Raw genomic sequence first — 230686 nt, forward strand, 5'->3', positions numbered from 1 at the left:
GGCTTCAGTTTTGGGAAGAGCAAGGCGGTTAGTTGGGGGCTTGACGAAAATTTCTCGGACGGCTCAGTCAAAGATCCCTGCTTAACTGGGAGAAAGTTTTTTTGGATGGCAGCTTTGCTTTAGCAAAAAAAAGGGGAGCAAAAGTTGGAAACCCAAGTGGGGTAAGGGTACAAAGTGGATGGTGGTAGTCGATGGTGAGGGCATTCCATTGGGAGACATCGTTACTTCGGTCTCACCTGCAGAAGTAAATTTATTAAATCCACTTCTAGATGTTACCTATGAAAATACAAAAATTCGATGCCTAGCGTACGACAGAGCTGTAGATTCTGTTCCCTTACACTATAGCTCGGCCCACCGTAAAATTGGCCTAACTTGCCCTCACCGTAAGAATAGAAGAAAACTTCCTAATAAAAAATTTGAGATCCTTGCCGCAAAGGTGGACTTAGAACAAGTTAAGAAAAATACGACAGCGGATACTTCATTACAACGTCAAGATACTTCTTAGTAACTTGAACAGGAGAAAATTTTCATCGCCAAAAGAACATGGCTCACGATCAACCAAACTTAAACCTCAACATAAATTGAGGCCAAAATTGACGCTACGGAATCCAAAACGAAAAAAAACGCACTAAGCGAGATTTTAAGTCCTTGAAAAAAAGAAGTATCTGGGGTAGCCGACGGGAATCAAACCCGTGACCTCAGGAGCCACAATCAAACCTAAAACCATATAATAATCATATACTTACACGACCTTGAGTGTAAATATTTGTTAGTATGAACTACGCTATACACACCATGACTGTTGAGCTGCACAGCCTTTTTACACATGGGTAAGCTGTCCGTTTAGCCAGTAATATGATTGAGCTCAATGCCTATTTGTACCCATGTCACCACCAATTATCTCCCCTTTCGTATCGGGAGTGTTCATAGTTATCTCTTGCAGGCATAGCCTGCCCCTTTTTTTACCAAATACTCACAGGCTAACCATTATTAATGTGCCACAAGGCCATATCATCACTACCACCCAATTCAACGGACCATATGGACTGCGCCCCACTTGTTGTTCAAATGTTTATCTGAGACAGAAGGCATAGACCCCACCTACTTTACCGTTGTGAAAAAAAGAAGTTTCAAATACAACAACAGCAACACATAAAGAAGTCCTATATGCTCATGACTGTCAATCTTGTCGAGAATCGATACCTGAGAAAAGATCATATTGTTGTTCTTTTCCTCTCCGCATAAGACGAGCCTTAGTTATTTAGGTGTATCAAAAATTTTCAACTTACTTGTTTTGCATTAAAACAATCAGTTGAGGCATATTTTCAATATGAAATAGCAATCGAGAAATAGTTCACGATGATCATCATGTAAATGTTATGCATTAATACATGACGTGCAACAACCAAAAAATATGCTCTTATGACCACCACTTGTAGCTACCCGCTTTTTGAAAATTGTTTTTTTTACGCTTCACCGATACAGAAGCCGGTAGTTTTTTGAGGTCCACCAATACTTTAGTAGCCACATTGACACCCACCGCACCTTGGCTGGCGCACACTCACATCAATACAAAATTCACACCTCACAAAAATAGAACTTCAACCTCACATCAAGAAATAAAAAAATTTTTCAACAAGGTACATATTTACGATTCGCCACGCAACAACCCACAACTGAAAAACAAAAAGGATGATAACTTTATGCCAAGCCAATTTAACTTCATCGCTTCGGACCCAGTAGTTATAAACACACTAACAGAGGAGGAGATTAACGAAGTATCAACATGGCAAAATGACTACCCTGAATTTAAATTTGAGTTTCACACCATGCACGAGGCAGGGTGGCCATGCTACCTTAGAGAGCCAAATGGTCCAAATCGAGGGCTACCCAAAGTCAACCTCAAAAATTACTGTGGCCAACTCTTGCAAGGAGAGAGTGTAAGAAGCCAAGAATGCTCCTCTGAATTTATGAGGGTAATTAGTGGAAACCTAGAGTTATTCCAAAAGCTAGCCAAAGAGTACTACGAAGGGAAGGAAGTCAATATTGAACTTAAAAAATTTTGGTACGTAAAATACAAATGTGCATACTCTAAAAAGGCCCCTCTTATTATTATTCAACTTCCTGCCAGGGGGCAGGCTATAGCCGAAATCTTTTGGCTAAATATGCAAAACTGGGCAAAAAAACCAGAATGCGTCTTACATAAACACACCAGCTGCATGCTCCCGGCGACTCTTGAGCCATTTGATAAAGGCGAAATAAAAGAGTTTAATTATACATATAGATACAAAGACAACGGCGAAATAGAGGAAATTTAATCATCAACAAAATAAACTCAGGCGACGTCATAGGCGCCGCCTAAATTTAGCGTTAAGCCCCAATGAAATATGAATAGAGAAATATTTAGAGATAACGATAATTAAGCTCTAGTCGTGCCATTTAAATTTCAGCCGATCATTTTGAAATAAAAGTTGACCCTTCCTACAATTTCACTGTTGCAGTCCAAATAACTTCCCATTCATCTCAAATGAGCGCATCCGAGTTAAAGAAATTCTCTGTAGATTTGGAACAAGGAAATAAAGCTACCTATGGAAATATGTCTTGCTTAAGAGCAAAGACGATTACCATTAAGAAAAATCTTTCCCCTGTACAATACAGAGAAGTTCGCTTTTGGTCGATCGTGTACTTGTAATTGGTTTTCATATTGTTTCTGCAACTTGAATATGAGGCCGGTACCACTCACGGCACCGACTCTACAAAGCAGTCAGGCAGGAGGTCTTCCCCCTGGGATCTTTTGCTCAGAAGCGCAGATAACACCTTCAAGCACGAACCCTACCTCCTCGCCAATAAGCTGCAGCAAGGCTTTACGGGCCAGCCGATTCGGACAATCCGCCACCCATTCCAGGCCGGCACATAGATTATTGACGCGGTGAAGTTGTTGAACATGAGCGGTCATTAGCAATGCAAAATGCGGTTTTATTTCGAAAATCGAAAATTTGTTATTACTGGAGTACCTGATACGGCTAGATGTTTGAGGCTGGCACACTGAGCAAACGCCTGCTCAACGCACGGAAACGGGAGGGGATGACGATCGCACAGTTGGCCAGGCAGCTGGGGCTGGCGCTATCTCAAGTTTCGAAAATGGAAACAGGCAAGCAGAAGATAGCGGCGGAGTTACTACCGGCCTGGTGTGAGGCGGTGGGGATTACGCTGGCGGAGGTGTACGGGGCCGAGAACCGGCACCACTTTGTGCAGGCTCCCTTTCCGCCGTTAATAGCCCGATTGTATGCAAAATTGCCGCAGGAGTTTCGCCAACATATTCACCGGGTGATTGAGAGTTGTTGCCAGTTGTGGATGGGGCGACGATAATGCCTAAGTAATTGGCAGCGAAAGCTGGGTGACCTTTAAGTGAGGATGCACGAAGCGCATGCTCAAAAGGTACTCAGCTTACGTTGTCCGGTACAACGCCAGCTTAAGTATATCATTTCGCTATAATACAATTTCGCAAGTGATAGCCACATGGTCAGATGGCAAAGTTTTTGAAAAATCAGTAAGAAATATAACTTCTCCATCGACAGGAATAAGCAATGGATCAGGAACTGGTAAATATTCAGCACCGTATCTATTTGCATTGGTACAAGTAAATTCAGGCGTTCCGAAAATATAATCAATACGTAATTGGTTCCCTATAAGATAGGTAACGTCCTCGCAATAATCACGCCTATCAACATTTTCGCCTATTTTGATATTTTTACTGTAATCACACATCAAATCACTAACAGAGGCACTATCTCCTTTTACCAAATTTTGGATGGGCGTTGTTTCTGGTTCAGAGTTGAAGTCACCAACAAGAAGAACTGGTTGATTAAGGCTATTTATGTAGCTATTGAGATAAGCACCTGAATCCCTTCTGGCCTGCCCGCTATGGCTATCAAAATGGGTATTTATGAAATAGACCATTGAGTCTTTGATATTATCCTTTAACTTTAACTCTAAAAAGCTTCGGTCAAATTTTGCACCATCATCACTAGGAATGTCATTTTCCTCGCCGTCCGGAAGCAAAACAACTCGCTCAGAAATAATTGTCAACTTACTTTTTTTGATCAGAGATACATTTCGAAAAAAACGGGAGCTATCATCTTCGTTACCTAAGGCACCGGCGTCTGCATACTTTATAGAATATATGTCCCCGAATCTTTCATAGATGTCTTTCAGCTGAACTCCCATTACCTCTTGCAGACCGACCATATCTGGACTCGTCGTTTCTATAATCGAAAACACATAATCTCGCCTCTTTATCCAAACAGCCACCTCCCAGTCATCAACACCACACTCAACACATAATATGTTATATGACATAACATTATATTTATCCGCAGCAATGCACTGAGCTGCCGAAAACATTAATAAAATAAAAATTCCGTTAATAATTAGCTTCATAATAAGCGTTATCCCAGCTTCTAATTAAGCTTTGAAACACGTAAAGCATATACTTCCGGCGCTTCGTAAGGACCACACCTATCATTTCTAATTAAGAATTGTACAAGATGATCTTTTGAATAAGCAGTCAATAGCAAAGCATAAAGCGTGTTAAAGGAAGCGTTATTTTTATCAATAACATATTTACCACTATTAGAGCATCCGAAAGGATTTATTTCAGCACCCTCTGCATATACAGATATATCACCACCTCCATGAGCCAAGATATCTTCTACTTTCTTCCAACTACTTCCTTCCCACACACTTCCAGCTAATGCTCTGGATACTGAAAGCATAGCTATTAGCGAGACAACTAGATATTTCATTTCATACTCCTATTTTATACTTTAGATATTATACTCAATCACGGTACTAGCATACTGACTTAACGCTCAATTCAGTGATAAAACATAGTGTGCGAAATTAAGCACAGTATGTTTTATCCGCTTCAATTGCTTATTATTAATTAGTCAGTGCTTTACTTGGACACCCATTCAATTTCCTTCGCCCCGGGAATAATTCCATCAGCTTCTTTTACATAAACACTTATGTTTTGATTACTGGCTTGAGCAGCCAAAATAACAGATAGAATGCCAGCATATGCAGGATGATCGTTTTTTAGATAAGCATACGTTACACCTTCGCAAGCTCCACTACTAACAACGATTCTCATCGTATTTTCGAAAGCACTTCCATTTTCCCTGCTTGCTTGTACCGTTAAGCCTTTTACTGATATAGATCCACATTCCAAGTAAGCTTGTGCACCGGAACTAAATATAATTGTCGATGCTATAGCGCAGAGTTTTAATAATGCTTTCAATTTTTACTCCTTAAACGAGGTGATTCTAATGTTAAATCTTGATTCATAAAAATACATTCAAAAGCGGCTGCAATATATCACACCCTCTACACACCAGGCCTCTCTTGCCCAGATATAAAAAGAAATTTAACTCACCTGATTATCCCAAAACACCCCATTCAAAGTCCCTAACATTTGCCCCACCACCCCAGCCAAATCGCTGCTTGTGCTACCCGTAATCACCGGCAATGTCGCGGGGCGGTTGGCAATCTGCCAGCCGCTGTTGCCTTTCACATACAGAAAACCATTCGCTTTATTTAGGGCGACTTTTGCCGGGAAAAATTGCCAGTAGCCAGGATCTGCCACATAACGGGCGAGCTGGCCGTCTTTGCCCGCCCACTCATTGGTGCCTGTGGCAACTAAGTAGCGTTCGCCATCGCTGGCAGAGCCCGGTGGATCATTCTGTATGGCCAGCACTTCCAGCTGTAGCAGTGCGTCTACTGTATCCAGGGCCTGATTGAGGCTGGCGGCGGGGTCTAGGGTGCCTTCCTGGGCATAGGGGATACCGTTGTTCGGTGTGGTGCTCATGGCTTGTTTCCTGCTTATACGCTGATCTGTGCGGCCGGGCCTGGGCCGGTGATGCTGTTGAGCTGGCTGACTTTGATCGTCGCCGGGCCTGGGTCTGCAATGGATAAAGTGGTTGCGGTGGTATCTGTGCTTTGGCCGTTGACCGTTACCCGGTAGCCGGCAAAAAACTGGCTTTGATCATAGGCGGCGCGGCCACCGAGGCGCCCTACCCCGAGCCACCGGATTACCAGCTGGCCATTTGCACGGTGCGCGTTGAGATTGACCGGGACGGGTTCGGTGTGGCTGGCGCCGCTAAAAGTGCCGCTGGTGGTTGTCTCTTTGCCGCTGCCAATACTGGTGCCGCGGAAGGTTAAGGTCTGGCCGAGGTTGTAGCGCTCACTGGCAATAAAGTTGAGCGTGTTGCGTTCCAGTAATACAAAGCGCGTGCCCGCCGGGTGGTTGGCCGGTGCGGTGCCGAGGCGCCCGCGCAGGAAATAACCGATTTCCCACAAGCCGGGGCTAATTTCTTCCGCCTCGCCAAAGCTGACAATTTCATTGCCGATCAGCGCCCTATTCTGGCGGTTGAGCATGTCGGCCATTGTGCGGTTTTCCAGCGCGTCGCCGCTATCGTAGAGGCGTAATTGCACGCGGCTGTGCGTATCGGGGACTTCCGGCTTGTGGCTGCCCAGTGCACTGGTTAGCTCGCCCATAACCGCCTCGATATCGGTGCTGTCTGACTCGATATAGTTCTGCCCACCATCGAGGGACAGGGCCACTGTGGCACCGCCCCAGGCGCTATTACTGCCGGCAATGGCGACGTAGTAGCCGAGCTGTAAATCATCACCGCTGGCCAGTATGGGCGCGTCGATAAATTCGATAAAAGTGGATCCAGGCACTAACGGCACCGGGGCCGGTGGTGCCATGGGAGCTACGCCGAAGGCTTGGCTCTGATAGGCGCTTTTGCGGTCGTGAATCAGTTTGTACTTCTGCTCGCCGTTATCCAGGGAAACTTCATCGATACGGCAGCGGTCGCCGCGATAAATCACCACGTCGCCAGGGGTGAGTTTTAGATAACTATCCGGCAGGGTAATTTCAAAATCGCCGCGCTGCTCTTCGATCATCACCTTGTGCATAATCACGGCGATCTGTGCAGCCTGGTCGGTCTCCAGTACCAGCGGGGTTTCGATATTTTTTTCCCCCTCGCCACGAGTGTCGATGCTGCGATCACTGGTCTGCTTGCAGGTATCGATACCGCCTTCAGCATCGTAATAGTTCAGGTTTAAAACCCGCACAATTTCCTCGGGGGAGCGTCGGGTTTTCTCGTCATAGCTATCGCCGATCAAATCGTTTTCATCGATGGTCATAACCGGCTCGGTGCCTCGCGGGGTAAACACCAACGAATCGCCCCGGTTGACCGGATCAAAAAAGAACGCCTTGGCCAGCTCCTGAATATGTTCAAACGCGGGGGCCTCGTTGCTGATCTGCATACCCGAGACATAACCCTCCAATAGAGTGGTATCGAATTTGCCAAACGGCAGGCCGGCGCGCTCGCAGATCTCCGCGACCACGGCATAGAGGGGATAAGGCATAGGAAGTTATTCGGGTTTTTATTCAGGATTTTGCAGCAGAAACTGCAAGCGGAAATTGCGGCTCATACCGATTTTCACCAGGCCGGGGCTGTTCACATTATTGGCCAGCAGATACTCATTGCCATAGCGGTCGCGCTGGCGGCGGTGATACAGATTGCCGTTTTTTAAGTAGGCAAAAATCACATCGCTAACCTGCTGCTGCAGAGGGCGCTTTTCATCCAGGGAAACCCTGGGGGTAATAATCCCCGGCCAGATGGTAGTCACCTGCTGGGCCTGGCTGGAGTCGTACCAGTAGAGTTTGGCGGTACCGCTCTCGACGTAGGCAATCACCGGGCGCATATTCTGGTCGAAGGCCAGGCTCACCTCGGTGATATTGGCTCCGGTAATTACCGTGCTGGCCGCTACCTGCTGGGCATCCAGCACGATGGCTTTGCCATCGTTTAATATCCGCGCGCGCCAGGTCTGGTAATCCAGGCCGCGATTGGTGTCCTGAATGGCGATGCCGCCGCGCTCGTAGTCGATAATATGCCGCACCGGCAGGGCGGCGCCGCCGATAAAGGGCGCTGGCACCGCTAGACTGGATAATTGATTGTCCGGCAACATCAGGCGCGGCCCCAGCTGTGGGTCACCGCGATTTTTAAAATACGGTCGGCATCTTTGGGAATGGTGCCGCCGTCCACCTGGCTGGTGAATTGAATTTGCCAGGCAGAGAAACCCAATGGCAGCGCCAGTGAGCGGATTCCCCCGGCCAGGTTCCAGATACTGGTGCCGGCGGTAAAAACCAAAGTGGCTTGGTAAGCGTTGGCCACATAGGCTTCTGCGCTGACATTGTCCCAGCTTTGAATCGTTTCACTATTGCCGCTGGGTATGTCATCCACTGCCCCTATAGGGCCACTGTAAGCATGCATATTGCTGGCGCTACTAAACGACACATAACGCGCGGACTTATCAAAACTCCAACCATATTGGAAGCTATTGGGCTGCACCAGATCGATATTGGCCGCGCGTGCGATATAGTCGTAGACAACCCCTTCCAATTCAATCGTGCCGACTAAATCCGATAGCGGTGGATAGATGCGCAACTCATAGGTGACGCTGAGGATTTCATCATCCAATACAGTCAAGGCTGTGGGGTTACCCTGGGCATCCTTGACCAGGGCGCGGCAAAACAGGCTGTTGTTGTCGCTGCTGTCACCAAGGCCCAACTCTGCAATATTGCCTGCTGCAGCACCCTCGGCAAACTCGAAACGCATCCGCTTCCACACATAAGGGGTGCCACTGCTCTCGACGCCATGGGTGATTTCCACTTGGTTACTGGTATTGGCCAGTGGCAACACCAGCGCCGTCTGCGTCTCCGCAGGCGCAGTACCGCCTGACCCCACATGGCAGTTATCGGTGATCTGACTCAGAGAGCTATCGGCCAGCTTGTTCAGGCCCTGATTCAAAATCAGATTTTTAAACCAGTGGCCAGCGCCATTTTTATTTACGGGAATTCGCGATCCACGGGCACCGCGCTTGGATACCTCCAGGCGGAAGTGGCCGCTCATGGCGTTGCACAGATTAATCATTGCTTATCTCCATTGAACCGGTGACCGCGACCAGGGCGGAGCTCAACGCCTCGGTTTCGCTGTAGGGAATGAGTGGCATACGCATAGAGCCGCTAATCAAAACCAGGGATGACTGCAGCGCTTCCTGCTCTTGTGTGTTGGGTGGAATTTTTAGGGAGCCGCTGACTGAGACCAGTGCAGAGTGCAGCGCCTCGGTTTCGCTGTGCGCCACTCGGGCAACCCGCATAGTGCCGCTAAGGCCGGCCAGGGTGGAACCCAATCCCTCAGCTGGAGGCTTGGCCTCGATATTCTTGAAACGGGCAGTGGCAGAGCTAAAGGCCGGTGTCAGGGCCTCCTGGGTCTCGATGGCGTAAGGCTTGCTGGTCAGCACAAAACCCTCGGAGCGCTCTACCTCAAAGGCATATTGCGGAATCGCGCCGCCGGTGCTGGTGAGGTTTTCGTTATCAATGACCAGATAACAGGTGCCGCGATAGGCGGGTACGTTATTGATACCGAAGGCAGCCTGCAGTACCGCACTGGGCATCTGCTGGAAACCACCGAGGAAAAACTCGGCCAGTTGTAAAAAAGCCTGGTTATTGTCGATCTGCGTGGGGTCGTTGCTATCGCGGTCGTAAACTAATTCGTTATTGCGCCAGACTTTGCAGATACCAGTAATCGGCCCTTCACAAATGCGGATCGCATAAGTGCGATACACCTCTTCGTTAACGACTTCAGTTTTACCGCCGCCCTTACCGCTTTTTTGTTTCTGTTTTTTCTTAACAATTTTCGGCGACGTGGTGGCGATAATATTGCCGATCACCGGTTTTACCCGGCCAAAAATAATCTGGCGCGGCACCCCCGCTTTACTGGTCTGCAGTTTGATCTTGTCGAACTTGCGCCCCTGAATCGTAGTGGTGCCAAATATTAAAGCGCCCATGGCGAGTACACCTCCACCAGTAGCCGGCGCCAGCGCGCATCCAATACATGCTCTCTGCAGTCCTGATCGGCGTGGGCATGAATCAAGGAAAAATCACCGTGCGGATAATCGCCAAGAAACCCCACATGGCTGGGATCGCTGCGCTGCGGACTTTTAAAAACAGCAATATCTCCCGGCTGCCAGAACTGCTCGGCAATCGGCTCACCAAAACGCGCGCGCATTTTGCGGCGCACACCGTCTTTCCAGGGCTCGCGGCCGTAGTGTTTTTCATCTTCGATTTCCAGGCCGGCGGCGCGCAGGCTGAGCACGATCATGCCCACGCAATCCACCGCCCAGGGGGTGCGGCCCCGGTGGCGCCAGCGCACGCGCTTAGCCACCAGGCCGCGGGCAAAGGCCAGTGTGTCGATTCTTTGTTGTTGCATTAGTGGTGCTGCTGGCTGGCAATATTGGAATTAAAAGAGGAACCACCGCCGGTGCTACCGGGCACACCGGCGCCGGGGGTATCACTGGCCTGGCCAATCGGAATTAAATTTTCGCCTTTAAAATCCAGGTGATTGCCGTACACATCGCGGCACACTGAAAAGGTCTTGTCGCAGTCCGGGCGGATCTCTAATTGATCGCCGTCTTCCACGGCAAAGGGCAGCGGCTCGATTTGAGTGATTTGTCCGCTGGCGGTATCCACTGCTTCCACTTGATACAGGCGCGAGGAGACGTTATTGCCGCTTTTCCAGCGCACCCGCCAGCGATTGGCGGCGGTGGGCAGGCTGGTAATATCATCCACCACATAGGTGACTTTGGGCTCATCCCCAGAGACGGCGGTGACGGTGGCGGACTGCCACAGGGATTCTGCATTCACACCGCAGCCGGTCTGCGAATTAGCCGGGGTGCCAAAAATCGCCCTGCAGGTGATGGAATCCACATGGCCGATAGACTGGCGCAGGCGCATGGCATAGCTCAGTAATTCCGGCATAAATACCGTATTGCACGCGGTGCGCACCTCGCCTACATCACCACCGTCGAGCAACAGTGCACCCATAGATAGATCGCGGTAATTCACCAGAACCATGGCCCACTCCGCCCCATCCAACTCGCCACGCTCGGCCATGGCTACGGTGATACCGGGCACGTCGGTACTGTAGAGTGAATAGCCCTCAGCGTTGTCTACATCGAACGAGGTATCACTGGCAATAATGCTGGAATCAAAACCGTTCTGGGCGTAATAGGTGAGCCCTTCGAAATCGATATCCCGATCCAATGTTGTGGCGCCAAACTGGCGGCCATCGGCGAGGGTAATTTTTAATAAGCGGCACAACGTGGTGACGCCACTATTCAGATGGGCCTGCAGTGCTGGGGGAATATTTCTCACAGACGAATCTCCAGCAGCTCCACATTGCCATTCAGTACCGGCATTCGCTGGTGGCGATTGTCGATACTGAAGCCGATTTCATCGTCTTCAAAGCGCACCGGTACATCGAATTCCCTGCTCCAAGTAATTTCCGCACCGTTATCGGCGCTGAGCTGCACAAGGCCCGTGGTGTAGTCGATGCTGTGAGCCACCGGATTACCATCGACAAAAATGGTTACCCGGCCGATCACCGGCTTCGCTATTTTGCGCTGATAGGAAAAGGCCCCGAACACATATTTTTTTACCAGCTGGTAGCTCTCGCTATTGCCAGTACCGAAACCAATCACCTCTTGTTCCGCTTCAAAATCGCTGGCGTCTTTAAAACGAAAACCAATCAGGGCACCCATGCAGGCATGATGGGCGGCGACCACGATTTGATGGTCTGCATAATCCAGGTTTTTAAACAGCACCGAGTAACGGCCCAGCGGGCGCTCCCATTCGGCATTGCGGCGCTCTACCCCGCTGCGCAATGCTTTAATTTCGGTTTTATAGCGGTGGCCGTATTCGGAGCCGTAGGCCACTTTTCCCAGCAGGCGACTTTCGTTAAACATTAAGAGCCGAGCCTCCTGCGGTTAATCCGTTGTTTGCGTTCGCTCTCACGAGCGAGCTGTGTGGCAGTGCGGTTATTCACCGTGCCATCGACGCGAATATTCTGTGTCATGGAAACCGGGCGGCTGTAATCCCCTGCACCGCCACCGCGGTGCATATCCGCCTGAATCATGGCCAGGGTACGGTCCAGTTTTGCGCTGGTTTCAGAGGTGGTCACCCGCTCGCCTTTTTGCAGCAGCCAGGTGCCGTCTTCCGGTACGGCGTCAATACCGTCGTGGGCCATACCGGTAATTTTTGCCGCTGCCAGACCGCCGGTAACATAGACCGCACCCGCCGCCGCAGCGCCCAGCACCGGGCCCACATAGGGAATCGAAGCCATGGCTTTATAAGCGCCCATGGCGGCGTCCTGGGTGTTGGCAATTACGCTCTGCAGGGCATTGCGTTTTTTCTCATTCAGCAGGGCCCCGCCGATAGAAAGAGCCGCGCGCATATAGGCCGCCTCCTCACCTTCCATACCTTGGTAATACTGACCTGCCACCTCCATCAGTGTTGCGTAACCCTCCAGCTGCTGCTGGCGACGCAGGTCTTCATTGGCCTGGGTGATTTCGGTAAGGCGCTCTTCATACTGCTGCCGCAGGGATAATTCCTCTTTATCCCAGGTGGCATTGAGGTCGGCGCGCTCGCTGCGGAATTGCTCCAGCATTTGCAGCTGGGTGGAATACCAGTCTTCCAGCTCGATGCGTGCTGTTTCGATATCCTCACCGCTGCCGAGGCCACCCAGGTTTGGGCCGTTTTCGGTAGCGGCGTCGGCAATACGGCCGAGGGTGCTGGCCCGCTGCTCGTCGGTGAGGCCGGCCATGGCATCGACGATGGCCAAGCGCTCGCGCATCTGATCGGTGAGCACTTCTTCATCGGTGCGCAAATCCCGCAGTAAACCCGCATAGGCTTCCTGATTGCGCTGCAGGGCCTCGGCTTCTTCCTTGGCAATTTTAAATTCAGTGCCGAGTTCTTCTATGACTTCATTGAAAATCAGCCAGTGGTCCACTAGCGGCAACAGTTCGCCGTCTACAACTTTTGCCGCCGCAGTGAATTCTCTTTCCAGATCGGCAATCACCGCCCTGAAATCATCGCCAAGCAAATCGCCAAAGTCGGTCTTTATTGATGCACCAAAAAATGCATCCCGCTGCTTCTGCAACGCTGCCAGTTTTTCGCGCAGGTCATCGACTGAAGTGCCCTGGTGAATATATTCCCCGGTGGCCAGGCGAATACCGGTCAGCAGCTTGCCATCACCAATCACGCCGCTATTGATGGTTGCGCTCAACTGCTCCAGCGAGCGATCCAGCTTTAAGATTTCCGGCTCGCCATGAACCATGCGCGCGACGGATTTACCTACCTCTTGGGTAAACTCCACCAGCTCAACCACGGCGGAGGCTGCCGCCGAGCCCACATTGATCAGCGCCGTGGTGAGCGCAGAAAAAGCGGCTTGCGTTTTTTCATCCTGAATGAGTTCGGTCAGGTCTTTAATAGCTGGCAGTGCGCCGGTGACCACCTCTTTTTCAAAGCCGTCGAGCGCGCCTTTTAATTGATCCAGGTTTTCGCGCACTTCCCCGAGCTGCTGCAGATCCAGATCTGAGAGCACCGCACCTACATCCTGCGCCTCATCGCCGAGCCGGTTTAATTCGCTGGCATTGTTGCGCAGCAGCGGCAGCAACAAGGTGGCATCACTGGCGATGGCCTCCATATAAAAGGTCATCTCATTCTGGCTGAGATTGGCCTTTTCCAGGCTCTTTACATAGAGCCCCAGCGCATCGCGGCCGGAGAGGTGGCGAAACTCCTCGGCAGTCACGCCCACCTGCGGAGCAATATTGTCGAAGAAGTCTTTCAGTGGACCGCCGCCGTTCTGCAGGAAGTCCCCGACCTTATCCGAAGTATCCTTGAGAATATCCGCGACCTTGTCCTGCTCAACGCCGTAGCGCTGCGCGGCGTAGGTCATGCGCTGGAATTCCTCTGTGCTGGTGTTGGCCACTGCAGAGAGGTTTTCAATTTCGCCGGATTGTTCCACCACGCGTGCGGTCATTACTGCTAGGGCGCCGGCGGCGGCGGCGGCGGCTGTGACCGCTCCGAATGCCTTGCCAACGGCTTTAATGTTCTTCGTGACCTGCCGCTTCCACTTTTCAGTCCCACGTTCGGCCTTATCCAGTCCCTTTTCAAAACCGCCCACCTTGGCGATTAAATCCAGCGTTAATGTACCCAGGCTTTTTTTAGACATAGCTATCCACTGGCCCCTAGGACCAGCTTTTCATCGCCTCTTGCAGCGACAGCTCTGGCTCTTCCTCGTGGGGCAGAAAGTCGGTGATTTTTACAGGGTTGCGTTTACCGCGATGGGTATTGGCGTAGAGGGTGGCGAGTAACGCCGACGATCTTTCGATACGCATCCCTGGGTGCAGGGAGCCGCGTTTTTTACGGTAGAGCGCCCAGCGCTGGACCTCTTCATAGCTGAGCCGCTGCTGGGCCTCGGCGATGGTGCAACCGCCGATGCCATTCAGCACCAGCTCATGCCAGAGTTCGTCTAGTTCACTGAGCTCGGTGTCTTTCCCAGATTATTAACTGCGCCGATTTCCAGCAACAGAGCTTGGGTTAGATTCGCATTGAGCGGGCCGCGCTGCGGGTCTGCCTCACCGGTAATATCCGCCGGGGTAAACACCGGCTTGCCCTCGGCATCGACAATACAGGCAGCGATCCGCCCGGCGATCATGTCCACCTGACCACGCATCGCCGCCACATCACTGACGGCGCTGTGATAAGAGAGGCGGCGCACATAAACGGTTGCCGATAACTCCTTCTCGCCCTGCTTCCAGGTTATGGAGCGCTCAACCGGCGCGCCGGAAAAAGCCCCCTGCTGCAGGGATTCGATGGATAATTCCATAATTACTCTCTCAGGTTGAAGACTTAACCGTCCAGGCAGAGCCACCACTGCGCTGGATAGACATTTCACCAGTGACCAAACTGTTCTGCTGGAAATCAAAGGGGAAGTCGGCCACATAGCCCTCAAAGGTGAACCAAGTGCGGGTGGTCGGTAAATCAAACTCTTTAGTTGCAGAAACGGTGGGTTCCTCGGTGCCATCACTCCAGCCCACGGCCCATTTCATATTGTCCACCGTGTCATCCTGTGACAGCTGATGCAGGCGTTTATGGACTGCATTTCTCGGATCAATTTTGAGACTCACCGATGCCTGCCCCGGTGTACGCAGGCCGCGTTTGAACTTTTTATCCAAGTCCTCCAGGGAGGTTTCATCGAGCTGATCCGCCGGGTTGCCACCGGGGTTAAAAGAATTCAACCCGGTCACTTTCTTCACAGAGTCATCTGCCGGGTCGATAAAATAGATATTAGTTCCCTGAGCCAATTGAGACATAGGGGTTCTCCCGTTACTTTAATGGAAATGAAAGTCCGACGCAGGGGTGCGTCATTCAGTGGAATATTGGGCGGTATAGGTCAAACGTACTTCACCCAGTGGGTGGTCCTGATCTAAGGCGAAATCCGTTTGCGACAGCGCAAAAATTTCACAGGTACCCCCCAGGATTCGATCCTGCAGGACGCCCTCTACATCCTCAGAAGCCTGATCCAACAGTTCATAGATATCTCCCCGACTGTGCACCACCACCGACACGACAAGATCCAGCTGGCGAGTAGTACCCGAGAGTTCCTGTTCTGTTTGTTCCGTGGCAAAGCCCACAAAGATTGCCGGCAGCTTTTCCCGTTCGATACCTTCGGTGGTTCCCGCTGAGGGAAAGTTGTAACCGGATAGGGTTTGCAGATTACTGAGTACGACATCGCGGATTGTTATGCGTTGGGTCATGGGGTAGTGCTCCAGGAATTTTGGGCATAAAAAAACCCGCTGGTGCGGGTTTAAATGTTTACAAAGTAGTAGCGCCCTTATGCAATGCCACCTAAAACTCAAAAATCCTCAAAAAAATATATTTTTCATCCATATAACCTCATGCACTTTTATACTTCAATGTGCAAAGTACCCTTTTCTGCACTCAAATTGATGGACCCGTTAAGTTTTTCACTATCAGGCTAGCCTTGAAGCTCGCATTCATTTTCAAATCTCTCAGAAATTGCTCTAAATCTTGCTCTGTAATATTTTTCAAGTCGGAAGGTTTTGTCGCACTAAACGCTGGATTTTCGTGATAATGCAAACGCCCTAAATTTTGGCCACTCCTTGCATCAAAAGCAGTTGTATCCATAGAGTAAGCCAAAACTTCTGCACGAAACTGCCCCGGACCCGTATAAAGTATGGTACCACCTTCGCAGTAATTTCGTATATCCAGAGGTGGCTTAGAATTTGTCAGGTCTACCTCAGCCATTGTATCGGCATAAAGTACTAACGATACATTTTCTTTTGATGCAGATGTAACAAGCCTGTGTACTTCCTCAGGAGATAGATTTGTATTAGATTTAGGAGCTAAATCACCGAACAAGTCTTTAGTTTTTTTTCGAACAACTTTGTATCCTGCTTGTTCAAAGCCTAACTTATAACCTTCAAATATTGCTCTTTCTATATCTTCACTTGGAAGATTATAGTATTTAACAAAATTACCGAAGACTGTAATCCCCGTGTGGTCGTGACAGATATAATCTGGAGTTTCATATATAATTGCAATCACTCCGCCATCTGGAATAGATGCTGATGGTAAAGTTACGCATCCAGCCAGAGCAACTGATAGCAACATGGAAAGTAGATATTTCATTGGTATCCCCAGTAAAGTTTACTCTCCGCTAAACTGAGTAAACTGCGCAGAGTGTTTATGCATGGAATGAAGTACAGAGGTTTGAAATATATTCCCAAACCTTACCTGCTTCGAAGGTAGAAAAAACTAAGCAAATTAACTAGTTATCCGCTCTTGGCCCCATATGCATCAATAAATACATAGCAGCGTCTTTATATCTCAGAATTTTCGCCGCTTTATATCACACTTGGAACTTTATAAAAAACTATGACCTATCGGTTTTAAGTTATAGATATTAAGAAGCCGCCCCTGATTTTTGTTATTGAAAATGAGCTCATTGTCAGCCTTAAATCCGACAGCATCTGTCACAAGCCATATCTAGTATAAAATTCTAATTTTTGTTAAACCATAGTTTTTTTGGGCTAAATATTACTATGGCTTCGAATGCCTCAAGCCGACAATCAGTCAGTTCAAAACTACCCATCCATCTGCACCTGCCAAATAACTCCATCATCCCACAAGCGCTTGCTCACTGAATATGCCACGCCGCCAAGGGTAATCACCCCCTCGAGCTGTAGGCCCCAACCTCACTGACCAGCAGACTCAACTCATTACGCAGCACATGCATATGATCCACATCATCGAACCCGTCGACCTCACGCTCAAAGACCACCCGGTACTCAACAAGTTTGTCCTCGCCACTTCTGCAATTACAGTGGCAAAACCTACGAAAATTGCCGGCAGCTCTTCCCGCTCAATGCCTTCGGTGGTGCCCGCCGAGGGGAGGTTGTAATCGGATAGGCTTTTCAGATTGTTTAGGGTGGCATCTCGGATATAGTGCCTAATGCGGTCTTGAACATTTTATCAAGCCTAACGCCCGAATAACGGGCAAATAATAGTTGGTTAAAATTAGCGACGTAGGTGCAAAAACCAACTGTTATTTGTCCCTGTTTATTTGCTTGTTAGAGAGCATTTTTAAATGACATCGCCAGTTTTTCAATGCCATGGGATGGCGTCCAACGCTTAAACTCAACGAAACCATGCTTCTTGTATAAATTGATTGCTGGAGTATTCATAACAGCTGTTTCTACAATTGCGCTTGAAAAATTAAATTCATGTAAAACATACCTTATTAGTTTATCAGCGACACCTTTTCTAAAATAACAGGGGTCAACAGTTAAACTATTAACCTCTAAGAGATCACGGTTTATAGCAACTTCTACAACTCCGGCAAGAGACTCATTTTCACTGAAACCGTAGAATAGTGTTGCTGAATTTTCTATATCTATAACACTTCTCGATAACGGAGGAAAATCAATAGCACCTATAAGTTGTGCTTCAATTTTATAAGAGTTTTGAAATGTCGTGAAAATTTGCCTTGCAACCTTTGCATTGGAATTATCAAGTTTATTTATCATGCTATGCTTAGACTCAAAGTTTTCATTGCTCTCTAACGCTGGCGTCACAGGTGGAGGTGCTCAGCACCTGAATCCTGTGCACGCCTTTGTTAACTATTTAATTGGCTAAAACTTCAATGGCGACAGCAGTATTACATGTACCATCGAGATAGTTGTATATGTTAACTGGCTTACCAGAAGCAAGTGCCGCTAATGCTGCTGAGTAGGCTCTATCAAAAATTTTTTCGGTTCCGGCAGCACTTTTTGGAAAGTAGATATTATTTTGGGTTCCAGTCGTTACACAAGGTCCGGTGCCGTTTTCAGCGACAACCCAAAATGAAGCTTCATTGCCGGCTGTGTTACCAACTTTTGTTATTGTTGCGTTGGTAGCTATGTATTCTCCTTGGGCAAGAGTTACCGATGAGAACAGAGCTATTGCTGCTGTTAAGACTACTTTATTTACCACTATTTTCTTCTCTTGTTGCGTATATAGTTAACGCCTCAATAACCGGCAGCCAGTGCGAAGCACGCTTTTGGCTGTCCGGCGGAGGCTGTTTGCGGCCGGAGTGTAGTTGAGCGTTTTGTTATGTGTTTTCATAGTGCTTTAGTGCCTTACACTCACTGGCGGCTGAGGGCCACAGAATGACTTTATATAAATCATCTGCATCTTCCCACTCTTCGGTTATTGAATCGAGGCCCTTCGCGAGTGAAATAGCCGAATATTTACCGGGCGCTACTTCGATTTTTTCTGCATCAGGTAGATAATCGCTGCAGCCAAAAACAGCGCACTGCCCCGATGTTACTGTGAAATAACCTATAGAAGCATGATCCCATTCTTCGAAACTAATTTCAGGCTGGCTATCGTGAATCTCAACCTCTAGAGGAATATCAACGTTTCTGAACGTACCGATAGCGAGAGTGTTTGGCAGGATGCCAAGCTTTATATTTAATGCCTCCTCTGTCCAGATATCTGAAGTGTCGTCGTCGGCCTCAACATCCATCAGATATACCTGAAAGTAGTCGGCGAAAAGTTCAAATTTATACTTCTTCATCGGTGCATCCGTAACACATAACGCCTCAATAACGGACAGACAAACCGAAGGTTTGGCTGTCCAGCCGAAGGCGACCGTTGATTGATTTGTTAAGTGTAGCTATATCAAACAACCACAAAAAATTTAAAAAATATAGGACAAACTATACCGTAAGATAATAGCCGTTATTAACTATGATAAAATAACAAAGCTGTAATATTAAGATTATTACTCCAGCTTTTATAAACCTATTTTTAGATTTATTACCTAGATTTTTCTTACAAATACCGAACAATAAAAAAAATATACCTAGAGGTATTGCAATAAACACACCCAACATTTGAGGTACTACTATATACAAACCCGTAAAAGCCTCAAAATGAGGGCTGTAGAAAGTATATACCCCTATTATGTATAGTAATAGAGACACGATGAATAGGCATGATATGTGAAATGGATTAAATGGTTTCATATGACACTTAACGCTCGCAGTTGCGGAAAACTTGTAGCGACGAAGGAGCGAAAAGGTTTTCCGACAACCTACATTTGTTAGGTCTGATGTCACGCCTTACCACTGACTAGCTCCATCGACTTTGCCTGACTTTTGCCAAACTTCCCCAAATTCTTTTTGGCTAATTTCAATAGTGCTTTCATTTAGCTCGATAGGTTGATCACAAAGAAAGCCATACTCATCATCAATACAATTACCCATATCATATTTCAGAGAATTACCATTTGTATAAACACATATTTGTCTATTGGCGTAGTTATCAGATTCATTGATTTCAAAGTAATACCAAGTTTCTCCCCAGTGATCGAAGTCATCACCTCTGCTTTCATCCCAGTATTCTTTAACGTATTTCATCGTTCTTTCCGACTTCTGTAAACACAACGTTGCCAGCAAGGGCAGCCGAAGCGGAGCGTAGGCTGTCCAGCCCAGCCTTCGGCTGGGCGAACTTGCCTGGCTTGGTTATAGCTTAAACCCATCTGTGTACCCCCCAACAAGCCAGAGCTACACTAACCGTAAAAAAGCCAAAATATAGAAATGCAAATAGCTGGCTTGATGAAGCAAGACAAAGAAGACCAGCTATACCCAAAGCAACTAGAAGAACATTAAGCAAGGTAAATGCGTGCATTTTTTGTAGTGCAATAACTAGTGGTAAAGCGAGAAACGCAGTTAATACATAAGTGATTACTAAAGCAATTACGCTATAAAAATTAAAAACTTGCTTCCAATCTGTAACCGCGGATTCTTCTGGGTAAAACAGATGACTAGCCAAACCCATTACAAATATTGCAGGTATGATCGCTAACGGACCAACCAGTACCGAAATGATGTTTTTTCTCATTGTAGCGCTAAATATTCTCATGAACTATAACGCCAAGCTTTGGGGCGGACCACGAAGTGGGACGTCCCAGCAGCCGCAGGCTGCGACAACAGCGCCTTGTTATGTGCTGCACTTGCTAATAGATACATTGTAATTACCTGGATTAACCAACAGGATATTTGCATTATTTACGATTTGACTGCCATGCCAACCGCAAAACTTGTGGTCCTTTTCTGTTTGATGACACAGAGCAAGTGCGGACTCTATGTTTCTGGCTTTGACCCCAGAGCAGTTTATAGATATACAATTCTCATCATTTGAAACTGCTACAGTAAAACCTCTGAACGCTTCTACGCTCGACTTACACTCCTGCCCGTCTAGAGCTTGCACAGAAATAGATGATAGAGGTAAAAGCAATAGAAATAAAATTCTAATTTTTCTCATAGCTCTCCCAACCGGATGACACATAACGCCCAGCACACGGGCGGCCGAAGCGAAGCGTAGGCCGTCCAGCCCGCGCTTTTTGCGGGCGGTCGTGCTGCTGCTTGTTATGAGTTTTTCTTGGCACTGTTAATACCATATTTAATACTGTTAATGTTTCTCAAAAGACAATCGTTTTCTGGAACCGGCACTGGGCTCGCTGCTGCCATAACATCTGGCAAAACACCCGGGTTTTCACACGTAACCACTTCGTGGCTCAGAATATTGCCTTTTTTATCTGTTTTAATTCGAACTGTACATTCGTCTTGGGATTCTGAGCCAGCTACTTGATCCCAGGCATCTCCTAGCTTTGAACCAACATCTCCCATTACTTTTGCGAACCTATTTGCATTCCCGCAGAATACTAAGTTCTCAAATTGTGTTGCTTCTGTGCCGTCAGCAATAATAACTGGGGTGCTTCTCTTAGCGTTTGAGCACGCTGACAAAAGACAAATGCTCACAAGAAAAATCAAATTTTTCATATTTACTCCATACTTACTCATAACGCCTTTAGCAGGCGCGCCGCAGTTTGGCGTCGCCTTGACTAAACTTGTTATGTTTTACCCTCTTTCTCTTCGAGTAACTGTATAGCTACTCGAAGTGCTTTTAATTCATTGCTACCAGACCAACACAGTGCAGTGTAGCCAACCAACGAACCACCCAAAGCAGCAAATATTAAGTTTGCAGATATCTCCGGGAACAATCCCGCTTGTAAAAATATTGGACCAAGAATACCTGAAAAGACAAAAGCAATAGCGATGAACAAGCTTACAACTCTAGATACTCTATGCTTCCTCTCCAACTCTTCGAATTCTGTAATTAAATTCTCTTTATTCATGACTTTCTACACCTTAAACATAACGCCTCAATAACCGGCAGCTGGAACGGAGCGAAGCGCAGTGTGGGCTGTCCGGCGCCGAAGGCGCGAAGTTAATTGGCTTGTTATGTTTTTTCGCTCGCTAGGTCCTGTGCAACTAATAGCCTAACTTGGTTCATTCTACTGAGACCCTGCTTGTACTCTTGTAGTTCTGTGCGCTCAAATATTGGAGGTACGTCTGGGTTGATTCGATCTAGTTCGACACTAACCAAATAGGAGCCATTTATTAATACCATATATATGTCTTCGCCTTGATCTGGGGTCCAATGCAAAACATAAGCATTGTTCGTGTTGTGCCCCTTAGACTCTAGCGCATCACGGAGCCTCGAAGGAGAAGAGAAAAACTCGTTTGATTTCTGTAGCTCCTCCCGAAAATCCTTCTCCATTTTGCTTCCGATTAATTTCATCCACTCACACTCTCATGAAACATAACGCTTTTAGCAGGCGCGCGGCGCTTTTCCGCGTCGCTTGCCTAAACTTGTTAAGTGTTCATAGCTCAAAGAAACGCTTGAGCACATTTTCGTTGTCCCTGCATTGCTGCGACAGTAATTCACGAAGTTCATATCCTCTTTGCGCCTCATCGGGAGGAGCGCCAGTAAAATATAACGCATCATTAAAGCTACACATTCCCCCAAATGCACGCAATGAGTGAAAGATGCTTGCTTGTGGCTTGTTGTTTTCTAGTAGCTCCATGGATTCAGAAAAATAGGAGAACCAATTCTCTTCATTGTACTCTTGGAGAAGAACTAGCAGCTCTTCAAGAATTAGCTTATAGGCACTGTACTTATCGCTCATAGGCACTTAACGACCACAGCACGGGCGGACGGAGCGTAGCGTAGGCCGTCCCGCGAAGGACCGTAGCAACGGCCTGTGATTGTTAGCTGCCTTTGCGTAATTGCTCATTATATATTTCCTGTATTTCAGCATGGCCAACTACTCTTGAACCTTCTCGAACCTCTAGATTGGCACCAGTCTCTAGGCATTTTGGGTATGCCTCTGGCGTGATGAATTTAACAAACGCTTGAGTGCGCCTATTAGGTTCCGCAATCCCTGCATCAATAAACCAATGAATTGTAGTCGTGAGGTAGTCTGCTTTAACCTTGTAATGAGGTCTGTATCCATTCTTTACGATGATATCTTTACCGGAAAAGCATACCTGCACAAGGGCATCAGGCTCCCAGTCTGGATTTTTATTTCTATCGAATTTATCAGATATCACTTTTGTCTCTTACAACAGTTAACGCCAAGCTCACCCGCAGAGGCGCGATAGCGCCGGAGTCGGGTGCAGCTTCTTGTTAACCCTTTTTATTTGAAACATGACTTTGAATTTGGTCAGCAATTTTTGCGTAAACTGACTTTAGCTTATTTGGGTCCAGTGTTGATTGAAACTCAATAACCAGGCCCTCGAATCCATTTTGCGTTGTGCTAATAACGAGTTCCATTGACGTGTTTTCTTGGAACTGATGTAAGTCTATGCCAGCTTTTGCAAGCTCTGAGCTTAATTGTGCCTCGTTGAGAGAGAAGCTCCCCAATTTTTCTTGTAACTCCTGAGCGCTAGAAACTGACAACTCGTTTGCAGGAATCGTGTAATCAAATCCTCGTGTAACAGCTGGCTCTATGATGCCGCTCTTTACAGCGGCATAGACAAGTAAGATGACGAGTACAGTGCCATTAGCGAATTTGGAAAGCTTTGACTTTCCAAGTGTGATGAATGGTTTTCTTTCTTGAGCCATTACTTTCCTCGTTGGGTTAACATTTATATAGTGGTCATCATGACCACTATTATCGTGACCACTATTTCTGATGCAAATTTACGCCAACACGCCATCTTCTTTTACTAAATCAATAGATTACGGCCATCTGGCACCATCGCCCCAAGTGGAAAAATGATCATCATGACCACTATCCCCAACATAAGGCGCTCACTTAATCTGCTGATTTTAAAGCATTTTTCTGTAAGTTTAAGCCTCTCTAATAAATAACAATCACAATGATCATAAATCCTGGGCTGACCTACCCACTCAGGTTGCTCACCCCACCAGCACCCGCCAAACAACCCCATCATCCGACAGCCGCTTGCGCACCCTATACTCCACGCCACCAAGGGTAATCACCGCTGCTGAGTTGTAAGCCCCTACTTCACTCACCAACAGACTCAACTCGATACGCGGCACCCGCACACGTTCCTCATCTTCGAAGTCGTCAATCTCTTGATCTTTGATCACCCGGCATTCTATAGGCTCAGCACCGCTACCGTCTGAATAGGTAGCGGGCTTGCCCCATTTGCGGAACGCGCGCTCTGCGGCTCTTTGGTCCAGATCCATGGATCACCTAAGCCTTCACTGTGCCCGGTACGCCGGTAAATTTGACCGCTAGACTGGTAACACCATCGCCGGCAGCCTCTGCGGCAAAGGCAGCGGGGCCAGTGATATCGCCGGTTGCGGCTGTTGCGGCGCTATCGTCAAAGGCTACAGCAGAGATATCCCAGGTGAGGGTTTCCCCCTGACTGATCTCTGCGCCGGATACCTTGGGCACAGTGAATACGCCTTCAATAGCGATCACACCAGATGCGCCCACGGCGATATCATCCATCGCCACACCCAGTACTGCACCTACTGCTAGCACCTGGCCAGAGGTAATTACCGCGCTAGTGCTATTTGTATAATTCAGCATGCGCCCGTCTTGTACAAAATTGGTAGCCATTGTCTTTCTCTCGATTGGGTTAAAACTGTTTCAATAAAAAAAAGGCCGCGATGTGCGGCCCTTTTCGGATTCTTTAAGGTTTGGTTCGGTTTGAGCTGGGTATCAGGTCTTGGGCGTTTTCACCATGCCTTTTGCGTCCCAGGCTTTTGCAGCGGCATCCAGGCGCACTTTGAACTCCACCCCGTCGATATTCCAGCCGTTTTGCTGCTCCAGTACTGGGGCTTGCTGGCCATCCAGGTAAAGCACTTCGATGGTGTCGTGCGCTACTGGGTCGGCATTGAGGTACCAGCCATTGTGCCCGCTGAGGCGACCATCGGAGATCACGCTGGCAATATTGCGCACACTGTTGGGAACGGTATTGGATTTCTCAGCAGCACCCACTTCAAACTCTGACTCCAACGCAACCTTTGCGGCACCCTCGTCGGCGATATCACACAGCAGGAATTTGGGGCGGATATTTAGGAAAGCGGTACCGTCCTTCTGTTTGCCCATCAATACCCGCGCGGCATCGATGCTGGCTGTATTGATGCCTGCCTTAGTAGCTAGGTTGCCATGGTCGGTATGGAATAAGGCCTTGCCATCGGCCATTTGTGGATTATTGATCAGGATACTGAAAACCAGGTCCCCCACTGTGCGGATAGCAGCGAGACCCATCTTTTGTGGGATTCGGGTGAAGGCCCCCAGGTCGTCATTGATAATCGCCTGGCGCGTAATAGAGAAGAGTTCCCCGTAAGTGGCCAGCGCGGCAGTTTCGGCGCGCTCGCCGATACTCACATATTTAAATTCTGCCCCAGGTGCCACTTGGCGCAGTGAGGGGAAGGTGCCGAGGTCTGTGCGGGTAGCTATCTTGAAATCGCTTAAGTTTCCAGTGGCGGTAAACTGCGGAAAAACCTCTGCCGCTTCAGAGTAACCCTTCAGCATCGATTTATTGGCGATATTGCCAAGGACGGTAGCGAAGTCACCAGAGCTATGGGTAAAGGCTGCGGCCACCACGCCCATTTTATCCAGGCCCGCTAAATTCTGTCCGTGGGCGTGCATAAACATACGGGCAATTTCCAGCATGGTATAGCCGGCCAGACTGTTGCCCTCGGTGCGCTTTTCGCCGAAAGCACGCATGGCAATGGCATTCTCAGCATCCGTCTTAATGCGCTTGATACCCTCACCTTCCTGCACCACTACGCTGTAGCTTTGCACTGGTGTTGGGGTTTGGTTACCCAGGGCTGTGAGCAGTTTATCCTTGGCCTTTTCAGCGGTGCAGTCCATATCATTGAGACATTCCTGCATAACAACACTGTGCGCTTCGAAGCCTTTAAATACGGCTTTGATGGTGTCTTTGCGCTTTTGCTCATCCGCTGCAAATTGCGCTCTGGCATCAGCGGCAATCTGCGCTTTCATTTCTGGGGTAACCTCGGTCGCAGCGGTTGCAGCTGGTGTAGTGGAGGTGGTTGTAGTCATGGCTTGCGCCTCCTGGCTATGGGTTTGGTTTGGATTGCCTGCAACCGCAGACGGGAATCTAAATTCAGTGGATCCCTGCATAACCAATGCACTAATGGCTTGCGGGGTATTTTTGAATTGGTTTAAGTGATCAGCACTGAAGCTTGCAGCCATTTCCATTGCTGCTGTCGTGTCAGTGGCAAAACCCGCTTCTACGGCTTCGGCACCGGTATACCAAGTCTCGTCATCCATCACTTGGCTGACTTCCTCATCCGACATTCCGGTGCGGGAGGAATACAAACCAATCATGGTGGTTTTCACTTTGGCCAATAGGCTCTTGGTTTTTTCAAGGGCGCGCTCATCGCCTCGCACACCGGCGCTGGGGTTGTGCACCATGTAATAGGCATTCTCAGCGATATGAACCGTGTCCCCGGCTAAGGCGATCACGCTGCCCATACTGGCTGCGATGCCTTCAACCCAGGTTTCCACCTCTGCCTTATGGTCTTTGAGCAGGTTGTAAATAGCGGTGCCGTCGAACACATCACCACCGGGGCAGTTAATATGCAGATTGATCTTGCTGACATCCCCGAGCGCTTTTAGATCTCGGGCAAAGTCTTTTGCCGTTACCCCCCAATAACCGATGGTGTCGTACAGATAAATATCGGCTTCACCTTTGTTTGCGGCGGAAGTGATGCTGTACCAGGATTTTTTAGGCATTGCGGTTTCCTATTTAGAGTCGGAGTCAGACTCGGAGTCGGACTCAGTATTTTCTGCGGGGACCGCAGTGCGTTTGCTTGGGGTGGTGATATCGTTTTCTTTCAGCTTTCTCTGCCAAGCCGCGGTTTGCTTGATCACATCGTCCGGCTTTTTGCCACGGCGACGGATAGTCTGCTGCGGGCTGACCAGTACATTTTCCAGCAGGGTTTCATCGGCGCTGGCTTCGTGGGCAGGGTTAATCCAGGGCATCACTGGGGTAATAAAATCGACATGCATCAGGGTGGCCGGATCCACATCAGCAGGCACCTGGAAGGCATCGGACAGTAAACCCATTTGCACCCAACGCCGGGTGACCGGTTCCACGATCTCCTCGCAGAACTCCAGGCTGAGGGTTTCGTAATTGGTCCACTGCTCCACCAGTTCCTGGCGCTGCGAGCTATAAGTCCCGTTGTAGTTTTTGCTGATGCTGCTAAAGCTGGCCATGGTGCCGGCGGCGGCCATGCGGTGCATGGTTTCTAAAAACGGGGTTAGCAGGCCACTGGGGCGATTGCTTTGAATGGTGCCGACAGATTCCCCTGGGCGGAGATCGTCATAGATGGCACCGGCACGGATATCGAGAATGCGCTTTCCTTCGCTATCCCAAGCATCATCATGCTCATACTCAGTAGGGCTACCCTTCTGAATAAAACCCACCATGGCCGAGGCAATCTTGGCGGCAACGCGCTCGTTTTCTTCATAGTCTTTAATATCGTTGAGGCGATTCATTACCGCGGCAAAGATAGAAACTCCACGGGTTTGGTGCAGCCGGCGTACAAACTTCAGGTGCTCGATATTTTCCGCACTGTGACGCCTACGTTTCATCCGCCAATTCAATGAGGCTCCGGGGTGCTCGTCGAAGAGCCAGAAGGCCTTGGCTTCGCCCCATGCCGATTTCTCAATGCCCTGCACTATGCGCTTGTTAAAATCGTTGTAATCCACCGGCAAAAAATCCGGTTCAAGGCATTCAATGGTGTAAGGCACCGGGGTACGATGCTTTAAGCCGGGCACCGTGCCTTGTAAGTGCCGCAGCAGGGTTTCGCCATCGCGCAGCCAGGTGTTGCACAAAAGCCGCTGCGCTTTGCCCCAACTGAATTGCCGGGTGCATTCCGGGCGGCGCGCCCATTCCCGGTGAGCTTCATTCATTTGGCTGGCGAGGCCTTCGTGAATATCGCCATCCCAGGTCTTGGGCTGGAATTCCACATCGATACCGCGCGGGCCGACGATGTTGTTGGTCAGAGTGGTGAGAATGCCAAAGGCAAAGTCGTGGTTTTGCTCCAGGTGCCGGGCCTGGCCGCGCAGGGTTTCCACACTGCCTTCAATCACTAAATCCCCACTGCGGTTATCACCGGGATTTTTCCGCAGGCGACTGGGTCGCGCAGCTTCATAGGCTGCGGCGATCTCCAGGGCACGGCGGGCTTGCACACGGCGCAGAGCGGCCTCGGGCGCAAAGAACCCGATTACAGAATCCAGTTTGTTCATGAGTAAAAGTTCGCGTAAGCGGGTCCGCGGCGTTTGCCAGCAGCCTTTAATGTTTCTTGATATGCGCGGCGCTCCCACTCCTGACGACCAGCGCGGATTTCCTGCAGGTTCTCTGCAGTAAATTGGCGGCCGTTAATCACCGTGGTTTTACCGGCGAGCACATCTAGCTCGGCCTCGATATAGAGGTCGACCATGGCTTGTGCGGTTTTCGACATTTAACTATCCAGTAGGGAGCCAACCGGCTGTGCTGGCCTGTGTGGTTTTTTCGGGGCTGGCTGAGATTGATCCGGTGATATTTCCGGTTCGCTAAACAGGGTGCGCTGGCCCAGCTGTGATTCAATGCTGGACCATTTTTTCTCGTTGTATTTATGCATGCCCTTGGCGTGGGCTGCGTGTAGGGCATAGACCTCGGTATCGGTGCCCTCGTTGGGTCTGCCGGGGCGCTGCTGCCAAGTTTCTCGGCCTTTATGCTTTTTACTGGGGGCTTTCACTTCGGCAGTCACCTGTTCCCAGTAGTCCTGCCGCACATACTTGCAGCTGTGCATATAAGCACTGGTGCCGAGTAAACGCTTGGCGATCAGGTCTTTCGCCTTGTGAGTGCCCACGATATACACCCGAACCCCATGGCGGTCGGCCTTGGTACGGCGCTTGGGATTGTTGTAATCCACCTGTCTGGGTTGGGAAAAGATTTCCTTGGTGCCCAAGTCTTTACTGTCACCCTTGATAGCCATCACCAGCACGCCGCGATGTTTTTTATCGCGGGTTCGCACCCAGTGATACACCGCATTACTGGTACCACCATCACCAGAGTCGATACTGATCGCCGCTGCGCGGATTTCGCCAAAGCGTTCGTGCTCGAAAGGCTGGAATACCAACTTATCCAGGGCCGCCTAGCAGTCATCGCGCTTGTCAGCGGTATCGCCATCGATCTCGCCCCAGAACATTTGCCAGCTTTCTTCATTGCGCCCGAAAGCGCGTATCGATATCGCCAGGCGGTCGTGCTGTACATCAATGCCGATGGTTACCAGCAGGCCACCGGCGGGGCAGGATAATTCCGGGTAGTCCTCGGCGGCCTCTTGTAGTTTTTCGTGGTCCAACAAGCGGCTGGCGGCATACTGGTAGGGCCTGCCCAGTTTGTTGTTCTGGAATACGATGCGCGCGGATTCGTCGCCGCTTTTGGCTTCGTGTTCCGCTTCGAGAAAATCCCTCACCACATCGGCGAGGCCGGTTCCGGGGATACACACATAGAGCTCAGAAAGCTCCATAAAGGTTTCTATCGGTTCGATTTCGCTCTCTGCGAAATCTTCACCGCATTGGGTTTTGACCCAGCCGGCAAAATCATCCCCATTTTCCCGCGCGGTTTTGCAGGTCTGCAGGATATTGGCCTGGCGGCGGTAGTCATCCCATTCGCTGCCACATTCCGGGCAGCCATAGATAGCAGTATCAGGCTGGTGCAGGCCGAATACCGGGTGCGGTATGCCCTCTTCTTTCTTCAGCCAGCGAACGTTTTCCCAATCCAGTACATGAGACTCACCGCAGTCATGGCAGGTAATCGGCAGTACGCGCATGGTGCCGAGCTTGGTGTAGTGCTCCACCTGGGAAAGATCGGCAACTGCAGGGGTGCCACCGATAATTAATTTCTTGTTGCGCATCCGCTTGAGGCGTTCGCGCAGGTGGCGAATGGAATCGCCCTGATCGCCGACATCTTTGTTGGTATCGTCTGGCTCCTCTACATAGCCCCGACGGGCTGAAGTAGATTTAACATTGGAAATTGAGTTGGAGCCAATGGTGCGTACCTCACCACCGGGGAATTTTTTGCGCGTTGAGCGGCTGCCGCCCTTGCGGCTGGTGGTGACATCAATCACCCGATTCACTGCTGGTGAGCCTTCGATAATCGGTACCAGCTTTTCATCCATAAACAGTCGGCCTTTTTCATCCTTGGGAAACAGCATCAGGATGCGGGCCGGTTCGGTGACGGCGACCTTACAGATATCGGTGGCCAGCAGAACCGTCCAGCCGATCTGCGCGGCCTTCTGCATTACCACCATCCACGACACTGGATTATCCAGTGCGTGCATTACGCCCCAGAAATAGGGCACATAATCGTTGCGGTAATAGCCGGCGTTGTCGCTATCCTCCGAGGGCAGTTTGATATTGTCCGGCAACCACTCAATCAGCGGGATTTTAGGCTGCGGTATCCAGGCCTGGCGCACCTCCTCCACCAGCCTCTTCAGATTCAATTTCGTAACTGCCAATAGCTTTGAGGGCAGCGTCAATGTTTGGCTGTAGGGGTTCGCGATCGATGGTAATGGCATGCTGGCTCTCGATAGCAATAACGATGCTTTCCACCGCTCCTAAAAATTCATTCTTGCCAATGGTGGACCACTCCACCATCGCTTTACGCACGGACTCAATATCCAGAATTAATTCGTCTTGACGATATAGTTCGCGCATTTTCAGCTGTGCATTGGCTTCCGACTCAACTGCCTGAGCCATATCGCGACGGTTGCGGGCCTCATTCGCTTGGCGTCCTGCAGCCTCGGTTCGCAAACGCTCGCAATATTCATGAAGCCAAACTCTGAAGCTAGCACCTACAGTAAAAACCTCTGCCTTGTAGTGTTTGGCAATAGCCGGTTGAGTAGCGCCAACCAAGCGAGCAAAGCCCAATTGAGTGGCCTGATCATCAAGAGAGATATCACCAGCCAAGGTATAACCCCCTAGGAAATTTCAGATATCTGTTAAAAAAGCGGGGTCCGAATCACCCGTGTGTTGGCCCTCTCAGGAGGACCCGTTCAACGTCTTTTTGCGGTCGCAATCGCATGGTCCATAGCCTTATCCAGTTCAATCGGCAGGTGACGCCGCGCTATGCCTTCGGCAATGCGGATAAATGGGAATCGCTTGCGGTAGTCTGGCTTGCCTTTGAGGAATATCAGGATGGGCTTAACCGTTGGCCGGCGTTTGCCGCCTGCCCTCTTCCAAACGCCTAAGACTCCATTAACTTTGCCAACGAAATATTTACCCTTTTTACCCTGCGCACTACCTCCCCCACTTGTAGAGCCAGGGTTACCCCGTAACTCAGCCAGGATTTTTTTATAGGTTCCGACCGAGATATTCCCATGCTTGTTTAATCTCGCCGCCTCGCCATGTACCACATACATACCAGCAGGTAGGACACCCATATGTCGAAGGGCACGCTCAAAGCGCTTGTCGTTTCGGTTCACATCCATGACCGACGGGGCCAGATATTTACTCGGTGCAGTTCCGTTGGAAACCTGATCACGGATAAAGACTTTGGCAATGCCAGAACGCTTCGTGGCTTTCTTTACCAATACAGAGTTCAGCGTTAACTTTGCCGGGTTTGTAAATACACGCCCCATCGCTGAGCGCTCTTCTCCCCGTATACGAAAGGCCACGCTATTTAGGGCAACCGAACTGGCATAAGGTAATTGCTTTTTTAATTCAGCAGATGCTCGATCAAACTTTGAAGTATCCAGCTTCACACTAACGTGCATCGTCCCCGCCCTGCTGCTCCTGCAGCTTCAAACGCTTGTGGTTGTAATACCAATTAACCATTAAACCTGCCGCAGCTATCAGCACACCAGCAAGACCAAGCCAGTTGTTTGCAAGCCAACCCGCGAAAGTTCCAGCACCAATAGCAGTCATATAGCCAGCCTTATCCGCTATTTCTCTGAGGGCATCCTGAAGAGTCATGACTGCTTCCAGGCAATAGTTGCCTTCTCAACGCTGCGCCCCACGACATAACCACCGAGGCCGATTTTTACTATTTCCAGAAGGGCGAGAGTCTGGTTCTCGCTGAGGTTTGGCGCTGTCCACCCCAGCCAATGAAAGACGATCAGACCCACGAATGTGAGCATTGTTACTGGCCGCCAGTTTCTTTGTAGCCATGACTCTCCTCCAGCTTCTGCAGTGATTACCTGGGTAGCCGCTCTCAGCTCCTCCAGGTCCATTGAGATTAACTTTGAATCCACCTGCGCCTTTAGGCGATTGGCTTCTGTCTTATCCGGGAATGCCTTGTCTATGACCTTGCCAAATAAGTCGGATATAGCGGAAATCATTAGTAGCTCCACACCGTAGGGCGCGCACGCTCGCCAGGAATTGACTCAAGGTCATCCAAATGGATAAACCGCTTTTTGATCGGCCCTTTCTGATTCACGCCCATACCGGTGAAACCCTCTTCTAAGGCAATTTTTATGAGCCTGTGTGCTCCGCCAACAGACACGAAAATATCAACAGCCTGACCGGTGGTATGGGTCATGGTGGCATTCAATCGGGCATTGTGAGCTGGGCAGCGGTAACCGGAATTTATGATCATCGGCTTGCCATAACGCTCTCTAACTTGGATCAGGCGCCTGAGCGTTTCATCTTTGAAATGATTTTTGCCACAACAACGACAGGCCAATTCCGACTCTGTGAAATAGTCGTTCTGGAACATAAAGCCTCAAAATTTAAGCAAAAAAAAGGCACCCCATAGAGTGCCGCCAAACCAGATTAGATCATGAACTAAAGATATTTAATCTCATAAAAAAACCGACCAATACAGCCGGCTTTCAAAATATCATTCAATAAGAGTCTTACTTGTAAATTGCGCTTATCACCTTATTAACCGAAAGATCCCCCACAACTCGATCTTCATCTAACAATCTTTCCACGCCATATCCAAAATGAATAACATTACCCCACGATCCCTCTTGCAACCATATGCCATTCACAGATTCCCAGCGAGAATTATAAAAAGCATTATATGTACCTTTAATCTCAACAGCATACTTTGGCACAGAGCCTTCTAAAGAAGCACCATACCAACTGTTGTTATTTGGTGGTCCAAAGTTATCGGGCAGATTATCCTCAGCAAGGACAATGTGTGAAACACCACTCAATGCAGCCCCCTCATTACTCCAATGAGAGTATCGACCACCGTAAAAATTATTTTGATTGACCCAGCCTTTATTCCAAGGCTGCAACACAAGGTTTCTCCTATTATTTTCCAAGTGTCTTATGTGGATATTATTATAAACTGTACCCTTCTCATTACCGATCAATGTCACTCCGTAATCGAAGTTCCTGACATGACCGATTTCAATATGCGAACTGGATATATTAATTAAACTAATACCAGTACCAGAGCCAGTCCACTTACCATTGCCTGGATCAGCACTCGCATTTATCACATTCGGCAAAACAAGTTTTGCATTATCAAGCCCCTCTACAATTAAAGCTTTGATAGTGCCATCGTCAACATATACAGTCTTATTCTGTGAATCCATGTCGCATTTAATATAAACTGATTGACTGATACGATAGTCTTTATCTAATCGTACAAATCCATCATTTAGACATGAGGTGTCGATAAGCTCCTGAAGCTCTTCTCCTGTTCCCTCACTAAACACAAACTGAGAAGACACAAGGAAAAATAAAGCAATACTTCCCCGCATTACTCTATTCTTCACCTGACTAAAAATACCTATCAAAGACATACCATCTCCTAATAAAAACTCAGACCCAAAATCATGCAATTAAGCTAAGTCTGAAATGACTCAAACTACCCTGCAACTCATCGCCAGCAAGGGCGTCGAAGCATAGCACCGGCAATTAAGCTTATCCAACAGGTGCAGTCCGACCTACAAGCAATTTTCTACCTGTAATTAACATTGACGACGCCCCTTAAAAAAAGGCGCCCACAAGAACACCGCCAAGTACAGGTGATGGAGTAATGAAAAATAGAAAGTCAGAAACGAAAAAACCCGGCTGGAGGAGCCGGGCTTATTGCAAAGCAGAAAAACTGCACGCTAGGGAATTTATACCTACTCAGGACAAAGCTGTCAACAAGCGGCTTTAAGCCGCCCCCTGTACTCCTGCACAATCTCAGAAATAGGCCCCAAAGCTCTTGCGGGTAGAGGGTCCAAACGCCGTTGCAAACGCTTCCAAATTTTCACCCACTCCTCATCCCAACGCTTTTTGTCACATCCTAAAATTGTCCGCGCTTGGCCCAGGTCTATTAATCGGCCATTTACATCTCGCAGTGCACACGCATTAATACAAAATAGCGCTAGCTGGCTAACCTTTTCTCGTGGGTGCGGTTCCTGCCATTTGTCGAACTCACTCATCAAGTATTTCAGTAGTGTCACTCGCTCTTTGACTCTTGAGGCTGGCGGGGCGTAGGCGGCCATGCCCCAGCAGTATGCCAGTGGATCACACTCTCTCAGCTTTGCGACTGCATCTTGGATTAACCCCTTTTCACAGGCATCCATCATGCGATTGCCGCTGTCCTTAGTTCCCGGGGTTTCCTTCGCAATTACTGTTGGGGCTGCAACCCGGCAAATGACTTGGTTGGCCCTGCCCTGCACTTCTCCGCGAATTACAACTTTTCGCCCTCTCCCAGCTGAGGTAACCGTACTTCTGCCGCCCATGGCCTCATAATCAAATGCAGCGGTGGAGCTATCAAAGGCGTCGTGCCACGCTTGTCTAGCACTATCGAATCTCATGTCATGCCCCCCAAGCAATTTTCAAGCAACCAAGAACCAGCCAAGCAGCCCATCAAGCACCCCATCAAGCAGCCTGCGGCATGCTCTCGAAATAATCCTGAAGTCGCCTTTCGGCTGCATGCAAATTGTCCCGGTGATAGGTGCCCAGGTAATTTATATGACCCTGGTTTATCCAGAATTGGGTAACCACCGTATTCGCGAACACAACCTCCACGAGGTGAGCGTACTTGGTGCGGAATACGGCCAGCGGGCTGCTGGGGTTGGTTGTGGAAATCCTTTCGATGGCTTCTGGAATGGTGACTGTGCACATGGTGAACTCTCCTTGGTGATTGGGCTTTACCAGTTGGTATCCGTTGCGATTTCTACTGCGCTGAGGTTTCGCGTTAGCCGCTGCCCTGACGTCCGGGGTTGCGGAGTGATGTATTTCTCGCGTTTTAGCCAGTTGCGCCAGGTGGCGAGCCAATCGAGTTTTACGCCCCTCTGCCCGGGCTGAGATATCCAGTAATCGCGGAAGCTTTCGGCAATGTCGTGGATTCGGGGGATCAGGTCTGGGCGGAGGCGTTGGGCTTCGGTGCGGAATTTGTCCGTGAGAACCCAGTTTCCAGGCAAGCGAGTGCCGCGTTTGGGGTTGGCGCGATTTGGAACTGTGCCTCTCTCTACTGGTTTCTTATTGGTTCTTACTGGTTCTATAGAGAAGGACGTGTTGTCATTTTCACCGGTTGGGTGCTCAGATTTCACCGGTTCGTGTTTTATTTTCACCGGTGAAGATTTTTCACCGGTGAAATCATTGCACCGGTTTACGTGTAAAAAGAGGTCATAATTGGTTCTGCGCCCGTTGGATTTTTCGGCGCTCAGGTAGCCCAGCTCTTCCAACTCTTCGATGGCATTAATCACCGAACGCTTTGTGCATTGCGCAACGTCGGCCAGGTAAGCATTACCCGGATCACACTGCCCCGTGTCACTGTTATGGCAATCGGCCAACGCGATTAAAACCAGCTTTGCTGTTGGTGTTCTGGTCCTGCGTTTAATGGCCCATGCCGCAGCTTCAAAACTCACCTCCCACCTCCTGTATAAATTTCCATATAGCGCACCGTATTACCGTCCTACTCCACAAGCAGCAGAATTACCAAGTCACAACAGAGGAATTTGAAAATGATCGTTCTTCAGGTTTCGCCAGCAAACTCGTGCTCGGTTAACTTGCTTACTGGATTTCAACACTTACTTGTTCGTCCAAAGGGCCAAATACATCAGGGCGCAGGCGAGCACGAGTAACAACCCGCTGGGTAGCTAGCTCGATTTTTTTACAGAGTTTCGGAGGTATCGCCCTCGCTCCACTACGCATTTGGGAGACAAAGGCTGGTGAAACTCCAATAGCCCGCGCCAATTGGGCAGATGACCCCAACACCTTCACTGCATCATCAAGTACTGAGTTGCTCCCTTGCTGGGTCATCTCGGCCCCTCCTTGCCACCAATAGCCCGAGTATTAACTTTCGGCTACCTAAAATCAATAGCCGATAATTAATTAACTTGTAGCTAATATGTCTTCATGAAACATCCTGACTTCGCAAAGCGGTTTAAACAGGCAGTCTCTCATGCCGGCGTGGAAGATACGCAGGAAGCATTGGCGCGCCTGTTTGATGTAAGTACCGTTACTATTTGGAGCTACCGCAACGGCGAAAAGCTACCACGCATGAGCACCGCCACACGGATTGCAGAAACTCTCGAAGTATCTGTAGATTGGCTGCTTACCGGTGCCGGCATTGGACCTGGTGAGCTAGGCATCAAGGAGGGAAGCAATGTTACGCAGGGACCACGAATCCAAGGAAGAATCCCACTGATTAGCTGGGTGCAGGCGGGAGCATTTTGTGAAGCTGTAGATCTATTAGAGCCTGGGGAAGCCGAAGCTTGGTTGCCCTGCCCAGCTGCTCACTCAGACCGCGCCTACGCATTACGAGTGAATGGCGATAGCATGACTAGCCCTTACCCAGGCCAGCGCTCTTATCCAGAAGGGACAATCATTTTTGTCGACCCCGACAAACCTCTGACCAATGGCTGCCGAGTTATCGCCAAAATAAATGGTGAGGTCACCTTCAAAAGCTATGCAGAAGATATGGGCCATATTTATCTACGCCCCATCAACCCAACCTACTCCCCGATGGAAGTTACAGGCAAAGATATATCCTTTTGTGGCGTAATTATTGGCTCCTACACCCCTGAGTAGGACAAAAAAAAGCCCGCATTAGCGGGCCTTTTTGAATGCTGAGAGTCACAACAGAATCTTTTTGACCATCTCAACCTCAATAACACCGCGAGAAACACAGTTCAAAGTGAGATCTTGAGCCGGCTTCCCCGGTAAGTATTCGCCCTGAATGTTTGAACGAACAATCACATCCCTATCATCAACAACCACATTAAAGGCAACTTCTGTCTTGGTATAATTATCTTCTAAATAATCTCTGCCCTCGTTAGTACCACAATTGGCCTGCTCCGGCGTAAGTTTCCAATTTTTTAGGGATGTAGAGATATAACCCGCCTCTAAATCAGAGGACAAAATCTGAAACCCATCTTTCAACAAAGCTTGCCTCGCCTTACTCAATACTTCTTGCTTTGTTGAAAGGTGCTCTAAAGCAAAGTACTCACTAATAAACACTGGCGTCTCGTTCGTTGCACTACAGCCACCAAGGCCAGCCGCTAGCAGAACCCCTACTACTGCATGTCTTATTTTTTTCATTCTTATCCTCCGTGATAAGCGCTCCCTGAGCATATCAAGGAGAGGACCTTTTAAAAAATTAACTTACGGCTATTGACCAGACAATTAACTTTCGGCTACTGTGATTGTTAACCAAGGACAGGGCATCAAAATGCACACAGCCAGCAATCTAAGGCCATTGGCGCCACGCCAAGCTGAAGCGCTTACACATCGCGCCCGTGGGCTCTCCAACAAAGAGACCGCCGAAGCTATGCAGTGCTCTGTAGCGAATGTCACCAACTTGCTGGCGGAATGCTTTTACAAGCTGCATGCCCGCAACAGTACTGAAGCGGTGGCCAAGGCGGTAAAGCACGGATTGATTCAATTCGCTCTGCTCGCCTGCGTACTCAGCGGCATGGGTGTTGATGCTCAAGACCAATTACGCACCCGCTTCCAGCGCCGCCCCACAGTTCGAACCATTCGCATCCGCAACAACCGGGAGGGAATCGCATGACCGCCACCGTGTTTATACGTCCAACGGCTATGAGCAGAAACGACGTAGATCGCCTCAAGCAGCGCGCCGATATCGCCAACGCGGATCGCAAAACGCTCATCCGGTTCGTACAACCAAAACCCACTTTTGCTCGGCCAGTGCACCAAAATGACTGGCCACCTTTTGGAGGTGATGCAGCATGAATACTTTCAGCCCAACCCAGAGTGTGGAAACGCTGCTCACTGTAGCCAACGGATACTCCGGTGCTAGTGCAATTGCCGCACAGGTGTTGCTTTCGGCTTGGAACAGCAACGACTTTACGGTTCCCGTTGCCGAGTTATCACTACTTGATGGGGAGAACTATCAGCACGCTCTCAACGTGATGACACTTCGCTATCAAGGCAAGGAGCCCCAAAACGTAATCGCACAGGGCGAAAAAAAATTTCGCACCCTTTGTGTCGAGTGGTCTCACCTTGAAACCCAGAGGAAAGGCGCAGCATGAACCAGCTGCAGCAGCTGCCACGGATACATTGCGCCCTCTGCGGAAAATCCGCAGGGCCAGTATTCAACGGGAAGCTGTTATTACGCGGCTGGAGTTGTCAGCTTTGCAAATACTGGGAGCCGGCAATTGGCAGGGAGCGGAAGTTCAAAAAAATAGTAGGGGCGTACCATGAATGAATTCTCCCAACTACTAAAAATCACTCAAGACCTAATGGCCACGGTAGAAACTCAGCAGTTACAAATAAACGGCATGCAAGAGCAAATCGCCGCACTCTCCGAAGCCATCCAGGGCCAACCATCAGAACAAAATTTGAAGGACCAGGAGGCAGCGTGAAAAAGGAAAAACTCTTCACCATCACCCAAGCCGCCCGAACTTTAGAAATGGGCAGAAACAACCTGTTAAAGGTTCTACGAAATAGCGATCTTTTGCATAGCCGTGAACCTATGCGCAACTCACCGACAAAGACCGCCGTACAACAGGGGCTACTGGTTGCAGAGAATGCCGAATATAACCGTGGCCCGGTGAAGGTGCCGTATATCAATACCAAGGTGACATCGAAAGGTATGGTATGGATTCGGGATCTGATCGAAAAGAACTCCATCTCCCAAGCCAGCTAGAAATTTAACCGCGCCCCGGCGCATTCAGTCAGAGGTAACCATCCTTGGGCTGCCGGCATGGAGCCCATTTTTAAAAATGGGAAAATCTAATAAAAAGATACGCACTGCTTACTGGCTCCTACAACCTATTGATGGGCGGTATCAAAGATTTCAAACGCTCCTACGCCACTAAAGAGGAGGCGTTCGAAGAAGTGCAGCGCATTGCTCAAAATGACCTGTTTACCGACTGGGCGCAGATATTCGACAAGAAAACCGACAAGGCAAAAATTTATCGCATAGTCGATAAGAAAATCATCGAAGAGAAACCCAAAGACTGCCCTCACCCAGAATCAAAACCCCAGGTAGAACCGCAGTACGCCTGAACTCAACTAAAGATAGCTTTCTCAGCCCGCCAAACGCGGGCTTTTTAGGTAGAAGACAACAACGCGAGGGATGTGCGATGGGGAACCTGCTAACCAAGCATGAGATAGCCCGACTAACGGGCGCTGGCGCCGAGAATGCTGAGGAACAAAAGCGTATTCTCGATGCCAATCGGATTCCTTATGTGCTGAAAAAGGACCGATCCCCCGCACTCACCTGGGAAATGGTAAATCAAGCCATTCTGGCCCGAGGGGCCTCAAAACCCGACTTAGCCGGTGTTAACCTACCCCCAGGCTTTAACCTTGGAGCAGCAAGCTAATGGGCAGAAGGCGCAACCCCGAAAATGCATGGATGCCACCACATGTGGCCAGGTATAAAAACGGTTACCGATTTCGCAAGCATGGCGAACCAACCAAGCATATTGCCGCCCCCGACGCGTCCCAGGCTGAAGTCTGGGTTGCCTATGAGAAATACCTAGCCGGTCTGGTGCAAAAGATCTTTGCCTTCGCGGATTTAGTAGAGCTCTATTTCGCCTCTCCTCAATACACCAAACATATAAAACCGCAGACTCAAAAAGACTATCATCGCTACAGCCAGCGTGTTCTCGCGGTATTCGGTGAAATGGAACCAGACAATATCACCTCCCCGCTAGTGCAGATGTCTATGGATGCGCGCGGTGCTGAGTACCCCACCTCAGCCAATAGAGAGCGAACCTTTCTAGGCATTGTGATGAAATGGGGCAAAGCCAGGGGCTTCGTTAAGATTGAAGACCCCACAGCAGTAGTAAAAACAATTAAAGTAAAGCCCGGCGGGCGCTACGTAGAAGACTGGGAATACCAAGCCTTTTGGCAATGGCTGGGTGATCACGGCCACGTGATGCACCAGTGCGCAATGGAAATCAGCTATTTGTGTGCAGCCAGGCAACAAGATGTACTCGCCCTCACCCGCGCAGAGATTCAAGAAGACGGCCTATTGATTGTGCAAGCCAAGACAGGCAAAGCTCAATTGAAGCTATGGAGCTCATCCCTCAAAGAAGCCGTTGATCGCGCAGTAGCCACTAACACCGAAGCACAAATCCAAACTACCCATATCATCCGCAGCCGTGTTGGCCGCGCCTACACCCGCACCGGGTTCAATGCCGTTTGGCAAAGGGAACAACGAGCAGCCCTGGCAGCTGGGGCAATCAAACAGCGCTTTCGTTTTCACGATTTGAAGATCAAAGCTGCCAGTGACTTTGAAGGGGATGTTCAAAAATTCACCGGACATAAAACGCGATCAATGGCTGAGAGGTATAACCGTACGGCTGATCGAGCACCTAGCCTGGATCGAAATACACCCACCTAAAGCCACATGTGACAAACTTCACATTGACACAGAAACATATACAATTACCATTGCAGAGTTACCTTTTAGCGACACCCAGGAAAAGCACTTGATATACTGCCTTAAAACCTCCCCAGCATATAAATAAAAAGCAGATTAAGGGTTAAGCGACGTTCAATTCTTACCGAGCAAATTACTCAAGATGCTATTGCTTATTCAGGTTATCTCCAATTCAGCAAATAGATTTCTTTAAGTGCGTCAAGCATATTTTCGAACATTAAACAATACTAATCAGCACTATTATGGACAGAATAACAAAACAACTTTTATCGGATTTTTTGAAAGCAGAAGAAATTGAGCCAACTGACATAAGCGGTGATTTTGAGCAATTTTGTAATTACAGCGTGCTTTCAAATGAATATGGCAAGACCTTCAATGTATCAGAAATAACGGTAGGAAATGGTTCCGACACCGGCATTGATGGAATAGCCATCATAGTAAATGGCCATTTGATTTCAGATACAGAAGAAATTGATGACCTTCTCTCAAGCAATGGCTATTTAGACGTAACTTTTATTTTCATCCAAGCAAAAACATCATCAAATTTTGACACCAAAGAAATTCACTCATTTAATTTTGGCGTAACTGATTTCTTTGAAGAATCCCCCAAACTTACAAGAAATGAAGACATTAAGCACTTCGCTGAATTATCAGAGCATATATTCAATAATGCATCAGACTTCAAAGAAAACCCTAAAATAAAAGCATATTACATAACAACTGGAACTGTTACCAATGACAAAAACATCAATGCAGCCCTAGACTCACTCAAAGAGTCCCTAGAGAATTACAATCTATTTGAAGAAATAGACATTCACTTACTTGGAGCCAACGAACTAGGAAAACTCTACAGAAAATCCAAAAACCCAATATCATCAACATTCACATTTTCAAACAAAGTTACACTTCCAGACATCGAAGGGATCAACCAATCATATTACGGAATATTACCCTACAACGAGTTCAAAAAATTACTAATTGATGAAAATGGAAACATGCATAGCATCTTTGATGACAATGTAAGAGATTTTCAAGGTGAGAAAAACCCCGTAAATAAACATATTTCTGAGACTCTCGAGAAAAATAACCCACACCTTTTTAGCGTTTTAAATAATGGCATAGCTATAGTTGCCAACTCTATAAAAACTTCAGGAAATACATTCACTATAACTGACTATCAGATAGTAAATGGCTGCCAAACCAGCAACGTACTTTACAAACATAGGCATAAAAAGGAAATCGATGACGTTAATGTACCCATTAAACTAATTGTTACCGACAATGAAGATATCAAGTCCAAAATCACAGTTTCAACAAACAATCAAACGGCAATCAAAAAAGAACAGCTCACTGCAATGTCAGACTTCCAGAAAAATCTGGAGCACTATTATTCTTCTATACAAGGAGATGGCCGCCTTCACTACGAGAGAAGAGCAAAACAATACAGCTACGATAGAAATATTGTTAAGAAAAAAATAATAACAGTACCAGTGCAAATAAAGTCATTTTCAGCAATGTTCAACTATAACCCTCACATGGTAACAAGCTTTTTCGGTAGATTAATAAAAAATATCGGAGAGCCAGGCTCAAATATATTTGAACAAGACCATCAGTTTGCAGCCTACTACATGGCGGGATTAGCCCACTACCGGCTAGAAAATTTATTCTCTGCAGGGACCATAGACAAGCAACACAGAAAAGCTAAATACCACATGCTTATGCTCGTCCCTCCAATTGCATCCAGCAGCTCACTCCCACCAGTCAACAGCAGAAAAAAAGTCGAAAATTACTGTACCCCAATTATTAATAAACTAAACAACCAAAATCAGTGCAAAGATATTTTTACACGTGCCGCAAAAATTGTGGATCAAGCAGTAAATGAGAGCGATGAGCGTCAGCCGCTTAAATCAAGAGCCATAATTAATAAGATCCTGAAGACATTAAAATCTGCATCAGACTAAATGTAGAAACGACCTAGATACTCAAAGTTGTACTGTGCAGCCTGAATCCAGACTTTATGAAAGGTAAGGGGATAAGTTTCAGCATTATCAATCTTTTTTAACTTCGGCTAATGCTAGGCATATATGGCATTAGCCGGCTCTATCAGTCCTAAATACTATCGCCCCCAAAACGAAAAAACCTCGCACTAAGCGAGGTTATAAACCCTTGATAAGCAAGGAAGAATCTGGGGTGACTGGCGAGGATCCAACCCTTTACACTACCACTGATAAGCCAACTTAATGCTTGCACCAGTAGTATTATCATCAAAATACGGCTCATCATCTGAGCTGACTCCCGCATGAACGGCCGCGCCAAGAACAAATGAAGATTCAGAAAACCCTGAGAAGTAATAATTGTAGAGCAAAGCTATCCCATGATAGCGCGCCGCATTATCACCAACATAATCAACATCAACAAGCCCCAAGAAAGCTCCTAAAGAATGACTATCGGAAGATACAAGGCGCTCCCAACCTAAGCCGTACCCCGTAACCGAACCTGCCTCCTCCGAGAAACCCTTCCAACCCAAAGAACCGAAATACTTATCTTTACCGCGGTTAATCGAGTATTTAGCCCCTAGCCCGGCATGATCCACACCCACGCCCAATGAAAAATTTGAGTCCCCAGCCGCAGAGGCGAACATAGAACAAGTTAGGAAAAATACGGACAGCAGATACTTCATTACAGCTCCAAGCTACTTCTTAGTGGTTTCAATAGAGAGATTTTTTGCCGCCAAATGGGCAAGCCTCATTTTCCGTCAAACATAAACCTCAACATAGATTGAGGCAGAAATTCGTACACCGAATTCGTACACTGAGGCCCAAAACTAAAAAACCCCGCACTAGGCGAGGTTTTAAGTCCTTGATAATCAAGGAAGAATCTGGGGTGGCCGACGGGGATCGAACCCGCGACCTCAGGAGCCACAATCCTGTGCTCTACCAACTGAGCTACGGCCACCATAACAGTGATATACTTCAGCACCTTGTGGCAGTACTGATTGCCGGATATCTCTTGCAACCAATCTGGCTTCAGACTAAGTCCTTTTTGCCAAACCAGCACCATCTTGTGTAGATGGCACGCCCGGCAGGACTCGAACCTGCGACCATCCGCTTAGAAGGCGGATGCTCTATCCAGCTGAGCTACGGGCGCAAGGTGAACCCGGAAAATTGGTCGGGGCAGAGGGATTCGAACCCCCGACATCCTGCTCCCAAAGCAGGCGCGCTACCAGACTGCGCTATGCCCCGTTTTTCCAATCATTCGCATCTCTTTGACCCCGTTAACCGCCCCGTAGGTGGTTGTGTAAGTCGCTGTAGCTGCGAAGTGCGTGCATAGTAATGATACCCCCGGCCCATGTCAACGCTTCTAAGCTATTATTTTTAAAGAAGTTTATCCTTTTGCCTATCTGGGCCCAGAAGTGGCGAAATTATTTCCAACCTGTGCGAAAATGGCGCACTTCGCGAATCCGACCGGATAAAAAGTAAGCGTTTTTAAAAATCGCCTGCTTCCGCCCTTCTATATACAGTAGGTGCTGGAGCAGACTCCGGTCTATTAGCCATCGATTTTTTATTGTTAGAGATAGCATCTATGTCTGCACTGGTTCTGGACGGCAAGGCCCTGGCACAGAAAACTGAAGAAGAACTCTCGGCTCGGGTAGCCGTACTAAAAGAGAAGAGCGGTGGGCAAACGCCAATCCTGGCGACCATCCTGGTGGGTGATGACCCCGCTTCAGCTACCTATGTAAAGATGAAGGGCAATGCTTGCCGCCGTATCGGCATGGATTCCATGCAGGTGGAACTGCCCTCCTCCACCACCACTGAGGAGTTACTCGCCAAGATTGAGGCGCTCAACGCCAACCCCAACGTCCACGGTATCCTACTTCAGCACCCGATGCCGGCACAGATCGATGAGCGTGCCTGTTTTGACGCGATCAGCCTGGAGAAAGATGTAGATGGCGTGACCTGCCTGGGCTTTGGCCGTATGGCAATGGGTGAAGAAGCCTATGGTTGCGCAACCCCCAAAGGCATTATGCGCCTACTGGAAGCCTACAATATCGAAATGGAAGGCAAGCACGCCGTAGTTGTGGGCCGCAGTCCTATCCTGGGTAAGCCGATGGCTGCCATGTTGTTGAACGCCAACGCCACCGTAACTATCTGCCACTCCCGCACTCAAGACTTGGCCGAACATATCCGCCGCGCAGATATCGTAGTGGGCGCCGTGGGCAAACCGGAGTTTATTAAGGCCGGGTGGATTAAAGATGGCGCTGTAGTTGTGGATGCCGGCTACCATCCAGGCGGTGTGGGTGATATTGAACTGGGCCCGCTAACTGAGCGCGTTGCCGCCTACACCCCGGTGCCCGGCGGTGTTGGCCCCATGACTATCAATACCCTGATCTACCAATCTGTCGATTCCGGTGAACGCAAGATTGGCTAGTTCTATACGGTTGGATAAGGCGGTCAGCCAGGTGACTGATCTCTCCCGTGCCGATGTGAAGCGCGCTGCCAAGGCGGAGCGCATCAGCGTTAACGGCGAGGTCGTCACCGATCCGGCCGCCAAAGTACAGGCCAACGATGCACTGTACCTGGACGGCGAGCCCCTGCACGAGCCGGGGCCACGCTACATTATGTTGAACAAACCCCTGGGCTATGTAAGCGCGACCAAAGATGGCGAACACCCTACGGTGCTGGACCTGATTGACGAGCCCAACAAGGCCAAGCTACATATCGCCGGGCGCCTGGATATCGATACCACCGGGCTGGTGCTACTCACCGATGATGGCCAGTGGTCACACAAAGTGACCTCACCGAACCACCACTGTGAGAAAACCTATTACGCTCTGCTGGCAGAGAAAATTGAGGAAGATGCGGTGGCAAAGTTTGCCAAAGGCATCTGGCTCAACAATGAAAAGAAAAGAACCAAGCCGGCCAAGCTTGAGATTCTCTACGCTAACGAGGTGCGCATCACTATCGGTGAGGGCCGCTACCACCAAGTCAAGCGTATGTTTGCCGCCCTGGGCAACCGGGTAATCGAACTCCATCGGGAGAGAATCGGCGATATCTTCCTGGATGAAGAGCTCCAGGAAGGCGAATATCGGCTGTTAACTTCTGAAGAAATCGCTTCGGTACAATAAAGACTATGTCCTCGCTTCTCCTCCAGGAAATCTCACAGGTGCCGAGTGAAACCCTGTGGATCGCCGATGAAAACAGCAAGCCTTTACTACAGCCGGGCTTTCACTTTGAAGGTGACCTTCTTACCAACCGCTGGGATATTGCCGAGCTGGCCCAGGGTAAGGTTGGGCGCAGCTTCTATAACGACTTTCACCTTGAAGAGCTGGATCGCCGCTACCGCCGCATTGTTTATTCGGTCTCCAAGGAAAAAGCCGTCGTTCACCATATCATCAACCAAGCCCCACGGTTTCTCGGTGAAGGCGGTGAACTGGTGTTGTTAGGAGAAAAGCAGAGCGGCATTAAAAGCTATGCGGCTAAAGTTGCCGAGCGCCTGGATGGCAGTAAGCATCTGCAAAAGTACGGCAACGATTATTGCAGTGTTAACCGGGTGGAGCATCCCCAGGGTGGAACACCTATCGGTGAGGAGAATTACCCGCAGCTACGCAGCCTGCCGGAGCTTGGGGGTCTTTATAGCAAGCCCGGTCTGTTTGGCTGGAATAAGATTGATAAGGGCAGCGCCCTGCTGGCCCAACAGCTCACCACCGAGCTTCCCAAGGAAGGTGCCCAAGTTATCGACCTCGGCTGTGGCTACGGTTATCTCAGTGCCCGACTAGCGTCATTGGGGAGCTTCCACTTTACCGCTATCGACAATAATGCCGCTGCCCTACTCGCCTGTAAGAAAAATTTTCAAATTCAGGGTATCAAGGGCGTAGTGCTGCCCTCCGATGCCGGGGCAGAGCTGGAAAGCGGTGCTGCGGACCTGGTGCTGTGCAACCCGCCCTTCCATCAGGGGTTCCAGGTGGAGGGCGATCTCACCGATCGCTTTCTGCAACAAAGCGCACGGTTATTGAAAATAACCGGTACGGCACTCTTTGTGGTGAATGAGTTTATTCCGCTGCTCAAGAAGGGGCCGCGTTACTTTTCTGAGGTGCAGTTGATCACCAAAGAAAAAGGCTTCTGTGTATACCGGCTGCGCCCTTAGGGCGCAGTTTGCCGGCGTTTATCTAAATTAGGCGAGCAGTCGCCAGGAGACAAAATCAAATTTGCGGACCGGTTGAGTCGGTAGGATTAGTAGTCGCGCAAATTAAACAGGTTCATCGAGAGGGTGTGCTCCTCCAGCTCTTCCAATTGTCGCAAGCGCTCGAAGGCTTCACGCGCCGAGGGAGTCTCCGCCCCCTGGGCCAGATCCCGGTATTGGTCAGCCAAATAAATCTCAATATCCATAGCCAGTTTGGCAATGTCATCTAGATTATCTATATCGATACTGCGCAGGCGCTGCAGAAACTCCTTCTCGCGCCCTTCCGGGGCAAATTGCACCCAGGTGTGCAAGGCACCTGGCGGCAAATCGGCGTGGAAGTTCTCCAGTGAATGCTTCATGGAGTCTTCCCGTCGTCGAAGCTGATCTAGGAGCAGCTCAACCCGCTTGTTGGTGGCAAGCTGCTCATACTCTTCGTATTGCAGCGCCAATTTGGCATGAAAATCCCTTCCTTCCTGAATAACTTCCTCAACTGTTTTGTACCGCATTAACGAGCCCTGGAGTAATAAGTCGCTAATGTCAGTATAGACAGGCAGTGAGAAAGGGCGCCAACAACACCCAACAAAAAAACGACAGTGGCAGTTTTCTCTTTGCCTATCGAGCCGCCAGGGCGCTCCAGACAGATAACTCAACGCAGAAGTCGATGATGAGCATACAGGCGACAACTGGGGCTACCGGGGTTGATTTTGGCTGGAGCGCGCTTCTTCAGCTCCGCCAGTGGAAGCGTTTTCCGGCTCACCGCCAGAATATGATTTTCGTATTGGGGCATGTAGGCCATCCAGGCACCACGCAGACGGCTGCGCAAAGCCTTTTGACGCCAGGCACTGTTTCGGAGCTCCTGAAGATCGCCAAAGTTACTCACTAAAACCCCATCCCGATGCAATAGGCGCATCAAGTTGGCGCACCATTCTTGACTTGCGGGCACGGCGCGCTGTGCCACCCCCTGAAAATGACCAAATAAGTCATCGATTACCAGGTCAAACGGCTCAGCAGAGGGGTTTTGCAGGTAATCTGCCACATACTCTTTGGCATCGGCATGTACCAGCTCTACATCCTTAACTCCGAAGAAGCGGCGGGCCACCTGTAAGTGAACCGGGTCCAGGTCCACCCCAACAATACGTTTCGCCGAAGTGTAAGCCTGTAACAAGCGGATCAAGGCACCGCCCCCAACACCTAACAGCAATACAGAATTCAGACGCTTCTCTGGCAGAAAGAAGGCCGGTAACAGAAGCAGCTCCCACAGGGAGCCCTTAAGGGGATCGCGGGGATTCCACTGGGAATGGAAAACCCTGTTGCTGTACAAACGTACGCTGGCGCCATGGTTGCGCACCTCATAACAGGTGTCTTCCACTTGCTTCTGCCACAGTAGTGCCATTAGCTTTGTGGCAGGTCTGAAGATTTCAGTAGCACTTGGGCAAAGCCCTGTAAGCCAGCCAGGTCTTCTGCGGTGAAACGGGCAACGGTCGGGCTATCGATATCGAGCACACCAAGGCAGCGGCCGTTATTATCGTAAAGTGGAATAACCACTTCAGAAGCAGAAACCGCATCGCAGGCGATATGGCCTGGAAACTGGTGCACATCCTCTACCAGTTGAGACTCTCCGCTTGATACCGCCGTACCGCAAACTCCGGCACCTACGGGAATACGAGTACAGGCGGGCTTGCCCTGAAAGGGTCCCAGACGCAGCTCATCACCATGCAAAAAGTAGAAGCCCGCCCAATTGATATCCTCCAACTCCATAAACAACAGAGCGCTGGCATTGGCAGTATTGGCCAGCCAATCCCTCTCGGCGGATAGCAGACCTTCGAGTTGACTATTGAGCGATGAGTAGAATTTATTTAACGACATGGCCGGATCGCCCCCTCACAATCAGTGGCTATAAAACGCGTTTGCCAGACACAGCAAACCCGCGAAATACTTGGCGTATTGTGTGCCAAGAGGCAGGTATTTTGCGGGCTTTACAGCAGGAATCAACCGGTGATTGAAAATTACTGGTAGGGGTCCAGTACCTCCTCTTTTGAGGACTCCCGTTGATATTGGTCTGCATCCATTGTGGGACGTGACCACTCATTACTTTCGCGGCCACCCTGCTCCTCCCCCGATTGGATAGCAGGGGGTGCCTTGGTGACATCGGAGGCAATTAAAGCGGAGCGTTTTTGCTCGAATCGCTTTTCCACGACGGGCTTGGGCGGCATGGAGGTGCTGGACTCCCGGCGGATACGGCTGGCCATAGTGCTTAGCGTTGGTCGTCGGCGCTCGGCCAGCTTAACCGCTTCCAACTCGCTGTTGAGCCGATTGACCTCTGCCTGCAAATCTCCCATCTGCGCCTGCAGTTCGGTAATCTGAGTCAGTACGCCTTTAACTTTACGGCTTTCCTTCTCATATAAAACAGCGGCGCCGCCGAAGGCCAAAGCAAAAATGACCAAAATGGAAAACTGACGCATAGAGATCTCCAGAAACTTCCCTTGTTATTTTTAAAGGGCATTTTTACCGTATATTTTCTGTATCTTCCGAGATCTCGCGCATAAAAAACAAGCTTTAAGGCTGACTGAAACGACTGCAACAGCCAGCACAGAGTTAAGAGGAAGAAAAATTTATCCGATAGCGACAAAAAGCCCAGCGTTAAGGGAGAGTCTCCAGCAAAGCCTCTGTTTTGACGGCCTCCTGATCCACAAAACAATTATTAGCCGAGATAGCTGGGATCAAATAATCATCCGCATATTGGCAGCCGATCATTTCGATGGGTTTTTGCCCGAGCTTTTCCGCCAAGTCGGGAGAATGGGCTTTGCCGGCGTGCAGAGAGTTGAGTAACAAATCATAGCCGGGCCGCCAACACTGCAACTCAGGAAAACTTTTCTTCAGCGCGGCGGCTATACGTAGCCCTTCATAATCCAGATCCCCCCAAAAAAAAACGGGAAGTGAACCCAAATTATCGCCATACCACCACTGTGAAAATTGCTGCCGAGAAACTGTAGTGGCCGAATTAATCGTGCTAAAGCGAGTAATGCCACAATTGCGAATCCGCTCCGCACCACCCTGATAGCCCTCGCTGTACACCAGCGCCGTGGAGCTGGGCTGCAATTCCGCCAAGCTGATAAAAGTATCCTGGTTCTCTATAAAAATCACCTGCGCAAACTGTTCCGGCAGGTAGGCGTGAAGTAATAACTGGCGCTCGCGAATCTTTCGGCTCAGCTCCGGAAACAGGTTACGCACCAGGGACTGGCGACTAGGTAAATCAAGATATTTGGAATCCCCTTTAAAGCAGCGCGCGGCCAATTGCCGCCAGGTGATTTGCTCGGCAAAAATCAATTCCCGACTTATCGCGGCCCAGCAGGAGACCATCTCCTCGGCAGAGTCGAAGCCCGCTTGAAGCTCCAAACCCTCTACGGGAAAAGCCGCGGGATTCTCAAAGCGATCGGCATAGGGCTCCAGCAGACTGATCCAGGCAGACTTGCGCAAGTTGGGGGATGGACGATTGAGCCACAGGCGCAGCTGCTCTTCACTGGCATCCCGAAAGATCAGCTGAGCGCCCTGCCACTCTGCGACACCCGGTCGCCGTTTAGGGTTCGGTTTTACTGCAAAACATTGATACTCGCTGGCAAAATGCTGCAATTCATTCCACAGCTCCTGCTCGTCTTGATCGGGGTCCCTGAGGGGCTCCAACACTTCCAACCAGCGCTTACTGCCAGCGCGCAAATCCAGCCTGAAACTAATGCGGGCTTCCTTGCCCCGTTCCAGCTGGCTATCCCGCCGATCCAGAATAAAATTCAGGATGCCGATTAACAGCGGGTTTTCCTCTACCCAATAGGGCAATGTCTTTTCCATCGGTTGCCTCCCTGCCAATGGAGGGGTTTCCCCCGAAAATACCTATCCCTCTACTTCTACCAGGTCCATAAAATCCAGCGACGCCTGCTGGCGAATCGTGCGGCGGTGATTGGCCCAGAGCTCGGCGATACGCTCCTGGTTGCACACCTTGCGATCGACATACACCCGCGTATTCAGCTGGCCGATGGGCTTGGCACTGGGGCACTTACTGAATACAAACTGGTTCGAGATCAGGTCCATAAAAGGTCCGGATTTACTGCTGGGCATAATAAACAGCAGCTGTAAGCCCAGGGTTTCGGTCAGGTAGCGGATCACTTCCTTGGAGCGGGACTCATCCATTTTGGAGAAGGCCTCATCCACCAGCACCATCTGCAAATGGCTGCCGCTTTCACCAAAGCGGAAGGCCGAAGTGACCGCTGCGGAGCGGATAATATAAGCCGGCGTTTCCAGCTGACCACCGGAACCGGTGCCGTACTGGCTGAGCGCAATCGGCTCCTTGCCTTCCGGTTCCTTATAGATCTCATAGCTGCGGTAGTTGCGATAGTCGCTGATTCGATCCAGCTCGCGCCGCGCCACCTGCTCGTTTTCACTCAGCAGCATACTCAACAGGCGATCCCGCACCTTGCGGTGCTTGGGCGCCAAGTCTGTATCGAACAGGCTCTGCTCTTCGCCCAAGTTCGGCAGTTCGATTACTGCCTTAAAGAAGCTCCAATATTCCTTGAATTCCGCCACCCACTGGTAGTCGAAACGGAAGCGCTCGCGGTCGGCGCCAAAGCGGTGGTGCTCCAGCTCTTTGTTCAGATCATCCAACACGCGCTTACCATCGTTAATGGACTGGTAAATAGCGTGGCACAAGTGGGTTACAAAAGTGGTGTTAAAGGATTTTTTCAATCCCAGCAATTGATCGTGGCGCTCCACCAGCAGGTTGTTCTTCAGGCGGTTGCGCAGGGTCTCTACCTGATCGCCGAGACCGCTGATCAACTTGAACAAACCATCTTTGTGGCCGCCACTCAAGTCTGGCTCAAATACTAGGGTATCGACGCTGGCACAGGTGGCGTTGTACTCCATCACCGCGCGATCCAACTGGCGACTGTATTTCTCCAGCTGCCCCTGCCAACTTTCGATATCCGCTGAGAAATCGAAGTTGTCAGCTGCGCGCTCTACCTGCTCATCAGCAGTAACCAGTACTTGCTCGGCATCGAAAGTGGGATCGATGGCGGTAATACGCCTTACCATTTCCTCGCTGTCACTGGCGGCATCATCCAGGGACTCCAGCTCGCCAGACAGCGCGTATAAGAGTTTGTCGTTGCTTCTTAGCTTGGTCTCCAGAGAGCCATGTTTGCGCTGGAGGTCCGACAGCTGCTTCTGCTGATCTTTAAGCTGGGCCTTGAGTTCATCGACCTGCTGCTCAAACTGCTCGAAGTCCTTCAGGTCCAGGTTTTCCAGGGCGCGCTCGGCGCTGCGCCACTCGCGCTGGGCCGCCAGGGCGGAATCCACAATGGACAACAGCTTGATATTCGCCAGTCCGCGCACCGCGTTGGTGACTCGGCGGTAGAGCTGGTGGCGCTCGTTGACGTGGGCGGCCTCTTCCAGCAACTGCTCCATAGCGCGCTGCTGCGCCGCCAGTGCGCGGGCGCGGGCGCCCTGGCCGAACACCAGCTCGGCATCGTCCATATCGCAGCGCCACATGCTGTAGTTGCCACTGGCCATACCGTCGGCAGTCAGGCCCCGGCGGGTGCCGCGCAGCTCGTGTTCATCCTCCACCTGAACCACGGCACCGTAAGAGGCGCGCAAATAGTGCTCGGCAGTTTTATGGGTGAACTCCATCAGTTCGATAATGGAGCCCGACGGCATATCCAGGCGCTCCGCATCGCGGCGGGCTTTGTCCCCCTGGATCACACGGGCGCGGTTGTTGCGCCCGGGCAGGCCGCGCACGATACGAATCGCGCGGGCCTCATGTTCCGGCTCCACAATAATCGAGAAACGCGCGCCGCCCAGATAGCCTTCAATCGCCATCTGCCAGCGCTCATCCAGCACTTCCACATAATCACACAGAACGCGGGGCTCCGCCTCAGGGCACTGCTCGTGAATTGCGGCCAGGGCCGCTTCCACCGATTGGGGGTAGCGCACGCGGTTGGCCTGGAGATGCTGAATGCGGCTTTCCTGGGTGCGCAGCTGCTTTTGCAATTGCTGTACTTTTTGCTCCCAGCGGGAAGCCTGCTGGCCAATCTGCTCTTTGGGAGAAACTTCATCACTGGCGCCAGCTTTACCACTGCTATCCAGCAGGTCGAAGAGGCGGTTCTGCAGGGCCTCACTGCTGGCAGCGCGCTCGCGCAGTGGCTCCAATGCGGCCAAGTCAATCCAGTCCTTGCCCAACAACTTATGCAGATCCGGCAGGTCTTCCTCACGGGCTACCTGCTTGATCGCCTGCACCAGTGCTTTATCGGAGAAGGCGGGAATTTCCAGCTCGGCAGAGGTCGAGTTGAGCAGGTTTAATAATTCTTCGGCGGCCTCACGGTTCTCGCGCCAGCGGGCCTCTTCGGCAGACATGGGGGTGTGCTGCTGGGACAGAAGGCTCAAGGCATTGTTAATACGCTGTTCCAGTTCGTCCTTATTGCGCAGCGCATCGATACCCAGGCGCTGGGCTTGAAGCTCTACCAGCTGACCATTGAGCTGCTCGACGCGTTCGGAGGCGACGCGCACCTCCCTTTCATTGTTGTCCAGATCGCTGCGCAGTTTTTTCTGGTCGTTCTTGCCGCTCAGATAACTCTTTTGCACCCGCTGCTGGCGATGGCGTGCGCACAAATATTCCTGCACCCGCAACTGCAACCACTGCTCCCGGTAGAGCTCTACCGACTGGGCGATGGCCTCCAGGGAACTGACCCGCTCCACAATCTGACGGGCTTCCTGTTCCATGCTGTGGATGGTTTTCATCAGTTCGGAAACGGAGCGGATGGCATCACCCAGATCGCGCTTTTCCAACACTTCCTGTGCGACAAAATCGTTGATGCTTTTAACCGGCTTATAGGCCATAAAATTGGCAAAGGTGCGCGCGGCGTGCATGGCCTCGCGATCGGAGACCGCATCGCGGCGTCCGCGCAGGGCACCGTAAAGGCGGCGCAGGTAGGCCTTTTTCTTGTCGTACTGCTCTACTTTTTCGAACTGCTTGCTCAGGACCTGGTTGAATTTATCCAGCGGCAGCAGGTGTTTGCCATCGGTGTAATCCCGGACAAAATCTCCCATCACCAACTGTTCGCCGGGGAATACGAAAAAGCGCAAATCACTTTGGCGGGCCTGGGCGGGTTTACTGCTGTTATCCAGGTGCGCGCGAATCCCCATCACTGCGGTAAAAGGCTCAGCATCGTCTTCGCCGCTGGTGGGATGGAAAATACCGGCGATGTAACAGTCGGTAGGTTCGACACGGGCATAACTACCGTCGTCACAACCCAGTACATAGGAAGCTAGCGTCCGCACCTGCTTGCCACCGCGCCCGCGCTGGGTGGTTTCATCCTGTCCCGGGTTAAAGGTAAACAGGGTATCGTGGGCGGCGGTCATCAATGTCTGGATAGCATCGGCCGCCGTGGTTTTACCGGAACCGTTGCCACCGGAAAACAGGTTGATCGGGCCGAAATCATATTCCAACTGCGGGATATTGCCCCAGTTAATCAGGATCAGTTTTTTTAGGAACATAGTCTTTTCAAAAAAACGGTCTTTTCAAAAGCAGGGTCTTTTTGCAGGCGGGAAGCCGACACCCCTCTCCGAGGCTCCCGGGTGCGATTTACGCAAACCCGGGCGGTCGAATGTTTTCGATTTTTTATAGCCGCTACTGCGGCCTCTATTTTCAACTAGGAAGCGGCTTCACTCTCAAACAGGCTGTTGTCTTCGACTTCTGGAGTGATGCGTTCGAGCGCTTGCTCTTGTTCCGCCTCTTCAACCTCATCAATTTCATCAATTTGAGTGGCCTCGCTCTCCACTGCGGGCGGGGCTTCGCTGTCGATCAGCTGGTGCAATACTGACTCGCTGACAAAGTGGGCGATGGTCGGGCGCACGCGCAACCAAACTTCCGCACTGGTCTCCACTTCTTCGCTGCTGAACTGCACCAGACGCAGCTGGCGCAATTTCTTCAGCAGGTTTTTACGCTCGGCATGTTTATCAGGCAGGGACATTTTCAGCAGATTGCGCATGCCCAGTTCCAGGGCTTCCATCGATAGCGCGGCGCAACCACTCTCATCCACCTGCCCTTCCCGCAGCGCTTTATCGTATTCCACTCGTAAGGCGAGAATCGCGGCTACTTCCTGCTGACTGAGACGGGCGCGGAAGCCGCCGTGGTGCGGCTCTTCCTGATCCGGCAGACCCGGCACTTCGGCGCCGGGCGGATACACGCGGATAAACTGGAAACGGCTGTCGTGCTGCAAACGCAATCCCAGCGGGGCCAACCACTCGCGCACCAGCTGCTCGCAGCGCTGGAAGCGATCGTAAAGCGTGGTTTCGATAACGCTTTCATCCCGGCAGATAACGCCGTAATCCAACAGGCGCACCAACAGCTCAGAAAATTCGCTGCGGTTCAGGCGGCACTGCGCCAGGGCCTCTTCCAAAGCCTGTTCAATCACGGTTTTTCAGCTCCAGGATATATTCGTCAAATTCGGTGAAATAATCATTGCTGGCGATTTCACCGGTAAATTTCACCTGCAAGTCGGCGGCGCCGCTCTGGTTCACTGCCGCCGCTTCGATCATATGGCTCATAGCGAGCAGATCACGCGCATCGCGCAATGGCAGGTTGCGGCTGTTGATCTGGCGGCCGGTGCCGAGAGCATCACTCAGATAATCGCGCAGGTTACTGTTGTTGAAATTAAACGCCTGGTCGAGCAGTTGTTGCAGCTCGATCTCGCGGCGGTTCTCTTCACCGATGGGGGCTTCATCTTCGACCCGTGTATTCACCGGCTGGCGGCGGTTGCGCTGCCACAGCTGGGTTTGTTTGGGGTCAAACAGGCGCAGCTGGAAGCCACCTAACTGTTCGCCCAGCTGCTCGAGAATTTGTGTTTTTTGCTGGCTCTCACCGAGACGCTGGCACAGGTCCGCAAATTCACCTTCGGCCTGACTGTGCAGGTAGCTGAGCTGGCGGATAATAATATCCGCGCGCTTGGTAAAACCCTGTAACGCGCGGCGCAACGCGGGCAACTTCACCTCGCAGGCGCGGCGCATGCGGTCTTCGATGGTATCGAGCATCAGCCACAGCAGGGACTGGCCGGGCTGCACCAATTCCGGCAGCAGCTGGCGCAAGCGCTTCTCCCACTCCGCTTTCTGCAAATCCTCCTTGCGGCGAATGCAGTCAATCACCCGGTTGATGGAATCGCGATGTTTTTCCACGCTGTCCGCAGACAGACGGATAGCCAGGTCCGGTTGGAAGCGGCTCTCCATAAAGGAGAAAAACTCATCGGTGGCCTGCTGCACCAGCAATTGGGCTTCCACCTCCCGCACCATTTCCCGCTTGCGCTCTTCCAACTCAGCAATCATATCGGTGAAATCCGCCACGATACGCTCGGAGTATTCCCAGGCATCGATCAAGTCGTGGATTTCACCTCGACTGGCAAAGGCTTCCAGGGCATTTAAGGTGTTACGGGTATTGCGGTGGCGAGTGCGCACGCGAGTGCCGTTCACTTCCACTAGCGGCTGAGTGAAAAGTCGGCCCCGGCGGCTAAACGGATAAGTGGCGGTGAGCGTGGCGCTATCTACCTGCTTCTCCAGCCAACCGAATTCCACCAGGCTGTTCAGTACCCAGACGGCCTGGTCGCGCAGGTTGCGGAAGCGGCCCTCGGGGTCCTGCACGCCGTCCTCGCTGTCGAGTTGGGGCGCGCGGGTCAGGGCCTCGGCAAAAATTTCCAGGATCTGCTCCCGCAGCAAAGACTCACCGTAGTCAGCCTTGGCGGTGTACAGACGCTCATACAAAAGACGCAAACACTCAACCACCTGTTCGCGGTATTTACCGGTCAGCGGGCGGAAGAAGTGCTGGTAGGAATCGACGAAGAACAACGACTATAGGCCCGCTTATTCCTCTTCCGGCTTTTGGTTGAATACGCAGTACTTGGTGTAGTCGCGTCCATCATCCAGGGTCCATTGGCCCTTGGGCACTTTATCCATTTTCTCACACCAGGCATCGGAGCCGCGCTTGGGCTCACAGGCGGTCAGTGCGACAAGGGCAACAGCGGAGCAGATCAGAAAGAGTACTTTTTTCATGGTTCGCTTCTACAAATGAAATTCGAATGGCTTTTTTTCCCCAGCTGCGAGCAGCCAGGGAGAAATCAGTGAGCTTAGTTTAAGGATGTCGTTTAGGGTTAGAGGCGCCCTACTCGCGGCGCCACTTGGTGCCCTCACGGCTATCCTCAAGCACCACACCTTTTGATTTTAACTCTTCGCGAATCTCATCGGCGCGGGCAAAGTCACGGTTTTTCTTACTCTGCACGCGCTCTTCAATCAGCGCTTCAATTTCCTCTGCGGAAATAGTTTCTTCGCCACCGCGGGCCTGCTTGAACCAGGCTTCCGGGTCCTGTTGCAAAATGCCGAGCATTTCACCGGCCGCCAGCAACAAACCTTTCAGGCGCGCTTTATCGGCGACTTCGGCCTTGTTCAAATCGCGGGCGATCTGGTGCAGTTCGCTAATGGCGATCGGCGTATTCAGATCATCTTCCAGCGCTTTAAGAAAAGCGGTGCCGGCCAAATCTGCCGCTTGCGCCTCAACCACTTCGGTTTCACGCAGTGCACCGTAGAGGGTATCCAGGGTGCGCCAAGCCTGATCCAGCAGGTCAGCACTGAAATTCAGTTCTGAACGGTAGTGGGCAGATAGCAATGCGAAGCGCAGTACTTCGCCAGGGTAAAGTGCCAACAGGTCTTTGACCATGCGGAAGTTACCCAGGGACTTGGACATCTTCTCGCCGTCGATATTCACGTAGCCGTTGTGCATCCAGTAGCGCACAAAATCCACGCCATTGGCGCAGCAGCTTTGGGCCCGCTCATTCTCGTGGTGAGGGAAGGTCAGGTCGCGACCGCCGCCATGGATATCGATAGTGTCACCCAGATGCTTCTTGATCATGGCCGAGCACTCCAAGTGCCAACCTGGGCGTCCACGGCCCCAGGGGCTGTCCCAACCGGGCTCGTCATCGGCGGACGGCTTCCACAGCACGAAGTCACCGGCATATTTTTTGTAAGGCGCTACTTCCACCCGCGCACCGGCGAGCATATCGTCGAGGGAGCGCTTGGACAGCTGGCCGTATTCCTGCATGGACTCCACCGCGAACAGCACATGGCCCTCGGCGGCGTAGGCGTGACCTTTCTCCAGCAGGCTTTCAATCATCGCGATCATTTCCGGCAAGTGCTGGGTGGCGTAGGGGACGATATCCGGCTCCAGGTTATTGAGCGCGGCCATATCCTCGTAGTAAGCCTGGGCATAGCGCGCCGACAGCACGCTGATTTCCTCGCCGTTATCCCGCGCGGTCTTCATGATTTTGTCGTCAATATCGGTGATATTGCGCGCGTAAATCACATCGTTGAAGTTTCTTTTCAGTACCCGGTACAGGGTGTCAAACACCACCACAGGGCGGGCATTGCCAATATGCACGCGGTTGTACACGGTGGGGCCACACACATACATGCGCACCTGATCTTCCACCAATGGTATGAAGGGTTCTTTCTTCCCGGAAAACGTGTTGTAGACCTGTAGAGACATCTTTTCTCTCGAATTCTTTTTGCTGTGTGGTTGGACCAGCCCCTGGCCCAACCGCGAAAACTGCCGCTCGGGCAGCTCTCCGCTTTGCTATTTGTTTTGCTCTTTGGCCCAGCTGTCGCGCAGACCAATGGTACGGTTAAACACCGGTGCTTCTGCACTGCCGTACTTACTGTCGCGACAGAAATAGCCGTTGCGCTCGAACTGGTAGCCCTGCTCCGGCTCCGCTTTGGCCAGGCCGATTTCCGCCTTACAGCCTGTTAGGATTTGCAGGTTGTCCGGGTTTACGCAGTCTAGGAAGTTCTTACCGCCAGCATCCGGCGCCGCATCATTGAACAAGCGATCGTAGAGACGCACTTCGCAATCGACATTGTTGTCCGCAGATACCCAGTGAATAACACCCTTCGGTTTAACGCCGTCGGCCGGGTCTTTGCCCAGGGTGTCCAGATCAACCGAGCAGATCACCTCAACAATTTCACCGGCATCGTTCTTCACGACTTCTTCCGCAAAGATCACATAGGCGTTGCGCAGGCGAACTTTTTTGCCCAGCACCAGACGCTTGTACTTCTTGTTGGCCTCTTCGCGGAAATCCTCTTTCTCAATATAGAGGGTGCGGCCAAAAGGAAGTTCACGGGCCGGCAGATCGTCCCGCACTGGGTGGCCCGGTGCTGACAACAGTTCTTCCTGATGTTCCGGGTAATTTTTCAGGGTGATCTTCAAAGGCTCCATCACGCACATAGCGCGCGGTGCATTTTTATCCAGGTCGTCGCGAATGCTGTACTCCAGCATGCTCACATCGACAACGGAATCGGAGCGGGTTACACCGATCATCTCGCAGAAGTTGCGAATGGAAGCCGGAGTAAAGCCGCGACGGCGCATACCGGACAGGGTCGGCATGCGGGGATCATCCCAGCCGTCCACATGGCCTTCGTCTACCAACTGCTTGAGCTTGCGCTTGGACACCACGGTGTAGTTGAGGTGCAGGCGTGCAAATTCGTACTGACGTGGACGCGAAGGCACCGGCAGGTTCTCGATCAGCCAGTCGTACAGCGGCTTGTGATCTTCGAATTCCAGGGTACAGATGGAGTGGCTGATGCCCTCAATCGCATCACACTGTCCGTGAGCGAAATCGTAGCTGGGGTAAATGCACCACTTATCACCAGTCTGGTGGTGAGCCATCTTTTTGATGCGGTAGATGATTGGATCACGCAGGTTGATATTCGGTGCGGCCATATCGATCTTGGCGCGCAGGCTGCACTGGCCCTCTTCCATTTCACCGTTGCGCATCTTTTCAAACAGCGCCAGGTTTTCTTCCACGGTTCTTTCGCGGTAGGGGCTGTTCTTACCCGGCTCTTTCAGCGTGCCGCGGTAGTGACGAGCTTCTTCTGCGGACAGATCGCAGACGTAGGCCTTGCCATCTTTAATCAGGTGCAGTGCCCACTCGTACAATTGATCAAAATTATCCGAGGAATATTTGGCCTCGCCATTCCACTCAAAACCGAGCCAAGAAACGTCGCGCTTAATCGCATCGACAAACTCTTCCTCTTCCTTAGCCGGGTTGGTGTCATCAAAACGTAAATTGCAGGTGCCGCCAAACTCCTGAGCCAAACCAAAGTTCAGGCAGATGGATTTGGCGTGTCCAATATGTAGATATCCATTCGGCTCCGGTGGAAAGCGGGTTGCCACCTGGGATACCCGGCCCTCTGCCAGGTCTTCGCGAATAAGGTTCTGTAAAAAGTGAGCGGGCTTGCTCTCGGATGTCATAGGATTCTCTTATTTACAGCTGTGCGAACATAAACGGCGAATTATACCCTAGTTGAGCCACAGAACATCCTATTTAGCTGAGCGCCAGACGATGATTTTTGCTGTTGGCGCACACTTTTTAGGCAATCCATTATGATATCGCGACTCGGCGTTTTACAGCTCCTGACGAAAAGGTATCATGCCGGCCGAAATCAACCCTCATAGGACATTTTATGATCACCTTGCACACTACCCACGGAGATATTGCTATCGAACTGGATTTCGACAAGGCCCCAAAGACCGCAGCCAACTTCCTGCAGTACTGCCGTGACGATTTTTATACTGGGACCATTTTCCACCGGGTGATCGACAACTTCATGATTCAGGGTGGCGGCATGACCCCCGACATGGAGCAGAAAGAAACCCGCGAGTCCATTGAAAACGAAGCGGACAACGGCCTGAAGAATGACACCGGCACCCTGGCCATGGCCCGCACCATGGACCCCCACTCCGCCAGCTCCCAGTTCTTTATCAATGTAAAGGACAACGACTTCCTGAACTTCCGCAGCAAAGACACCCAGGGCTGGGGTTACTGCGTATTCGGCAAAGTGGCCGACGGTATGGACGTGGTCAATAAGATCAAGAGCGTAAAAACCGGCAGCAAGGGCTTCCACCAGGACGTACCCATGGAAACCATCGAAATCACCGGTATCAGCATTTCTGACGACTACGCAGACAAGTAATTTTTCGAGCCCATTTAGGCTCTAAGGCGGGGACATTGTCTATTTATTTTATTTCCGATCTGCACCTCGATGAGAGCCGACCGGAGATTACCCAGGCTTTTTTTGATTTTCTGCGCGGCCCCGCCGCCGGTGCCGAAGCACTGTATATTCTCGGCGACTTCTTCGAGGCCTGGATTGGCGATGACGACGATGCCCCCCTGATTGAAGAGGTGGTAAGGGAGTTAAGCCACTACAGTGGCACCGGGGTGGAACTGTACCTAATGCATGGCAACCGCGATTTCCTGCTCGGTACCGATTTTGCCCAGCGCACAGGTGCGGTGCTACTGCAAGACCCAACTACCCTCACTCTGGCAGGCCGGCAGGTTCTCTTAATGCATGGCGACAGTCTCTGCACTCGCGACGAGGAATATATGACTTTTCGGCGCCAGGCGCGGGACCCCAATTGGCAACAGGGGTTGCTGGCCAAGCCTTTGGAAGAACGCCGCGCTATCGCCGCACAGATTCGCGCCGCCTCCAAAGCCATGAATAGTCGCAAAGCGGAAGACATCATGGATGTTACCCCTGAGGAAGTGGAAAGAGTGATGCGTGAATACAACGTAAATACCCTGATCCACGGCCACACCCACAGGCCCGGTCGCCACCCCTTCTCACTTGATGACGCTGCAGCAGAGCGCATTGTACTGGGAGACTGGGATCGCAATGCCTGGTGCCTAAAAGCGAGTGGGGAAACATTGGAACTGATGCACTGGCCAATCGGCTGAAGCAGGGCTACCCACATCCAGCTTCCCAATAGTTAGTGACAGAGCTTTTGTTCGAGCTTCACAGCCTCCGCCAAGAGGCGCAGGCTGTGGCGCAGACGCTTCGCCCCACCAAAGCGGAACCCTTTGGCCTGTAAATAGGCGCAATCCATTATTGCTGGCCGCTCTCCCTGAGCTTCTGGGGGCAGAGGGCTACGCTTACCCAACATGGACTGCAAAATCTCCGCCACCTCTCGGTAACTCACCAGGCGATCACTGCAATTCACCGCCCTCCCCTTGGCATCCGCCTCCGATAGGACCAACTCCACCGCCCTGGCGACATCTTCCCCATGTACTTCTGTGGCAACTCTGGTTTGAGTGAAGGGCTCACCGCTCACCACTGCGCGAGCAATGTCATACCACTTACTGCGCTCGAGGGGATTCACCACACCATAGACTCCGGTAAGACGCAGGGAGACCGCGTGCCATTGGCGCTGCTGGGCCCAAGCGGAAACCATCGCTTCCACCGCCGATTTGTAAGCCCCATAAAATGTATCGGGCAAGGCCGCCTGATGCTCGTACAAGTTGCCTCGCAAACACCCCGTCGCGTACACCGCCCTGCTGGAAATAAAAACAAATTTATCCACGGAGGCTGCATGAGCCACTTGCATCAGTAGCAGCGTACTGTTCAGGTTAGATTGGAGATAACCGGAAAGATTCTCCCCTTCCCCACCACGATAACGCCCAGGCAAGTGATCATAGGCACAGTGCACTATCGCATTCAAACCACTAACAAACCTGGATAGAACTGCACGATCCGCCATATCGCCAGCAACCCACTCAAAGTTGCTACCTGTAGCAAAAGGAAATAACCCAGATTTATGACCTGTGCGGGATAGTGCTCGCACTTTATAACCATGATCGAGAAAGTAACGGACAATAAACTGCCCCACATAGCCACTGGCGCCAGTGATGCCGATATTCACTGGGCACTACTCACTGATTGACTCTGCTCATGGGTCAACTGCTCGATTCTCGCACCGATATCACGACCCTGATTGACTGCCCACCACAATTCGATCAAGGGTCTGAGCTGCTCCATTTTCGTATGGTCCTTTTGCCAGGGTTTTTCGTATTGATAGTGAATCACATGGATGCTACTCCACAACCATAATTGCGGTAGATTCAGATACAGATATTGCAAGGCATTGTAGATATAAGGCATACCGTGCCAGCGAGGGAAAAATGCCTGCAGAAAAGTCTGGTCCGTGCGCCGCCAAAAAGCGCCCGGCTTGTCTAACAAGGTCATCATTGCTCGGTAGGTTTCTACACAAGGTACGGCGGTAAACAGGCCAGAATTCATTCGGCCAAAGCCGTCCAAGTTTTCATAGAGATTGGGCGCGGCACAAAATTCAGGGTATCCCATCAGGTGGTCGATATTGCGCAGTACCAACATATCTGCATCGAGAAAAATTAGCTTGTCATATTCCTCCAGCTGCCAGAGGGACAGCTTGCAAAAATTATTCAGAGGAATATGAAACCGAGGTTTTTCCCCTTTATCGAAAGGCGCGCGCATGTGAAGTCCTGCGCGCTCGTGGCGCTGGATAAATGTCTCAGAAAAATCTGGTGGGCTGACCTCCCGCACCAGGCATCCAGATAATTCCAGCGGTTCCGTATCCACAGAATTGGCAACCACCATTACTATCAAAGGGTATGCAGCCCTCACCCTTTCCAGCGAACGTTTTAGCGCAACCGCACCAATCACATAATCCGGGCTGTTTACGAGGGTAATAAAGGCACAACGAGACATGGTGGCTACTGCAATCTGTTTAACACTAGTTAGGTATACGCACTGCCTAGCACTCAGAAATGCCTATGGGAGACTCACAGGGGAGGCATTTTCTCATCCGCTCCATGGATTGAGCGAAGGCACCAGCGATCTGCAATGCTCTCCACCTGCTTAAGGCTGAAACAGTTCACATTATAGATAAAGCTCGCCCGTAACTGGCCGCCATAGACTGCCAGTGAGAGGTAAATTCCGTAAGGGGTGAGACGCGTTGGCAGCGGGGTCGTATGTATTTTCAAATTCTCACTAATTTCTACCCACTCTGAAGTTTCGCCGGTATACACAGCGGTAAACCCTTCATGATGCTCCTCCGCCTGAAGAAAAGTAATTAGAAAGCAGCTTGAGGCATTGAGGTTGTGACCGATACTGCCGTGAGGGCCAATTGAATCAGCAGCGTAGGCCGTGCGCATCGCATGCCGGATCTCTCGTGACAGGCGCACAAGTTTTTCTGACCAGGATTCATTTCTGCAAACTGACAAATTGCCATAGCGAAACATGGGGCCAAGAATATAGCGGTGCTCTCGCTTTAAGCGCAGAGACAAGCTGGTATTTAGCCAAAAATCATGATGAAGAAATTCACATAAAGTTTGCTGGTAGGCGGCACATAAGAAGACAAACAAGCTGATTTCTGCATCACTGACATTGGCTTGAATCTGCGTAAAATCGGCTCCGTCAATATTGAGAATCACCTCATCACAATTAATTGAGACAATCTCTTGGTGCGAAGCCTGCCAAACGGCTTCTCTCTGCAGCTCTAGCTTATTGCGCCAATAGTAACTGGCTTTTTGCCCACGCTCCGTCCCAAGATATGTCTCTTCAAAATTTATATAGTCGGCAAAATCGGTGGACTCCCCGCGGGGTTTATAGGATTTCCCTGCTCCCATTGCCAGGTAGGCAGCTAGGGATTCGGCCCACAACAGTGATAGGCTAATACCATCGGTAATAATGTGGTGGCACTTGGTCAAGAAAATATATTCATCCTCACCGGTGCGAAAAAGGCTGAGGCCTAGCAGCTGGTCCGAATTTAAATCCATGGGGGAGCTGCTGAACTGGCGCAGGAAGCTGGTGATATGCGCCTCGCTCATATGGCGAATATCCATGTAGTCCAGTTCGATATCATCAAAACTTCGAATAGCCGGCTCATCCCGGTAGCGGCAGCGGAAAATAGGATAAGCGTTTACAACCGTGGGCACAGCCCGCTCAAACAGTTCGACATCTACGTCCCCCTTAATACGCATGGCGCGGGTAATCAGGTCCGCCAGTACCTTGCGGTGATTCAGGTTGTAAATACTCTGCTCCGTAATCGACAGAGGCACATTCGCAGAGCAATCCCAGCCTGGCATAGGAGTTCCAGTCGTCGGCTAAGAGTTAGTGGGCCGAATCAAATTCTGGGCCCCCTCAAGTACCTTGTGCAGGTGTGGTGTCTCAACATCTGGAGTACTTTCCTGGACTTTGTGGGTGCGCCAGTAAGAGCGACACGGGATCAGGTCTGCATTGCAGCGATAGGCATATTTACCTGCTACTTCAGAGATTTCCTCCAGTAATCCCTGGGCCAAAAAAGTCGGCTTTAACCCCAGGTTGCAGAGGCTGGCATTCTCCACAAATAAATCATTTTCCGCAGCCTCATTGCGCGGATTGTCGACAAATGCCACCTTGGCTCCGCTCACATCGGCAATCATTTTGGCGAGATCACGCACCCGATGGGTTTCGGTCATTTGGTTCATGATACGCACCCGCTCTCCTGCGACAGGAGGAGAGTTAATCGCCAGCTGGATACAGCGCACGGTATCGGAGATATGAATAAATGCACGGGTTTGCCCGCCGGTACCGTGTACAGTCAATTCATGGCCGGTAGCGGCTTGCATCAGAAAGCGGTTCAGTACAGTGCCGTAATCACCGTCATAGTCGAAGCGGTTGATTAGGCGCTCATCCAGGGAGGTTTCCACGGTTTGCGTTCCCCACACTATCCCCTGGTGTAAATCTGTAATTCGCACACCATCATTTTTGTTGTAGTAGGCAAAGAGCAGCTGATCCTGGGATTTCGTCAGATGGTAAATACTGCCAGGGTTAGTGGGATAGAGTATCTGCTGGGACACCCTCTGGCCGTTTGCCATCGGTATTTCCACATCCAGATAACCTTCTGGAATCTTCATGCCCGCAGAGCCATAACCATAAACTCCCATAGTACCGAGATGAACGATATGGCAATCGACGCCGGCGTCCACCACTGCGGCGAGAAGATTATTAGTGGCATTGATATTGTTGGAAACGGTGTAGCGTTTATGACGCGAGGATTTCATGGAATATGGCGCTGCGCGTTGCTCAGCAAAGTGCACAATAGCAGCGGGCTGGGTCTCGGCAATCAACTCCATTAGCGGCTCGTAGTCACAAGCCAAATCCAGCCTGTGCAGCCCGATATTTAGCCCGGTCGTCTCCCACCAACACTGCAGGCGCTGCCCAATACTCTCAATCGGTGTCAGGGATTCCACCCCCAACTCCTCATCGATACGACGCCTTGAGAAGTTATCCACGATAGTGACCCTGTATCCCTGCCGCGACAAAAACAAGGCCGTAGGCCAACCGCAAAAGCCATCTCCCCCCAACACCAGAATATGGGCATTACCGTTTTGCCGCATATTAACCTCCCCAGAGAAAAGTCCGCGCCAAACACCAAAAGATATGAATAAATAATATACAAGACCGCCGATCAGGTTACCGTCAAGTAAGTGAATAGTGTCATCGATTAGCCCCTGTAAGACACAAACTAGATAAGGCTAAGGGATAGCGCCTGGTTTTCTTTAACAGCCGATAAGGCGTGAATAACGAACCCTGCCGGGGGTAATCCGTTGACCCTTTTTACGTCATAGTTGTCCCCCTAAGATTACTATTTATTCGTCGGTACTCACCAAGCAAAGGCAAATCGTGATAAACCGCCAGCCAGTCATTTAATCAATAGTCACTAAGATTCTCTTGATTTACGTCACTGCCCCATTGCATGATCCACTCTAACTAACCTCAGGGGAGAGGAGTGCGATCCAGGTGATTAATAACCTGAACAAACGCGTATTAATACTCGGCGGCTACGGCAACTTTGGCGCGCGCATTGCGCAAATGCTGAGCTCCGAGCCCAATATTCAGCTGATTATTGCCGGCCGCAACAAGGCTCTGGCAGACCAGTGTGCCGAGGGACTCGGCGGGCTCGCCGAAGGTTTACGCCTGGAGAGAGATGCCGTCAACTTGGCTGCACAACTCAAAGCCCTCCACCTGGATCTTTTGATTCACTGCGCAGGCCCCTTCCAAAAAGAGAGTGATTATCGGGTTGCAAAAGCCTGCATTGAGTCACGCACACCTTACATTGATATTTCCGATGGTCGTCGCTTCGTGTGCGATTTTCACCGCCTATCCCCCGCCGCAAAGGCCGCCGGCATTAGTATGGTATCGGGCGCCAGTAGCCTACCCGGGCTGAGCTCCGCCGCAATCGCCGAGATCCAGCTTGAACTGCCAGTGATTCACTCCGTAGACATTGCCATAGCACCTGCACACCGAATAGATCGTGGCCTGGCGACGGTACGCGCTGGCTTTGAATCCCTTGGCCACAGCTTTCCACAGCTGCAGAGCGGCTACTGGCGCGAATCCCACGCAGGGAAAAATCTACGCCCCATCAACCTGGCCCACCCAGTGGGCAAACGCTGGCTGTGCGACTTTGATGTGCCCGACCTAGAGCTCTGCCCGAAGTATTTTCCCAAGATGCACAGTGCTCGCTTCGCCACTGGCCTTGAGCCTCTGACCCTGCAAATCGGCCTGTCCGCCTGCGCTCAATTGGCGCGCCTACAACTACCGGCAACCACTGCGCGCCTAGCCCAACTTGGCCATAAGATCAGTGACCGCTGGCCGGGAGGCACACCACACGGCGGCATGATCGTGCGCGCTACAGGGGAAAATGCCCATGGAGAAAGCGCTTCGCGCAGCTGGCAGGTATTAGGCCTAAATGGCGATGGCCCCTGGATTCCTGCAGCCCCAGCGGCAGCACTAGCGCGTAAGTTTCTACGCGGAGAAATGGAAGAGGCAGGAGCAAGAGCCTGCTGGCAGTTACTGAGTCTGGATGAGATTCTGCTTGAACTGAATGATCACTCTATCGTTACAGCTATAGAAACCCACTCCCGCGAGCGAATGCCAGCACTTGCTGGCTAGGGCGGTAACCAAGCCAACGCTTGTGCAAAGTGAATGATTTACCCCCGTACCCAATGAGAGTTTGCTGATATTTTTGGCGCAGTAATTCAAGCAAACTCGGCCTAACAGCCATTCTCCAAGATAAAACGCCACCGATCGCTGAGTTTTTGCACGGTGTCGCGGCTGAAACAGTTGGCGTTATAGACAAAGTTACTATGAAGGTGCCCACCGTAGGCCGCCAGAGAAAGATAGATTCCATAGGGTGTAATTCGGGTGGGCAAACTCATTGAGCGCATTTTTACTCTCTCATTTAAGTTGATCCAGTTCGAGGAAGCATCGTTATAAATCGCTTGTAGTCCCTCCTGCTGTACCTCTGTTTGCAGAAAGTTAATCAAATAGGTGCAGGGAGCAGGCAGGTTATTGCCAATAATGCCATGGGGACCAATCGAATCAGCCACGTAAACCGTTCGTACGGCATAGTGTATCTCTTTGGCCAGCCGCCGTAGTTTTCCCTTCCAGGTTTCCTCAGCAACCACCGCCAGGTTTACCTGGCGAAACATTGGCCCCAAAATCTTTCGATGCTCCCTTTTTACCCGCAGTGACAAGCTGGTATTCATCCAAAAATCTTTTTGTAGGAGTTCAAATAAAGCCTGCTGAAATCCTGCGCACAGATAGACAAAGTGACTGACCCCGGCAGCCCTTGCCCGCTCTTTAATATGGGAGAACTCTTTCTTATACAGGGTGCAAACCAAGTCTTCACAATACAGAGAGACTCCTTTCCCTGATGAGGCCACTTCAACCGCGCCTCTCTGTCGGGCCAACTTATTTTGCCAATGTTGTAGAGCTTTTTGTCCCCGTTGGCTACGAATGTAGTTATTTTCAAAATCCACGTAATCGGCGTAATCAATGATTTCCGGCTGAGGACGAAAACCAGCCCCGCTCTCAAGGTCCAGATAAGTGCTCAGTACCAATCCCCAAAGCAATGTCAAACTGATCCCATCGGTAATAATGTGATGACATTTCGTTAAGAAAATGTATTCATTCTCTCCGGTGCGAATAAGGCTTAAGCTCAGCAGCTGATCAGTATCCAGTGCTAATGGCGCATTACTGTATTGGGTTAAGAAGCTCTTTACATGAGAGTCACTCATGCCCCGAACATCCAATATATCCAATTCGACATCTGCAAAAATCCGCCGAACGGGTTCGCGGGTATAGCGACAACGAGCAATAGGATAAATATTGACAGTTCTTTGAACCGCCTCTTTGAACAGGTCGATCTGGAGGGTGCCCTTGATACTGATTGCACGGGCGATCATATCTGCCAAGGCTTTTCGGTAATGTAAGTTGTAGATACTCCTCTCGGTAATCGATAAAGGTACATCCGCAGCATGCTTCCATCCCGACATGCTTATCTCCCGTGAACGCTCAATCAATCTAATTTCTGCCAGAGTTTTGTCAGGCAACTACTGGAATGCTCTGGCAAAGGACTCAGCCATTCGCAAAGGCCCACCCCATACCACTCGACCTTCAAGCCTCAATTGAAATTACTGAACTATTCAGAGGCCCGTTCCCTTAATAAGTATTGCAGGCCTCCCCGCATGTAAATAAACAGCTACATATGCTCAGTGCCTAAAGCCAGTATTTACGCGCCTGCAGACCGTAGATTGGCAAGATTCATACTGGGGGTGGTCAGTTTTGCGGCAGATCTTGGACCGATAGCGGCAAAGCCCCCTGTGATGATCTAGGTTCATTATCGGAACTCCCAGTAATGAGATTGAACCCACACACTATGATCATCTCCACAGCCTGGCGCGCCTATGCCAGTCGGAATGGAATCAAGCGCGCCATCATTCCAGTGACCGCCCTGGTTCTGACACCGATATTTTTAATACTCACCATTGCTGTCGATGCCTGGTGGGTGATCGCATTGCTACTCAGCCTGTTCTTAGTGCTACTGGGCATTTATGACATGCTTCAGCCCAACTGGAGTTTGACACGTAACTTCCCCGTTGCCGGGCGCATACGCTGGTTATTTATGAATCTGCGCCCCTACTTCCGCGCTTACATAGTGGAGGGTGATGAGGAGGGCAGACCATTTAGCTATGAGGCGCGCCGACTGGTCTACGCCCGCGCCGACGGTTTCTCGGATATGCACCCCTTTGGTACTGAGCTGGATGTACGCAGTGATGAATACATGTGGCTCACGCACTCCATTAACCCGGCCAAAGAGGCTGATATAAAGTCCCGCATCGAAGTGGGTTCTGGCCGCTGTGCAAAACCCTATTCGGCAACGCTATTAAATATTTCCGCCATGAGCTTTGGCGCCCTATCCGCCGCTGCGATTGAGGCACTGAATCAGGGCGCAGCTATCGGTGGCTTCTATCACGACACCGGAGAAGGTGGCATCAGCCCGTATCACCGCAAACACGGCGGGGACCTGGTGTGGGAGCTGGGTAGCGGCTATTTCGGTGCCCGTAAGGATGACGGCAGCTTCGATCCCGACCTTTTTCGCGAAGCCTGCGATGATCAGGTAAAGATGACGGAAATTAAGCTGAGCCAGGGCGCTAAACCAGGCCATGGCGGTGTTTTACCCGGAGCAAAAGTTACCCAGGAAATTGCCTCAACCCGCAAAGTCCAGCCGGGCGTCGACTGCGTATCTCCACGCGCCCACTCGATGTTTTCCACCCCTATTGAAATGCTCGAATTTGCCGATCAGATGCGCAACCTGTCCGGTGGCAAACCGGTGGGCGTCAAACTGTGCGTGGGGCAGGTCTTTGAAGTACTGGCCATTATGAAAGCCATGCTGGAAACAGAGAAATATCTCGACTTTATCGTGGTCGATGGCGCCGAAGGCGGGACGGGTGCCGCGCCATTGGAATTATCCAACCATGTGGGTATGCCACTGCTGTCGGGGCTGATCGTAGTCCGCAATGCCTTAGTCGCTACCGGCTTGCGCGATAAAGTGCGCCTGGCGGCGAGCGGTAAAATCTACTCTGCTTCTGAACTCGCAGCCTGTCTGGCGATAGGCGCCGATTGGTGCAATGCCGCGCGGCCTTTTATGTTTTCCATCGGCTGTATTCAGTCGCGACGCTGCCACACCGACACCTGTCCTACCGGTGTCACGACCCAGGACCCCAAGCGCCAGCGGGGCCTGGTGGTGGATGTGCAGAGCAAGCGCGCGGCGGCTTTCCAGGCCAAGACCCTGGAGGCCCTGGGGGAGATTGTCGCCGCCGCCGGTTTAACCGAACCGCGCGACCTTCAACCCTACCATCTCTATCACCGCATCAATGGTACCGAGTCATATCCTATTGATCGCATCTGGCACTTTCTCAATGAGAAAGCCTTGATAGACGCCCCTGAGGAGACGCCTTACCGGCATTGGTGGCAGGCCGCCAGGGCTGATTCATTCCGGCCCGCAGTCAACCTGGCTCACCACGATGATCACTCCGCACTGCGGCGCTTGTAAGCCCTGCCCCTTACTCTGGAGATTTCCATGGAGACCGTTTCGGAAATTATTGTCGATGCCCTGGTAAAAGCCGGAGCAAAGCGCTGCTATGGCATCGTCGGCGATACCATCAATCATTTCACCTCCGCCGTGCGCCAGTCCAAGCTGGAGTGGGTCCACGTTCGTCACGAAGAGGTGGGTGCCCTGGCTGCGGGCGGTGAGTCTTACCTGAGCGGGGAGCTCAGTGTCTGTGCCGGTACCGCTGGCCCCGGCAGCCTGCATTTTCTCAACGGCATCTTTGAGAGCCACCGCAATGGCGCACCGGTATTGCTGATCGCCACCCGCATTGACCGAGCCGAGCAGGGGTTGGGATTCCCGCAGGATGTCGATCAGATCAAACTCTACGAACAGTGCGCAGTATTCTGTGAAACCCTCTCCGACCCTGAGCAGGCTCGCCGCATTGTGAGCCAAGCTGCTCAGGCAGCCCTCAACCACAGAGGCGTTGCGGTGGTTGAGGTCAGTGGCGATATCTTCAAGACCAAGATCAAAGACTCAATTCCCTGGGCTGTTCACCGCCCCCAGTGGTTAGCGCGCCCCACTGATGAGGAGCTGGATGCGCTGGCAGAAAAGCTCAACCAAGCAGGGAAAATTGTTATCTATGGCGGTATCGGCTGCCGCTTCGCGCACGATGCAGTAGTTAAGCTGGGACAGCAGCTGGCAGCACCCATAGTGCATACCACCCGCTCCAAGGAATATCTGGAATACGACAATCCTTGCAACGTGGGCATGAATGGTATCCTCGGCAACCCTGCCGGTTATCGCGCAGTTCAAACCTGTGACCTGCTGTTCTGCCTGGGTAACGATTTCGCCTACACCCAGTTTTACCCGGAAAAAGCCACCATTATTCAGGTGGATATTGCGGCTTCCCACCTCGGGCGACGCACGCCCATCCATATGGGCCTGGTCGGCGATGTCGGCGCGACCATTGAAGCCCTATTGCCGAGATTAAAAGACCGCAGTGACAATGCATTTCTCCAGGACCTGCTCGGTCGCTATCAAAAAGACCTGGAGCAGTTGGAAGAGCGCGGCCACGAGCCAGACCCCAAACTGATTCACCCACAGTACGTTGCCCAAGCCCTGGACAAACTCGCCAGCGACGAAGCTGCATTTACCGCCGATGGCGGCTCTCCCATGGTTTGGCTGCTGCGCCACCTGCGCGCCAATGGCAAGCGCTCCTTCCTCACCAGCCTCTCCCACGGCACCATGGCCAATGCCTACCCCCAGGGTCTGGGTATGGCTAAGGCAGACCCCAACCGCCAGGTAATTGCGATGTGTGGCGATGGCGGAATGACCATGCTAATGGGCGATCTATTGACCCTGGTGCAGGAAAAAATCCCACTCAAACTATTGGTCTTTAACAATCACTCCCTCGGCTTTGTGGAAATGGAACAGCGTATTGAGGGACTGCTGGATAGCTACACCGACCTGCAGAATCCCGACTTCAGCCGCATGGCGGAAGTGATTGGTATTCCTGGAGAAAAAGTCGAAAAAGCGGGTGATCTCGAGGACGCGATGAAACGCTGGCTGGCAGTCAAAGGACCTGCCTTACTGGACGTCACTGTAAACCGGCTGGAACTGGTGATGCCCCCAGAGGTGACAGCGCAGCAAGTGTCTTCCACCGCGCTATTTGGCCTCAAGGCCATACTCAACGGACGCGCAGATGAAGTGGTCGACCTGCTGAAAGACAACTTTCTGCGCTGACGGGGAGCCGGCCAACTCGACCCGAGACGCAACCCAGGCGGGAGGTTCATGCACCAGCTCGGAAAACAAGTGCCCACCAATATGTTGGCCCTGCTCGCCAGTGGGGAGATCGCCAGCAACAGCGCTCCTGGCCGCGCCGCCACACGCCTGCAGGAGGAGCTGGCGCAGCGCCGCATCGACCTGATCACCACGGTTTCCAGTGACGATGCCAGTGCCATGTTACGCGCCAACCCGGCAATACAATGTCTGCTACTGAACTGGGAACTGCCCGGCAGCGGTCATCCCCCCGCGCTGAATGTGCTGGAGCAGTTGCGAGCACGCAATCTGCATCTGCCGGTATTTCTGCTCGCCGACCGCGAAACCGTCAGCAATATGCCACGCCGCGCCCTGGAGCTGGCCAATGACTTCATTTGGATTCTGGAGGACACCCCCACTTTTATCGGCGGGCGTATACAGGGTGCAATAAGGCGCTACAGCCAGGCGGTGCTGCCACCCATGTTTGCCGCCCTAACCCATTTTTCCCATGTGCATGAATATTCCTGGCACACGCCCGGCCACACTGGTGGCACCGCATTTTTAAAGTCCCCGGCAGGGCGCGCCTTCTATGATTTTTTCGGCGAAAATATGCTGCGTTCAGATTTGTCCATCTCTGTGACAGAGCTGGGCTCCCTGCTCGATCACACAGGCCCCATCGCCGCAGGGGAACGCTACGCAGCCAAGGTATTCGGCGCAGATCGCACTTACTATGTCACCAACGGCTCCTCCACCTCCAATCGCGTGATTGTGATGGCCTCTGTGACCCGCGGCCAGCTGGCCCTGTGCGACCGCAATTGTCACAAGTCTGTAGAACATGCCATCACCATGTCCGGCGCTGTTCCTACTTACCTGATACCGTTGCGCAATCACTACGGTTTGATTGGCCCGATTCCCCCGGATCAGTTGACGAAAGCAGCCATTTCACAAGCCATTGTTAACAATCCCCTGGTGGACAGCGCCGATAGCCCGCGGGCGGTACATGCGGTGATCACCAACTCCACCTATGACGGCCTCTGCTATAACGTGCGCCGGGTGGAGGAATTGCTGGGTGAGTCCGTAGACCGGCTGCATTTTGATGAGGCCTGGTACGCCTATGCGCGCTTCAACCCGATCTACCGGGATCGCTTCGCGATGTACGACAGCGAGGACGATGAGCCTCACACAGGCCCGACAAAATTTGCCACCCAGTCCACACACAAACTGCTGGCGGCCCTATCGCAGGCCTCCATGATTCATATCCGCGATGGGCGCAGCCCCATCGAACACGGCCGCTTTAACGAGGCCTTTATGTTGCACGCCTCCACTTCACCCCTCTACTCCATCATGGCCTCGAATGATGTCAGTGCGGCGATGATGGACGGCCCTGGCGGCACTGCGCTCACGGGCGAATCTATCGCTGAGGCGGTGGCTTTTCGCCAAGTGTTGGCACGACTGAAACGAGAGTATGGGGAAAAGGGGGAGTGGTTTTTTGATGGCTGGCAGCCGGATCAGGTAACAGAACCTTCAAGCGGCCAGAAATACGCCTTTCACAGCGCACCTACAGAGCTACTGTGCAGCGAAGCCAGCTGCTGGTTGTTGAATCCCGGAGACTCCTGGCACGGATTCGGCGCGCTAGAGAAAGGCTATTGCATGCTCGACCCCATTAAGGTCTCCATCACTACCCCGGGCATGCAGCGCAACAGTCAGCTGGCGGAATGGGGTATTCCAGCCGGCATTATCAGCAAGTACCTGGATAACCTCGGCATTATTGTCGAGAAGACCACTGATTTTACCATCTTGTTCCTGTTTTCCATCGGCATAACCAAGGGCAAATGGGGCACGCTGATCAACGCACTACTCGCCTTCAAACGGGACTACGATACCAATCAGCCTCTCAGCCAGTGTCTGCCCAATCTGTTGGCCAAACACTCTGGTTATGCCGATATGGGCCTACGCGACCTGGCGCAAAAAATGTTTACCCGTATGAAGGAGCTGCGCAGTACAGCAAAAATGTCCGCTGGTTTTTCTGCTCTGCCACAGGCCGACTGCAGCCCCGTTCAGGCCTATGAAGCCCTGGTGCGCGGCGAAGTGGAATTGCTTCCCTTGAGCCAGTTGGCTGGGCGCAGCGCAGCAACCGGGGTTATTCCCTACCCACCGGGTATTCCGCTATTGATGCCAGGGGAAAATTTTGGCAGCGAGGGCAGTCCTGCCCTGGAATACTTACGCGTGCTGGAGTCCTTCGACCGGGAGTTTCCCGGCTTCGGCCATGACAACCACGGAGTCGAAGTACACAAGGGGCACTACCATGTCTACACCCTGAACCGGGGGACCGCGCCATAACCCCCCAGACGGCGGAGAGTAATAAAATCGGCCTGGTGCCAGCCACGCTGATGGTGGCCGGCAATATGATGGGTTCCGGCGTATTTATGCTACCCGCCAATTTGGCAGTTATAGGCAGCATCTCTCTGATTGGCTGGTTAATCACCATCGTGGGCGCCGTATCACTAGCACTGGTTTTTGCCCGCCTTGCCGCCCTGGACCCGGCCGCCGGAGGCCCTTATGCCTACGCACGCAGGGCGTTTGGCGACTATATCGGCTACCAGACCAACCTCGTATATTGGCTGGCCAATGTCATCGGCAATGTCGCACTGATCACCGCTGGGCTGGGCTATATCACCCATTTCTTCCCCCCGCTCCAGGACCCTATGACCTTTGCCCTGGCCCAGGTGGCCATGATCTGGCTACTCACCTACGCGAATATCCTCGGGCCGCGCATGGTTGGTCGTATCCAGTCGCTCACCACCAGTTTGGTGTTTATTCCCATTCTCGGTACAGCACTCTTCGGTTGGTTCTGGTTTGATAGCCAAACATTCAACGCCAGCTGGAATGTCTCCGGCAAGAGCAATGCCAGTGCAATTATGGCCACGCTCACCTTTACCCTGTGGGCATTTATCGGCGTGGAAACCGCATCTGTATCCGCCGCAGTGGTGAGAAACCCCAGCCTCAATGTGCCAATCGCCACTGTTGGCGGGGTATTGCTGGCATCGGTAGCCTATGTCCTGAGTTCTTCGGTCATTATGGGCATGCTGCCTAACAAAGAACTCATCGCCTCTTCGGCACCTTTTGCCGACGCCGCACGTTTGGCGTTAGGCAATACCGCCGCGAATATTGTTGCAGTCTGTGCAGCAGTAGGCTGTATCGGCTCTCTCGGCGGCTGGATTCTTTTGGTGGGGCAATCTGCCAAGGCTGCAGCTGATGACGGTCTCTTCTCCAAAGCCTTTGCCAAAACCAATCCTAAAGGGGTGCCCTCTGTCGGCCTGACTTTGGTAGCCATTCTGATGTCCTTACTGGTACTCGCCACCATTTCTCCCAGCGCCAGCCAGCAATTTGGCAAGATCGCCTCGGTGGCGGTCATCATGACATTACTGCCCTATATCTACTCGGCAATTGCACTGCGGGTACTCGCTTACGGCAAAATACCGCAGCAACAATACACACTGTTTACTGTAATACTGCTAATTGCCGCTATCTATTGCCTGGTAGCACTGGTGGGCTCCGATGGCCAGCAGACACGCTGGTCGCTGATATTTGTTATTGCCACCGTTATTTTCTATGCGCTGATATTAAATCGCCGCCGCAGCGTCGAAGAGAAACACTGGCTACCCGGGGGGCCGGAGCCAAAGTGGGTGCAATACTTTACCCTCGGCGCAACAGTCACTGCGCTGTGCGTTTTTTTCTGGTTTTCCGTGGGCCAGCATGCAGACCTAGAGCTTCGCCTGCGCGCCCCACAACCACAAGTCTCGAACCAACAGTCGCAACCAATTAACCACTAAATACCCGCTGTATGGTCTCGGCCGTGCGCCAGGTAATCCCCTGGGAATTTGATTCCCTATTGCCAGCTACATTTAAAATATAAGGTTTGTTTTTACCGATAAAATCGCGGATTTGTTTGCAACAGTCATCCCAGGGATCAATCACTAAAAAGGGTTTACCCAGCTCCCGGCAAAACTTAATGGTATAAGAGGTACCATCACTGCCGGGATTGTCGGTAAAAATCAAAGTTGCATCAGAATTACGGATATTCTCCCGAGTGCGCTCTGCTAAATTCCCAGATGCCAGTTCAATCAGCCCGAAGCTTTTGAGAAAATCGGCGCGCTCTCCAACTTCGGTCCAATACCCCTGCGGGGCAGTACCACCGGTGGCAATACCCAATCGTTGCCCGGCGATTAAGCCACCAGTATCCGCACCGGTCTGCCCACCGCTGATAATTTTTTCTGGTTTAAAACTCATAGCCAAATCAAACCTATAGGATTGAAAGTTCTGCGCTAAAACTCTACCTTATTGCCGGTTTATTTTGGTCTGCCGCTTTATGAATTACTACCTCGCACTCAAGACACTACATATTCTCTGCGCCATTATCGTACTCGGAACCGGTACCGGGATTGCCTGGTATACGTTGCGCGGCTGGCTGTCCGGTGATTCCCAGGTGATTCAGTGGGTAAGTAAGGAAACGGTGCGAGCAGACTGGATATTTACCGGCAGCGCAGTACTCGGTTTACTGGGAAGTGCCATGGGGATGCTGGTGATTAACCCGGCATGGATAGATCAAACCTGGCTGCAATTGGCTGCCGGGCTAACCCTAGCGGTTTTCCTATTGTGGCTACCGGTTGTCTACCTGCAATATCAATTGCGCGCACATGCAAACCAAGAAAATAGCCACAGTCAAATCCGCTGGATCATGCGCACCTGGTGCCTGCTAGGTGCTCTGGCCTTTCCCTTAACGATTGCTATCGTTTACCTGATGGTTTCCAAGCCCTCCTTTTAAACAGCATCACGAAAATTTGATGATGGCCAAATACACAATTTCAGCCTTAACTCCCTCCCCGCAGTATTTTATAGCTCGCTCTCTCCCCCATATCTTTCCACTGCCGCTTAAAGTCCTCCAGCACAACCCCTGCGATAATATCGGCAAAACCGTCAGGGGTTTTACTCAAGCGCTCTAAGGCTTTCTTTTTACATAGTGGAATAATAACCGCAGATTTCTCGCGTCTATCACACCTCAGCAAGCGACTGCGAATTTGCTCAGCCTCGCCACCGGAACAACTTGCATCGGTAATGACAAAAACATTGGTATCACTATCGAGATCAGGGCAGATCAGGTCCCACCCAAGATCAAACTGCCGGAATACAACCCCGCGAAAGCGCCCCCTGCCCACCTCACTACCTGTGATAAAGGGCCAGGCATGGGCTAGGGTCCAAAGATAAGATTTACTGAGCACATATTGCAGGTGCTGGTTTCTCACCAAACCCAACTGACACTGCTTTTTGAAAGTTTCATCATCCAGTTTTGCCTTGCTGCAGATTGCCTTGGGAATAAGCTCCCCTTTATAGCTGGTGGTAGGAATTACCACGACAAAGTCATCGGCCTCTTTCTTTTTCTCTAAGGCTTTAACAATGGTGGCCTGTAAGTGCAGAATAAATTCTTCAGTAGAAATTACGTCATGGGGTAAAGACGCCCTCTCTTCCCCCAGGTTCATGTATCGCGCTTCATTTCGATACGCCGAAATAATTGGCTCAAGTTCTTCTCTGCTAAACAGCAGCTTCTCATCCAAAACCGCTTCTTTATTAATTTTTCTGGCATAGCAATCCAGAAGCATCTGGTCAGCCCGATAAATTCCTTTATTTTTAGATGAGACACAGCGTAAATATTCAGCATCCTGAAACGCGAGAAAACGCTCAACTACCGGCCGGCTGACATCCCTGCCAAACAACTCATACAAAACCTCTTCATCTCTGGGTAAAAAGTAATTATTCGGGCGAAATATATTTTGCAATTGCCTATGAGCCATTCATCCAACTCACTTTTAACTTTCTTCTTAAAATCCTGGTGGCATTCACACAGTGCCCTCAGACAACTTGGCATATCTCATCGAATTCAAAGCGCGGGTTGCGCGGATGTAATTTGGCTTCCACACCGTATCCCAGATTACAGAGAAAGTTGGATTTAATATGGCCAGGACAGTGTTCCTGTACAAAGGCTGGGGTTGAGGACTGATCACTGAAAAATTCATGATCTACTAGGGCATTATCAAACCCAGACATAGGGCCGCAATCCAAGCCCAAAGCCCTTGCCGCCAGAATAAAGTAGCCTCCCTGTATTGAACCATTGCGAAATGCCGTGGTTTCTGCCAACTCTGGATTATCGGCAAACCACTCACGTGCCGGTGTGTGGGGAAACAACTTGGGAAGATATTCGTAAAAGCGCATATCAATTGCGATGATTGCTGTCACCGGTGCCGACATGGTTTTCTCAATATTGCCCGCATTCAAAGCCGGTTTAAGCCGGGTTTTTCCCTCCTTGCTCACAATAAAAACAACCCGCATCGGGCAACAATTAGCGCTGGTGGGCGCCATCCTGACAAGATTGTGCAACTTTTTCAGCAACTCTTGCGGCACCGGTTTATCTTGCCAGTAACTGTGTGTTCTAGCTTCAAAAAATAATTGATCTAATGCTGGAGGGGCAATCGATTTCATACCTGGCATTCTCGTGTCGCTTTCTGGTGAAAGTCTAGCTTTCAGAACGACGGAGAAACGGTTACTCCAAGTGTTAACGCAGCAATATCATGCCGATATGGCAAGTAATCACCAGATAGGTCACGATACTGCGAGTACGAAAATACTGCTCCCGACCAGGCAGATTGGGATTTAAGCGGGCCTCCATCCAGGCCACAAAGGCAAAACCTATTGCGAGAATGGGCAACCCCCAAGCACTTTGATAAAGCATTAATCCCACCCACCCGGCAAGCGCAACCACATTACTGAGCACGATCAACGCCAACCGGTGAGGATGGCCGGGCCGGTTCAGCGCGCCCCCCCACCAGATACCACACAAAAAGCTGAGAATCACTGCGCTATAAGCGGTAAAGAATAGGCTGGCATCAATACCCAGGAGGGAGACTTCAGTTAGCTGCAACAATAGACCGACAACAAAAGGACAGAGCCCCAGGTAAGCCAGGGCATCAAATAAACGGGTATCCACCACCGGCTGCTGATAGCCGCTACTATCCATGCTGTCTAATCTTCCATACAGTAAGGGACAACAGAAACAACAAGTTTAGTGGTACGGGGAAGCCAGTATGGAAGAGGAGAGCAAAATTGATGTCAAACAGGCCTTGCGGGTATTTGATCGTGTCACCCGGGAGGGACACAAGGAAACGGACGGCTGGCACTACAAAGGGCTGACAGTGAGCACCGACTTTGATGGCTACACCGTATTTATCAACTCAGCAAAAGTGAAGCTCACCGTCTTTTTTCACAATAAGTTTTCTATCGATTATTCGAGCGACAGAGAGCTGCAGGATTTTATACGCCTACTGGCTAGTCTTGATCAGAAATGAATACTTTAAGCGCCGTTGCTCCCCAGTGGACTAGCATCAGGGTAGCGCCTAAACCGCGGTAGCACCTAAGCAGCACCTAAATAGGCACACAGCATTCTGGTGTCCAATGTACTGCCTGCAACTGATGTAGAACAGCTTCATAGCCCTCCTGTCTAGTTAGGCAAGAAAGTGATCTCCATCAGTGACAGTTCAATGATTTTTAACGGACCCTAGCCCTGCGACTTTCCCGGCACACCGCTATGGAAACGAAACTCACCATCGCCACTCAGCACAAGCTCTTTCTCCAGCGCTAACAACGCCTGCACCCGCTGCTCAATATCTTCATCTGCGGCTTTTTGCGCGAGATGTAGATAGTCGCGGAAATGGCGAGCTTCAGATTTCAGCAGAGACAGGTAAAATTTTTGCAGCTCTTCATCCAAGTGTGGCGCTATACGGGCAAAGCGTTCACAGGAACGTGCCTCAATAATGGCTCCACAAATCAGAGTATCCACAAGGCGCCCTGGCTCTGCGCTGCGCACCTCGGCACGCAACCCAGCCGCGTAGCGGGAGGCGCTCACGTGGGGATAGACAATGCCGCGCTTTTCCATAATGGCCAGTACTTGCTCGAAGTGGCGCAACTCCTCACGAGCCAAACGCGACATCTTGTGCAGCAGCTCAAAATCCCCCAGATAGCGAAACATCAGGTTGAGCGCTGTACCGGCCGCCTTCTTTTCACAGTTGGCGTGGTCCACCAGCATCATTTCCGGCTCAGCCAGTGCTGCCTCAATCCAGGCATCCGGGGTGGCGCACAGCAGGAATTCGTGAATCGCGGACAAATCGGGAACTTGGGCACTCATGGGATCAGTATTTCATCTGGTATCAATCATTTGGCGCGGGATTATAGCGGCACAACAGCAGAAAGGCAGGCCCCAACAGAAATCAAGCGCTGCTCTCCAGGGCATCTTTTACTGTCAATAGCTATCTATCCTTTTCCCTATGACGCACCCCCTTCAGTCAACCTCTAACCAACTTCACACGCCAGGCACCCCCCAGTTTTAAACAATCCAAATAGAAATTTGTTAACGGTTTATTAAGTGCATTAAAATATTGATCTTTTGGATAGTGGAACTCGGCGATGAAAGACCATCGGCAATTGGCACTCAGCATCCCCCCCTTACTGGAGCAGATCCACAGCAGCGCAGCAGCATTACGCGACTCTCTTGAACAACTTCAAACTGCCAGTAAGCCCTGGCAACACTATCTGCTGCAGCCACCTTTTGCCTTGGAGGCAGCCCAATCCTTGCAAGAAAGCTTTGAGCGGCCCTTTTCTCTTGCTGGCGCCCTGTATAACCAGCTGGATTATGCCGAACCTCTCGGAACCAGAGGCGATGCCCGTGCAACCCTGCAAATCCCGGGTCTATTGGCGGTTCCAGACAAGACTCTGGTACTGGCAAAACAACTCAACAGCGACAAAGAGGCTTTTGCCAACGCTATCGCCGAGTACCGATCAGCCTTAGCAGAGCGGCCCATGGCAGAGCGAGACCGCAACGTGCGCGAGGTACTGGCGCAAGCGGGCTACCCCCGCGCGCACCTGCGTCAGTGCTACCGCCTGGTTTTACTCTGCGAACAGCATCCGGATGCCATCACCCTCTCCTGGATAAAGGCGCGCAAGTCCATTCGCAAAGTCACTGTGCAGTGGTGTGAAAAAAAGCTGGTCCAGATGGACCCAACCGGTGCAGATCCCGGCATTCAATACCAACGGCAACTGCTTGCCGGCCTGCACAAAGGCCAGCAGGAGGACCTGCGCCAGGTACAGGTGCAGAGCCGCCCCAATCTACAGGTCGCCGAAATTTTCTTCGCACAGGAAGCTGGAGGGGAAGACCAGTATCGACAAGTGGGTTACTCCTCCATGCCGATACTAGTGGCTGCGAATGAAGCCGGGCGATTGCCTGAATTTACTCGGGTCGATCATCAACCCAGTGTTAGCCGGCGCCGACAAAGAAGGGACCTGGCTATTTCCACAGAGCCATTCCTACCTGCCCTGCGTGTCTTCTTGCGACAGCAACGCTAGCGCCGGTTAACCGGAACGCCCAAAGGGCTACCGGAGCCTTTGAGCCAGCTCCGCCAATGTTTCTTCGAGTTGAGTCCGGCAGGCTTCTTTAAGCGCCTTGTGGGATTTATCAAGGGCACTCAACTCATCATCGTTCAGACGCGCAAGTAGCTCACGATCGGCGTCTTGGCGCTTTTTGAAAATCTCTTTGATTTTGTCCTCAGCCAGTAGGGGCGCAAAGCTCTGTAGCAGCTGTTCACCAGCCTTGAGGTCCCTATCCGGCTCAGAGGGCAAACTATCTTCGGCACGTATCGCCCGCTCTAACTCGTCCGCAAGCACCTGCCGGCGTTTGGTAATTGTGTATAAGAAATTAGCTGCCGACTTTTCTTCAAGTTGCCCGGCCGCTGCACGGTAATCCTCCTCGCTACGGCTAATAAGCATAAAAAGATCATTCAATGCTGCCTGGATATCAGTGCGAATAAGTGTCATTGCCCTCTCTCTTTTCTACTGAGGAGTTCCTCTGAATTGCGAGGCACCAGAACTTCAAGCGCTCTGGGAATCACCGAAAAGGTTGCAGGGGTTTCAGCAACCGGCTCCCCATCCGCATGAATCTGCAGACGCGGCTTGGTTTCTACCTCTATTCGCTGGGCACTGGCATTAAAAATCCCCTCGGTTAGGTGGTGCTTGCCACCGCGGAGCAAAAGTGCCATGCCCAGCAACTCCAACAGGCCGCGCGGACGCAAACTATAGAGGTTAAGCTTGGCATCATTGATGCGTGCGTTCTCTGCAACCAGGTTGCCGCCACCGTAATAACGACCATTGCCCACGGCCAATTGGATTGACCGCATTTGGCAACGCTCTTCGTCCAGTGCCAGATTTACCCGGAATTTTTGTGTACGCCTCAGGGCAATAAAGAAGGCTCTCAAATAACTCAGAACACCCCAGCGCTTTTTAATCTCGGAGTCCTGTGCTTCAGTCACTTTTACCCCAAGTCCCATATTGGCCACATTGAAAAAATAGTGACCATTGACAACGCCGAGGTCGATTAGCTGGCGATGGTTGCCGATAATGACATCAAAAGCCTGCTCCAATTCGACAATGCCAAGGGAGCGCGCCAAATCATTCGCGGTACCCAGCGGTAGAATTGCCAGGGCCAGTTGGCACTCTTTCAATACCCGAGCGGTGGAGCTGATGGTGCCATCTCCGCCACCGACTATCACAAGGTCGAGGTTCTTGTGACTCTGCCGGATCGCAGCCTCGGTCTCCTCTGGACCCTCGGAATGCAAGACCTCAACCTCTATTCCGTCAGCGCGTAAGCGCGCCAGGCCGCTATCGATATCCGCCTCGGCACCATTCCGGCTTTTTGGATTAACCACGAGAAGTACTCTACGCAGATTTTTGTGAGCTGAGCTGATAGCCGGTTCTCCATTACCGGAAAGATGAACATCAATTCTAAAGGGGTAAGCGGCCTCGGGAAATACAGTAGCCCAGGCACGTAAGAATGAGCTGAGGCTGTAAGTCAGTCTTGTATCAAGCCAGGGGCGATAAAGCGCTGATAGTAAGCCACAGACAAGGCATAAAAATCTTCATCGATGCGCCGGCGAATTTCCACCAGACTCACTCCCCTGGCCAGAGCGGTCGGGCGCAGGCCGTAAGCACCCAGATCGCCAATCTGGCTGGCACCGGCGCGCAGCAGCTCAAAAACCCAGCAGTAGGCACTTTGGCTTTCATCAAAGCGAATTTGTTGATGGCGCAACTGGGAAAGCAGCAACGACTCATCAATGATTTCCAGCTGGCTGCGTACAGCATTGGTTAAATAGCCCTCCCGCCTGGAGGCAATAATACGGCGCTGCTCTTCGGTATAAGCATTCCAGTCGATCACCTCGTGGGCAAATCGCTTGCACCCACGACAGACATCATCACCTATTCCCGTTGAACAGACACCAATGCAAGGTGTACGGACTTTTTTGTACATCAATTAACCAGATTTAGCCGATCAGGCAACGCGGGCCTGGATTAAAATTGCGCGTAGACTATTTTGTTTCGGCCACTAAGAAAAGAGGTGAGGCAGCTGCAGTGGGCACAGTAAAATTTGCTCTGCGAATAGTCGAAATTCACTTAAATTATTGATTTTTCGATAAACTTAACAGCCGTAGGGCTTTGCTGTAGTATTCGCCACCCCGCCTTCAGCGGCCTCGAAAAAAAAATCCCGACAACAGTACAAAGATCGGGAATTCCACCCGCTGTTGGTGCCACCCCACACACCAAGAGGGACTTATCCGTGCTTGAAGCCTATCGTAAACACGTCGCAGAACGCGCCGAACAAGGCATCCCACCGAAGCCACTCGACGCAGAGCAAGTCGCTGGCCTGGTTGAGCTGCTGAAAAATCCGCCAAAAGGCGAAGAGCAGGAATTAGTTGACCTGCTAACCCACCGTGTACCCCCCGGTGTTGACGAAGCCGCTTACGTTAAAGCCGGCTTCCTGTCCGCCATTATCAAGGGCGACGCGGAGTCCCCGCTGATCGACCGCAAACACGCTGTAGAGCTGCTGGGCCAAATGCTGGGCGGCTACAACATCTCCACCCTGGTCGAGCTGCTGGACGACAAAGATCTGGCCGAACTGGCTGCCGAGCAGCTGAAAGGCACTCTGCTGATGTTTGACGCCTTCCACGATGTGGAAGAGAAAGCCAAAGCCGGCAACGAATTCGCCAAAGCGGTAATGCAATCCTGGGCTGACGCCGAGTGGTTCACCAAGCGCAACAAAGTGCCCGAGAGCATCAAAGTTGCCGTATTCAAGGTCACTGGCGAAACCAACACCGACGACCTATCTCCGGCACCGGATGCCTGGTCTCGTCCGGACATTCCCCTGCACGCGCTGGCCATGTACAAAATGAAGCGCGACGGCCTGGAGCCTGAAGAAGCCGGCGTTACCGGCCCGCTGAAGCAAATTGAAGAAGTGAAAGCCAAGGGCCTGCCCGTTGCTTTCGTTGGTGACGTAGTCGGTACCGGTTCTTCCCGTAAGTCCGCCACCAACTCCGTGTTGTGGTACTTCGGTGAAGAAATGCCTGGCGTGCCCAATAAGAAGGGTGGCGGTATTTGTATCGGCGGTAAAGTTGCCCCGATCTTCTACAACACCATGGAAGATGCCGGCGCACTGGTATTCGAAGCCCCCGTTGACGAACTGGGTATGGGCGACGTGATCGAGATCCGCCCTTACGACGGCAAGATCCTGGCCGAAGACGGCAAAGTCCTGTCTGAATTCCAACTGAAGTCCGACGTACTGCTGGACGAAGTTCAGGCTGGTGGTCGTATCAACCTGATCATCGGCCGCGGCCTGACCGGCAAAGCCCGTGAAGCCCTGGGCCTGGCGCCTTCCGAGCTGTTCCGCAAGCCTGAGCAACCTGCCGACACCGGCAAGGGTTACACTCTGGCGCAGAAGATGGTTGGTAAAGCTTGTGGCGTTGAAGGTATCCGCCCAGGCACCTACTGCGAACCAAAAATGACTACCGTGGGTTCCCAGGACACCACTGGCCCCATGACCCGTGACGAACTGAAAGACCTGGCTTGCCTCGGCTTTTCCGCCGACCTGGTAATGCAGTCCTTCTGTCACACTGCGGCCTACCCCAAGCCCGTCGATATCGACACCCAGCACACCCTGCCGGACTTCATTATGAATCGCGGCGGTGTTTCCCTGCGCCCGGCTGACGGCATCATCCACAGCTGGCTGAACCGCATGCTGCTGCCAGACACCGTAGGTACCGGTGGTGACTCCCACACCCGTTTCCCCATGGGCATCTCCTTCCCGGCAGGTTCCGGTCTGGTAGCTTTCGCCGCCGCTACCGGCGTTATGCCGCTAGATATGCCTGAGTCCGTACTGGTGCGCTTCAAAGGCAAAATGCAGCCTGGCATCACCTTGCGCGACCTGGTTCACGCCATTCCTCTCTACGCCATCAAGCAGGGCCTGCTGACCGTTGAGAAGAAAGGCAAGAAGAACATCTTCTCCGGCCGCATCCTCGAGATCGAAGGCCTGGAAGACCTGACGGTAGAGCAGGCATTCGAGCTGTCCGACGCCTCCGCCGAGCGCTCCGCTGCTGGCTGTACCATCAAGCTGTCCGAAGACACCATGGCCGAGTACCTGCGCTCCAACGTAACCCTGTTGCGCTGGATGATCGCTGAAGGTTACGGCTCCAAGCGCACCCTGGAGCGCCGCGCGCGCGCCATGGAAGAGTGGCTGGCCAACCCGAAACTGATGGAAGCGGACGCCGACGCCGAGTACCTGGAAGTCATCGAAATCGATCTGGCCGAGATCAAAGAGCCGATCGTCTGTGCTCCTAACGATCCAGACGACGCTCGCCTGCTGTCCGACGTTGCTGGCGATAAGGTAGACGAGGTGTTTATCGGCTCCTGTATGACCAACATCGGCCACTTCCGCGCTGCCGGTAAACTGCTGCAAGAACACAAAGGTGGCATCTCCACGCGCATGTGGATCTCCCCGCCCACCAAGATGGACGAGCACCAGTTGATGGAAGAGGGTTACTACAACATCTACGGTTCTGCCGGTGCCCGCACCGAAATGCCCGGATGTTCCCTGTGTATGGGTAACCAGGCGCGTGTGGCTCCGAACAGCACCGTACTATCTACCTCTACCCGCAACTTCCCCAACCGTCTGGGCGATGGTGCCAACGTGTACCTGACCTCCGCTGAGCTGGCTTCTGTAGGCGCCATCCTGGGTAAACTGCCGACTCCGGCTGAGTACCAGGAATACGCACAGAACCTGGATTCCATGTCCAGCGAGATCTACCGCTACCTGAACTTCGATCAGATTGAAGACTTCCAGAAGTCTGCCGAAGAAGGCAAGCGCATCGCCGCGACTGAGATCCAGGAAGTTAGTGTATAACTAACCGCCCTACCTCACTAAAAAGCCCCGCCATTTGGCGGGGCTTTTTTATTGCCCGAATACTTTGCGCAGTCATAATCTAGTGCTATCTAAGAAGTAAAACTATAAAAATAAAGCGTAAAACTGAGTTAAAGTGAGCTTTGCCTTTGTTCAGAACGGGACACTTAACGCAGTAAACCCATCCAAATCAAGCCTTACCTCTTCCATTAATAAAAAACACACTCACCACCATACCTAACAAAGCCAAGTGTGCATTCATCAAAAAGGCCCTACTCATACCTGTTGCTAGATCTGGAGCCAGTGCAACGATTGTCGTATTCAAGCCCAAGCCAATAGCACCGCCAATAATCTGAAACATATAAATAATGGCTGCTGCGAGGCTTGCACGGTTGAAACGAAGGATCAATATCGCTGCCGTCGTCACAGTTGGATAGAACAAGCCCATACCAACCCCCATCAATATCAGGCCCGGGACAAAGGCTGTTGGATCAATTTGAGCACTAAGCCTCGAAAGCACCAACATACCGATCCACATAAATAAGGCCCCTAGACTGGAAAGGCGTTTGGCCCCATACCGCCCATAGAGATGTCCAGCCAGATAAGAAGTGACACCAAAAGCAAGCATCATGGGGAGCAATGCAATACCACATTGGATTGCAGAAAAACTCCAAACCTTGCTTAGAAATTGGGGGATAAACATAAGTGCAGCAATAAATGCCACAGAGACCAGAAGGGTCGCCACTCCCTCCGCTAAGAACTTCTTATTCTTCACCACATCGATGGGAATTAGCGGCTCTTCTGAGGAGTGGTAATCCAAAAAGATAAAAACTGTAAAGAAAATCGCAAACGCCAAAAATAAAAGTATGGCTCTATAGTCAGTAAATCCCATATCTACCGACAGGTCCAATCCAACCAATAGCGCAAGTAATGCCAATGAGAGGAAGAGTAGCCCCATTAAGTCCACACGCTCAGAGGGAGCCTCAGGCAAGTCACTACCAATCAGTCGCCAACAAACCAACATTGCTACCAAAGTTATCGGGAGATTAAGAAAGAGAATCCACCGCCAGCCTAAAGAATCAGTCACAATACCGCCAATAATTGGACCAAGTGCGTTAGCGACAGCACAGCCAAGCATTAATAACCCACCAGCCACTCCTGCGCGTTTACTATCCAAAAGGTGGTATGTCATTCCAATCACGGCGGGCCACATCAAAGCACCACCAATACTTAACATTACGCGGCACCCCATCAACATCCAGATGTTAATGGAAAAGCCCCCCAGCAATGAGAACATCGAAAAAAGTGAGGCGCCTATGAAGAAAGTTCGGCGCCTACCCAGCATATCGGCTAAACGCCCACACGATATTACAGAAACACCAAAAGCCAAGGCATAAGCATTAACCAGCCACATTGTTGTAGTAAGATCGATATTAAAGGTTTTTTGGATCGCAGGTAGAGCAACAGAAAAGGCCGTATAGTCATACCCAATAAGGAAAATAGAGAAAATTAACGCCGCCAGCCCCAAACTGCGGGCTTCGGAAACCGTTAACCCCTTTAAATTCATTATTTTTTACTCACCTAGCCATAAAACACGTTTTATCGACTACTCCATTTTCTGCCCCCCAACAAATACAGCAACTTTAAAACTCCGCTACTTTGCACTCCAAGCATTATTAAAGCCCTTTCTATAAGTCGTTAAATTTTACCTGTCAAGTCAAAAATCACACTAAAATAGCATCCCCATCTCACTATTTCATTAGAGCATTCATTAGTGACCATCACTTAAAAATAATCCTTAGTCCCCTTCCACAACTGTAAATCATGAAGTGAATCATTCATTAGCCAAGCACAATAGAAAAATACTGAAAAAGAAGCTGATGTTTACCCAAACACAAAGCCTTCAATCTTCCATTCGGTAAAAAGAGTAAGATCTCACACCCTGCAAAGCACTGTTAAATTGAATTGCTCCGCAAACAGATAATCAAAATTGATCTTAAAATTTTACCCAGCAGACAAGATATATAAAGCGTCAAAACGAACCTCAAGAAAAACGTGCATCAACACCCCTCAAAAAATAAAGCGGCAATAAAAAACCAAGAAAAGTTATAAAAGCATCCACCTCAAAAATCCTGTAGACACCTTCAGCAATATCATCATAATAGGCTAGGATTATTGCGTTGAACCCAAGAGCAAGCGCACCACCCAAAAAACGGAACATATAAACAATCCCCCCCACGAGACTTGACTTACTGGGATCAACCAAAGCAACGGCAGCAGTAACCGCGGCTGGTGAATAGACTCCTAAACTTGCCCCGACCAATGCCAACCCAGGGATAAAAAAAACATAACTTGTGGTTTCATTGAGTACTGACAGCCAATAGAGCCCGACACTCATGCCAAGGGCTCCGCTACAAATTAACAGCCTTGCACCACACTTTTCGTGTATCAGCCCAGATATAAAAGAAAAAATACTGGAGCTTATCATCATTGGCAAAAGTGCAGCCCCTGCCATAAGGGCACTATATTTATGAACCTTAATAAAAAGTAGAGGTATATAAACAAGGACAGCAAAGAAGGCTGTTGCAACCAACAAAACACTAAACACTATAGATAGAAAACTGGTATCTTTTATCAACTCAACGGGTATTAGCGCAGCAGATCCCTTACTGATCTCTCTACAACCAAACCCCACAAGAAATACCATTGAAGAACACAACAATAAAGTGGAAAATAATCCAAAAGCATGCTTTTGAGCCAGCACTTCCATAGCCAGCAAGAAACAAAATAGTGACACTGAAAGCAATAATGCACCCAGATAATCAACATCCTCCTTAATTCTCACTACTTCATCAGCTGGGTACTTCCTACAACACAAAAAAATTATTATAAATGCTAATGGTATGTTGACAAAAAGGACCCACCTCCAGGTTAGGTATTCACTAAAAAAACCACCCAATACGGGCCCTAGGGATGTCGACAAACCAAGGGCAGCCAGTATTAACCCTCCCGCCAAACCGGCTCTCTCTGGAGGTAACAGGTTATAAGCCATCCCAAGAATCGCGGACCAGATCAACGCTCCAGCAAACCCCATTAATGCCCGACATAAGAGAAGCACCCATAGATCTTGTGCCAAACCACCCACAAGCGAGGACAACGCAAAGACAATAACGCCAAATATAAATAAGCGCCTACGGCCGTAAACATCTGCCAGTCGACCACCAGTCACAATGATCACTCCATAAGTAAGAGAGTAAGCATTTATTACCCAGTGGACTGAAGTAAAATTTGAGGAAAAATTGGCAGCAATCGCCGGCAACGCAGGAGAGAAAGCTGTAAAGTCCCCTGCAACCAAGAAGACGGCAAGAGAGAGAACAGATAAGCCCCAATAGTGAAGTGATGTGAGCGTACTTTTATCTGCCATCATAAAAAACTATTGAGTGATAACATTCTATTATTTACCAGCCTAACAAGACAGATTTGACGTGAAATAATGTGAGGAAACTGTAGATATTTTCATATAATTCGACCTCATCAAAAATAGATATCCTTTACCACAACCACTAGCCTTAAAATATTTTTATGCTTACCTTTAAGAAATAAAAATCCCTATTGTAGGCACGAAAATCCGCTGACACATGATCATTACCCTCCTTCTAATTCTCGGCCTGGTTACTGGCTACATTTCTATTATGGCTGCAGGTGGTGGCGCACTGCTGCTGGTCCCCCTAGTAGGATTTCTAGTTGGCCCCCATTTAGTCGCCCCGGTATTAACAACAGGAAATGCGATTGCATCTCCATTCGGCGTGTATTTATTTTGGAAGCACATAGATTGGAAGGTGGCATTATGGCTAATCCCAGGCATTATACCTGGAGCAATTATTGGCGCCTACGTTTATACCCAGATGCACCCGCTATTAATAGAGTTTACTGTCGGCTTATTCTTAGTTTCGACCATATTTCAGTTTGGATTCGGGCATAAGAAACGTTCATTTGTTATGTACCTGCCGTACTTTCCCATGCTCGGCTTTGTCACCACACTCTTCTCTTCAATTATTGGCGCTGTAGGCCCCGTACAAAATCCTTTTTTCTTAAATTACGGACTTAACAAAGAGGAGCTAGTCGCAACCAGGGGGGTAAGCTCTTTAATGATGCACTCGACGAAACTTGTCGCTTACTTCCATTTTGGCGCACTTAACACTGAATTAATTACTTACGGCTTGACCATTGGACTGGGAATTATGACAGGCATGTTTATAGCAAAACATTTCCTAAAGATAATAAGCATACAAAAATTCAACAGCTACGCACTTTCGATCATGTTTGTATCTGGGTTGATTTTAATTTTTCGAGTTAGCGTGCAGCTATGGGAGGCAGTTTCATGATCCACAAAATTACAATTAAAACTGACAAGCAACAATTCAATGTTGAAGCCTTTAAAAACCTTAAGATCTTATGATTTCATCTGACACAAAAGAACACCCCCTTCAACAAACCCAGCCATAAAAAATTCAAAACATCTTATAAGCCCCACACCACCATAAAGACCAAGAGGCTATTATCTTTAACTCTTTGGATATACTCATAATTAGACATTAACCCTAATTTTCTTTCCCTTTAAGGTATTCTTCCTGAGATATTTCTTGCCCATACCGGAGAGCATCATTAAACAGTCGATTATTATTGGGAATTGGAGTTTGACCTTCCTCTTCACCATAAAATTTTCTGTATATATTTTTAGTATGATGATCCCTCCTAAACATGACTGACTCAAAAGGATAGTCAATAAAAATATGCCTTAGATTTAAATATTCACCTGTTTTAATCGGCATCAGCTCAGACCTCAAAGACGTATAGTAATTTTTACTTTCAACTTCAATCTTCTTTCTTCGTGGATCATCTTCTTTCAAAGAGCGCCATTTCTCGTATAACTCATGTCCTTTTCCACCTTCAATTGTGGCTCTACTTGCAATAGATGCATATGCGTCCTTACCCAGTAAAGCTATTGCAGACTCAGGAGATTCTTTTGCATATATCATCTCAGGGGAGTTCACTTGTATTTCTGCAACCAAACCACTACTCGTTTTAATTTTAGAGTTTACTCCGCTATAACCTAACGGATCCACAGATCCATCGATAACTTTTACCATTGCTCCTTTTGCCCTAAGCATTCCAACCACTATAGGGATTTTATCCTGCGGTACCACAATGGTATTCCTTGCAAGATCCTTGATTCGAGTTGGGTCGCCGCCGTAATCATTAATAACTTTTTCCTTAGATCTCTCTAATGACTTTATCGGCACTTTAGCAACACTCCCCTCATTCATAGCCGCTATTTTATCAGCTAGGAGGTCAATTTCTTTCTTCGCTGCGGGAGCTTTTGCATATAACTCATCAAAGCCCTCGATCTTCTCAGAGAGGAATGATGACCGATCGCTATTGGAAGCCTCATTTGATACATACTGATGGGACTCAATTCCAACAGGCAACCAATTTTTATTTTTCGTTGAGTTCCCAACAAATAAATTAATGACATAACATCTAGAATCAATAACGCAACTGCCTTTTATGGCACTAGATTCCTGCCAGAACGGATTAGGCCTTGAAAAGCAGGGCTGAGCCAGTGTCGCAGAATCAACCTTTAAAGGTACCAATAAGCCAAATACTAAATAAATGACATTATAAAGAGTCAAATAGCATAAAATTGAGCGACTACTCATGTATCGACCCCAATTGAAACGTTTATTCACAGTTTATATCTGGAGAGTAAAAAATGGATACCTTAAGGTAAACGGCGACAAGAGTCAGAATAAGATTACTCAGAATCACTATATCACTTAAATAACTTTGAAGGTGTAAATATGGATTTCACCCAACACCATCTAGACCATTATCAGGGAGTGTCATCTTGCCTGCCTAATCACCAATGGAAAACATTTGGCAAGCTCCAGGATAACCGCCTATTAATATCTAAACATATTATCCTAGGAGATAAGTAGGATTCCCTGGCAAATCATTCATAATTTCTTGCTGCATAAATAATTTCAGCAAAGACTTTCCACTGAACATTTTCAGGCATACCCTTCCCTTGATTTGCATAGAATCCATCCATGTCTTCCGTCCATGCAGCCATTGCTTCGAGAAAATTGGCTAAATCAGTATTTTCCCAGGTTGATGCGTTATTTTTGAAATCTTCAAGTACATCCAAAATGAAACTGGAAAAATCAGCCCTTGTTTTAATTTCACCCAGCTTATTTGGCAGATCTAGTGATTTCATCGATCTTCACCTTCTTCACGGATACGAATAGATGTACCATCATTACGACTGGTAAACTTAAATGATCTGGTAGATAATTGCTCTGATGTGGCGGGAATTATTCTTATCGGCTTATTCGCCTCTTGGAAAGCTTTGAGCCTTCTATTATCCAGGGAGTAAATCTTTCCGTCACGACCAAAAACCCGAATAGGAGGGACATCATACGCAGTTACTTTACCCTCTTTAAGGTCTTGAATTAAATCTTCAACTTTATGACCATTTGAAAACGTCGGCTTAATACTATCCTGGGTAAATCTAACTTCTTTGGGGTTTATCAGCCCCTTTCGGATCACAGCAACCCTTGGGGATGCTACCCATTCACTGTAGGACGTAAAACGACCTCCAGTAGCATAAGACCGAACTCGAAACTTGTAAGAACCACTATTTAATCGATTATTTTTTTCAATCGGGAGGGTTACTGAAACAACTTGTGCTCCCATATAGACTGAGGACCATGTTGCGCAATCATCTTTACATTGCTCAATTTCATACCCCGTTATTTTTGCTCCAGTATCTGGAACTTCCCATTGAACTTTGACCGTTCCATGAGATTCTGGGTTGTCTGAAGCAGTAATCACTGATAAAGGGGCTGACTTTACAGGAGGCTGTACCTGCTGAACTCGTTCTCCCTCGCCACCAGAAGCGGTAACATTTCTTGGCGAAGAAGGTGGGATAGCTACATCTACCCACTTTTCATTGGAATAAGCGCCACATCCACTATTATTACAAGCCCGGACCTTAAATCCCCAAGATCCTGTAGATAACTTTTTAGCCCGATAAGAATGCCCAGAAATTTTTATGGGCTTAGACCAAACTCCATTATTTTTTTGCTTTACAAGCTCATAGGTGTCTACCGTCTCTGGGGGAGGATGCCAAGTTAACGTTATATCCCCAGTTCGACTTTTCATTTCCGAGACAGCTATTTCAACTTCTGAGGGCGGTGCCACCCCAAAGGCTGACTGACTAGAAAAGTTATTAGCAAAGGTTATAAGAGAAAAAGAAAGTAAATATAAATATGTAATGATATGCAGTTTAAAAGCCACTACTATCACCCGAAAATTTATATTGGTGAGTGGGAACTACCAATTGCCATATTACGGCTGACAATTATAGGGTATAGCTTAGCCATAAAAGAAGATAGCTGCTGAATTGCTGGTCAGCTTTTAGTGTGGAAAGTTGATGAACCACTACAGAAAAAATTTTAGGAAAGCAATACAATGCATGAAGATATACGGAGTCCAAAAGTTTATTCTTAAAGGTAACCCCGTACACTAATGTTAGATTCTGGCGAAATTTTAATTGACTATAACCTAGCCCCTTAAGCTTTTCCTATGAAATATCCAGTGAGTAAGTCACTCATCTCGCCTGAACTCTAAAATATCACCTGGCTGACACTCTAGTGCCTTACATATTGCCGATAGGGTGTCAAACCTAACTCCCTTCACTTTACCACGCTTCAGCAGGGAAAGATTAGCCTCAGTAATTCCTATCTCTGCTGCCAACGACTTTGAACTGACTTTTCGCTTAGCCAGCATTACATCCAAATTGACAATGATAGCCATGCTAAACAAACTCTTTGTTTTCTTGATCGATTTGTTTTGCTGCACGCAAAATATAGAGGACGCTTACTAGCACGAACAATGTAAATAGCCTGCCGATATCAAGTGCAAGGAATAGAGTAAGTTCATTATTATGCAAATACGATAAATAACTAAGCCACAAAGATTCTAACATACGTACCAAAATCGCAGCGCCATAAAGCCAAACCAGCCATAGGTAGCATCGGTCACTCTCCTTACCAAAGTAATCCCCCTTGGCGTACTGTCCAAAAAGTCGCCAAAGCCAATAAATAAACAACCCGGAAAGCACAAAAGTTGGCAACTGGCCGAGGAATAGCATCGGTCTGAACTGATCACCTAGCCCCCACAACTCTTGAAAAAGTGGGTTGCTGCTATTGAAGGCATTCATGTCATAGAAAAAATAATTGATCAGCAAGCTGCTAACAGCAATAAGGCTGATTACCACGATTGCCCAGCGCAGACGTGCACTTAATACCTGGATCTTATGATTCACAGATTAACTCCTATTGGATAGGCAGGCATTATACAACAATATTGCATTTCTGCAATCAAGCAATTAATTATTACTTTACAATAATTTATTGCTGATCTACAGCATGCCTCATAGTCATTATTGATAAGGAGTAAAGCACATGGAATTACAAAATAATCGTTGGTCAGTACGTAAGGCCATCTGCTGGCTAAGTCTTGCGGCCGCATTTAGTGGCTGCAGCATTAACCACCTCGTGGAGGATTCAGTATCGGCGGAAACTCAGCAGGAACTACTCTCTGTTGAGAGCTTCTTTAATGACTCTGCAATCAGCGGGGTTAAATTATCTTCAGATGGGCAGTGGCTAGCCTGGCTTCAGCTGCACAATGGAGCACCGAATATCTATGTAATGCCGAGTAATGGGAGTATTGAAGATGCCTTCCCGTTGACCACTTTTGCCGACGGCGCAGATAGCTTTTCTTGGGACAAGCATCAGCTCAGTATGTTTGTCTCTAAAGACTCGAAAGGGAATGAACTGCACCAGATCTACAGATTGGATCTGGAGGTAAAAGATAAAGATCTGAGTTTGCTCGACACCCAAAAATTAACCTCAAAAGACAACGCGAGATACATGATTTTAGGGCAAGCTTCAGAAAAGCCCAACAGTCTGACTATCTTTGCTAATCACGACGATCCGAAGCTGTTAAGTTTTTATCAGTTGAACACCCAAACTGGTAAGTTGACATCAATAATGTCTAATAATCAGCGCTTCCATGATGTGCTGATTGATAAAGAGGGAATTCCTGTCGCCGGTGTAAGGTCCAACCCAGACACATCCATGGAATTGTTTATTCACAAGAATAAATCCTGGCAAGAGGCTCTGAAAACTGAGCCTGGAGAAATCTTACACCTGTCGAGTTATAACTCAGATCTTGGGAGAGTGTATTTCGAGTCTAGTTACGGTGAGGCAGACACATCGGGGTTGAAGCAATTGAACCTGGCTTCAGGAAAAATTACTGATGTACATACAGATCCTAATAAACGTGCCGATATTTACAAGACTCTTTTCAATAAAGATGGTGAGCTTCAGTTGGTTTCTTACTACTATGGGTACCGAGAAGATTATCCGGTTAGTAAGGAATTCCAAAAACACTGGCAATTTATCACCACTCAGTTTACTCGCAGAGTAGAGATCGATGTTATCTCTATAAATGAAGAGTCTGGCATTTGGTTGTTGGACATTGCTAGCGATGTCGATCCGGGAGCATTTTATACCTACAATCAAACAGACCAGTCGCTAACGCGCTTGATTGATAAAGATACTAAATTAGACTCTGAATCTCTGGCAAAAAGACATTCTATCACCTATCAGGCCCGTGACGGTATCACCATCCAGGCCTATCTTACCCTGCCCAACGGCAAGAGTAGTCAGTTACCGCTAGTGGTATTGCCGCATGGTGGCCCATGGGCTAGAGACTATTGGAGACTGGGTGATAGCTTTTTCAACCGTGTGTCTCAACTGTTAGCAAATCGTGGTTATGCCGTGTTGCAACCCAACTTTCGTGCATCGACAGGCTTTGGGGAAACCTTTATTGCTTTGGGTAATCATCAGTGGGGAACCGGTGCGATGCAACACGATCTCACTGATGGTGTTGAGTATTTAGTAGAACAAGGTATTGCAGACAAAAATAGAGTGGCCATCATGGGTGGTTCTTATGGAGGCTATGCGGCACTTTCCGGGTTGACTTTCACCCCTGATGTGTATGCAGCCGCGATATCTCTCGTTGGTCCATCAAGTTTAATCACATTGATAGAATCATTCCCGGAGTATTATAGACCCTTTCTTTCCAACTGGTTCAAAGCCGTTGGTGACCCTTTGATTCAAGTTGATCGAGAGGATATGCAAACCAGATCACCTATAAACTTTACGGACCAAATTAAAGCTCCCTTACTGTTAGTCCAAGGTGCAAATGATCCTCGTGTTACTCAACTTGAGTCTGATCAAATTGCTATAGAAATGTATCAAAAAGACTTGGATGTCGAGTACATCTTAGCTAAAGATGAGGGACATGGATTTAGCAAGCGCATTAATAAGATGGCTTATTTAATAAAGATGGAAGAGTTTCTTGCTGAGCACCTTGGTGGTGAATTGAATCCCGAAATCCCTGAGGAGTTTATTACTCACCTGGCAGGGCTTGAAGTCGATATATCAAAATTAGCCGATAAGCATTCTAAATAGATTGGTTCTGAACTTAAGATAACCGCTCTTATAGGTCACCTGGCTTTAGCTGATGCCCCTCATCATTGGTTAAAGCCAGATCAACATTAATGGGAGAAAGTTAAAGCTGGAAATAAACAAGGTTTGAGGCATAACTACTACATCTAAACCCTTAATCAGCCCATCTTGAGAACACAAAACTCTTAAATTTATTTCCATTCAAACAGACAAAAAGAATTTCAAATATTAACAGGAAAACATGACTAGAATTTTTTTACAGAAACCAAACTAAAGAGCACACATCCAGAAATACAATAAACCCGATAGGTAGTATTTTACTCTACCTTAACAAACACACGTACCTCCATTGGAATACGCACAAGGGGGCCAAGATTTGTTATGAAGGACACTCCAACATTATCAAACATGACACCCCTATTTATCAGGATAACTTTCTAATTCTCCCAACCAAACTAAATACCGCGACTCAGTATTTTTCGCTTTTGCTCTCCAAACTCTTTTTTAGTAATAATCCCTTCATCCAATAATGCTTTAAGCTCTCTTAGCTTTTCAGCTGATGACGCCACGTTGGCCTCAACAATTGGTACGGGAGTTGGGTTCTCTGAAGTCTTCTTAAATAACATCCCATTTATTTTATAGGTATTCACATAGCAGCTAGGTGTAAAATGAGGCTCTATCGCAGTATAAATTTGAACATAATCACCACCTAATTCTGATGCCTTATTTTTCAGTGCTATAATTGCCCTCTCATAGGTCCCTTTGAAACCAAAACCACCACATCCCTTGCCATCTGTTGCTGTAATAGTGCCAATCTCGGAGTAGTTATCTGCTGGATCAGCCTTCCCCACTTTCACAACCTTACCCTCATCACTGAGCATTATTGCTGGGCCAGTACAACCGACCAAATATAAAGCCCCTAATATCAATATTATTTTCTTATGCACTTGCAACACTCCTTTATATTTATAAATGATTAGTCAATTTAATTAGCCACACCCACTTATCCAAAGTCCCAATAAATCAACACTTTCAATATTATCAACTGAACCAAGCCAAAGATAAACAATGGTAGCAGAACCTGATGCAGGAACACCATGAACACAGATAGATCTATTTTTTGAAACAAGCCTTTTATCCTAGCCAGAAAACATACCCCCAGGGAAATCACGCCGATAATCGTTATCGCAAACACTACCTCTGAAAGAGAGTCAGTTTTTTAGAATGGTTTCAAGTAATATAGAATAAAATAGGTTATTCATTTACGTCCGCCGTGAAACAGTATCCCTGAAAAATTAATAGATAAGTCCAAAATCAGCGCTGAACTTTACCACACCAACTTGAGCAATCATATTACTGAGTAAAAAGACGAGAGTTCAGGATCAAAGCGATGTGCAAGTTGTTGAATTCATCACGTAGAGGGCTTTACGACTGGACATCAAGATCGGCCACCCAGTCTAAGCGTCAGCATTACGGAATACAACATGATGGCTTGATACTGTAACGCTTTATAGCCAATAAAAATGTAGAGAAGCTCACCACCTGACGAAGGAATTGGCCACTGAAGGAGGAGTAAAAACAATTGCTACCAGTATGCGTCGATAGGGGCTGTAAGCCAAGGTAGTGAAGAAATATAAGGCCACATAAATTCAAAAACATAGTCTGCCGGTGGCCCCAAATTTGCTTGAGCAAAACTTCGCTGTAGAAGCATCGTAATCAGAAGTTGGGTGATTCATCTGGCTATAGAGATAGACCTTTAAAGGCGACAAGTTATTGGTCAGGAAATGTCGAAAATGATAACGGCTACATTACCCTCCAAATGGTTCTCAGGAGACGCAAGAAATCTACGAATTTTAACGTTCATACTGACAGAAGAGGCCAATAGAGCTGTAGAGACCACCAAACTTTAATTACAGCGTATGATCTGCTGTATACCGCCTATAGCTACCTTAGATCCGAGGCGTTTTAGGAGTAACTAGCCGTTTGGCGGTATGTCCGTTGTTACTGGGGAGAACCAGTCGAATGGGGCAGTTAATTGTGGAAATCTTGGCTTTAATTGTATTCTGAGAGCACCCTGTTTATTCATGCTGTTAATCTAGTATGGTTCGTTCTCACTAAGCTAGCAGCAGCTCTCTGTTGGTAGAAAATGATCCAACTCTACCAACTTAGAGCCATTTAAACTTCAGAATTATTCTGATTCCTAAATCTAATCAGTAAGGAGTAAATCCAGTGGTAGGCTGTATTTTTCCCCCTACCAATTAGCCTTACAAATCCATCACATAAGAATTACAGCCTTCTCACCCCTAAAAGGTAAAAAGCAACCACCGGAGGCTGTCATAAGGAATTTTACGGTAATTACTGATCCCTTAGTTAGGTCATATCCTGCTTTTGAATCAGCGAACTCAATAGATAGATCCTGAAAACCATAACGATCTATATTAAGTGAAGCCTCATCTGATTCGGCTAACTCAACAACACCTTCCCATGTAAACCACCGGTTTTTGTATTTTGACTTAAAAACATCTTCTTTCTTGTCATCACTGTACTTGCTTCCACAGCCGACTTCGTTGTTAACTGAAGAGTATGATTCGTTACTCACTGGGTAATCAGGCTTGATAGATTTAGTTTTTGTAATTGCGCCATTTCCCCCTGATGAGGTTTCATATTCAGTGCCATCTGACAAACTAACAAAAACGATACACAAGATTAACCAGGTAAATGATAAACCTCTTGCAAGGGCGGAATATCCCTTTCGTAAAGTAAACCATGAAAAAATAATCGGTAATAAAAAAATACCTACCCCAAGGAAAAAATTTGCCGTTTTATTCACGGGAACAACACTTTCATTTGGCCTCCCGCAATTTGGACATGCTGGAGCGGAATCACTAATGTCGTTATTACAATCAGCGCACTTAATCATTGACATCTCTTTCACCACTTATATCAAGGTCAATTAAAATTTGACGATCTTACCTAAAGCGTTTACCTGTTCTGATAAACATTACAACAACTGCTCTAACTAAAGCATCATAAATAATTTAGCGCCAAATGACAAAAACCCATTGATATCAACTAATTACATCATATTTTTATTAAGACAATCAAAAAAAAGCTGTCATAACTGTCAAACCTGTAGACAGAGGTACTTACAAACCTGGCTAATCGAAAATTTACCACTTGATGGTTTTTTTGTAAGTTACCCGTTGATTTTTAAACCAAGAAGAAGCATAAGAACTTATTGACAAAAAAGGGGAAGTGCTAAGACAATTTTTTACACATCATTATCAGCTTATTTAGAACCGAATCTAGAAACACTTGGCTCCCGCCAGGCCACACAATCAACTCTTACGATTTACCCACAATATTCACAAAAATCCCCAGGCTTTCGTAATCCAGCTAGGTGAGATCATCAGAGAAATCGGTGAAGCTTTGACCACCCCTCAACTTCAAGTGATCACCTATATGGTGATACAGGCCGATCAGTGTACCACTCTTGCTATCCTGCACACCGGGCAAATCGAGTAGGCAGCCTTCAGTTAAGAGCCCCCAACGTTTTGCAACACTGGGCGCAATACATAGAGATCCGCGCGTCTGTCGAAGAATTCCGGGGCTTTCCTATCCGGGCTTAACTCGCCTAGGCAGTAGTTATTTTCACCTCTAGGTACAGCGCTGCGGGATCATAGCTAGTATCTGCGGAGAAAATATGAATTCCTGGATAAGCTCAGCCGAGGTATTTTCAACCGTTATATGATCTTTATTGGGCACGTTATAGAAATAGGTGTATATTAATAGCGTATTTAAGCAGCCGTTAATGACTAGGCACTCTATAACCGTGTATATAATCGTACCAACTACGAAAACTTTAATGGTTTGACGCTTCTAAAACACCCCAGAAAATCAGACATTCAGCAATGTCAATAACGAAAATATTCGTTGGTTACAAATAAGTATCAATCTGAAGCAAAAAATCCTGGATTGACCAGCAACTTATGAGATATACCGTAACAAGACTTTGTATTTATTAGTCGGAGAAAAAGTTTCCTTTTATATTGACCTGCAATACACATACATCGAACATAAAAGTAAAGTTATTGGCCCTAGTAAGACTTGACCATTAGAAATCAAACCTTACTAAAACCTTAAAATAATTCTTTTACAGAGCCTATTTTAGATCAATTCTACGAATGGCGCAAAATTGTTTTGATGAACTTCCAGACCATAAGTTGCTCGTAAAAACCTCCATCCTCACATTTCTTTGTGCCGTATAGCCAGTGAGAGCTATCGAAAGTGCAGTTTGATATCCCGGCATACTTGGACTGATATAGCCACCGCTGGGGCACGCATTTAATCCAGTATCAAAATAGATAAGCACATCACCACTACCATAATCAGTATATGAATTAATTTCCGTGATTTCCCCAATATTAGTTAAAGATAATGCTAACACCTTGGAGTTAAGCACTATTCCAACAATCGCTACTAATATTTTCCTCATTCATTACTCAGCTTACCATTTTCTTAGTATCTATTTGACCAGCTTCATCACCCAGGCTACTAATACAAATATACATATTATCGCTAGTCGGTATGACTGTGATAACTTAGCCATTAATAAGTACCCGCTTTGATTACTGCCTCATTTTCTTGTAATTAGATAGGTATTTAAAATTTTTTCACTGATTATGATTAAGTAGTGTATGCTGCAGCCTTTAACTTTCTTTAAGGCGAAGATGGTAAAATCCTTGTGACCAAATCTCACCCCATGATTGCGAACAGGAAGAAAACTTATCTTCACTAAACCACAAGGTCACACTCTTACCAGTTGCATGTGCAGTGGTCAGTAGAGAAAAAGCTGCCTTACAGGATTCTTGTTTGAACCCGCCCTCTATATCCTCTGTAATCTTGCACAGTCCGACACTTTGAAAGTTAGTGCCGCTACTACTGTCTTTTATACTGGCGTTAACATTTCCGTTTAACGCAATTTCTACCGTAGTTACTTTACCGGTACATTCGGTGCCAGAGTAGGCGACACCAGAAGCAAAAAGAAGCCCCGGCAGAATTACTCTCCCGGCCTTTAAAATATATTGCCTTAATTTACTATTCATATCTACTTCACGCTACATTTAAATTTTGAGTTAAGGGGCTTTTAAATAAGGCACACTTTATTAACTTCTTGCCACCAAAGAGCAAAAAACATAAGTTGCGCACAACTGGATCATAATATCACATTTGAGTTTTCAAATCGGCAAGAATCGCCTGATTAGATAGAGCCTAGCAAGAAAATTGTTTCAGATACCTCAGAAGCCAAACACTCCAACTCTACGAAAGAGTTACATATTTACTTTTTAAGGAGTTGCAACTCTAATATATAAAACCAGTACAAACTGATTAAATTAATTGGTACGCTTAGCAAAGATAGCCCTAGTATTAAGCAGAAAATTGAAACTCTATATTTTAACCACCTAAGTAACACTGGACATCAAGACCATTTATTCAGCTCTTAAATGACAGACCACCAAGGAAACAACACACAATTTATAGATCTGCACAATAAGGTGAAAATTGACACTCCAGCCATCTAAACCCGACTCACTCACAGTCCATTTAACAGTAAATGGACCTGAAGCAGAGGAAACCATGCCCCAAAATCATTGACAAAAGCTAGTAGGGAAGACAGTAAAAGGGAGAAAAGGACAACTATACGTGGGCCTAAAGACACAACTACCACCGGAAACTTGTATATTTTTAAAATCGGCGCGCATCATCCGAGGTTTACAACAGTTGTCAATTTTACGGTGAGACCAGCCTTATTCTGGTCATTAAATAGTCGCCAGGTGCGGAAAGACTATCGATATATCTAATTCGGCACCTTCATCAGCCCGGCTCCCGCCGGACCACACAATCAACGCTCACAACTTCCCAACAATATTCACAAACATCCCCTGGCTGTCGTAATCCAGCTGAGTAAGATCATCAGAGAAATCCGTAAAGTTGTAGCCCACCCCCAGCTTGAGGTGATCACCAATATGGCGATATAGGCCAATTAATGCACCGCTCTTGCTGTCCTGCGCGTCGGGTAAATCGAGCAGGCGCCCTTCGATGAGGAGATCCCAGCGTTTTACAAAATGCCAGTCTGCGCGCAGCACATAGAGGCTGGCGCGACTGTCGAAGAATTCCGGGTCTTCTCTATTCAGGCTTAGCTGACCGAGGCGGTAGGCGTATTTGCCTCCCAGGGTCCAGCGCTGGGTGAGATCATAGCTGGCATCCACGGAGAAAATATGGCTCTTCTGAATAAATTCAGCTGAGGTGTTTTCTACGGTTACCTGATCTTTGGTGGGCACGTTATAGAAATAGGTGTATTTCAATAGCGTGTTGAGGCGATCGTGATTCACCGGGCGGTAGGCGTAGCCCATTACCGCTTCGGTAAATTTTCCATCATAGAACTCGCCCTGGGAACTTTTGCTATCGGAGTAATTAAATTTGCCAACCAAGCGCCAGTCTGGGTTGAGCTGATAGCTCAGGGTATTCTTCAACAGCCAGGTATCGCGCTCGGATTCCAGCACGGTGTTTTCATCCACTGCGGTTTCCATGGCATCGGTACGGTATTCTACCGCCGAGGCCAAACGGATCGCATCCAGGCTATAGCCCATATTAAGCCCCAAAGCGTTGCGCTCGGTTTTGGCACCGGTGCGTGGGTCTTCCAGGGTGCCCGCTTCTACCGTGGTGCCGTATGTCCAGCGATCGTTGGGCGCCAGGTCCATACCCAAGGCATGCGTCAGGCCGGTGGAGACATCGCCGTGACTGTAGCGCTCCTCACCATACATGCTCAGGGTATCGGAATAACGGCTGCGGAAGCCGGTACTCATATTGCCTTTACGGGCACGTACGCCGGTATCGCTGCGCTCGTTATCGAGGGTGTAATTCAGGTATACGCTGGTTCTGTCGCTCACCAGGAAGTCAGTGCCCAGTCGCGCGCCCATGCCGGTATCGCCGCTGGAAACCTCACTATCCATGGTGAGTCTGTCGCTCACCCGGTAGGCACCGCCGACACCAACACGATTGTTTTCCTCACGGGTGCCGGTCACCTCTACGGTACCCTGCACAAAGCCGAAAGCACTCCAATTTTCGCCAGAATCATAACTGGCCTCCACTGCCATATCAGTGCGGTCGCCCTGAGTTTGGGTGGCCGCCACAACTTGGGAGAAATCTTCACGGCTATCGCTGCGCACACCGGAACTGAGATGCCAGTGATCGTTGAGGCGGTAGCCGAGCATGAAATCCGTTGCACTGGTGTGCAGACCGAATTCCTCTTCTTTACTATCCGCTTTCAAGCCCACATCGAAACTTTCACCGAGAGGCAGATTGATCCCCGCTCCGAATTGGGTGGTTTCACCCCGGGCAAATTGACCGGGGCCAGAAAAGCCCGCTTCCCGTTGCTGGTGATAGAAATTACCGGAGCCGCGTAGGCTTTCGAAGAAATCACCCAGCTGCAGGCTAGCTTCAATTTTGTTGGCAGCAGCGCTAGCCTCAGGATCAAAAGTTTGACCGCTATCAAAAGTAAAACCACCATCTAAGGAGTTGGTACTATCGAGGTTACCGCCTTCACTGTTGGCCACTTCCACTTTCAGCCAGCTGCCTGCCGTTTTACGTAACGTTAAGTCAAAGCCTTGCAGCGCGGTTTCGTTGTCATCCTCATCCTGTTGGGTAGCACTGAGCCCCAGCTTTACGTGATCTCCAAACCAGTAGTGGGTGCGACCACCAAAGGCGAGAGTGTCCATCTCTTCAAAGCCGGGGGTGTATTCGTAGCGGGCTACCAGATACTGCGGATTACCGTTATAAGAGCCATCCTGGATTAACAGATTATCGTTAGCCAGGGCAGACAAGGGCTTGTTCAGCAGTACGCGGCCTTGAATGTAATCGATATCGTAATCGATCACTGGGGAAAGATTTTTTACGGCCAGTACCAAACCGGAGTCTTTATCCCGCACTTCAACCCGCAGGCGTTCGGAGCCGTTTAGAATATCCTGATGACGCATGAAATAGAGGGAGCCACCGGTTCCACGATACTCATCGCGCCCGGCAATAGTGCCAGGCTCCGCACCAAAGGCATCGACCTGAAAGCGTTTTTCCCCGAAGCTGGTCATGGAATCGCTTTCGAAGTGGCCGTTGGCACCATAGAGTGCGCGGTCTATTTGCGCCAGTTCGTTATCGGCATAGGTCGCTTTGAAATTACCCCACAAGCCGAAGTCGTCGTACTTGGACAACTTCACATAAAACTTGCCGGAGGTGGGCGCGTCTTCCACTACGGTGGAGTCGTCACCAAAGGTGGGATAATAAAGATCACTATCTAAACGGCGGAACAGGGCATCGGGCGTTTTTTCCATAAAGTTGGAAAATAAATCATCCACCGGCCCCTCTTCCGTATCCGCACTGGCAGAGAGGCGCCAACCCTCACCGAAACCACCGCTGGTATAAAACGCCAGGCGGCCATCGTAGCTAACAGAATTGTCGTAGTGGGTTTCATCGCCGGTAACCAGCGCCGCTGGGCCGTTGGTTTTGTCATAGCCAATCGTGAGATCGGCAATACCCACGGTAAACCAATCGTTTTTGGCAAATTCCAGATCGCGCAGGAACAATTCGCCATTGCCCTCTTGATCCAGAACCGCCACTTCCACGGTGTGCATACCGGGGTCGAAAATTTGTTCGGCGACAAACTGGCCCTGTTCGTTGACCGGTACCGGGTTGCCCGCCAGCCACACAGTGTGCCCTGGCGGTACCTCGGCACCGTTCACCAGCACACTGTTACCATCCAGAGGAATATTTCTTCGCGCTAGGCGATTTTCACCGTAGCCAACCAATAATTCCTGTGAAACGTTTACCTCTTTCGTTGACTCTTCAACCTTATCCACCAGCCACAGAGTCTGCTCGGCAGTTTCATCGAAGCGGCCTTTTTTATCGTACACCCGCAAGACATAGTGCAGTTTTTTTAGCGGTGCCTGGAAATGGGAAAATTCTGCAAACCACTCCCCTTCTCCGGCAGCCAGCGGGACTATGTCAACCGGCGTGTCTCGCAGGGACTGCCCTTCTTCAAACAGGCGTACCTCGGCCCGCTCAATAAAACTGGGATAGTTGGTGTAGCTGCGGAAAACCACGCGGTTCTCGCTGTGCTCGGTATCCGGGTTATCCGCGTAGCGAATGGTATTGGGCCAGGCTGAAATATTCAGACGTGGCTGCATTTTTTTGTTATCGAAGCGGAACTGGATATTGGCATTATCCAGCGCCACATCGGTACAGCGCTGCAGATCGGCAGAATTTTTATAGGGATCGTATTCGGGGCTGCCATCCACAGTAATACGCATTAAATTCAGTGAATAGGGGTTGTTAGCGATGGCTTCGCGGTTAATACGCTCGATCTCCAGACGGTCGCTCTCCGCCAGAATCGCCAGCTCATCGTAGAGCACCTGCACTTCAACCCTCGCGCCTTCATCCAGGGTGAAACCGTTGGCCACTACATCATCGGACTGCACATAACCGCGCCCTTCAAACTCCACTTGGGAGTCTTCGAGGCTGAGAAGCTCTTTTACCTGCTCCATCGCACGGCGCGCGCGGGCACCAGAGAGCCCAACATCATCGCCGTAGACCATGGCTTCCCGGCGGTCCATGCGCTTGTTTTCGCTATAACCAATAAAACTCAAGCGCACATTGGCTTTGCTCGAAATTTCCCCCATGGCAGCGCGAATTTGAGTCAGCTGCGCCTGGGTAATAATCGGATCGCCATTATCGAAACGGATAGGCGCTATATCGCCACGTAGAGATTGATGGGCAATGGTAATGGTTTCCGCGGCTGCCACCTCTGGGCAGGCCTGTACGCCATCCACCGCCACTTCGAGGGGATCGTCGTACCAGAACTCCACTTCCACACGGCGGTTTAGGGTGCGCCCCTTGGGTGTGTCATTGGCGGCTATGGGCTGACTGGCGCCCTTGCCGCTGCTGGAGATCATGGCGTCCGGTAGGCCCAGGGCATCGCGCACCGCCAGAGCAACACGGCGGGCTTCGCTGTGGGACTTTTCCCGATAGGCATTCTGTTGCTGCTCAGAGCTTTCACCAATTTGCAGAGGCAACGCATCGGTATGACCAACAAAATGAATCACCAGATTATTTTTGTTGGCCAGATTTGTGCGCACTTCGCGGATACGCCGTAAGAACGCCTCGGGTAAATTCGCCTGCCCCGACTGCCAGCGCAAAGGATTAACCAGGTTTTTTAAGCGCGCGCGCTGTTCAGTGCCAGCGGTATAATTCAATCTACAAACCGTTTCCTGCCGACACACTTTGACCCGGTTAAGTGCCAGGGCTTCAGCGCGGGCACGGGCTGCCATAGCCTCTGCATCCAGAGCATCGTAACTCACCTGCACTTGCACGCGACGGTTCAGTTCGCGTCCGGCAGTAGTGATATTGTCGGCAATGGGCTCTGCGTCACCACGGCTTTCCACCGCGATCATCTCTTCCGGCAGTTCCAAAGCCTGCTGGAAAAAATCTGCCACGAATTGAGCGCGAGCAAGGGTAAATTCTTCCTTACTTGCGTAATCCGCAACGAATTCTTTTTGCATCGGGTCCGAATCGGTGTGACCAATAAAATGCAATTGGAAATTGGGCGTTTCTCCCAGCTCATCCAGCTTTTCACGCAATAACGCGATGTCCTCAGGAGAAACTTCATCAGCCACAGCGAAAAACTGTAATGGCTCGATAAAGTCTTCCACCACAATCGGCTCGGGAGGGGCAATAAAAGTGCCCGCATCCTGCAGCCATTGATTGGAAGGGGCACGCAGCAACATCGTTTCCGTATTGCTGCCTAAGGATTTTTCCTCAAACTCCGTCTGCGGCTCCTCTACCTCTGGCGCCAGTCCGGGAATTTTTTGCCACACCTGCCACCAGCTGGTTTCCAGGGGTTCGGCTACCTCGGTATCAGATTGCTGCTGCGCGTGTACAGGCATTGCCAAGGCCAAAGTAATCGCTGTGGCCAGGCAACGCTCACGCCGACGAAATGTGCGAGTGTTTTTTTTCGCAACAAGCGCTGTGCCAGGTGTGCGCGAACACTCCAGGTTACTGCGCTTTTTATTGCCATCTGCAAAGGACATTACTGCCACCCTCCTTTGCTGGGCGGCGCACCACGCCGCCAGAACACTTCCGTTTCAATCGTCAGTTCGTAGTCGCCATAACTACGCGCCCACTGCTCGGCAATATCCGCCTTGATCGTTTGCAAACGCTCTTCCACCAAATCCGGGTCTTCATTTTCCGCGAGGTAGGACAGGCGCAATACCGAGGGCGCTTCACTGAGTTTTTCCAGCAGCAGCTCAATTCGGGAGTGCCATTGGGGACGCATCTCGGTAGTTGTCGGTTCGAAGACCGCCTCGGCCATATCCAGGCGCACTACCCGATGCAGGCTAGCGCCGAAGTTAAACTTCACCATCTTGCCTCGGGTCGCACGCACCACGCGCGGGTTTTCTGTGGTGAGACGATAGCCGCTTGGCAAACTGCGGTCGTCGAGCTTGAGCACAAAATTGGAACCGCGATCGGGGTTTGGCACCACCGCACAAGTGATATGGAATCGACCGTGGGCATCGGCAGTGGCATTGAGACCCGTAGCGCTGACGACCCTCGCACCGGCCAGTCCACCTTCCCCGGCATCTTGGTAGCCGTTCATATTTTTATCGTCGAAGACCTTACCGATCACATCGGTACAGTCGAAAGTGGGGTCCGGTACCACACGCACGGTCGCCGAAGCTTCACCAGACGCCGTCTGTCCGGAGAGCTGGTTAAACATACGTGCACGGTTCACATACTTGCCCTCCCCTACACCGGAGCCTACAACGAGTAGCAGTTTCAACTCGCGGGTCTGATCCGCCTCTACACGTAGGTCCGACCAGATCAACTGTAACCCTTTCATCTCCGGTTCCACCGGTTCACCATCGAGACGCGCCGAGCCGGCCACGTATTTGAAGCCTGCGGGGAAAAAGTCCACCAGCTGCAAATCGGTGAGCGGTACCGGCAGGTTATTGCCGAAGGTAATGGTGTAAGGCACCAATTGGCTGCGGGTCACATTCAACATGGCCGCAGTTTTAGTAATAGAGAGCGCCCCCTCTAATTTCGGGTCCAGGGGGATATGGTTGTTGAACAACTGGCTATCCCCTGGAATTTGTTTGTTATCCAGAGTCAGGCGCAGGTAATAGTTGGTCAGGGTATCACGTGCTTCTATATCCAGTGGCGGATTAGCCGGGGACAGTTGCACCTCGCAGTGTTGCGCAGTACCCGGCACCATATCCGCATTACTGCCGAGGCAAGCGCCCACATCGAATCCGGCAGTCTCCTCATTGGTCTGCGCTGGAATAACCAGGGATTCACCACCGACATAATTGTCATCGGCCAGTTCTACTCGAATCAGGTAGTCCGCATTGGCCGGACAGGCGGCATCATCGAAATTAATATCGAACTTGTAGTAGCCACCGGCACGGGTTACCTGACCCTGCTGCTTTTCATCATCGAAGCAACGATTCGGCAGCTCCTGGCCTGAGCTGGCACGCAGCATACTCAGCGTAGCGCCGGTAATCGGAGCACGCAGGATGGAGTTGTAAATGACTCCGTTTGGCGTGAGCGGCAGGTTTAAGTCTTGCGGATTAGCACCCGACTCCACAAAGATCTCACTAATACGCTGGGGACCATTGGTGAAATCGGAAACCGGATTACCCAGAGATGCGGTACTTTCGCTGGCATCCGGCGCGGTATAGCGCATCTCGTAACTAAGGCCACCATAATTGTTGGGTACCAGTCCCTGGAAATGGAAATAGCCATTTTCATCGGTCTGGATTGTTTCCAGCAATGCACCGTTGAAATACAGATCCACTGCCCAATTCAACAGCAGGCGTTCATCGGCATCGGCCTGATTATTGAAGTTCACATCGTGCCACAGGTAACCGGCCAAATTAGCGATTCCCGGTGTGCCACCAACATCGATAGCAACACTGGCCTGATTGCTTGAAGGTGGATCATTCCAGTGCACTTCCGCGGTATTCACCACGGTGTAGCCAATTTCCAGGCTGTCGGAAAGTTTTGCCTGGAAGCGCAGTGTCACACTTTCACCCGGCAGTAAATCTCCATAAGTTGTGGAGTAGTCAGCAGTAATTACCGTACCGGCAACGCTGACTCCATCTACTTGGCCATTGAGCATGGCAGAGTCTGCAACGTAGGTAAGGACACCATCGCCGGCAACCATTAGGTCATCAGTAATATTTACCATGGTCGCCGGCACACCACTGATATTTTCAATGGTCACCAGATATTCCAACACTGCTCCGGCTTCGGCTGCGCCACCGCCGACAACGGCAACTTCTTTTACAACTGAAAGCAGCTGTGCATCACCCACCACCACTAGTGTCGGTTGGGCACCATTGGCCGGATTGCCATCTGCATCAGTGAGTACCAGTGGCAGTTCTTCTGCAGTAACACTGCCCTGGTTACTAATTACCGTACCCCTGGCAGCATCCATATTCACCATTACATCAAAAGTTACGGTGGCAGTTTGTGCAGAAGTAATCACCCCCTCGTTGGCACCTGGCAACGGTGGGGTTAGGTCATCAGAAGATACCGGCAATGCAGTATTCAGCAGTGACATACCACCGGCATTATCAGCAACCGCGATACCATTTAAGGTGGTAGTGCCGGCAACATAAGTGGTATTTGCAGGCACTTGGTCAGTGAGTGCGACCTGCAGCGCATCAACCCCCCCCATATTGGTAATCGCAATGGTGTAACGCAGCACATCACCGGGGTCGACAATACCCGTGGAAATATTATCCACCGCAATTGCCACGGTCTTATGAGCAACCAGCAGGGGAACATCGCCAACAATATCTATTGTTGGATCGTTGGGGGCATCTGTAGCGGGGTCATCCGATGGGACTTCATCGAAGGGGCCACTACCAGCACCTTCGCCATTAACAAAGCCTTGGTTTGAAATAATAGTGCCGTCATTGACATCATTAATGGTGACATCAAAGGTAACCATCACAGGCACAGCGCCAGTTGCCGCTGCAGCAATAAAACCATCGGCTTCGCCAGATGTATTAATGTTCATACCCGCTTCAAGCGGCGAAGCGCCACTTACATCTGTAAGCGCAGAACCATTCAAGGTGGTGGAGCCAGCAACATAAGTAGTGTTCGCAGGGATCTGATCACGCAACATCCCGTTAACGATATTTTCGTTACCGGTATTTTCCACGCGAATGGTATAGCGCAGGGTATCCGCCACCATCAGCAGGTCCGGGTTACCGGTCATATCTGCTGAGGTTTTATGAATTACCAGCAGTGGTTCAGATTCAATTAATACCTGAGTAGGGTCTTCATCCCCCGCAGCGTCAGGATCATCAGTACCGTTAATATTGGGATCATCACTGTTTTTCAGTAATTGACCGGGCAACTGTACCTGAGCCTGATTCAACACAGGTGTACCGCTATCAATGACAGGGGCGAGACTTACTTCATAGATCAACTGAATGGAATCACCCGCACTGCCACTGGCCGCCAGGTCAAGATTGGTCACCTTCAACAAGCCACTACCGTGGGTACCAGCAGAAGCATCTGTCCCGCTACTATCGCTACTCGCCGGAGCAGTAACCAGTTGCAGGGAGCCCGACTGGAACAATGGCAAGCTGTTTAGGCGGCCCAAGTCATCAGTAATCTCAATACCACTGACATCCACACCGCTGATATTTTTCAAAGTGAGGGTGTAGCGCAATACTTCTGCAGGGCTGGCCGTGGCAGCCGGATTTTGTCCGCGAGTAACATTCTCGACAGTCTTGTAGAAAGTTACCTTGGGTACTGAAGCACTTAGGGTATAGGCATCCTCATGATCGAGCACGCCAGGTGTACCATCGGTAGGCGCCGGACGGGTGTACTGACGCGCTTCAGGCGCACTGCTATCCCAACTGTGCCACAGCGTTACCCCGGCAATATTGGTGAGCGTTTCGCCATCGCGGGTATCTGCATCCAGGGTAGCGTCGTAACTTAGCAGCAGATGGTGATCCGCAGCCAACATTGCCCCAGCGCCAATTGATGTGATGGTAAGAGTACAACTGGCTGCATCAAAGGCCGTATTAAAATCGGTTCCTTCACTCAGGGTGGCAATCGCAGTACCGGCCGCATCGGTGATTTGTGCCGCAAAATTATTTGGTGCGGTTTCACACATGCCACCGGGATTATTGTCCGGCAGGATATCGGTCACGCTGATATCCCAGGCTGGGCCGGTACCAATATTGTGTAAGTCCAAAGTAAAGGTGCCGGGTAAACCGGACTGCACACTGGCCGGGCCGGTTTTTGTCAGGGTAATCGCCGTGGGTTCTACCACCTGCATATCCAAGGTGGAATTACCCGCACCAGCACCCTGCCCCATGGCCGGGTTGTCATTATCGTAGTTGTAGCTGTAACTGGCACTGTTGCTAAACATGAAGCCATCCATATTGGGTGGATTGCTGTCGCGCAAGCGCAGCGTTACATCAATAACCACCTGCTCACCAGCGGGCACATCAATGCCGTTGGTAGTATCGGCAATCACCAGTGCAGAAGCGGAACCGGTATTTTGCGGAGTAAACGCATTTTTGCCGGAAACCTTGGCCGCACCAATAAATTCCAAATCCGCCGCGGAAACACTGAGGTCAATCAACACGCTAACATCGTGCAGGGCTGCTGGCTGCGGCGTTTGCGGAATAGTAATGCGGTAATTGAACGGCTCGCCAATAGAAGCTGTGGGCTGAGTATTTTCAATGAAAAGCGGCGCGGCATTGGGAGTATTAAACTGCACACTGACCGGGGCTGTGGGGCCGTAGTCTTCGCGCATATCCGCAGTCACGGCCGTTGTACCGAGAGAAGGCAGATTGTCGCCATCCAGAGAATAATAAGTCTCCACATAAGCGGCATTTTGCAGATTGAGGCCCGCGCCCAAGTTAGCATCCGCCTGAACGCGGTACACCATTTGTAAAGTCTGGCCTGGGTTAATGGCGTAACCGGTACCCGCGGAGAAATCCCAAATCGCTGCGCCAGTGCTGCTGTCAAAAGTTGGAGCAACAGCCGTTGCAGTAGCGCCATTGACAGTTACTGACTGCACATTGACACCAGCCTGGCGCAGGCCGAGGGGAATCAAGTCTTTAAAGAGCGGATCATAGGCGGGCGCAGAACCATTATTGGTAATCGTAATGGTGTAATCGACCCTATCACCGGCGGAGAGAGTGGTACCCCCAGCAGGATTCGCACTGATTGCTATTGCCAGGTCTGGCTGTAGCAGATCCAGAGTTTCACTGTCATTGCGTGTTTCATTACCGGTAGCGGCATCGAAGCTGAAAACAACATTATTAGTGAGTGCAGTATTGTTGGCAGGCCATGGGTGCACATCGCGGTTTAATACCCGCGCGCGATAGCGCAGCACAAATTCATCATTAGCTGCGTTGTTATCGCCTTGGTTGCGCAAATCAGCAATATTCCAACTCAGTGTGGTCGGGCCCGCGGCCGGGTCACCAGCCTGCACCGGCTCGGCGATATCGTTGTGGAGGAAAGGTGCCACAGCCGCGAAAGGTGCATTACTATCGCCATTGATCGACACCGTGCCGGCAAAGACCATGCCCTGCGGCAAAGTATCGACAATCTGCGCCTTCGGTGCTGTACCTTCTGGCAGGGCCAGACGCAGCTCGTATTCCACCAGATCGCCGATACGCAACTGCACATCAGTGCTACCGTAGCTATCGTCAACACGGGTTTTGCTCAGTACGCTGTCATTGGCGGCGGTCAGCTGTGCGGCAATATTTTCCAGTACATAATCATTTAAACCGCCGACACCGTCAGCACCATTGCGCTCATGGGGACTGCTGTTATCTTCATCCAGACTGGTCCACTCGATGCGCGCAGTGGTGGAAAGTGTGGCTGCTGCCAGCACTTCATCCAGTACCAGAGCATCGAATACCAACAGGCTGTTATTACCGGCAGGGATATCCAGATCGCTGTTGGCACGGCTCCACTCGAGAGTTTGCGCAGTATTAACACCATCGCCGGTTACCGTGGGGTCGGCCTGGGCGGCACCTGCAAAGGTGACACTGCCCGGTACCAATTGCAGCCCCAGAGAGAGCTGCTCAAGGATAGCCAAATCGAAAGCGGCGGAATTCTCCGGGCTGCCCGCAGCGGCTAGGTCCAGGGTAAAGCGCAAAATATCGCCCGCATCGGGGTCATTACCGGGGCTGGTCTGGTTGACCACCGTATTGGTTGCGGATAAATCCGGCTCCACAATAGTAAGCACCGGCGCAGTGCCAACACCGCCGGCCTGTGCAGCCCCACCTTTAGTGGCGGCAAAGGTATAACTGGCTTGATTGGCAAAGTTGTGCCCCGCTTGCGCGGTTGCATTATTGGCAACCCGTGCGCGCACTTCAAAAATTGCCACTTCGCCGGCCGGAAGCATGTCAACAGCCAGGGCAATATTGTTACTGCTGGTGTTATCGGTAAATGCGCGGCCATTAATTTCCTGCAGCTGCACCAGTGTCAGGCTGGGGTCGAGCACATCGGTAATCACCAAATCGTGAATCGCCGCAGTAGTGGCGCTACCCGGTACTTGAATGCGGTATATCACTTCCTCACCCACTGCCGCTGTGGGGGCAGTAAGCAGCGTTTTCTGCGGAGGCGTTACCGTAGTGGCAACAGTACCCATCGGGTAAGGCGTTGCCAGGGGAACTGCAGCATACTGTTCACCGCTCTTGCTGGGCAGTGACCAGAATTCATTTGCTGTAAAAGTGTTTACCCAGTTTTCACCGCCGCCGATATCAGTATAAAAGCCAATTTCATAATAAATATCCAAGCAGGCACCAGCGTCGATAGGCACCTGTAAAGTAAAGTGCATATCGTCACCGCGATTGACCGGTGCAGTGTAGCTGTAATCAGTACCTTGAGTCAGTACTGAGCCATCCAGGGAGACCCGTAAATTGGCGATGGAACTTTGCTCCATCTGCGTCGCCAGATCATCGGTCAAAGACAGATCGTAAGCTGGAGCCAAGCCAGTGTTACAGGCTTGTAAAGTAAACTGCATCACATCATTGGCCGGATCCACATTCATATGGGAACTGGGCCAGTTGGCATCGGTTTTAGTCAGATTCGCAAGGCGCGGCTGCAGTACTGTAATACTGGCGCTGTCCTGCAATGTGCTGGCGGCACCGGTGTAATTCAGTTGCGCAGTATTGGTGAGGGTGGCAGTGGGCACCGCAATGCCCGCGCCGGTTTGTACCTTGGCGGTGTACTCAATAATAAATTGATTGGTATTACCGAAGTTACTGAGGATATCGCCCAGATTCCAGGTCACGGTACCAGTATCCCCGGCGCCAGGCACGGCAATCGCCGCATAGGTGTAATCATTCAAGTTGTCATCGTAGGGCGCGGTGGTATCACCGTTCACGCTGACAATGGAATCAAACTCCAATCCGCTCGGCAGCGTATCGGTAACGGTTACCGCCGGTGTGGTGCCCGCCTGCAGATTCAGAACTAGCTGATAGGTAACAGTGTCACCAACCCGTACCGTACCCACTGGAGTGGCGCTATCGGAATCCGCAATGACTGTCTTGGAAATAGTGGTGTTATCCACCGTGTCGATACTGGCGCTGGCCGGTCCCACACAGTAATCATCCGGTGCCGAAATACTTGGGCAGCCAGCACCATCGCGTTCATAGGCCTGATCATTTGTACTGCTGTTGTCGAGAGAGGTCCAATCCAACATCACACTATTGCTAATGGGAGAACCAAATACCCCATTCACCTGAGTGCGGTAGGTAATCACCAGAGTTTCCCCCAGTTGCAGGTCCAGACTGTTATCACCGTTCTCCCGCCCCCAAATCAAGGGGCCATTGGGCGCTGCCGCCGGTGTTGAGACAAAACCTGCCACAGCACCACCATTAATTAGTGCCGTTGGGGTGAAACTGCTGTCCAGGCGCAATTCCGAAGGTAGTGTATCCACCAGATTTAAGTCGTAAGCAGCTGCTGTGGAGCCACCATCGTGGGCCACGGTAATTTCGTACTCCAGTACATCACCACCCACAGGCAAATTGCCGGGGTTGGTCGCATTACTGACGGTTTTACTGACCCCTAGCAAAGGCTCTACCACGGTAACCGCAGCGGTGTTGTCATTGAGATTTTCCCCGGCTCCGGTTTCGCCATTGCGGTAAGACAGGGTGGCACCATTGCGACGGGAATCGCCATTATTTGTAGCCAAATCATTGGCGATACGGGCAAAGTAGGTAATACGAATCAGTGGTTCAATAGTACCGCCAACCGTGTCATTTTCACTGGCAGTATCCACGGTGCCAATATTCCAGGTGGCATTGCCGGCAGTGTTATCTGTGGGGAAACTATTGAATGCTGTTTCAGATGGCGCTGCGCCATTAATGGTTTCGATACCGACAAAATCATAAGTAATATCGAAATCGGCATTATGGCTGAGCACATAGCCTTCCGGGCTGCCGAGCTGATCGGTAACCGCTACATTTTGGCTGATACCTTCTGGCAAGTGGATTTCCAGCTGGAATTTTTTATGAGCACCAATGGTGGGAACTACAGCGGGCTGTAAATCGGTTTTGTTTATCTGTAGCGGAAAGACTTCTGTCTGGGCACTGGCATTGGTTTCATAATCATTAATCGCGTCACCACCATTAGGTAACACGCCGATACGCATACCGTCAGCAGCTCCATCATTGCCAATAGTCTTACTGCTATTCAGTGAAATATCTTTGCCCGCCAGGGACTGCCAGCGGGCCTGAATGGTGTTATCCAGAATCTCATGGGGCTCTACACCCTGCTCTACCCGCACATCAAAGGTGAATGACTTGGTAGCGCCCACGGCGATGCTGTAATCCGCATTACTGCGATTCCAGCTAAAGATCGGTGCATTAGCACCCACGGTAGTGATATCGACATTTTGGGGTGGATCATTACCTCCAATATTGCCGATATAAACCAACTTGGACCCGGTAAGGTCATCGAGTACCTGCAGGTTATAGGCGGCGGCGGTACCGATATTTTCTGCAGTGACAGTTACTGTGAGAATATCATCCGCATCGCTGTTAGTTACTGCGAACGATTTGTTCAGCTGTATCTTGGGTTCCAGCACGGTAATTTCGTGGGAGGCAAAAGGTACCGTAACGTTTTGATTAGCCTCATCCACATAGCTCACCTGGGCAGTGGTGTAACTACCACCATTACCCAGCACATCACCATCATCGGTATTGCTGCTATTTTCAATGCGCGCAATAAATTCCACCGGGAAATCAAACAGGCTACCGGTTACCGTGGTGAGTTCCTGATCGCCAAAATTCCACTCCACGTAATCAGCGCTACCTGTACTGGTACAGGTAGCGCTAAAAGTACCACCGGGAATAAAACCAGCAGCATCGTAGGGCGATGCATCGAGGTTTACGGTTTGCCCTTCAATACAGCGCATTCCCGCCGGCAGTTCATCGCGGATAATAAAGTTACGCAATTTAGCTGCAGGAATTTTTGCGGTCAGCTGATAGCGAATTTCCTCGCCCACAACCGCAGTATCTTTATTGGTGCCGCTGGCAGCACCATTGGATAATTGCAAAGCCTGCTTCGGTTCCGCTTTCACCTCAATAATCTGCATTCGCGCTTGTGCATCCGCAGATTTATAGTGGCGCGCACGCCCTGCTGCGGGAGTGCCATCGCCAACGCCATCATTGTCCACGTCACTATCGATCTGTGTGGCGGTCTGTTGGCCAAATTTGCCTTCCAGGCTGTCGTAGCGGGCATAAAAGGTATTGTTAAAAATTTGTAGTGGCGCTACGGAGCGATGTGGCTTAACGCGGTAGTAAAGGGTTACCGAGTCACCGGGATTAATGCGCTCCAGTGCTGTGGAATGCTCATAAGAGAAAGTGACAATCGCCGGAGTTCCACCACTACTACAATGGCTGGCTTCAGAATAATTATTAGCACCTGTAGTGGTGCCTACCCATCCATCATCACCGTTATTCGTTTCCGCTGAGCCATCACCATCGTTATCCAGGCCATCGCTGCTCAGGGCCTGCACACACATTTGACCGGAAGGGTCGAGCGTATCGGTGATCACCAGATCGTAGGCAGGAGCACGGTTTACACCGCTATCGGCTGTGCGATTAGTCAGGGTCAGGCGGAAAATGTAAGTCTGGTCCCGGTGGCCTTCATTAGTAAAGTCCACGAAATTTGTACAGCTGGTACCTATACCGTAGAGATTTTCGTTACAGACTTTTTTATCAACTTCGATATGGGGCTCGGAGACGGTTACAGTTTCCGACCACTCGGTAATATCTGGGAAACCCGGTACGGTAGTAGGCACACCATCAATATTGGTAAAAATACCGCTGGTATTGTAGTTATCCACCACAATAGTTTCGGTGTCGAAAACCGCGGTAAATTGCGCGCGCGCGTAATCGGTGCTGGGATTGGCATGCTGATTCGGATCGGTGTTCTCAGTATCCACCGGATCATTGAGTAAGCGCGTGGTCATATCTGCAAGGAACCAGCGGTCGCGCAGGGTTATCTTGGAGGTCACATCCCAGAGAAAGTCTGCTTCGCTAAGGGGAATATTCAAGCCCCCGGTCTCCACAATATCGCCACTGGGAATCACTACACAATTTGCCTGAGAAACCGGGTGCGGCAGGGTGACATCTGCACAAGTAAGCGGAGCATCGGCGATATAGCCCTGACCATCCGGCAGGTCATCGCGCACATCAATATCGCGCACTTCAATCAGGGTAAATCCGGGCGTGTCGAAACCAAACCAGCCTCCGGCCTGGATTTCAAAGCGACACTCTTCACCAATCAACACACTGCTATTGGGGAATGCAGCTTCGGAAGTTAATTCATTACACTGATCAGAGCGCTCCTTGATCAGGTTAAAACCCATGACCCGCGCGCGCATACCGTCGAGGGTGTAGTTATTGGCCAACTGCTTCTGGGGCGTTGTTTCATTCAACACCGCTGGATTAGGGAAATACAGCGGAGTGCCATCGGACAAGGTTATCTCTCCCACCACATCGGCGCGGAAGGTAAGATCATCATCGGTGGCAGAATGGTTTTTTTCTACCTGGAAAATAATACGCTCGGTTCTTCCCGGTTCAATGACACCATCTAGACTGGTACAGCGATAAACCGCAGCCGAAGCTGGCAGAAAGTCCGGTTGGTTCCAAAGCGGGTGCGCGGGCACGGTGCCGGGGTTAGGCTTGCCAACAGGAGTACAGGCGCGGTCATTCGACAGTACGCGCATGGCTTCACCAAAGGTGACATACACATCGTAGTTATCCGCATCGTGGCCACCATTGTTGGTTACATCTACCGTCAGCTCAGACGTACCGCTATCCCGCACTATGTACAGAGGATGCACGGTGCTGATATCCAGATCTTCCGGGTTCGGGGTAACCGACTGATTTTCAATCTGCGTGGGAGGATTGGTACTAGGGCAGAAATCCTCGTAGTCAACCGTTAAAACATTATTGGCGAGGCTAATATTACTGTTCGGATCCTTGCCGTTACCTGCCGATTCTACTTCCACATCGAGATCGGCCATCTTGTCGAAAAAATCAGGCTCAGTGGTAACAATACGGAAACGGATTTGTATCTCATCGCCCTGACGCATCATATTACGCTGGTCCGAATAATTCGGGTGCGTGGTGCTACTCAGCAGGCGGAATTCCGGCTTGTTATTTTGCAGTGGGTCAGTGTGCCATTGATTCCAATTGCTACCCACACGCCATTGCAGGGTATCGGCCTTACCGGGGTAAGTGGAGCTGTAGTTGGCCCCATGCCCATCAACGCCACGGCGCTCGCGGGTAATCTGTGGTGTATAGGTGGTATCCACCACATATTCATCCGGAAGATCACTAACGAACTGGATATCCTTAACCGAGCCACGTGTCTGGTTATTGATGGTAATAGTTACAAAACCTGCCGAACCCAGTGGTTGATTCAAATTAGTGCCGGTAATGGCCTGGGTAATATCGAGTGCATCGGCAACTCGGGCATACATCACTTCGGAATCTGAACCGGGCCCTGAGCCTACTGCAGGAGAGGAAATACCCCCAACACCGGTATCGTCATCAATTTCGCAACCCCACTGTATATCTGAAACCGTATTAGTGCCGTCACTACAGGAGGTGTTTACCTTACCTACCAGATAGATGTTGAGGGTTGAGTTTGCCGGAACATCTGTGCGTCCTGAACCACCGGAGAAGCTGCCATTCAGCTCAAAATTATTGATATTGTTGCTGGCTGAAACACACCCAGAGACACCTGGATTGGAACCATTGTTATTGGCGATAGCCTGCGCCGCTGATTCGCTGGAACAAGCATAATTGATGTCCATATTCGGGTTGGTCATCAAATCATCAAAGCGTACATCCTGCATATCTGCATCCCCAGCATTGGAGATAGCGATACGCCAGATCACGTCATCATTAATATTGCCATAAACATTATTGGTGTAATTAGTTTGACCCGCATCGATATTACGCCCGCGTTTATCTACGGAGGGCAGAGGCTCTTTAATAGCCAGCTCCATACTATCGTAATCTGTCTCCGAATCACCACAATAGTCGAAAGAGGCAGATGCATTAATAGTGCGGTTGTTATTAACCAAATCTTCTTCACGGTCTGCCCTACTGCGTACACCGAAAGTAATCCATAAGGTAGTACTTTCATTACGGGCAGCGAGTGCAGACAGGTCGTTTTGGTCCCAACGGATAGTAGTGCCGCTGAGAGTAGGTTCGCTTAAAACAACACCAGAGCTTACTGTAGTGGAACCGGGGATATATTCCAGTTGTGAAGTCCCCAGGTTTTCTGTGACCACAATATTTTCAATATGCTGGGTTCCCATAAAACCACTGCGGATGCTGGGAACAACAATTTCGATGGTCACTTGGCCATCGCCACAGAGTTCACACCAGCTATTACTATAGCTATGGTCAAGGATATTAAAAAATGCGGGGTTATCCGGAGATGAGGGACAATTGTGATCCGCCCTTGCCTGCGGAGAAAATAAAGCAATGTAAATACAGAGCAGCACTAAACCAACAAGCGCATTATTCCAGGATTTCCGTCCAATTACTTCCGACATCATCGTCACTTATTAGCCGCCGCTTTTCTGTTTACAAAATCCTTGACAGCACCCTCAGGCACTGCCGCCGCACAGGGTCTGCCCGGTGCGCGAACTTTAATTGCAGAGGGGAAAAGTGGCCGTGAAGCAGGTCATAAATACCGCCCGGCAGGAGGACTTTTTTGAAGATTGCCAAGTGGTTCTCAGGCAAACCCGGGAGGGAAAAAGCTGTGAAAGCAGGCAAAAACTGCCCGAAAAAAAAGGGCCCCTCCCCGCACAAGCGAGAAGGAGGCCCATTTGATTAACTCTGCGGTAGGAAGTCAATCGGGTAGAGAATGGTGATTGTTGGAACACCAGCCTTTTCACCGAAGTTAAACCGTTTGACCCTTGCAACAATTTTGGCATTAAGTGCCGGCGAATCCATATCGCTGGACTCCACTTGTGCCAGGGACACAGAGCCATCCGGTTCGATAGTGATCTTCAGCACCATCTTGCCCTGTAGAGCCGGGTTGTTGCGCAGCTCGCGGTTGTAGATGCGATAGAGCGCATTCTTATAGCGATCGAAGACAATCTGGATTTCCTCGTCGGTACGTGACGGGCCAACACCATCGCTGAGTGGTCGATCCTCACCGGCAAAGTCACCCTCATTGCCAATAGCACTTTCAACACGTGCAAACTCGACGCCACCCAGGGAAGAACCCGTTCCGCCCACATTGCGACTCACATCTGAAGCGCTGATGCCACCACTACCCTTGGCTGCGGCAGACGTAATCAGAGAGCGCTGGCTGCGATTCTCTTTCTTACCCGCCGTGCTCAGCTGGGTCTGCTGGCCGAGACGGTTATCCAGATCATCCTGGATCAGATCCTGGAAATTATCCTTAAAGGCCAGAACACCTGTGCGCTCAGCTTTCTTGCGCGCCTGCTTCTTCTCAGTTTTGGTTGGCTTGGGCTCTTGCTTGGCCACCTTCTGCTCAGGCTTGGGCTCGGGCTTCTTCTCCTCTTTCTTGGGCTTGGTTTTCTCCGGCTCCGGCGGTGGCTTGGGCTTGGTTTTCTTCTCGATTACCAGCTTGGCCAAACGCTCTGGAATCTCAACCACTTCGCTTTCCGGTTCCGGCAACGTATAGAGTGGCACCAGATAACCTAATAAAGTGGCAATAAACAGAGAGGCGAATACACAGAGACGGAAACGCTTTTCATCTTCACCCTGCGTATGCCAGGGCATAACCATTGGGCGAAAATCCGGTTGCTCGAACTCACGGGTAATTTCGAACTCGTACTTGGACTCTTCCTCTTCACGGCGCAGCTCATCTGCCTGCTCGTCCAGAGCAAAGATTTCCTCGCTGCAGTATTCAATATTATCGAGCACTTCCCGGCGGGATTGATGCAGCTGCTCCAGCTGTTCGTTGAAATCGCGGGTGGACTCACCGATTCGAGCAATCACCCGCTCGGAGGCATCGACCCGGTAATCCTCGGCCCAGAACATTTCACCGGCGCCGGCCTCTTCGAGCTTGCGCAAGCGCTCGGAAATTTCATCAAGCAGCTGGAACTTGGTGCCATTGGCCTGCAACTCGGCCAGCTGTGCCTCTATCTGCTGCCGCTCATCCTCGAGCAGGAGCATGCGCTGGCGAACCGCATTGAGCGATTCGCTAAGTGCCTGCTGTTGTTGTAGAAAATTACTCACAAACTTCCATTAACCCTGAGATGCTTTCTGAATAACCGCCAGCGATACCTTGGTGTAACCAGCTTCCGTACAACTGGACATCACCTTCTTAAGCAAACTGAACGGAATGCCCCTGTCCGCGAGAATATTGACTTCCGGTGGCTCCGGCTGAACTTCTCCCTCGGTGCCGGCTTCTTCGGCCTCCGCCTCAGCAGAGGCCTGGGCCACACCGATAGCCTTACCCATCTCGGCGATCATCGCCTGCTTAATGGCCTCGATAATGATTTCTTCACTCTCAAGTACCTCGCTGGTAGCCACCACTGAATTGGATTCCACCAGAATTTCCTCATTGGTCACCATCAGGGTTACGGTTTCCCTTGGTTTGGCCTCCACCACCGAATCCGGCAGTGTGATCACCTTGGGTGGCTCCAACGCTTCATTACTGGAAGTGTTGGTCAAGAGGAAAAAAACCAAAATGGTGAACACGTCCATTAGCGAGGTAAGGTTCATACCCGAGGTTTTTTTACGCTTATGGCTGCGCGCCATACGCTTCATACGTCGGCTTTCATGTCTCACGGCGCATCTCCTATGGAAATATCGGGAAACAGCACCACTTTCTCTACAGCACTTGGATCACTGGGATCGCTGCCTTCCACACGCACCTCGGCTCCGCGCACGGTATCCATTACACCCACCAAGTGCTCATAGGCAATATCCGCTTCCATCAACAAAATGGAGTCGGTTTTTTCTGGATAGCTGGCCTTTACCTGCAGTAAAAACTCGGTGAGTTTTTTCAGGTCGTAGACCTCCGCGGTTGGCAACAGAGCAAGCTGTTCACCCTCCCCGGCACCTTCCTCTGTAGCCGCTTCCAGCGGCGCAGACTCACCCTCTTCGGATTGCGTCAGGTTTGGAAAACGCGCAATGACTTTCTCACCATCACTAATCTCCAGCGCCTCTGTGCGAACGACGACTTCTACCGTGACCGTGGGATCATCCGGCGCTCCACCACCGGCTCCGCTCGGCATATTTAGCTCTAAAATTGTTACCCGTGAGAACACCGCCGATACCAACAGAAACGGCACCAGCACCACCATCAGGTTTAGGAAGGCGGTGATGTCCAGCTCCGGGGCCTCTTTATCTCTCCCGTGGCGCCGCCTTCTCATTACGCAGTTTCCGTTTGCTGTTCTTCGGTTTTGGCCGCGGCCACTGGTTGTGATTTGGTGTGCTTCTCAGACTTGCTAGCCGACTTGTTTTCACCTTTATTTTTTGAAGCAGGCGCATCGACTTCGAAGCGACGGCGGGTTGAACTGTCAATCAGATTGGAGGCTTTTACGGAAACCATTTCCAGACTATCAATAATTTCTCCAGTGAGGGAGTTGAGCAGTGCATGCACAATCAACAGGGGGATACCGGTCATTAGACCGAAAGCCGTTGTGTTCATCGCTACCGAGATACTGGCGGAAAGCAGGTCGGCTTTTTCTGCCGGGTTGGCATTGGCCACTGCGGTAAAGGCTTCAATCAGGCCCATAATAGTACCGAGCAGACCCAGCAGCGTGGCGATATTAGAAAACAGTGCTACGTAGGGCGTGCGCTTTTCCAGCTGCGGAGTGATTTCCATCATGCTCTCTTCCATCGCGATTTCGATATCTTCGCGGCGGCGCACTGCACCCTGACGGGCCAACCCCATGGAAAGTAGCTTTGCCACACTGGAGTTATCCTGCTTAACCAGATTTCGCGCACGATCGAAATCACCACTGGAGAGGATTGGCTGCAATTTATCCCACATAGTGCGGTTGGTACGGCGCTCGTAATGCAGGCGAATAAATCGCTCAATTGCTACTGCGCCACCCAGGGCGGCCACCACAAGAATGGGGTACATAAAAGTACCGCCCGTCTGGAAAAACTCGATGACGCTGTTGAAAAAGTCCATTACAAACCCTCTTGAGAAATACTGCAGTAATTGGTTGCTGCTCTGGCTTTAGCCAGAGAAAGGACGGCGTTAATCGCCGGACAGGCTGAGCTGGTAGAACTCCAGCTCACGCATGAAAACTTCCTTGTCGAGCGGCTTGAGCTTGTCGTCCATCAAACTGGAGACAAGATCACTTTCGACACCCACCTCGGAACTTTTCCAGGGAACGATATACAGAGACTTGGGCGCTTCCTTATTACCAATAATGGAAATACCCGATAACTCTTTAACTTTGGTATCCACTTTCTTATCTGTGGCTTGGTTTTTTTCACCTTCTTGTGCCTGCGCACCGGCAAAAGGAAAAATGGCAAACCCCATCATAAACGGCAAAATCCATTTACACTGCGCTATCACTTGCCCGCCCTCCGTTTAAGATCCGCCAGCCAGATAGACACATCCTGGTCCTCGGGTTCCAGCTGTACATATTGCTGGAATTGTGCCAGAGCGCATTGGAGATCTTGCAGATAGAGATCACACAATATGCCGAGATTTTTTATCAGTGGCAGGTATTCGGGGTTTTCTGCCAAGGCATTCACATAAATTTTGCGCGCATCGGCAAAACGACCCTGCTTGCGGTAAAGCACTGCCAATTCATTAGTGGCCACCGGGTGCTCGGCATCTATTTCCAATGCTTTAAGAAAAGCCTCTTCCGCTTTTTTTTCTTCTGCCACCTGAATTTGGGCAATGCCGAGATTAATATAAGGCGCGGGCAAACGCTGCTCCCGCTCAACTACCGTCTCCAACAACTCAATCGCGCGCGCAAACTCCTTATCCGCAAGGAATTCCAGGGATCGTTCAAAGTCCCGGCTCACACTGCCGGACACCCGCACAGAGGAATAATCAGAAACCTTGCCCGACTTGGTCTGAACTCCCGCGCAGGCAGCCAAAAACAGCGTAACCACCCACAGGAAAACCACTCGCAGTTTTATTTGCATAGCCCTCTTCTCCATTCTCGCTATTACTGGCCGGAAACTACTTCCGCTGATTCCAAGGCCTCCGGCTCCGGTGGCAGAGGGACAATACTCTGCAGATAGTCACCAGCCTCTTCGACACGGGCATAACGGGCCGGCATCAGACCGGCAAGTTGGCCGATACTCTTATCGATCCAGGGGTTGTAGATACCCATCCCAAGTAACTCGACATTTTTTTCATGCACGGAAATCGCTTTTTCCTCGAACGGATAAATTTGATCTTCCAGAGCCAGCTCGTACTCTTCCAGTTCCAGCGCACTCAAATTCGTTGGGCGCTCGGATTCCTTCAGAGACACACTGAAGTGCAAATAAATTTCCGCGAGGTAATAAGTGGCTGCGGCGGTCACATCCGCTGCCTGGTAATCAATCAGGGCAGAGAAATCGCTAATCGCTTTTTTCATGCGCTTGCGTTTCAGGTTGAGGTTCTGCTCGATTGGCTTAACCAGCATCACATTGGTAAAGGCCTGATAACTGGGCTCAGCCAGCTGTAACGCGGCGCTACCAGCCAGGTAGCGGGTGCGATCACTGCGCTGGGAACCGCCACGCTTCTCTATGCGCACCATCTCACGCAGTTCCTGCATATAGCGTTTTTGCTGCCCAGCAGTTTTGTAGATATCGGCGATTTTTTGCCGCGTCTCCAGGGCGGGCTCCATGGGGTTGGGGAACAGCTTCACGTAGCGTCTCAACACCGCCAACGCCCTGTCGCTGTCTTTAGCGGTACTGTAGAGATCCGCTGCCTGTGTCAGAGCCTCGCGGCGTATTTCCTCGTCCTCAGATTCTCGCTCAATACGCTCAAACTCCGCCGCTGCCAATAAGAGCTCGCCACTTTCCTGATAGACCACCGCCAGTTTCTTGGTGACATCTTTGGCCAGTTCATGCTCTGGGAAATTCCCACGGAAATTGTTCAGCACTGTGGCGGCCTGGGTCCAATCCTTGAGCACAATCAGGGAAGCAGCAGCATCGTATTCGGCGGTGGCCAGTAAAGTGGCTCCCGGAGCCGCAGCGCGAATGCGCAGGAAGTGGCCGGCAGCAGTAGCGTGGTCCTCCTGCTTGCGTGCCATATCACCCTGCTGGTAAATGGATGCCGCCAGATTGTCGACCAGGCCAGCACGATCCTTGGCATCGGTGGCGGTGAGATTCAGGGTTTCCCCATAGGCCACTTCCGCATCGGCATAGGCATGGGTATCAAAGGAGCCGTGAGCCACCACCATCCAGGCGGAGCGGCGAATCTCCTGCTCTGCCGCCGGGAATTTTTCCAATAGCTGGCGCCCGTTATCGATCGCCGGCGTATAGTCTTTAAGACCGTACAAATCTTCCACCGCACCCAGCATTACCTGCGGCGCTTTGGCGTGCTGTGAGAAGGTATCGGCAAAGGTTAACGATGAACGAATAATTTCACGCAACAATGGAGCGCGCTGATCTGCACTGGCTTCTTTCAGATTGTTGGCCAGATGCTCGCGATAAGCGTAAACCGCAGCGTAACCCGCCTCGCTGGAATCCTTGTGGGCAGGATATTCATAGGCGGTGCGCTCATATTCCAGAGCGGCATTGTGGAAATCGCGATTTTCCAGCATCAAGCCGGCGAGCTGGTAGTTCATTTCCGGCGCGCGTTCAGCTTCACGGAAGGACTGCAAGTAACGGCGATACCAGTGAATTGCCTCTAGGTAATGCTCTCCCTTTTTATCCTTCAGTTTTTTGTTTTGGTAGGCGGCATGGTAATGACCGGCCAGGTCGATCAGGTTAGCCTGTAGAAATTCGACCACCTCACCAAATTCATTAATATCGAATACTGTCCAGTAGTCGGCATTGAGGGCATAGGTATTTACAAAAGTCTTCTTCGCTTCAAGCACCAGTTTGGGGAAACCGCCCTTGCTGTAAATCTCGATCACACGAATGGAAAAGTCCGCAGAAACCTTGTGCAGTGGATTGCGCTCCACAAAGGCGATATAGGATTTGGCCGAATCCTGGTAGCGACGTTTATTCAGGTAATACTCCCCGAGATGGCTGTACACCAGGTATTCATATTGGCGCGCACCCTTGCGGGAGAAATAGTCGACAATAGAATCCGGGCCCTCCATATATGAGAAGCTCAGACTCACCACGCGGAAAGTATCGTCCACATGCTTGCGCTCAACCGTATTGGTCTGCTGGTCAAAGTCGTAACCCTGGGAGACTTTGTAATCGAGCATGGCCACATAATCGTCCAGGGCCATCTCGTACATATCCTGCTTAAACAGGGACCAACCGCGTTTATACAGGGCCAGCTCGTAAAAACTGGAAATCTGCCCAATGGTGATTACCCGGCCATAGGCCTCTTCCGCATCCAGATACTTTTTGCGGGTAAAGTAATATTCCCCCAGGCGAAACCAGGCTTCATCGATATGACGGGAATCCGGGTATTTGGCTACCAACTGCCGCAATACATCTACTGCGGCATCAATTTGCCCGGCCTCTTCATAGGCGCGGGAGAGCTGGTACATCACCTGGTCGTTGCGGTCGTAAAGAGGGTATTTCTTCAGCAGGTTGAGATACAGAGCGATGGCCTCTCGGGCATTCGCCGACATCAGCGCTTCCGGGTCTTCTTCAGGAACCTGCAGTGGAGTGGTGTCTGCAGCGATATCCACACTGCCACTAGCGCGGGCTTCAAAGTCCGCATCAGACTCCGCCCCTGCTGCATGCTCAGTGGGGATACGCTGTACCTTGGCAACAGGCGCGGTTACCTCAGCCGGAGCTTCCAGGGCATTTTCTGCAGTTGCCTCCGGTGCTTCGATGGCAATCACAGCACCACTGCTTGCTGTGGCAGGGGCAATACCGTCAATGGCAGCATCCTCGGCCCGGTGCGCCTGCTTAATTTTTAGGTCGGCAATCCGACGCATCGCTTCAGGGGTGAGACTCGATTCGGGTGTTTCCTGCAGGTAGCGCTGATAACTTGCCAGGGCCTTTTCCAGGCTGCCGTCGATATATTCCTCTTTAATCTCAATATCGACATTTTGCAGGCTGCCAATTGTTTTGCCGCTGTTCACCGCACAAGCGTTAAGTAACAGTAATGCCGCGGCGAATGCACCATAGCGCAGTGCATTTTTGGGCTTCCGCCCTGTAGCTATTGGCTCGATCGCAAAACTAGCAGAGAGACTTACGCGATGATTTACAGGTTTCACGCCTTATCCCCCTCAGTTTCTGAAACTTGCCGTTCAGTGGATTTATTCTCAGGTAAAATTTCCGGCTGGTCTGCTTGGAGTTGCTCGCCCTGCTCCAGTGGCCCATTTTCACTTTCTGGTACTTTCAATTCGGCAGGATTGCTCTCAGGCAGAGTTTCCGGCTGCGCTTCTTGGCTCTGCTCCTGCAGCCCATTTTCGCTTTCCGGTGTTTCCAATTCGGGAGGGTTTTGCTCTGGCAAAGTTTCAGGCTGAGCCTCGCGATGCTGTTCAATCTTGCGCTGATCCTCGCGCTGCTCCTGCAGCTCATTGGCACGGTCGTAACTGTCGGCTAGGGCGAAGCGCGCTTTGATCTGGTAACTCTCCAGTTGGCTGCGGCGGCGCTCCAGCTCTTCAACAGCGAGTGCTTCCAGCATGCTGCCCTGGCGCGCCATCAACATCTCCAGACGCTGCTGGGCCGAACGAATCTGCGCACGCGAACGCTGGATATCCTTGTTATAACCGGTGTAACTGTGGGTCGCCGCCTGACGACTGCGCACATAGGAGCGGTACACCGTTTGTAACTTTTCGATCTCAGCGTTGAGGGCCTGCAAATGCTTATAGGCCTCGGTGAGACGCTGGTGATATTCGGTAGAGAGACGCAAATCCAAAATACCCTGCAAGCGCTCAACACGGCTGCGGCTTTGCTCGGTAAAACCTTTAGGGTTGCGTGCGATCTGCTTATGCAGCTGCAGTAGTTGCAGGCGCGCTTCCTGCTCTTCGGCGGTGGCGAGATACTCCGGGCGGCGAGAAACCAGCATTTGCTCTATGCGACTGGAGAATTGATCGCGCTGCTCCATACGCAGCTTGATCCGTGCATCCAAGGTACGGAACTGCTCATCCAGCTGTGGTAACAGGGGCTCGTAGTAAGCCCGACGCGCACTGATAATATCCTCGAAGGCAGTGAGACTTTTAAGCCACTCTTTATTGCGCTCGTAGAGATCATTCAAGTCGCGGTAGTTACGCAGAAATTCTTGGTAGTCATTGGAGGCCATGAGGTCGAGGAGATAGTGAGTCTCCGGTGCCTCCGGCAGATTGCGCAGCGCCACCACCCAGTTTTGTACCTGGGTAGCCTCTTTGCGCCGCAGCGCTTCGAGAAATTTGCCCTGACGAATACTGTTGATGGAAGCCGTCAGTGTGTCGATCTCACGGCCAAAGGCATCCAGGGCGCGGCCGTAATGAATTGCCGCAGTACTGTGTACATCCAATTTTCCATAGGCGTAAGGTACAGCTAGCATCACTTCCTGCACCGATTCATTGGTGCCCTTACGGTTTTGCAATATCCGCCAGGGTACCAGGGCGCGATCGAAACGCCCCGCTCGGGCCTCCACCCAACCGGCACCGAGCAGCGCCCGATTGGAGAAAGGCCCTTCGAGATTCACCCGGTCAAAATAGGGGCGCGCCAGCTGCAGTTCGCCGGCCTCCATCAAGTGGGAACCCAGTAATAAATTGGTCTTATCGTACAGGGCCTGATCGGCCGGGTCGCCACTGTGGCGCTTGCCCAGAGCGGTCAGCTCCAACACCCCGCGTGCTTCCTCGCCGGATTTCAACTGGGCAATGCCCAGGTTGAACTCCACAAAGCCCTCCAGGGATTCCTCACCTTTCAGGTCTTTCAGTAGCTCTACCGCTTCTTCGAGACGCCCCAACTCCATAAAAACCCGCGCGCGCAGGAATTGCTCCTCGGCACGCACCCGCAAGGGCACCTTGCCCTCAATCATTTCCAGCGCATGCAAAGCGTTTAGAGGCTGCTGTTTGTGGTAGTGAATTTTAGCCAGACGATAGGCGGCTTCATTGCGCACCTCCTGCGAAACATTGCCCTTCAGCACCGCTTCAATTGCGCGCCCCGCTTCCCGGTGCATACGGTAGGAAAGCTCCATGTCACCCACAGAGAATTCAGCCTGCCCAAGATGATTACTGAAGGGGTCTAACGCGGGCTCATCCAGACGGTGATACTGGGCCAGTTCGTTATCCAGCGCTACAATCGCATCAAAGTAGTTTTCCTGGTGGGCGTAGTACATGGCCGCACCAAAGAACAGATCGCGTAATTCTTCTTTATCATCGTCTGCGCCAGCCACACTAGGGAGTAGAGACAAACTACATAAAGTAAAGCTGAGAACTCGCAGGCCAGCTCCAGCTACGCCGGGAAATGCCGAAAGCAGGGGTATACGCATGGTTACCAGTCCTTGAAGTTAATCTCGGACTCGGTTCCGGAAATTCTGATCTCGACAAACTTTGGCCCTACCGCCTTGTCGATTTGATAAGAAGCATTGGCTCGATACTCTTTACCGGAAGGGGTCTTGCCTATAAAGCGCACTTGTAACGGGTGTCCACCAGCCTGCACATTACCGGTATAGATTTTTTGCACCCCCCCTTTTTGTAAGGATTCAATTTCCCGATAGGTGTAGAGGTGGTGCGCCACGATTTCACCATTGAGAGTGACTTCTACGGATTCCAGTTCAAAAGGCTTTTCGTCTGCGACAGAAACAAACAAAGCCACCTGAGTATTGGAAGGAAACAACAGTTTCTCTTCCAACTGTGCCAAAGTTGCTGTCAGATCAATTACATCTTTCTTAACATCCTGGATTTGCTCGTCCAAACCACGGATATCATCACGACTGACATTCTGCGCATTCACTGCGGCAGCCAGTAAAAGAAGGAGAGCTATCTGTAAAATTCTGAACATGTGGCCTACCTCTGACCCAATCCTTATCAATGAAAACCAGCGATGTGCAAACCCCTTGAGGGCCACATTGAAGTGCCTGTAAACAGGGACCTTTCAGCCAGCGGCATTGTAGTGAATACAGAAATAGGCAGATGTGAGGAAAGTCAAATCTAGGAAAACCGGCAATTGCTAATTTTTTGCACTGAGAAGTGATGCGACCGAGCAATTATGTGAGGTGGATCTCATTAATTCTAAATTCGCGCCGAAATGTTAATGGCTACTGTTTTATAGATTCATTGTGAAAGTCTTTCACAAGCAAAACTGCCAACCTATAAAATATTAAAAGTACCTGCTGTGCAATCGATAATCATTTATCATTTGCGACTAGCAATAAAATAAGCGTGGCTAGCCATTGGCAATCACCCAATAGATACAGGAATGACTGCCAACTTGTAAAGAAGCCGTTCAAATAGTCCGGCGATTTAATCGCCGCTGTACAATGAAATGATCACTTTACCCTTTGCTCGCTTGGTATTCAGGTAAGAGAAAGCCGCCAGACTCTGGCTGAATGGATAAACTTTATCAACGACGGGAGAAATGATTTTGTCCCTGTATAAGGCGCTTAGCTCACTGAGCTGATCCCCATTCGCCTGCATAATGACCATACGGTAAAACGCATTCTTGTCTTTCGCCTGTTTCAATACCGGGCGAGACTTAAGCCCGATTAGCTTACGGAAAAACCAGTTGATACCCAACTCCCTCGCCGTCAACGGGTCCAGCACCCCAGCAATAGATACTACTCTGCCGCCTCTTTTCAATACTTTAAAAGCATCCATTGTGTATTGTTGGCCTAGGGTGTCATACACCACATCAATATCAGACAATAAATCCAGATAGTTTTCTTTCTTATAATCGATCACTTGGTCCGCACCGAGTTTACGCACCCAGTCCACATTGGCACTACTGGTTGTAGTAATCACATAAGCGCCGTAGGCCTTGGCAAGCTGAATCGCCATAGAGCCGATGCCACCGGAACCCGCATGGATCAATACTTTCTCTCCCTTCTTCAAACCAGCAACCTGGATCAAGGCCTGGTAGGAGGTCAGCCCCACCAAAGGGATACTTGCAGCTTCTTCATGGGAGAGGTTTTCAGGTTTCTTCGCCAGATGCGTAGCATCCACCACCAGATACTGGGCAAGGGTGCCCACATGATCCTCCCCCACCCTGGCGAACACTTCCTCTCCGGGCTGATATTGTGAGACTCCACTACCCACTGCGACCACCTCGCCACTCAGATCCCGGCCAATTCCCACCGGCAAGTTGAGCTTCTTTAGCGCTTTCATCTCGCCGCGCATCACCATTAGATCAATGGGGTTGATGCTGGCGGCATTGATCTTGATCAACACCTCGCTCGCACCTGGCTCGGGTACATTCGCCTCCTGGAAAGCCAGACTGCTATCGATATCGCCATACTGAGTAATTTTGAGTGCTTTCATTAATCTCTCTAGTCATCAGTTCAAGAATGAGAGCGATAGTGCCCCCTGCCCCAACTGAGAAACAGAGAGCATTTAGTGGAAGTCTTTTGTCTTTCTGACAATAATGAATGCTAAGTTGCCGTGTAAACAAGCTAGAATAGGGGCTTTATGGACAAAATCCGGGCATTACGCTACTTCAAGCGCGTGGCAGAACTCTGTAGTTTTACTGCAGTGGCTGAGGAATTCGATGTTCCCGCCTCTTCTATTTCACGGCGTGTGCGGGACCTTGAGCAGTCTCTGGGAGTAGAGCTATTGCAGCGCAGCACCCGCAAGGTGGAAGTTACCGAACTGGGTAAGCTCTATTACTCCATGATTAATGAAGCCATTCGCCAACTGGAGCAGGCAGATGAGCTGGTGAGCCAAACCTTCGAAGCCCCCAGCGGGTTGATCCGTATCAGCTGCCTACCTTCTTACGGCGAACAGCACTTAACCCCCCTACTGGAACAATTCGCCCAACGCTACCCAAACATTGTTTTTGACCTGCACTATAGCGACGATCTTACCCAGCTAGGTAAAGATCCTGTAGATATCGCCATTCGCGGAGGCTCCGCTCCCGATGAGCATGTCATCGCCAAGCGTTTATCCAAGAACGAATTCTCACTCACCGCCACACCCGAGTACCTAAACACCCTAGGGAAAGAGTTACCGCTAAACAAACAGACTATTGAATCTGCCCACGCCCTCCAATACCGCGGCCCCAGAGGGCTGATTGACTGGCATTATTTCGATGATGATCACTGGGTGCCACTAAAGCTATCCACCCACCTGATCAGCAATAATGGCAAAGCTCTACTGGCTGCAGCACTAAATCATCGCGGTATGTTCTGTGTACCCTCATGGAGTATTTGCGAACACCTGAAATCTGGAGAATTAGTACAGGTTCCCACCCAAGGTAAAGTCTCTGTCAGCCCTGGAGGTGATATTGGCATCTTTCTTCTTTACGAGCGCAGTAAATATCAAATACCAAAAATTAAACTATGTGTGGATTTTATTTGTGAGCATTTGCAGAAAGCTTAAGAACAAGAAAAAAAGAGCTGTCGATTACAAAGATAACCAATAGCATTATTATCCAGTGTCATAGCCGTATTAAAATATGACAATTACCTTAAACGCAGGCAAATAGCACCACCCCCACAACTCACCTCCCCTAGCTACTTTTTATCGGTATAATACATGCAGCTCTTGCCCAAATAGAATATTTCATAAAATCAATCGAGCTGATATATTCTAGAATCTTAAATACTGTACGCCAGCAAGGAAGGATCTATGGGTTTAGATTGGAATCCTGCCAATAAAGCAAAGCCTGGGCATGAGAAAGAGTTTAGGGAAATCTATCAACATCTTTTAGGAAAAGTTTGGTGGGGAAGAAAAAACTAGAGCGAAGATTTGATGAGATATCAATCTCTGCTTTTGAAACTCTTAACACACCCCAGGTGGGCACTGATAAAGCAGCTACCCAATGGGCTAAAGAGAAGTACAAAGACTCAGCTCAAGAAATTACAGAAGAAGAATTTTTGTCCCAATTAACTGGATATTATGTCCTAGAGCTATCCCCTCCCTGCGATGGTATTCCTTGCTACAGCAATAATACTCAAGGTTACGTCGAAGCTTACTCTTTCAGGGCACAGTTTCTAAAAAATTGTAAGGAGATTATTGGGGAAGACTTGCTGGCTAAAGCATTTGAATATCAACAGCCTTCAGAGCTTATAAGCTATGGTGACGACCTAATTGATTCAGCAAATAGATATTCTGAACTACATGAAATTGAGATCCCAGAGCAATCGCCCGAGGAGGATGAAACTCCCTTCTATTTACATGTTGTAGTATCTGCTGGCCGATGGTGTAAATTTTGGGGAAGTAAAGGTCACATGCTGGAACCATATTATTAAAGGTGTGAACATTAAATGGAATCACTATCGACCGGCATTTTCACAAAGAGGAAATTGCCAAAACTGCTGTCATTGATGTAAGCATAAATCAGCGACCGCTTCTTATCTATCACGCATTTAAAAGACAGATAGATTTTTATCGTTTGCTTAAAGAACAAAATAAGCACCCAGCCAACTATAAAGTACTCAACTTCAAGCCTGTAAAAGAATACTCTCAAAGAATATATGAAAAGCCAATAGTTTCAGATAATTCCGATAGCCAAACCGATACCAATTAAAGAATTTTTTTGTAGCAGTAACCCCATGGATATTAGCTGCTGCAGCATCAATATTGTGGACATAATCCAGCATATCATCGGTGTTAATATACACCTTCACTCCAAAGTGCCTCTGACTATCCTTTTGCCTGATGCATTTCAAAATATCGAATTTTTGCTTTGTTTTTATGTTGAACCTGATACTGGGATGATTGTGGTATCAATGATGGTTCCTTCACGTAACATCATACCTTTATTTCGCAGGTGGTTGTTGATTGTTTCGAAGTGCCTGGGCCAAGATCATTGTTTCAAGATGGCGCCTACTTCCAGGGGGGAAGCTTCGATTCAGGCCCGATTAACCACCACCTACAATTGTTGTATCACGCGTTGAATTTACATCCGTTTTTTAACTACGGAGGTATGATCAGTATTGTCAAAACTAAAAAAGTATTCTTGTAGGCTGCCCTGCTTTCGCAGGGCACTCCTGGTGCTATTTACCTGTCCTGTAAAAACTTCAACAAGTCGTGATTGAGTTGCTCTTTATGAGTGTCGGCAAGGCCATGCGGCACACCGGGATAAACAACCAACTTGGCATTGGGGACAATTTTTGCTGCGGCACGGGCCGAATTGTCGATGGGAACAATCTGGTCGTCATCCCCATGAACTATCAACGTAGGCACATCAAATTTCTTCAGGTCCCCACGGAAATCTGTAGCCGAAAAGGCAGCGATAGAATCGTAGGTATTCTTGTGTCCACCTCGCATTCCCTGCGCCCAGAATGACTGAATCAAACCTTGCGAGGGCTCTGCATCTGGACGGTTAAATCCGAAAAATGGTCCAGATGCGATATCCAGGTAAAGTTGAGAGCGGTTTTCCAGGGACCCTTTACGGAGACCATCAAATACTTCCAGCGGCAAACCACCTGGGTTGGTGTTGGTCTTAAGCATAAGCGGTGTCACGGCTGAGATCAGCGCGGCTTTCTTAACGCGATCTGTACCATGTCGGCCGATATAGCGCGCGACCTCACCGCCACCGGTGGAAAAACCCACCAGGGTCACATCTTTCAGGTCCAGCGCTTTGATGACAGCTGCCAGATCATCTGCGTAATGATCCATATCATTACCGTCCCAGGGCTGGCTGGAGCGGCCGTGCCCTCGCCTGTCATGCGCCACAACGCGATAACCTTTGGATGCCAGGAATATCATCTGCGACTCCCAGCTGTCCGAGCTTAGTGGCCAACCATGGCTGAAGGTAACAACCGGCCCGTCCTTTGGCCCCCAATCCTTGTAGTAAAGCTGAACTCCATCACGGGTGGTGATGGTGCTGGCTGTCTTAGAATAACTATTAGCAGACTCGGCAGCTTTACTAGATTTTGAGTCAGCTGAAGAGTGTATTGTACTGAATGTAGTAAGGAGAGCTATTCCAAGAGCACCTATCTTACGAGTTAAGGGATTCATACTGGCTTCTCCTTCGAAGCATTTAAATCAGGTATTGGGAAATGCCGGCCACTTATTCAGCGGGCACAAGGTGTACATCAATGTTTCCACGGGTTGCATTTGAATAGGGACATACGATATGGGCCCTGTTAATCAGCAGCTGCACCACAGTCTCCGTCAGCCCGGGCAAGCTGATACACAGCGCCACCTGAATGCCAAAACCTGTGGGTATCGGGCCTATGCCGACCTTGCTGGTAACCTGTGAACCATCTGGCAGAGTGATTTTTTCTTGAGCTGCGACATGCTTCAATGCACCTAGAAAACAGGCGGAATAGCCAGCCGCAAATAGCTGTTCAGGATTGGTGCCGTTACCACCTGCACCACCAAGTTCTCGTGGTGTTGAAAGTTGGACGTCGAGGGCACCATCAGTTGATAGTGCTCGTCCCTCCCGACCACCCGTAGCGGTAGCCTCTGCTGTGTAGAGGACTTTTTCTAACTGCATGCTAATACTCCTTGGTTTTGTGAAGAGCCGGGGCTCATATCTGTCAACGGGTTTAAATTTATCCCCAGAAATGGGACGATATGTAACAATAAGTCTTTATAAATTGACCAGGAGTATCAGAATGGGGGATCGGCTGGCTGCCCTGCTGGATAAATTCTCAATCACAGCACGCGTATTCCACACAGGCACTTTATGCGGTATTAATGGGCTAAATGGCGACGGTGATATGGGACAGCTCCATTTGATTCGCCAGGGCACTGTCGAAGTCAACCACAGCAGTGGTCCGAAGTTGCAGATTTCAGAGCCCAGCCTGCTGTTCTACCCGCGACCGTTGGCACATCGCTTTATTACAGACTCCGAGAGTGGGGCAGATTTTGCCTGTGCCAACCTCAGCTTTGATGGCGGCCCTGGCAATCCTATAGCGGCAGCCCTGCCCGACTTTGTTTGCCTTCCATTGTCAGCTATATCCGATTCAAAAAGTGTACTGGACCTGATTTTTGAAGAAGCTTTCGCTCAAAACTGTGGTCGCCAGGCGATACTAGATCGCCTATTCGAAATCATAGTAATTCGGGTACTTCGGCACTTGATGGAGGAAGGGCTGACACAGGTTGGTATGCTGGCTGGTATGGCACACTCACGCTTGCGTTTAGCCCTGATTGCCATACATGAACAGCCCGCACATGACTGGTCCTTAGAAGAGCTGGCCCAACAAGCTGGCATGTCGCGGAGTGTATTTGCCAGATCTTTTCGTGATCAAGTTGGCACCACTCCAGCTGCATACTTGCAGCGTTGGCGGATATCGTTAGTACAGCGCGCTTTGAAACAGGGCTTGCCATTCAAACTGGTGGTAGAGGAAGTTGGCTATGGAAGCGAGGCCGCCTTGTCTCGCGCCTTTAAAGCTTGCGTGGGATGCTCCCCTCGACAATGGCTTAAGCAACAAGCCTCGTGAAGACTCTATTAACTAGACTTCATCATAATATCAAGAAGTCCATGCCTAATACCTAAGGAAGCAATTCATGCTTATTCTCACCATCCTACCAAGCGAACTTAATAAACTTCTGAATCCCCTTTATCACGGGTGCAGAGAAGCGAGAAGAGCTTAAATCAAAGAATGGTGAGAGGTAGATTGCAGAGAAGCCAGGTGCCCGGAAGGATTAGACCACTACAGTTAGTCTCTATCACGAGCATTCAAACAAGCGTAAGATATTACTATTAAGGTAATGGATAGGCACGCATAAGATTTTTGGGTCTAATAACTGTGGCCACATGGCCCTTTGTAAGGCCCGTTAATACCCATAAGTACACACAAATGCCCTCTCAAAGAGCTGCAGCAAGCTTAGCAATGCCATCTATCGCTCAAGTCTCCCAATCTGTACCTCTCCACCATTACCTCTTCAAATCTACAGTTGTCCTAAAATTAGCACTCCAAAAAATCAATTGTCTTTCACAAAAGGATCTCGATATGAAAACTATGACCTGCAAGCAATTAGGTGGCGCTTGTGATATTGAATTGTAAGCAAACTCATTTAAAGAGATTGTGGAACTTAGTAAGAAACATGGCATAGAGATGTTTCAGCAATAAGAACCGAAGCAACTAGAGTCCATGCATAAAATGTAGAAACTTATAAGAGGTTCTGAATTCATGAAAAAAGGATGGAATCCAAAAAGAAGCTTTTCATCTCCCTACTCTCTCAGTAGTAAATGTGAACTCAAAGATGGCCAAAAATACTATAGTGATAATATGGGTGGCTATTTGGCATTTCTGGTAAAACCAAAAGATCTATTTTCCAGCCAAGTAAGCCACCTCATAGTGAAAGCAATTATTCAAACAGTGTAAAAACTAAGATTTCTAAGTTAAAATAAGTGCAGACCATTGAACATATGGAAATGTTATGCAATTCATAATAACTCTATCCATCGTACTTTTATCCAGTTCGAACTCCACTACCCAGAGTACGCCTGAGATCCTTAAGATGTATGAACACTTTACCTTGTCTAGTGCCGCTGCTGGTAAGTGTTACCAACCTAAAAAACCAGAGCTAGCTTCATTCCTGGCAAATTATGAGCTGGTAACACGTATGTCATCTCAATACCTTAAAGAGAAAAGACCCCAACTAACAGAAAAACAAACAGCGCAGATACTTCTAGACGCAGGTAAACGAGCAACTGACAGGGTATATCAGGAAATAGAATCCGCAAGCTGTATGAGCCCCAAGATTCAGGATCTTATTAAGCGATTTAAGGTGCAATCAGCTTGGAAACCAGGAAGAAGGACCTAATCCCCTGGAAAGCCACCGCCAATGCCTGGTTGTGCTTGGTTATTTCAGATCAAAATTCAGGCGAATAAATAGGCGTTACTAGGCTTCCAGTAGAGAATGGTATCGCCGAAGTTGGCTATTTATTGCCACCTGAATTCCACGGAGAAAAGTATAGTACCAAATCATTGACAGCCCTGATGGAATGGGCAACCTTAGAGCATGGTATCACCCACTACAGAGCGGGTACTTGAGAAGTGTAGCTTCCACCTTGAAATGACAGCCCCAAGAGCTCCTATAATTTATGGAAAGACTTATACCGATCATATTTATTTTCCCAGGAAAGAGCCTATAACATGATTACTTGTTGAAAATCTGCACCTAAAAATAACTCATAAAACTTCTATCAATCACGGTCTCGACAATTTAGAAACCTATTGTTTTTTATAGCCCAAGGACTGGCAAAATAAAAAGTATCATTCTGACTACTGCAGCACCCTTTCCGAACCCCCTATAGATAGCTCTTCTTTGGGATGACCATTGATTTACAACATCATTTTTTAAGTATTTTTATTCTTCAAAAGTAAGATTTAAACATTTGAAATATTGCCTCGCTACGACTCTAAACCTATAAGTCGAAGAAAAGATAAAATTCAGTTAAGTAGATACTTCCTTCTGCTCGCTAGCAGCCACAAAAAACAGGCACCCTATCAACCCTGCAAGTGCAAGATAAGCATTAACCGTAAACGCCCGATCAATACCTGAAGAGATATCTGGTGAAAAAGCCACAATAGTCGCATTCATCCCAAGACCAATGGCACCTCCAGCAATTTTAAACATATATAATACGGCTCCGCCCAAACTGGCTCGACTTGGTGATACAGCAGTGATTGCAGCAGTGGTAATTGCAGGGTTAAAGAGGCCAATGCCTATACCCAGCATCATCATACCCGGCAAAAGGCTAATGAACCCGGTATGGTCGCTTAGATGAGACAACATAAACATTCCTACGCACATACAGAGTGTGCCTGCCCCAGCCAACCACCTTGGCCCAATCAGCTCATAAAAACGCCCTGATATATAAGCAAAGATTCCCGAAACAACCATCAATGGAGTCAATGACATACCAGATTGCATCGCGCTATACCCCTGTGTTTTTGTCAAAAACTGCGGAATATAAAGTAAGGCTGAAAAATATAAAACAGCGACTAACAGGGTAACAACACTTGCTGAAAGAAATTTTTTATTGCCGATAACATCACCCGGAACCAATGCAGTACGCCCTATGCGACATTCAATAAAGGAAAATAAACATATAAAAACTAGAAATATCGTCAACAATGTAATAACCAATGGATGCTTGAAGCCAATCTGCCCAGAAATATCCAACGCAAACAATAGCCCAAATAGTGAAATAGAAAGTGTTGCTACACCTGGATAATCAATTTTCTCTTCTGTCTGCTCTGGTGGTGTAAACGGAACTACTTTCCAGCAGACAAATAGTGCGATTGATGCTATAGGGATATTGATTAAAAAAATCCACCGCCAGCTTAAAAGGTCTGCCAGTATTCCTCCCAGTACTGGGCCTACGGCATTAGCAAATGCGCAAACTGCCATAATCAGCCCGCCAGCCTGGCCAGAGCGGTCATCGGGCATCAAGTTATAGGTCATCCCCAGAACTGATGGCCACATCAACGCTGCCCCAACTGCCATCAAAGCTCGGGAAATCAACAGCATATTAGCATTAACTGCCAATCCGCCTAAAATGGAGAAAAATATAAAAATCAGGGTACCGCAAAAAAATACACCTCTTCTACCGTAGAGATCAGCAAGCCGGCCACCAGTAATGATCAGCACCCCAAAGACCAGCGCATAGCCATTAATAATCCACTGGGAAGTGGTAATGTCTACATTAAATTCATTTTCGATAGCAGGTAATGCAGGAGCAAAAGCCGTAAAGTCATTTGCCACAAGGAACACAGCCACTGATAAGGCCGCGAGCCCTAAATATTGCTCCTTACCTAGAGTAGAGTTTAGCGCGGGCATTAATTGAAACCTCCTGCGCACTAGATCTCAAATCGAACTCAACACATTATCAAACCACGCTCTTAATCACATTTACGAACCCAACATAGAATCTTTTAAAACGATTAAGTTTCATTATTAATGCCGTCTCGAGAAGGCTTTTGGTAACTGCCCGGGAAGAAAGAAAACAGCAATCACAAACGCACTAAGAGCAAAATAAGCATTTACCGTATAGGCCCAACCAATACCACTCACCACATCTGGCGCAAAACCTACAATAGCCGCATTGATTCCCAAGCCCAAGGCACCTCCTGCAATCTTGAACATATAAAGAATCGCACTCGCCAAGCTCGAGCGTGCAGAATCTACCACTGATATCGCAGCGGTAGTCACCGCCGGATTGAACAAGCCAATACCAATCCCCAAAATAATCAATCCGGGTATAAGTTCAAGATATTCTGTTTCTTTGTTCAGATAAGATAGTGAAAATATTCCAGCGCCTTTGCAGACAAGCCCCCCACATATCAACAATTTAGCCCCCAGCTGTTTATGCAGAACACCCGATAGATAGGAGGTCAGTGTGAAGGTTGCCATAATGGGAATCATTCCCATACCAGACTGAACTGCCGTAAACCCCCGATATTCAATTAAAAACTGAGGCAAAAACAAAATAACAGCAAAAAACATCACTGCCGATAAAAGAGTAACCAAACTTACCAGGGAAAATGTTTTATTAGAGACAATATCAGCAGGAATTAATGCAACCTCTTGATTACGCTTTTCCACAATAATAAACAAGCAGATGAACACTAAGAATAGTATTATCAGATAGATCACCAATGGATCCCTGAAACCAATTTCGGCAGCCAAATTCAAAGAAATCAAAAGGCTGAACAGAGAAATGCTCAACGTCAAAACTCCCAGGTAGTCTATCTTCTCCCGTGAAATTTTGGGAACATCATCTGGAACTGACTTCCAGCAAAAACAAATTATGGTAATCGCAAGAGGAATATTTATAAAAAAAATCCACCTCCAACTTAAATATTCAGCCAACACCCCTCCAGCCACAGGCCCAACAATATTTGCCACCCCCAATACTGCCATCAAGCCCCCACCAACCTGCCCAGCATACTCCTTGGGAACCAGGCTATAGGTCATACCTATAACAGAGGGCCACATTAACGCTGCACCTATCCCCATCAGACAGCGGACTACCAGCAACATGGCCATATCAATAGCGAGGCCACCAATTAATGAGCAGAGAGCAAAAATAGCCGTTCCCACCATAAAAGCTCGTTTTCTGCCATAGATATCCGCTATGCGACCGCCAGTGACCACCAAAATACCAAAGATAAGTACATAACCATTAATCACCCATTGCGAAGTGGTGATATCAAATCCAAACTCACGCTGTATAGCTGGCAATGCAGGGGAGAAGGCGCTCATATCAATAGCGACCATAAATAAGGCCAGAGCGGCAGCAAATAAGCCATAAACCTGCCCTCTGGAAATCTGTAGCTGACTCACCACTGTAAATCCCTCAGCAATTCTGCAAGCCAATCGGATAGATTCGCAGCTTCCTTCACTTTCATCACATGCTCTTGCACTTCAGTGACTACCCGCCTTCCCGCTCTGGAATTCTAGGAGCGCTCATAAACATGAACGCAACAACAAAGCCCACAAAAGCAAAACAAGCGTTTACCTCAAATGCCAAGCTAATACCCGATGTGATATCTGGAGAGAAACCCAATATTGCCGCATTTACACCAAGCCCTACTGCTCCACCGGTAATTTTGAGCATATAGATAATGGCACTTGCTAAACTAGCGCGGTTGGGATTTACAACCGCAATAACCATTGTGGTTGTCGAGGGGTTAAACAGCCCCAGGCCAGCGCCTAATATAATCAACCCTAAGATGTAGTTATACCCTTCTCCCAGCCTGGACAAGTAAAACATCCCCAGGCTCATGCCCAAAATTCCAACACATACCAATATTTTCCCTCCGGTACGCAAATATAATTTACCTGCAATAAAGGACATCATGCCAAAAGCGACCATCATGGGCACCAGGGACAAGCCGGACTGAATAGTAGAGAAACCCCGCACATTGGTTAAGTATTGTGGCAAATACAGGATCACGGAAAAAAAAGTTACGGAGGTAAAAAGGGTAACAGCTCCTGCGGCAAAGAATCGCTTATTCTTAATGATATCCTGAGGTATCAGGGCGAAATCTCGCTCTTTTGTTTCAATCAGTACAAAAGCAATCGTAAACAGAAAAAAGGAGGTTAATAACCCCACTACCAAGGGATTCATAAAGCCATTTTCAGAAGCGAAATTTAAGGCCAAGAGAAAACTTAACAAAGAACCCGTAAGGGTCAAAACCCCCAAATAGTCAATTTTTTCGTTTGGATCATAAGGTGTATCTATCGGGATATATTTCCAGCACATATAGACCGCCGCAGTAGCGATGGGTAAGTTGAAAAAGAATAGCCAGCGCCAACTCAGTAGATCTGCCAACACTCCCCCTACTACTGGCCCCAAAGTATTGGCAAGACCGCAGATGGCCATAATTAATCCGCCGGTTTCCCCAGCGCGTTCTTCTGGCATAAGGTTGTATGCCATCCCCAGAATTGATGGCCACATTAAGGCGGCCCCAACACCCATTGCAGCCCTGGCGGCCAACAGCATTGGAACATTTACAGCTAGCCCTCCGAGTAGGGAAAAGATAAGGAATATAAACGCACCAATGATGAAGGTACGGCGCCGCCCAATAATGTCGGCAATACGGCCACCGGTGACAACCATTACCCCAAAAACCAGCCCATAGCCATTAATTACCCACTGTGAGGTAGTAATATTCATATTCATCTCCCTTTCTATTGCGGGAATCGCCGGGGAGAATGCACTGATATCAATGGCAATGATAAATAGGGCAACATAAATGGCTAATAGGCCTAAGCGGTTTGACTGCTGGGTAGGCTCCTGCATGTGCTCCATAAATGGTACCAGCTTCAGAAACTCCAGTTTGATTGTTAGGCCAGGGGAGTTCGACCACACCAAGCAATACGCTAATCTATCGCAGATTCGATTTTTTATCCTAAAACCTGATTACAAAAACCGGTAAGCTTGAAAGAGTCACCCAAAACTGTTTCTTTTGGAGTGCCACAAAGGGTACTACTTAAGCTTAGTTGAGTTTACTCAGCTAAACTCCAATGTATTTAGCAATCTAAATAGCAGAGTTGTGATAATGCGTATACTATTTTTCTTGCTATTACTTATTCAATCCTTACAGCTTGCCGCTGAAGAAACAGCTATAAGTAACCTCAAAGATTTTCAATGGAAAAATCGTATTTTACTGCTAGCAAACCCACCAAAGCCCACTGAAACCCTAGAGTCACTGCTCAAGCTGGGGCCACAATTTGCTGAGAGGCAACTTATTTGGTTTTTATTTTTGGGTGACAAAATTGAAACCAATTATGCAGGAAAAATTACTGGGGATTTTGGTAAAAATATTCGCGATGAATATTTCAAGGGAAATAGTGAACAAGTTGTGCTAATTGGCAAGGATGGCAGAGAAAAATATCGTACAGTTACCTTTTCCCCTGTAGAAATTTTTCAGCGCATAGACCGTATGCCTATGCGCAAGCAGGAGATGCAGGGCAGCCATCAGCCCAGTGAAGTACTTTTGGGTAAATGTACTGTATCTGTTGGTTCATTAAATTTTGCACCAAGATTGACCAGAAGGTTTTGCCAGGAATGATTACACTCAATTTCTCCGTGGTGCACCTTGCTTTATATTTACTGCTTCAAACCTTGAGAGGACCTTTGAACCCACTATTGAAGCGGGTCTATCAAGATCCACACTATACCGATAACGATTATAACGGTAGGCGACTCATCCTCATTGGCATATGGGCTTTTTAGCGATTGAATCTGGCTCACTATTCCAAAGGGAGAGTAGCTTGTTATTTAAGCCCTATCCCTGGCTCTTTTCCCCACCATTTTAAACAAAATCGGGCGAACCTTGGCAAATAGCCACCCCAACGCCTTACCCCCGGCCGTCGTCTCACTTGCCTGAGCATATGTATCCAGCGCCAGTTGACTTTGTGCCTGCTGACTTAACAGATCCACTTCTTTATCCAGCTCTATTCCTGTGGCGCTGGCAATACGATTCATACGCTGGAAACTGCCAATTAGCGCGGCCGTATCCACCAGTGCAGAATCACCATGCTCCCTGGATAACTTCTCCCTGGCGAGGACAAGTTGCTGATTATCATCCCCCATAGCAGCGTCCACAAAACCAATAAGCTCCGCATACTCCCCGGAAATTCCCCCATTACCAGGTCCATTATTTTCACTAGCTGCCGCTCTTTCCGAAGAGAGCAAGTCGGTGATATTTTGCTGCTTACCCTGCACCTCTCCGCTTACTTGCAGCAACATTGCGTGAGATGCCGAACAATAGAAACACTCGTTATTCATCGACACCCTGGTAGCGACTAACTCAATTTCTATACGAGATAGCGCACGATCGTGACTCTCACCTACCTGCATGACTTCAGAGGGTAAAAAGTAATAACGATTCTCCATATAGCGCTGACAACGCACCGCCTCTGGCACCAAACTCAAAGCTCTAAGCACATTAGTGGGCTTGGGGACATCCCTATATAAATCTTGCTCCTCCTCGGCACACTGGCCCTTGCCGATCATTGGCACCCAGGCTGCACCCTCTTCCAGGCCTTCGGGAATATATTGCGATGGCGATTCATTCACTAAAGTTTGAATTTCTGGCAATGCCTCCAAAGGTAAACCCAGTGCCCGATGGAAGGTATCCACATTCATGACAAATACAACTACAGCGACCAACTCCACATACTGTCCCTTAGAGATTTCTGAGGGCACTAGTCTTTTAAACCACTCTTCACTTAAGCGGGAGGAGTCTGTCACTATACGGTGAACTGTATCGACAATAACTTCAGAAAGTTCCGAATTAGATTCATGCCGCCCCTCCACCTGATAAGGTGAAAGCGCTTTCTTCCGCTCTCGGCAAAATGCACATTCATGTGCTGCACGCACCTCTCTGGCAATGGCAAGGTGCTGCTGGGCAGACCACCAATTGCCGGTCTCCCCAATAAACTGCCAGGCTTTTAAATTTGCCTCACGTAGACCTTCACGGATAGGCAACTTCTGTTTCGAGTAATCAAATAGCATTGTTCAATCCGACTCCCTAAAAGGGTTGATACCTTCACCAACAATTACGAAGGAGATTAATATGTAATAAGCAAACATTTCTACATTTATTTTTAGAATTAATTTTTTAAATAAATCGCCCATTTATTTAAAAAAATAGTCGGAAAATTTACAGCGGGGAAAGGGACCAATACATTTGACAACCCCACCCCTAAATAGTGGATCATCAGCTAATTTGCAAATGTATGAATCGGAAATTTTTATAATGAAGGCAATTATTATCGGTGCAACGGGACTGATTGGCAGTGAACTGGTTGAACTGTTGGCAAAGGAATCCGCTATCGATGAGATAATCACTCTTACCCGCCGAAATGTCCCTATTCGCCACCCCAAGGTACGCAATGAAATTGTGGACTTTGAACATCTGACGGACTATGCAGACTTATTCCATGGTGACTTGCTTTTTTCCTGCCTTAGCACTACCAAAAAACAAGCCGGCAGCCTGGAGCAACAACATAAGGTGGATGTGGATTATCAATACCAGGCGGCAAAGCTCTCTGCGGATAATGGGGTGTCGCATTACCTGCTGGTATCCTCTAGCGGTGGCAATACCTACTTGCAAATGAAGGGGGAACTTGAACAGAAGGTTTTATCTTTGCCCTTTGTACGAACCAGTATCTTTCGCCCTTCCCTACTTTTAGGTGAGCGGGGCGATTCCCGTCCAGCAGAGAAAATTGGCGCCATATTATTACCCTGGATCTGCCGACTCCCCGGACTACAGCGTTATCGCCCAATCGAGGGTGCTCAGGTAGCGGCAAAGATGGTGAGAGAGAGCCTTAAAGAGGGCAAAGGCCAAGAAACCTTCACTCTGGATGAATTGTTTTCCAACTAGCGCCTTTTTGGGCTGGCGCTTGAGGCTTTGGCGGCACAGACTATCTCTATAGGATTCCCTTTGCGGTGAACGCCATGCTGTTGTTTGTGCACTATTTATCTAGACTGCTCCTGTCTTTAGCCCCCTCCCTGCTGCTTATCTACGTAGCCTATCACCGGCATAAGCGCCAGTATGGAAGATCCCAGATGGAAGATCCCGGATGGAAGATCCCGGATGGAAGATCCCGACTCACCGTTCTTGTCCGATCAATCAGTAATGGGCATTGAAGCCTAAGCCTATGCCCCAGGAATTTACCGGCCTATGCCAGCTGCTGGAACACATAGAAGCCAGCTGCCAGCATACTGAACGGGTCTCCCTAGAGTTGGTAATAGATGCCGTAGGGCTCGGTTCTTATGCGCCCTTTCTGCTGGTGGTGGGATTGATTCTATTTTCCCCGCTAAGCGGCGTGCCCGGCATATCTACCTCCATGGCAGCATTACTCCTACTAGTGGCCATTCAGTTGTTACTGGGGCGCAAACATGTATGGCTGCCCCAGTGGCTATTAAACCGTTCGATTTCCAAGAAGAAGCTGACCCGAGCATTGCACTGGTTGAGGCGGCCGGCAGAGTTTGCCGATCGCTGGATGCAGCCACGCCTGCATTTTCTGGTAAAGCGCAGTGGCACCTATGCTATTGCCACTACTTGCTCGCTTATCGCCCTGACGATGCCGCTGATGGAACTGGTGCCCTTTTCGGCCACTACAGCGGGCTTCGCCCTCACTATTTTTGGGCTGGCCTTGGTGGCTCACGATGGCTTGCTAGCGCTGATCGGCTTTACCATGACCGCCCTACTAACCCTACTACTAGCGCATACCCTGCTGTAAGGCTGACACATCCAACCACTGAAATGCGCCTGTTACTTGGCCAGCCACCGATCCGCACCCAATACTTTCGGGTAATAGGCAAGTGTGGCCAGGGCAAAAAAATCGTAGAGGGCATGCCAGACAACCACCCCCAATAGGCTGCCGCTGGCTTGGTAGACAAAACCAAGGATTAAGCCAAATGCGAAAATTAGCAGCACATAGATCAGCGAAGCCCAGTGAAGAAGGGCAAAAACGAAAGAAGCTCCGAGTAACCCCAGCAGTGGGGAGCTCAGTTGCGACAGCCAGGTTTGCAGAAAGCCACGAAATAACAACTCCTCACAAACACCTGCGGCAAGAGACAGCAGTACCACCTGGGCCAAAGGCATTTTGCAGAAAATTGGCGCCAGCTGGGCACAGTACCAACGCAGAGTACGCCCCACGCGATGATGGGCGCGGGTCAATGCCACAACCACAGCAAAGCTTAACAGTGCGCCCAAGACTCCCCAGGCAACAGAACTCCACGGGTCGCCTCTTGCTGGTGATAGCGTCACATCGGAAAGCCAAAGTCCGATCACTGCCAACAACAGGCAAGCCCCCTGCACCCACATCATGGTGCTGAAGATATTTATCTGGCGCTTTCTTCCCTGTGACATAGATTCTGACTCCATTCATTAGAGCTGTTTTTTCCCTCGACTCTTCGCCAGATACAGCCTCGCGTTACAACTCCAGAGCATAAAGTGAGTGACTCAGCCGCCCCCTATTACACTCTTGAGGCTCACCTGACCACTGGGCGCTACCATAAGCTCGGCAATCCCACCATCGCGTAATTCCCGCTCCAACTGCAGGGCCTTTTCTTTGGGGGCAAAGTAGGCCTCTATACCGTACTTGATGCGGTAAAATTGCTCTGCCCTCCAGGGATTAGCACCGGCAATCCGCCCCTTAAGAAATATCCCCTCGACCGGTTTTTCCAAGCTCGCCGCAGAAAATTCATAAAGCCCTGAGGGGGATTTTTTCAAGGAGACATACACCACCTCCCCCTCTCGTATGCGGCGCTCTTCCGTTAAGGCTAACTTGGCAATACGGGAAAAGTCGTAATTCAAGCGCGCATAGTTGCCGCGAAACAGGGAGCGGGGGTCTACCGGTATCGTTTTTACCCGAATTGGCTCTCCAGTCCAAAGCGGCACCTGTGCCTTTACATACATGCCTACCAGAATCAAAAACTGTGCGGCTATCGCCATACCCAAGGCAAAAGTCAGTCCCTTTTTCATTGTGCTCCCTCCCTGCCCTGGTGGTACTTCCAGTACTTGGCGGCGCCCAATAACAGGCCCGCAAACAAAATAAAGATCAGCGAAGCCCCCAGGTAATCACCGATCAGATCGATATAACGCAGCAATGCAGTGATCAGTATCGACATCACCCCAAGGAAGAAATAATGGGAAATACCATCGTGAATACCCCGGTAAATTAACCAGCTACCACAGCCAATAAGGGCGAAATTGGTAGCCACTTGCAAATACATCGCCAAGTCTTGGTTATCACTGCTGCTGACAGTGATGAGGGCACCAATAAAGAACACATAGAGCAATCCACTCGATATCAAGCGCCTGGCCGGCAGTGCCAACAGCAGAGTAACAGTGGCCATCGCGGCCACCACCAGCCACATAGACAACCGGTGTTGCCAATCGGCCTCGATCAACGCCTCCCAAGGCTGTGCGAAGCTGAATACCAACAGGCTGACCAGGGCAAAACGCAGACACCACACCGAGATCACCGCAGCGTAGTCCTTGGCCACCGGCGAAGCCCTCAGCGCCAGCCAATGACTAAAGGTATACAGCAGAATAAACAGGGAGACCGCCACCGCCAGATTCTCTGAATAAAATTCCAGCCCCGCGCCCAGCTGCTCGCCACGCCAGAATTCCGATAGCGAGAATTCGATCCAGAAGCCGATACTCACCAAAAGCAGCAGCATAAGAATGGTGCTCGCTCGCCCGCGTAAAAGTACATAGAGAGATAGCGCTATAAAGAGCGGGAAGAGCGCCGGGTAATAGCCCATGCTCACCTGTAAAAAGAACCACAGCAGTGCCAGCACATTTGCCTGAATGGCCAGCCAAGGGCTGCGGGTAATCAAGGCAAATGGCAGACAGCCCAGTGCCCACCAGAAGATTCCATCGGGCATATGCTCACCCAGATGGTAGATTTGTGCGATCAGGATTATCGCGGCACCAAAAAAGAAGTTCCCCAGCAGAAAGAGCCCTTCGCCGGCACGGCGGTCCCCTGTGCAATAAGCTCGCAAGGCAACACACTGAGTGACCAGCGTGAGCGCAATCAAACCGCCCATACGCAACGCGCGGGGGATTTCTTCCCAATTGGCGCCAATCAGGGTGATCAGTGCAAGCGCGATAAATAGATAAGCGAGCCCCACTAACACGTTGTAACCTAGTGAGCGCTGCCGGGCACTACGATAATCCACCTGGTAGCGGGCACAAATTAACTCTGCTTGTGCCTCGCTGATCACCCCGTCATCCACCCAATCCTCGGCTTCACGCGCCAAGTCATATTTCAATAAGCGTATCAATCGCATACCACTGTCCTGCGGCCAAATATCCATTACTGCGCTGTTCAGCGCCCGCTGTAAGTCTTTGGAGTATCTCTGATGTCGTCCCCATCCACAATCTAACAGCCAAGCCGGTCAAGCCCCAGGGCAGCAAGATAGCGACAAGCTATCTGACATATTTAAATTGTTAATTTTTATCAAAGTGAAACCATCAATAGTATTAATCCCATAGAAATTACTGACACAACGCGGTATTCACTTAAGGAGTTACCCATGTCCCGTTATATCGAATCTGAACTTAAACCCTTCAACGCCAAAGCCTACCAAAATGGCGAGTTTCACGACGTCAGCGATGCCGATGTCAAAGGCAAGTGGGCGGTATTCTTCTTTTACCCCGCCGACTTCACCTTTGTTTGCCCCACCGAGCTGGGCGATCTGGCCGACAACTATGAAGAGTTCAAGAAGTTGGGAGTGGAGATTTACTCCGTATCCACCGATACCCACTTCACCCATAAAGCGTGGCACGATTCCTCTGAAACCATCGGTAAGATCCAGTACCCGATGATCGGTGATCCCACTGGCACTATTACCCGTAACTTCGGCGTAATGATTGAGGAAGAAGGCATCGCAGACCGCGGCACCTTTGTGATCGACCCAGAAGGCCGTATTCAGATCGTTGAGATCACTGCAGGTGGTATCGGCCGCGACGCCAACGAACTGCTACGTAAAATCAAGGCCGCCCAGTACGTTGCCGAACACCCCGGTGAGGTATGCCCGGCCAAGTGGAAGGAAGGCGAGGAAACCCTGGCCCCGTCTCTCGACCTGGTAGGTAAGATTTAAGTTTTCCCAAGCCCTCACAGGACTGGAACTGGCTTTGCTCACTCTTTGGTGGGCATTGTCATTGATAAACTGTTGACCGGCAGAGCCGCACAAATTCAATAGCGTTATCAAGCGCTGCCATGGATTTTACTTTCATAAATAGCCCACTCGAGTTTCACAAATCTAAATGCAGAAAGAATCTAATTCTCTCTACTTTTGATAATGTGATCGCACTCTGATAATAACTGAATAACCAATAATGAATCATCTATAGGAGCTTGGGGGCATTCAGTGCGTCCTGCAGCAAGACACCGTTGTACAGCGGCGGCCTCATAAATCAGCCCTTCAGAGCATGGAAAGATAAATTTTCCGGGAATACTAGGCAGGCGAAAGACCTGTGTTTCAATAGTATTATCTGGGTTTCGGCGACTCCCGCCGTACTTAATTACCGAAACACACGTTGGAGTATGCGCTGGAGAATGCAACCTAATTCTACCCTCCGACCCATAAATATCGGTTTCCTCCGCACCTTCATATAAAATACTCCATTCTGAGATTGCGGATAAAGATCCTTCAAAACGAGCATAGAGCATACCTGCGGCAACTTGCCCAAAACCATAACCATAACCATAACCATAACCATCAATTATCCCAGCGCACACAGTCTCTTTAATATTTTCTCCACAAATCATTAAAGATTGATGAACAGGATACACACCAGCATCAAAGATACCCCCTGTTCTCCAGGTTGGTGACTCCAAGCCTTCATCACTCTTCATATCAAAACTAAAATCCGCCCTAACTTGTTGAATCTCTCCAATTTCACCGTTTTTAATGACTTCCCGACAGTATTCAACTGCAGGAAAGAAGCGCATCCACATAGCCTCACTACAAAAAAGATCTTTATCCCTAGCCAAAATTTTAATTTTAACAATATCATCTACTGAAAGGGCGATCGACTAGCAAACTTATGATTCACAGCTTGGTCAGCATTCTTTATTCCCCACCCAGGAAGATTAGCCAATCCAAGATTTGGAATTATGTTGAAAGCTCACTCCAAAGCCTCTCGACAATAGCAAATGTCCAGAGATTATTGATAAAAATACAAAGTACTAGGCTAGTATCATCATCAACTATAGAGCTTGCCACCGGTAACACACAACCTACAAACACCCCCTTACCTACCAAACGATAAAGATTCTTCAATCCAAATTAAGCTGACTATCTACACCTATAGCATTAATAAAACTCAGATCATGTGAGACCAATAAGACAGCACCAGAAAAATCCATAATGGCATCTACTAATAGCTGGCGGGAATCCAGATCCAGATGATTATCTGGCTCGTCTAGTAGTATGAGGTCTGTGGCAATGGTGCCTCGCGTAACGGCAAGTAGTGCCACTTTTAGTTGCTCCCCTCCACTTAGGAGCCTGAGAGGCAGCAGCGGCGTATCCCCCCTTAGCCGCAAACTACCTAGCATGGTACGCCATTCAGATTCTTTTCTACCGGGGTGAAGATAGAAAAGATTCTCTAAGGCGGATAACTCTTTATTGAGAAAACTGAAGTCCTGATCTAAATAACACAAACTTCCACGAGTTTGGCAGACGCCACTTAGAGCTTTTAGCTGGCTAGCTATGACCTTTAGCAGAGTGGATTTTCCACTACCATTGCCACCCGCTATCCTCCAACGTTCCCCCTTGCGGAGTGTTAAAGATATAGGCTTATTATGAGAACCATATGGGAGCTGCAAATTTTCAAGATGTAATTGTATTGATTTGCGAGAATCACACTTAGTGAGGGAAAGCTTTTCCGGCCTTAGCCTCTGTGACTCAATTACTGTTATTTTACTTATTTCCTCTCTTTTTTTCTCTAACTGTAACTGGCGCTGCTCTAACTTTCGCTTTAATTTTCCAAGACCTTTCCCTGCACGATCTTTTTGTGAGTCCATAAGACTCTTACTTTGAGAGTTCCGCTTGCCTTTTCCCTGCCGTTGTCTAGTAGCGAAATTATGCAGACTTTTCTGCCTGACATTATTTAGTTGGTTGAACTCTTTTCGATTACCCTCTGCCCTTTGGAGCAGGGCTGCTTGCTCTGTTTCTTTTTGTTGCATATACGCACTATATGCGCCGCCATAGGTTTTCAATCCTCGCTGATATATCTCTATTATTTGTCTAGTATTTTCTAGTAACTCTACATCATGGCTAGCGACCAGTGCCCCTCCTGCATGATTTAAGATTTTCTCTTGCAGCCACTCCCGCCCACTCTGATCAAGATGATTGCTAGGCTCATCTAGCAGTAAGTAGTCACTTGAGAGAGAAAATGCATAGGCAAGGCTTAACTTGGCTCTCTGACCACCACTCAATCTTTCTATAGGCGTATCCAATGGCGCATTGATTTTTGCTTCCTCTAGCTGGCGTTGCCAAGTAAGAGGCAGGTGCCAATAGTCTGCAACAGATATCAGATCATCTTCTGATGCATGCCCTTGCTCAACCCGTAAAAAAACTTCATACAAATGGCCATCTGCGAAACAATCGACAATCCGCAAATCAAGTTGGGGATTAAGCTGTTTCACCAGATGATGGCGTCTTCTCCAAGATACCTTACCACCAGTAACGGAAGTTTGACCGTGAAGAATACTTAGTAGTGTGGATTTCCCACTGCCATTAGGTGCAACTAATCCAGTGATTCCAATAGGTAATTCCAAGCTTACTTTATGGAAAATCGGGGTATCCCTAAATATCAGGGAGATATTTTCAAGAGTACAAATAGCTGTCATATGCCCTCCGATCATAGGACCGTGCGGCGTATTTCTGCTATCAGCCAAGATAGGTGTTTGAGGAAGATACGCCACCTGCAAAGGATTGATTAGGTCCGCAGCGATAGAGTGCGAACTTAGTTCCAGTTATGCGCAGGGCTTAATTCATTGGCGTAAATGACTCCGGACAAGATATTAGATTAGTATATCCCAAGGCGTGGGCATCTATTACAGGCGCTTAGCGTAAATAATATGCCAGTATATTTCAAGCACTATTTGCAAACCAATCAACTTAGATGATACCTACTATCCTAGCGGTTAGAGTAACTTAATATGCTTCTCCATCGAGCCTTAGTACTGAACACTGCGCCACCAATCCGACCATCTAGTAGCTCTCCAAGTCTCAACTTGTAGGATTAAATAACCCTGCACATTGAGAATTTTAACGGGTTAACTTTCTTTCTGAGCCATAAAGGTAATATGGATTAACAGGAGCTTACCGAGACTTTACCAACCTCTCAATAAAGGCTACCAGTGTGCAGAAAACAATCCCCGCCAGAAGAAATACTGGAACTATATAGATAGCAGTTTGTATACCATAATTCTCATCCAGCCAGCCTACTAAGGCATGGGCAAATATCAAAAACACGCCACCCATTCCAAGAGAAAATGAAACAGTAAACGGTGGATTTCTTGAGCTGCGTGTTAACCACTCCATCGTATAGGGAAAAAGGTAAGATAGTGTTAGACCACATACAGGCAACCACAAAGGATTAACCCAATAACCAAGAAGAAATACAACAGCTGTTGATGCGAAAGAAATTATCAACCAAATAAATGCACTACCCCTTAGCAGGATAAAGGTAAAGAATATCCTTCCAATACATAGCAGGGCAAAAAAAATTGAAAGTAAAACATCTGCCTCAACAGCCCATGGACCACCCCTTGCATCAAGAAATAACACCAGTCGACTAGCAAGGATGTGTTCAGATCCATTATATGCAGAAACAATCAATCCCCCCCCAATTGCAATCCACCATTCTTTTGGCTCTTTATCTCGCTTACTGTTTTCTCGATAAGCACTGGGATCAATGTCCCCACCTCCCGTTTGACACCTTCCTTTTCTCCTGAATAAGCCGACACAAATATATAGAAAAATGACAGCAGCAAGTCCGCCAAATAAATAGAACCCTCCCTCCCAACCAAAATGATATTTATAGGATAATGCAGGTATTAAGGGAGATAGTATTGATGCAACTCCATAGGTGCTATGCAACCCACAATACCCTTGGCGCGCGAGATCTTGAGGAACAAAAAGAGGGATTGCTACATTAATCAGTACCATACAGCCCCCTGCACCCACTCCAAAAATAAAACTGCCTAAAATAAGAGTGGGAAAGGAATGAAAATAACCAGAAGCTCCCGATAATATTGAGCCACCCCCCATAAAAGCGACAAACAACCCCAAACCCGATATCACTCTAACTCTCTTTACCCATAAAGACCCTGATAGAGTCATCAATAAGGCAGAAAAAGTGGACAAAAAGAAAAAGGTAGAACCCTTAGAAGGGGTTACAGAAAAGTAATCCAGGATTTGAGGGTAAATTGGCGCTTTATAAACCTCTATAAAACCTAGAAGAAATAGCGCCCCATAACAGGATAACAATCCAAACCAATAGATCTTTCGCTTCACGCAGCTCTTCTTTTAATATAGTGATCGCACTCTACAACCATCTGAATAGCCCGCACGGAGTCTGCTAGAGGAAGCTCCGGGCACTCGATTAAATCTTTCTCCAAACATTGCTGCACAACCCGAGCCTCGTAGTATAGCCCCTCAGAGTTGGGATAATTAAATTTACCCCTAATTCTCGGCAGCGGGAATTCATACATCTTAGAAACATTATTCGATCTTCTATCACCTGAAATTTTAGTTGTTGAAACCTTTGTTGGACAATGCGCTGGCGCAAAGACTTTTATCCTGCCTTCAGTTCCATAGATCTCCAACTCTTCTGCTCCCTCCACCAGGTGACTCCAAGACACAACTGCAGTAGATCCAGAGTTAAAGTGAGCATAAATTAGTCCAGCTCCATCTTCCTTAAATCCATGATCATCAAGTACACCAGAGAACTGCAGATCTGATGTATCCCTACCCAACATCATCAACGCTGCATGTATTGGATATACGCCGGCATCCAAACCTGCCCCAACTTTCCATTTAGAAGATTGAAGCCCTTCGTCCATGCGTAAATCAAAACTCAAATCAGCCCGTAGCTGACAAACATCCCCAATGCCACCGGAAGTTATTATGCTTCTGCAGTGTTGTATAGCTGGAAAGAATCTCATCCACATACCTTCCATGCAAAAAAGCCGCTTTTTATTGGCAAGATCCTTAATCTTTTGGGCATCTTCGACCGTCAGCGCTATAGGTTTTTCAATAAGTACCGGCTTCCCTGCCCTTAGAGCCAATTCAGCATGTTTTCGATGTAACTCGGGAATAGTCGCAATATAGACAATATCGACGTCTGGATCAGAAACTAATTCCTGGTAATCTCCATATGCCCGACAGACTCCATGCTTACCTGCAAAATCTTTAGCCCGCCCTAAGTCCCTAGAAGCCACTGCATGAATTTCTGCAGATTCCAGATAATTGATCACTAAGGCAAAGTCATTTGCAATCCTTCCACAACCAATAAACCCCCAACGTAGCTTTTTGGGAGAGACCTTCTCTGGGGTGTAAGCACTCGCTATTTCTACGTTCTCAATCAGCCCCTCTTCATCTTCTATAGTATCAGGATCTAAAACGAGTTCGGGATGGCAGTAAAGTCTCTCTTGCAGGCTATTCCAGGCACCCTCAAGATGTTTACCCTTTATTTTGTTCACCCATATGCACCTTCCAAGAGGTGCAGGTAGAGGCGCGCGCAACGTTCCTGAGCGGTGGATTGAAATCTGCTTAATTGCCGTTTTGTATACATCCAGACTCAGCCCCTTCACACTAGCGAAAAGTCCCAGATTTACATAAATGTCAAACAATAATTCAACCTCTGCCTTGGATATCAATCCCATCTGTTCAGCAACCAGTGAAGTAAATAGGCAATCAATACCCACAGCTTCACCATGCATCAACCTAAAAGCCTCATCACGTTCCAACCATCGAGATAGCGTATGTCCAAAGTCCATTGGCCTAGATAAATTCTCCTCTTTTAAATCTCCCGCGATACTGTCAAGCATTGCATCGATACAATTTATCAGTAATTTATAGGATGCTTCTCCCGGGAGACCATCAGGTTCCAGAAATTTATTTTCTAATAATGATGCACCCTGTGCTGACAATGTATCGAGTACATTTCTATTAAATACCACGCCAACCTTGATCATTTCACCAATCGCACTTTTCAGCACTCGCTGTGGATTAGTTTTTAAGAAGGTTGGATCAATTATTGTGTGCAAAGGGCTATGAAAAGCACCTATCCCATTCTTGATATTGTGGTTTACACTAACCTTAATACCGATAGACGAGTCAATCATACCCATTAGAGTGGTTGGGATACGTATCCAGGGCGTATTACGTCGCCATACCGCACTGACAAACCCTATTGTATCCGTTACCGCTCCCCCCCCGATAGCTACAATTGGCTCCCTATAACGAAGAGGGTTGACCTTCCATATTTCATCAATCATTTTTAAAAGACTGTCAATATTTTTTGACTGCTCACCGCCCTTCATAACAATTGGAATAAATTTAACCCCAACAGACTTTTCCCACGCAATGATAGATTTTTCATACAAACCCCAAACCTTGTCATCAACACAACAAATAATTCTGTTCTTTGGGGGCCTTAACAGCTCAATAAGAAACCTATTGCCGAGGTCAAACAGCCCGTGGTGATACCAGATTCTCTGATTTGTTGGGGCCTGACAAATAGTGTCTGAAACTTGGACAATAGAGTGATGGTTTTCGTCTGCTCGCACTTGGGCCTTGATACTAGGCTCAATCAATGCGGCTAACTCAAGTACACTGCATGCATGATTTAATCGCGGTAGCCGCTGGTATTTTTCAATATCATCATCCAAGATAGATTCAATGAAAAGTCTCTTCAAATCACGATAATCTTGTTCAAATAAATAGCAATACCATATAGCCCCCTTTTCCTTTCTTGTAAGTTCAAGCGCGCGATCAAGCCTATCCGGCATAGCTTGCCGTATGAAAATCGGTCTACCCCTGAGACCTTTCCGCATTACTATACAGTTTTCTACACCTTCACAACGGGTAGCCAGAAAGGAAAAACTGATTCCCAAATTGGTTTTTAAAGTAAAAGATAGCTTTTTGAAATCCTCAATATCACCAAATTGCTTCTGTGCCGTCTCATCCTGATTCACCACTACATCCACAATGTTGTGGGGGGCTAGATTCCACTTTGCGACACAAAGTTCAAGCTCATGGCAACACTGGTTAAGTAACATACCTTCAGCATTTTGCCTGAAGATGCTTTCCAAATTAGCCTCTGGGTGTGGATTGTGATGTATAAATCCCACACCTCTAGACTTTAACTGCCATTGTTCATTAATTCTCTCAGCTTCGCTTACGTAGCTGGCAATATGCTTCTGATAGCCTATAACAACGTTCACGTGCTCCTCACCAGCACGCCTCTCCATGTCACGCAATTTTTCCAGTGAATCGGCGCCAGGTTTTTCCAAGTAGATATTTCTGTACCCCTTGGATACAACATAATCAAAAATCCTTTTAGTTGATTGAGTTCTAACCGAGATCAACACCAAGCTTTTGTAGGAAATATTTGCCTTAGGTAATTGTTCTAAAGAGGTATAGAGTTTGAAGTCACCAAATTGATCTTTGAGCCTTGCCATCTCCTCATGAAATGCCATCCCTTTTTTGGAAGACGAAACTTCAACCGAGAGCCAGTGCTGCTCAACAATGGCATCTACCACGACATTAGGCATACTCATCAACTGAGAAAGATGCAGCCATCCGATTGACTCCCCTGGCAAGCCAACGCCAATCACGATGACATGCACCACATTTTGGTTCATAGGGGCAATCTCATATCAAATCGAAGCCATTTAGGTTCACATGAATCCGAGTTACTTGTTTAACTCATTGCTAACGTCCTCCCATTTAGACTCCAAGTCTTTTCTGTTCTTGAGCCTGTAACGACAAGGCTACATTAGCCAACTGGCGCTTTCCCCTCCCCTAAAAACCAATGATCGATTGGGAAAATTTATTAGAAGCATTTATATTGATTATTTTTATTAAAAAGCATGAATCGATAGTATCAATGCCGTTCCAAAGACAAAGACTGATTAGAAAGTGATGAATAAGGAGTTATCCATGTCACGTTACATCGAATCCCAACTAAAGCCCTTTAACGCCAAGGCCTATCAGAATGGCGACTTCTTCGATATGAGCGACGCCGACGTAAAGGGCAAGTGGGCGGTGTTCTTCTTCTATCCCGCAGACTTCACCTTTGTGTGCCCCACCGAGCTGGGTGATCTGGCGGACAACTACGAAGAGTTCAAAAAGTTGGGTGTGGAGATCTACTCCGTATCTACCGATACCCACTTCACCCACAAGGCCTGGCACGACTCTTCCGACACCATCGGTAAAATTCAATACCCCATGATTGGCGACCCTACCGGCACCATCACTCGTAACTTCGGTGTGATGATCGAAGAAGAAGGCATTGCCGATCGCGGCACCTTTGTCATCGACCCGGAAGGTCGTATCCAGATTGTGGAGATCACAGCCGGCGGAATAGGCCGCGATGCCAGTGAGCTGTTGCGCAAGATCAAAGCGGCCCAGTACATCGCCGCTCACCCTGGAGAAGTCTGCCCTGCTAAGTGGAAGGAAGGTGAAGAAACCTTAGCACCCTCCCTCGATCTGGTAGGCAAGATATAAACCCAATACCTCTGACCCGGCCCATCTAGATGATGGGCCACAACCAAGCCTGAATTAGTTAGAGAAAGGACACACCGATGTTGGACGCAAACCTGAAAAAACAACTGGACACTTACCTGCAGAATATCGTCAAACCGATCGAGATTCGTGTGTCCACAGATAACAGCGAAAAATCGAAAGAGCTGGAAACCCTGGTAGATCAAATCTCCGGGCTCTCCAAAAAAATTACTGCACAGCAGGGCCAGGCCAAGCGCACACCAAGCATGGCTATCGCCCCTGCTGGAGAGGAACCCCGCGTAAGCTTTGCCGGTATTCCCCTGGGCCACGAATTCACCTCATTGGTTCTGGCACTCCTGCAAGCGGGTGGCCACCCATCCAAGGCAGACCCGCAGCTGCTGGAGCAAGTACGTAATCTGGAAGGTAAATTTCACTTTGAAACCTATATTTCTCTCTCCTGCCAAAATTGCCCGGATGTCGTACAGGCACTGAACCTGATGGCCACCCTCAACCCGAACATTACTCACGAGATGATCGATGGAGGGTTGTTTCAGCAGGAAGTAGAACAACGCAATGTAATGGCGGTACCTGCAGTCTACTTAAACGGCGAACACTTTGGCCAAGGCAGAATGTCCCTTGAGGAGATTATTGGCAAACTGGATACAGGTGCCGCAAAACGCAAATCTGAAAAACTGAATGACAAAGCTCCTTACGACCTACTAGTCATTGGTGGTGGACCTGCCGGCGCAGCAGCTGCCATCTACGCTGCGCGTAAAGGTATTCGCACCGGGTTAGTAGCCGAACGTTTCGGCGGCCAGGTGATGGATACCGTAGGCATCGAGAACTTTATCTCCGTACCTTATACAGAAGGCCCGAAGCTAGCAGCCAGCCTGGAACAGCACGTTAAAGAATACGGTGTAGATATTATTACTGACCAACGTGCGGCAAATTTACAGCGCAATGAACTGGTAGATATAGAACTAAAGAGCGGTGCCAGCCTATCCAGTCGCTCTGTGGTACTGGCCACTGGTGCAAGATGGAGAGAGCTTGGTGTACCTGGCGAAGCGGAATACCGTACCAAGGGCGTAGCCTACTGCCCCCATTGCGATGGGCCCTTCTTTAAAGGTAAGCACGTAGCGGTTATTGGCGGCGGTAACTCTGGTATTGAAGCGGCTATTGATCTTGCTGGAATTGTCGAACATGTCACCGTACTGGAGTTCGCTGACTCACTGCGTGCCGATGAAGTACTGGTGCGCAAGGCACAACAAATGGACAACATCGATATTATCCTCAATGCACAAACTACCGAAGTATTGGGGGATGGTAACAAAGTCAATGGCCTTGCCTACACCGATCGAAAATCGGGAGAGAGCAAAAAGCTCGACCTTGCAGGAGTCTTTGTGCAAATCGGACTAGTGCCAAATACAGAATTCCTCAAAGAGAGTGATGTCGTAATGAATCGTATGGGTGAAATTCAAATCGATGAGCGCGGCGCAACTTCCATTCCAGGCGTCTACGCTGCCGGCGATGCCACTACTGCCCCCTACAAGCAAATTGTGATCTCAATGGGCGCAGGGGCCACAGCGGCACTGGGAGCGTTTGACTACTTAATTCGGTCTTCTGTGGAATAAAGACTGGAATATCAAACGGCCGGTCATTGACCGGCCACTCACTCAATCTTCGTCTTCTATTTCTCCACGCCACGCCGCTAAAAGGGCTTTCCTGCCAAGTTCCATAAAAATCTCTTTTCTTACCTTTTCGTAAAACAAATGCCTATTGCCTATTGCCTATTGCCTATTGAATGGTTCACAAGCTCATAGTGACATCAGCAACTTCCTCATGGATATGTACAAATCGATATACATACAAGCAATTTGAGGCATTCCAACAAACAGACTGCTTTACTATTCCAGAATGAAAAATTGACAACTTGATCTCGGTTGGCCCCTTTATTGGGATCGATTTCAATGGGCTGGTTAACGTCAAATTTATTGATCATCAATTCCAGGTGTTGATGGTCAGCTGGATTTTATAAAACTACATTAGCAAGTGGCTCTACCATTTAAAAAGGAAGCGTTTCAAAAATTGAGCCTCGATTAAATACACTCTCAACAGACTCGAGACTTGATGTTGACTACATTGTTACAGAATATGGCTACTGTCAATCAATGGGAAAACCCTCGACTGACCACACACACGCACTGACCAACATTGCTCACCTAAGCTTTAGAGAGGGCCTGTTCAAGTGGGCAGAGAACACAACTTCAAATAAACCACCAAATAAGTGCCCTAAATAAAATTCCCACAGTGCCTTTAACTCCAAGTAATTTACCTGAAGCCCCTCAAGGAAACTGAAAGCGTGTTATGCCAAAATCGTCACAGTGTGGCCCTGTGGTCATTGAACCACGATGTTTGCAATAAAAAGAAATGACCATACAGACTCTCCAGTTTTGTTATCCATCCAGGCCACTAAAACCAGACGTTCACGAAGCCACATATAAATCCGCTGAAGAGAAAAAAACCAGAAGTTTTACCCTTAACATCGTATTTTGACTTTATTTGGCTGAGATATCGGGATCAAAAAGGAGATATCTAGACCCAAATAGCAGAGCTGGTCATAGGTAATTTAGCCAGAAAGAGAAACCAAGAAGTTAGATTTTACCCTACCAACGGGAACCCACATCCAAACCGAATGTCTGTTTGAGTGATGCAACTGAACAAACACAAATATTAATTCGAAATTTTTTCACATTTTTTAAGTAATAAAAAACTCAACCTTCGTCACAGTTCACACTGGATTTTAAATTTAGAGTATCACCTAGATTTTTTCGACATCATCTAAAGGAACACTCTACAAACAGATTTTTATTACAAGAATTCAACCACCGTGAAGTACTTTTATTCACGAAGTTAACGGACTCACAAAAATAGAGATACCAGGAGTAAATCCATGCTATTAAGAACAAAATGTGCCATTGCCACATTACTACTGATGCCTTTCAGCTTGCAGGTTCAAGCTCACGGCTGGTCTGAATACCCAAAGGCGAGGCAAAAAATATGCTATGACCAAGGGAATGTCTGGTCTGGAACTCCCCCAAATCCTGGCTGTGCATTAGCAAAAACCATCTCTGGGTCTTATCCATTTCAGCAACACAATGAATTTTCCATCAACATTCCTGACTACAATAATTTTACGGCCGTAAAAGCAGCCATTCCAGATGGAACACTCTGCTATGCCAATGACCCACAAAAAAAGGGCATGGGTGCAGCTACAGACACTTGGAGCCGAGTTGAAGTTAACGCTGGAACCTTTGAATACGTATTCAATGCAACCGCACCGCACAACCCCTCTTTTTGGCAGTTTTATCTAACCAAGCCCAATGCTGACCTTTCAAAGCCTCTCGCCTGGGATGACTTGGAGCTTATTCAGGAAGTGGGCGATGTGCCAGTTGTGAATAGCCAATACCGAATGAATGTTACGATCCCTCAAGACAGAGTAGGCAATGCGATTTTATTTGTACGCTGGCAACGAGTAGATGCAGCGGGTGAAGGTTTCTACAACTGTAGTGATATCACCATTGTAAATGGTGATGTTCAACCTCCTACCGAACCTGATCCGGGTACAACAGAGCCATACCTTATTCAAGGCAACACCTTTATCCCGCAGGGTATTAATATCGATTCAGTAGCTGTAGGGGATACTGTCAATTATACGGTCTTCAATAAAAATGGTGAGGAACACTCATCGTTTTCATTAGCAATTACTGAGGACAATAAAAATGATTGGGATAGACTGCTAGCATCTCAAGTTACTGGCTGGTATCAATCCAATCACAATGGAAATGTCTTTATCGGTCGCTGGCATGAGGAAATGAACCATTACATGTATTTCCAAGGCGACTTGCATGGCAACTATTTCAACTCTAAAGATGCACGCGCTTCAGGCCAGTTCAGCATCACAAGTAATGGCAGTGAATTGATTGCGTCTATTACGCCCAAGGTGTTAAAGCCTCTCGACATAGCCAAGGTAGAGCACGGTGAATTACTGGTGCTCTCTACAGGAGAAAGTACAGGAAACATCACAGATACCCAATGGTCTCAAGTGAGTGGCAGCCCAGTGGAAACAGCAGCCGGGCCGAGTGGTGCATTGGTTATTGACACTTCAAGTTTAACCAATGCCCGACACGAGTTGAGTTTCAAGTTAACCGTAAGTAGTAGTTCTGCCAATGATGACGAGGTCTACTCCTTTGTCGTTGAACCCTCGACACCCACAGATCCCACAGATCCCACAGATCCCACAGATCCCACAGATCCCACAGATCCCACAGATCCCACTATTCAAACCTGGGACAGTAACCAAATCTACACTGCAGGGGACACGGTAAGCCATAATGGTAAAACATGGACTGCCGGATGGTGGACCAGGGGTGAAGAGCCAGGCACAACCGGGCAATGGGGTGTTTGGCGCTAAGTAACCAATCAATAATTGATCTCACAGGATTCGGGGGTTTATGGCAATAAGCCCCCGTTTTTTACACACCAAGAATTTAAAAAAAACTCAATTAAACCTAGGGAGGCCCTGACGGAATTTTCTATACAGCTCGCCTAAAACCCTATCAAATCTGGTTTATGATATTTCATGGTCGCTTTACATCGCTACAATATATAAACTGAATTTCTAATCACCGCCAAAACCATAAACGCCAAAATTGACCAACATTTTTCTAGATTATATTCGGCCGCTCACACAAATCTGATCAAACCTCTATTCCACATCACGTAAATACATGATTGTTGAATCTATTAACGATCCCATGCACAAACACAATCAAAGTAAAACATCACAATTCATTACCCGTAAATTTAATTTGCATTGCCAATATTTATTTCACGGAGAGAGTCAACTCTCTAGCGAGAAATAAAATAATATTAGAAACTTTTTCATAAATTGAAATCAGTTATTCTTATGATCGAATAGAATGATAAGAACAGTAGGTGTGAGTAGAATTAAGTCAGAATTAACAGACACACAGTGAAATTTCTTGAGCCATGTCTTCCCCCAACTAAAACGTGACAAAGGTAGTCCCAACCTCATTGATAACTCTGTTTATTTTGAAAATCTCTTGTGGATTTTGCACTCAGGGGCAAGATAGAAAACAAAGAAATGACGCCTGTTCGTACAACAAAGCTCCGGATTGGGAATCCGCTACGATACAGCCTGCCCGCCATAAAATTGGCCTGTTTTGCCCTCACCGCAGGAATAGAAGGGTACCGTTGAAACAACATGGCAGAAAGTTTAGAAGGTATGTGCGACACAGTAAGGTTGGGCGAACTTTAACATGACAAAGAAACTACCGCCGCTTGGTCGTCAGGTAGAATCGCTATGCATCTACTTAAAGAGCATTTTTCTATATTGCCTGCAAATCAATTAATTTAATGAAGCTTTGAAACAGTTGCTAGAAAAATAGTCGCGAAACAACCCCAATATATCACTTGATCGATCTTAGCCCTCTAAATGTCACCTATAATGCCCTGGAACAATGGCATAGATGCGTAGCAAGGCAAGGTAAACCTGCAGAATATTCATCTTCCCCAACAGGTCAAAAGTATAATTTAAACCTTACGAAATCTATTTTATTAAAAATATTTCAAACCCTACACATAAAAGTCAAGGCTCACGGAAGACAAGAAATCCACCAAAAACACGGCAAAAACCCACCTAAGGCACCGAAAATTTAGCCCACTATGAATCACGAAGATCAATACCAAAGAAAGCTAACCACAGCCGATAATGCCGTAGCCTCTATACCCAGCGAGAGTATCATCTCCATGGGTATGCGCGTAGCAACCCCGCCAGCTTTACTTAAAGCTTTAGAAAACCGGATTCGGGCAGGCGACATAAAAAAACTCATGGTTTATTACATGCGTTGTGGCGGTGTCGCGATGAAGACAATCTTTCAGGAGGACTTGCTAGACCGCGTCAGGCCCTTCTCATCCATGCTTACCAAAGACGAGGTCAAGCTTGCAAAGAAAGGCTTCGCCAAAGGGAAGAAGTATATCAATTATGTTCCCATTTCTTTTAGTCGATACCCGGAAATTATAAAAAGGCAAGTGAATCTAGATGCTTTCCTCGTAACTGTATCCCCAATGGATAAATATGGATATTTCAATTTTGGTACTAGTGGAGATTATGCGATTGAGTTATCCAGACATGCAGACCAACTCATCGTTGAAGTCAACAAAAACATGCCGAAAACTTCTGGGGGCACATTACTTCACATTAGTGAAGTAAATGCAATTATAGAAAACGACACCCCATTAATTGAAGAGCCGCAAAGAGAAACCTCTGAACTGGATAAGAAAATTAGCGATTATATTGCACCGCTAATACCTGATGGCGCTACAATTCAAATGGGGATTGGAGGTGTTCCCAATGCCGTGTGCGAGCAGTTGGTAAACAAGAAGAATCTAGGGATACATACAGAGGTCATCACCTCCGGAATGATAGACCTAATCAAATCTGGTGCGGTTAATAATTCACGCAAAAAACTAAACACCCACCTCAATGTGTTCACCTTTGCCATAGGGGATAGGACACTCTATGACTTTATTGATAACAACCCTTCAATGGCCTGCCTACCAGTCTCCTACGTGAATGAACCACAAACTATTGCTCAAATTGACAACATGATCTCAGTCAATTCCTTTATTGAGATCGATTTTAATGGACAGGTAAATGCAGAATTTATCGATCATCAATTCTCTGGGGTGGGTGGACAATTGGATTTTATCAGAGGCGTATATTACTCAAGAAATGGTAAAACCATATTGGCGAGTAGTTCTACGGCACAGGGAGGGAAAATTTCCCGGGTTGTACCGCGCCTAAATACAATCACAACAGACTCTAGACTGGATGTTGACTATGTCGTAACTGAGTACGGTTGCTGCCAGCTTATGGGTAAGTCGACCACAGAACGTACACATGCCCTAATTAACATTGCACACCCAGACTTTAGAGACAACCTGATAAAGCGGGCGAAAGAACACAACTTTATCTAACCAACCTTATGATCAACCTACACATTCATCCTGCACTGCTTTTTACGCCAGGTAATAAGCCCAATCTTTTTCAGAAAGCAGCAGAGGTAGAAGCCAGCGCAATTATTATCGATCTCGAAGACAGTGTACCCTGTAGTGATAAGCAATTAGCCAGAGACAATGCTATTCACTACTGCACCATGAGCCAAAGCGACAATACAGCCAATATTATTCGAATCAACCACCTAACGAGCAATGAAGGACTAAAAGACATACTTGCCATTACTACAACCAAGTTACAAATCGACGCTGTACTTTACCCAAAGACAGAGTCTCCTAATGACATCCAACAACTTGATAAACTCCTCGCTCAAACTTATACGGACATAGCCATTATTGCTTTAATCGAAACTGCCAATGGAACAATGAATATCGACAATATCGCTAAGGACAGTCCCCAAAAACTGCAGGCCTTAATGTTTGGTGCCGCAGACTATGCCAGCGACCTCAACTGTGACAACTCAATAAACGTTCTAAGCTCTGCACGTAGTAAAATCGTGGAAGCTTCAGCAGCAAACAATCTGGCCTGCTTTGACTCCCCCTATTTTGATTTCAATAATGAAGATGGACTAAATAAAGAACTAAATATCGTTAAGGGGATGGGATTCAATGGCAAGGCCGCCATTCACCCCAAACAAATTTCTGCTATCAAGTCCTCTTTCAAGCCTACTCAAGAACAATACGAAAAAGCAGAGAAAATAGTAGAAATCTATAACAATTCAAAGGGTAAAGCATGTCAATACCAAGGGGAGATGATTGATGTACCGGTTTACTCCAAAGCAAAGCAAGTTATCTCTATATTCAATAAACTTAGCTAAAACTTAAAGGGAAGTGGTGGTCATGCAATTCCAGCCATATAAAAAAATTAACGATAATCGCTACCGGGAAGACTTTGGATTTTACTTCGAAGACTTCACAGAAGGTATGATCATTGAACATCGTCCAGGTAGGACATTAACTCGAACAGACAATACCTGGATGACACTATTAACAATGAATACGGCACAGTTACACTTTGACGCCCACTATGCACAAAAAACCGAGTGGCAGTTACCCTTAGTGGATAGTACTTTAACCCTGGCGATTATAACTGGAATGACAGTAAACACTATCAGCAAGAAGGTAGTAGCCAATTTAGAGTGGGATAAGGTACAGCTACTGAAACCTGTTTTTGAGGGAGACACCATCTACGCAGAGAGTGAGATCCTATCTAAACGAGAATCGCATTCCCGCCCCACTCAAGGAATAGTGACGGTTGCGACTCGTGGCTTCAAGCAAGATGGCGAACTATTTATGCGCTTTATGAGAACAGTATTAGTGTATAAGAAAGGACACTCACCAAACTATAACATTGACGAAGCCTCAGAATAACTCCGAGATTCCCCTGACTTTTAGAGCGATTGACAGTAAGAGTGGTCCTTTTGAGCTACTTATGCTGTATGCTCAACTGCTAAAACTGACCGTCTACACAGAACCATCTTTCGCCTAGCGAACAAAAACAAGCTGAAAGGACATTACCCAAAGTAACTGGCACGATAGAACCTGTTTACTTTTGCGCAGGACCTAGCCATTCATCATCTTTCTTTACCGCTCATCCATTATATAAAACCTCCCCTACTAAATTAACTGCACAAAGTTAATCAACATCTAGAATGCCAGCCATTCAACTAACCCTATGGAATAATTACTGATGAAAACGATCAAAACGAAATTTAGAGTTACCAAGTGGCGATTAAAGTCATTAATCCTAGCCACTTTATTGACTTCCAACGCTATGGCCACTGACATTGAAGGCGACTGGAGATCGATGCTTAAAACAAATGATGAGAAGATCATACCAATAGTGGTGCAACTAGAGGAGAATAGCGGTGAATGGACTGGCGTATTAAATAGCCCATCTTTGGAGGAAATGAAATTAGGCATTACTGGTCTGGATGTTATAGATAATAGAATTGCTTTCGAGGTAGAAGCCCTAGATATCAAATACGAGGGAAGTTACATTAATCAGGTAGACCTAATCGCTGGTGCAAACATTAAGAAAGGTGCATCATCTCTTACATTTTTTAGCAGGATAAATGACCATATTGATGGTTCTAGCAATCATTCACAAACACAAAAAAAACCTATTCCATATATTATTGAAGATGTCAATTTTAAAAATAAAGAGACAAGTAATCTAATTTCGGGGACTTTAACCAGGCCAGCATCCAGAATTAAAGCAACGGCTGTACTTATCAGTGGTAGTGGTCCCCAAGATAGAGATGAATCTCTTTTTGGACATAAACCTTTTGCCGTAATAGCTGACCACCTAACCCGGCAAGGATATGCAGTATTACGCTACGATGACCGAGGCGTTGGTGGATCTAGTGGCAGCTATCAAACAGCAACTACAAAAGACTTCGCAAGTGACACCAGTGCAGCTGTTGACTATTTAAACAGCCGTAACGACCTACCCCAGGGTAAAACTGGTTTAATTGGCCACAGTGAAGGCGGTATGATAGCTCCTATGGTTGCCAGTAGGCGTGATGATATTGCATTTGCCATTTTACTTGCTGGGCCTGCAGTTAAAATACCAAATTTGCTTGTTGATCAGTGGTACCGTGGTCGTAAATTTAATGGATTATCTGAAGAAATATTAAACAAATTGAAAGAGTTAGATAAGGAAATCCTAGAAAAAATTGGTAATCTTGAATTAAATGAACCACTTAATGATACGATTCAGGATCTTATTTATTCCAGCATCAGGCTTGAGGGGGTGCCCGAAGAGGACATAAACACTCAATTTGAAGAGGTAAAGAAAGAGTACTCTACATTGATATTTCGTGATTTCATAAGGTTCAATCCAGAATTCTATTTAGAACAAACAAAAGCTCCGCTATTGGCTCTTAATGGTTCTCTAGACTTTCAAGTTGATGCAAAAATGAATTTAGGTAATATACAATCAGTATTAAATAGAGTCAAACATAAAGATTTTACGGTCATTGAACTTGATAGAATGAATCATCTTTTTCAAGTAGCAAATAGTGGTTCATTTAATGAGTATGCAGAACTAGAAGAAGGCTTTTCGCCAAAGGCATTACTTGTAATTACTAAATGGTTAAACGAACGATTCAAAATCTAGATTTGTCTAGAATTTTATGGCTCCTATCTTGGAGCCATTTTATTACATTCAAGCGAAATGCAATTTAATTAAAAATAAAATCGAGTGGGTATACTTAGATTATATCTAACGATTCAAATCTATTGGCAAAACCTTATAGATATTGATAATAAACGCTCCATACTGGAGCTGATAATTAGTAAACCCTCAAAGATCTATCGGCCGACTAATTTCCTTTTAGAGAAATCGATCACAGCAAAACTAGAATACTTTGCACCCTGGTCTCAAGTCTGTGGTCAACCACTTTATGAGCAAGATATCTGTTTGAATTTCCTATTCAGAGTAATCCTAGACCGCTCATCGCCCCTCCCTACCATTCATCCCCTCAGGAAGCCACTCCTACTAAATTTATAACACCGGGCTAATCGACAAGTAGAATATCAACCATTCAACAAGTAGGTACAGGAAGAGTACAAATGCAGCCTATTAAAACACTTTTTGCAAAAGCCAAGTGGCACTTGAAAACAGTAATCTTCACAACTGGCTTAATATCAACCAATGTAATGGCTTCAGGTTTAGAGGGTGATTGGAGGTCCGTAGCCCAGATTAATGGTGAAAAGAATATACCTGTAGTCATTCACCTGGAAGAAGATAACGGTATGTGGAAAGGCTCCTTAGATAGCCCTTCCCTTGGGGCTAAGGGAGTAGAAATATCTATGCTGGAAATTCGGGACAGCAGTATCACTTTCGAAGTAGAAGACTTACAGATTAACTACAAAGGCACTTACAGTGCAGCAGTTGATCTTGTGTTTGGGTCTATCAGCCAGGAAGTGACATCGCCTCTGAACTTTAGCCGGGCATCTGAAGATACAAAGAACAGGACTAAAAAGCGCTCCCAAACACCAAAGGGCCCATTTCCGTATGCTATAGAGGAAGTAAGCTTTAAGAATGCTGCGACAGGCAATATCATTTCGGGAACACTGACCAAACCAAAGTCTAATATCAAAGCAACTGCTGTTCTGATCAGTGGTTCTGGGCCTCAAGACCGGGATGAAACCCTGTTTGGCCATAAGCCATTTGCGGTAATCGCCGATCACTTGACACGGCAAGGATATGCAGTATTTCGCTATGACGACCGCGGTATTGGCGGCTCAAGTGGTGATTTTCAAGCAGCAACCAGCAAGGATTTCGCCAGTGACGCTAACGCAGCTGTAGATTATTTAAACAGCCGTAAAGATCTCCCAAAGGGTAAAGTTGGATTAATTGGACACAGCGAAGGCGGTATGATAGCTCCCATGGTTGCCAGTAGTCGAAATGATATTGGATTTACCATCTTACTCGCTGGACCAGGAGTTAAAATACCTAAGCTACTGGTTGATCAGTGGCACCGAAATCGTAAGTTCAATAACTTACCTGAACAAAATATGCAAAGACTTAGCCAGTTGGATAAGGAGATTTTTGAAAGAATTGCTCAACTCGGAATGAATGAAAGTCTTAATGATGAGATTCATGAGCTGCTTTATGAAAGCGTGAAGCTCGAAGGTGCTCAGGAAGAGGAGTTGGATGCTCAGGTTGAACAACTAAAGAAGCAGTATACTACTCCTTGGTTCCGTTATTTTGTTAAGTTCAATCCTGAACCTTATTTGAAACAAACAAAGTCACCACTTCTGGCTCTTAATGGCTCACTTGACTACCAGGTTGATGCAAAAATGAACCTAAGTAATATACAATCAATATTGAGCAGCGCTGGACATAAAGACTTTAAAACTATCGAGCTGAATAAAATGAACCACCTTTTTCAAATAGCCAATAAGGGCTCATTTTCAGAGTATGCCGAACTAGAGGAGAGCTTTTCACCTATTGCTCTCGAAGTAATGTCCTCGTGGCTGAATGAACGTTTTTAACCACAACAAAAAAAGCAACTTCGGCTCCTAGTTTAGGAGCCATTTTATTATGATGTATACTCTATGAAGTTTCTGAAGTCTCCAGCCCCCTCTAAAACATTCTTAGCCTACCACTTTGGTGGCTGGATGCTGTTCTCACTCTTCAATACATTCACAATGGGGCTTTTGACCCAGGATAACCTCGATAAGATTGCCATAAGCATAGCAACTTTAGCTTTAACTATCGGTTTCTCCACTCTTATTATTCGGGAAATCATATATCGTTTTAATCTTTTTGAGAAAAATTGGTATCAACAATGGGCATATTTGCTCGTCGCATCTATCATTCTTGGATTTGTCTGTGCCTGCTTTGCAGTTAGCATTGTATATACTTACTATAGTTTTGTAGGATACGCGGTCCCCCCCTCTTTCTGGATGGCCACCTTTGACAACTGGCTTGTTCTCACTCTCCTTATGCTAACTTGGACACTGATTTACCTTACCGCGGTAAATCAAGATCGATTGAGCAAAGCTGAGCAAGACTCAACACAACTCAAGCTACAACTTAACGAAGTTAAAATGAGCGCATTAATGGGACAACTAAACCCTCATTTTCTTTTTAACGGATTAAATAATATTCGTGCTCTAATCCTTGAAGATTCTAGCAAGTCAAGAGAGATGCTAACTAACCTTTCTGACCTTCTGCGTTATACGTTAATGGCCCATAAGCATAAAACTGTACCATTAAGAGATGAATTGGAAATCGTTTGTCAGTATATCGAACTTTTGAAAATACAATATGAAGATCGGTTGTCTTTCATATTAGAAGTTAACGAGGATTTAACGGGAGAGCGGATACCTCCACTCCTAATCCAGCTGCTTGCCGAGAATGCCGTTCGCCATGGAATAGAAAAATGTAAACAAGGCGGTGAACTAGTGGTTAAAATCACCAAAGAAGACAGTCATATGGTAATCACTGTGATAAATCCAGGTACTCTCATCAGAGAGTCAACCAAAGAGAGTGGTAATACCGGCCTGGGGTTAATCAATATACAAAAAAGGTTAACCATACAATATGGAGACAAGACATATTTTGGAATTGAACAGCAGGGCTCCCAGGTAGTTGCTCAGTGCCATATTCCCTCCTCTCCCTTACAATTAGTGGTATAAGAAGTGAAAGCCATTATCGTTGAAGATTCTCGACTCGCACGCAATGAATTAAGAGAGTTACTCAAACCTTATAAGAATATAAACTTAATAGCAGAAGCAAAAAACTGTGAAGAAGCTATTCTCCTTATATCAGAGGAAAAGCCTGATTTAGTATTCTTGGATATCAATCTTCCTGATGGCAATGGCTTTGACATACTTGAAAAACTGGATTTCACACCTCAGGTTATTTTTACAACAGCTTATGACGAATACGCCATACAAGCTTTTAAAGTAAATGCACTGGATTATCTACTTAAACCCATAAACCCTGAAAAACTAAAGAAAGCTCTCGATAAGACGTCAAGTGAAACACCCACCGAGCATACAAATAGCTCAACAAGCTATTTAGACTCCAACAATAAAATATTTATCAAGGATGGGGAGCGTTGCTGGTTAATCGAAATTGGAAAAATTCGATACTTTGAAAACTGCGGCAACCATGCTCAAGTATTTTTCGATGACAGCAAGCCTTTTATCTATAAATCTCTAACCAAAATAGAACAACGATTAAACCCAGAAGTATTCTTCCGTGTAAATCGACAACAAATTATCAATCTAAACTTTATTAAGAATATAGAACCGTGGGTTAATAGTGGATTAATAATAACCATGACCGATGGGAAAGAAATAGAGGTTGCCAGACGGCCAGCCACTCGGCTACGTGAAATGTTAAGCCTCTGAGAATCAGGCCTAAAAAATAGCAGTGGAGTAAAGTATCAGTTAGATTAGTTCAGACTTGGCAGGATCATTTCCTATTTAAATAAAGTGTACGGTCAAGCCAAGTCTTAACTACTATAGATTCACTCATATTAAAATTAAAGGCTCGAATTCTGCGACTTAGCTATATCTCAGATTTTCTGATATATACCCCATCAACGAATCATACTATTAACCATTTAATCAATCAGACCTGTAGGGCTAAATCATAAAATTATTGTGTTCAATAGATTGCATTGCAATATGACTGATACTTATACTTCGGAAAATATTTCAGTTAATCAACTGACCAACAGTTTGCAAGACGCAATATTAAACTAACATTTAACATTTAACATTTAACATTTAACATTTAACATTAGAGATCAATCTGTTAATGATACCCATATATTCATCAATATACGCAGAGATACTATCTTCGCTAATCAAAGGCTCACAATAACCGAATACAAAAGCCGAGTTGCGATAAGTCGTATAATTTATAATCATTAATGGGTTAATTGCAGTTTTCAAACTAATCATCCCTTTTCGAATTTCAAAATATCGCATTTCATTTGCAAGAAGTCGCATATTCCCTACATTTGAAACAAGAATACCAGCCGGAAAGCATTCTTTCGGCGCAGTGATCTCAGCAGCCATGCGGGTGACCTCCTCTATGCTATAGTCAGATCTTAAGCTTTTTGTCATTGGTTTTTGTTTGAGGAGCACTAAATTAATCTCATTGTTCAAAAGCTTGGCTACCTCGAAAATATCGGAGCTTGTTGCGTTTGGTGGTAATTTTAGGCTGGCAGTTTCTGAAAATGAACCAACATGATCACTCGGGATAATAGGGTTGCACAATAGTCGAGCATCCATCGTGAAAATAACTTCTGGCAAATTTCTACACGCCGGCATAACCCGAGCAGCAACTGATGCAACAGCACAATAAAGCGCCGTTAGCTTAATCTGATTTTTTTTTAGCTAAACTAGCTAGTCTTTCAATTTTTTTTGGTGATACTAAATAGGACTTAGCACAAGCTCTTCTATCTGCGACTGACGCTTTCTTCTCAACCGCCCAACGGCTTCCCCCTTCTATTTGATGCTCAAATTTCTTCTCACCACAATATCCAGAAGCCTCTAGTTGACTAGCAATACTATTTAGCAAAGGGAGTGATTTAACTTCATGCCTTGGCTTTTCATGAAGGCATAGGAACTTGTCAAGATCAGAGAATAGCGTCATGAGGGATCTGCCATCAAGTATGGCATGTATATTTATAAAACAAATCCAATCAACAAGGCCTTGTTTATTTGTATATACCCTTAATCTATATACATGCTCCTCTGTTTCAATGAAGGTCTCAGCAAGTTCCCTAAACTCTTTCTCCAAATCAAGCTGATCAAAAATTGAAGTTACTTCTATTGGCACATCAACAAAATCAACATCACAAACCCACCTTAATCGCTCTCCCCTTTTTACACGCGCCCTCAAAAATGGATGACGCTTATGCAAGTAAGTCAACCCCTCTCGCAAGGACTCCATTTGCAAGGGCTCACAGACTTTTATAAAAGAAACAAATTGCAGGCCACCACGAGATAACCTATTCATTTCAATAAATAATGCTTCTTGGGGCCCAAGCTCTCTCGAAAATGGTTCTGGACTCATTGAAAATACCTTGTATTCATAACATCCCCTCTAACCTTTATGATGGAGACATGTAAATCAACAACTATTGATCTTTAGCTAACCTTATTTATTCCAAGAGCATCAACAGATCAATGAATGAAACATAGTATGTAATTAGACTTTTCTTACTCTTTGACATGCACACTAATTTTTCCCCAAGAAATTTAGTAATGATCCCGGCGGTAGAGATATTTCAAGATATGTAATCCACAACAGATCTTTAACATACAGTCTTTATTTCTTTTTATCATGATTATTACAATTCTTTAGATTGTAAATTTCTTAAAAAAACAGGCTATTTTTGTAAAGACGCAAATAACTCCTTATCATCATTAATGCCGCCAAATACAGGTCAACATCTTTTGCAAAGGTCAACAAATTGCTCATTGTTTATGTCATATAAAATTAAACTGTAAAATTATTATATTACTAGTTTGTCACTTATTAAGTTGGGGATCTCCTTTTGTAAAGGTGATGCTTCGGCTTTCAAAGCACCAGAGTACATTTACATGGTCTCCTCTCCTTATAGAAGAAGCATGGCCAATGCGATTCGTGCTTTATCCATGGATGCAGTCCAAAAAGCCAATAGCGGGCACCCTGGTACACCTATGGGTATGGCAGACGTTGCGGAGGTCTTATGGAACGATTACCTAAAGCACAACCCAGCTAACCCGAATTGGCCTAACCGTGACCGCTTTGTCCTCTCTAATGGACACGGTTCCATATTGTTGTATGCCCTGTTGCACCTTTGCGGCTACGACTTATCAATCGAAGAACTGATGAATTTCTGCCAATTGCACTCCAAGACCCCGGACCACCCGGAATATGGTTGCACACCTGGTGTTGAGGCCACCACAGGCCCCCTAGGCCAGGGGGTTGCTAATGCCGTAGGTATGGCCCTGGCGGAAAAAGTACTGGCGGCTCAATTTAACCGCCCAGGCTATAAGTTGATCAATCACCACACCTATGTATTTATGGGGGATGGATGCCTGATGGAAGGCATATCCCATGAAGTATGCTCTCTGGCTAGTACTTTAGGCTTGGGCAAGTTGATCGCATTCTATGACGACAACGGCATTTCTGACGATGGGCAGATTGAAGGTTGGTTTACTGACGATACACCCAAGCGTTTCGAGTCCTACCATTGGCACGTCATCCCTAATGTTGACGGCCATGACGCAATTGCGATTAAAGCAGCAATTGAAAAAGCCCATGCATGTTCTGATAAGCCCACCATTATTTGCTGTAAAACCGTGATCGGCTTCGGCTCCCCAAATAAGCAAGGCCGAAAGGAATGCCATGGTCAACCACTCGGGGAGGAGGAAATAGCTCTCGTTCGCAAAACGATTGGTTGGGACCACCCTCCTTTTAAGATCCCTGAAGATATCTATGCATATTGGGATCAAAGGTCTAAAGGTAAAGCATTAGAGAAGGAGTGGAAGAGTCTCTTCGCTAAATATCGTGAGGAGTATCCTGAGATAGCACTCGAGTTTGTGCGTCGTGAGAGTGGAAAACTTCCACCAGATTTCCTGGTAAAAGCCGATAGCTACATTAAGCAATGTCAAAAAGATGCATTAAGAATCCCCTCTCGTAAAGCGAGCCAGAATACACTGAATGTTTACGGGCCTCTGTTGCCCGAACTCCTAGGTGGTTCAGCCGATTTAGCCGGCCCTTGTTTTAGCCTATGGTCCGGCTCTAAAAGGTTGAATAAGAAAGATGCTTCAGGCAACTATATACACTACGGAGTTCGTGAATTTGGTATGAGCGCCATAATGAATGGCATTGCTCTGCACGGAGGTTTTATACCTTATGGTGCTACCTTTTTGGTTTTTATGGAGTATGCTCGAAATGCCGTGCGTATGGCGGCATTAATGAAGCAACAAGTTATATTCGTCTATACCCATGACTCCATCGGAATAGGTGAAAACGGTCCAACTCATCAGCCGGTGGAGCAACTCAGCGCCTTGCGTTCTACACCGAATCTACACACTTGGCGCCCCTGTGACACTACGGAATCAGCGGTAAGCTGGAAGATGGCTATTACACGCAAAGAGGGGCCCACTGCACTAGTATTCAGTCGTCAGGATTTAGCTCCGCAGGAACGAAATACCACGCAGATAGCACAAATTGAAAAAGGTGGTTATGTACTGTACGACTGCGAAGGCGCTCCTGAGGCAATCATTATTGCGACCGGCTCTGAAGTCGAGCAGGCCATAGCTGCTAAAAGAAAGCTCACCAGCAAGAGAATTCGGGTTGTGTCCATGCCTTGCATAGAAACCTTTTTGGAACAGGAAGAACCGTACCGTGAATCAGTTCTCCCCAGTACTCTCCGCATCCGGGTGGTGGAAGAGGCTAGTCATAAAGACTATTGGCACAAGTTCGTAGGCTTTGACGGTGAAATCATCGGAATGGATAACTTTGGCAAATCTGCACCCGGCCAGGAAGTCATGCAGTACTTCGAGTTTACAGCTGAGAAAATTATTGAAAGTGTCGAGAGGCTACTGAAGTAATTTGGTATGGAAGTACACCCTTTCTAAAGAAAATACGGTGCCGAGCATTAAAAGGGCAAATATTTCATAGAGTCATTTGCCATCAATAGCTCTGCATTTCAAAGTTATTTTTCATAACTAAAAAAGTTCAATCATTTTGTTTTAGTCACATCAATATCTATTCAGATTATTCCATCCTCCTTTTGGCACTCGCGCAATTTTTCTTGTTTGTGTTCGTGAAATTTTTATAACCTAACTACCCTACAATGAAGTGAAAGTTGCCAAATTACCTGCTCACGCTACAAATCCCCAAGTTTGCCCCCATACTCTAAAGCTATTTAGGACCTATCATTTTCACACCTAACCAGCCTATCAGGTAAAAAACTTTACATTGGGAGAATTTAGATGTCCAAGCACCCTTACTCTTTGGCACTAACTGTAACTTTCTTGCTGTTAGGTATTGCCTGCAATGCGATTGCCCAATCAAATAACCTTGAAGAAAATAAAAAAATTGCCATGCAGGCAGCCGACCTATGGCACAGTGGGTCAAAGGTCAATCCTGATTCAATTTTGGCGCCTAATTATATCAACAACCTAGACTCGGCCACAAATTTAAGTACCGGTTCACAAAAACGTAATTTAAAGGAATTCAAAGCCGAAGTCGCCAAATTTCATACGGCCTTTAAAAATGTAAAACTGATTGATTCAATGCAAGTCGCCGAGGGAGATCTTGTCGCAACCCATGTAAAAGTTAGCGCCAATCATACAGGATCATTTATGGGGGAAACTCCAACAAATAAAACCATCACCTGGGATGCCGTAGAGTTTGTTAAAATCAAGGATGGAAAAATACTAGAAACCTGGGTGACCTGGGACAAATATGGTTTCTTAAAACAGATTGGAGTATTGAAATAGCTATTACAAACCCCAATAAGATAAAGCCCCTCAAGTCCCGCTAACAAAATCTGGAGATTTACCAATTGGCTTTCACTTGAATAGATTTAGCTTTCAAGTTCAGCCAAATAACTTGCACAGCAGCCATCGCCGTCTAAATTTAAGTTCAAACTTAGACGGCAAATATTTCAAAATAATTACAACCACTCAATAACAGTCGCCCTGAGTTGTTTCATCTTGAGACTTCCAATGAAAACACCTGTTTTAGTTTTTGCTTCCTTTTACCATATATAGTGACTGGGATAAGATCCCTAAGCGATGGAACCGTGATCCAAGCAAAGAAGCCGAGAAGATCGCGAATAGAGGAAGAAAAATTCTGTCTGAAGCTTCAAAGAAAGAAAACCCTGAACCACCAGATTCGGAGGAGTAGCAGTCTTTGCAGAGTTCTTTCTTAGAACTACCATATTTAACTCTAAAATAATTTGGTTGCTTAACTCCCCCTTTAATCAAAGGGGGATTTTACACCCACAAGATCAGTAACTTACTACTGAAATTTCATTGCGAAAGGGGTATCTGAATGATACCTCAGGTCGAAGCTACAAGGTTCAGTGCTGAATTTAATTATTTTAATTTGATCGGCATTACCCCACCAGACAAAAGTAATTTATTTATCACCTACAAACTATCCAGTATCTAGCTTCTCATCTAATCACGATTAAAACCCTAAAAAATATCACTATCAAAAGGCCCTCACCATAAATCAACTCTCTCACAACAATTCCCACCACACAAAATTGGCCATTAAATCATCAATTAAAAAACATTAATGAACCCCCGATAGAAACACCATCCATATAAATATTACAACGCACTCACTGACACATCTTTTTCGCCCCCTATAATTAACCACGCACAACCTCAGACAACAACATCTCTACCCCTTCCGCACTAATAAATTATCATTGAATCCATTCGTGACCCGGCTCACAAACATATTCAAACCTAAACCACCACCAATGATTACGCCTGCAACCAATTGACATTGCAAATATGAATTTTGCAGTATGAGCCAACTAATTAATTAGGAGACGTCAACGACAGAACGATTAACCGGAATTTAACACAGAGAATTTATAAAAATTAACCGCTCACACTTTTCAAGGAATGGAGAGTTTCAATGCTTAATAAAATTCTAGCACTCACACTTTGTTCAATTCTTTCTATCCCCACTTTGGCAAAAACTTTACTAATTGATGGTCAACAAATTGAAATTGGAGAAGTCGCTGTTAATGGTACAGGCTGCCCTGTAGGGTCAGTAACGGCTACGGCAACAGATGATAATAAAAATATCGCTATACTTTTCAGTAAATATAGCGCCGTTACAAATTCTTCAAATCCAATTGCTAGCTCTGATTGTAACTTGGCAATACCTTTAAGTGTAGAACCTGGATTTTCAGTAGGCATATTAGATATTGACTGGCGGGGTACAGTATTTTCTGCCGATGGATCACTTATCAATTTCCATAGAGAATACTTTTTTTCTGGCAGTCAAGGCCCGAGTCATGACAATAACTGGAATAGCTCTGGCTTTGAGAACTTTATCCTGAATGATCGCCCACCATTTGCCTACTATTCCGGGTGCGATGGGGAGGCCCTTATTGCGAGAGCAGATACGGTTGCAACAGTAATCGGCGCCGACAGCCTATTTTCTCTGCGTTCTGCCGATGTTGGAGCACAGTTGCTTTTAAATATCCAAATTATTCCTTGTGATGAGTAATTAGAGCAATTGTATTCACTCCCCCCTTAATTAGGTGGGGAGTATTTATTAAAATAAAATTCTTGATTTACATGGCAATATCAATATCTATCGTTATTTATCAATTAATTATTCAGACTTATTAAGTTATTTGCTGAAGCAAAGTTAAATATAGACAGACTATAACTATCTACTTCTTGCTTTCAATAATTGAGCAGCCAACCCAGTCAGCAGATCAAAAATCATACTAATGGCTTTATCTGATATTTCGACCATTTTTCAATCATTCAACAACGAGCTGCCTGAACGGCACTAGTCGTAGCCCCTACCCCTCCAATCTTCAAGACGCAAAAAACTACCACCTTTGCTCACTTGTACCGCTAATGCGAATCATTATCATATGAGATAAGTTCACTTCTGGGGAATCAACCCATGTTTCGCAAAAGCTTGATTGCCATCGCCCTCTCCTCCGCAATCCCTACCTCCTTTGCCAGCGACACTCCTTCAGATCAAGCCGCCGTAATGGAGGAGACCCTAGTGATAGGTGTGCGCCAGCGACTATATGAGCGCGGCGCCCTCTTGGACGCCATACAGAAGACTGAAGTCGTAGACGAGAGCCTGATCAAGTCCCAGCAAGCGGTAAACCTGACGGATGCCATTGAGAAATCCCCCGGTGTAAGGGTTTCCAATGAATGTTCTATGTGCGGGGTTAAACGAGTAATGCTGAATGGTATGCGTGGGGAGCATTCCACCATCCTCACCGACGGCGTTCCCTTACACACGATGATGGCTGGCTACTACGCGGTAGATGCACTGGCCACCACCGGCATCTCACGTATCGAAGTGGCCCGCGGTGCTGGCGCATCACTGCTGGCACCCGAAGCAATCGGCGGAACCATCAATGTGATTTCCAAGGAGATAGAAGAAACTGGCGTCAATATAAATGCCTCCATGGAGGACAACGACAGTTATTTTCTTGGCTTGATGGCAGGCTATCTGAGCGATGATGAACGTACCCGCACATCGCTGGTCATCCAGGATGACAAACATCACCAGATGGACAACGATGATAACGGCGTCAGCGAAGCGCCGTTACAGGAAAATACCAGTTACGTGGTGCGTCTCTCGCAAGACCTGGGTGAAAGGGACAACCTGATCCTGCGCACGGCCTACATCGACTCCAATATTTTTGGCGGCCCCCAGGGAGACAGCATTGGTTCGGTCTTGCACGGATACGATGGTGTGGAGTCTGACCACTTATTTGTCGACGACGATGTGCGACAGCAATATATCGGTAAACCCTGGGAAACCACCGAATGGATAGCCACCACCCGCAGTGAAATTTCCGGCAGCTGGCTACACGAATTTAACCAGTCCTATAACACTTTGCTGACAGTTGCCCGGTCTGAGCATAAACAGGACTCCTTTTACGAGGGGTTCGACTACAGCGCTACCGACACGCTCAATTACTTCGACCTGCGAAACAACCTGATCCTGAACGACCAGCATATGCTGACGTTTGGTGTCGACCTTCGCGATGAATCCATGCGCTCCGACTCTACTGCAGGGGCCGAAAGCGACAACTACATCGAAGATAGTTTCGACTACCAAACTACCGGTGTTTACCTGCAGGATACCTGGACAGTCTCACCTGACCTTGAGGTGGCACTAGCCATACGCCTGGATAATGCCAAAGCCGATTTCATCGCCGAGCAAAAACCCGGTACCGAGATCGATGAAACAGTGGTGGCCCCGCGTATAGACTTGCGCTACCAGCACGACGATCAATGGACCTCCCGCGTAGCGATGGGGCGAGGCTACCGAGCCCCCCTATCCTTTTTCGAAACGGATCACGGCATCCTGGATGCCGGAGATGGCTTTGCCATCGACATTGAAAGTCTGGAGAAGTCTCTATCTGCAACTTATGCGCTGAGCTTCGAAGGGGAGCGCCTTAACAGTACCCTGTCATTGGCATTTACCGAAGTAGATAACCTCGCGGCATTAAGTGAAACCGAGGACGGGGTACCGCTGCTTAGCCAAATGCAGGAAAGTGCCTCTGTAGGCGCTGCCGACATTACTCTCAGTTATGCGCTGAACGACAATCTATCTATTGGCGGCACTCTAGAGACCTACGATTACGACGATGTTTTCCGGGAATCCTTTGCCATTGCCCCAGTGGAGCAACGTGCGCTATTCAATCTGGATTACAAAGCCGATTACTGGATGCTATACGCTAGCGCCACCTGGGTAGGCGCCCGCGACCTGGATGAATTTGGCTATGAGGGCTTTAACCAATTGGGCGACGTCTCGTTAAAGAGTACAAACGCAGACGCCTATTGGACACTGGATATGAAATTGACCTTTGATATGAGTGAAAACCTCAGTCTGTACCTGGGCGGCAACAATCTCACGGATTACACCCAAGTCGAGGAAGGGGAAACCCCTCTGTTCTGGGATGCCAGTGGTGCCTATGACGTAGCCTATATCTATGGTCCCCTGCGCGGCCGTGAATTCTACCTGGGCTTCGACTGGAACCTGTAATGCGAACCTGGCTCGTACTCTTCACAATTCTGTTCGCGCCGACTGGCGCGACTGAAGTTCCCACTTCCCTATTCGATTTTAAATTGCGCAGCCTTGCCGGGCCTGAGCGTATCAACTTGCAGCATTTCAAAGACAAGCCAAGCCTGATGGTACTGGTAGAACCCGACTGCCCCTGGTGCTTTCGTCAGGTTCGAGCACTCAACCGGCTTACACAGAAGTGTTCACAACAGTTCCAACCACTTGCCCTCGGTATCAACGGGTCGCGCAAAGCACTACTGGCTGAGTATCGAAAATTGCGGCCGGAATTTCCCATGTTCCAGGCGAATCGAAAACTCCAAGAAGTACTGGGTGAAACTCCCGGCACCCCCTTCAGTTTTCTAATAGCACCCAATGGTAAGCCGCTGCGCTGGCTCAGGGGATATATTCCTGATGAGCAATTGCAGCCCATTCTGGAACAAAGTTTTGGTTTTACCTGTAGTAATACTTCTTGATTTCAATTAATAACTGCAATTCCTCATGCTGTAGTAGATCATCTTGCTGTCCCTTAAATAACTCACTCGGTGACCTGTTACCCCGGCTCTCTCTAGGTTTACTACTCAGACGATCCATTACAAATTGAACTTGCTCACCTGTTACTTTATTTAAGTCGGCATCCTTTGGGAAATACTGTCGAATGGGGCCGTTAGTGTTTTCGTTAATCCTTCCCAGAATGAAAATAAGTGGGCAAAATAAATATCGACCTCTAAATCTTCTGCAATCCTTTCATAACCAGAGAATTCAAGACCATTGTCGAATGGTAATTATTTAGCCTCGTCCGCACTAAGAACGTCAATTAAGTTTGCAGCCAAATTAAAATCAATCTTCATTTGACTTAGGTAGTTAAAAAGCCAGATACTTTACCTCTACTAAGAGATAACTCTCGCAGAAGATTTATTATCTTTGAGCGTCACTCTAGATTTAATACTATAGAATTTATTTGGGCCTTAGAGTCTCTATATACTGCGCATCTACCCACATTATTTCAAAATTCGGGGGGGTACAACGACGACAGTAGAAAAGATATTTTCCATCTGGTGTTACATATCCCCCACCATCTTCCCCCTCTGTATTGATTTTATCACCAAAGTTAATAGCTTCACCCCATGAGCCATCCTGCTGGCGAAAGCTGATATACATGTCGCTATCACCATATCCGCCCTCTCTTTCACTATCCCAAATGATGTAAGACTCATCAGGGGCAATAAAGGGGTGAGCAGTCCACTTGCCCGTGTTTATCTGTTGGCTAAAAGGCTTTGGCGTTTCACGCTTACCATCTAACAGTCGTGAATAGCGAAGAATACCATCGCCGTTTTGACCTACCTCATCAAATACAAAGGTTCCTTTCGCAGAAGCAGTAAGGCGCATAATACGAATGTCTTCAAATTGTGAGCCAAGACTTTTAAGCTCTGACCAACCATTAGCGGTACGCTCTCTATATTGATTTCTAGCATACATCGTTTGACCATCCGGTGAGATGGAACCGCCCCAGGCCACTTTAGACTCATGCCATCGATTGTCCTCAAGCTTGAATACAACTTTCGAGGATTTGCCACTTTGGTGATATCTTCTTGTAACGTAGTACTCTTTCATATCGGGCGTGAAGTAACCGCCCCAGTCACGATACTCTTTCGAAGGCTTAGGGGCGAACAATTGTGGAGTCAGCCCAGGTGGCTTCTGTCCAAGGTAAGGGCCTTCAAGCACTACAGGGGTATCCTTGCTATAGCTGGTACCACTTAGAGTTAGCAGGGAAAGTAAAATGACTGAAGTAGAACGATGCCTCATGACTTATCCTTATTTGATCAGGGGGTAACTGGCAATCACTGTAATCAACTTGGCTATATATCGCCTGACGTCCTTGTGAATTTTGCCTGATTCTTATTCTGATTGCGGCAATCAGCTCACTGCATGTATAAAATATATACAAATACCACCCTCTTAGGCAGGCTTTCAGTCATGGGCGATGGTAAGCTCAAGAAGCAATAACAATACGGATCAACCTCCATAGACTCCTCAACTGTTTCCAATCCACCATTCTCCCTGTTTCAGGATTTCTATACTTTTTACTTTGTGGCCACCCTCTACTTCAGCGATTTCTTCCTCGTGAAATTTACTCTACTCTTTTGTGTCCTTCTGGCAATTGCATCGCCTTATCCAATAGTCATACAGTAGTCATATCCTCTGAATGCAATAAAAATCCATACATCTCACCAAACCGTAAAGCGGACTCAATGTGTATGGACTTTCCCACCCTCCTTATGAGCATCTACCCGCTTAGGGTCGCCAAAATTCAAAGGCCCCATCCGGAAGCTTTAAAAGCAACTCATCAAATACCTCTTCATTCACATGTTTCCGTACAGCTTTAGCAACATCTTTAATTGCTGTAACTGTTGAAAAATTGTGCTCTCCTCGTAATAACCGCACCTCCCTGGTCATTTCCTCAACACTATCAAAGTCTTTCTTTTCTTCGTTAACATCCCAGTCGGCCACAAACAAAGATCTCAGGCAAACGGGTAAGACATTAGAAAACGCAATAGCATCGGATGTAGAAATTCGACGGCGGAACACATGAAAAACGCCCTGTGTCATTGTATAGGTAACATGCGTGCTCCAAAGCCCAGCTATATCTCGAGCATCAACTAAATATTCAAAAAATTTTTCAGATGCTTTCTCATATTCCAATGGCACAGTCATAATTAGTTTTACTAATCCTGGTTAATATTAATTACGATTAACACCTTATATCAAACACTACGGACGTAGCGTGATTGATGTATTCTATACTTATAACGATCTGATGTTTTTTCCTAACGGTTAATCATGTATGGCAACCAAACACGCTGTCTATCATAATTCATAACCTTAAGTGTGCAAGATTATGACTGACATGTACTAAGATTGATTCAATTTTTCATACAAACCAAATCATGACAACGTCCCTACGCCAGCTCTCTGAAATGGTCCGCACAAGAAAGATCACAGCGACATCCCTAATTGAAGATGCCTGCGATAATGCGGTGGCCCACTCAGATCTGGATGCTTTTATCTGCCTGGATAGGCAAGGCGCATTACAGAAAGCACAGCGCATTGATAACGAGCTGAAAGAAAGCTGCAATAACTGGCCTCTTGCTGGCATCCCTATCGTTGTCAAAGACAATATCAATGTGAGAGGTTTTCAAACGACTGCGGGCACACCTGGTATGAACTTCCAGGCCAAGACTTCTGCCCCAATAATTGAGAGTCTAGAGAAGGCCGGAGCTATCGTCATTGGCAAAACCAATTTGCACGAACTCGCCTTCGGCGTAACCTCGAATAACGCCGCCTATGGTGCAGTCAGGAATCCTTGGGATAAATCCTGCTTTCCAGGTGGTTCATCCGGGGGAACAGCAGTAGCCATTGCCGCCGGGATCGTATCTGCAGGCCTGGGCACAGATACCGCCGGTTCAATCAGGCTGCCAGCAGCCCTCACAGGAATTGTGGGCTTTCGACCATCCACTGGCTGCCTAAGCACCAAGGGAATAGTGCCCTCTGTACCAGCGTTTGATACCCCAGGCCCCATGGCCGCCAATGTAGAGGATACCGCTTATCTGTTTGAGATATTAACCGGGTCTGCCCTACCCCAGGCAAAGCCACTCAATCAGCTGCGCCTTGGGCTTGCCCACCCGCTATTTGATAATCTCTCATCAGGTGTATACCAAGCTTTTAAAGCTGCGTTACATTCCCTTAGCTCCGCGGGAACCACCCTAATAGAAATCGATTTATCCTCGTTAGTGAGCGCAGTCCTTGATGTTGGGTTTCCTATCGGATTTCATCAAATGAAAACCGCTATGACCCAATTTCTGGCGAGCTACCAGCCTAATATCCAACTGGCTGAGTTGGTTGCAATGATCAAAAGTAATGATGTAAAGGCTGTCTACCAGGAGTCAGTACTAGGCCCCAAGGCACCATCAAATGCCGACTATCAAACCGCTTTAAAGAAGATGCCTGGAGTACGCGACAACTACCTAAAAATCATCCAGCAGCACCAACTAGATGCGATTATATTCCCTACAGCACCCATCGAAGCTCAATCTATTAGTACTTCATCAAACCAACTTGAACTAAACGGAAAAATACTTCCAACTCTGGAAACACTCATACACAACAATGCCACAGCAGCAGTCACCGGTGCTCCCGGAATAAGTATTCCTATTGGGCGAGGCAATAATGGCTTACCGGTAGGTCTGGAACTGGATGGAGTGCCCGGCGCCGACTCAACACTTCTCGCCATAGCAAAGGAAATTGAGCTTCAGATACCACCACTGGTGTCGAATGGTCTGAAGTGAAACTTCAGACCCCATTAGAGATGCCTCAATGACTGGCAGCTCACTTTAACCCTTCTCTTTTCTTTAAAACCATCACTTTAGCGAAAGACCGAACACTAACAGTCTCAACCAAGTAGAAAGGGCTCTGAGCAAATAACTTATTCCATTCACTGACCGTTCGTTCACGCCCTTTTGTTCCCATTAGCATCTGCATATCCATTGCCGCTAAATTGAGATCTGCCCCTTTCTCCGGCAGTACAGCATCAACAATCGCTAAAGTAGTATTACGTTCACCCATCGCCCGATGAATATTCATTAAAAGCTCTTTAGCCCTGGAATCATTCAGCAAGTGAAAAATAGCCACACACAAATAGATGTCCTTATCACTTACTGCATCTGGAAGTGGGTCATTTAGGATATCAGTAGGATAAAAATCTAATCGTTTCTTAACATCATCACCGAAGTGACTATCCCAATACTCTCGCGCAGTCGATTCTACATTGCTCCTATCAACAACAACTGCAGTCAGGTGTTTGTACGAAGAAAGGATACTGGCACTTTTACTGCCTTTTGCACCGCCCAAATCAATAATTCGATCAAAATTCTTCCAGTTAAAGTCTTGCAGGTATTGTAAACCGGTAAGATGATCAACAGTATCCATTGCATCCGAAAATAGGTCACTAACCTTCGGGTGATCATTCATATAATCAAACATCTCCTTTTCATACACACCTTCAAAAGGCACATTGCCCTCCTTGATATGCCCCTCAAAGTTTGAAAACCATGGCCTACTAAATTCAGGGGAATTATGCATCAGGATCATATTTTTTACGCTGTTGTCGGCGTTAGTACGAAGCGCTCTTGAATTTCTATTATGCGAAAAACATTTTGGTTCCTCTTCTTTAAAAATCCCCATTGCGCATAACATTCTCATCAATCGATAGAGGTACTGTTTATCGGCTTTGCAAGCATCCGCCAATTTATCTATCGAAATGGCTTTATCTTCAATATGATCAGCAACATTAAGACAGGCAACGGCGTATAAACAGCGAGATTGCCAAAATATAGATCCTATTTGCATCAAACGAAAGGGAGCCGGGATCAGGCGATTTGGGATATTACACAAACTATAAACCGCATTGGAAACCCTCTGAAAGATCCAATTAGAGACTCTATTTTTTTGCATAGACCTAGGCATAAGAACTCCTCAGAAAAAAATGTCTGATAAAAATATCCAATAAAATAAACAGCTCTGTTATTACAAACAGAGACTTGAAAGGTTACATATTTTGTAAACCGGCCTTTAGGATTCGGCCATTAAAATCGGCAAGCTGCTTTAAAAACTCAGGCCCCATTTCCTGGCCCATTTGCTCCTCAAGAACTGGCTTGGCCAGCATGGGCAACATAGCAAGACTAACAAACGCAATCCTGAGCAAATCATATTCAGTGCCAGCGCCCGAAGGTTCAGCGCCCTGAATTTCCGCCAATCTCCGGGTCCCCCGTTGGCGCCCCCGCTCTAAGAGTTGGCGAATAACATTCTTTCCTGGCCCCTCGTTAAGTGCCATAACTTTCAAGATTAGGGCTGGAAACTTGGGGTTCTCCTGCATTGTGGCATAGTAGAGATCGAAGAAGTCACCAAAATCCCAGTCGCCATCGAGGCTCAGCTGCTCAACAGCATTAATCAGGGGGAGTAAGGTTTGACGAATCATATCTTCGTATAAGCCATCCTTACTGCCGAAGTAATACCGAATCATTGATACCGCCACCCCCGCCTTAGCAGCAATTTGGCGAGTGGTAACCCGGTGATACTCATCGTTCAAAAAGCACTCTCGTGCCGCTTCTATCAACCGATTAGCAACATCTGACTCCTGCATATTCCTTACCATCCCCGATTTGTAATGCGATGGAGGCTAACAGGGTATAGCACCACCTTCCATAATGACTGTTGTTCAATATAAGGGGTTTGTACGAACACTGAGCGCTTAACTACCTTAGACCGCTATACAGTGATAAAAGGAGCAGGCGGGTTCCTCACATTAGCTTTTAAATGAATAACTAGACTCTCTTAAGCGTGCCCATTCATACAGACTAATTCTAAGTCAACCAGGCTGCTCGCAATGGGCAAAAAATCGGGAGCTAAGTAAAACACAAGAGTCTATAAAGAATGCAGATTTAGCTTGCGTTTCTTGAGAGAAAAATCAGATATATCTAGAGGAAAAAGAACGAAATATAGGCACAAAAATAATCTTATTGGATTTTATTAAGTTTGTTTTAGTGTCAAAGCTGCGTAGAATTGGTAGATATTTATCGGTATTTTTGGCTGTCACTGTGCGAGTTTAATCGGCACATAGCTCAAGTTTAAAAATCCGAAAAGCTTTCCAAATAATCCATTTACTTATAGGAGAACAGTAGCGTGACATAGGAGTAAGTAAAAGGCGCTGACCCATGGTGCGGGAACACCAGGGGCCAGCTGACCAAATTGATATCGACACTATCAAGATGGCTATATGCATAGTACGCTAGAAACCCGCTCGTCTTCAATAAAGTGGAGTACATTTAGCAGCTTGGAGCGATTCCCCAAGCTCTGGGAGCGTTGCGCCCGCCTTTTCTTCTTCTATGCCTACCGTTCCCGTGCCCCACCTCAAATTTCCTGCAAACACCGCCCTTCAAGCCGCCTTCCCATTACGGAATGCTTAGCCATAACTTGCATATCAGTAGGAAAAGAAAATGTTGATTTTAAAACGCCGCACTGGCGAAAATCTAAGAATTGGAACAAATGTCTCTATCACAGTATTAGAGGTTAAGGGTAATCAAGTAAAGATAGGAATACATGCCCCCAAATTCCTACCTGTGCATCGTGAAGAAATTTATATACGCATTCAAAAGGAAATAAAATTGATAAACCGAAGCGGCTAAGAGCCTACGTCTCCAATAGAAAGGGCCCACTATGGGCCTAAAATTCTGTATATGGGTATGGTTCAGACAACTTCGCAATATAAGTTTCTATATTATCCCTCTCCCTCATGCTCCATATACTAACTATAATTAACTTCTATTGAGAAAATGTTACTTTCGGGCCAATCAAAAAAACGTACTCAAGAAGTTTTGATAGGTGCATTTATAAAAAGGCACCTTTATACCTATGAAAGTGTGCAGAGTACCCACTAATACCATAAGTCGTTTAGTACTTTTTAAGCTGAAACAAATTACCCATTTCGTATGCTGAATAAATTTCCTGCATTGCTTCTTCGGTAACTTGATTGATCTTCTCTATCGTGGGGTTCAATCCAGTACCGTCAACAGTTGTTCGAAATGGTCGACTTGAAGGCTCTGTCTTCAGTAAGTTCAGAACCGCATCTGCAACCAATTGTGGGCTGGGGGCATTCTCTGATTCATGGCCCTTCTCTGTACCGGCCCACATTTGCTCCGGGGCATCTGCATACTCACCATAACTCGCAGCCACTTCTTTATCACTTGCTCTTAACAGGTTTGAGCCAAAATCGGTTCCAAATCCGCCGGGTTGAACAATCAAAGATTGAATACCAAATTGCGCCAGCTCTACGCGATAATTCTCTGCCATTCCTTCTACCGCATGTTTGGTGGCATTATAAGAACCAAGGAAAGGTAATACGAACTTACCTAAAATGCTTGATATCTGAATAAGAGTTCCACTGCTGCGCTGTTTCATCTGCGGCAACACTGCACGTATTAAACGTTGAACGCCAAAAACATTGATATCAAAAACCTTTTTAAAGTCCTCGATGGTAAAGCTTTCCTGCCACCCGAGCGTACCGACTCCCGCGTTATTAATTAATATATCAATTGGGCCGACTTCTTTAGTTGCTTGAGCAATACCCTTGGCGACGCTCTCATCATCGGTTACATCAATATCGACGACAACGATACCTTTAGCAATAAGCTCATTGGCTACAGAAGCATTGCGGCCACTTGGATCCCGCATGGTGCCGATGACTTTGTAGCCATTATTTGCAAGTGTATTGGCTATTAGATAACCAAAACCACTATTTGAACCAGTAATAAGCGCTGTTTGAGTCATGATTGTCTCCTTAAATTTTGCATCACATCAACTGGTGTAAAGATTAAGACTTGTACGTGTATTAATGAAATTGATTTAATGCATATAGCAATGAATAAAAATAATAGCCAAAAAACCAGTACGCAAAAGGCTTTTTAAGCTACCCTTATTGATCAAACATTCAATCAGGGGGTTTTTAAAAATTAAGAAAAAAGGGCTTCAACACAAAGAGCCGGATTGATTATCTATCAGATTTTGCGTCTAGTTTTTTAGTGGAAAAATAGCTAGACACAACGTACAGAATAAAAAAACATAAGATATTTTGAATAAGCAGCCTAAGGAATTAAGACCTTAAAAACTGTCATCTAGCACCATACAGGTATAGGACTTAAACAATTACAAAATTGAGTTAAGCCCTACCTGCATACATTTAGACAACTCTAGTTATTTTTTCCACAAGGAAAAATGTATTCTCATTGTTTACCCATCTCCGCCTCAAATGCCTCACGGTAGTCGGGGTGCCAACGAGAGAGTGGCGGACGATTGTTAATAATATCCCCTATCGCCCAGCTCATGCGTTTAACATCAGTTTCACGATCTACGTCATTATCCGGGCAAAGAATGTAAAAATCACCACGCTCGACGCTCTCCAGCATAAAATTGACCACTTGATTTGCAGTCCATGCGCCATCTGGTTTACTAGGGCTACCAATCATACCCGTGTAAGTGAAACCAGGAATTAACAAGTGAGATGAGACCTGGCTTCCAGGTGTATTTCGAATAGAGTGCTGTAACGCCTCCGCAGTAGCTTTTACCGCAGCCTTACTGACGTTGTAAGCCGGATTTCCAGGTGGAGTGGTAATTCCCTGCTTAGATCCGGTTGTAACGATAACAGATGGGCTGTTTTGACTGATCATTTCGGGGGCAAATGTATGAATACAATGAATCACACCCCAAAGGTTTGTGTTGATAATCTTATTCCAACCATCTAAATTCTCCCAACTTCCATTTTTAACAGCAATTCCTGCGTTATTAAAAAGAAAGTCGATACGACCGAATTCTTTTTTAACTTGATCTTTGAGCGCTAGTACCGAGCTAAAATCACTCACATCGGTTTCTACTATTAAAGTATCATTTGGTAGAGCGCGCTTAGCTTCTTCCAGTTTTTCTTTGTTAACATCTGCTAAACAAATCTTCATACCTCTTTTTGATAGGGCCTTTGCTGCCGCAAAACCTATTCCGCTGGCACCACCAGTAATAACTGCAACATTATTCGGCTGAAAGATAGTAGATGTGCTCATTGGGATTCCTGGATTATCGTCAAAGACATAAATTAGAGTTTGTGGAATACGGTATTAATACTGCTCCTTCAGGCATAGGCTTTTTACCGAAATCATTCTTTATAGCCTTGGGACTCTCAATGGAGTTTTGCCTGAAGAAGCCTGCTACTAAGATAGACGACTATTTCATCAATTTTAGAAGCTCTTGAGCAACAGCAATGGAGGATTTGTTGTTCTGGCCTGTTACCAGTTCACGATCAACAACTACATGCGGCTGCCAATCTTCTTTGCTACGGGAGTAATTACCACCGGCATTGGTGAGTGCATTTTGAGGCCAGTAGAACAGCTCATCACCACCTAAGTAGTATTGAGTAGCTACAGCTTCTTCTGAGTTACTAAAAGAGGTCATTTTGTAACCGTCATATACCCAGCCCTTGGCAGCTTTAGCTTTCTTACCGGCTTTCATTTGGGTTTCAAATTCAGAGCTGTTAGGCAAAGCGGACATCAGCGCAACTGGGCCATGACACACTAAACCGGTAGGCTTGGACTCAGCGTTAAAATGACGTAAGAAGCTGCCCAATTGATCATTGGATACCAGGTCACCTAAAGGTGCATGCCCCCCAGGTACAAACAGCGCATCAAAATTCTCTATACCGATTTGCTCAATACGAGCAAAGCTAACTACTGGGCTGTGATCTTTGTCAGTCAGCATTAGCTGGTTGAGTAAAGCTTTATGGGCATTGTAGTTTTCTTGACTAGTATCTAAGAAATGGTCAGGCGTGTCTGAGACCGGGTCCAATGTCGGCGCCAGCCCCATCGGGGTAGCGAATGTTATTGTGTGGCCAGCTTCCATCATCAACTTGACCGGCTCCATAAGCTCATTCAAATAGAAGCCCGTTTTGTAGTCACTACCACCCTTCAGCTTCATTTCTGATACATCTGACATCACAACCAGAACGTTATCTGCCACCGCCAGTGGGCTGACTAGCAATGCTGCCATCGCAAGCAGTTTCTTCAAGTTCATAATCACTTCCTCGAAATTAGGGTTGAATCAATTGAAGTGGCGACAGAATAGGACCCCAGGCTTCATTACTGAAATTAATTAACCTAATATAGGTATGAGCATAACTAATGGCTGAGACTGGTTAGAATGGGCAATATTTCGGACATTGAGCTGAACCAACTAAGGCTCCTGCAGATTATATTTGAGACCCGAAACCTGACCCGGGCTGGTGAGCGTGCAGGGCTAACGCAGTCTGCGGTAAGCCATACGCTGAAGAAACTCCGCCACAGTTTTGATGACTCACTAGTCATCAGGCAAGGCAATCAACTGGTACTGACTCCAAGGGCTGAGTCCCTACAAACACCGTTAAGTCGCTGGCTAAGTGATTTTGAGCGGAATATTTTAAATCAAGAAGAATTCAATCCTGAAAGTACGCAACGCACTTTTTATATCGCGACGAGCGACCTGGTGGAGCAAAGTATCGCTCCCCCCCTAATAGCATTACTGCAAAAAGACGCTCCGAGAGTTCAGGTTATTTTTATAAAGTTAGATAAGCACAGGATCGCCAACCAAATTGAGAGTGGTGAGGCGGATCTTTCTATCAGTGTTATGGAATCAAGTCATCCAAGCCTGATAGTAAAAACCTTGTATAAAGACTCTTTTGTCTCAGCGGTAAGAAATAATCATCCATTTTTGAAAGACAAGAAAAATGTTCATAGTTTTTGTCAATATCCGCATATTATGGCAGGCACGGGGAGAGATAACCGCGGAACAGTTGACAAGGCACTAGAAGAAATTGGCTTATCCAGAAATGTTCAATTTAAAGTAGCGAATTTTTCCAGTGCGCCCTACATCGTAGAATGCAGTGACGGAATCCTCACCGCACCAAGAAAATTTATCCAGTCTATTGCCGGCAAATTCAATATTGTGCATTTTACTCCACCTGTCACCCTCCCCCAATACTCTATGAAAGCCTATTGGAACTTAAAAAATAAAGATGATCCAGCAAATAAATGGTTGAGAGAAAAGATCGTGGAAGTTGCTCGTATTGAATACTAGCTTCAAGTGAGTTTAGTTTTAACCATCTTAATTAATGCACCAAGTATCGAGCTTTATTATGTGTGGCTACAATCAGTGAAACCTCTCAAATCTTTAGTTTATAAATTGATATCGTTATCAAGAGGCCGCCGAGAACCTTTTGGCGGCCCCCACCTTACGCATACATCACCTTCCTCCAGGGCACCTTTCAGAATATCACACCTGATTTTAGGGGTCGTTATTTGCTGTCTACAATCCTCTAGTGACCTATCCGGATAGGAATCTCTGCAGTATTCAGCAAGTAATTCACTTGCTTTTTCTGGCCTGGAAAAATAGACAACACCGACTATCAATATAGTAACTACCACTACAACTTTCATAAATTAGGTCTTTAGAATATTGAGACTACAAATATTTCCGCTTGTGGATTGATTGTCAAATGCATAAACCAGCCGGAAAATTTGCGCTAGATATCGCTGCCTATGCAGTAAAGGGCAATCACCACCACTTCGCACTCTATATCGACAACGAGATAGTACTGAATATGTCAGGTACCCAGCCAAGACACTTTGAGATTCGAATTCCATAGTTACTGGTGATTTCTCTCCCAACTAGATCGCCCCTTGTCAGTACTACCTATTGATTTTCCCACTTGGAATTGAACATATCCGAGATTGCTCAAAGCTCTGTATACGTCCTCTCTAGTTGGAGACCATCCAAACAAAGAGGATTCATATCATAATACTTTTTTAGACCTCAAGAGTTGCGTGTTCTCTAAATTTTTCAAGATCCTCGCTCAAATAAAGGTTCAGTGGCAAATATATTAAGCACTGCACAGAAAAGTAAATAAAGGGAACTAAAATGATTTCCCAAATTTACCTTTTCAACACTGTGAAGTGGTCCACAAGTTCCCACATTGCATTCGATTTAAATAATGTATCTTCGAGCAGACTATGGATAAGCTATTTAGCAAGAAAATTTTGGCAATGGCACTTACTGTCGTATTGACCTCATGCAGCGGCGGTGGAAGCTCCTCTTCGGATTCCGACCCAGTCCCATCCACAGGGGGAGATGGTAGCACTACACCACTTCCAGACAATGAACCCGGCACAGTGACTGTTGGCGATATTGAAACTGCAGACTTGGGATTTGCCCGAATCACTTCTCGGGATATCACCCTACCGAATGGCCAACCCAATGCCCAAGAGGTTCACGGGCTCCCACACTATATTGCTAGAACAGACAGCACCCAGGACGACACCCTAAAGTCGGTCCCCATGCGAAGTTACACAGCTGCCTGTGCAACTGACACTGATAAGCCTCGGATGTTTGTTTCCAAGACCCTAAGTGAGGGTAGTGGAGATGATGAAGTCACTTATGGCACTGTTTATGAGCTGCAATATAACCCAGAGACTTCAAGCTTCGATCAAACCGGTAACACAACGATACTAAAACAATGCTACGAGTCGCACGGTATTGCGGCCAGCTCAGATTGCTCCCGTGTTGCGGTCTTGTGCAACACGGAATACCAAGCCAACAAACGTTATGAGGTGCAGGGTGACTTGGTAGAACAATACGGTAGCGACTGGATGAAAATGGAAGACAATATCGGTCCTATCGATGCCCGAATTGAAAGGGACATCGGCCTGATGATTTCAACCAATCATAGTCAGTACATCGGCTACTTTACTGATCATCCCACCCTGACATTTGAGGACTTCCTCCCTGGGCTTAAGACTAAATTCCCAGAGACCGATTTTGGTGATTCTCCATCCTTTAAGACCATTAAAGGAAAAGAGATGCAAGAGGAGATGGCTTATATCGTCGATCAGCTCTCTGAATCCGACTATAACGCGATGGTCGAGTACATTCGTGAGAGAGGTTATAAATATAACAACCAGATCTGGCTCATGGAGTGGGACGATCAACCGCTCAGTGAAAAGCCTGCGGCCTATGTTGTAAACAAGATGCACGGTGGTGGCCATGCCGGAGCACAGGAGCTTATCTATGTGGACAATGATAGCCAAGGCCGCACCAGCTATGCCTTCTCCGTAACAGCGCGAGTTTTTGATGGCAGCTATGGTGGCTCCCACTACTCTGCAGGAATGACGGTTATTGATAGGGATAACTGGTCCCTAAACATGAGTGGAAGTAATAATAGGGGTTGGTATTGGCTTTGTGGCTATGGCCACGTATTAAATATTCGGGCCTTCTATAATCCAGGTAATGAAAAGTATGGAGCAATTTGTACCAGCGATGGCGGAAAATATAATCAGTCTCGCGGGTTAAACACTATTGCGATCAAGATGGAGGATACTTCCTCTACCAGTAGTTTTGAAGGCAGCTACAATTATCTGGTTCCTTCAGATAACGCATTCTTCTCCAATGGCGGTGGGCACACGGTAGTGCCGGTTGATAAAGACACAAATCTATCGCTTATCGTCTCCCCCAAGTATATTGATGAAGAGGAAATGAATCGCTTCCTACAAAGCAAATACGGTATTGATACAAGTAGTAGCGGCCCCTTTGATGAGCAATGTTCAGATAGTACGAATTGCTTCTTCTCCTATATGTCAAGCAGCAGCAACCCAACCATCTCCAGACAGGGCCTACGCGGAGGCGATGCCCTGGACGCCTCTTCTTTAACCCGTATTGGTATCGCCAAAGTCGATGGTAACGGCAGTATCGAGGGGCAAGGCTTTAAATGGCTGGTAGAAGAGCCCGACTGTCAGATCAGCGATCCTCAACTTATCGATTTGAAAAATGGTCGCTACCTGTTTGGCTACGCACAATTTCAGTGCATCTCCGACAACCTGTCGTACAATCGAAGTTCAGCGAAGAATGGCGCAATGCGTATGCTGGTCCCCAAGGCCTATTATGTTATGGAGATTGATGCAGACCTCAATGTATTAGAAGGGCCAGTAAAACTAACCAAGTTTGGTTGGGGTGGCTTGGATGAACCCATTTTCCTTGGCAACGGTAAAGTAGCTTGGTCATATATCAAGAACCCCACCTATGATAATTACGGTGGCGGCAAGCAGAATATTTGGCAAGCGATGATTTACCATTCAAACAGTGTTAACTAATTCATCTATAGAGAAATCACTAATAACTTAAAAATGGAGAGCCTTGCTCTCCATTTTTAATGAACAACAATCTAAGTGGATTCCGAGTAGTTAATACTCCGTAACAGAAGAAAACGCTTGGTACTGACTCAAGAATATACCTCCAGATAACTTCTGCAGAAAACTACTTCTCTCCAGGCAATCCATCACCGGCCCCTTAACTTCCGATAGATGCAGTTGAATTTCTCTATCCAATAGATTGCTATTAATAGACTCAAGTACCTCCAAGGCACTCCAATCTATTTCATTCACTGCGCTGCACATCAGAATGACATGTTTTACCTGTGAGTTATTGGTAAGGCCGGTATAAATGCGGTCTTCCAATACGCCGATATTGGAGAAGATTAAGCGACCATCTACGCGGAAGGTGAGAATCTCGGGAACGGTTTTTACCTGGTGCCGGTGAATATTACGGAAGTGCTCGGTACCCTCCACCAGGCCCACTTCGGCGATATGGGGCTTGGAAGCACGATAAATAAATAATAATAAGGATGCGCCAACACCACAGGCCACACCGGGTTCGACACCCATTAGCAGGGTAACGGCAATTGTTAGGGTAACGGCAATAAAGTCTGCTTTAGCAAAGTGCCAGGTTTTACCCAGGATGGAGAAATCCACCAGGGAGAGAACCGCAACAATAATGGTGGCAGCTAGTGTGGTTTTCGGTAAGTAATATAGAAAAGGGGTCAAAAAGAGTGCAGCCAGGGCGATACCCAATGCGGTAAACAGGCTGGCAAATTGTGTCTGCGCCCCCGCTGCATCATTCACCACCGAGCGGGAGAAACCACCGCTCACCGGGAAACCGCCAGAAATGCCTGAGCTTATATTGGCCATCCCTAGGGCAACCAATTCCTGGTTGCTATCAATTCTTTGCCTGCGCTTGGCGGCCAAGGTTTTGGCCACCGATATAGATTCTACATAGCCAATAATGGCAATCATTAGTGCGGGCACAAATAAAGATTGCAGCAGCGGCAGTGAGAGGTGCGGCAGTGATAGGGGCGGTAACCCAGCAGGAATAGCGCCTACCAAAGCCACTTGATGTGCTTCAAAATTTATGGAGATGGATAAGACGATGGTTACCAGTACACCCACTACTGGGGCCGCCTTGGCAAACAGCTCGGCATTGCTGCTAGACAAGCCCATTTTCTCCAGCCATTTTGCAGCAAGGGCCCTACTCCAGTAGAGAAAAATCAGCACCCCTACTCCGGTGATCAAAGCAAGGCTATTGATACTGTTCAGGTTCTGCCATAGTGATAGCAGCAGCTCCGGTGCGGTATCACCCTGGACGGCCACCCCCAATAAATGCTGCAACTGGCTGAGAGCAATCAGTAATGCCGAAGCAGTAATAAAACCAGAGATCACCGGGTGGGAGAGAAAGTTAGCCAGCATACCGAGGCGTAATGTACCCAACAGAAAAAGTATTCCCCCGGAAAGCAGTGCCAGCGCAGCGGCGGCGCTCAGATAGTCCACCTCGCCCGTGGCGGTGACCTCTCCCAGCGCGGCGGCGCTCATCAGTGAGATCACCGCGACCGGCCCCACAGACAACGTACTACTGGAACCAAAAATACCGTAAACCACCAGCGGTACCATGCTCGCATAGAGGCCGACTTCCGCCGGTAGACCCGCCAACAGGGCATAGGCAAGAGATTGAGGAATCAGTAGCACTGTAACAATTGCGGCAGCGAGCAGATCGCGGTTTAAGGTGCGGCGGTTATAGGATTGAAAAGTAGTGAGGATGGGAAACCATCGGGAGAGTTGCTGCATAACCTTGGTTCACCTTCCACTCTGTTGTTTAACAACGCCGGTATCTCCCGCTTTATCACGGCACATCACGGGTATTTAACTGCGGCACACTTTCACAACTGTGCCGCAATTCTGGGTATGACCTAACTGGCCATTGAAATGTCTTTATTAGGGCTCAATAGCAACCAGCGCGGCACTAACATCGAAACCGGCCATCTGCGCTTGGCCGAACAAATGTTTTTTATCTGCGCCCATTAAAACTTTGGCGCCAGCCCACACCTGGCTGGAACGATTGCCGGTAAGACAAAATGCATGGATTTTTTCACCGCCCTGCAATACATCACGAAAGGCCTCACAGTGTTCCCGCGTCATTCGCCCACGGGTAAAAGGGATCGCAATAAAACGCAAGCCGGCGTCCTGGGCGGCTCGCTCCATAGCTTTGTAACTGGGGTGTACTTCACTCTCCCCCTCCGGGCAATTACAAACCACCACCTGTACACCACTCTGTGCCAACGGTGCCATTGCCTCACAGGTAATATGTTCAGAAACACTCACCTGTTCATCTAACTTTTTAATATTCATAGTCGTCTCGAAATGACAGCAGTCCTCATTAAAATAGAACTACAGCGCTGGGATTAACTGGTTTTTTACAGCTGATTCAGCGGCACTTTTAAATAAACAGTGCCATTGGATTCCGCCGGGGGAAGTTGCCCTGCACGGATGTTGACCTGCACCGAGGGAATAATCAGCCGAGGCATAGGCAGACTGGCATCGCGCTTTTTACGGATTGCCACAAATTCGCTTTCACTAATGCCGTCGCGCAGGTGGATATTCTCGCGGCGCTGGGCACCCACCGTGGTTTCACACTGATAATCCCGCTCGTCTTGCGGCGGGTAATCGTGACACATGAACATGCGGGTTTCGTCCGGCAGGGATAATATTTTTTTCACCGACAAATACAACTGCGCGGCATCGCCACCGGGAAAATCACAACGGGCACTGCCCACGTCGGGCATAAACAGGGTATCCCCCACAAACAGGGCATCGCCGATCAGCCAGGCCATATCCGCCGGCGTATGGCCGGGGCTATAAATTACCTGCGCCTCTAGTGTCCCCACCTGAAAAGTTTCACCATCTTTGAATAGATGATCGAACTGACTGCCATCGGCAAGGAACTCCCGCTCCAGATTAAAGACCTCACGAAAAATCTTCTGTACCTGGCAAATCTGCTCACCAATGGCGATGCGCCCGCCCAATTGCTCCCGCAGGAAAGGTGCCGCAGAGAGATGATCGGCATGGGCGTGGGTTTCCAGTATCCACTCCAGGGTGAGGTTCTTTTCGCGGATAAACGACACTATCGCCTGAGCACCCTTGCTGCTGGTGCGCCCAGATGCCGCGTTAAAGTTAAGCACGGCATCCACCACCGCGGCCGAGCCGCCGTCCCTGTCATACACCACATAGCTCCAGGTTTCGGTCTCCTTGTCTAGGAATGGCTGCACCTGGGTGCCTTGCTCTAACTGCGACATTTTATGCCCTCCAAATTTCACTACCAGAACAATATACATTTTGATAATATATAAAACAATATATTATTGATCTGTAAATTATTGCCAGGCCAAGTTCATGCCCGATACCACAAACCTCGACTTAGACAAGATGCGTGATTCCGCCGGCCAAGCCGCGGCCATGCTGCGCTCCCTGGCCAACCAAGACCGCTTGCTGCTGCTGTGCCAGCTCAGCCAGGAAGAACTAAATGTAGGCGAACTTGAGGAACGTCTGGGGCTTCGCCAGCCCAGTCTTTCCCAACAGTTGGGGGTCCTGCGCCGCGAGGGGCTGGTAGATACCCGCCGGGAGGGCAAACACGTCTATTACCGGGTAGCCGATCCACGGGTACTGGCCCTTTTACAAACTCTCTACCAACTCTACTGCGCGGAGTAATCCCATGACCATCGACTGGACTGCTTTCACCCCAGCCACAGCACTCGCCGGCGGCGCTCTTATCGGCCTAGCCAGCATTCTGTTACTGATGTTTAACGGCCGCATCGCCGGTATCTCTGGTGTTTTGGGCGGCCTGCTGGAGGGCAACCCCGGTATCGGCTGGCGCCTGGCTTTTGTTATCGGATTGTTGGCTGCGCCGCTGGCCTGGCAATTATTTTTTGTCCTGCCGCCCATAGAAATTGAAGCCGGCTACCCCACCCTGATCGCCGCCGGTCTACTGGTGGGATTTGGCACCCGCTTGGGCTCTGGCTGCACCAGCGGCCACGGGGTCTGCGGTCTTTCCCGCCTCTCCCTGCGCTCTCTGGTCGCCACGCTGGTATTTATGGCAGCGGGTTTTGTCACTGTTTACGTTGTACGCCACCAGCTGGCCGCTTAAGCGAGGATCGAATTGTGAAAACCACTTTGACTGCATTGCTGGCGGGTTTGATCTTTGGCCTGGGGCTACTGTTATCCGGCATGGCCAACCCGGAAAAAGTCCTCGGATTTTTGGATATTGCCGGCGCTTGGGACCCCTCCCTGGCTTTGGTGATGGCTGGTGCTATCGCCGTGAGCCTGCCCGCCTTCCAATTATTTAAAGGCCGCAGCCAATCCCTGTTGAAGCAAACCTTACAGCTGCCGACAAATAATCATATTGATCGCCGCCTGCTGATTGGCGGCCTGATGTTTGGTGCCGGCTGGGGGCTGGCGGGCTTCTGCCCCGGCCCGGCCATTGTGGCGAGTGGTGCCGGGCAGGAAAAAGCTCTGATATTCACCCTGGCTATGCTGGCCGGTATGGGGATTTTCAGACTCAGTGCCCGCAAGATGGTCCCGGCGCAAGGTTAAGGCCAAAGACTGTGGGCGGCGACTGCTACGAATAACCCGCGCCGCCGCAGCGGTCTATCTTGTTGTTTCAGGGCGCTCGCACAGCGGGTGCCGATACCCAAAAGATAAAGGTATGCGTGCGCACCAGCTGATCCCCTCCTGGCTGAAAAACTACCAGCCCAAGTGGCTGATAGGGGATGCCGTGGCCGCAATCCTTGCCAGCATGATGCTGGTTCCCCAGGCCCTGGCCTATGCGGCCCTGGCCGGCCTGCCCCCCTACCTGGGTCTCTATGCGGGCCTGTTACCCCTGGTGGGCTATGCCCTGTTTGGCTCCAGCTCGGTACTCTCTGTAGGGCCCGTAGCAATACTGGCCCTGATGACCGCATCCGCCCTCACTCCCATCGCCACACCCGGCAGTGCCGAATATATCAACGGGGCCATACTACTGGCCCTGCTCAGCGGGATCATGCTACTACTGATGGGCTTTCTCGGCCTCGGCAGCCTCTCCAACCTGCTGAGCCTGCCGGTGGTCAACGGCTTCGTCTCTGGCGCCGCGGTGCTGATCATTGCTGGGCAAATAGCTCCCCTGCTCGGCACCAAGAGTGAGGGCCACACGGCCCTGGAAATTCTATTGAGCACCATAGACAACAGCCCCATGAGCGACCCGGATGCGGCATTAATGGGGTTGATCGCTCTGTTCAGCCTGGTTATCGCCCGCCTCGGGCTCCCCCTGTTACTGCGTACACTGGGCGTTGAGCACACACGGGCAAAGCTCCTATCGCGCCTGGCGCCCATGCTGGTTGTACTGCTTTCTATCGCCCTTACCGCCATCTTTCACTGGGAGCAGGATTTACCCGTGGTGGGCGAAATTCCCGCGGGGCTACCGGACTTCACGCTGCCGGTTTTTAACCCCACCATGATTTATCAGCTGCTGCTGCCAGCGCTGATAATCGCCCTGATCGGCTTTGTCGAAAGCCTCTCGGTAGCCCATACCATCGCCTTGCGGCGGGGGGAGAAACTCGACGCCAATGCAGAGTTACGTGGCCTCGGCACCGCCAATCTCCTCAGCGCTTTTTCCGGTGGGTTTGCGGTAACCGGCAGCTTTGCGCGCACCGCAGTGAACGATGAGGCTGGGGCGAGATCACCACTGAGTGGCGTTATCGCCGCAATATTTATTGCCCTGGTACTGCTTTACGCCACCAAGGTATTCACCGAACTACCGGTGTGCGTTTTGGCTGCAACGATTATTGTCGCGGCAGCCAATCTGATCGATTTGCGTGCGCTGGCACACCACTGGCACTACGACCGCACCGATGGTCTGGCCATGGGGGGCACCCTGCTGGGCGTTATATTGTTTGGTGTTGAGGCCGGTATCGGACTGGGCGTGGGGCTCTCTTTCGCCACCCTAATCTGGCGCGCCAGCCGCCCCCATATCGCCGTGGTGGGGCGCGTTCCCGGCACCGAGCACTTTCGCAATGTGCTGCGTTACACGGTAAAAACCCAACCGGATATCCTCTTCCTGCGCATCGATGAAAACTTGTTTTTCAGCAATATCAGCGCGATTGAAGACCGCCTGTTTGCGGAAGTACAGCGGCAGAAAAGCCTGCACGACCTGGTATTGATCCTTTCTTCGGTCAACCGTATCGACAGCACCGCCATTGAGCGCTTGCAACAGGTCAACCAAGATTTGCTCGAGCGCAATATCCGCCTGCACCTGGCAGAGGTGAAGGGCCCTGTTCTGGACCGGTTGGGGCGCTCCAGGCTGCTACAGGAATTAACCGGCCGGGTTTTTCTCTCCGCCTATATCGCCGAGCTGGCCCTGCGTCATCACAATATTCATGACGACGGCCAAGCCAACACACCGTCCTCCCCCGCCGACCCCAGCTAACCCACAATTTGGTAAACTTGTCTGCCACCATCAATCACTGGCAAAATATCCAGTATTTGGGCGAAGGACACCATGGCTGGCGATACACTGACACAGGAACAGCAGGCCATTGCGGATCACTCCGGTGGCCATGCCAAAATTATTGCCGTGGCCGGCTCCGGCAAAACCACCGCCCTGCTGCACTATGTAAAAAATCGCCTGGATGCCTGCACTCCTGCCGCCCAGCTGCTGGTATTGATGTACAACCGCAGCGCGCGGGAAGATTTCGAACGCCGTATGGGCCAGCTGGCCAGCAACCATACCCCGGCAGTGCACACCTTTCACAGCATCGGCTACCGCCTCTACCAGCGCATGATTGCCAGCGGCCATATCGTCGCAGCGAATCTCAGCCCCCTGTCACAATCCAGTGTACAGCTACAAATCTGGAAGGCCATCGAGGAGTGTGCTCCCACCCATGAGCTGGAAGAAATTCGCGAGCGCAAACAATCGGAAATCGAGGCCGCAGAATTTTTTATCGACTACAGTAAAACCCTTCTCTGCGGCGAACACAGCGCGCTCAAGGAACTAAAACTCGGCGACGAATACGGTTATTTTTTACAGGTATTCCGCACCTTTGAAGATTGGCGCCGCAGCCAGGCGGCCGTGACCTACGCCGACTTAATTTACGACCCGGCAAAATTACTCCATGAAAAGCCGGAGCTGGCACAACAATACGGTGGAAATTTTGAAGATATCCTGGTGGACGAGTACCAGGACATCAATGAGATACAGCACTTTCTGTTGCGAGTGCTGCACGGCGGCAATGGCAATGTGATCGCCATTGGCGACCCCGACCAGACCATTTATGAGTGGCGCGGCTCCAAGCCGGAATTCCTGCTCAAATTATTCGACCAGGATTTTCCACCGTCTCACATTTACCACTTGAGCCGTACTTTTCGCTACGGGCATCAGCTGTCCCTGGCCGCTAACCACTTTATTGAGAACAACCGCGACCGCGCCGAGATTTTTTGTATTTCCGCAGATGGCGAGCGGCAAACTCCAATTGAACAAATAAACACCGACAAGGAAGGCCACTGGCTGGTAGAACACTTGCGCCGCTGCCAACAGCAGGGCCAATCTTTAGCCGGTATCGCTATATTGGTGCGCCTCTGGTCCATTGCCGCACCACTGGAACTGGCGCTGCTGGCCAACAGCATCCCCTACCATTCCGCCAGCCGCAACACAGTGCTATCGCGCCGTGAACTGCGGCCACTGTTCTGGAGCCTGAATATCGCCTCCGGCCGTTTTAGCGAACTCTCTCCCAAACGGCGCCAGCAAGGATTGTACGAATGGCTCACCGCGCCGCATGTGCGCATCCCGCGCAAAGTACTTGAACCCCTCTGTGCCACCCTCGCCACACAAGAGAAAGGCTGGGGCAAACAGCTGCTTGCGCAACTGCCAGAGACCCTGAGCAAACCGCAGGCCAAGCGCCTGCGCCAAAGAGCGGAGCTTTTGATACAAATAGAGAGCTGGCGTGGCCACGCCGGCGAGCTACTGCGCCGGCATATTGGCGAGCTGGAACTTCTCAGCGGTATTGCCGAAGACGCCTTCACCCGCCAGCAGGGTGAGGAGAGGCAGCAAACTATTCTGGCCTTCTGCCAATATCTGGATACCCTCAAGCAACCTCCGGCAGAAGCCTTGGCGCACCTGCAAGAACTACAACGGCAACACCGCGAAGGCGAGCAGACTGCGGCGGAGGCTATCCAAATTACCACCATGCACCAGGCCAAAGGGCTGGAGTGGGACCAGGTTATTATTCCCACCCTCACCCAGCACAATATGCCCTACCAGTCCCAGCGGGATTTCAGCACCCCCGCCTCCCTGGAAAGTGAGCGCCGCCTAATGTACGTGGCCATGACGCGGGCAAAGTCCAAACTATTTCTGCTGGCCCCCACCGAGGAGGCCAAACGCAAAGATCCCGAGGCCGCACAGCCCTCGCTGTTTATCGACGAAATGCAATTGCCCCTCAGCCAGCTGATGGCGCAATGCCTGCACGAGCGTCCCGAGCATATCCATACCGATATCCCGGTCTCCCGCCAAGCCCTGCGCTACCTAGAGGCCTGCGGCTACAACCCAACACTCAGCGCACCCGCCGCCCCCATACGCAAGCCCACCCAAGGCGAAGCCCTGCGCCACAACAAGCTCGGCCAAGGGCGGGTTTTAAAATGGGAGGATCAGCGTGTGGAGGTACAGTTCAGCGATGGCAAAACGCGGCGCTTCGCCTGGGACACCCTGGCCCGCTATTTGGTGTAGCGCTTGGCAAGATCAGTATGTATGGGGTAAGACAATGATTTGTAACGATTTTTTTAAGAAAAATAGTTGACTTGGGTAAATCGTCTCTATAATATCCGCACCCGTAACGCGCTCGTAGCTCAGCTGGATAGAGTACCTGGCTACGAACCAGGCGGTCGGAGGTTCGAATCCTCCCGAGCGCGCCACACAAAGCAAAGGCTTACGTCTCAGGGCGTAAGCCTTTTTTGTTGTGGTGCAAATTAAATAGGGGTATCACTCAAAATTTGTATATTTTGACGGCCCCGTATTCCCCCCTATCTCGACAAGTAACTTAAGCATGAACACTTTGGCCCCGGAAAAGTGCGCGTAACACCTTTAGAGGCAACACAATCTAGACATTAGTTAGTGAATCAACCACTATAAATACTCTCTCTTTAAAATCGATGCTTAGGGCAAAGCCACTCCGCGGCGCTGGCCACATAAATATGAATAGAGAAATATTTAGAGATAACGATAATGGTGTTTTAGTCGTACTATCTAAAATTTCCGCCGATCATTTTGAACTAAAAATTGACCCTTCCTACAACTTTGCTGTTGCATACCAAAAAACTTCCCACTTAATTCAAATGGACGCATCCGAGTTAAAGAAGTTTTCTGTCGACTTAGAACAAGGAAATAAAGCTACCTATGGAAGTAAATCTTGGCTAGGAGCAGAGACGATTACCATTAAGAAAAAGCTTTCCCCTGTACAGTACAGAGAAATTCGCCTAGTCGATCGTGTACTTGTAATTGGTTTTCATATTGTTCCTGCAACTTTAACAGGTCGGTTGGTGAAGGGCCTTGTAAGTGCTATCAAGTCGGTGTAACAAGTAATCAGGGATTTTCATCTTCGTGACTCAAAGCCAAAAGTTGAACGAAGCACTTACTTATAAAACTAAAACTTTACCAACCCCTCCAGTCACCACCCTCGGCAAATCCCCCCACCGAGTGGTATAGGCAGGCGATGTAAACGCCTGCCGCATTTTCCATTTTTTCTGGATGCCTTCAGCTCCTAGAAACAGCCTCCCGCGACAAAACTTTTTCTTGATCCGGTCCCTCGCCTGCTTGGCCTGCCCTGAGTGATTGCCCTGGGGTGAACAAATCATCCTGGCCGAGCGCACGGGTGATTATCTCGATTAGTCCGACGCCCGCTTTCATAAAGCGGCAGCCGGGACGGTACAAGTCCGCAATGGCTTCTCTCACCAGCCGCACGATTACCCGCGTGTCGTCGGTGGGGTATGGGGTCTGCACTACGGCGCTGCGGCTGTAGTAGTTGGGTTCATGGGGTGAGGTGTGCAGGAATAGATGGATCGACTTAACCAGCGATTTCTGTGTGCGTAGTTTCTCTGCGGCCCTGCTGGCGTAGAGGGTGGCGGCCTGCAGTATCAGCGCTAGCTCGGTGAGCTTTTCACCGAAGGAGCGGGTGCAGTAGATCTGCTTCTTCGCTGGGGGCTCCTCCTCCAAACCCAGGCAGGGGATTCCGTTTAGCTCCTCAATAGTGCGCTCAATATTCACATTGACACGACGGCGCAGGGTTTTCGGGTTGGCCTGCGCCAAGTCATAGGCGGTCTCTATACCGAAATCCGCCAGGCGCTTGGTAAGGCGCCGGCCTATGCCCCACACATCATTGACGGCGGTGCGGCGCTGCATCCACTGCCACTTCTCCGGCGTATCCAACACACAGACACCATCGCACTTGGGGATTTTCTTGGCCGCACGGTTGGCGAGCTTGGCCAGTGTCTTACTGGGGGCGATACCCACACCGACAGGCATACGGATATTGCGCCAGAGCGTGTTGCGGATCTTGCGGCCGTAGTCCTGCCAATCCTCCTGCAGCCCGTGCAGGTCTAAAAACATCTCATCGATGCTGTAGACCTCCACATTAGGGCCGAACTCGCGCAGGGTGGTCATCACCCGGTGGGAGATATCGCCATACAAGGGATAATTGCTGGAGAAGATGGCCACTCGGTGCGCGCGCAGCAGGTGCTGGACCTTAAAGAAAGGCTCCAGGTCGCCAATGCCTAATAGCTTCGCCTCTTTGGAGCGCGCCACCACAAAGCCATCGTTATTGGAGAGCACCACCACCGGGCGCCCACGCAGATCCGGCCGGAATATCTGTTCGCAGCTGGCGTAACAGCTGTTGCAATCCACCAGTACCAGCATTCAGCGCGGCCGGTGGTAACGCACCGAAGCTTTAACCACCCCCTCTACAATCAATTCCTGCCCTTCCCAAATGGGGATCGGGGCGTAGTCATCATTGGCAGAGAGCAGCCGCCCTTGCTGCTGGTCCAGCACCTTGCAGGTGAGCTGTCCATCCAGGGCCACCACCACCACATCGCCATGGGTAGGCTTTAACGAACGATCGACAATCAATAGATCCTTGTCGAAGATGCCGATCCCCATCATTGAATCCCCGTTCGCCCGCGCCATAAAGGTCGCCGCTGGCTTGCTGACCAGATGCTCATCCAGGCTAAGGGCTGCCTCCTTGTGGTCATCGGCAGGAGAGGGAAAGCCACAGGCAATGCAGTGGCCATAGAGTGGGGAAAGCTTCATTCTGGAAACCTTGAATACTGTATACTCATACAGTTTATTGCCAGAAGGCAGCAATCGGCAAGGGCAATGGATGACTACGAGGCCGGAACACTGGGCGAACGCCTGCGCAACGCAAGGAAACAGGAGGGGAAAACGATCGCACAGCTGGCTAGGCAGCTGGGGCTAGCGCCATCTCAAGTTTCAAAAATGGAAACAGGCAAGCAGAAGATACCCGCGGAGCTGCTGCCGGCTTGGTGTGAGGCGGTGGGGATTACCCTGGCGGAAGTGTACGGGGCCGAGAACCTTCACCACTTTGCGCAGATTCCCTTTCCGCCACTTATAGCTCGTCTATAGGCACAGCTACCACAGGAATTTCGCTTGCATATTCACCGAGTAATCAAAAGTAGTTACCAGCTATGTAAAGGGAGGCGATAACGCCGCGCTCTGCGGAAAATTTGTCCGACAGCAGCACCTGTTAGCACTTTTTACTGAGGTACTGTTTGCGGCCTTCATAGTCGCTCATGTTATTTGGAAATGGTCTTTTACAATTGACACATATCGCTCTTTGCGTTTGAGCCCGTTTATAGATGAACCTATAAAGCTTATCTGGCATCCATGACTTATCAATAACCTCAAGTGCGCTTTCACCGATGTACCCACACTCTGGGCATGCGCATAGATAAAAGAAACGATCAGGAAGCTTTTCTTCAAGTAACTCTATAAACTGAGCTGCTACTCCTTTTATGTATTCATTTTTGTTTTCAGCGGATAGCCCTGTGTTAAAAATACAGCCGTCGCGGTTGTTTACCATCCAAAGATCTTCGCTTAGCTCATCCCAGATGCTATAGATCGCTTCGTAGTCAGATTTAGAATAGAAGGACTCCAAAATTCTTGTGCCTTTTTCTGGCTCTAAATCTCCAGATATAACTTGCTCACAAAGAACCTTCGCATATATTTTTAGCCCTTCTTTCTCATTGGGCAGGGTTAAACCAAGATCCTTTAGCGATTTTAAGAAGTATCTTTCTATTTCTTCCGAGTCAGGGTCGCGTTCGTACCCCATGCTAGCCAGAATAGCCACATTTTCAGATTCAATACCTTCATATAGCAAAGATTCAGCCCATTCTGTGTAGTCTTTAGAATAGGCACTACCTAAAGCTCGTTTTCCTACAAGAAGTTTAAATTTCATAGAGTGCTAACGCCGCATTCAGCGGCTTGTCCGCTGCAATGCCTGGTTAGGCAGGCTCCGCATGTGATTTTAAAATTTTCCTTTTTGACTCAAACTGTACACAGACCAGCTGAACGCAAAAACGCAAAAACGCAAAAACGCAAAAACGCAAAAACGCAAAAACGCAAAAACGCAAAAACGCAAAAACGCAAAAACGCAAAAACGCAAAAACGCAAAAACGCAAAAACGCAAATAAAACAACTATGCTCAAGCTAATCCAAACCAACAACCATACCAAAAATCCGTGTTTTTTGTCCCCTCTGCGCTCCAGCCAGATTCTATATGTAAACGCAAGCACAATTAACTCTATTAGAATTATAATTGGAAAACTATAAAATCCGAATATACCCGTTAGACAAGCAAACGAATCTATCGGATCTCGACTTGTAACAATCGCTGTTGACACCGCAAAAATTGACTTAAGCGCCAATACCAAAAGCAATCCATTCATTGCAAATTGACGTAAACTTAACCGGAACAATGCTTGATACGCTAAGGTCCCCCATGCGGCTACTATTAAAACTGTCGAGATCCAAGCTGGAATAAGTACAATATAACTCACTTAATCTTCACCAATTCTAAGTGTCTAACGCTTGGTAAAGTGCCCCGCCAGGGGTCACTTTGACCCATTTTTTATATGCTGCTTACTGATAAATAATCCTGTACCGTTTTACTGGGCCAGTCATGAAAGTGGGTGTTTCAATTGTTTCAATTTCCTTACCCTTAAGATATCTGAACCACTCACGGCTTTTTTCTTGGTCAACAAAGGATGCATCCGGAGCTATTTGAATGGAGAAATACATGTTTTTTGCCAAGATTTGAATTTGTGATAAACGAAGCTTATGCGCATGCGCAATCTTTCTCATGTCTTCATATTTGTATCTAAATAGTATTTTCTTATCTGCCTTATCACCCAGTTTTTGATCCCAGTAAACACCCAGTTCATCTTCCGTTAGAATGCATACACCTTGACGTACAAATTCTGGAAGAACGATTGAACAATAGGACAGGTCCTTTATCTGCTCTCGTTTGTATTCAAATGCAACTATCTTATCGTAGTCATTTTGAAGTGTTAGAGGTGCGGAACAAGCACTAATGAATATTAACGAAAAAATAATAATTATTTGCCTTAAAATCATACTGTTTCCTTTCATTTTTTTACATCACATATCGCAATGCTCTTCGGATTGCCGCAGCTAAGCTAAGGCAATTCCCAAGCAGCATTTTGTTATCACCTACATGGGGTTATATGTATGCAATTGATCCTTTTTAAAATAATGCACACCGAATGCAAGCCCACCAAAAAGACCGGTGGCCTTCATATTACCCTGCCTTCTTATTATCACGTAGTCATCTCCCTCTTCAACCAAATCTGTATCCGGGAAATGAAGCTCTTCGGGCATTGTATATATCCCCATTCCGCCCATCTTATTTCCGACAATATAAAGACTACCAAAATCAATCTTTTTTCCACTAGGAGTTAATTTGCCATCGACATCAGCTTTGAGTAGCTTTGAAAGCTGATCAGCACCAATAGATAACTCGTTTCTATAGCGCTCTAAATCAGATAAATTAGGACGAGAAAAGTTCTCTTTTGTATATTGCGTTGGCAGATGATATGTATATCTTCCTGTCCAACTTCCATTTTCAACATGGTAAACTAAGGACAAACGAAATTTATCGTCATAACACTCTTGAATAAATACAAAGGGCATCAATTTGTATGAGGGAGTTTCAGTAATTAACTCATTGGTTTCCAGTATACTTTTATAAGAAATTTCGAAAGGATCGACACCAACATATTTATCTTTATATTTTTCAGCTAATTTTTTTGTGTTTGCTGCAATGTTCAGGCTTCCTAAAATGGGACCTAGTAATATCGAGCCGCCCTTAGACTGTATCATTACATATTGAGATTCTGGAACCTGGGCAGACTGCTCAGGCAGAGCATCGGGCAAGCTTTTTTCCACTGCAACTCCTCTACCCTGCTTATCCCAGCTTATTGGAGTTCTCTGATTGATGCTCGCACATGCTGACAATAGCGAAACACAAAGAATGAAAAGTAATTTCAACGAACTCATTTTATTTCCTGATTGTTGATAGTGATAACGCCCGCAACACCGGGCCGTTTGGAGCGCAGCAGAAAACGGGTCCGTGTGCTTGCGTTTGTTAGAGTTGGGGTTGAACATCTGCATACAACTCACTGGCATGGACGTAAAAGTTACAATTTTTCAAGGCATCGAAATCTTGACCAGACTCATTTGCACCAATAGCTACCAAAACACTTGAGCCTTGCCAGACCACTTCGAGACTATTCGGATAACCAGATAGTCCAAAAAACTCTACACCAGTAGGATTGATAACTCTAAACCCCTGAACACCAACCAACTTCATTGAACATCTTACAGAGTCTCCCTCAGGATTCGCTTCTATGAAGATGCAATCTTCATCTAAACGAATATCGACCCTCTCAACATTACCCCCCTCTAACCGGAAAACGCTATCAAGAAAGTCTTCTGTATTTTCTTCAACTATTCTCTTCATGACCATTGAACACTAACGCCCGCAACAGGGGCGACCTATGCTATGCACATTTTGTGCGAAACTGGGAGTCACAACGACTGCACAAAATGTGCATAGCTTTGGGCGTCCCGCGGAGGGCCGTAGGGCCGTAGCTTACTGCTTGCGCTTGTTAGCCATTTCTTGGAGCTGCGCCAGCCCCTGTTTACCGATATCCCCGAGCGAGCGAGTGTTTGAACAAGAACTAATTTCTGGAATCGAACCAGTTTTCCCAAAAACTACATACTTGTATCCTACCACCATGTGAGACGCACACATATCTTCTGAAAACAATGTATTTTTGACTTTTTTTGTATCTTCTACGCCCTTAATTTTCTCTAATATAACTAATTCGTTTGTGACTACGCCATTGTCACCAAGCGTTGATGACTGAACCTGACCGAGATAAAGATAGTCAGACTCCAAATATCTCTTCCCAAGAGGAGTATCTACGCAGTAGCAGCCGAATGCTAACTGAGATGTAAACAGCGTTAAAAGTAATATAAAGCTCTTCATTCTAAGACGACCTTATGGTTAACGACTACAACAGGGGCGGCTAGAGCGTAGCGTAAGCCGTCCCGCGAAGGGCCAAAGGCCCGTAGCAACCTGCTTGTACTTGTTAACTGCATTTTTCGATTCCCAACTGGTTAGCGTCAGGAAGCTCCAAACCTGTCTCTTTTAATTCATTACCCCAGTGTCTAACTGAAGCTATATATGCTTGTTCAAAAATATACCTAGGTCGAGAAAACTCCCAACTCGATGGAAGGAAAAAATAGTTTTCTTCATCCTCATAGTTGGGAAGATGTATTGAAAAGTCGTATGCATCCTCGCTCAATGCTTCAACAAGACACTTAACCATCGCTGCCTTATGCTTAGTTGCGCACCCAGATTCTTTAAAGAAGTATTCATCAAATAAATTTTGAAGCTGATCGGATTCAAGCGGATCATACTCGTTGAGCTTTTCCCCCAAAGACTCCTCTCGATCATATATGTCAAATGGACCGAGAAACCATCCTGGACTTGGCTCAAAAGCCATCTTGCTTTTTGGGTGGTTCAGTTTCATGGCTCTCTCAGCAGTTAACGCCTCAATCAGCCGACGCGTCAGCGGTCGGATGCATTGATTTGTTAGCATTTAATTTAGGTGGTGAAATCTCGAATCCAAACTTTACTACATCATCAACCTTCCCAAGTCCAACCTCTGATGTTGCATGAAATTCTCTCGGGCTTCTAATAGCTATCGCAACCCAAAGCTTCTAGCCAACATGGCTATTTTCTATCGTCAGATCAAAATCCCCACTATTTTTCTATTCAAATACATAAGGGACTGACCTAGGCAATACAACATATTCCAATGTCTCACCAACAGGATCAGTTGCAGCTACATTAAATTGGATTTGATCACCCGGCCTTAAAATGCAGTTTGTATTAAATGTATTACGCCCTCCAATAGTCCAAGCATTTCCTAAACTATCTTGAATGCTTTCAATCCTAGGGTAATATGATTCGCCTGTTTCCATTTTACTAAAGTACTCTGTAATTTCTGCTCGAATTTTCCACTAATGCCAATAGCCAGGTGCTTTTGATATGGGAGTAAGTTTCTCCTGTGAGCGTCTGGATTTCGAAGTTCCTCTAATATATCGAGAAGAATCTCAATTTCTTTCCATTTTCCAAATACTTCCGAAAAACCCTTATCCCAGCATTTTTTAAGAATTTTTTTAAATCATAAAAATCAGCATAATAAATTATTCGTGGATCACTATATCCAAACTTCTTTTCGTCAATTTCTTTTCGATCTTTCCACTGGATTATTCGTTTTTCTGACACCCCACATGAGTCATGCCAGTTATTCCCGCTTTGTTTGAGTAAAATGAAATTTATCAAATCCCTAAGTGAGTTTTCTGCACGCTTAAGTGAATCAGAAATATCCATTATAGATCCTGTATTGCTAACGTCGCCGGCAAGGGCAGCTTACCTTGTGCGCGTTTTGCGCGAAAATGGGTGCGTAGCGACCTGCGCAAAACATGCATAAGGTAAGCTGTCCCGCGGAGGGCCGTAGGCCCGGAGCAAATTGCCCGGTCTTGTTATGAGTGGCTCTCGCGCCGGACTTTGCTAAACCTAATATTCTAAGTAGCTAATTTCTTTGATAGATGGTAAGCCAGAGAAACTGGATATTTTTCCACTCAACATAGCTAGTTTTCCGCTACATGTAGCCAACTTACTCGCAGATTCGCTGTCTTTTTGTATAGTAATTGTTGCCAATGTTCTAGAACGATCAGGTAGTTCCGCATATTCTTTGGCAGGGAAAAGAATGTAATAACCTTGCTGCTCATGAATGTAGCCGATAACTCGGACATACTTCCCGTAGTAATTTCCTGGATTTTCAATAATTAAAGCGCTATTTGCAATTCTCGGATTGTCATAACTCAAACTGCTACAACCGGAAAATACAATTAAAAATAGAAAAAATGTAATTAGATTTTTCAATTCCGTACGGACTCATAACGCCCGCAACAGCGGCGAGCGCAGCGAGTCCAGCACACGAAGTGTGCGATGCTGCTTGCGCTTGTTATGCATTCAACTTGCCCACACCTGGAATAATTTTCGTACAAATTAAATCATAGATTTCTTCGTAGAACATGACTTGAAAATGCTTACATTCCGAAAGGTGTGCTTGATTAAAAGATGCTAGCCACGATGAATTGGCTACTTTAATAATTGCTGCCTTAGAGTCACCATTTGCTAGAATATTTCCATGAACTTCATCTGATGCCATACTATACGCTTGAACGCCTTCCAATCTAAGATGCTTTAAATTTTCTGGTATATATTCATCATCTGGATTGAAATACTCGAATCCTGCAAGTATTACCCCTTTAGCTTTCCACAAAACTTTCTGAAGCTCAGGGCCTCTTCCGTCGTGATAAAAAAATTCTTCCATGACTGGATTATTGCTCATACTCTTCCTGATGCATAACAGTGTATTAATGGTTATCTGCAAGGTCTTCGCGCCAGCCCTGCTCAAGGTACTGAGTGTTGCGATTGAAACTACACCAGCCGAGAACGGGACTCTCATTTTCCTTAAGAAAAAGTAGCCATTCCTGCCCACCTTTTAGCAGTGGATCACATGAAGTTAACCCCTGCTCCACATTTTCTAGTAATTTTGGTTTAGATCCTTTAATTACTTCAGTTACTTCCCACTCAAATGATGCTTCGCCAATAGGCTTCAAATTTGCTAATACAACAATTTTTGAAGACTGATACTGTTCTGACAGGGTCGGAAATTCGCTACAGCCACATGCCAACGCATTACTTCCCATAGCCGCAACAATAATTGCTAGTAATAATCTCATGTAGCTCATGACCATTAACGCCGCCAGCAGGGGCAGCTTACCTTGTGCGCGGTTTGCGCGAAAATGGGAGCGAAGCGACCCGCGCAAAACGTGCACAAGGTAAGCTGTCCCGCAGAGGGCCGAAGGCCCGTAGCATACTGCCTGGCATTGTTATGAGCACCTCTCATTGCGACGTAATTCCATTGACCGAACTGATTGAGATTGATTGCTTACAGCCAGGGGAGATACCCTCTGAACAGCAGTACTGAACAGTTACCGCCATGTCATAACCCGATGCTGGCATATGAAGCAAAACGCTGGGTTGCTCACTACCAACTTTATAATCCATAGAAGAGCCTGAAATTTCGTTTTTACCGAGCAATAGATAGGTTTGAACTCGACCCGCTAAGCAATTTCCGAGCTTGTTTGCAAACTCAAGCTGATATAGAGAAGTATCAGCGCTTCCAGAATCTATTTTTGCCAACTTAACAGACAGTGACTCAGCATTTTCCCGTGTTACTTCAGTATTTTCAGGTAGACCACCGGCCATAGATCCACCACAAAACACTAAAAATGAAGATTTTAAAATGTGCTTAAACATAGCTCGTTTAGCTCATAACGCCCGCAACAGGGGCGACCAATGTTGTGCGCCTTTTGCGCAATAATGGGAGCGAAGCGACCGCGCAAAAGGCGCACAGATTTGGGCGTCCCGCGGAGGCCCGAAGGGCCGGAGTATCCTGCTTGCGTTTGTTAAGCATTTGCTAGGACACCGGACATCCAAGTAATACTCATAAACACAGCGAACGCAAAGGATAAGATGAATATGACTTGCACTCGAGAAAGCTTCGTCTCCATTCCAAAGTTGAGAAACGCCTGTATTCTAGGATGGAAATAGGATTTCACCCCAAGGATGGCAGAGATAAAGGCTATGGCCGTATACATTAGTACTACACTCCAGAATTTTTCCGGATTATCTGAAGCATTAATAGTCTCGGATAGTCCAGCTCTCTGATATGCAATCACTTCACCCAAGACAGCAGATGTCGCTGCATAGCCGCCGCTGACAATGGCCAAAACGATAAAAAAGGGCTGAATTCTTTTTGGCATATGTGTCTTGATGCTTAACAGTTTATTAAAGAGCCAGTGGCTCACTATCCATTTGGCCACTATTTCTGGGATGGAGCCTTCAAGCTCCGCAAAAAAGCCTTTATTTACAGCAGGTGACAAACTAATGTCTAAATAGTAACCAGAGATAGTAAGCCATTGGCTCAAGTCGTCTGGTTCAACTTCCCGCTCTTGAGCACATTTTACCCGTAATTAAATCAATAAGTTAGGGGGATCTTTCTGTAGATGTAAGCCATGGCTCTATAATTCGGGCCTTCGCACCGGCAACACGCTCTCTCCACCACTGAAAACCGAAGCCAGTATCACCCACTCGGAATAGCCATAGCCCCAATAGAACTATACCGGCTAGGCTGTGTGCCGCCTCTGCAATCAAGCCGGCTTATTATCATCATCCGTATAAACCCGCTCATCGTAATTGACCGCCGTCATACTCACCCGCTCTGTGCCACTTAGCTTAATATCGGTAATCAGTGCCGGGTGGCTCCAGCGCTCGGCCTCGCCGAATATACACAGCGGCGGTTCCATGTTGCCATCTAGCACCGGAGTAAAATCCTAGTCTGAGTTGATTTCCACCACACTGATGTTACTCGTAATTGTGGCTGTGTAAGGACTAGAAAGTGTGCCCTCTGGTTTGCGCAGGGCGAGGAAGTGCGTACCAGAGCCCCACTCCAGTTCCGCATCCAGAGTGATGAGTCGGCCGCTCACTGCCAGCACCCTGCCCGTCTGCGAATAGCCGGGGATATCGTCAGCGAGGGCGCCGTAGCTCAGATAGCGGCTGTTGAGGCCATCCATTTCGGTCTTAAAGCTGTAGCAGGTGTGGCGGTATCCCTGGATGCGCCTTTGCTGCATTCCGAAGGTTTTTTATTCAGTCATAGTGCCGAATATAAGTTGGTGCTCTAACAGTATTATCCCATTCACCTAAATCTGAGCCTGAGCAACTTTGAGTATTTTCATATTTAACTTTAACGGTTTTTCCAGAAAGCGTTGCTGCCACGATTCCAGAAAGCCATGCCTTGCATGTTGCTTCAGAAATACCACCCCACTCGCCCTCAATATGGCATACTCTTTGTGAATTGTCAGAGTCATTCCAAGTACCATCCATATATACATAACCATAATTTGTAACATCCCAATCTTCTATCGTACCTGTACAGTATTGGGTTTCAGCAATTGCAGAAACGCTAAATGGAATGCTAACACTAAGAAATAATAATTTTTTAAACATCGATTTTCCTAAGATAGGTAAGAAACTAGCGAGATATTTTTAACAGTACACTCGCAAGTAGCTAGGTTATATCCTAGCATTTTCGCTGCTATATATCTTTTTGAAAACCCCTTAAAAGTCAAAAGGTTAGTACTTTTTTCCTGTGAATATATCAAGGTGCTTTTGATCCCTGACAGTCGAAGCAAGCTATGTGGCTTGATTATCCCAATAAACTCCATTCAAAGCCCCTAACATTTGCCCCACCACCCCGGCCAAATCACTCCACTAATCACCGGCAAGGTCGCGGGGCGACTGGCGATCTGCCAGCCGCTATTAGCTTTCACATACAACAGGCTATCCGCTTTATTCAGGGCCACTTTTGCCGGGAAAAATTGCCAGCTGCTTGGCGTTACTACATAGCGGGCAAGCTGGCCGTCCTTGCCGGACCAGGCGCCGGTGCCTGTAGCGACTAGGTAGCGGTCGTCATCGATGGCGGAGGCTGGGGGATCATTCTGTATGGCTTGCACTTCCAGCTGTAGCAATGCGTCTGCTGCATCTAGAGCTTGGTTAAGGCTGACGGCGGGGCCTAAGGTGCCCTCTTGTGCGTAGGGGATGCCGTTATTCGGTGTGTTGCTCATGGAGTTTGTTTCCTGCTTATACGCTGATCTATGCGGCCGGGCCTGGGCCGGTGATGCTGTTTAGCTGGCTGACTGTGATAATCGCGGCGCCTGGGTCTGCGATGGATAAGGTGGTTGCGGTGGTGTCTGTACTCTGGTCGTTGATCGTTACCCGGTTGCCACTGAAGTATTGCGACTGGTCGTAGGCGGCGCGGCCACCGAGGCGCCCTACTCCGAGCCATTGAATTACCAGCTGGCCATTTGCGCGGTGCGCGGTGTGCGCTGAGATTGGCTGGCGCGGTGCCAAGGCGCCCGCGCAGGAAGTAACCCAACTCCCATACGCCGGGGCTGATTTCTTCGACCTCGCCAAAGCTGACAATTTCATTGCCGATCAGCGCCCTATTCTGGCGGTTGAGCAGATCGGCCAAGGTACAGTTTTCCAGCGCGTAGCCTGTATCATACAGACGCAACTGCACGCGGTTGTGAGTATCGGGAATTTCCCGCTTCTGGTTGGCAAGGCTGGTGGTGAGTTCGCCAATCACTGCCTCAATATCGGTATTATCCGATTCGATATAGTTCTGCCCACCTTCCAATGAGAGAGACACTGTGGCGCCGGCCCAGGCGCCGTTGCTACCGGCAACAGCGACGTAGTAGCCCAGCTGTAAATCATCATCGCTGGCAAGAATCGGCGTGTCGATAAATTGAATGTAAGTGGAGCCCGGCACCGGGGCCGGTGGGGCCAAGGGGGGCCACGCCGAAAGCTTGGGATTGGTAAGCGCTTTTGCGGTCGTGGATCAGCTTGTACTTCTGTTCCCCGTTATCGAGCGAAACCTCATCAATACGGCAGCGGTCCCCACGGAACAGCACCACGTCGCCGGGGGTGAGTTTTAGATAACTGTCCGGCAGGGTAATTTCAAACTCGCCGCGCTGCTCTTCGATCATCACCTTATGCATAATCACGGTGATCTGCGCGGCTTGGTCGGCCTCCAGTACCAGCGGGGTTTCGATATTTTTCCCCCTTCGCCACGGGTGTCGATACTGCGGTCACTGGTCTGCTTGCAGGTATCGATACCGCCGTCCGCGTCATAATAGTTGAGATTTAAAACCCGCACGATTTCCTCGGGAGAGCGGCGGGTTTTCTCGTCGTCGCTATCGCCGATTAAATCGTTTTCATCAATGGTCATCACCGGCTCAGCGCCGCGCGGGGTAAACACCAGGGAATCACCGCGATTGACTGGATCAAAAAAGAACGCCTTGGCCAGCTCCTGAATATGCTCGAACGCGGGGGCCTCATTGCTGATCTGCATACCCGAGACATAGCCCTCCAATAGAGTGGTATCGAATTTGCCGAACGGCAGGCCGACGCGCTCGCAGATCTCTGCAACCACGGCATAAAGGGGATAGGGCATAGGAATTGATTCGGATTTTATTCAGGGCTTTTAAGTAAAAACTGGAAGCGAAATTGCCAGTTCATACCGATTTTTATTAAGCCGGGGCTGTTTACATCGCTGGCCAGTAAGTATTCGTTGCCATAGCGGTCGCGCTGTAGGCGGTGGTAGAGATTGCCGTTTTTTAAATAGGCAAAAATGACATCACTGACGGCTGACTGGGTTGAGCGGGCATCATCCAGGGAAACCTTTGGGGTAACAATTCCCGGCCAGTCTGTGGTGATCTGGGCACCCTGGCTGGAGTCATACCAATACAGTTTCCACATAGGCAATGACCGGGCGCATATTCTGATCGAAGGCCAAGGAAACCTCGGTGATATTGGCTCCGTTAATCACCGTAAACGGGGCCACCCGTTCGGCATCCAGAACTATGGCCTTTCCATCTTCCAACACTCGCGCACGCTAGGTCTGGAAATCCAGCCCGCGACTGGGATCTTGCAGGGCAATTCCGCCGCGCTCGTAATCGGTAATGTCACGCACCGCCAGGGCGGCGGCGCCGCTAAAGGGCGCAGGCACCGGCTGGGAGGAAAGCCTTTTCTCGGGAATCATAGTGTCGCCCTTCCCCAGCGATGCCCCACCTTGAAATACAGGGTTTTGCTGGCACTTTTCGGGATGGCATTGCCCGTACCCTGGGCACTGAATTCGAACTGCCAGGCGCCCCAGCCCTGCTGCACATAGAGGCTGCGGATACCGCCGGATAAGTTGCCCTGGTCCAGGTCAAAAAACACTTTTTTATACAGGGTGTAACTGTTAGCGGTATAGGCGTAGCACACCGGAGTATCCGAACTGGAATAGGAGCCGCTGGGCTTGCCGCTGTAGTCGCCAATGCCGCCATTAAAGGCGCGATAACCGATATTATTAACTCCGCTACTGCCTGCACTTCTCTCGACATCCCAACCGAATGAGTCCCCGTAACTATCGGCATCGGCAGCGCGGACAATTACGTCGTAGACCACACCTTCCAGTTCGACGGTGCTGGCGGTATCGGTTGTGGGCGGATAGATGCGCAGCTCGTAGGTAAGGTGCAGATATTCATCGCTGAGCTTGGTGATGGTGGTGGGGTTGCCATTGCCATCGAGTACCAGGGCGCGGGAAAACAGATCTGAAGACCGGTGTTCCAACCCATGCCCACTTCGGAGATATTGCCGGTGGCATAGCCGGGGGAGAATTGCCGTACCACTCGCCGCCACACATAGGGCGTGGCACCGCCCACCGCGCCGGTCGTTTCCCCCTGGCGATTTGTACTCGATGAGAGCTTACTATCTAGGCTGGTCTGCTCGGCGCTGGGGGCCGAGTTACCGGAGCCCACCACAGCGACACCATAGGCATCGCGCAAATCAGTGGTCGGATTTTGCCCCAGCCACTCCAGCCCCTAATCCAAAATAATGTTATTGAACCAGTCCGCCGCCACCCGGTGAGAGCCTGGCACCCGCCGGCCCGCCGCATCCTGTTTAAATAACTCCTGCTTAAAGCGGTCGGCCAGGCGATAATTTTGTGTAATCACTGCATGTCTCCTGTGATCGGGGTAACCGTGGCCACCAGCCCCTTGGGCTGGTAGTCCTGCTGAATTAATGGGTCTTTCATCACACCACCGGAAAGCACCGCCGAGGTTTGCAGCCCCTCCGGGGCGATGCTGTGACGGGTAAGCACTGTGTGTATTTCACCGACAGCAATCGCTGCGTAGGCCTGCAGTCCTTCCGGCGGGTAGTGGTCATAGGTTTTGGTGGAGGTCGCGCAACTCTCCCGTGATCGGCGCCAGCGCCGCCGTCATGGCTTCGGCGGTGGGAGTAACTATCATCCGGCATTAAACGCGCACCGCCGGCTCTGGCACTGCCGGTCAGTGCCTCGGTCACTTCAATGGCATAGGGCGGGCTGGTCAGTACAAAACCCTCAGAGCGCTCCACCTCAAACGCATACTGCGGAATGGCGCCGCCGGTGCTGGTGAGGTTTTCGTTATCGATAACCAGATAACAGGTGCCGCGATGCGCTGGTACGTTATTGATACCGAATGCGGCCTGCAGTACTGCCGAGGGCATTTGCTGGAAACCACCGAGGAAAAACTCGGCCAGCTGTAAAAACGCCTGGTTATTATCAATCTGGGTGGGGTCTGTGCTGTCGCGGTCGTAGACCAATTCATTATTGCGCCAGACTTTACAGATACCGGTAATAGGCCCTTCGCAAATTCGGATCGCATAAGTGCGATACACCTCTTCGGTAACGACTTCAGTTTTACCGCCGCCCTTACCGCTTTTTTGCTTCTGTTTTTTCTTAACAATTTTCGGCGGGGTGGTGGCGATAATATTACCGATCACCGGTTTTACCCGGCCAAAAATAATCTGGCGCGGCACCCCCGCTTTGCTGGTTTGCAGTTTGATATTGTCGAACTTGTGGCCCTGAATGGTGGTCTTGCCAAAAATCAGGTTTCCCATGGCGAGTACACCTCCACTAGTAGCCGGCGCCAGCGCTCATCCAATACATGCACTCTGCAGTCCTGATCAGCGTGGGCATGGATTAAACTAAAATCACCAGAGCTTCCAAGTGGATAATCCCCTAGAAAACCCACATGGCTGGGATCGCTGCGCTGCGGGGATATAAAAACAGCGATATCCCCCGGTTGCCAAAATTGCTCGGCAATCGGCTCACCAAAACGCGCGCGCATTTTGCGGCGCACGCCGTCTTTCCAGGGTTCGCGGCCGTAGTGTTTTTCATCTTCGATATTCAGCCCGGCGGCGCACAGGCTGAGCACAATTAAACCCACGCAATCCACCGCGGCCCCGGTGCCGCCAGCGCACGCCAGCAGCCACCAGGCCGCGGGCAAAGGCCAGTGTGTCGATTCTTTGTTGTTGCATTAGTGTTGCTGCTGGCTGGCAATATTGGAATTAAACGAGGAGCCGCCGCCGGCACTGCCGGGCACACCGGCACCGGGGGTATCGCTGGCTTGGCCGATCGGAATTAAGTTTTCGCCTTTAAAATCCAGGTGATTGCCGTACACATCGCGGCAGATGGCAAAGGTCTTGTCGCAATCCGGGCGGATCTCCAGTTGATCCCCGTTTTCCACCGCAAATGGCAGGGCTCGATTTGGGTGATTTGCCCTGTGGTGGTATCCACCGCCTCCACCTGATACAGGCGCGAGGAGACGTTATTGCCGCTAACCCAACGCACCCACCAGCGCTTGGCCGCTGTGGGCAGGCTGGCAATATTGCTGACCTTGTAGGTGACTTTGGGCTCATCCCCAGAGACGGCGGTGACGGTGGCGGACTGCCACAGGGATTCCGCATTCACACCACAGCCGGTCTGGGAATTGGCCGGGGTACCGAATATGGCGCGGCAGGTGATGGAATCCACATGGCCGATACTTTGCCGCAGGCGCATGGTGTAGCTGAGTAATTCTGGCATAAATACCGTATTGCGCACCTCGCCCACATCGCCGCCATTGAGCAGCAGCGCACCCATGGACAGATCGAGGTAATTGACCAGAACCATGGCCCACTCGGCCCCATCCAATTCGCCGCGCTCAGCCATTTCCACGGTGATACCGGGCACGTCGGAGCTATACAGGGAATAGCCCTCGGCGTTATCCACATCAAACGAGGTATCGCTGGCGATAATGCTGGAATCGAAACCGTTCTGGGCGTAATAAATCAGCTCTTCGAATTCGATATCCCGGCCGAGGGTGGTGGCACCGAACTGGCGGCCATCGGCCAGGGTGATTTTTAATAAGCGGCATAGAGTGGTGACGCGGATGCCCCTCTTTAGAAGAACCGGAGGGCTTAGCATCAATTTTGAAGCTCTTCACCTTTGATTAAACTACTTGGAATAAGTATGACGAAGTCAACGAAACCCCAACCTCAGACTGATAGTAAAGAAATAAAATGTCTAAGAAAGCAAGTTGAGAAATTACAGAAGGAGAATGATCCATAAAAAAGGGAAACATATCTGAACTGAAAGATTCGCATTCATAGCTCATAATTGGTGTAGCTCTGATGAACAAGAATGGTCCGATAAGATGAATATAAGATAGCTAATATTTTAAGGGGAGGGCTCTACGTCCGTACTGATGATCCGGAAACCTCTGGCAGAGGCTCAGTTTTTACTTCAACAGAGAAGGTGGCCGGGTTAGCACTGAGAAGCATGACTCTCAGAAATTGACTATCATCACTTAAAATGATGCCAGCTTTTCAAAGGAGAAAATCTTTTACTTTTTTTGTAATGAAAAGGTAGAGAAAACATACCTTTAAGAGCAATACAAGGGAATGAGTGTCTACACTAAACAAATTTTAATGCCTTCTTTATAGAAAAAACCAAGGTCAACAATGAAATATTGTGCGCCAGCCATAGCTTTATTTTTACTATCTTCATGTTCTACATATAGAAGTGCAAATGAGACAGGTTATAGCGTAGTAAGTGGTGGGTACACAGATAAAAAACTAGAAGATGGTATTTTTCTAGTAAATGCAGAATCCGGAGTTTCACCCATAAGTCAAAAATCAGGTGTTACCAGAACTTGGACCAAAAGAGCAAATGAACTCTGCCTAGGCGAATATAAGGTAAGCGACTTTGAAGTGAAAACAATTGACCAGGGGGGCACATACATGAGCCAAGGACTTATTGGTTATTATGTTACCATAGCTTCCGGGTATGCAATATGCTCCAGCTATAAAGGAACATATGACGAAGCTCTAGCTGTAATTAATGCCCCTTCAAAACTGACTGAACAGCAACTTGAAGCCAAAAGAGAATTACTGCTGAGTAAAACAAATGGTGATTGTGGCACAAAAAAAATGGACGTGGATGCTTTGGAAAAAGCAGGAAATGAGTTTTATGAGGTTCAGCTCTACAAAGAAGCGCTATCTTGTTACCTAGAAGTTTATGAAAAAGACAAGAAAGAACTTACTAAGACTGAAATATATTATAGAATTGGCCTCATGTATGAACTAGGTTTAGGGGTTAAAGTGAGCATTAAAGAAGCCAAGAAGTGGTACAAGCTTTCAGGACTCATATAATCCTAAAAAGGCGACCCGGGAGCCGCTTCACTTTATATCCGCACCCCATACTGAAGCGTAATTGTGACACTAAACCTAGAGCCACGTCACATTTAGTAGACACCCTGTATTACAATTAGGTTTTAGCTTAACAATGAGATTTACTCCGGCATATGCGGAGAGTTTTATAAAAGATAGAAAAGAGAGCTAGGAATCAGGACCCAGTAATTTTTCCATTCACAGTGGAAACCGTCATTTAGCAGCTGTATTTATAAGCCAGATAGGGTGACAGGCACCCCAGGTAAGTGACTTCAGACCGATCCTAAGACGTACTAAAATCAACCATTAGTAAAATGCATCAATATAGATTACGACCAAACGCTCAACCTCGATAAACCGCAGAAGGTTATCACCGTGAAAATAAAATCTCTTTTTGTTTTAGCTGCAACAACAACCGTAGCCTTCAACACTAATGCACTAGACAGTGGTGGCGCAGTATCAGATGAAGCCATTGCAAATCAACGAGCGAATTTAGAGAAGAACACCACAGGGAGAAGCTTTGGCCCGCAATCTCCACGCGATATTGAATCAACTTCCGGAAACCATACGATTTTCTTCGCTGCCGCACCAGCTCATACAGTTATGAATTTGTGCAACATCCATTTTCATAAAAATGCTGAGCATAAAGGTGGAGAATTTACCCAGTATGCGGGCAATGGTGATGGACGTGGCTTTCTGTCAGGCTATAAATATTCCAGCACTCTTACCGCGGCCGAGTTAGCCCCACTTAATCAAGAAGTGTGCCCAAGCGATCATGGGAGTCTTTATCCGGGAGATACCATTGAAGTCCATTACGTCCACTCATCCGCCAAAATCAAGCCGGGCCCAACCTTGGGTTCCTGCTTTAATGAAGAGATTAAGAATCCACAATTGCGTGTAGAAACGCAAGTTTATGTCTTGGTGAATGATTCCACTGCTTTAGACTTTGTAAAGCTAACTGCCCATGATGAAAAAAGTGGTTTTCAACAAGCCTTGGGCATTCCTAGCAATACTGGAAAGCCAATTCAGTATTCAGGTTCCACCACCGGTCCAGATTACAATGAACAAGGCTCCCCTTATCAAGTCACCTGGAGTGTCCGCCCCAACGTTGCCAAGGTCAACATTACTTCTGTGGGCAACTGGTGCAAGGACAATATCTTTAATGAAGATCATGCTCACGGTGTAAGGAATCTGATCCAGAACCCTAAGCTTCTCTCCGAGATTAAACACTAAACACCCATGGCAAGAATAAAACTACCAGCGTGATCCTATCCAACAACAACGGACACGCCACTAAGCGGCTAACGACCCCTCAAACAGCTCAAGGCTACTAATGTATTGATGCCAAGTAATGCCATAGCTAAACCACCCCGCTTCTTGGTCAACCGGAGTAGGAGCTGACCACTACTCTCCTTTGCATGATGGTCAATATTTAACCTCAAGTACTCTTTTTCATAAAAGTACTTGACGCTCCATGGAGAAATCTATATTGTGCGCACCCTCAACGACGCGCTCGTAGCTCAGCTGGATAGAGTACCTGGCTACGAACCAGGCGGTCGGAGGTTCGAATCCTCCCGAGCGCGCCATTTCAAAAGGGCTTGCATCTCCGGATCCAAGCCCTTTTTTTATTTCTTCAGTATATAGATTCACAAGTAGTGATTGCAGGCATACGACCATACACTTCTCATTAGCCTAAGGTTATCTCGGCTTCGGCCCGGCAGCATTCACTAACTCTTTAAGTAAGAGTGGCCTGCAGTCTTATGCTTAAGCGTGCGATTTTAGCCCTACTCTGTATCCTTGTAATTTATATTGTTGCCGCTTACGTCTACAACAAGCACTTTACTCAGTCTGCCACCTTCAAAAGCTCCCCCTCCGAGCCCGAACGATCTGAAAGCCTGGATTACCTCAAAGAAAAAGACACCATCAAAATCTTGATTGTAGATGGCGGCGGTGTCCGGGGGCTCATCCCCTTATATGTGCTCAACTATATCGAGAACAAACTAAACAAACCTATTAGCGAAGTTTTTGATGTTTATAGTGGTGTATCCAGCGGTGCTATTGTAGCCAGCGGCATCAACATCCCTGAAAAATTTATTCCCAAAAACTACACCGGGCATGATTCTGCCACAGAGTACTTGATACAACTCTATAAAGAAGAAAGTGACTATTTGTTTTCCTCACCCTGGTATCATGATCTATTGACAGGCTGGGGGCTTTTTTCCCCCTCCTTCATGGGGGAACGACTCCACCGTGTACTGGAAAACCACTATACAAAGTCGCTTTCTTTTACAGACTTAAATAACTTTGTTCTTATTCCTGCACTGGACATTCACAGTGGTGAAATACACCTTTTCAAAAATCGTGGGGATGCAATCAAACAATTACCTACCGACAGCTTATACCAACTTATCACGGCAGCAGTCAGTGCCGAGACCGCCTTTCCCCCGGTAGTCTTCAAAACACCAGAGCAAACCAGAGTGCACCGTTATTTTGCCGATGCAGGTCTAGCCATGAATAACCCCACCAGTCTGGTGCTACTTGATATCCTTAAAGAGTTCCCAAATAAAAACTACTACGTTCTAATATTAGGGGCAGGTTCACCACCATTGGCCAGTAGCGAGGTAGATTATAGCGAGCTAAAAAACTGGGGGCGCATTCGCTGGATACGAGATGCTTTTTCTAATATCCAGAGATATATGGACCTTCAACAATTATACGCTCTTGATCTCGCCCAACATTTCTCCGATAGCGACCGCCTGGAATACGATTATCTCAATATCGAAATTGCTGATCCATTCGTCGATATCTTTGACTACGATTCCCTACACCATTTAAAAATTTATGCCGACCGCTTGATTGAAGAAAATCAACAGGACATACAAAGAATTATCGAGCGGCTCAGCCAGCCAGATGGAACATCTTCTCAATAGAAGCTCATGACAAGTTCGAATATTTGAGCATCTATGTTTTCGCTGATTACTAAATATTTTCTCCTACCCTTAACTTTCGATAGTTCACCTGCAGTTTTTATGCCCTAAAGATCACCTAGTTACTCAGAAAAACTGTACAGAATACGATTAGCTCGATGATGATATTACCTGTCCTTTTGTTGACCTCCTCGACCATCAACGCCATTGCCCCTTGAAATATCTCACTGTTAGACTTATTGGGCAGATAAGGATAATCCTAGGTTTTATTGTTAAGTTTTTAGGCAAGGCACCCCGACAAATCCAACTCTCCCGGCTCCACAAGATCAATACTACTTGATTGACTATTTCCATTTTCACTTTACCATGCAGAAGCAGTTTCCCAGGCAACTCCTACTAGATAGGTATCACCCATTAAATACTGAGGTATGCACACTTTCCAGAGCTTTATAAAGTAGTTACGCCCACCAGGAATTTGGATTATTTATACCAATAAAGGACGTAGCCCTAGCTTGCGCTGTGGTTATTATTTGGGGAGTTAATTTTCTGTCATCAAGACCGGGCCAG

General features: G+C 48.3%; 219 protein-coding genes, 5 tRNA genes and 3 pseudogenes (1 of these 227 cut by a window edge). 70 read left to right on the forward strand and 157 right to left on the reverse strand.

Annotation, left to right across the window (positions count from 1 at the left end; genetic code table 11):
- Positions 1 to 178 precede the first annotated feature (178 nt).
- Both ACJJH9_RS11155 and ACJJH9_RS11160 read left to right on the forward strand, forming a co-directional pair.
- Positions 179 to 505: a hypothetical protein gene (locus ACJJH9_RS11155; protein WP_444922771.1), complete on the forward strand. Its 327-nt coding sequence runs from the start codon at positions 179 to 181 to the stop codon at positions 503 to 505.
- A 1024-nt stretch (positions 506 to 1529) separates the two neighbouring features.
- Complete coding sequence (locus ACJJH9_RS11160; protein WP_444922772.1) at positions 1530 to 2318, forward strand: hypothetical protein; 789 nt, start codon at positions 1530 to 1532, stop codon at positions 2316 to 2318.
- 446 nt (positions 2319 to 2764) lie between these two features.
- Here ACJJH9_RS11160 and ACJJH9_RS11165 read toward each other — a convergent pair whose 3' ends face one another.
- Positions 2765 to 2956 (reverse strand): hypothetical protein, encoded by a 192-nt coding sequence (locus ACJJH9_RS11165; protein WP_444922773.1) that lies wholly within the window; start codon positions 2954 to 2956, stop codon positions 2765 to 2767.
- A 71-nt stretch (positions 2957 to 3027) separates the two neighbouring features.
- Here ACJJH9_RS11165 and ACJJH9_RS11170 point away from each other — a divergent pair, with 71 nt between their 5' ends.
- Positions 3028 to 3369 (forward strand): helix-turn-helix domain-containing protein, encoded by a 342-nt coding sequence (locus ACJJH9_RS11170; protein WP_444922774.1) that lies wholly within the window; start codon positions 3028 to 3030, stop codon positions 3367 to 3369.
- Positions 3370 to 3489: 120 nt separating this feature from the next.
- Here ACJJH9_RS11170 and ACJJH9_RS11175 read toward each other — a convergent pair whose 3' ends face one another.
- From ACJJH9_RS11175 to ACJJH9_RS11255, 17 genes are all read right to left on the reverse strand, one after another.
- Complete coding sequence (locus tag ACJJH9_RS11175; protein WP_444922775.1) at positions 3490 to 4440, reverse strand: endonuclease/exonuclease/phosphatase family protein; 951 nt, start codon at positions 4438 to 4440, stop codon at positions 3490 to 3492.
- A gap of 20 nt (positions 4441 to 4460) precedes the next feature.
- On the reverse strand, positions 4461 to 4805 hold the full coding sequence (locus ACJJH9_RS11180) for a hypothetical protein (protein WP_444922776.1): 345 nt from the start codon (positions 4803 to 4805) through the stop codon (positions 4461 to 4463).
- Between the two features lie 152 nt (positions 4806 to 4957).
- Complete coding sequence (locus ACJJH9_RS11185) at positions 4958 to 5299, reverse strand: hypothetical protein (RefSeq protein WP_444922777.1); 342 nt, start codon at positions 5297 to 5299, stop codon at positions 4958 to 4960.
- 126 nt (positions 5300 to 5425) lie between these two features.
- Positions 5426 to 5866 (reverse strand): DUF2793 domain-containing protein, encoded by a 441-nt coding sequence (locus ACJJH9_RS11190; protein ID WP_444922778.1) that lies wholly within the window; start codon positions 5864 to 5866, stop codon positions 5426 to 5428.
- Between the two features lie 14 nt (positions 5867 to 5880).
- Positions 5881 to 7434 carry a phage tail protein gene (locus ACJJH9_RS11195; RefSeq protein ID WP_444922779.1) on the reverse strand — a complete coding sequence of 518 codons (1554 nt, stop codon included), beginning with the start codon at positions 7432 to 7434 and terminating at the stop codon, positions 5881 to 5883.
- 18 nt (positions 7435 to 7452) lie between these two features.
- A complete protein-coding gene (locus ACJJH9_RS11200; protein ID WP_444922780.1) occupies positions 7453 to 8037 on the reverse strand; it encodes a hypothetical protein in 585 nt (194 codons plus the stop codon).
- A complete protein-coding gene (locus ACJJH9_RS11205; protein WP_444922781.1) occupies positions 8037 to 9002 on the reverse strand; it encodes a hypothetical protein in 966 nt (321 codons plus the stop codon). Before ACJJH9_RS11205 ends, ACJJH9_RS11200 begins: the two co-directional genes overlap by 1 nt.
- Complete coding sequence (locus ACJJH9_RS11210; RefSeq protein WP_444922782.1) at positions 8995 to 9918, reverse strand: hypothetical protein; 924 nt, start codon at positions 9916 to 9918, stop codon at positions 8995 to 8997. Before ACJJH9_RS11210 ends, ACJJH9_RS11205 begins: the two co-directional genes overlap by 8 nt.
- Positions 9906 to 10340 carry an NlpC/P60 family protein gene (locus ACJJH9_RS11215; RefSeq protein ID WP_444922783.1) on the reverse strand — a complete coding sequence of 145 codons (435 nt, stop codon included), beginning with the start codon at positions 10338 to 10340 and terminating at the stop codon, positions 9906 to 9908. The genes ACJJH9_RS11210 and ACJJH9_RS11215 overlap by 13 nt, the downstream gene beginning before the upstream one ends.
- Positions 10340 to 11284 carry a phage/gene transfer agent baseplate hub protein gene (locus ACJJH9_RS11220; protein WP_444922784.1) on the reverse strand — a complete coding sequence of 315 codons (945 nt, stop codon included), beginning with the start codon at positions 11282 to 11284 and terminating at the stop codon, positions 10340 to 10342. Before ACJJH9_RS11220 ends, ACJJH9_RS11215 begins: the two co-directional genes overlap by 1 nt.
- The gene (locus ACJJH9_RS11225; RefSeq protein WP_444922785.1) at positions 11281 to 11874 is read right to left on the reverse strand and encodes a DUF2460 domain-containing protein; all 594 of its coding nucleotides are present in this window, start codon (positions 11872 to 11874) and stop codon (positions 11281 to 11283) included. Before ACJJH9_RS11225 ends, ACJJH9_RS11220 begins: the two co-directional genes overlap by 4 nt.
- Positions 11874 to 14141 (reverse strand): hypothetical protein, encoded by a 2268-nt coding sequence (locus ACJJH9_RS11230; protein WP_444922786.1) that lies wholly within the window; start codon positions 14139 to 14141, stop codon positions 11874 to 11876. Before ACJJH9_RS11230 ends, ACJJH9_RS11225 begins: the two co-directional genes overlap by 1 nt.
- Before the next feature lie 16 nt (positions 14142 to 14157).
- On the reverse strand, positions 14158 to 14421 hold the full coding sequence (locus ACJJH9_RS11235; protein ID WP_444922787.1) for a phage tail assembly protein T: 264 nt from the start codon (positions 14419 to 14421) through the stop codon (positions 14158 to 14160).
- A gap of 20 nt (positions 14422 to 14441) precedes the next feature.
- Positions 14442 to 14798: a phage tail assembly chaperone family protein, TAC gene (locus tag ACJJH9_RS11240; protein WP_444922788.1), complete on the reverse strand. Its 357-nt coding sequence runs from the start codon at positions 14796 to 14798 to the stop codon at positions 14442 to 14444.
- 10 nt (positions 14799 to 14808) lie between these two features.
- Complete coding sequence (locus ACJJH9_RS11245; protein WP_444922789.1) at positions 14809 to 15285, reverse strand: phage tail tube protein; 477 nt, start codon at positions 15283 to 15285, stop codon at positions 14809 to 14811.
- 51 nt (positions 15286 to 15336) lie between these two features.
- The gene (locus ACJJH9_RS11250; RefSeq protein WP_444922790.1) at positions 15337 to 15729 is read right to left on the reverse strand and encodes a hypothetical protein; all 393 of its coding nucleotides are present in this window, start codon (positions 15727 to 15729) and stop codon (positions 15337 to 15339) included.
- Between the two features lie 184 nt (positions 15730 to 15913).
- The gene (locus ACJJH9_RS11255) at positions 15914 to 16624 is read right to left on the reverse strand and encodes a hypothetical protein (RefSeq protein ID WP_444922791.1); all 711 of its coding nucleotides are present in this window, start codon (positions 16622 to 16624) and stop codon (positions 15914 to 15916) included.
- 607 nt (positions 16625 to 17231) lie between these two features.
- Between ACJJH9_RS11255 and ACJJH9_RS11260 the strand changes: the two genes are divergently transcribed.
- Positions 17232 to 17396, forward strand: coding sequence for a hypothetical protein (locus tag ACJJH9_RS11260; RefSeq protein ID WP_444922792.1), 165 nt, complete (start codon positions 17232 to 17234; stop codon positions 17394 to 17396).
- Between the two features lie 169 nt (positions 17397 to 17565).
- Here the strand turns inward: ACJJH9_RS11260 and ACJJH9_RS11265 are convergent, their stop codons facing one another.
- The 26 genes and pseudogenes from ACJJH9_RS11265 to ACJJH9_RS11390 all read right to left on the reverse strand — a co-directional run bounded on the left by ACJJH9_RS11265 (position 17566) and on the right by ACJJH9_RS11390 (position 36041).
- Entirely contained in the window at positions 17566 to 18069 is a 504-nt protein-coding gene (locus ACJJH9_RS11265) for a GNAT family N-acetyltransferase (protein ID WP_444922793.1), read from the reverse strand.
- 49 nt (positions 18070 to 18118) lie between these two features.
- Complete coding sequence (locus ACJJH9_RS11270; protein WP_444922794.1) at positions 18119 to 18466, reverse strand: DUF5992 family protein; 348 nt, start codon at positions 18464 to 18466, stop codon at positions 18119 to 18121.
- A 118-nt stretch (positions 18467 to 18584) separates the two neighbouring features.
- Positions 18585 to 19052 (reverse strand): hypothetical protein, encoded by a 468-nt coding sequence (locus ACJJH9_RS11275; RefSeq protein ID WP_444922795.1) that lies wholly within the window; start codon positions 19050 to 19052, stop codon positions 18585 to 18587.
- Positions 19053 to 19599: 547 nt separating this feature from the next.
- Positions 19600 to 19896, reverse strand: a complete 297-nt coding sequence (locus ACJJH9_RS11280; protein WP_444922796.1) for a hypothetical protein — start codon at positions 19894 to 19896, stop codon at positions 19600 to 19602.
- 112 nt (positions 19897 to 20008) lie between these two features.
- Positions 20009 to 20380, reverse strand: coding sequence for a hypothetical protein (locus ACJJH9_RS11285; RefSeq protein ID WP_444922797.1), 372 nt, complete (start codon positions 20378 to 20380; stop codon positions 20009 to 20011).
- A gap of 527 nt (positions 20381 to 20907) precedes the next feature.
- Positions 20908 to 21321, reverse strand: coding sequence for a hypothetical protein (locus ACJJH9_RS11290; RefSeq protein ID WP_444922798.1), 414 nt, complete (start codon positions 21319 to 21321; stop codon positions 20908 to 20910).
- Positions 21322 to 21392: 71 nt separating this feature from the next.
- Positions 21393 to 21677 carry a hypothetical protein gene (locus ACJJH9_RS11295; protein ID WP_444922799.1) on the reverse strand — a complete coding sequence of 95 codons (285 nt, stop codon included), beginning with the start codon at positions 21675 to 21677 and terminating at the stop codon, positions 21393 to 21395.
- 528 nt (positions 21678 to 22205) lie between these two features.
- Positions 22206 to 22511 (reverse strand): DUF6966 domain-containing protein, encoded by a 306-nt coding sequence (locus ACJJH9_RS11300; protein ID WP_444922800.1) that lies wholly within the window; start codon positions 22509 to 22511, stop codon positions 22206 to 22208.
- Positions 22512 to 22593: 82 nt separating this feature from the next.
- Complete coding sequence (locus ACJJH9_RS11305) at positions 22594 to 22935, reverse strand: hypothetical protein (RefSeq protein WP_444922801.1); 342 nt, start codon at positions 22933 to 22935, stop codon at positions 22594 to 22596.
- A gap of 76 nt (positions 22936 to 23011) precedes the next feature.
- Positions 23012 to 23449: a hypothetical protein gene (locus ACJJH9_RS11310; protein WP_444898110.1), complete on the reverse strand. Its 438-nt coding sequence runs from the start codon at positions 23447 to 23449 to the stop codon at positions 23012 to 23014.
- Between the two features lie 297 nt (positions 23450 to 23746).
- Entirely contained in the window at positions 23747 to 24040 is a 294-nt protein-coding gene (locus ACJJH9_RS11315; RefSeq protein ID WP_444922802.1) for a head-tail joining protein, read from the reverse strand.
- A 7-nt stretch (positions 24041 to 24047) separates the two neighbouring features.
- The gene (locus tag ACJJH9_RS11320; RefSeq protein WP_444922803.1) at positions 24048 to 24419 is read right to left on the reverse strand and encodes a capsid cement protein; all 372 of its coding nucleotides are present in this window, start codon (positions 24417 to 24419) and stop codon (positions 24048 to 24050) included.
- A 102-nt stretch (positions 24420 to 24521) separates the two neighbouring features.
- Positions 24522 to 26570: a ClpP-like prohead protease/major capsid protein fusion protein gene (locus ACJJH9_RS11325; RefSeq protein ID WP_444922804.1), complete on the reverse strand. Its 2049-nt coding sequence runs from the start codon at positions 26568 to 26570 to the stop codon at positions 24522 to 24524.
- Positions 26571 to 26579: 9 nt separating this feature from the next.
- Positions 26580 to 28088 (reverse strand): phage portal protein, encoded by a 1509-nt coding sequence (locus tag ACJJH9_RS11330; RefSeq protein WP_444922805.1) that lies wholly within the window; start codon positions 28086 to 28088, stop codon positions 26580 to 26582.
- Positions 28085 to 28303 carry a DUF6148 family protein gene (locus tag ACJJH9_RS11335; protein WP_444922806.1) on the reverse strand — a complete coding sequence of 73 codons (219 nt, stop codon included), beginning with the start codon at positions 28301 to 28303 and terminating at the stop codon, positions 28085 to 28087. Before ACJJH9_RS11335 ends, ACJJH9_RS11330 begins: the two co-directional genes overlap by 4 nt.
- Positions 28304 to 30310: pseudogene (locus ACJJH9_RS11340) on the reverse strand (terminase gpA endonuclease subunit). It lies immediately after the preceding gene.
- On the reverse strand, positions 30273 to 30794 hold the full coding sequence (locus ACJJH9_RS11345) for a hypothetical protein (protein WP_444922807.1): 522 nt from the start codon (positions 30792 to 30794) through the stop codon (positions 30273 to 30275). The pseudogene ACJJH9_RS11340 and the gene ACJJH9_RS11345 overlap by 38 nt, the downstream one beginning before the upstream one ends.
- A gap of 86 nt (positions 30795 to 30880) precedes the next feature.
- On the reverse strand, positions 30881 to 31600 hold the full coding sequence (locus tag ACJJH9_RS11350; protein WP_444922808.1) for a hypothetical protein: 720 nt from the start codon (positions 31598 to 31600) through the stop codon (positions 30881 to 30883).
- Positions 31590 to 31799 (reverse strand): holin, encoded by a 210-nt coding sequence (locus ACJJH9_RS11355; protein WP_444922809.1) that lies wholly within the window; start codon positions 31797 to 31799, stop codon positions 31590 to 31592. Before ACJJH9_RS11355 ends, ACJJH9_RS11350 begins: the two co-directional genes overlap by 11 nt.
- Positions 31796 to 32164: a 3TM-type holin gene (locus ACJJH9_RS11360; RefSeq protein ID WP_444922810.1), complete on the reverse strand. Its 369-nt coding sequence runs from the start codon at positions 32162 to 32164 to the stop codon at positions 31796 to 31798. The genes ACJJH9_RS11355 and ACJJH9_RS11360 overlap by 4 nt, the downstream gene beginning before the upstream one ends.
- Complete coding sequence (locus ACJJH9_RS11365; protein WP_444922811.1) at positions 32164 to 32541, reverse strand: D-Ala-D-Ala carboxypeptidase family metallohydrolase; 378 nt, start codon at positions 32539 to 32541, stop codon at positions 32164 to 32166. The genes ACJJH9_RS11360 and ACJJH9_RS11365 overlap by 1 nt, the downstream gene beginning before the upstream one ends.
- Before the next feature lie 139 nt (positions 32542 to 32680).
- Positions 32681 to 33583, reverse strand: coding sequence for a hypothetical protein (locus ACJJH9_RS11370; protein ID WP_444922812.1), 903 nt, complete (start codon positions 33581 to 33583; stop codon positions 32681 to 32683).
- Positions 33584 to 33928: 345 nt separating this feature from the next.
- Positions 33929 to 34591 carry a hypothetical protein gene (locus ACJJH9_RS11375; RefSeq protein ID WP_444922813.1) on the reverse strand — a complete coding sequence of 221 codons (663 nt, stop codon included), beginning with the start codon at positions 34589 to 34591 and terminating at the stop codon, positions 33929 to 33931.
- A 64-nt stretch (positions 34592 to 34655) separates the two neighbouring features.
- Positions 34656 to 34901, reverse strand: a complete 246-nt coding sequence (locus tag ACJJH9_RS11380) for a hypothetical protein (RefSeq protein ID WP_444886498.1) — start codon at positions 34899 to 34901, stop codon at positions 34656 to 34658.
- Between the two features lie 26 nt (positions 34902 to 34927).
- On the reverse strand, positions 34928 to 35647 hold the full coding sequence (locus ACJJH9_RS11385; protein WP_444922814.1) for a helix-turn-helix domain-containing protein: 720 nt from the start codon (positions 35645 to 35647) through the stop codon (positions 34928 to 34930).
- A 145-nt stretch (positions 35648 to 35792) separates the two neighbouring features.
- On the reverse strand, positions 35793 to 36041 hold the full coding sequence (locus tag ACJJH9_RS11390) for a transcriptional regulator (protein ID WP_444922815.1): 249 nt from the start codon (positions 36039 to 36041) through the stop codon (positions 35793 to 35795).
- Positions 36042 to 36137: 96 nt separating this feature from the next.
- Here ACJJH9_RS11390 and ACJJH9_RS11395 point away from each other — a divergent pair, with 96 nt between their 5' ends.
- Positions 36138 to 36812, forward strand: a complete 675-nt coding sequence (locus ACJJH9_RS11395; protein ID WP_444922816.1) for a LexA family protein — start codon at positions 36138 to 36140, stop codon at positions 36810 to 36812.
- 45 nt (positions 36813 to 36857) lie between these two features.
- Here ACJJH9_RS11395 and ACJJH9_RS11400 read toward each other — a convergent pair whose 3' ends face one another.
- Positions 36858 to 37322, reverse strand: a complete 465-nt coding sequence (locus tag ACJJH9_RS11400; protein ID WP_444922817.1) for a hypothetical protein — start codon at positions 37320 to 37322, stop codon at positions 36858 to 36860.
- Between the two features lie 130 nt (positions 37323 to 37452).
- Between ACJJH9_RS11400 and ACJJH9_RS11405 the strand changes: the two genes are divergently transcribed.
- The 8 genes from ACJJH9_RS11405 to ACJJH9_RS11440 all read left to right on the forward strand — a co-directional run bounded on the left by ACJJH9_RS11405 (position 37453) and on the right by ACJJH9_RS11440 (position 42596).
- Positions 37453 to 37794 carry a response regulator transcription factor gene (locus ACJJH9_RS11405; RefSeq protein WP_444922818.1) on the forward strand — a complete coding sequence of 114 codons (342 nt, stop codon included), beginning with the start codon at positions 37453 to 37455 and terminating at the stop codon, positions 37792 to 37794.
- Positions 37795 to 37972: 178 nt separating this feature from the next.
- Complete coding sequence (locus tag ACJJH9_RS11410; RefSeq protein WP_444922819.1) at positions 37973 to 38275, forward strand: DUF7673 family protein; 303 nt, start codon at positions 37973 to 37975, stop codon at positions 38273 to 38275.
- Between the two features lie 168 nt (positions 38276 to 38443).
- The gene (locus ACJJH9_RS11415) at positions 38444 to 38608 is read left to right on the forward strand and encodes a hypothetical protein (protein WP_444884490.1); all 165 of its coding nucleotides are present in this window, start codon (positions 38444 to 38446) and stop codon (positions 38606 to 38608) included.
- Positions 38605 to 38892 (forward strand): phage antirepressor KilAC domain-containing protein, encoded by a 288-nt coding sequence (locus ACJJH9_RS11420; RefSeq protein ID WP_444905129.1) that lies wholly within the window; start codon positions 38605 to 38607, stop codon positions 38890 to 38892. The genes ACJJH9_RS11415 and ACJJH9_RS11420 overlap by 4 nt, the downstream gene beginning before the upstream one ends.
- A 131-nt stretch (positions 38893 to 39023) precedes the next feature.
- Entirely contained in the window at positions 39024 to 39254 is a 231-nt protein-coding gene (locus tag ACJJH9_RS11425; RefSeq protein WP_444922820.1) for a hypothetical protein, read from the forward strand.
- A gap of 77 nt (positions 39255 to 39331) precedes the next feature.
- Positions 39332 to 39571, forward strand: coding sequence for a DUF4224 domain-containing protein (locus ACJJH9_RS11430; RefSeq protein WP_252082084.1), 240 nt, complete (start codon positions 39332 to 39334; stop codon positions 39569 to 39571).
- The gene (locus tag ACJJH9_RS11435; protein WP_444922821.1) at positions 39571 to 40596 is read left to right on the forward strand and encodes a tyrosine-type recombinase/integrase; all 1026 of its coding nucleotides are present in this window, start codon (positions 39571 to 39573) and stop codon (positions 40594 to 40596) included. The genes ACJJH9_RS11430 and ACJJH9_RS11435 overlap by 1 nt, the downstream gene beginning before the upstream one ends.
- Positions 40597 to 40877: 281 nt before the next feature.
- Positions 40878 to 42596: an AIPR family protein gene (locus tag ACJJH9_RS11440; RefSeq protein ID WP_444922822.1), complete on the forward strand. Its 1719-nt coding sequence runs from the start codon at positions 40878 to 40880 to the stop codon at positions 42594 to 42596.
- A gap of 257 nt (positions 42597 to 42853) precedes the next feature.
- Here the strand turns inward: ACJJH9_RS11440 and ACJJH9_RS11445 are convergent, their stop codons facing one another.
- The 4 genes from ACJJH9_RS11445 to ACJJH9_RS11460 all read right to left on the reverse strand — a co-directional run bounded on the left by ACJJH9_RS11445 (position 42854) and on the right by ACJJH9_RS11460 (position 43877).
- A complete protein-coding gene (locus tag ACJJH9_RS11445; RefSeq protein ID WP_444922823.1) occupies positions 42854 to 43315 on the reverse strand; it encodes a hypothetical protein in 462 nt (153 codons plus the stop codon).
- Between the two features lie 199 nt (positions 43316 to 43514).
- Positions 43515 to 43590, reverse strand: a tRNA-His gene (locus ACJJH9_RS11450).
- 115 nt (positions 43591 to 43705) lie between these two features.
- Positions 43706 to 43782, reverse strand: a tRNA-Arg gene (locus tag ACJJH9_RS11455).
- Between the two features lie 18 nt (positions 43783 to 43800).
- Positions 43801 to 43877: transfer RNA gene (locus ACJJH9_RS11460), tRNA-Pro, on the reverse strand.
- Between the two features lie 340 nt (positions 43878 to 44217).
- Here ACJJH9_RS11460 and folD point away from each other — a divergent pair.
- Genes folD through ACJJH9_RS11475 form a run of 3 tightly spaced genes read left to right on the forward strand, consistent with a single transcriptional unit; the run spans position 44218 to position 46779 of the window.
- On the forward strand, positions 44218 to 45063 hold the full coding sequence (gene folD / locus ACJJH9_RS11465; protein WP_444922824.1) for a bifunctional methylenetetrahydrofolate dehydrogenase/methenyltetrahydrofolate cyclohydrolase FolD: 846 nt from the start codon (positions 44218 to 44220) through the stop codon (positions 45061 to 45063).
- Positions 45056 to 45760, forward strand: a complete 705-nt coding sequence (gene rsuA, locus ACJJH9_RS11470) for a 16S rRNA pseudouridine(516) synthase RsuA (RefSeq protein WP_444922825.1) — start codon at positions 45056 to 45058, stop codon at positions 45758 to 45760. Before folD ends, rsuA begins: the two co-directional genes overlap by 8 nt.
- 38 nt (positions 45761 to 45798) lie before the next feature.
- Positions 45799 to 46779, forward strand: coding sequence for a class I SAM-dependent methyltransferase (locus ACJJH9_RS11475; protein WP_444922826.1), 981 nt, complete (start codon positions 45799 to 45801; stop codon positions 46777 to 46779).
- An 86-nt stretch (positions 46780 to 46865) separates the two neighbouring features.
- Here the strand turns inward: ACJJH9_RS11475 and ACJJH9_RS11480 are convergent, their stop codons facing one another.
- The 11 genes from ACJJH9_RS11480 to ACJJH9_RS11530 all read right to left on the reverse strand — a co-directional run bounded on the left by ACJJH9_RS11480 (position 46866) and on the right by ACJJH9_RS11530 (position 60139).
- The gene (locus ACJJH9_RS11480) at positions 46866 to 47321 is read right to left on the reverse strand and encodes a hypothetical protein (RefSeq protein WP_152453116.1); all 456 of its coding nucleotides are present in this window, start codon (positions 47319 to 47321) and stop codon (positions 46866 to 46868) included.
- A 140-nt stretch (positions 47322 to 47461) separates the two neighbouring features.
- Positions 47462 to 48184 (reverse strand): methyltransferase domain-containing protein, encoded by a 723-nt coding sequence (locus ACJJH9_RS11485; RefSeq protein WP_444922827.1) that lies wholly within the window; start codon positions 48182 to 48184, stop codon positions 47462 to 47464.
- Between the two features lie 23 nt (positions 48185 to 48207).
- The gene (gene msrC / locus ACJJH9_RS11490) at positions 48208 to 48681 is read right to left on the reverse strand and encodes a free L-methionine (R)-S-oxide reductase MsrC (RefSeq protein WP_444922828.1); all 474 of its coding nucleotides are present in this window, start codon (positions 48679 to 48681) and stop codon (positions 48208 to 48210) included.
- Between the two features lie 140 nt (positions 48682 to 48821).
- Complete coding sequence (locus tag ACJJH9_RS11495) at positions 48822 to 49277, reverse strand: hypothetical protein (RefSeq protein WP_444886512.1); 456 nt, start codon at positions 49275 to 49277, stop codon at positions 48822 to 48824.
- A 178-nt stretch (positions 49278 to 49455) separates the two neighbouring features.
- Positions 49456 to 50658 carry a Wadjet anti-phage system protein JetD domain-containing protein gene (locus ACJJH9_RS11500; protein ID WP_444922829.1) on the reverse strand — a complete coding sequence of 401 codons (1203 nt, stop codon included), beginning with the start codon at positions 50656 to 50658 and terminating at the stop codon, positions 49456 to 49458.
- Between the two features lie 42 nt (positions 50659 to 50700).
- Complete coding sequence (locus tag ACJJH9_RS11505; RefSeq protein WP_444922830.1) at positions 50701 to 54348, reverse strand: ATP-binding protein; 3648 nt, start codon at positions 54346 to 54348, stop codon at positions 50701 to 50703.
- A gap of 155 nt (positions 54349 to 54503) precedes the next feature.
- Positions 54504 to 55268: a DUF4194 domain-containing protein gene (locus ACJJH9_RS11510; protein WP_444922831.1), complete on the reverse strand. Its 765-nt coding sequence runs from the start codon at positions 55266 to 55268 to the stop codon at positions 54504 to 54506.
- Positions 55261 to 56688: a Wadjet anti-phage system protein JetA family protein gene (locus tag ACJJH9_RS11515; RefSeq protein WP_444922832.1), complete on the reverse strand. Its 1428-nt coding sequence runs from the start codon at positions 56686 to 56688 to the stop codon at positions 55261 to 55263. Before ACJJH9_RS11515 ends, ACJJH9_RS11510 begins: the two co-directional genes overlap by 8 nt.
- Positions 56689 to 56703: 15 nt before the next feature.
- On the reverse strand, positions 56704 to 56892 hold the full coding sequence (locus ACJJH9_RS11520; RefSeq protein WP_444900467.1) for a DUF3012 domain-containing protein: 189 nt from the start codon (positions 56890 to 56892) through the stop codon (positions 56704 to 56706).
- 109 nt (positions 56893 to 57001) lie between these two features.
- Positions 57002 to 58378, reverse strand: a complete 1377-nt coding sequence (gene cysS / locus ACJJH9_RS11525) for a cysteine--tRNA ligase (RefSeq protein ID WP_444922833.1) — start codon at positions 58376 to 58378, stop codon at positions 57002 to 57004.
- 87 nt (positions 58379 to 58465) lie between these two features.
- Positions 58466 to 60139, reverse strand: a complete 1674-nt coding sequence (locus tag ACJJH9_RS11530; RefSeq protein ID WP_444922834.1) for a glutamine--tRNA ligase/YqeY domain fusion protein — start codon at positions 60137 to 60139, stop codon at positions 58466 to 58468.
- A 212-nt stretch (positions 60140 to 60351) separates the two neighbouring features.
- On the opposite strand from ACJJH9_RS11530, the gene ACJJH9_RS11535 reads away from it, so the two are divergent.
- Positions 60352 to 60861, forward strand: a complete 510-nt coding sequence (locus tag ACJJH9_RS11535; RefSeq protein WP_252082100.1) for a peptidylprolyl isomerase — start codon at positions 60352 to 60354, stop codon at positions 60859 to 60861.
- A 35-nt stretch (positions 60862 to 60896) separates the two neighbouring features.
- Positions 60897 to 61622 (forward strand): UDP-2,3-diacylglucosamine diphosphatase, encoded by a 726-nt coding sequence (locus ACJJH9_RS11540; RefSeq protein WP_444922835.1) that lies wholly within the window; start codon positions 60897 to 60899, stop codon positions 61620 to 61622.
- Positions 61623 to 61654: 32 nt separating this feature from the next.
- Here ACJJH9_RS11540 and ACJJH9_RS11545 read toward each other — a convergent pair whose 3' ends face one another.
- The 4 genes from ACJJH9_RS11545 to ACJJH9_RS11560 all read right to left on the reverse strand — a co-directional run bounded on the left by ACJJH9_RS11545 (position 61655) and on the right by ACJJH9_RS11560 (position 66080).
- On the reverse strand, positions 61655 to 62584 hold the full coding sequence (locus tag ACJJH9_RS11545) for an NAD-dependent epimerase/dehydratase family protein (protein ID WP_444909288.1): 930 nt from the start codon (positions 62582 to 62584) through the stop codon (positions 61655 to 61657).
- On the reverse strand, positions 62581 to 63408 hold the full coding sequence (locus ACJJH9_RS11550; RefSeq protein ID WP_444922836.1) for a glycosyltransferase: 828 nt from the start codon (positions 63406 to 63408) through the stop codon (positions 62581 to 62583). The genes ACJJH9_RS11545 and ACJJH9_RS11550 overlap by 4 nt, the downstream gene beginning before the upstream one ends.
- Before the next feature lie 74 nt (positions 63409 to 63482).
- Complete coding sequence (locus tag ACJJH9_RS11555) at positions 63483 to 64787, reverse strand: condensation domain-containing protein (RefSeq protein WP_444884470.1); 1305 nt, start codon at positions 64785 to 64787, stop codon at positions 63483 to 63485.
- Between the two features lie 18 nt (positions 64788 to 64805).
- A complete protein-coding gene (locus ACJJH9_RS11560) occupies positions 64806 to 66080 on the reverse strand; it encodes an NAD-dependent epimerase/dehydratase family protein (RefSeq protein WP_444922837.1) in 1275 nt (424 codons plus the stop codon).
- Between the two features lie 403 nt (positions 66081 to 66483).
- On the opposite strand from ACJJH9_RS11560, the gene ACJJH9_RS11565 reads away from it, so the two are divergent.
- The gene (locus tag ACJJH9_RS11565; RefSeq protein ID WP_444884468.1) at positions 66484 to 67635 is read left to right on the forward strand and encodes a saccharopine dehydrogenase NADP-binding domain-containing protein; all 1152 of its coding nucleotides are present in this window, start codon (positions 66484 to 66486) and stop codon (positions 67633 to 67635) included.
- Between the two features lie 101 nt (positions 67636 to 67736).
- On the opposite strand, the gene ACJJH9_RS11570 is transcribed toward ACJJH9_RS11565, so the two are convergent.
- Complete coding sequence (locus tag ACJJH9_RS11570; RefSeq protein WP_444922838.1) at positions 67737 to 69020, reverse strand: condensation domain-containing protein; 1284 nt, start codon at positions 69018 to 69020, stop codon at positions 67737 to 67739.
- A 362-nt stretch (positions 69021 to 69382) separates the two neighbouring features.
- Here ACJJH9_RS11570 and ACJJH9_RS11575 point away from each other — a divergent pair, with 362 nt between their 5' ends.
- Genes ACJJH9_RS11575 through adiC form a run of 4 tightly spaced genes read left to right on the forward strand, consistent with a single transcriptional unit; the run spans position 69383 to position 76668 of the window.
- A complete protein-coding gene (locus tag ACJJH9_RS11575) occupies positions 69383 to 71080 on the forward strand; it encodes an FMN-binding glutamate synthase family protein (RefSeq protein ID WP_444884466.1) in 1698 nt (565 codons plus the stop codon).
- Positions 71081 to 71107: 27 nt separating this feature from the next.
- A complete protein-coding gene (locus ACJJH9_RS11580; RefSeq protein WP_444922839.1) occupies positions 71108 to 72820 on the forward strand; it encodes a thiamine pyrophosphate-dependent enzyme in 1713 nt (570 codons plus the stop codon).
- A 48-nt stretch (positions 72821 to 72868) separates the two neighbouring features.
- Positions 72869 to 75175 carry an Orn/Lys/Arg family decarboxylase gene (locus tag ACJJH9_RS11585; protein ID WP_444922840.1) on the forward strand — a complete coding sequence of 769 codons (2307 nt, stop codon included), beginning with the start codon at positions 72869 to 72871 and terminating at the stop codon, positions 75173 to 75175.
- Complete coding sequence (adiC, locus tag ACJJH9_RS11590) at positions 75172 to 76668, forward strand: arginine/agmatine antiporter (protein WP_444925219.1); 1497 nt, start codon at positions 75172 to 75174, stop codon at positions 76666 to 76668. The genes ACJJH9_RS11585 and adiC overlap by 4 nt, the downstream gene beginning before the upstream one ends.
- Here the strand turns inward: adiC and ACJJH9_RS11595 are convergent.
- Positions 76658 to 77125, reverse strand: coding sequence for a YpsA SLOG family protein (locus ACJJH9_RS11595; RefSeq protein WP_444884463.1), 468 nt, complete (start codon positions 77123 to 77125; stop codon positions 76658 to 76660). The genes adiC and ACJJH9_RS11595 overlap by 11 nt on opposite strands.
- A 79-nt stretch (positions 77126 to 77204) precedes the next feature.
- Here ACJJH9_RS11595 and ACJJH9_RS11600 point away from each other — a divergent pair, with 79 nt between their 5' ends.
- Positions 77205 to 77660, forward strand: a complete 456-nt coding sequence (locus ACJJH9_RS11600; protein ID WP_444905149.1) for a DUF2269 family protein — start codon at positions 77205 to 77207, stop codon at positions 77658 to 77660.
- A 46-nt stretch (positions 77661 to 77706) separates the two neighbouring features.
- On the opposite strand, the gene ACJJH9_RS11605 is transcribed toward ACJJH9_RS11600, so the two are convergent.
- The 3 genes from ACJJH9_RS11605 to ACJJH9_RS11615 all read right to left on the reverse strand — a co-directional run bounded on the left by ACJJH9_RS11605 (position 77707) and on the right by ACJJH9_RS11615 (position 79904).
- On the reverse strand, positions 77707 to 78684 hold the full coding sequence (locus tag ACJJH9_RS11605; RefSeq protein ID WP_444922841.1) for a hypothetical protein: 978 nt from the start codon (positions 78682 to 78684) through the stop codon (positions 77707 to 77709).
- Positions 78685 to 78742: 58 nt separating this feature from the next.
- Complete coding sequence (locus ACJJH9_RS11610) at positions 78743 to 79369, reverse strand: malonic semialdehyde reductase (RefSeq protein WP_444922842.1); 627 nt, start codon at positions 79367 to 79369, stop codon at positions 78743 to 78745.
- Between the two features lie 73 nt (positions 79370 to 79442).
- On the reverse strand, positions 79443 to 79904 hold the full coding sequence (locus ACJJH9_RS11615; protein ID WP_444922843.1) for a DUF3429 domain-containing protein: 462 nt from the start codon (positions 79902 to 79904) through the stop codon (positions 79443 to 79445).
- A 67-nt stretch (positions 79905 to 79971) separates the two neighbouring features.
- Here ACJJH9_RS11615 and ACJJH9_RS11620 point away from each other — a divergent pair, with 67 nt between their 5' ends.
- Complete coding sequence (locus ACJJH9_RS11620; RefSeq protein WP_252082117.1) at positions 79972 to 80232, forward strand: DUF3081 family protein; 261 nt, start codon at positions 79972 to 79974, stop codon at positions 80230 to 80232.
- A 209-nt stretch (positions 80233 to 80441) separates the two neighbouring features.
- Here ACJJH9_RS11620 and ACJJH9_RS11625 read toward each other — a convergent pair whose 3' ends face one another.
- A complete protein-coding gene (locus ACJJH9_RS11625) occupies positions 80442 to 81068 on the reverse strand; it encodes a MiaE family protein (protein ID WP_444886535.1) in 627 nt (208 codons plus the stop codon).
- 278 nt (positions 81069 to 81346) lie between these two features.
- Here ACJJH9_RS11625 and ACJJH9_RS11630 point away from each other — a divergent pair, with 278 nt between their 5' ends.
- The gene (locus ACJJH9_RS11630; protein WP_444922844.1) at positions 81347 to 82282 is read left to right on the forward strand and encodes a hypothetical protein; all 936 of its coding nucleotides are present in this window, start codon (positions 81347 to 81349) and stop codon (positions 82280 to 82282) included.
- A gap of 27 nt (positions 82283 to 82309) precedes the next feature.
- On the opposite strand, the gene ACJJH9_RS11635 is transcribed toward ACJJH9_RS11630, so the two are convergent.
- The 3 genes from ACJJH9_RS11635 to ACJJH9_RS11645 form a co-directional block, all read right to left on the reverse strand.
- Positions 82310 to 82750, reverse strand: a complete 441-nt coding sequence (locus ACJJH9_RS11635) for a hypothetical protein (protein WP_444922845.1) — start codon at positions 82748 to 82750, stop codon at positions 82310 to 82312.
- Positions 82747 to 83712, reverse strand: a complete 966-nt coding sequence (locus ACJJH9_RS11640) for a lipid kinase (protein WP_444925220.1) — start codon at positions 83710 to 83712, stop codon at positions 82747 to 82749. The genes ACJJH9_RS11635 and ACJJH9_RS11640 overlap by 4 nt, the downstream gene beginning before the upstream one ends.
- A gap of 68 nt (positions 83713 to 83780) precedes the next feature.
- On the reverse strand, positions 83781 to 84236 hold the full coding sequence (locus ACJJH9_RS11645; protein WP_444922846.1) for a DUF1289 domain-containing protein: 456 nt from the start codon (positions 84234 to 84236) through the stop codon (positions 83781 to 83783).
- 306 nt (positions 84237 to 84542) lie between these two features.
- Between ACJJH9_RS11645 and acnB the strand changes: the two genes are divergently transcribed.
- The gene (gene acnB / locus ACJJH9_RS11650; RefSeq protein WP_444886539.1) at positions 84543 to 87158 is read left to right on the forward strand and encodes a bifunctional aconitate hydratase 2/2-methylisocitrate dehydratase; all 2616 of its coding nucleotides are present in this window, start codon (positions 84543 to 84545) and stop codon (positions 87156 to 87158) included.
- A gap of 187 nt (positions 87159 to 87345) precedes the next feature.
- On the opposite strand, the gene ACJJH9_RS11655 is transcribed toward acnB, so the two are convergent.
- Positions 87346 to 88722 (reverse strand): MFS transporter, encoded by a 1377-nt coding sequence (locus ACJJH9_RS11655; RefSeq protein WP_444922847.1) that lies wholly within the window; start codon positions 88720 to 88722, stop codon positions 87346 to 87348.
- Positions 88723 to 89199: 477 nt separating this feature from the next.
- Complete coding sequence (locus ACJJH9_RS11660; RefSeq protein WP_444922848.1) at positions 89200 to 90582, reverse strand: MFS transporter; 1383 nt, start codon at positions 90580 to 90582, stop codon at positions 89200 to 89202.
- Between the two features lie 211 nt (positions 90583 to 90793).
- On the opposite strand from ACJJH9_RS11660, the gene ACJJH9_RS11665 reads away from it, so the two are divergent.
- Positions 90794 to 91540, forward strand: coding sequence for a sulfite exporter TauE/SafE family protein (locus ACJJH9_RS11665; RefSeq protein WP_444886542.1), 747 nt, complete (start codon positions 90794 to 90796; stop codon positions 91538 to 91540).
- Positions 91541 to 91756: 216 nt separating this feature from the next.
- On the opposite strand, the gene ACJJH9_RS11670 is transcribed toward ACJJH9_RS11665, so the two are convergent.
- The 5 genes from ACJJH9_RS11670 to ACJJH9_RS11690 form a co-directional block, all read right to left on the reverse strand.
- Entirely contained in the window at positions 91757 to 92875 is a 1119-nt protein-coding gene (locus tag ACJJH9_RS11670) for a hypothetical protein (protein WP_444922849.1), read from the reverse strand.
- 293 nt (positions 92876 to 93168) lie between these two features.
- On the reverse strand, positions 93169 to 93432 hold the full coding sequence (locus ACJJH9_RS11675) for a DUF7660 family protein (RefSeq protein ID WP_444922850.1): 264 nt from the start codon (positions 93430 to 93432) through the stop codon (positions 93169 to 93171).
- Positions 93429 to 94514, reverse strand: coding sequence for a hypothetical protein (locus tag ACJJH9_RS11680; protein WP_444922851.1), 1086 nt, complete (start codon positions 94512 to 94514; stop codon positions 93429 to 93431). The genes ACJJH9_RS11675 and ACJJH9_RS11680 overlap by 4 nt, the downstream gene beginning before the upstream one ends.
- Before the next feature lie 309 nt (positions 94515 to 94823).
- Positions 94824 to 95033 (reverse strand): helix-turn-helix domain-containing protein, encoded by a 210-nt coding sequence (locus ACJJH9_RS11685; RefSeq protein WP_444922852.1) that lies wholly within the window; start codon positions 95031 to 95033, stop codon positions 94824 to 94826.
- A gap of 1 nt (position 95034) precedes the next feature.
- A complete protein-coding gene (locus tag ACJJH9_RS11690; protein WP_444909265.1) occupies positions 95035 to 95544 on the reverse strand; it encodes a DUF2975 domain-containing protein in 510 nt (169 codons plus the stop codon).
- A 139-nt stretch (positions 95545 to 95683) separates the two neighbouring features.
- Between ACJJH9_RS11690 and ACJJH9_RS11695 the strand changes: the two genes are divergently transcribed.
- Complete coding sequence (locus ACJJH9_RS11695; RefSeq protein WP_444922853.1) at positions 95684 to 97759, forward strand: S9 family peptidase; 2076 nt, start codon at positions 95684 to 95686, stop codon at positions 97757 to 97759.
- 452 nt (positions 97760 to 98211) lie between these two features.
- Here ACJJH9_RS11695 and ACJJH9_RS11700 read toward each other — a convergent pair whose 3' ends face one another.
- From ACJJH9_RS11700 to ACJJH9_RS11775, 16 genes are all read right to left on the reverse strand, one after another.
- Complete coding sequence (locus tag ACJJH9_RS11700; RefSeq protein ID WP_444922854.1) at positions 98212 to 98703, reverse strand: DUF4156 domain-containing protein; 492 nt, start codon at positions 98701 to 98703, stop codon at positions 98212 to 98214.
- Positions 98704 to 100031: 1328 nt separating this feature from the next.
- Positions 100032 to 100586 carry a hypothetical protein gene (locus ACJJH9_RS11705; RefSeq protein WP_444922855.1) on the reverse strand — a complete coding sequence of 185 codons (555 nt, stop codon included), beginning with the start codon at positions 100584 to 100586 and terminating at the stop codon, positions 100032 to 100034.
- Positions 100587 to 101918: 1332 nt separating this feature from the next.
- Positions 101919 to 102251, reverse strand: coding sequence for a hypothetical protein (locus ACJJH9_RS11710; RefSeq protein WP_444922856.1), 333 nt, complete (start codon positions 102249 to 102251; stop codon positions 101919 to 101921).
- 214 nt (positions 102252 to 102465) lie between these two features.
- Positions 102466 to 102861 carry a hypothetical protein gene (locus tag ACJJH9_RS11715; protein WP_444922857.1) on the reverse strand — a complete coding sequence of 132 codons (396 nt, stop codon included), beginning with the start codon at positions 102859 to 102861 and terminating at the stop codon, positions 102466 to 102468.
- An 804-nt stretch (positions 102862 to 103665) separates the two neighbouring features.
- A complete protein-coding gene (locus ACJJH9_RS11720) occupies positions 103666 to 108891 on the reverse strand; it encodes an OmpA family protein (protein WP_444922858.1) in 5226 nt (1741 codons plus the stop codon).
- Positions 108891 to 121928 (reverse strand): isopeptide-forming domain-containing fimbrial protein, encoded by a 13038-nt coding sequence (locus ACJJH9_RS11725; RefSeq protein ID WP_444922859.1) that lies wholly within the window; start codon positions 121926 to 121928, stop codon positions 108891 to 108893. The genes ACJJH9_RS11720 and ACJJH9_RS11725 overlap by 1 nt, the downstream gene beginning before the upstream one ends.
- A 280-nt stretch (positions 121929 to 122208) precedes the next feature.
- Positions 122209 to 123588 carry an AgmX/PglI C-terminal domain-containing protein gene (locus tag ACJJH9_RS11730; RefSeq protein ID WP_444905164.1) on the reverse strand — a complete coding sequence of 460 codons (1380 nt, stop codon included), beginning with the start codon at positions 123586 to 123588 and terminating at the stop codon, positions 122209 to 122211.
- A gap of 9 nt (positions 123589 to 123597) precedes the next feature.
- The gene (locus ACJJH9_RS11735) at positions 123598 to 124143 is read right to left on the reverse strand and encodes an ExbD/TolR family protein (RefSeq protein ID WP_444922860.1); all 546 of its coding nucleotides are present in this window, start codon (positions 124141 to 124143) and stop codon (positions 123598 to 123600) included.
- On the reverse strand, positions 124140 to 124730 hold the full coding sequence (locus ACJJH9_RS11740; protein ID WP_252082139.1) for an ExbD/TolR family protein: 591 nt from the start codon (positions 124728 to 124730) through the stop codon (positions 124140 to 124142). Before ACJJH9_RS11740 ends, ACJJH9_RS11735 begins: the two co-directional genes overlap by 4 nt.
- Entirely contained in the window at positions 124730 to 125497 is a 768-nt protein-coding gene (locus ACJJH9_RS11745) for a MotA/TolQ/ExbB proton channel family protein (protein WP_444922861.1), read from the reverse strand. Before ACJJH9_RS11745 ends, ACJJH9_RS11740 begins: the two co-directional genes overlap by 1 nt.
- A 69-nt stretch (positions 125498 to 125566) precedes the next feature.
- The gene (locus ACJJH9_RS11750) at positions 125567 to 125890 is read right to left on the reverse strand and encodes a hypothetical protein (RefSeq protein ID WP_252082141.1); all 324 of its coding nucleotides are present in this window, start codon (positions 125888 to 125890) and stop codon (positions 125567 to 125569) included.
- Positions 125887 to 126471 carry a tetratricopeptide repeat protein gene (locus ACJJH9_RS11755; RefSeq protein WP_444884439.1) on the reverse strand — a complete coding sequence of 195 codons (585 nt, stop codon included), beginning with the start codon at positions 126469 to 126471 and terminating at the stop codon, positions 125887 to 125889. The genes ACJJH9_RS11750 and ACJJH9_RS11755 overlap by 4 nt, the downstream gene beginning before the upstream one ends.
- 23 nt (positions 126472 to 126494) lie before the next feature.
- Positions 126495 to 129665: a tetratricopeptide repeat protein gene (locus tag ACJJH9_RS11760; protein WP_444922862.1), complete on the reverse strand. Its 3171-nt coding sequence runs from the start codon at positions 129663 to 129665 to the stop codon at positions 126495 to 126497.
- Positions 129662 to 131872, reverse strand: coding sequence for a tetratricopeptide repeat protein (locus ACJJH9_RS11765; protein WP_444922863.1), 2211 nt, complete (start codon positions 131870 to 131872; stop codon positions 129662 to 129664). Before ACJJH9_RS11765 ends, ACJJH9_RS11760 begins: the two co-directional genes overlap by 4 nt.
- A gap of 2 nt (positions 131873 to 131874) precedes the next feature.
- On the reverse strand, positions 131875 to 132384 hold the full coding sequence (locus ACJJH9_RS11770) for a hypothetical protein (RefSeq protein ID WP_252082145.1): 510 nt from the start codon (positions 132382 to 132384) through the stop codon (positions 131875 to 131877).
- 461 nt (positions 132385 to 132845) lie between these two features.
- On the reverse strand, positions 132846 to 133859 hold the full coding sequence (locus ACJJH9_RS11775) for an NADP-dependent oxidoreductase (RefSeq protein WP_444922864.1): 1014 nt from the start codon (positions 133857 to 133859) through the stop codon (positions 132846 to 132848).
- Between the two features lie 147 nt (positions 133860 to 134006).
- On the opposite strand from ACJJH9_RS11775, the gene ACJJH9_RS11780 reads away from it, so the two are divergent.
- Together ACJJH9_RS11780 and ACJJH9_RS11785 are read left to right on the forward strand one after the other, a co-directional pair.
- The gene (locus ACJJH9_RS11780; protein ID WP_444922865.1) at positions 134007 to 134915 is read left to right on the forward strand and encodes a LysR family transcriptional regulator; all 909 of its coding nucleotides are present in this window, start codon (positions 134007 to 134009) and stop codon (positions 134913 to 134915) included.
- 341 nt (positions 134916 to 135256) lie between these two features.
- A complete protein-coding gene (locus tag ACJJH9_RS11785) occupies positions 135257 to 135787 on the forward strand; it encodes a hypothetical protein (RefSeq protein ID WP_444922866.1) in 531 nt (176 codons plus the stop codon).
- Positions 135788 to 135979: 192 nt separating this feature from the next.
- Here the strand turns inward: ACJJH9_RS11785 and ACJJH9_RS11790 are convergent, their stop codons facing one another.
- The 3 genes from ACJJH9_RS11790 to ACJJH9_RS11800 form a co-directional block, all read right to left on the reverse strand.
- Positions 135980 to 136165: a hypothetical protein gene (locus ACJJH9_RS11790; protein ID WP_444922867.1), complete on the reverse strand. Its 186-nt coding sequence runs from the start codon at positions 136163 to 136165 to the stop codon at positions 135980 to 135982.
- Positions 136166 to 136538: 373 nt separating this feature from the next.
- Positions 136539 to 137501 (reverse strand): alpha/beta fold hydrolase, encoded by a 963-nt coding sequence (locus ACJJH9_RS11795; RefSeq protein ID WP_444922868.1) that lies wholly within the window; start codon positions 137499 to 137501, stop codon positions 136539 to 136541.
- Between the two features lie 52 nt (positions 137502 to 137553).
- A complete protein-coding gene (locus ACJJH9_RS11800; RefSeq protein WP_444922869.1) occupies positions 137554 to 137982 on the reverse strand; it encodes an organic hydroperoxide resistance protein in 429 nt (142 codons plus the stop codon).
- A gap of 121 nt (positions 137983 to 138103) precedes the next feature.
- Between ACJJH9_RS11800 and ACJJH9_RS11805 the strand changes: the two genes are divergently transcribed.
- Positions 138104 to 138931 carry an AraC family transcriptional regulator gene (locus ACJJH9_RS11805; protein WP_444922870.1) on the forward strand — a complete coding sequence of 276 codons (828 nt, stop codon included), beginning with the start codon at positions 138104 to 138106 and terminating at the stop codon, positions 138929 to 138931.
- 1963 nt (positions 138932 to 140894) lie between these two features.
- Here the strand turns inward: ACJJH9_RS11805 and ACJJH9_RS11810 are convergent.
- The 3 genes from ACJJH9_RS11810 to ACJJH9_RS11820 all read right to left on the reverse strand — a co-directional run bounded on the left by ACJJH9_RS11810 (position 140895) and on the right by ACJJH9_RS11820 (position 145260).
- Entirely contained in the window at positions 140895 to 142283 is a 1389-nt protein-coding gene (locus tag ACJJH9_RS11810; protein ID WP_444922871.1) for an MFS transporter, read from the reverse strand.
- A gap of 117 nt (positions 142284 to 142400) precedes the next feature.
- Entirely contained in the window at positions 142401 to 143789 is a 1389-nt protein-coding gene (locus ACJJH9_RS11815; protein WP_444922872.1) for an MFS transporter, read from the reverse strand.
- Between the two features lie 88 nt (positions 143790 to 143877).
- On the reverse strand, positions 143878 to 145260 hold the full coding sequence (locus tag ACJJH9_RS11820) for an MFS transporter (protein ID WP_444922873.1): 1383 nt from the start codon (positions 145258 to 145260) through the stop codon (positions 143878 to 143880).
- Between the two features lie 250 nt (positions 145261 to 145510).
- Here ACJJH9_RS11820 and ACJJH9_RS11825 point away from each other — a divergent pair, with 250 nt between their 5' ends.
- The gene (locus ACJJH9_RS11825; RefSeq protein WP_444922874.1) at positions 145511 to 146023 is read left to right on the forward strand and encodes a DUF4174 domain-containing protein; all 513 of its coding nucleotides are present in this window, start codon (positions 145511 to 145513) and stop codon (positions 146021 to 146023) included.
- 209 nt (positions 146024 to 146232) lie between these two features.
- On the opposite strand, the gene ACJJH9_RS11830 is transcribed toward ACJJH9_RS11825, so the two are convergent.
- Positions 146233 to 147471 carry an alkylhydroperoxidase-related (seleno)protein gene (locus tag ACJJH9_RS11830; RefSeq protein WP_444922875.1) on the reverse strand — a complete coding sequence of 413 codons (1239 nt, stop codon included), beginning with the start codon at positions 147469 to 147471 and terminating at the stop codon, positions 146233 to 146235.
- 244 nt (positions 147472 to 147715) lie between these two features.
- Here ACJJH9_RS11830 and ACJJH9_RS11835 point away from each other — a divergent pair, with 244 nt between their 5' ends.
- Together ACJJH9_RS11835 and ACJJH9_RS11840 are read left to right on the forward strand one after the other, a co-directional pair.
- A complete protein-coding gene (locus ACJJH9_RS11835) occupies positions 147716 to 148342 on the forward strand; it encodes an NAD-dependent epimerase/dehydratase family protein (RefSeq protein WP_444922876.1) in 627 nt (208 codons plus the stop codon).
- A 277-nt stretch (positions 148343 to 148619) separates the two neighbouring features.
- Positions 148620 to 149204 carry an exopolysaccharide biosynthesis protein gene (locus tag ACJJH9_RS11840; RefSeq protein WP_444886578.1) on the forward strand — a complete coding sequence of 195 codons (585 nt, stop codon included), beginning with the start codon at positions 148620 to 148622 and terminating at the stop codon, positions 149202 to 149204.
- Positions 149205 to 149236: 32 nt separating this feature from the next.
- On the opposite strand, the gene ACJJH9_RS11845 is transcribed toward ACJJH9_RS11840, so the two are convergent.
- The 3 genes from ACJJH9_RS11845 to ACJJH9_RS11855 all read right to left on the reverse strand — a co-directional run bounded on the left by ACJJH9_RS11845 (position 149237) and on the right by ACJJH9_RS11855 (position 151764).
- On the reverse strand, positions 149237 to 149836 hold the full coding sequence (locus ACJJH9_RS11845) for a CPBP family intramembrane glutamic endopeptidase (RefSeq protein WP_444922877.1): 600 nt from the start codon (positions 149834 to 149836) through the stop codon (positions 149237 to 149239).
- Positions 149837 to 149929: 93 nt separating this feature from the next.
- On the reverse strand, positions 149930 to 150451 hold the full coding sequence (locus ACJJH9_RS11850) for a GDYXXLXY domain-containing protein (protein WP_444922878.1): 522 nt from the start codon (positions 150449 to 150451) through the stop codon (positions 149930 to 149932).
- Entirely contained in the window at positions 150448 to 151764 is a 1317-nt protein-coding gene (locus tag ACJJH9_RS11855; protein ID WP_444922879.1) for a DUF2157 domain-containing protein, read from the reverse strand. The genes ACJJH9_RS11850 and ACJJH9_RS11855 overlap by 4 nt, the downstream gene beginning before the upstream one ends.
- A gap of 246 nt (positions 151765 to 152010) precedes the next feature.
- Here ACJJH9_RS11855 and ahpC (ACJJH9_RS11860) point away from each other — a divergent pair, with 246 nt between their 5' ends.
- Positions 152011 to 152577 (forward strand): alkyl hydroperoxide reductase subunit C, encoded by a 567-nt coding sequence (gene ahpC / locus ACJJH9_RS11860; protein ID WP_444884416.1) that lies wholly within the window; start codon positions 152011 to 152013, stop codon positions 152575 to 152577.
- Positions 152578 to 152756: 179 nt separating this feature from the next.
- Here ahpC (ACJJH9_RS11860) and ACJJH9_RS11865 read toward each other — a convergent pair whose 3' ends face one another.
- From ACJJH9_RS11865 to ACJJH9_RS11880, 4 genes are all read right to left on the reverse strand, one after another.
- Positions 152757 to 153431, reverse strand: a complete 675-nt coding sequence (locus tag ACJJH9_RS11865; RefSeq protein ID WP_444922880.1) for a Gfo/Idh/MocA family protein — start codon at positions 153429 to 153431, stop codon at positions 152757 to 152759.
- 327 nt (positions 153432 to 153758) lie between these two features.
- Positions 153759 to 155333, reverse strand: coding sequence for an ATP-binding cassette domain-containing protein (locus tag ACJJH9_RS11870; protein ID WP_444922881.1), 1575 nt, complete (start codon positions 155331 to 155333; stop codon positions 153759 to 153761).
- A 475-nt stretch (positions 155334 to 155808) separates the two neighbouring features.
- A complete protein-coding gene (locus tag ACJJH9_RS11875; RefSeq protein WP_444922882.1) occupies positions 155809 to 157005 on the reverse strand; it encodes an MFS transporter in 1197 nt (398 codons plus the stop codon).
- Positions 157002 to 160358 carry a Gfo/Idh/MocA family oxidoreductase gene (locus ACJJH9_RS11880; protein WP_444922883.1) on the reverse strand — a complete coding sequence of 1119 codons (3357 nt, stop codon included), beginning with the start codon at positions 160356 to 160358 and terminating at the stop codon, positions 157002 to 157004. The genes ACJJH9_RS11875 and ACJJH9_RS11880 overlap by 4 nt, the downstream gene beginning before the upstream one ends.
- 298 nt (positions 160359 to 160656) lie before the next feature.
- Between ACJJH9_RS11880 and ahpC (ACJJH9_RS11885) the strand changes: the two genes are divergently transcribed.
- The 11 genes and pseudogenes from ahpC (ACJJH9_RS11885) to ACJJH9_RS11935 all read left to right on the forward strand — a co-directional run bounded on the left by ahpC (ACJJH9_RS11885) (position 160657) and on the right by ACJJH9_RS11935 (position 175191).
- Positions 160657 to 161223 carry an alkyl hydroperoxide reductase subunit C gene (gene ahpC / locus ACJJH9_RS11885; RefSeq protein ID WP_252082168.1) on the forward strand — a complete coding sequence of 189 codons (567 nt, stop codon included), beginning with the start codon at positions 160657 to 160659 and terminating at the stop codon, positions 161221 to 161223.
- Positions 161224 to 161300: 77 nt separating this feature from the next.
- On the forward strand, positions 161301 to 162851 hold the full coding sequence (ahpF, locus tag ACJJH9_RS11890) for an alkyl hydroperoxide reductase subunit F (protein ID WP_444922884.1): 1551 nt from the start codon (positions 161301 to 161303) through the stop codon (positions 162849 to 162851).
- Between the two features lie 447 nt (positions 162852 to 163298).
- Positions 163299 to 163517 (forward strand): annotated as a pseudogene (locus tag ACJJH9_RS11895) (acetyl-CoA hydrolase/transferase C-terminal domain-containing protein); the annotation flags it as partial.
- 653 nt (positions 163518 to 164170) lie between these two features.
- Positions 164171 to 165691: a lytic polysaccharide monooxygenase gene (locus ACJJH9_RS11900; protein WP_444922885.1), complete on the forward strand. Its 1521-nt coding sequence runs from the start codon at positions 164171 to 164173 to the stop codon at positions 165689 to 165691.
- Positions 165692 to 166965: 1274 nt separating this feature from the next.
- Positions 166966 to 168279, forward strand: coding sequence for an acetyl-CoA hydrolase/transferase family protein (locus ACJJH9_RS11905; protein WP_444922886.1), 1314 nt, complete (start codon positions 166966 to 166968; stop codon positions 168277 to 168279).
- Positions 168280 to 168287: 8 nt separating this feature from the next.
- Positions 168288 to 169136 carry an HpcH/HpaI aldolase/citrate lyase family protein gene (locus tag ACJJH9_RS11910; protein ID WP_444922887.1) on the forward strand — a complete coding sequence of 283 codons (849 nt, stop codon included), beginning with the start codon at positions 168288 to 168290 and terminating at the stop codon, positions 169134 to 169136.
- 22 nt (positions 169137 to 169158) lie between these two features.
- A complete protein-coding gene (locus tag ACJJH9_RS11915) occupies positions 169159 to 169689 on the forward strand; it encodes a MaoC/PaaZ C-terminal domain-containing protein (RefSeq protein ID WP_444922888.1) in 531 nt (176 codons plus the stop codon).
- Positions 169690 to 170008: 319 nt separating this feature from the next.
- Positions 170009 to 171439, forward strand: coding sequence for an alpha/beta hydrolase family protein (locus ACJJH9_RS11920; protein WP_444922889.1), 1431 nt, complete (start codon positions 170009 to 170011; stop codon positions 171437 to 171439).
- Between the two features lie 455 nt (positions 171440 to 171894).
- Entirely contained in the window at positions 171895 to 173322 is a 1428-nt protein-coding gene (locus ACJJH9_RS11925) for an alpha/beta hydrolase family protein (protein WP_444922890.1), read from the forward strand.
- A gap of 63 nt (positions 173323 to 173385) precedes the next feature.
- The gene (locus ACJJH9_RS11930) at positions 173386 to 174471 is read left to right on the forward strand and encodes a sensor histidine kinase (protein ID WP_444922891.1); all 1086 of its coding nucleotides are present in this window, start codon (positions 173386 to 173388) and stop codon (positions 174469 to 174471) included.
- 3 nt (positions 174472 to 174474) lie between these two features.
- On the forward strand, positions 174475 to 175191 hold the full coding sequence (locus ACJJH9_RS11935; protein WP_444922892.1) for a LytR/AlgR family response regulator transcription factor: 717 nt from the start codon (positions 174475 to 174477) through the stop codon (positions 175189 to 175191).
- Positions 175192 to 175572: 381 nt separating this feature from the next.
- On the opposite strand, the gene ACJJH9_RS11940 is transcribed toward ACJJH9_RS11935, so the two are convergent.
- Both ACJJH9_RS11940 and ACJJH9_RS11945 read right to left on the reverse strand, forming a co-directional pair.
- A complete protein-coding gene (locus tag ACJJH9_RS11940) occupies positions 175573 to 176103 on the reverse strand; it encodes a hypothetical protein (protein WP_444922893.1) in 531 nt (176 codons plus the stop codon).
- Positions 176104 to 176167: 64 nt separating this feature from the next.
- Positions 176168 to 176869 (reverse strand): condensation domain-containing protein, encoded by a 702-nt coding sequence (locus ACJJH9_RS11945; RefSeq protein ID WP_444922894.1) that lies wholly within the window; start codon positions 176867 to 176869, stop codon positions 176168 to 176170.
- Positions 176870 to 177399: 530 nt separating this feature from the next.
- Between ACJJH9_RS11945 and tkt the strand changes: the two genes are divergently transcribed.
- The 5 genes from tkt (at position 177400) to ACJJH9_RS11970 (ending at position 185061) form a co-directional block, all read left to right on the forward strand.
- Complete coding sequence (gene tkt, locus ACJJH9_RS11950; protein ID WP_444922895.1) at positions 177400 to 179400, forward strand: transketolase; 2001 nt, start codon at positions 177400 to 177402, stop codon at positions 179398 to 179400.
- 384 nt (positions 179401 to 179784) lie between these two features.
- A complete protein-coding gene (locus tag ACJJH9_RS11955) occupies positions 179785 to 180294 on the forward strand; it encodes an ester cyclase (RefSeq protein ID WP_444905195.1) in 510 nt (169 codons plus the stop codon).
- 1156 nt (positions 180295 to 181450) lie between these two features.
- Positions 181451 to 182050 carry a DUF4360 domain-containing protein gene (locus ACJJH9_RS11960; protein ID WP_444922896.1) on the forward strand — a complete coding sequence of 200 codons (600 nt, stop codon included), beginning with the start codon at positions 181451 to 181453 and terminating at the stop codon, positions 182048 to 182050.
- A gap of 411 nt (positions 182051 to 182461) precedes the next feature.
- Positions 182462 to 184570 (forward strand): TonB-dependent receptor plug domain-containing protein, encoded by a 2109-nt coding sequence (locus ACJJH9_RS11965; protein ID WP_444922897.1) that lies wholly within the window; start codon positions 182462 to 182464, stop codon positions 184568 to 184570.
- Positions 184570 to 185061: a TlpA family protein disulfide reductase gene (locus ACJJH9_RS11970; protein WP_444922898.1), complete on the forward strand. Its 492-nt coding sequence runs from the start codon at positions 184570 to 184572 to the stop codon at positions 185059 to 185061. Before ACJJH9_RS11965 ends, ACJJH9_RS11970 begins: the two co-directional genes overlap by 1 nt.
- Here ACJJH9_RS11970 and ACJJH9_RS11975 read toward each other — a convergent pair.
- The 3 genes and pseudogenes from ACJJH9_RS11975 to ACJJH9_RS11985 all read right to left on the reverse strand — a co-directional run.
- Positions 185039 to 185370, reverse strand: a pseudogene (locus ACJJH9_RS11975) (transposase); the annotation flags it as partial. The gene ACJJH9_RS11970 and the pseudogene ACJJH9_RS11975 overlap by 23 nt on opposite strands.
- Before the next feature lie 172 nt (positions 185371 to 185542).
- A complete protein-coding gene (locus ACJJH9_RS11980) occupies positions 185543 to 186391 on the reverse strand; it encodes a TolB-like translocation protein (RefSeq protein WP_444922899.1) in 849 nt (282 codons plus the stop codon).
- Positions 186392 to 186880: 489 nt separating this feature from the next.
- Complete coding sequence (locus ACJJH9_RS11985; protein ID WP_444922900.1) at positions 186881 to 187300, reverse strand: DUF2267 domain-containing protein; 420 nt, start codon at positions 187298 to 187300, stop codon at positions 186881 to 186883.
- A gap of 233 nt (positions 187301 to 187533) precedes the next feature.
- On the opposite strand from ACJJH9_RS11985, the gene ACJJH9_RS11990 reads away from it, so the two are divergent.
- Positions 187534 to 188931, forward strand: a complete 1398-nt coding sequence (locus tag ACJJH9_RS11990; RefSeq protein ID WP_444922901.1) for an amidase family protein — start codon at positions 187534 to 187536, stop codon at positions 188929 to 188931.
- A 40-nt stretch (positions 188932 to 188971) separates the two neighbouring features.
- Here ACJJH9_RS11990 and ACJJH9_RS11995 read toward each other — a convergent pair whose 3' ends face one another.
- Entirely contained in the window at positions 188972 to 190108 is a 1137-nt protein-coding gene (locus tag ACJJH9_RS11995; protein WP_444922902.1) for a methyltransferase, read from the reverse strand.
- Between the two features lie 82 nt (positions 190109 to 190190).
- A complete protein-coding gene (locus tag ACJJH9_RS12000; RefSeq protein ID WP_444889918.1) occupies positions 190191 to 190784 on the reverse strand; it encodes a TetR/AcrR family transcriptional regulator in 594 nt (197 codons plus the stop codon).
- Positions 190785 to 191637: 853 nt separating this feature from the next.
- Here ACJJH9_RS12000 and csrA point away from each other — a divergent pair.
- Complete coding sequence (csrA, locus tag ACJJH9_RS12005; protein ID WP_444922903.1) at positions 191638 to 191826, forward strand: carbon storage regulator CsrA; 189 nt, start codon at positions 191638 to 191640, stop codon at positions 191824 to 191826.
- Between the two features lie 265 nt (positions 191827 to 192091).
- Here the strand turns inward: csrA and ACJJH9_RS12010 are convergent, their stop codons facing one another.
- From ACJJH9_RS12010 to ACJJH9_RS12020, 3 genes are all read right to left on the reverse strand, one after another.
- Entirely contained in the window at positions 192092 to 192967 is an 876-nt protein-coding gene (locus tag ACJJH9_RS12010; protein WP_444884380.1) for an SDR family oxidoreductase, read from the reverse strand.
- A gap of 452 nt (positions 192968 to 193419) precedes the next feature.
- Complete coding sequence (locus ACJJH9_RS12015; RefSeq protein ID WP_444922904.1) at positions 193420 to 194247, reverse strand: SDR family oxidoreductase; 828 nt, start codon at positions 194245 to 194247, stop codon at positions 193420 to 193422.
- 160 nt (positions 194248 to 194407) lie between these two features.
- Positions 194408 to 195250 carry a type 1 glutamine amidotransferase domain-containing protein gene (locus tag ACJJH9_RS12020; RefSeq protein ID WP_444922905.1) on the reverse strand — a complete coding sequence of 281 codons (843 nt, stop codon included), beginning with the start codon at positions 195248 to 195250 and terminating at the stop codon, positions 194408 to 194410.
- 126 nt (positions 195251 to 195376) lie between these two features.
- On the opposite strand from ACJJH9_RS12020, the gene ACJJH9_RS12025 reads away from it, so the two are divergent.
- From ACJJH9_RS12025 to ACJJH9_RS12035, 3 genes are all read left to right on the forward strand, one after another.
- Entirely contained in the window at positions 195377 to 196288 is a 912-nt protein-coding gene (locus ACJJH9_RS12025; protein WP_252082208.1) for a LysR family transcriptional regulator, read from the forward strand.
- Positions 196289 to 196706: 418 nt separating this feature from the next.
- Positions 196707 to 196856, forward strand: coding sequence for a hypothetical protein (locus tag ACJJH9_RS12030; protein ID WP_444922906.1), 150 nt, complete (start codon positions 196707 to 196709; stop codon positions 196854 to 196856).
- Positions 196857 to 197220: 364 nt separating this feature from the next.
- Positions 197221 to 199353: a hypothetical protein gene (locus ACJJH9_RS12035; RefSeq protein ID WP_444922907.1), complete on the forward strand. Its 2133-nt coding sequence runs from the start codon at positions 197221 to 197223 to the stop codon at positions 199351 to 199353.
- 90 nt (positions 199354 to 199443) lie between these two features.
- On the opposite strand, the gene ACJJH9_RS12040 is transcribed toward ACJJH9_RS12035, so the two are convergent.
- From ACJJH9_RS12040 to ACJJH9_RS12050, 3 genes are all read right to left on the reverse strand, one after another.
- Entirely contained in the window at positions 199444 to 201156 is a 1713-nt protein-coding gene (locus tag ACJJH9_RS12040) for a SulP family inorganic anion transporter (RefSeq protein ID WP_444922908.1), read from the reverse strand.
- Between the two features lie 147 nt (positions 201157 to 201303).
- Positions 201304 to 201717 (reverse strand): protein tyrosine phosphatase family protein, encoded by a 414-nt coding sequence (locus ACJJH9_RS12045; protein WP_444886617.1) that lies wholly within the window; start codon positions 201715 to 201717, stop codon positions 201304 to 201306.
- Positions 201718 to 201782: 65 nt separating this feature from the next.
- Positions 201783 to 202661: an MBL fold metallo-hydrolase gene (locus ACJJH9_RS12050; RefSeq protein ID WP_444922909.1), complete on the reverse strand. Its 879-nt coding sequence runs from the start codon at positions 202659 to 202661 to the stop codon at positions 201783 to 201785.
- 97 nt (positions 202662 to 202758) lie between these two features.
- Here ACJJH9_RS12050 and ACJJH9_RS12055 point away from each other — a divergent pair, with 97 nt between their 5' ends.
- The 7 genes from ACJJH9_RS12055 (at position 202759) to ACJJH9_RS12085 (ending at position 208959) form a co-directional block, all read left to right on the forward strand.
- Positions 202759 to 203073, forward strand: coding sequence for an ArsR/SmtB family transcription factor (locus ACJJH9_RS12055; protein ID WP_444884373.1), 315 nt, complete (start codon positions 202759 to 202761; stop codon positions 203071 to 203073).
- Positions 203074 to 203077: 4 nt separating this feature from the next.
- Positions 203078 to 203509, forward strand: coding sequence for a YeeE/YedE family protein (locus ACJJH9_RS12060; RefSeq protein WP_444922910.1), 432 nt, complete (start codon positions 203078 to 203080; stop codon positions 203507 to 203509).
- 14 nt (positions 203510 to 203523) lie between these two features.
- A complete protein-coding gene (locus tag ACJJH9_RS12065; RefSeq protein WP_444922911.1) occupies positions 203524 to 203955 on the forward strand; it encodes a DUF6691 family protein in 432 nt (143 codons plus the stop codon).
- Positions 203956 to 204067: 112 nt separating this feature from the next.
- On the forward strand, positions 204068 to 205822 hold the full coding sequence (locus tag ACJJH9_RS12070) for a SulP family inorganic anion transporter (protein WP_444922912.1): 1755 nt from the start codon (positions 204068 to 204070) through the stop codon (positions 205820 to 205822).
- Positions 205823 to 205894: 72 nt separating this feature from the next.
- The gene (locus ACJJH9_RS12075; RefSeq protein ID WP_444922913.1) at positions 205895 to 208114 is read left to right on the forward strand and encodes an ATP-dependent helicase; all 2220 of its coding nucleotides are present in this window, start codon (positions 205895 to 205897) and stop codon (positions 208112 to 208114) included.
- A 108-nt stretch (positions 208115 to 208222) separates the two neighbouring features.
- Positions 208223 to 208299, forward strand: a tRNA-Arg gene (locus ACJJH9_RS12080).
- Positions 208300 to 208578: 279 nt separating this feature from the next.
- On the forward strand, positions 208579 to 208959 hold the full coding sequence (locus ACJJH9_RS12085; protein ID WP_444909949.1) for a hypothetical protein: 381 nt from the start codon (positions 208579 to 208581) through the stop codon (positions 208957 to 208959).
- Between the two features lie 60 nt (positions 208960 to 209019).
- Here ACJJH9_RS12085 and ACJJH9_RS12090 read toward each other — a convergent pair whose 3' ends face one another.
- Genes ACJJH9_RS12090 through ACJJH9_RS12100 form a run of 3 tightly spaced genes read right to left on the reverse strand, consistent with a single transcriptional unit; the run spans position 209020 to position 210685 of the window.
- A complete protein-coding gene (locus ACJJH9_RS12090) occupies positions 209020 to 209238 on the reverse strand; it encodes a DUF4113 domain-containing protein (protein WP_444922914.1) in 219 nt (72 codons plus the stop codon).
- The gene (locus ACJJH9_RS12095; RefSeq protein WP_444922915.1) at positions 209138 to 210295 is read right to left on the reverse strand and encodes a Y-family DNA polymerase; all 1158 of its coding nucleotides are present in this window, start codon (positions 210293 to 210295) and stop codon (positions 209138 to 209140) included. The genes ACJJH9_RS12090 and ACJJH9_RS12095 overlap by 101 nt, the downstream gene beginning before the upstream one ends.
- Positions 210296 to 210685, reverse strand: coding sequence for a LexA family protein (locus ACJJH9_RS12100; protein WP_444922916.1), 390 nt, complete (start codon positions 210683 to 210685; stop codon positions 210296 to 210298).
- A 66-nt stretch (positions 210686 to 210751) separates the two neighbouring features.
- Here ACJJH9_RS12100 and ACJJH9_RS12105 point away from each other — a divergent pair, with 66 nt between their 5' ends.
- The gene (locus ACJJH9_RS12105) at positions 210752 to 211018 is read left to right on the forward strand and encodes a helix-turn-helix domain-containing protein (protein ID WP_444922917.1); all 267 of its coding nucleotides are present in this window, start codon (positions 210752 to 210754) and stop codon (positions 211016 to 211018) included.
- A 121-nt stretch (positions 211019 to 211139) separates the two neighbouring features.
- Here the strand turns inward: ACJJH9_RS12105 and ACJJH9_RS12110 are convergent, their stop codons facing one another.
- The 31 genes from ACJJH9_RS12110 to ACJJH9_RS12260 all read right to left on the reverse strand — a co-directional run bounded on the left by ACJJH9_RS12110 (position 211140) and on the right by ACJJH9_RS12260 (position 225948).
- A complete protein-coding gene (locus ACJJH9_RS12110) occupies positions 211140 to 211850 on the reverse strand; it encodes a hypothetical protein (RefSeq protein ID WP_444922918.1) in 711 nt (236 codons plus the stop codon).
- Positions 211851 to 211896: 46 nt separating this feature from the next.
- Positions 211897 to 212451 carry a hypothetical protein gene (locus ACJJH9_RS12115; RefSeq protein WP_444922919.1) on the reverse strand — a complete coding sequence of 185 codons (555 nt, stop codon included), beginning with the start codon at positions 212449 to 212451 and terminating at the stop codon, positions 211897 to 211899.
- 82 nt (positions 212452 to 212533) lie between these two features.
- Positions 212534 to 213028 carry a hypothetical protein gene (locus tag ACJJH9_RS12120; RefSeq protein WP_444922920.1) on the reverse strand — a complete coding sequence of 165 codons (495 nt, stop codon included), beginning with the start codon at positions 213026 to 213028 and terminating at the stop codon, positions 212534 to 212536.
- Positions 213029 to 213124: 96 nt separating this feature from the next.
- Positions 213125 to 213859 carry a hypothetical protein gene (locus tag ACJJH9_RS12125; RefSeq protein ID WP_444922921.1) on the reverse strand — a complete coding sequence of 245 codons (735 nt, stop codon included), beginning with the start codon at positions 213857 to 213859 and terminating at the stop codon, positions 213125 to 213127.
- 199 nt (positions 213860 to 214058) lie between these two features.
- On the reverse strand, positions 214059 to 214433 hold the full coding sequence (locus ACJJH9_RS12130; protein ID WP_444922922.1) for a hypothetical protein: 375 nt from the start codon (positions 214431 to 214433) through the stop codon (positions 214059 to 214061).
- Positions 214434 to 214565: 132 nt separating this feature from the next.
- Positions 214566 to 214964: a hypothetical protein gene (locus ACJJH9_RS12135; RefSeq protein ID WP_444922923.1), complete on the reverse strand. Its 399-nt coding sequence runs from the start codon at positions 214962 to 214964 to the stop codon at positions 214566 to 214568.
- Between the two features lie 103 nt (positions 214965 to 215067).
- Positions 215068 to 215511, reverse strand: coding sequence for a hypothetical protein (locus tag ACJJH9_RS12140; RefSeq protein ID WP_444922924.1), 444 nt, complete (start codon positions 215509 to 215511; stop codon positions 215068 to 215070).
- A gap of 241 nt (positions 215512 to 215752) precedes the next feature.
- Complete coding sequence (locus ACJJH9_RS12145) at positions 215753 to 215965, reverse strand: hypothetical protein (RefSeq protein ID WP_444922925.1); 213 nt, start codon at positions 215963 to 215965, stop codon at positions 215753 to 215755.
- Positions 215966 to 216077: 112 nt separating this feature from the next.
- Positions 216078 to 216377: a hypothetical protein gene (locus ACJJH9_RS12150; protein ID WP_444922926.1), complete on the reverse strand. Its 300-nt coding sequence runs from the start codon at positions 216375 to 216377 to the stop codon at positions 216078 to 216080.
- 186 nt (positions 216378 to 216563) lie between these two features.
- A complete protein-coding gene (locus ACJJH9_RS12155) occupies positions 216564 to 216932 on the reverse strand; it encodes a hypothetical protein (RefSeq protein WP_444922927.1) in 369 nt (122 codons plus the stop codon).
- Positions 216933 to 217014: 82 nt separating this feature from the next.
- Positions 217015 to 217404 carry a hypothetical protein gene (locus tag ACJJH9_RS12160; protein WP_444922928.1) on the reverse strand — a complete coding sequence of 130 codons (390 nt, stop codon included), beginning with the start codon at positions 217402 to 217404 and terminating at the stop codon, positions 217015 to 217017.
- A gap of 25 nt (positions 217405 to 217429) precedes the next feature.
- Positions 217430 to 217894 (reverse strand): hypothetical protein, encoded by a 465-nt coding sequence (locus ACJJH9_RS12165; RefSeq protein ID WP_444922929.1) that lies wholly within the window; start codon positions 217892 to 217894, stop codon positions 217430 to 217432.
- Positions 217895 to 217961: 67 nt separating this feature from the next.
- Positions 217962 to 218378, reverse strand: coding sequence for a hypothetical protein (locus tag ACJJH9_RS12170; RefSeq protein ID WP_444922930.1), 417 nt, complete (start codon positions 218376 to 218378; stop codon positions 217962 to 217964).
- A gap of 149 nt (positions 218379 to 218527) precedes the next feature.
- Positions 218528 to 219049 (reverse strand): hypothetical protein, encoded by a 522-nt coding sequence (locus ACJJH9_RS12175; RefSeq protein ID WP_444922931.1) that lies wholly within the window; start codon positions 219047 to 219049, stop codon positions 218528 to 218530.
- Between the two features lie 222 nt (positions 219050 to 219271).
- Positions 219272 to 219427, reverse strand: a complete 156-nt coding sequence (locus tag ACJJH9_RS12180; protein WP_444922932.1) for a hypothetical protein — start codon at positions 219425 to 219427, stop codon at positions 219272 to 219274.
- A 27-nt stretch (positions 219428 to 219454) separates the two neighbouring features.
- Positions 219455 to 219751: a hypothetical protein gene (locus ACJJH9_RS12185; protein WP_444922933.1), complete on the reverse strand. Its 297-nt coding sequence runs from the start codon at positions 219749 to 219751 to the stop codon at positions 219455 to 219457.
- Between the two features lie 16 nt (positions 219752 to 219767).
- Positions 219768 to 220127 (reverse strand): hypothetical protein, encoded by a 360-nt coding sequence (locus ACJJH9_RS12190; RefSeq protein WP_444891376.1) that lies wholly within the window; start codon positions 220125 to 220127, stop codon positions 219768 to 219770.
- Between the two features lie 227 nt (positions 220128 to 220354).
- Complete coding sequence (locus ACJJH9_RS12195) at positions 220355 to 220744, reverse strand: DUF2793 domain-containing protein (protein ID WP_444922934.1); 390 nt, start codon at positions 220742 to 220744, stop codon at positions 220355 to 220357.
- Positions 220741 to 221466: a GTA baseplate fiber-binding domain-containing protein gene (locus ACJJH9_RS12200; RefSeq protein ID WP_444922935.1), complete on the reverse strand. Its 726-nt coding sequence runs from the start codon at positions 221464 to 221466 to the stop codon at positions 220741 to 220743. The genes ACJJH9_RS12195 and ACJJH9_RS12200 overlap by 4 nt, the downstream gene beginning before the upstream one ends.
- Complete coding sequence (locus ACJJH9_RS12205; protein ID WP_444925221.1) at positions 221393 to 221731, reverse strand: phage tail protein; 339 nt, start codon at positions 221729 to 221731, stop codon at positions 221393 to 221395. Before ACJJH9_RS12205 ends, ACJJH9_RS12200 begins: the two co-directional genes overlap by 74 nt.
- Positions 221680 to 222132 carry a phage tail protein gene (locus tag ACJJH9_RS12210; RefSeq protein ID WP_444922936.1) on the reverse strand — a complete coding sequence of 151 codons (453 nt, stop codon included), beginning with the start codon at positions 222130 to 222132 and terminating at the stop codon, positions 221680 to 221682. The genes ACJJH9_RS12205 and ACJJH9_RS12210 overlap by 52 nt, the downstream gene beginning before the upstream one ends.
- A gap of 17 nt (positions 222133 to 222149) precedes the next feature.
- Complete coding sequence (locus ACJJH9_RS12215) at positions 222150 to 222437, reverse strand: hypothetical protein (RefSeq protein WP_444922937.1); 288 nt, start codon at positions 222435 to 222437, stop codon at positions 222150 to 222152.
- Positions 222415 to 222564: a hypothetical protein gene (locus tag ACJJH9_RS12220; protein ID WP_444922938.1), complete on the reverse strand. Its 150-nt coding sequence runs from the start codon at positions 222562 to 222564 to the stop codon at positions 222415 to 222417. The genes ACJJH9_RS12215 and ACJJH9_RS12220 overlap by 23 nt, the downstream gene beginning before the upstream one ends.
- Positions 222565 to 222573: 9 nt before the next feature.
- Complete coding sequence (locus tag ACJJH9_RS12225; RefSeq protein WP_444922939.1) at positions 222574 to 222720, reverse strand: hypothetical protein; 147 nt, start codon at positions 222718 to 222720, stop codon at positions 222574 to 222576.
- On the reverse strand, positions 222717 to 223292 hold the full coding sequence (locus ACJJH9_RS12230; protein ID WP_444922940.1) for a hypothetical protein: 576 nt from the start codon (positions 223290 to 223292) through the stop codon (positions 222717 to 222719). Before ACJJH9_RS12230 ends, ACJJH9_RS12225 begins: the two co-directional genes overlap by 4 nt.
- 251 nt (positions 223293 to 223543) lie before the next feature.
- Positions 223544 to 223675, reverse strand: a complete 132-nt coding sequence (locus tag ACJJH9_RS12235; RefSeq protein WP_444922941.1) for a hypothetical protein — start codon at positions 223673 to 223675, stop codon at positions 223544 to 223546.
- A gap of 79 nt (positions 223676 to 223754) precedes the next feature.
- Entirely contained in the window at positions 223755 to 224600 is an 846-nt protein-coding gene (locus tag ACJJH9_RS12240; protein WP_444922942.1) for a hypothetical protein, read from the reverse strand.
- Positions 224588 to 224917 (reverse strand): hypothetical protein, encoded by a 330-nt coding sequence (locus ACJJH9_RS12245; protein ID WP_444922943.1) that lies wholly within the window; start codon positions 224915 to 224917, stop codon positions 224588 to 224590. Before ACJJH9_RS12245 ends, ACJJH9_RS12240 begins: the two co-directional genes overlap by 13 nt.
- Positions 224877 to 225020 (reverse strand): hypothetical protein, encoded by a 144-nt coding sequence (locus ACJJH9_RS12250; RefSeq protein ID WP_444922944.1) that lies wholly within the window; start codon positions 225018 to 225020, stop codon positions 224877 to 224879. Before ACJJH9_RS12250 ends, ACJJH9_RS12245 begins: the two co-directional genes overlap by 41 nt.
- Positions 225020 to 225211, reverse strand: coding sequence for a phage BR0599 family protein (locus ACJJH9_RS12255; protein ID WP_444925222.1), 192 nt, complete (start codon positions 225209 to 225211; stop codon positions 225020 to 225022). The genes ACJJH9_RS12250 and ACJJH9_RS12255 overlap by 1 nt, the downstream gene beginning before the upstream one ends.
- Positions 225124 to 225948: a baseplate hub domain-containing protein gene (locus ACJJH9_RS12260; protein WP_444922945.1), complete on the reverse strand. Its 825-nt coding sequence runs from the start codon at positions 225946 to 225948 to the stop codon at positions 225124 to 225126. The genes ACJJH9_RS12255 and ACJJH9_RS12260 overlap by 88 nt, the downstream gene beginning before the upstream one ends.
- Before the next feature lie 536 nt (positions 225949 to 226484).
- Here ACJJH9_RS12260 and ACJJH9_RS12265 point away from each other — a divergent pair.
- The 5 genes from ACJJH9_RS12265 to ACJJH9_RS12285 form a co-directional block, all read left to right on the forward strand.
- Positions 226485 to 227174, forward strand: coding sequence for an SEL1-like repeat protein (locus ACJJH9_RS12265; protein ID WP_444922946.1), 690 nt, complete (start codon positions 226485 to 226487; stop codon positions 227172 to 227174).
- Positions 227175 to 227567: 393 nt separating this feature from the next.
- Entirely contained in the window at positions 227568 to 228425 is an 858-nt protein-coding gene (locus tag ACJJH9_RS12270) for a delta-class carbonic anhydrase (RefSeq protein ID WP_444922947.1), read from the forward strand.
- 276 nt (positions 228426 to 228701) lie between these two features.
- Positions 228702 to 228778, forward strand: a tRNA-Arg gene (locus ACJJH9_RS12275).
- Positions 228779 to 228952: 174 nt separating this feature from the next.
- Positions 228953 to 230122 carry a patatin-like phospholipase family protein gene (locus ACJJH9_RS12280; RefSeq protein WP_252082251.1) on the forward strand — a complete coding sequence of 390 codons (1170 nt, stop codon included), beginning with the start codon at positions 228953 to 228955 and terminating at the stop codon, positions 230120 to 230122.
- 548 nt (positions 230123 to 230670) lie between these two features.
- Positions 230671 to 230686: the 5' end (the start) of an EamA family transporter gene (locus ACJJH9_RS12285; RefSeq protein WP_444925223.1), read on the forward strand. 824 nt of this gene lie beyond the right edge of the window; 16 of the gene's 840 nt are visible here — the first part of the coding sequence; its start codon is at positions 230671 to 230673; its stop codon lies off the right edge, out of view.

The sequence above is a fragment of the Microbulbifer mixtoriginis (SeqCode) genome, from assembly GCF_052466715.1.

What these genes read in the sequence shown, in the direction of transcription:
- ACJJH9_RS11250 (WP_444922790.1), bottom strand. Translation starts at nt 15,729, where the DNA reads ATGACCCAACGCATAACAATCCGCGATGTCGTACTCAGTAATCTGCAA.
- ACJJH9_RS11900 (WP_444922885.1), top strand. Translation starts at nt 164,171, where the DNA reads ATGCTATTAAGAACAAAATGTGCCATTGCCACATTACTACTGATGCCT.
- ACJJH9_RS12035 (WP_444922907.1), top strand. Translation starts at nt 197,221, where the DNA reads ATGGATAAGCTATTTAGCAAGAAAATTTTGGCAATGGCACTTACTGTC.
- ACJJH9_RS12090 (WP_444922914.1), bottom strand. Translation starts at nt 209,238, where the DNA reads ATGATTTGTTCACCCCAGGGCAATCACTCAGGGCAGGCCAAGCAGGCG.
- ACJJH9_RS12180 (WP_444922932.1), bottom strand. Translation starts at nt 219,427, where the DNA reads ATGGAACCGCCGCTGTGTATATTCGGCGAGGCCGAGCGCTGGAGCCAC.
- ACJJH9_RS11350 (WP_444922808.1), bottom strand. Translation starts at nt 31,600, where the DNA reads ATGCACGTTAGTGTGAAGCTGGATACTTCAAAGTTTGATCGAGCATCT.
- ACJJH9_RS12185 (WP_444922933.1), bottom strand. Translation starts at nt 219,751, where the DNA reads ATGCAGCAAAGGCGCATCCAGGGATACCGCCACACCTGCTACAGCTTT.
- ACJJH9_RS12070 (WP_444922912.1), top strand. Translation starts at nt 204,068, where the DNA reads ATGCGTGCGCACCAGCTGATCCCCTCCTGGCTGAAAAACTACCAGCCC.
- ACJJH9_RS12250 (WP_444922944.1), bottom strand. Translation starts at nt 225,020, where the DNA reads ATGCAACAACAAAGAATCGACACACTGGCCTTTGCCCGCGGCCTGGTG.
- ACJJH9_RS11600 (WP_444905149.1), top strand. Translation starts at nt 77,205, where the DNA reads ATGAATTACTACCTCGCACTCAAGACACTACATATTCTCTGCGCCATT.
- ACJJH9_RS11495 (WP_444886512.1), bottom strand. Translation starts at nt 49,277, where the DNA reads ATGCGTCAGTTTTCCATTTTGGTCATTTTTGCTTTGGCCTTCGGCGGC.
- ACJJH9_RS11725 (WP_444922859.1), bottom strand. Translation starts at nt 121,928, where the DNA reads ATGTCGGAAGTAATTGGACGGAAATCCTGGAATAATGCGCTTGTTGGT.
- ACJJH9_RS11610 (WP_444922842.1), bottom strand. Translation starts at nt 79,369, where the DNA reads ATGAAATCGATTGCCCCTCCAGCATTAGATCAATTATTTTTTGAAGCT.
- ACJJH9_RS11980 (WP_444922899.1), bottom strand. Translation starts at nt 186,391, where the DNA reads ATGAGGCATCGTTCTACTTCAGTCATTTTACTTTCCCTGCTAACTCTA.
- ACJJH9_RS11500 (WP_444922829.1), bottom strand. Translation starts at nt 50,658, where the DNA reads ATGGAAAAGACATTGCCCTATTGGGTAGAGGAAAACCCGCTGTTAATC.
- ACJJH9_RS11820 (WP_444922873.1), bottom strand. Translation starts at nt 145,260, where the DNA reads ATGGAGCACATGCAGGAGCCTACCCAGCAGTCAAACCGCTTAGGCCTA.
- ACJJH9_RS11845 (WP_444922877.1), bottom strand. Translation starts at nt 149,836, where the DNA reads ATGTCACAGGGAAGAAAGCGCCAGATAAATATCTTCAGCACCATGATG.
- ACJJH9_RS12280 (WP_252082251.1), top strand. Translation starts at nt 228,953, where the DNA reads ATGCTTAAGCGTGCGATTTTAGCCCTACTCTGTATCCTTGTAATTTAT.
- ACJJH9_RS11810 (WP_444922871.1), bottom strand. Translation starts at nt 142,283, where the DNA reads ATGCCCGCGCTAAACTCTACTCTAGGTAAGGAGCAATATTTAGGGCTC.
- ACJJH9_RS11405 (WP_444922818.1), top strand. Translation starts at nt 37,453, where the DNA reads ATGCACACAGCCAGCAATCTAAGGCCATTGGCGCCACGCCAAGCTGAA.
- cysS (WP_444922833.1), bottom strand. Translation starts at nt 58,378, where the DNA reads ATGTCTCTACAGGTCTACAACACGTTTTCCGGGAAGAAAGAACCCTTC.
- ACJJH9_RS11840 (WP_444886578.1), top strand. Translation starts at nt 148,620, where the DNA reads ATGCCCCAGGAATTTACCGGCCTATGCCAGCTGCTGGAACACATAGAA.
- ACJJH9_RS12195 (WP_444922934.1), bottom strand. Translation starts at nt 220,744, where the DNA reads ATGAGCAACACACCGAATAACGGCATCCCCTACGCACAAGAGGGCACC.
- ACJJH9_RS11675 (WP_444922850.1), bottom strand. Translation starts at nt 93,432, where the DNA reads ATGAAATCACTAGATCTGCCAAATAAGCTGGGTGAAATTAAAACAAGG.
- ACJJH9_RS11445 (WP_444922823.1), bottom strand. Translation starts at nt 43,315, where the DNA reads ATGAAGTATCTGCTGTCCGTATTTTTCCTAACTTGTTCTATGTTCGCC.
- ACJJH9_RS11870 (WP_444922881.1), bottom strand. Translation starts at nt 155,333, where the DNA reads ATGACAGCTATTTGTACTCTTGAAAATATCTCCCTGATATTTAGGGAT.
- ACJJH9_RS11575 (WP_444884466.1), top strand. Translation starts at nt 69,383, where the DNA reads ATGAGATTGAACCCACACACTATGATCATCTCCACAGCCTGGCGCGCC.
- ACJJH9_RS11370 (WP_444922812.1), bottom strand. Translation starts at nt 33,583, where the DNA reads ATGTCTTTGATAGGTATTTTTAGTCAGGTGAAGAATAGAGTAATGCGG.
- ACJJH9_RS11365 (WP_444922811.1), bottom strand. Translation starts at nt 32,541, where the DNA reads ATGTTCCAGAACGACTATTTCACAGAGTCGGAATTGGCCTGTCGTTGT.
- ACJJH9_RS11190 (WP_444922778.1), bottom strand. Translation starts at nt 5,866, where the DNA reads ATGAGCACCACACCGAACAACGGTATCCCCTATGCCCAGGAAGGCACC.
- ACJJH9_RS11310 (WP_444898110.1), bottom strand. Translation starts at nt 23,449, where the DNA reads ATGGCTCAAGAAAGAAAACCATTCATCACACTTGGAAAGTCAAAGCTT.
- ACJJH9_RS12120 (WP_444922920.1), bottom strand. Translation starts at nt 213,028, where the DNA reads ATGATTTTAAGGCAAATAATTATTATTTTTTCGTTAATATTCATTAGT.
- ACJJH9_RS12170 (WP_444922930.1), bottom strand. Translation starts at nt 218,378, where the DNA reads ATGTTTAAGCACATTTTAAAATCTTCATTTTTAGTGTTTTGTGGTGGA.
- ACJJH9_RS11425 (WP_444922820.1), top strand. Translation starts at nt 39,024, where the DNA reads ATGGGCGGTATCAAAGATTTCAAACGCTCCTACGCCACTAAAGAGGAG.
- ACJJH9_RS12015 (WP_444922904.1), bottom strand. Translation starts at nt 194,247, where the DNA reads ATGAGCACATCTACTATCTTTCAGCCGAATAATGTTGCAGTTATTACT.
- ACJJH9_RS11325 (WP_444922804.1), bottom strand. Translation starts at nt 26,570, where the DNA reads ATGCCTAAAAAATCCTGGTACAGCATCACTTCCGCCGCAAACAAAGGT.
- ACJJH9_RS11825 (WP_444922874.1), top strand. Translation starts at nt 145,511, where the DNA reads ATGCGTATACTATTTTTCTTGCTATTACTTATTCAATCCTTACAGCTT.
- ACJJH9_RS11410 (WP_444922819.1), top strand. Translation starts at nt 37,973, where the DNA reads ATGAATACTTTCAGCCCAACCCAGAGTGTGGAAACGCTGCTCACTGTA.
- ACJJH9_RS11805 (WP_444922870.1), top strand. Translation starts at nt 138,104, where the DNA reads ATGGGGGATCGGCTGGCTGCCCTGCTGGATAAATTCTCAATCACAGCA.
- ACJJH9_RS11505 (WP_444922830.1), bottom strand. Translation starts at nt 54,348, where the DNA reads ATGTTCCTAAAAAAACTGATCCTGATTAACTGGGGCAATATCCCGCAG.
- ACJJH9_RS11625 (WP_444886535.1), bottom strand. Translation starts at nt 81,068, where the DNA reads ATGAGTGCCCAAGTTCCCGATTTGTCCGCGATTCACGAATTCCTGCTG.
- ACJJH9_RS11615 (WP_444922843.1), bottom strand. Translation starts at nt 79,904, where the DNA reads ATGGATAGTAGCGGCTATCAGCAGCCGGTGGTGGATACCCGTTTATTT.
- ACJJH9_RS12260 (WP_444922945.1), bottom strand. Translation starts at nt 225,948, where the DNA reads ATGCTAAGCCCTCCGGTTCTTCTAAAGAGGGGCATCCGCGTCACCACT.
- ACJJH9_RS11915 (WP_444922888.1), top strand. Translation starts at nt 169,159, where the DNA reads ATGCAATTCCAGCCATATAAAAAAATTAACGATAATCGCTACCGGGAA.
- ACJJH9_RS11720 (WP_444922858.1), bottom strand. Translation starts at nt 108,891, where the DNA reads ATGTCCTTTGCAGATGGCAATAAAAAGCGCAGTAACCTGGAGTGTTCG.
- ACJJH9_RS11635 (WP_444922845.1), bottom strand. Translation starts at nt 82,750, where the DNA reads ATGACACTTATTCGCACTGATATCCAGGCAGCATTGAATGATCTTTTT.
- ACJJH9_RS12130 (WP_444922922.1), bottom strand. Translation starts at nt 214,433, where the DNA reads ATGAAGAGAATAGTTGAAGAAAATACAGAAGACTTTCTTGATAGCGTT.
- ACJJH9_RS11670 (WP_444922849.1), bottom strand. Translation starts at nt 92,875, where the DNA reads ATGAGTAGTCGCTCAATTTTATGCTATTTGACTCTTTATAATGTCATT.
- ACJJH9_RS11395 (WP_444922816.1), top strand. Translation starts at nt 36,138, where the DNA reads ATGAAACATCCTGACTTCGCAAAGCGGTTTAAACAGGCAGTCTCTCAT.
- ACJJH9_RS12030 (WP_444922906.1), top strand. Translation starts at nt 196,707, where the DNA reads ATGCATAAACCAGCCGGAAAATTTGCGCTAGATATCGCTGCCTATGCA.
- ACJJH9_RS11850 (WP_444922878.1), bottom strand. Translation starts at nt 150,451, where the DNA reads ATGAAAAAGGGACTGACTTTTGCCTTGGGTATGGCGATAGCCGCACAG.
- msrC (WP_444922828.1), bottom strand. Translation starts at nt 48,681, where the DNA reads ATGTCGTTAAATAAATTCTACTCATCGCTCAATAGTCAACTCGAAGGT.
- ACJJH9_RS11555 (WP_444884470.1), bottom strand. Translation starts at nt 64,787, where the DNA reads ATGCCAGGCTGGGATTGCTCTGCGAATGTGCCTCTGTCGATTACGGAG.
- ACJJH9_RS11480 (WP_152453116.1), bottom strand. Translation starts at nt 47,321, where the DNA reads ATGCGGTACAAAACAGTTGAGGAAGTTATTCAGGAAGGAAGGGATTTT.
- ahpC (WP_252082168.1), top strand. Translation starts at nt 160,657, where the DNA reads ATGTCACGTTACATCGAATCCCAACTAAAGCCCTTTAACGCCAAGGCC.
- ACJJH9_RS11290 (WP_444922798.1), bottom strand. Translation starts at nt 21,321, where the DNA reads ATGAAAAATTTGATTTTTCTTGTGAGCATTTGTCTTTTGTCAGCGTGC.
- ACJJH9_RS11685 (WP_444922852.1), bottom strand. Translation starts at nt 95,033, where the DNA reads ATGGCTATCATTGTCAATTTGGATGTAATGCTGGCTAAGCGAAAAGTC.
- ACJJH9_RS12010 (WP_444884380.1), bottom strand. Translation starts at nt 192,967, where the DNA reads ATGACTCAAACAGCGCTTATTACTGGTTCAAATAGTGGTTTTGGTTAT.
- ACJJH9_RS11520 (WP_444900467.1), bottom strand. Translation starts at nt 56,892, where the DNA reads ATGAAAAAAGTACTCTTTCTGATCTGCTCCGCTGTTGCCCTTGTCGCA.
- ACJJH9_RS12110 (WP_444922918.1), bottom strand. Translation starts at nt 211,850, where the DNA reads ATGAAATTTAAACTTCTTGTAGGAAAACGAGCTTTAGGTAGTGCCTAT.
- ACJJH9_RS11300 (WP_444922800.1), bottom strand. Translation starts at nt 22,511, where the DNA reads ATGAGCGATAAGTACAGTGCCTATAAGCTAATTCTTGAAGAGCTGCTA.
- ACJJH9_RS11645 (WP_444922846.1), bottom strand. Translation starts at nt 84,236, where the DNA reads ATGTACAAAAAAGTCCGTACACCTTGCATTGGTGTCTGTTCAACGGGA.
- ACJJH9_RS11280 (WP_444922796.1), bottom strand. Translation starts at nt 19,896, where the DNA reads ATGAAATACGTTAAAGAATACTGGGATGAAAGCAGAGGTGATGACTTC.
- ACJJH9_RS11665 (WP_444886542.1), top strand. Translation starts at nt 90,794, where the DNA reads ATGATCATTACCCTCCTTCTAATTCTCGGCCTGGTTACTGGCTACATT.
- ACJJH9_RS12240 (WP_444922942.1), bottom strand. Translation starts at nt 224,600, where the DNA reads ATGGGAAACCTGATTTTTGGCAAGACCACCATTCAGGGCCACAAGTTC.
- ACJJH9_RS11180 (WP_444922776.1), bottom strand. Translation starts at nt 4,805, where the DNA reads ATGAAATATCTAGTTGTCTCGCTAATAGCTATGCTTTCAGTATCCAGA.
- ACJJH9_RS11780 (WP_444922865.1), top strand. Translation starts at nt 134,007, where the DNA reads ATGGACAAAATCCGGGCATTACGCTACTTCAAGCGCGTGGCAGAACTC.
- ACJJH9_RS11560 (WP_444922837.1), bottom strand. Translation starts at nt 66,080, where the DNA reads ATGCGGCAAAACGGTAATGCCCATATTCTGGTGTTGGGGGGAGATGGC.
- ACJJH9_RS11920 (WP_444922889.1), top strand. Translation starts at nt 170,009, where the DNA reads ATGAAAACGATCAAAACGAAATTTAGAGTTACCAAGTGGCGATTAAAG.
- ACJJH9_RS11550 (WP_444922836.1), bottom strand. Translation starts at nt 63,408, where the DNA reads ATGTCTCGTTGTGCCTTTATTACCCTCGTAAACAGCCCGGATTATGTG.
- ACJJH9_RS11205 (WP_444922781.1), bottom strand. Translation starts at nt 9,002, where the DNA reads ATGATTAATCTGTGCAACGCCATGAGCGGCCACTTCCGCCTGGAGGTA.
- ACJJH9_RS11655 (WP_444922847.1), bottom strand. Translation starts at nt 88,722, where the DNA reads ATGAATTTAAAGGGGTTAACGGTTTCCGAAGCCCGCAGTTTGGGGCTG.
- ACJJH9_RS11955 (WP_444905195.1), top strand. Translation starts at nt 179,785, where the DNA reads ATGTCCAAGCACCCTTACTCTTTGGCACTAACTGTAACTTTCTTGCTG.
- ACJJH9_RS11660 (WP_444922848.1), bottom strand. Translation starts at nt 90,582, where the DNA reads ATGATGGCAGATAAAAGTACGCTCACATCACTTCACTATTGGGGCTTA.
- ACJJH9_RS11330 (WP_444922805.1), bottom strand. Translation starts at nt 28,088, where the DNA reads ATGAACAAACTGGATTCTGTAATCGGGTTCTTTGCGCCCGAGGCCGCT.
- folD (WP_444922824.1), top strand. Translation starts at nt 44,218, where the DNA reads ATGTCTGCACTGGTTCTGGACGGCAAGGCCCTGGCACAGAAAACTGAA.
- ACJJH9_RS12210 (WP_444922936.1), bottom strand. Translation starts at nt 222,132, where the DNA reads ATGCCCTATCCCCTTTATGCCGTGGTTGCAGAGATCTGCGAGCGCGTC.
- ACJJH9_RS11415 (WP_444884490.1), top strand. Translation starts at nt 38,444, where the DNA reads ATGAATGAATTCTCCCAACTACTAAAAATCACTCAAGACCTAATGGCC.
- ACJJH9_RS11255 (WP_444922791.1), bottom strand. Translation starts at nt 16,624, where the DNA reads ATGAAATATCTACTTTCCATGTTGCTATCAGTTGCTCTGGCTGGATGC.
- ACJJH9_RS11865 (WP_444922880.1), bottom strand. Translation starts at nt 153,431, where the DNA reads ATGCGCTTCTTTCCTGCAGTTGAATACTGTCGGGAAGTCATTAAAAAC.
- ACJJH9_RS11795 (WP_444922868.1), bottom strand. Translation starts at nt 137,501, where the DNA reads ATGAATCCCTTAACTCGTAAGATAGGTGCTCTTGGAATAGCTCTCCTT.
- ACJJH9_RS11835 (WP_444922876.1), top strand. Translation starts at nt 147,716, where the DNA reads ATGAAGGCAATTATTATCGGTGCAACGGGACTGATTGGCAGTGAACTG.
- ACJJH9_RS11230 (WP_444922786.1), bottom strand. Translation starts at nt 14,141, where the DNA reads ATGTCTAAAAAAAGCCTGGGTACATTAACGCTGGATTTAATCGCCAAG.
- ACJJH9_RS11355 (WP_444922809.1), bottom strand. Translation starts at nt 31,799, where the DNA reads ATGACTCTTCAGGATGCCCTCAGAGAAATAGCGGATAAGGCTGGCTAT.
- tkt (WP_444922895.1), top strand. Translation starts at nt 177,400, where the DNA reads ATGGTCTCCTCTCCTTATAGAAGAAGCATGGCCAATGCGATTCGTGCT.
- ACJJH9_RS11195 (WP_444922779.1), bottom strand. Translation starts at nt 7,434, where the DNA reads ATGCCTTATCCCCTCTATGCCGTGGTCGCGGAGATCTGCGAGCGCGCC.
- ACJJH9_RS12135 (WP_444922923.1), bottom strand. Translation starts at nt 214,964, where the DNA reads ATGAAGAGCTTTATATTACTTTTAACGCTGTTTACATCTCAGTTAGCA.
- ACJJH9_RS12060 (WP_444922910.1), top strand. Translation starts at nt 203,078, where the DNA reads ATGACCATCGACTGGACTGCTTTCACCCCAGCCACAGCACTCGCCGGC.
- ACJJH9_RS11380 (WP_444886498.1), bottom strand. Translation starts at nt 34,901, where the DNA reads ATGTGCACAGTCACCATTCCAGAAGCCATCGAAAGGATTTCCACAACC.
- ACJJH9_RS11535 (WP_252082100.1), top strand. Translation starts at nt 60,352, where the DNA reads ATGATCACCTTGCACACTACCCACGGAGATATTGCTATCGAACTGGAT.
- ACJJH9_RS12020 (WP_444922905.1), bottom strand. Translation starts at nt 195,250, where the DNA reads ATGAACTTGAAGAAACTGCTTGCGATGGCAGCATTGCTAGTCAGCCCA.
- ACJJH9_RS11755 (WP_444884439.1), bottom strand. Translation starts at nt 126,471, where the DNA reads ATGCAAATAAAACTGCGAGTGGTTTTCCTGTGGGTGGTTACGCTGTTT.
- ACJJH9_RS11945 (WP_444922894.1), bottom strand. Translation starts at nt 176,869, where the DNA reads ATGAGTCCAGAACCATTTTCGAGAGAGCTTGGGCCCCAAGAAGCATTA.
- ACJJH9_RS11585 (WP_444922840.1), top strand. Translation starts at nt 72,869, where the DNA reads ATGCACCAGCTCGGAAAACAAGTGCCCACCAATATGTTGGCCCTGCTC.
- ACJJH9_RS11960 (WP_444922896.1), top strand. Translation starts at nt 181,451, where the DNA reads ATGCTTAATAAAATTCTAGCACTCACACTTTGTTCAATTCTTTCTATC.
- ACJJH9_RS12095 (WP_444922915.1), bottom strand. Translation starts at nt 210,295, where the DNA reads ATGCTGGTACTGGTGGATTGCAACAGCTGTTACGCCAGCTGCGAACAG.
- ACJJH9_RS12150 (WP_444922926.1), bottom strand. Translation starts at nt 216,377, where the DNA reads ATGGATATTTCTGATTCACTTAAGCGTGCAGAAAACTCACTTAGGGAT.
- ACJJH9_RS12085 (WP_444909949.1), top strand. Translation starts at nt 208,579, where the DNA reads ATGAATAGAGAAATATTTAGAGATAACGATAATGGTGTTTTAGTCGTA.
- ACJJH9_RS11930 (WP_444922891.1), top strand. Translation starts at nt 173,386, where the DNA reads ATGAAGTTTCTGAAGTCTCCAGCCCCCTCTAAAACATTCTTAGCCTAC.
- ACJJH9_RS11880 (WP_444922883.1), bottom strand. Translation starts at nt 160,358, where the DNA reads ATGAACCAAAATGTGGTGCATGTCATCGTGATTGGCGTTGGCTTGCCA.
- ACJJH9_RS11695 (WP_444922853.1), top strand. Translation starts at nt 95,684, where the DNA reads ATGGAATTACAAAATAATCGTTGGTCAGTACGTAAGGCCATCTGCTGG.
- ACJJH9_RS11360 (WP_444922810.1), bottom strand. Translation starts at nt 32,164, where the DNA reads ATGATTTCCGCTATATCCGACTTATTTGGCAAGGTCATAGACAAGGCA.
- ACJJH9_RS11715 (WP_444922857.1), bottom strand. Translation starts at nt 102,861, where the DNA reads ATGAATAGTAAATTAAGGCAATATATTTTAAAGGCCGGGAGAGTAATT.
- ACJJH9_RS11580 (WP_444922839.1), top strand. Translation starts at nt 71,108, where the DNA reads ATGGAGACCGTTTCGGAAATTATTGTCGATGCCCTGGTAAAAGCCGGA.
- ACJJH9_RS11830 (WP_444922875.1), bottom strand. Translation starts at nt 147,471, where the DNA reads ATGCTATTTGATTACTCGAAACAGAAGTTGCCTATCCGTGAAGGTCTA.
- ACJJH9_RS11745 (WP_444922861.1), bottom strand. Translation starts at nt 125,497, where the DNA reads ATGGACTTTTTCAACAGCGTCATCGAGTTTTTCCAGACGGGCGGTACT.
- ACJJH9_RS11855 (WP_444922879.1), bottom strand. Translation starts at nt 151,764, where the DNA reads ATGCGATTGATACGCTTATTGAAATATGACTTGGCGCGTGAAGCCGAG.
- ACJJH9_RS11770 (WP_252082145.1), bottom strand. Translation starts at nt 132,384, where the DNA reads ATGTTCAGAATTTTACAGATAGCTCTCCTTCTTTTACTGGCTGCCGCA.
- ACJJH9_RS12000 (WP_444889918.1), bottom strand. Translation starts at nt 190,784, where the DNA reads ATGCAGGAGTCAGATGTTGCTAATCGGTTGATAGAAGCGGCACGAGAG.
- ACJJH9_RS11285 (WP_444922797.1), bottom strand. Translation starts at nt 20,380, where the DNA reads ATGAGAAAAAACATCATTTCGGTACTGGTTGGTCCGTTAGCGATCATA.
- ACJJH9_RS11775 (WP_444922864.1), bottom strand. Translation starts at nt 133,859, where the DNA reads ATGAAAGCACTCAAAATTACTCAGTATGGCGATATCGATAGCAGTCTG.
- ACJJH9_RS11985 (WP_444922900.1), bottom strand. Translation starts at nt 187,300, where the DNA reads ATGACTGTGCCATTGGAATATGAGAAAGCATCTGAAAAATTTTTTGAA.
- ACJJH9_RS11910 (WP_444922887.1), top strand. Translation starts at nt 168,288, where the DNA reads ATGATCAACCTACACATTCATCCTGCACTGCTTTTTACGCCAGGTAAT.
- ACJJH9_RS12055 (WP_444884373.1), top strand. Translation starts at nt 202,759, where the DNA reads ATGCCCGATACCACAAACCTCGACTTAGACAAGATGCGTGATTCCGCC.
- ACJJH9_RS12265 (WP_444922946.1), top strand. Translation starts at nt 226,485, where the DNA reads ATGAAATATTGTGCGCCAGCCATAGCTTTATTTTTACTATCTTCATGT.
- ACJJH9_RS11905 (WP_444922886.1), top strand. Translation starts at nt 166,966, where the DNA reads ATGAATCACGAAGATCAATACCAAAGAAAGCTAACCACAGCCGATAAT.
- ACJJH9_RS11605 (WP_444922841.1), bottom strand. Translation starts at nt 78,684, where the DNA reads ATGGCTCATAGGCAATTGCAAAATATATTTCGCCCGAATAATTACTTT.
- ACJJH9_RS11245 (WP_444922789.1), bottom strand. Translation starts at nt 15,285, where the DNA reads ATGTCTCAATTGGCTCAGGGAACTAATATCTATTTTATCGACCCGGCA.
- ACJJH9_RS11595 (WP_444884463.1), bottom strand. Translation starts at nt 77,125, where the DNA reads ATGAGTTTTAAACCAGAAAAAATTATCAGCGGTGGGCAGACCGGTGCG.
- ACJJH9_RS11570 (WP_444922838.1), bottom strand. Translation starts at nt 69,020, where the DNA reads ATGTCGGGATGGAAGCATGCTGCGGATGTACCTTTATCGATTACCGAG.
- ACJJH9_RS11335 (WP_444922806.1), bottom strand. Translation starts at nt 28,303, where the DNA reads ATGTCGAAAACCGCACAAGCCATGGTCGACCTCTATATCGAGGCCGAG.
- ACJJH9_RS12225 (WP_444922939.1), bottom strand. Translation starts at nt 222,720, where the DNA reads ATGATTCCCGAGAAAAGGCTTTCCTCCCAGCCGGTGCCTGCGCCCTTT.
- ACJJH9_RS12045 (WP_444886617.1), bottom strand. Translation starts at nt 201,717, where the DNA reads ATGAATATTAAAAAGTTAGATGAACAGGTGAGTGTTTCTGAACATATT.
- ACJJH9_RS11175 (WP_444922775.1), bottom strand. Translation starts at nt 4,440, where the DNA reads ATGAAGCTAATTATTAACGGAATTTTTATTTTATTAATGTTTTCGGCA.
- ACJJH9_RS12145 (WP_444922925.1), bottom strand. Translation starts at nt 215,965, where the DNA reads ATGGAAACAGGCGAATCATATTACCCTAGGATTGAAAGCATTCAAGAT.
- ahpF (WP_444922884.1), top strand. Translation starts at nt 161,301, where the DNA reads ATGTTGGACGCAAACCTGAAAAAACAACTGGACACTTACCTGCAGAAT.
- ACJJH9_RS12050 (WP_444922909.1), bottom strand. Translation starts at nt 202,661, where the DNA reads ATGTCGCAGTTAGAGCAAGGCACCCAGGTGCAGCCATTCCTAGACAAG.
- ACJJH9_RS11740 (WP_252082139.1), bottom strand. Translation starts at nt 124,730, where the DNA reads ATGAGAAGGCGGCGCCACGGGAGAGATAAAGAGGCCCCGGAGCTGGAC.
- ahpC (WP_444884416.1), top strand. Translation starts at nt 152,011, where the DNA reads ATGTCCCGTTATATCGAATCTGAACTTAAACCCTTCAACGCCAAAGCC.
- ACJJH9_RS11710 (WP_444922856.1), bottom strand. Translation starts at nt 102,251, where the DNA reads ATGAGGAAAATATTAGTAGCGATTGTTGGAATAGTGCTTAACTCCAAG.
- ACJJH9_RS11390 (WP_444922815.1), bottom strand. Translation starts at nt 36,041, where the DNA reads ATGACCCAGCAAGGGAGCAACTCAGTACTTGATGATGCAGTGAAGGTG.
- ACJJH9_RS11965 (WP_444922897.1), top strand. Translation starts at nt 182,462, where the DNA reads ATGTTTCGCAAAAGCTTGATTGCCATCGCCCTCTCCTCCGCAATCCCT.
- ACJJH9_RS12160 (WP_444922928.1), bottom strand. Translation starts at nt 217,404, where the DNA reads ATGAGCAATAATCCAGTCATGGAAGAATTTTTTTATCACGACGGAAGA.
- csrA (WP_444922903.1), top strand. Translation starts at nt 191,638, where the DNA reads ATGTTGATTTTAAAACGCCGCACTGGCGAAAATCTAAGAATTGGAACA.
- ACJJH9_RS11800 (WP_444922869.1), bottom strand. Translation starts at nt 137,982, where the DNA reads ATGCAGTTAGAAAAAGTCCTCTACACAGCAGAGGCTACCGCTACGGGT.
- ACJJH9_RS11225 (WP_444922785.1), bottom strand. Translation starts at nt 11,874, where the DNA reads ATGTTTAACGAAAGTCGCCTGCTGGGAAAAGTGGCCTACGGCTCCGAA.
- ACJJH9_RS11170 (WP_444922774.1), top strand. Translation starts at nt 3,028, where the DNA reads ATGTTTGAGGCTGGCACACTGAGCAAACGCCTGCTCAACGCACGGAAA.
- ACJJH9_RS12100 (WP_444922916.1), bottom strand. Translation starts at nt 210,685, where the DNA reads ATGAAGCTTTCCCCACTCTATGGCCACTGCATTGCCTGTGGCTTTCCC.
- ACJJH9_RS11995 (WP_444922902.1), bottom strand. Translation starts at nt 190,108, where the DNA reads ATGCCTAGGTCTATGCAAAAAAATAGAGTCTCTAATTGGATCTTTCAG.
- ACJJH9_RS11200 (WP_444922780.1), bottom strand. Translation starts at nt 8,037, where the DNA reads ATGTTGCCGGACAATCAATTATCCAGTCTAGCGGTGCCAGCGCCCTTT.
- ACJJH9_RS12215 (WP_444922937.1), bottom strand. Translation starts at nt 222,437, where the DNA reads ATGTGGAAACTGTATTGGTATGACTCCAGCCAGGGTGCCCAGATCACC.
- ACJJH9_RS11155 (WP_444922771.1), top strand. Translation starts at nt 179, where the DNA reads ATGGTGGTAGTCGATGGTGAGGGCATTCCATTGGGAGACATCGTTACT.
- ACJJH9_RS12190 (WP_444891376.1), bottom strand. Translation starts at nt 220,127, where the DNA reads ATGTTTAAAAAATTATTATTTCTTAGTGTTAGCATTCCATTTAGCGTT.
- ACJJH9_RS11430 (WP_252082084.1), top strand. Translation starts at nt 39,332, where the DNA reads ATGGGGAACCTGCTAACCAAGCATGAGATAGCCCGACTAACGGGCGCT.
- ACJJH9_RS11620 (WP_252082117.1), top strand. Translation starts at nt 79,972, where the DNA reads ATGGAAGAGGAGAGCAAAATTGATGTCAAACAGGCCTTGCGGGTATTT.
- ACJJH9_RS11925 (WP_444922890.1), top strand. Translation starts at nt 171,895, where the DNA reads ATGCAGCCTATTAAAACACTTTTTGCAAAAGCCAAGTGGCACTTGAAA.
- ACJJH9_RS11630 (WP_444922844.1), top strand. Translation starts at nt 81,347, where the DNA reads ATGAAAGACCATCGGCAATTGGCACTCAGCATCCCCCCCTTACTGGAG.
- ACJJH9_RS11765 (WP_444922863.1), bottom strand. Translation starts at nt 131,872, where the DNA reads ATGCGTATACCCCTGCTTTCGGCATTTCCCGGCGTAGCTGGAGCTGGC.
- ACJJH9_RS11315 (WP_444922802.1), bottom strand. Translation starts at nt 24,040, where the DNA reads ATGGATCTGGACCAAAGAGCCGCAGAGCGCGCGTTCCGCAAATGGGGC.
- ACJJH9_RS12105 (WP_444922917.1), top strand. Translation starts at nt 210,752, where the DNA reads ATGGATGACTACGAGGCCGGAACACTGGGCGAACGCCTGCGCAACGCA.
- ACJJH9_RS11400 (WP_444922817.1), bottom strand. Translation starts at nt 37,322, where the DNA reads ATGAAAAAAATAAGACATGCAGTAGTAGGGGTTCTGCTAGCGGCTGGC.
- ACJJH9_RS11275 (WP_444922795.1), bottom strand. Translation starts at nt 19,052, where the DNA reads ATGAAGAAGTATAAATTTGAACTTTTCGCCGACTACTTTCAGGTATAT.
- ACJJH9_RS11210 (WP_444922782.1), bottom strand. Translation starts at nt 9,918, where the DNA reads ATGGGCGCTTTAATATTTGGCACCACTACGATTCAGGGGCGCAAGTTC.
- ACJJH9_RS11435 (WP_444922821.1), top strand. Translation starts at nt 39,571, where the DNA reads ATGGGCAGAAGGCGCAACCCCGAAAATGCATGGATGCCACCACATGTG.
- ACJJH9_RS11215 (WP_444922783.1), bottom strand. Translation starts at nt 10,340, where the DNA reads ATGCAACAACAAAGAATCGACACACTGGCCTTTGCCCGCGGCCTGGTG.
- ACJJH9_RS11240 (WP_444922788.1), bottom strand. Translation starts at nt 14,798, where the DNA reads ATGGAATTATCCATCGAATCCCTGCAGCAGGGGGCTTTTTCCGGCGCG.
- ACJJH9_RS11165 (WP_444922773.1), bottom strand. Translation starts at nt 2,956, where the DNA reads ATGACCGCTCATGTTCAACAACTTCACCGCGTCAATAATCTATGTGCC.
- ACJJH9_RS11530 (WP_444922834.1), bottom strand. Translation starts at nt 60,139, where the DNA reads ATGACATCCGAGAGCAAGCCCGCTCACTTTTTACAGAACCTTATTCGC.
- ACJJH9_RS11990 (WP_444922901.1), top strand. Translation starts at nt 187,534, where the DNA reads ATGACAACGTCCCTACGCCAGCTCTCTGAAATGGTCCGCACAAGAAAG.
- ACJJH9_RS11375 (WP_444922813.1), bottom strand. Translation starts at nt 34,591, where the DNA reads ATGAGATTCGATAGTGCTAGACAAGCGTGGCACGACGCCTTTGATAGC.
- ACJJH9_RS12025 (WP_252082208.1), top strand. Translation starts at nt 195,377, where the DNA reads ATGGGCAATATTTCGGACATTGAGCTGAACCAACTAAGGCTCCTGCAG.
- ACJJH9_RS11970 (WP_444922898.1), top strand. Translation starts at nt 184,570, where the DNA reads ATGCGAACCTGGCTCGTACTCTTCACAATTCTGTTCGCGCCGACTGGC.
- ACJJH9_RS11320 (WP_444922803.1), bottom strand. Translation starts at nt 24,419, where the DNA reads ATGGCTACCAATTTTGTACAAGACGGGCGCATGCTGAATTATACAAAT.
- ACJJH9_RS12040 (WP_444922908.1), bottom strand. Translation starts at nt 201,156, where the DNA reads ATGCAGCAACTCTCCCGATGGTTTCCCATCCTCACTACTTTTCAATCC.
- ACJJH9_RS11260 (WP_444922792.1), top strand. Translation starts at nt 17,232, where the DNA reads ATGATCCACATCATCGAACCCGTCGACCTCACGCTCAAAGACCACCCG.
- ACJJH9_RS12140 (WP_444922924.1), bottom strand. Translation starts at nt 215,511, where the DNA reads ATGAAACTGAACCACCCAAAAAGCAAGATGGCTTTTGAGCCAAGTCCA.
- ACJJH9_RS11295 (WP_444922799.1), bottom strand. Translation starts at nt 21,677, where the DNA reads ATGAATAAAGAGAATTTAATTACAGAATTCGAAGAGTTGGAGAGGAAG.
- ACJJH9_RS12075 (WP_444922913.1), top strand. Translation starts at nt 205,895, where the DNA reads ATGGCTGGCGATACACTGACACAGGAACAGCAGGCCATTGCGGATCAC.
- ACJJH9_RS11440 (WP_444922822.1), top strand. Translation starts at nt 40,878, where the DNA reads ATGGACAGAATAACAAAACAACTTTTATCGGATTTTTTGAAAGCAGAA.